A 191,409-nucleotide genomic window follows, 5' to 3' on the forward strand; every position below is an offset into this window, starting at 1 on the left:
GTGCCGATCATCGCGATTTTCATAGTCTGACGCCCCTTGTGGCTGCGTTGTCTTTCGTGATTCCCGCTCCGCGACAGCTCCGGCCCGGATCGGACAAACCCACGTGTTTCTTCTCAGAATCCGGACGGGAAAACGAGAGGCGAAACGTCGCTCCGGATAACCTGCGGCCGCAATTGGGCGATTTCATGCAAGAAAAGTGCTAAACTGCAACAGTCTTTAAGGCCACGTGAACAGGTCACGAATTTCCCCCTTTGCAATCACGATAAGCTGTGCAAATCTCGCCCGGAAGCTGCCAGTCATGGGCGGCTCCTTACGGTAATGACGGAGATTACTATGAAAAAGATCGCTACCATCGCTCTCGCCCTCGGCCTCACCGGCTCGACCGCTTTCGCCGGCGGCTACACCGCTCCGGTCGTCGAGCCCGAGCCCGTTGTGGTTCAGCAGTCGTCGTCCTCGAACCCGGCGATCGTTGTTCCGATCCTGCTGCTGGTTGCCGTGGCTGTCGCTGCGTCGAACAACTAATTTCGGCTAACACCGATTTTTGGAAGGGGCCGGACGCATGCGTTCCGGCCCTCTTTCATTTCCGGACACGAGGGGTAGGGCCTGACAGTCCGGGGACAGGAAAAAGCCCGCGTCCAGCGCGGGCTTTTTGCGTCTTCAGAGAGAGGCGCGATTAGTTGCGCAGCTGCTGGATCGCCACGTAGCCAAGCGCGGGCCCGATCCACTGGCGCGAGGCGAGGATCGTTCCGTTTCCGTCCACCAGATAGCTCAGATCGAGCGTGACGCCCGAGCCCTCGCAATGCTCGGCCACCTGCTGGGCCGAGATCCCGCCCTGATCGACCATACCCGCGGGCTGGATCGTGCAGGAGACGGGCAGGGGGCGCTCGGCCCCGTCGCCGTCGAGATAGCGATAGGTTCGTTTCGCCGTGCCTGCCTTGCGCGCATGGATCAGCGCGCCTGCGGCAGCGGTGTCGGCCGACATCAGGTCACGTCCGAGGCCACGCGTGCCCGCCAGCAGGCCGTCGCGCAGGATGAAGGCGCGGGCATCGGGCGTCTGATAGGTGCGCATCGCCCCGTTCTCGCCGCGCATCGCGCCTACGGTGGACGCGCCGCCGGCCTCGAAGGTCACGAGGATGACCGGGCCCTGGATCGATTGCAGCGCGGCAGCCGCGAGGCTGGCCGGGTCGCTGGGCGCGGCCGGGGCCGCGGCCGCTTTCTTGCCGGGAAGGATCTTGCCGAAAGCCGATTTGACCATCGTGCCGCCGACGGAGCCTCCGTCTTGCACGCCGGCGCTGTCATGGCTCGAGCAGCCTGCAAGCAGGCCGAGACCCAGAACCGCCCCGATCAGGGCGCGCGGGGCGCGGCTCATCGCCAGAACCTCCCCCAGTCACGATAGAGACCGCCCTGATGGCTGCCCTCGAGCGTCTCGTAGAGCCGCCCGTCGACATTCACCTGAGCCCCGCCATCGCCCACCGAGGGCCGGATCGTCGTCGAGAAGCTCTTGAGCGAGGGTTGGCCCGTCGCGTAGCCCAGCGGGATCGTCAGGCGGATGCCCTTGTCGAAGTGACCGTCGCCAAACTCCTCCTCCGACATGTCGGTGAAGGTCGCGAACGCGCCGATCTTCCAGCCATTCGCCATCTCGCGATCGAGCGAGATCGTTGCGCCCCAATCCTCTGCGAGGTAGCGGCCCACGTCGAGCTGGCCGGTCAAACCATCGCCGAAGTCGTAATAGGCCGAAAGGAAGCCGGTGACCGTGTCGTAATCCTGGAAGCCGAAGCGCTGGTCGAAGTCACGTTGCTTGACCCAGTTCAGTTCGGCGCCGAGCGCGAGGCGGCTGTCGACGGGCTTCCACAGCAGTTCGCCCGAGATCCCGCCATACATCCGCTCGAGATAGCCCACGGTGACGCGCGAATAGAGGTCCTTGCCCGGACGGCCATAGGCCGCGAAGGTCAGGTTCTGGAGCGCCAGATCGCCGTGCTTCTGGTATTCGTAGATATCGGTGCGCACATGTGGCGCGGTCGAGGTCGAGGTGGTGGTGACCTCGTCGAGATTGCCCAGCACCTTCTGGCGCACCTCACCCGCGATGATCATGCCCGGCGCGAGCTCGTAGCGCGCCTTGATCGCGAAGCCCATATCGGCGTGCAGGCCTTCGCCCGGATCGAAGGGCGACAGCTCCAGATAGGGGCCGATGCCCCAGAGCAGGCGCGGATAGAGCCCCGCCGTCTGCGTGTAGCCCTGAGCGCCGCGCTCGGCCTCGCCAATTTGTGCGACAGCGGCGATCTGGGTCGAGGGGCCGTTTTCAAGGCGCTCGATGTCGCTGCGCGAGAGCGTCGTCGTCGAGGCGGGCATGCCGCGTTCGACCAGCGTGATCTTGATTGTCTCGACAGAGGCGGGCAGGGCGCGCGTCGCGATGCGCGCGGCATGGCCGATCGCCTGCGGATTGGCGCGATAGGTCTCGTTCGAGATCCGCAGATCCGCGGAGGTCGGACTCAGCTTGAGCGATTCCAGAACCTGCCCGTCCTTGCGCAGCGCATCGGCGATCGCGGTCTGGATCGCGGGGCGCGCGGTCGAGTCATTGGCCCAGTCGGTCGACCAGGCATCCGGGTTGGTGGTACGCGCGGGACGCGGCGCGACCGGGATCGGCGCGCGCTCAAGGCCCGAAGGCGCAACTGGATGGCGCGGATCGAGCGCGATGTTGAATTGCAGTCCCAGCTTGTCGCCATGCAGCACATAGCCAGAGACCGAAGCGATCTGGTTGATCTTGTAATCGACGCCGAAGTTGAACGGCGTCTTCACGTCGATCTCGCCGGCAGCTTCCTGCGCGGCATAGGCGTCCTTGGAATATTCCGCCTTCAGCGTCAGCTTTTCGGTCGCCTGCCAGGCGAGCGAGGCGAAGGGCGCCGAGGGGCCTTTGAACCAGGCCTCCGAGTTCAGCCCGCCGGTGGTCGAGGGGGCAGGGCGCGTGCCGCCGCCCGAGCCATCCGAGCCCAGCCGCCCCCAGCCCCAGCCGACGCTGGCGCGCAGGCGCGGCGAAAGCGTCTTGGTCGCGACGACATATTCCGAGGCATAGATGCCATTGTCGAAGATATCACGCAGACCGACGGCGAAGGCCGGACGCCAGCCCTTTTCGTTCACGAGCTGGAGATGCAGGTCGAGGCTGCGATCCTTGAGCGTATCGCCCGCATCCAGCCCCTGCTCGCGCGAGTAGCGCACGGTGGCGGTGAGGCGGGGGAAGACCTGGAAGGAGAAGTTCGCGCGCTGGCTGCCCTGATAGCCCGAGAGCGAGCCCACCAGTTCGCCATCGCGGAAGACCTCTGCGGTGGGGGTGTCGATCGCGCCGGGTGCACCGAGCGTGCCGATGCTCCACGCGATGGTCGATTCCGCACCTGCCGGTTGCGCGAGCCCCATGCCCGCCAGAAGCGCCGTCGTCGCGATGCCGCCCGTGATCCGTTTCATTCGTCTTCCCCGAAGGTTCTTTCCCAGTCTGACGCCTTTCCTAACCGCTTTTGCACGCGCGCGCGAGAGGTGAGTGAAGATGCGTGAGCAGGCGTTGCAGTTTGGTGGCATCGGGGAGGAACCGCGCCCGCCCAGTCTTCCCGATACCCACCCGTTCTCTGCGGGCGACCTTCCACTGGAGAGGCGCCCGGTTCCGGCTCAGCCCCTGCGGCAATCTGTCAGAATGATCTCCTGAGAATATATGTTATCAGATAACATAACAAACGAGGAAATGCATGTCGCAGCCTGCTCAACATATGCCGAACGCGCGCCGCCATGGTCATGGCATGGGCCACGGTCCGGCGCATGCCGCGCGGCATCAGCAGGACCAGCATGATTTCCACACGCTTCTGAAGCATCACGCCCAGATCGCCCGCGAGGTCACCGAGACCCCGGACGGCATCATCGCCACCACGCGTTCGGACGACCCGCAGATCGCGGCGCTGATCCGCAAACACGCGGTCTCGATGCATGAGCGGATGGAGAAGGGGCTGGGCTTGCGCCACTGGGATCCGGCTTTCGCCGAGATCTTCGCGCAGGCCGACAAGGTCGAGATGCAGATCGAACTTCTGCCCGATGGCGTGCGCGTCGTCGAGCGCTCGGACGATCCGAATGTGGCGATCCTGATCCACGCGCATGGCGCGGTGGTCTCGGGTTTCGTCGAAGGCGGGGCAAAGGTCGCGGCTCACGAGAGCCCCTTGCCCGACGCCTATATCCGAATGGCCGGCTCGTCACCGGTCGGGTGAGCGATCCGGCGGCACGCTGCGTCCCTAGTGCCGCCGGATCCGCCCATATTCCCTACATGCAGGCCTCGAAGAGCGCGCGGGTGTTCTCGCGCGTCATCTCGACCGGGTTGCCGCCGCAGGAGGGGTCCTCCAGCGCCATATCCGTCAGCATGTCGAGGTCTTCCGCCTTCACGCCCATCGCAGTCAGGTTCGCGGGAATCCCGAGCTCGGTGCGCAGGCTCTCGACGCGCGCCTTGAAGCCCTCGAACCCGCCCGCGATGCCAAGGTAAGCCGCCGCCTGCGTTATCTTCTCCTCGATGGCGTCGCGGTTGAAATCGAGCACCATCGGCATCACGCAGGCATTGGTGGTGCCGTGATGGGTGCCGTAGACCGCGCCGACCGGGTGGCTGAGCGAATGGATCGCGCCAAGCCCCTTCTGGAACGCGACCGCCCCCATAGCCGCTGCCGACATCATGTGCGCGCGCGCCTCGATATCGGTCGGGGTGGCATAGGCCTTGGGCAGGTTCTCGAACACCAGCCGCATGCCTTCGAGCGCGATGCCCTGGCTCATCGGATGATAATGCGGCGAGCAGAACGCCTCGAGGCAATGCGCCAGCGCGTCCATCCCCGTGCCCGCCGTGATGAAGGCGGGCATGCCCACCGTCAGTTCCGGGTCGCAGATCGTGACCACCGGCAGCAGTTTCGGGTGGAAGATGATCTTCTTCTTATGCGTCGCGGAATTGGTCAGAACGCCTGCGCGCCCGACTTCCGAGCCGGTGCCTGCCGTGGTCGGCACCGCGATGATCGGCGCGATCGTGTCGGGGTTGGCCCGCGTCCACCAATCGCCGATATCCTCGAGATCCCAGACGCTTACCGGCTGATCAACCATCAGCGCGATCATCTTGCCCAGATCGAGCGCCGAGCCGCCGCCGAAGCACACGACCCCGTCATGCCCGCCCGCGCGATAGACCTTGAGCCCGTCTTCCATATTGGTCTCGTTCGGGTTCGGATCGACCTGCGAGAAGACGGCGCGGCCCAGCCCGGCCGCATCCAGAATATCGAGCGCCTGCGCGGTGATCGGCAGGCTCGCCAGCGCCTTGTCGGTCACCAGAAGCGGCTTGGTGATGCCTGCGGCCTTGCAGTGATCGGCCAGTTCCTTGACCCGGCCGGGGCCGAATTTGATCGCGGTCGGATAGGACCAGTTGGCGGTGGGGGCGCTCATTTCGTCACCTTCTTGAGATGGTAGGATTTGGGTCGGGTCAGCGCGTGATAGCCGAGCACGGAGAGCGAGCCGCCACGGCCCGTTTCCTTGCAGCCCGTCCAGCACAGCGCCGGGTCGAGATAGTCGCAGCGGTTCATGAACACCGTGCCGGTCTGCAGCCGGGCGCCGATCGCCTCGGCGCGCACCGGATCGGCGGTCCAGAGCGAGCAGGTCAGCCCATAGTCGCAATCGTTCATCGCGGCGATGGCTTCCTCGTCGTCTTTCACCGACATGATGCCGACGACGGGGCCGAAGCTTTCTTCGCGCATCACGCGCATCTCGTGGTTCACATCGACGAGGATCTGCGGCGCGAGATAGGCGCCGCCATCGTCCGCCGGGAACAGTGCGGGGTCCAGAAGCGGCCTCGCCCCGTCGGTGATCGCATCCTCGATCTGGCCGCGCACGACATCGGCAAAGCGCTTGTTCGCCATCGGGCCGATCGTGGTTTCGGGCTCGAACGGGTTGCCGAGTTTCAGCTTGCTCGCCCAGTCCACGGCCTTCTCGACGAAGGCGTCGTAGAGACTTTCATGGACATAGATCCGCTCGATCCCGCAGCAGCACTGGCCCGCGTTGAACAGCGCGCCATCCATCAGCCCGTCGACGGCCGCGTCGAGATCGGCATCCTCGGCCACATAGCCCGGATCCTTGCCGCCCAGTTCCAGCCCCATGCCCACGAAAGTGCCCGCCGCGGCTTTTTCGATATTGCGCCCGCCACCGACCGAGCCGGTGAAGTTGATGAAATCGAAGGCGCGCTCGCCCAGCAGCGTCTCGGTCACCTCATGGCTGAGGAAAACGTTCTGGAACACGTCTTGCGGGATGCCTGCCTCGTGGAAGGCTTCGGCGATGCGCTCGCCCACCAAGAGCGTCTGCGTGGCGTGTTTCAGCATCACCGTATTGCCCGCGATCAGCGCCGGCACCAGCGAGTTGATCACCGTCATGTAAGGGTAGTTCCACGGCGCGATGATCAGCACGAGGCCCACCGGCTCGCGGGTGATCTGGCGCAGGAAGGCGGGGCTTTCCTCGACCACCATCGGCGCGAGAGCGCTCTCGGCGATCGAGGCCATGTAGCCCGCGCGCTCGTTCATGCCGCCGAATTCGCCGCCATAGCGGGTCGGGCGGCCCATCTGCCAGGCCAGCTCCTCGACGACCTGGTCCTTCTTCTCGTTGAGCTTGGCGATACCCGCCTCGACGAGCTTGATCCGCTCGGCCAGCGGGCGCGACGCCCAATCGACCTGCGCCGCCTTCAGCCGCGCAACCATCTCTTGCGCTTCCAGATGGGAGAGCGTCTTGCGCTCAGCATAGACCTGCCCGTCGACGGGCGAGATGCATTGGATCACTTTCGACATCATGTCTCCTTGCGGGCATCCATGGCCCGCGGTCTCACTTTCAAAAACTCAGGCGCGCTCGAAGCCGCGCATCCGTTCCCAATCGGTGACGACGCGGTTCTGCTCTTCGAGTTCCCAGCGCGCGGCACGGGCGTAATGGGCGACGACCTCAGGGCCGAAGGCGTCCTTCAGCATCGCGCTGCCTTCCAGCGCACCCAGCGCCTCGCCCAGCGATTTGGGCACCTCTGTCACTTCGCCCGCCTTGTAGATATCGCCTGCGGCTTCCGGCCCCGGGTCGATCTTGCCCTCGATCCCGGCAAGCCCCGCCGCGAGCAACGCGGCACAGGCCAGATAGGGGTTCAGGTCGGCCCCGCCGATCCGGCATTCGACACGGATGCTCTTGGTGCCCTCGCCGCAGATGCGGAAGCCCGCGGTGCGGTTGTCGAGCGACCAGACCGATTTCGTCGGCGCGAACAGCCCCTCGCAGAAGCGCTTGTAGCTGTTGGTATAGGGGGCGAGGAAATAGGTGATCTCGCGGGCATGGGTGAGCTGGCCGCCAAGATAGTGATGCATCAGCTCGGACATGCCATTGGGCGCCTCCGCGTCAAAGAAGACGGGCTTGCCGGCTTTCCACAGCGACTGGTGCACGTGGCTCGATGAGCCGGCCTTGTCGGTGTGGTATTTCGCCATGAAGGTCGCCGACAGCCCGTGCGACTGTGCCACTTCCTTCGCGCATTGCTTGACCAGCACATGCATGTCGGCGGTTTCGAGCCCGCCCGAATATTTCACGTTCAGCTCTTCCTGGCCGCGCTCGGCCTCGCCCTTCGAGCACTCCACCGGGATGCCCGCGCGGTAAAGCGCGTTGCGCATGTCGCGCATCGCGGGCTCGCAGCGGGAATTGCCGAAGATCGAATAGTCCACATTGTAGCGTGCCACCGGGGTCGGGTCGGGATAGCCCGCGTCGAACAGTTCCGGGTAGCTCTCCTCGAACAGGAAGAACTCCAGCTCGGTTGCCATCATCACGTCATAGCCCATCTCCTTCGCGCGCCCGATCTGGCGCTTGAGGACCGAGCGCGGCGCATGGGGCACCGGCTGATGGGTGTGATGGTCGAGCAGGTCGCAGATCACCAACGCCGTGCCCGGCACCCAGGGGATCAGGCGCAGCGTCTCCATGTCGGGTTTCATGACATAGTCGCCGTAACCGCGCTCCCAGCTCGAGGCCTCGTAGCCCTGAACCGTCGCCATCTCGAGATCGGTGGCGAGCAGGTAGTTGCAGCAATGCGTTTCCTGCCAGCCGCTCTCCACGAAATGCTGGGCGTGGAAACGCTTGCCCTGAAGGCGGCCCTGCATGTCCACCAGTGCGGCGATCACGGTGTCGATCTCGCCGGCCTTCACGGCTTTCTTGAGCGCGTCGAACGAGAATTTGGCGGTCATTGGCTCCTCCGGAGTTTGAATGCGCCCCGCGACACTGCCGCGAGGCGAGGCGCCCGGCAAGAGCCGGACGTGGGGGCAGGGCGCGCAACCCGATCACGGTGCCGCGCGCCCCTGATATCGTCAGCCGTAGCGGTAGGGCGGGCCTGCTTTCGCCATGGTGTCGTTGTATTTCTTGAAGATGTCCACGACCTTCGCCTTAAGCGGGCTCTCGGCGGCGATCTCGTCCCAGAACTTGTGCGCCGCATCCTCGACCTGCTTCCACTCGGCATCGGGGATCGTGGTCAGCTGCATCTCGGTGCCCTCGACGCGCAGCTTCGCCTCGCCCGACCAATACCAGTACTGGCGGTGGTAATGCGACTGGTCGAAACAGGTTTTCATCAGCGTCTTGAGACGATCCGGCACCTCGTTCCAGCGATCCATATTCGCGAAGAAATGCCCGATCCACGCGCCCGAGATGTTGTTGGTCAGGAAGTAGGGCGCGTTCTTGCCCCAGCCCGAGGTGTAATCCTCGGTGATCCCCGACCAGGCGACGCCGTCGAGCTCGCCCGTTTGCAGCGCGACTTCCACGTCTTCCCACGGGATCGTCACCGGCACGACGCCGAATTGCGCAAGGAAGCGCCCGGCGGTCGGGAAGGTGAAGACGCGCTTGCCGTTCAGATCGGCCAGCGAGTTCACCGGCTCTTTCATCGCGAAGTTGCACGGGTCCCAAGAGCCGGCCGAGATGTGTTTCACGCCCACGGCCGAATACTGCTCGTCCCAGATCTCGTTGAGACCCCATTCGTTGAACAGCGTCGGCACGTCGAGCGAATAGCGCAGCCCGAAGGGGAAGTAGCCGCCGAAGACGGTGACTTCGGTGGGCGAGGCCATCGAGTCGTCGTCCGACTGCACCGCGTCGATCGTGCCCGACTGCATCGCGCGGAACAGCTCCGAGGTCGGCACGAGCTGGTCGGCATAGTAAAGCTCGATCTCCATCTGACCGTCAGCGATCTCGTTGAAGGTCTTGATGCAGTTGTCCACGACCTGTTCGGCCAATGCCGGACCCGCATAGGTCTGCATCCGCCACTTGATCTTGGATTGTGCGAGCGCGGGCGCCGCGAGACCGGCTGCCGCCGCCCCCACCGCGCCGGTGGTGAGAAACTTACGTCTTGTCGTCATCTTTCACTCTCCTTGTTGGTAGGAAAGGCCCGGTTTGTCCGGGCTCTGGTTATCTTCCGAGCACCGCATGCGGCAGCCAAAGCGCCAGCTGCGGGAAGATCATCACGAGGATCAACGTCAGAACCATGACGCCTACGAACGGGATCACCGAGCGGTAGATCACCGGCAGGGTGAAATCCTTCGGCGCCATCGCCTTCATCAGAAACAGGTTATAGCCGAAGGGCGGCGTCAGATAGGCGACCTGACAGGTGATGGTATAAAGGACACCATACCAGATCATGTCGAAGCCCAGATGCCGCGCGAGGCTGACATAGACCGGCGCCACGATCACCAGCATCGCCGTGTCGTCGAGGAACATCCCCATAACGAGGAAGCTCAGCTGCATCAGGATCAGGATCTGCCACGGGCCGAGGCCAAGGCTCTCGGTGAAGAAATCCTCGATCGCGCGGCCCGCGCCCAAGCCATCGAACACTGCACCGAACGAGAGCGCCGCAGTGATGATCAGCATGAACATCACGGTGATCTTCAACGTGTTCTCGGTCGAGACCTTGAAGACCTCCCAGGTGAAGCGGCGCTTCACCGCCGCCGCCAGCACCGCCGAGAGCGCCCCGATCACCGAGGCTTCGGTCAGGCTCGCCCAGCCCTTCAGGAAAGGCACCATCATCGCCACGAAGATGAAGACCGGCATCAGGCCCGCGCGCAGCAGCCGCAGCTTCTCGCGCATGGTAATCAGCGCGCGTTCGTCGGCATCCATCGGCGGCGCGAGCTCGGGGTTAATCTTGCAGCGGATCACGATATAGGCCACGAACAACACCGCCATCAGCAGCCCCGGAATGGCGCCCGCCAGCCACAGCTCCGACACCGGCTGGCGCGCGATCAGCGAGAACAGCACCAGCACGACCGAGGGCGGGATCAGGATGCCGAGGCTCGACCCCGCCTGAATCACCCCCGAGATCATCAGCTTGTCGTAATTGCGCCGCAGCAGTTCCGGCAGCGCGATCGTGGCGCCGATCGCCATACCCGCGACCGACAGACCGTTCATCACCGAGATCATCACCATCAGCAGGATCGTCCCGATGGCCAAGCCCCCCGGCAGCGGTCCGAACCAGACATGGAACATTCGATACAGGTCCTCGGCCAGCCGGCTCTCGGACATCACATAGCCCATATAGACGAACATCGGCAGCGTCAGCAGCGGCGTCCATTTCATCAGCTTCATCACCGAGCCGAAGCCCATCTGCGTGCCCCCTGGCCCCCAGAGCGCGAAGGCCGCCACGACCGCGACGAAACCGATCGCGCCGAAGACCCGCTGACCGGTCAGCATCATCAACAGCATCGTCGAGAACATCAGAAGGGCGATGGTGTTGTAATCCATCAGATTTCCTCCCCGCGGATCGTCGCGATGTCGCGGATCAGAAGCACCGTCGCCTGCAGGAACAGCAGCGCGAAACCGAAGGTGATGATGGTCTTGATCGGCCAGAGATAGGGCCGCCATGCGGTCGGGTTCCGTTCATTGTATTCGAAGGCGTAAACCGTTGAATCGAAGGCCGAATAGACCATGATCCCGAGGTAGAACATCAGCGCGAAGACGGTGAAGGCATCCCACCAGGCCTGCCCTTTGGGCGACCAGCGCGAATACAGGAGATCCATGCGGACGTTCGTGTCCCCCTGCAAGGTCCAGGGCGCGCCCAGCATGTAATAGGCGACCAGCGTGAACTGGGCCATTTCCAGCGTCCAGAGCGCGGGGATATGCAGGATTTTCGTCAGCGACGAGAACAGCATGATCGCCATGATGACATAGAGCAGATACATCGCCACTTTCCCGAGGCGACGGTTGAACCCCTCGACGAAGCGAACATAGGCTCGGATCCATCCTGGCATCAGGCGGCCTCCCCGGTCTGAGTTTCAATGCGCGCGATTGCCGCCTGGAGCACCGGCGCGAGGGTCGCGGCCATCGCGGCCTGCGCCTGCGGGTCGGCGATCAGGTCGTTGCGCAGCTCCAGCATCACATTCGGCAGCCCCATCGGGGTCGCCTGCAGCGCGAGCGTATGGGTCACGCCATCGGCGCCCGAATAGGGTTCGTTGAGCCGCGCATCGAGCCCCGTTCGCGCCTGCGCCTCCGCCAGCACGGCCTGGGCCAGCGTCGCATCGGCATCGTGAATAATGCCCAGCTCGACATCGCGGCGCTGCCCGAAATAGACCGGAGTGAAGGAATGCACCGTCACGATCACCGGCGCTACGCCGCGCGCCAGCCGCCGCGCGATCAGCGCGCGCAGCTCGGCATGGAAGGGCAGGTAGAGCGCTTCGGTGCGCTCCGCCCGCGCGGCCTCGTTCAGCCCGATATTACCCGGAATATCATGCACTTCCGAGCGTTCCGGCATCGCACCCGCATGCTGCGGCGGGCGGTTGAGATCATAGATCAGCCGCGACTGGCAGGCATGGGCGAGCGGCGCATCGAGCGCCTCGGCCAGCCCTTTGGCCAACCCCAGCGCACCCGGGTCCCAGGCGATATGCGCCTCGCGCTGCGCGGCACTCAGCCCCAGGTCGCCCCAGGGCGCGGGGAGGGCATTTGAAGCGTGCTCGCAGATCACGACGCAACGCCCCTTCCGGGCGGCCCCTTCGATCTGGATTGGTGCTATCATGTCAGGCACGCCTGTCCCCGATTCCCGTCCGCGACTTGCATTCAGGCTCGCCCTGCGCCACCTTTTGTGTCAAGATATTTTCAGAATTTGTTTTTCTGTTACGATCTGTTCGATCCTTTTCAGCAAGGAGTGCACAATTTGGCGGCAGTCTCGCAAAGCATCGAGGACCAGATCTCGCGTGCCATCGAAGAGATGACCCGGGCCGAGAAGCAACTCGCCAGCCACATCCTGCGCCATTACCCGATGTCGCTTCTGGGCTCGGTCACGCAGCTCGCGCGCGCGGCCGAGGTCTCCTCGCCGACCGTGGTACGGCTCGCGCAGAAGATGGGCTTCGGCGGCTATCCGGGGCTGCAACAGGCGGTGCGCGACGAGTTGGAGGCGCAGCTTGTCTCGCCGCTGGTGAAGCATGACCGCTGGGCAGGGGACGCGCCCGAGACCCATATGCTCAACCGCTTCGCCGATGCTGTGCTGGGCAATCTGCAGGCCACGCTGAAGCAGATCGACCACGCGCAATTCGATGCGGCGGCCGCGCTTCTGGCCGATCCGAACCGCCGCATCTTCGCCACCGGCGGGCGCATCACCCTGCCGATCGCGCAATATTTCGTCTCGCATATGAAGGTGATCCGGCCCGGCGTCGAACTGCTCGAACCGGTCTCGAACGCCTGGCCACCCGCGCTGCTCGAGATGCGCGCGGGCGATGTGCTGCTGGTCTTCGACATCCGCCGCTACGAGAACACGGTGCTGCAACTCGTCGAGATGGCCGCCGATCAGGGCGTCGAGGTGATCCTCTTCACCGACCCCTGGATCAGCCCGGCTTCCGCCCATGCGCGCCACCGCTTCTCGGCGCAGATCGAGGTGCCCTCGGCCTGGGATTCCACCGTCGCGATCCAGGTTCTCGTCGAGACGCTGATGGCCGCGGTGCAGTCGCTCACCTGGGAGGAGACCGAGGCCCGGATGAAGCGCCTCGAAGAGCTCTACGACCGCGCGCGCTTCTTCCGCCGCAAATAATGGCGGCTCGCTTTGGCGAGTAGGGGGCGCTGCCCCCGTCTCCTGCGGAGACTCCCCCGAGATATTTTGTTCAAGAAGAAGCGGAATGAGCCTCATCTTCTTCTTGATGAAAATATCTCGGGGGTGAATGGCGAAGCCAGAGGGGGCAGCGCCCCCATGCTATGCTGGACGCAGGCGCGCAGGCCGGGTACATCGCCCCAAGGGATGTCACTCAGGGAGGCCGTCATGCGCCATCGTTTCACCCGTCGCGAAACCTTCGCCCTGGCTGCGGGCGGCGCCATGCTGGCTGCGCCGGCGGTACACGCCAGTGCCGAGGTCACATTGCGCCTGCACCAGTTCCTGCCCGAGACGAGCTTCGTGCCCGCGCAGATTCTCAATCCCTGGATCGCGGCGGTGGAGGAAGCTTCGGGCGGGCGGATCAAGGTCGAGCACTACCCGTCGATGCAGCTGGGCGGCAAACCGACCGACCTCGTCGATCAGGTCGCCGACGGGGTGGTCGATATCATCTGGACCCTGCCGGGCTACACGCCGGGGCGGTTCCCGCGCACCGAGGTGATGGAGCTGCCCTTCATGGTCGCCAATGCAGAGGCCGCTTCGGCCGCGCTTTGGGATCTCGCGCAATCCGACATGATGGAGACGGATTTCCGCGATGTTCATCTGTTGGGAACCTGGGTTCACGGACCCGGCGTGATCCATGCCAACAAGCCGGTTCGGGCGATTGCCGATTTCAAGGGGCTCAAGCTGCGCGGGCCGTCGCGGGTGACCACGAAGCTGCTCGAGCATTTCGGCGCGACCGCGGTGGGGATGCCGGTGCCGGCCGTGCCGGAGGCGCTCTCGCGTGGCACGATCGATGGGGCGCTGCTGCCCTGGGAGGTCTCGGCCTCGCTCAAGATCGGCGAGCTTGTCCATAATCACACCGAATTCGCGGGTCCCTCGATCTACACCGCCTGTTTCATCCTCGCGATGAACAAGGAGCGCTATGGCGCGCTCGATAACGATCTGAAAGCCGCGATTGACGGCGTGTCGGGGGCGGCGTTCTCGGCTCAGGCGGGGCGGTTGCAGCAGGCCGAGGATATCCCCTCGCGCCAGAAAGCGGTGGATCTGGGCAACACGATCATCACCATCCCGGCCGAGGAGACCCCGACCTGGAAGGAGGCCTCGCAGCCCGTGATCGACGCCTGGGTGGCCGAGATGGATGGCAAGGGTATTCCGGGCGGTGAGCTTCTGGAGAAAGCGCATACTCTGATCGAGAAATATTCGGCCTGAGCATGATCCGTAATGCGATCGAAAGGGCGGCGCAGAGCCTGGCGCTGGCCGGGGGGCTGGCGCTTCTCGGGCTGATCGCTATGACCTGCCTGTCGAGCCTCGGTGCGCTGGGGCTCAAGGGCGCGCAGGCAGGCTGGTTGCCCGAAGCCTTCGGGATTGGCCCGTTCAAGGCGGGGTTCGAGATCGTCGAGCTAACGCTTCCGGCTATCATCTACGCCATGATCCCGCTGGTGCAGTTGCGGCACGGCCATGCGCGGGTGGAGATCCTGCGGGGGCGCGGCGAACGCTGGCTCGATTTGCTGTGGCAATTGGTGGCGGCGGTGCTGCTTGCTGTGATTGCCTGGCGCATCGGGCTGGGCATGGGGGCGAAGATACGGTCGGGCACGACGACTTTCCTCCTCGGGCTGCCGCTCTGGTGGGGCTATGCCGCTTGCCTTCCCGGCGCCTGGGGGGCGGCGGGTGTCGCACTCTGGAACGGGCTGCGGCTTGTGAGGGCGCGCGATGACTGATTTTGCCCTGGCGCTTGCCTCTTTTCCGCTTCTTCTCTTGATAATTGCGCTGCGTGCGCCGATCGGGCTGGCGATGCTGGTGCTCGGCGCGGGCGGGCTCTGGATGCTCACCGGAAGCCCGCAGATCTGGCTCGCGAAGATGAAGAACGAGGGGTTTTCGACCTTTGCCCATTACGAGCTCTCGGTGATCCCGATGTTCCTGTTGATGGGGCAGTTCGCGACGCAAGGGGGGATGAGCCGGGCGCTGTTTCGCGCAGCCGATGCTCTGATCGGCCACAGGCGCGGCGGGCTCGCGATGGCCGCGATCGGCGCCTGTGCGGGGTTCGGGGCGATTTGCGGCTCGTCGCTCGCGACGGCGGCGACGATGGGGCGGGTGGCGCTGCCCGAGATGCGCGCGGCAGGCTACTCGAGCGCGCTCGCCACTGCGACGCTCGCGGCAGGCGGCACGCTCGGCATCTTGATCCCGCCCTCGATCGTTTTGGTGATCTTCGCGATCCTGACGGAGCAGAATATCGCGACGCTCTTCGCTGCCGCGGTGGTTCCGGGGCTGATGGCGGTCGCGGGGTACATGATTGCGACGCGTGCCTACCTGATCCGCCATCCCGAGGCCGCCGGCGCGCCCCGCGCTGCGCCGGACTGGCGGGAACGGGGCAGGGCGGTACTTTCCACCTGGCCCGTGATCGCGATCTTCGCGCTGGTGGTGGGCGGCATCTATGGCGGGATCGTCTCTCCCACGGAAGGTGCTGCGATCGGTGCGGCGTTGACCGGGATTGCGGCCTGGGTCTCGGGCGGTTTGCGCGCGGGCGGATTGATCCGGGCGCTTCTGGAGGCGGGGCAGACGACCGGGATGGTCTTCTTCATCATCCTCGGAGCGGCCGTCTATAACGGTTTTCTCGGCTTTGCGCGTTTCCCGCAGGAGCTGGCGCAGATCATCACCGGGGCCGGGGTGAGCCCCTGGGCGGTCCTGATCGCGATGCTGGTTCTGTATCTCGTCTTGGGCTGCTTCATGGACAGCCTCTCGATGATCCTGCTGACCGTTCCGACCTTCTGGCCGATCATTGCAGGGCTCGATTTCGGCCTCTCGCCCGAAGCGCTTGCGATCTGGTTCGGGGTGCTGGTGCTGATCGTGGTCGAGGTGGGGCTGATCACGCCACCGGTCGGGATGAACCTCTTCGTGATCTCGGCCATCGAGGGGCCCGGCCCGACCCGTGCGAGCTGGGGTGCGGTGAGCTGGTTCGTCGGCGCCGACCTGATCCGTATCGCGCTGATCGTGGCGATCCCGGCGCTGGCGCTGCTGCCGCTGTAAGCGCGCGAAAAGAGCGGTGATTTTCGTGCGCATCTGTGCAAGCATGGACCGGAGGAGGACCGCCCATGACCGAGATTTCCAGCGATTTCAAAGGGCAGACCGTGATCTGCACGTTCGAGATGACGCCAGCGACCGCCGATGAGCTGATGGAGAAGCTCCAGTCGGCTTATTCGGAGGTGATCTCGAAAGCACCCGGCTTCATCGGCGCGGGGCTGCATATGAACGATGCGCGCACCCGCATCGCCACCTATTCGAAATGGACGGAGCGCGGGGATTATCAGGCAATGCTGCGCAGCCCCGAGATGATCGCGCGCAACCGGGTGATCAACACGCTCTGCCGGGGCTTCGAACCGGTGATGTACGAAGTCGCAGCCGATTTCTGAGCACCGCGCACCGGGCCGCTGCGGAGGTTCGCGCAACCGAGACCGTCGGATGGGAACTTGCGTGCACCCATCCGCGTTGGTGTGAAAAGACATAGCGGAGAGTGACATGGAAGACGTTCTTCAAGCCATCGGGACGATCGGGATGATCCTTCTGGTGATCGCGGGGCTGCTTGCAGGCTGGATCGCGAGCCTCGTCTCGGGTGGGCGTCACAAAGGCGCCTATCTCGCAATCGGGGTCGTCGGCGCTCTGATCACCCCCTTCATCGCGGCGCTGCTGGGCGGGGCGGTTCTCGCGGCGGGCGGTCTGCTCGCAATTCTCGCGATGGCGCTGTTCGGTGCGGTTGTGGTGCTGGTGATCGGCAAGCTGATCCTCGACTGAGCATTCTCAGGGCGCGGGCGCTCCGCGCAAAAGCCACCAGCCGAGCTTCAGATAGGCAAACCCCTCGCGGGCACGGGCCTTGGCGCTTGCGCGATGCGCGGGGCAGTCGGCCCGCGCCGCAAGCCCCATTGCCCGTGCAATCATGATCGCGCGTGGCGCGTGATAGGGATCGGTAACGATCACTACCTCGCGGGCCGTCAGCATCTCACGCGCGAATCCCACATTCTCATAGGTGCTGGTCGAGCGGTCCTCGAGTGCGATCGCCGCCTCGGGCACCCCTTCGTCGCGCAAGATCATTGCCATCGCTTCGGCCTCGCTCGGCGCATGCCGTCCGAGACCGCCGCAACAGATCACCCGTTCGCTCACCCCGGAATGATAAAGCCCCGCCGCATGCCGTGTGCGCCGCGCGAGCGTGGGCGAGGGGGCGCCACCGGGCCAGACAGCCGCGCCGAGGATCAGGATCGTGCTCATGATTTCGAGCTAGGCGCTCGGGTCTTGCAGGACAAGCCGGTACACGCATGTTAAGATCACGCAAACGGGAGGTTTTTCATGCGTATTACCATTATCGCGGCGCTTCTGGCCGCGTCTCCAGCCTTTGCCGATCCGGTCAATATCCGTCCCGACATGATGTCGGTGACCGTCGAGACCGCCAATGGTCCGGTCGAGATCAAGCGGATCCAGGACAACGAGAATCATATTTCGGGCGATTGGGCGAAGACCTCGCGCCCCTGTCCGAACTTTTGCATCCAGCCGATGGTGCCCGCGCCGGGCGTGACCCCGATCGGTGAGCTGGAACTGATGCAATTCTTGCAAGATCCGAATGTCGTGGTGATCGACGGGCGGGTGAAACCCGATTTCGACGGCGGCGCGATCCCGGGTGCGGTCAACGTGCCTTACACCGAGGCCGCCGATCGTCTGGGCGAGCTGGGCTGCGAGCCCGATTTCGAGGGTTTCGACTGTTCTGGTGAGGATGTGAAATCGGTCGCGCTCTATTGTAACGGCCCGTGGTGCGGCCAATCTCCGACCGCTGCCCGCCGGATGATCGAGGCGGGGTATCCGGCCGAGAAGATCCATTACTACCGCGGCGGGATGCAGGCCTGGCGGATGCTGGGTCTGACGGTGACGGGAGAGTAATCAGCCCGCGGGCTCCGCACAGTCATAGGCCGCGCCATCGGGCAGGCGGCAGAGACGCTCGAAGAAATCCGGCGCAAGGCTGCCATAGGTCGGCAGCCGGTGCTCGCGATCGCGTGCTTCGAGATAATCGTTGCAGGCGGCGGTGTAATAGAGATCGCGCCGTTCGGGCATTGCATACCATTGTTCGAAGGCGGCCGCTGCTGCGGACGAGAGGTCGTTTGACCGGCCCATTTCGGCCTCGAAAGCCGCCGCGATATCGGCTTGCATCGGCCAATGCGCTAGCGCGTCCCATGTCTCGGGCAGATCCGCTTCGCGCAGATCCCAAGCCACGGCGAGGCTGTAGGTAACGGCATCCGCCTCCATCGCGAAAATCGCCCGGGCATTGGCCTTCATCGACAGGCTCGGAACCGGGCAAGCACCGCAGAATTTCTGTTCGAGATGACGCAGTTCATGGATCATCACCGCGTTCTGCAATGCGGGCGGCATGTCGGCGGCGATGACGATGCGGCACCCTTCGGGTTCGAAATAGCCGCGTACATCGTGGAGCGTATCGGCAAGGCAAAGCGCGCGCGCGTCGCGATAGAGCGCGACATGCAGGCTGGGCCAGCGATCGAGCGCGGGGCGCAGCTGCGCGACAAGGGTCGCGATTTCGGGTGGCTCTGTGAAGGGCTGGATGGCACAGGTCAGTTTCTGTGCATCCGCCGCGCTCGCAAAGCAGGCGAGAGCGGCCGCCAGAAGCAGAGGCCGCGGGCGGCTCACCGTCCCTTTCTCCGCTTCACGCCACCGCGCTGGCCAGGCCGACCCGCAGTGGAGCGCCCCTTGGCGGCCACCGCCGCTTCGCTGGCAGCCTCGACTGCGGATTGCCGCGCGAGAGGATCGTCATGCACGGCTAGGTCCACCGCCTCAAGCCGCTTGATCTCATCGCGCATCCGGGCCGCTTCCTCGAATTCCAGATCCTCGGCGGCCTTGCGCATTTTCAACCTGAGATCATCAAGATGCGCCCCGAGATTGGCGCCGACTTTCACATTTTCAACTTTTGCCGTGACGCGCGACATGTCGGTGTCGCCCTGATAGAGCCCGGCCAGAACATCCTCGACATTCTTTCTCACCGTCGCAGGGGTGATGCCGTGCTCCTCGTTATAGGCGATCTGCTTGGCGCGGCGGCGGTCGGTTTCGTCCATCGCGCGCTGCATCGAGCCGGTGATCTTGTCGGCATACATGATGACCCGGCCATCGGCGTTGCGCGCGGCCCGCCCGATGGTCTGGATCAGCGAGGTTTCCGAGCGCAGGAAGCCCTCCTTATCCGCATCGAGGATCGCGACCAGCCCGCATTCTGGAATGTCGAGCCCCTCGCGCAGCAGGTTGATCCCCACCAGCACGTCGAAAGCACCAAGGCGCAGGTCGCGCAGGATCTCGATCCGCTCGATCGTGTCGATATCGGAATGCATGTAGCGCACCCGCACGCCCTGTTCGTGCAGGTATTCGGTCAGGTCCTCGGCCATGCGTTTCGTCAACGTGGTGACGAGCGTGCGATAGCCGCGCGCAGCGACCGTGCGGATTTCGTCGAGCACATCATCGACCTGCGTCTCGACCGGGCGGATTTCCACGACCGGGTCCAACAGGCCCGTTGGGCGGATGACCTGTTCGGTGAAGACGCCGCCGGTCTGTTCCAGCTCCCAAGCAGCAGGCGTGGCCGAGACGAAGACCGATTGCGGGCGCATCGCATCCCATTCCTCGAACTTCAGCGGGCGGTTATCCATGCAGGACGGCAGGCGGAAGCCGTGTTCGGCCAGCGTGAACTTGCGCCGATAGTCGCCGCGATACATGCCGCCGATCTGGGGCACGGTGACGTGGGATTCGTCGGCGAAGACGATCGCGTTGTCGGGGATGAATTCGAACAGGGTGGGGGGCGGCTCACCGGGGGCGCGGCCGGTGAGATAGCGCGAATAGTTCTCGATCCCGTTGCAGACGCCGGTGGCCTCCAGCATCTCCAGATCGAAATTGGTGCGTTGTTCGAGGCGCTGCGCCTCCAGCAGCTTGCCTTCCTCTTCGAGCTGCTTCAGCCGCAGCGCCAGCTCCTTGCGGATACCCTTGGTCGCCTGTTGCAGCGTCGGGCGGGGCGTGACGTAGTGGCTGTTCGCATAGATGCGGATCTGGTCGAACGTATCGGTCTTCGCGCCCGTCAGCGGGTCGAATTCGGTAATCGCTTCAAGCTCTTCGCCGAAGAAGCTAAAGCGCCAGGCACGGTCTTCAAGGTGCGCGGGCCACAGGTCCACCGTGTCGCCCTTGACCCGGAACGCACCGCGCTGGAAGGCCGCGTCGAGGCGTTTGTATTGCTGCGCCACCAGATCGCCGAGGAACTTGCGCTGCTCGATCAGGTCGCCGACCTTGAGATCCTGCGTCATTGCCGAATAGGTCTCGACCGAGCCGATGCCGTAGATGCACGACACCGAGGCCACGATGATCACGTCATCGCGTTCGAGCAGCGCCCGGGTGGCCGAGTGGCGCATCCGGTCGATCTGCTCGTTGATCTGCGATTCCTTCTCGATATAGGTGTCCGAGCGCGGAACGTAGGCTTCGGGCTGGTAATAGTCGTAATAGGAGACGAAATATTCCACCGAGTTGTCGGGGAAGAAGCCCTTGAATTCACCGTATAATTGCGCAGCCAGCGTCTTGTTGGGCGCAAGGATGATCGCGGGGCGCTGCGTCTCCTCGATCACCTTCGCCATCGTGAAGGTCTTGCCCGTCCCGGTCGCACCCAAGAGAACCTGATCACGCTCGCCCGCGTCGACGCCACTCGAAAGCTCCGCAATTGCGGTTGGCTGGTCGCCCGCGGGCGCGAATTCCGTCTTCATCACGAAACGCTTGCCGCCCTCGAGTTTGGGGCGGGTAAGAACGTCGGGGCGTTCGCTGGGCAGGTTCGTATTGTTGTGAGGCATCGCGCAGACCTTTCGCTTGCCCCTAGATTTGTCCTCTTTTCGTTCTTATTCAAGAGGTTGCGCGGCGGGTTAAGGAACGGTTTCTGAAAAGGTCATAAGTTTATATATTTATCAATGTGTTGCAGGATTTATTTGCTTGCTTCTGAAGGTCCGGGCGCGCATGGTCTGCGGGCAAGCAGCATAGATCTGCCGGCTGGCGTACCACCCCACCCCTCGCTCCCCAGCCAGCCGGCAGAATCCTTTGCTCTGAACGGGGCTGCTACGGATTGCGCGCCGTTTCTGATGGCTTGAAGGCTTGCGATTTGCTTCTGATGCTCTAAGAGGAAAGAGAAGCATCGCTGAGGAGTTTGTCCATGCGCGCGCGCATCTACCAACCCGCCCGCAACGCCATGCAGTCGGGCACCGCGAAAACCAAGTTCTGGTATCTCGATTACGTTCCCGCTGACGCGCGCGAGATTGACCCTCTGATGGGGTGGACGAGCTCTGACGATACCCAGACCCAGGTGCGTCTGCGTTTCGAGAGCCGCGAGGCAGCCGAGTCCTATGCCAAGGAAAAGGGCATCGACTACATCGTGACCGAACCGCACAAGCGCTCCGCCAATATCCGCCCGCGCGGCTATGGCGAAAACTTCGCCACCGACCGGCGCGCGAACTGGACGCACTGAGGCAGTCGGCCATTCTCTGGCCGATGCGAGCCGGATAAGCCATTGGGGGCCGAGCGCTCTCGCTTATTTAAGCTCTACCTACTTCGAAAGGCGCTGAGCGTGGCCCCAGCCCCGCCGTGCTTGCGCTATTCCGTCAGCGCAACGGGTAATGTGTACGCAGAGCCATTGCATCCTGCCCGCGCAGGGTCGTGACGACATTCCCATCCTCGGAAAAAATCGAACGTTTCGTGTAATACGGGTTCACGATATCGGTCGAGAATCCGAGGCTTTGCGTGAGTTCCTCAAGCACGACCGAACGGATGTCGCGCGACAGGATATCCTTGCTGAAAACGATGTCTGCGTCCGTAATCTGACCGCTATGGGTTTGCCAGAAGAAGGTGACGCGCGCGACGCTGCCTGTTTCCATATTGGTGCCGTCAACGTTCCGGTCGCCCGTATCGCGCACGATGCCGCCCGTTGCGGTGGCGCTGAGGAAGATCTCGATATCGGCGCGTGTGCCCGTGACATAGCTCAGCCGGAGATCGGCCCCGACGGCGTTGATCTCATGCGTGGCCGCGAGGAGCGCGTTATGGATTTCGCGCCGCGACCGATCGGGGAAACGTGGCGAGATGAATTTGATCGCGACGGTCAGGTTCCTGCGTTTCGGAGCAAACCATTTGCGCGTCGGCAATTTGCACGCGCCTCCCGGTTTCGCTTCGCAGGCAACGGCTCGATAGAAATCGCGATCGCTCAACTTTCCCGCGCAGCGTACGAGCCCTTCGGCGAAAAGCGGTGCGGCGCTCAGCGCTGTGATAATGGCGGCGAAAGTGAGAGCGTGGCGCATGGCAGATTTCCGGACGCGGTGAAGCGATGCTGTCAGGTTGCGCCCCCACGCTCAGATGCGTCAAGCAATTTGAATGGCTGCCCTCAGCTGCGAAGCGACACGATGTGATTGTCCCAGGCGCAGTCCTGCCGCCCGAGCGGTCGTGCCCCTTGTGCGCCTACCGCGATCAGTCCGCCCAGGCCGTCGCTGGCCAGATAGCCTGCCGGATGGGCCGCAAGCCCGCATACATCCGCGCGCGAGACCGCACCGAGAAAGCGGCCATCGGGGGCGAAGCGATGCAGCCGCCCGCCGCGCGGTGAGCTGATCGCGATCTCGGAGCCGTCGCCGGAAAACGCGATGGAGCCGGCATAGCCCTTCATCGCCAGCTCATCGGCGAGCGGGGCGGAGGCGAGCACCGGGGCCTCTCCGCGCCGGTGCAGACCCAGAAGGGGCGTGGCCGCATCCGGCGCGCCTTCCCATTGCATCGCGAAACCGACTTGCCCGTCCGGACCGAGCGCGAGGTGACGGATCGAGTTCTGCCAAAGCTCCGGTTCCAGCTCGACCGTCTCTAGGAGCCGTCCGTCGAGATCGAAATAGCTCAGGTTGGGTCGCATCGTGTCGATGTTCAGCTTCGCGCGATCGCTGGGATCGGTCGCGATCCCGCCATTGGCCGCGACCAGCGTGCGCTCGTCCGCCATCAGTCGCAGGTCATGGGGGCCGATTCCGTGGGTCGAAAACTCACCCACGCGCAGATAGCCCGCCTCGACATCCCAGATCCCGATCACGCCCGCGCTGGAATCAGCCATCTGCTCGACCGTAAGGAGCCGCGCGCCATTCTCGACATAGACGCCGTGGCCGTTGAACTGGCGCCCTTCGGGCGGCGTGAGCGTGCGGATCACCGCGCCGCCCACGCAATCGATCACCAGCGCGAAATGGCCCGGTCGGCGCGCAAAGGCCACGGCCTCGGCGCGGGTCGGATGGCCAGCGCCCGCATGTCCGCGCGCGGGCAGGGGCAGTTGAAACAGCGTCGCGCCCTCGGGATCGAGACCGAAAAGCGCGAAGCCCCCATCGGGAGTTTTCGCGGCGGCGATGTAGGCGGGGTCACCGGCGGCAGCCCAGCTCAGGTTTGGCGCGGCCGAGGCGGCGAGAAGACCGGCGAGGAAGAAACGGCGGGTTGTCATGGGATCAGTCTCCGTCTTGCGAGTTGAAGCCGGCCGAGAGGCCAAGCGCGGTGCCGATCTCGGTCTCGACTGCACGGCGCATCGCCTGCACCTGTTGCTGAAGGATTTCCACGCGGAGTCGGGACTGCGGGTTACCCACGTCCGAGAAGTCTTTTTTATCAATCGACTGCGCGGCTTTCTTGATGTTGTCCGACGCGGCGTCCACCTCCGGCAGATCATGATCGACAAGCGCATGGGCAAGCCGCTCGGCAGCCTCTGCCGACAGGAGCACATTGCGCAGGCTGCGACCGGAACGACGGGCCTCGGCAAGCTTGGGCCGTGGTTTGTCGAAGGTACCCAGCGGGCGCCCGAGCCGGCTGTCCGCGGTGAATTCGAGCCCCGAGAGAAGCTGCGTGTAGAGCGCGCGGATCGCCTCGTCATCGCTCATGTAGGTCGCGTTCTCTGGTGCTCCGGCGGTTTTCAGGACCCCGGCGAACGCCTCCCAATCGGCGGCGAGCGTCCGCGCCTGACGCGCCAGTTCGGCACTCGCGGCCCGCACATAGCGGCAGCTGTAGCTTTGCGCATCATAGCCCAGGAAGGCCGGGTCGTAGAGGAGCATCTCCAGTGCGAAGAGCCCCTTGGCCGCGATCGAGGCCTCGGCAAAGCGCGCAGGGTCGTCGACCACCGGATCTTCCTGCGCGACCATCTTCGTCACGGTGCGCTGCGTGAAGCCGCGATCGTCGGGCCAGAAGGCGATCGACAGCGCCGCCGTCTCGGATGGGCCTATTCGCAAGTCGCCCACGCCAAGCCATGCATCGAAGGCAGCGTTATAAGCGGGTCGGACGGCAGGCGCGGTGCAGTCGGCCTCGGCTGTCTCGGCAAGCGTCTGCGCGCTCTGCGCGAAGTGGGCAAATCCCGGCAAGATATCTTGCTCAAGCGCCTCGGAGACACCGCCATAAGCGGGTACTGCAAGCGTCAGGGATAGCAAAAGGGCAGGCAGGCGCATCACAGGCTCTCCAGGAATTTGATCAGGGCGTCGCGATCGGCTTTCGGCATCTCGATCACCCGGGTTTTCGCGGCCTCCGCTTCGCCACCATGCCAGAGCACGGCTTCAAGCAGGCCGCGCGCGCGCCCGTCATGCAGGAAACGGGTGTGGCCGCTGACGGTCTCGGTCATGCCAATTCCCCAAAGCGGCGGTGTGCGCCATTCGCGTCCCGTCGCGCGTCCCTCGGGGCGGTTGTCGGCCAGACCTTCGCCCATGTCGTGCAGCAGCAGATCGGTATAGGGCCAGATCAGTTGGAAGCTCTGCTCGGGCTGGTCATCAAGCCGGTGGGTGACGAATTTCGGATTGTGGCAGGCTGTGCAGCCGGTCTCGTAGAAGACCTGCTTGCCGCGCAGAACGTCTGGGTCGCCCGTGTTGCGGCGCGCGGGAACGGCGAGGTTTCGACTGTAAAAACTCACGAGATCAAGCCCTTCCGCGTCGATCTCGAAGCCATCCTCTTCCGGATCGCCGCCGTGGATCGCGGCACGGCACGCAGCCTGCGCCCCGGTGCAATCGCCCCAAGGGTCGGGAAAGAGCGGCGAGGAAATGCCCATATCGGACGAGAAGGCCCCCGCCGATTGCTGCTTCACAGTCGGCTCGCCCGCCTTCAACCCGAACCGGCCGAGCATCGGGCGCTCATGCTCGAGCGACCATACGATATTGGGCCGCCCCGAGATCCCGTCGCCATCGCGATCGTCGGGATCGGCCAGCGCGAGAATGTCGGCCGTCGGGATCGCTTCAAGCAAGCCTAGCCCGATCATCTGCGGCGCCACGCGCGGCGAGAGCATCGCGCCTTCGGCCAAGGGGCCGTAGCCGAGATCGGCCGCGCTATAGAAGGGTTTGAGAAGCGTTGCGGTTTCGCCCTCGGACAGCGCCAGTTCGACCTCTTCATAGCGCACATCGAGCCGGTATTCCGCTGCATGACCGGTCGTTGCGAAATCCTGCAATTGCCCGCCATAGGTCGGATCGGGTTTGGTCGCGATGTAATCCTCGATTTCGGCCATCTGCGCGTCCAGATCGGCCCGATCGCCAGGCACGGAGACGCGCAGGAACATCGACACGGCGGTGTCGTCCGGCCCCTCGGGGGGGTGGCCGCGCCCATCCTTGATATGGCAATTCTGGCAGCCCCGCGCGTTATAAAGCGTGCCCAGCCCGTCGGATGCGCGCGTGGAGGCGGGGGCCTCGACCCAGATCTTGCGGAAGAGCCCGTTGCCGACCTTGAAATCCAGCTCGCGCGCGAAGTCGATATTGCCCGATGGCTGCGAGAAGGCATCGGCATTGCGCCGCGCGCGTACGGTCGCGGCCCCTGCAGGCATTTCCTCGAAGCGCTCGGGCTTGGAGAAATCGCGCGTGGGGGCGGTGACGGCCTCGATGCGCGCGGCCTCTTCGGGCGTGCGCGCAATCACTGCGAGATGCGGATCGTCGAGGGTCAGGGCCGCCGCCGGGCCGGCGCAGAGGCTCGCCGCCACGAGGGCGCTGCACGGACGGAGGCGGGTGAGTTTGGCTGGGCGTGAGGGGGGCATCGCTTGCTATTCGGAAATTGCGCGGTGCGACATGAACTTCACATCGCACCGCATTGGTTTTACTGGAAAACGGCGTTGGGGTTGTCGAGACTGTCCGACCCCTCGAAGGCGATCTGATCCAGCTCCAGCGTCCGCACAACACGTTCGATCGAGCGGGTCTGATCGATCAGCCCGTTCACGCCGCCCATGATCAGCGCCTCGCCTTCGGCATTGCCTGCGGCCAGCATCATGTCATAGGCGAAACCATCTTCGGCGGCGGTCTTGATCGCACCGAGCGCGTCCATCGTGGCGTTGAGCTTGCCGCGCATCTCGGCATCCAGCTCGGCATTCTGTGCTGCGACCAGATCCGACAGCGACGGCCCCTCGATCACCGTACCGTCCACGCGCTCGTAGCGGCCCAGATAGACGTTCTGGATGCCCAGCCCGTCGTAATAGTGGCTGTTATGGGTGTTGTCGGAGAAGCAGTCGTGTTCTTCCTCGGGGTCGTTCAGCATCAAGCCGAGACGCATCCGCTCGCCTGCCTGTTCGCCATAGGACAGGCTGCCCATGCCGGTCAGGATCGCGACAAGGCCCGCGCCTTCATCGGCCATCACAGACTGGCGCGCCTCGCCGCCCTCGGCCCAGTTCGCGGCCATTTCTTCAAGATCGGCCAGCAGCAGGTCGGTCGCCGCTTTCAGATAGGCCGCGCGGCGGTCGCAGTTGCCACCCGTACATCCCGCGCCGCGAACGTAATCGGTATAGGGGCGCGCGCCCGCGCCGGGGCCGGTGCCATTGAGATCCTGCCCCCAAAGGAGAAACTCGATCGCGTGATAGCCGCGCGCGACATTGGTCTCGATCCCGTCCGCCTCGTTGAGCGTCTCTCCGATCAGCTCGGGGGTGATCTCGGTCGCGTCGACCTGCTGACCTGCGATGGTGATCTGCGGGTTCGCGATCACGTTCAGCGCAGCCAGTTCGTTCGCATCGCTCGGGCCGCCATAAGAGGCGTCGACATAGTCGATCAGCCCCTCGTCGAGCGGCCAGGCATTCACCTTGCCTTCCCAGTCATCGACGATGGCATTGCCGAAACGGTACACCTCGGTTTGCTGGTAGGGGACGCGAGCGGCAAGCCAAGCGGTTTTCGCCGCATCGAGCGTCTCGGGGGAGGGGGTCGCGATCAGCGCATCGACCGCCGCCTGCAGGGCGCGGGCGGTGGCGAGGCTGTCGGCGTATTTGGCTTCGGCGATATCGGCATAGGTGTCGAGCACTGCCGCTCGGCTGATCGAAGCCTCGGCCCGGACCATTGCGGGAGAGAGGCAAAGGGCAAGGCAAGTCGTTGCCATAAAACGTTTCATCATCGGGTCACTGTCCTTTCGCGCGTCTGTTTCGGCCGAAAAGGATCGGGTACCCGGACAGGGTACCGAACCGCTCTGGCCGATATCCGTGTCTCCGGGCTTCCCGAGGCGCAAATGCCGGGTGACTGGGAGGATGAGGGAATACCTGATTGAATCACTCGGATATGTCAACCGGGGTTTTCCAGCGCGGAGAGAATTTCTTTCGGGTGACGTGAGAAACAGCGAGCCGATGCAGCTTTCGTCGTAAAACGATCAAATTCGCGCCTTAACACGCAGCAAAGGAGCTCTTTTGGATGTTTGGCGAAACTGTCGGATGACAGGGTGACGAAGCTGTGGCAGCAAGGAAGGGACGGAGGGGCGATGGCACTGAATTTTCGACAGAGCGAGATTCTCGAGATCGCGCGCAACGAGGGGCGCGTCGGGGTCGAGGCGCTGGCCGAGCGTTTCAACGTCTCCTTGCAGACGATCCGGCGCGACCTCACCGATCTGGCCGATGCGGGTCACCTGGAGCGGGTGCATGGCGGCGCGGTGATCCGCACCGGCGTCGTGAATTTCGCCTATGAGGAGCGCCGCCGGATGAACGAGGCCGCAAAGGCCGCGATCGGGCGGGCCTGTGCGCAGGCGATCCCCGACAACAGCTCGATCATTCTCAATCTCGGTACAACGACCGAGGCGGTTGCGCGCGAATTGCTGGGCCATCGCAACATCACCGTGGTCACCAACAACATCAACGTCGCCAATATTCTTCTGGCCAATGAGAGTTGCGAAATCCTTGTCGCGGGCGGCAATCTGCGGCGCTCGGATGGCGGATTGGTGGGCGATCTGACGGCGGATTTCATTCGCGAGTTCAAGGTCGATTTCGCGGTGATCGGGGCTTCGGGTCTCGATGCGGATGGCGACCTTCTCGACTACGATCTGGCCGAGGTGCGTGTGAGCCGCACGATCCTGCGCCAGGCGCGCACGAAATTCCTCGTGACTGATGCGTCGAAGCTCGCACGCTCGGCTCCGGTGCGGCTGGCCTCGCTGAGCGAACTTGACCGGGTGTTCATCGACGCGCCCCTGCCGGGCGATCTCGCACAGCTTTGCGCCGAGGCAGAGACCGAGGTCACCGTCGTCGGGCCGTGATCCTCACCCGCGCCGGAGCGTCTTGCGGTAGACCCTGCGCAGCGGTTGGCCGAGCCCGGTGCCCATGAGCGCGCGGATCACGCTGCGCCGCAATCTCAGCAGGGCGAAGCGGGCGCGCAGTGCTCCGGGGCGGCGTGGGGCACCGGTGTTTTGTGCGGCGAGCAACGGCTCGATCCGCAGCAGATCCTCGCGATCCTGCCCGGCGAGACGGTGCGTCTTCAAGGCGGCAACTTCCGGCAGGCTGACGAAACTCAGCCCAGCATAGCGAAAATGCAGCGCGGGATCGCGCAGTATCTCGGCGGGCGGCGCGCTGTGATGGCCGCCGTCGTGCCGTTCGATCGCGCTGCCCGCTGGCGCCTCGGGTAGCGGCGCGGCGGAAATCACGTCGATATCGGAGGGCGGACGCAGCCCGTAAAGCCCCATCACCATGCCGGTATCCACGGCAAACGCCTCGGGGGCCAAACCCCGCGTATCGCGCCAGTGCGCAAGCGTTTCGAGATGGCGGCGGGTCTCTGGAAAGGCCATCGGCTCCCCATATTCGAGGAAATGCCGCGCATTCGGATTGAGCAGAAGATGCGCCAGCTCCACCGCTTCTGCATGGGTGTCGGTGATATGAACCGAGCTTTTCGCAATCTTGTAGAGCGCGCGGATCTCGTCTTTCAGCGCGACCCGGTCGCGCTCGGGTGGAGCGTCGAAAATGAGCACACGCAGCGGGCCGGGACCGGAGAAACATTCCATCAACTTGCGCCGGATGCCGGGGAAGTTGTCTTCGGCCGGGCCAAGCCACGGCTCGTTCGGATAGACGCGCGAGAGCAGCGTGTGGCCCGCCTTGAGCGATATCTGCAAGGCGCGGCGATAAATGAGCGGGCCGATCGCCTGTTCGACCTCGCGCTCGCGCCCCTTGGCGGCAGGCCACAGGAGCGCAACCGCGGCATGCGGCATCGCCTCGACCATGCGGATCGCGGCCGCGTCGAGATCGGCCGCATCCATGCCGCGCCCCGCAAAAAACCGGTAATCGAAAATCTTCGGCTCCAGCCCTGTCTCGACCGCCGTGACCGTCTCGCCGAGGGCGATGGCACAGGCGGCGCGGTGGCCCGCATTGAGCAAGCTGCCGTCTAAGGCAAGCGGCACGAGGCTGCGCTTCGGGTCGAAGCCGCCCCTTTCCATGCTCGCCATCAACGCTTCGAAATCGTCGCGAAAACGGGTGATGCCCGCCTTGCCGTCGCTGCCGGGCTCGATCATGTCCCCTAGCGAGAACGCGGCGATGTGGTCTTCATAGAGCCGGTCTGCGAAGGGCGAGCCGCCTGTGCGTCGCCCGTCGAGCCACAAGAGTTTGAAGCCGAGATCGAAGCGGTTCCAGCTCGGCGTCGGGACGAAGGTTTTCAGCGGCAACTCGGTCAGAGCGGGGTCGATCTGGCGCGCCAGAAATTCGTCGATCCGGGTCTCGAGCGCGGCGCGGGGCAGGGTGGTTTGCGTCATGCCGCGACCTTCCCTTCCTGACCGAGCGTGATCAGCCGGTCGATCAGCGCGTCGAAATTGCGTTTCCCATCAAAGCGCTGCGCGGCTTGCGCGCGCGCAGCCGCGCCCATCCGGGCCCGCAGGGCGGGATCGTCGATCAGTGCCGAGAGCGCCGCGACAAAGCCCGCATCGTCCTCGGCGGCGACAAGCCGTCCGGTCACCCCCTCCTCGACCAGATCGGGGATGCCGCCAAGCGCGCTGGCCACCACTGGCAAGCCCGCCGCCGCCGCCTCGATCAGCACGAAAGGCGACATGTCGAGCCGGGTCGGCAGGCAGAAGAGGTCCATTCGCGGCAACAGCTCCTGCATCAGCTGCTTATGCGGCAGGGCGCCGTGGAAGGTGATATCCGGGCCATTGGGCGGTGCCGCCTTGTCTCCCGAGACGATATGCAGATGGCAACGCCCCGCCAGTGGTCCCGAGACCCAGTCGGCGAGGCGATAGGCGCCTTTGCGGCTCAGATTGTTGCCCACGAAGAGGACCTGCGGCACTGCATTGAGCGCACCGCCCGCAGGGGGCGGCCATTGGCCGGGGTCGAGCGAGGGCGGCTGGATCGTGATCCTGTCGGGCGCGATCCCGAAATCCTCACGCAGTGACTCCGCTGCCCAGCGGCTCATCGGGAACAGATGTGCAGCCCTGCGGCACAGCTTCGCCTCGGTCTCGATCTCGGCCGGGCTCCATCCCGGCAAGGGCAGGTCGCGGGTCAGCGCCGGGCGGGTCGTGTCGAGGGCGAGCGTCACGGGAATATCGCCCACGGGGATCGCGCCGGCCGGCCAATGGGCGGCGACATGGATGATATCGGGGCGATGCTGTGCGATGGCTGCCCGGATATCGCGCCCCAGCGCCCCCTGATGCATCGCGATCGGATCGAAAGGCCGCAAGGCGCGCCCGAGCGTCCCGTCGGCATGGCGGCGTGCGAGCTGCATGGCAAAGCGCGACGGCGCACGGTGCAGCACGGTTGCGCGCAGGTCGTCGCGCCCGCGCAAGGCGGCTTCGAGCTGGCGCGCATAGGTCGCCCAGCCGAGCACCCCATTGGCCACGAAAAGAAGATGCGTCTGCGCCATCAAATCCCTTGCCCCATCGGGGCGCCGCGTCCGTCCCCATCGGACGCTGTGTGGCAATACCCTGCTCCGCGCTCGCGCGATCCGTCAAGTTGGCGTATGAGAAAGGAATGATATTGTTACCGAATTGCGGACAGGGCGCAAAGGAGCGGGCGTGGAGAGAGCAGAGCGAAACAGTCCACGGCTTTCGCATGTCCTGATCGTGAGCGATTTCGCCGATGTGACCGGGGGGCAGGCGAAAGTCGCAATCGACACGGCGCGGCTTCTGGCGGGCGCGGGGCTGGAAGTGACGTTCTTTGCGGCGACCGGGCCGGTGAGTCCTTTGCTCTCGCATCCCAAGATCCGCGTGACCTGCCTTGGCCAGCATACGTTGCTCGATAATCCGAGCCGAATGCGCGCGATGCTTTCGGGCTTGTGGAACCGGTCTGCGGCGCGGGCCTTGCGGGCCGAGATCGCGCGCCACGATCGCGCGCGCACGGTGATCTTGTGCCACGGCTGGGCCAAGGCGCTCTCGCCGGCGATCGGGCCGGTGCTGACGGCGGGTGGGCTACGCTGCCTCTACACGATGCACGAATATTTCCTCGCCTGTCCCAATGGCGGCTTCTACGACTACCGCGCGGGCGAGATCTGCACGCGCAAACCGCTGGGTGCGGCCTGCCTGAGCCGCAATTGCGATGCGCGTCATGCGCTGCACAAGGGCTGGAGGGTGGCGCGGCAGGTCTTGGCGCGTGGGCCGGGGCATCTGCCAGGAGGGTTGCGCGATATCGCCTATATCTCCGAAACGCAGCGCACTGCGATGGCACCGTATTTGCCACAAGCCGCGCGGCTCCATCATTTGCCGAACCCGGTGGCAAGCGATGCGCCGCCGGTGGAGGCCGCCGCCAATGATGCCTTCGTCTTCGTCGGACGGCTCTCGCCAGAGAAGGGCGGTGCGATCTTTGCCGAGGCTGCGAAGACTGCCGGGTTGCACGCGGTCTTCGTGGGCGATGGGCCCGAGGCTGCGCGGATCCGCGAGATCAACCCGCAGGCCGAGATCACCGGCTGGGTCACGCCTGACGAGGTGCAGGAGCATCTCGGACGCGCCCGCGCCGTCGTCTTTCCGAGCCTCTGGTATGAATGTCAGCCGCTGGTTCCGATCGAAGCGCTGCTGCGAGGCGTGCCGGTGGTAACGGGGCGCTGGAGTGCTGCCCATGAGGTCGTCGAGGATGGGGTGAACGGGGTGATTTATGACCGTCCCGATGCGCAGGCACTGGCCGAGGCGCTGGGCCGGGTGCAGCGGATCGGGCCCTTCGACAGCAAGACCCTTGCCGAGGCGGTTTCACCCGCGCGCCATGTCGAAAGCCTCCTTGCGATCTGCGAGGAGATTCTAGGGCGCCCAGCCTGAGAGATCGAGGCCGAACGCCTCGGCCAGCCGCGCGTTCCTCTCCGCGAACTCCCGACGCAGATCCGCCATCAGCGCGGCATCGCTGTCCCGCTCGGGCGGGCGGGTGTTGAGTTTGCGATAGAGCCCGCGCGCCGCCGAATAGAGCCGTCCCTTTGGCAATGCGCCCCGCACCGCGATGTTGAGCCGTTGCAGGGCGCGATTGCGCGGCGTGTAGCTCTCGTTTTCGACCGGGAAAGCGTAATCGGCATAAAACTCCGGGTCGATCTCGCACCAGGTTGCGATCTCCGTCACCAGACCGGCGGGATCGCTACGCAGCCGGTCGAAGGTCACGACCTTCATCCGTGCAGGGCCCAGCCGGTCGCGCCAGCGCTCCAGCCAGGGAAGGTAATCGGCGCAGGTCAGCGCATCCGCCGCAAGTTCATTGCCGCCGAAGCTCTGACCGCCCGCGCTGAGCGCCGCGAGATAGTCGGGAAAACCCATTTCGGCGGGGATGAAGTCCCAGTTGTCGCGGAAGTAATCATAAAGCGAGCGGATCTGGCTTGCCGGTTCGCGCAGCACGAAGAGCGCGCGCGCCTCGGGCAGTTCTGGGATCATTGCCAGCGCGGTGCGCGAATAGATTGTGCTGGGCGTGCCCTCGACGCGTAGCCGGGGGTCACCGTTGGTGGGCGCAAAGGCCTCTTCCAGCCGTTCGATCCCCTGACCGGCGTTAAACGTCGGGCGGAAGACGTGGCTGTCGGGATCGGCGAAGAAGCAGCTCTCCTTCTCGCGCGAGCCTTGCACCTGCGGGTGATCCGCAAGCCAGCTGAAAAGCGACGAGGTGCCCGCCTTCGGCACCCCGGCAAGAAAGAGGATCGGCACACTCATCGCCGTGCCTCCAGTTCCGCCAGATGCCCCGCCATGTCTCGGGCGAAGCGGTCCAGCGTGAAACGGCGTTCGTAGCTTTCGCGCGCTGGGCCACGCATCGCTTGCAGGGCAGGGCGGCTCAGCGCGCTGAGCGCCCCGCTCAGCGCGTCCGGGTCAAGCGCGAAAACCAGTCCGGTCTCGCCTGGGATCACCAGCGCGCCCATGTCGCTTCGATCGGAAACGAGAACCGGCGTGCCGTTGCGCAGCGCCTCTGGCACGATCAGCGGCAACCCCTCCCAGCGCGAGGGAACAATCAACCCATCGGCCGCTGCATAATACCCGTCGAGCGCCTCGGGCGGCTGCCAGCCATGCATCGTCACGCCCTCGGGCAGATCAGGCATCGCGCCACCGCGCACCGGCCCGCCCACGAGGTGCAGATGCAGATGGGGCGTTGCGGCCCGGGCGCGGGCAAAAGCTGGCAGCAGGATGTCGAGACCCTTCTGGTAATCGAACCGTCCGACAAAGAGCAGATGGATTTCGTCTTCGCAGCCGCGGTCGAAAGGGGCAGGGGGCATGTCGGCCTCGCGATCGGCCACGGCATTCTCGACCACGACCTGCCGCCCGCGATAGCCATAGCGCCGCGCGAGCGCGAGATCGCCTTGCGAGACATTCACCACCAGATCCGCGAGCCCGCTCAGCCACCCCTCGATCGCGCGCACGACCCGCCCCTTCGGTGATCCGGGGTCGTAATTGCTGATCGCCCAGGCATGGGCACAATAGAGCGCGGGGCTGCGGTCGCCCATCGCACGCAAGGCCGCCAGCGCCAGCAGCGAGAAGGTGCTGTTGAAGATATAGATGTCGGGGCTGATCTCACGCCGCGCGGCACGGAAAGCGCGCAAGAACTGGACGAGTGCTCCAAGGCTGCGCCCGCCGCGCCGGAACCCGATCACCCCCGCGCGGTCCGACAGGATGCGGGCATCTTCTTCGGGCATGACGATGCTCAGATCATAGCCGTGCGGGGCAAGCGCGCGCAGGCTGTCCTGATACCGCCCGACGCCGCCCAGAGCAGTCTCGCAAAGGCTCAGGATGCGTTTTCGATGGGACGATTCGGGCAAATTGCTCAACCTTTCAGCGATTGCTCTCGGCAGAATTATACCTAAGCGATGGGAGTTGCTTGATTTTGTGCACTCTCGATAAGCCTCTGTTTGTGCACGGCTTACAATGCTGAAAAAATGATCAAATTGTTCGGCTCGCGCGGACAGAGCTCGATTGTGAAGAACATTCCACTGACTTTCTGACGGAATTGTGTCAGAAATGTGATGCCGGCTTTAGCTGTAAGGGGCAGATCGCCGGCCTCCTTTCTGGGGGTGGGAGAACATGCAAGATCAATCGTACCAAGTCGATTTTATCGACTTCTCAGGGCGTGGCCAGGAGGCCATGCCGCGCGGTTCCGTCTACGAGCGCTTCGGCAAACGTCCTGTCGATATTACCTGTGCCGCAATCCTTCTGATCCTGACCGCGCCGCTGATGGTTGCGATCATGCTCAGGCTGATGCTGACTGGCGGCACGCCGGTCTTCGCGCATCGCCGGGTCGGGCGCGACGGCCTCTCGTTTCGCTGTTACAAGTTTCGCACGATGCGCAAGGATTCCTCGCGCGTATTGCGCTTCGTACTGCGCACCGATCCGGCAGCGGCCGAGGAATGGGCCGGTGCGCAAAAGTTGCTCGACGATCCGCGCGTGACCCGGATCGGGCTTTTTCTGCGCAAGACCAGCCTTGATGAATTGCCGCAGCTTTTCAATGTTTTGCGGGGCGATATGAGCATGGTCGGGCCGCGCCCCGTCACCGATCGCGAGCTTGCGCGCTATGGCCGCTACCTTCCGGCCTATCTGTCGGTGCGGCCAGGCGTGACCGGGCTCTGGCAGGTCCATGGTCGCGGCACGACGCTGTTTTCCGAGCGCGTCGAGATGGACGTGGCCTATGTCCGCAAGATCCGGCTCTTCACCGATCTGAAACTCATGCTCCAGACCGCGGAAGTGGTGTTTCGGAGGTCGGGCAGTTGAAACATCTCCCCGCCTTCTCGCCCGATGGCGGGCGCGATCCCTATCGCGATCCGGAGCTGGCCGAGGTGCTGCGTGCCGCAGCGACGCTTTTGCGGCGCAATATCTGGGCGATGGCGCTGACCGGGCTGGTCTTTGCCGCGCTGGGGCTGGTGATGGCGCAGCGTGTCGACAAGCTCTATCGCTCGAGCACGCAACTGATGATCGAACGCCCCGTTTCGAGCCCGATCGAAGTTGAACAGGGTGGAGCCGGTGGGGTCGATGCGGGCTATGTCGAGGGGCAGGTGTTGCTGCTTTCCTCCGACGATATGCTGCGCAAGGTGGTCGAGACGGCCGGTCTGCTCGATGAACCCTCTTTCCAGCCGCAACCGCCGAGCCTGATGCGGCAGGGGATCGCTTGGGTGAAATCCCTGGTGCCCACCTCCGCACCGTCGACCCCTGCAGCCTCGGAAGAAGAACGGCGGATGATCTCGGCAGTGAACACGCTGTCGGATCTGGTCAGCGTGGATCGCGAGGGCGAGACCAATGTCGTCACGATCCGTGCCAGCGCCACGTCGCCGCGTCTGGCGCAGCGCATCGCGAAGACCTTGGCGCAGAGTTACATCTCGCTGCGAGCGGATCAGCGAGAGGCCGAGGCCCGGGGGCTGAGCGACTGGATTGACGCGCGCGCGGCCGAACTGCGCGACAAGCTCTCCGAGGCCGAACGCGCTGCGACGGCGTACCGGATCGAGAACAACCTGATCGGAGACGCGCAGGGCACGGGGCTGAGCGGTCAGCAACTGACCGAGCTCAATGGCGAGCTGATCCGCTCGCGCGCAGATCTGGCGCAGAAACGCGCCTCGCTCGGACAGGCGCAACAGGTACTTGCGGGTGGTGGTGATCCCGCGAGCCTTCCCGAAGTGCAGGCATCGCCGATTATCCAGGCTTTGCGCGAAACGCAGATGCAATTGGAGCTGCGCGCCGAGGATGCGGCGCGGATCGGTCGCGAGGACAATCCCCGCCTGAGCCAGATCCAGCGCCAGATCGCGGCGGTCGAACAGCAGCGCCGCGACGAGATCGGGCGCATTGCACAGGTGCTGGCCAATGAGACGGAGGCGCTGGAAAGCCGGACGCGGCTTCTGTCGGAGGCGCTGGCGCGGGCGGGGGGCGAGACCGGGCAGGAGAGTCGCGATGCGCTCAAGCTGCGCGAGCTGGAACGGATCGTCGATGCCTATCGCACCCGGTATGAGCGCTATCTGAACAATGCGGGACTTGCGAGCGAGCTGCAAAGCTTCGACACAAGCGGCACGCAGATCGTCAGTGCCGCCTCGCTGCCGCTGGAGCCCTACTACCCGCCGACCAAGGTCTTCATGATCCTCGGGTTTCTGGGCGGGGTCGCGCTGGTCCTGATCACGGCGCTCATCCGCAGCGCTTTGGGCCGTGGCTTTGCCTCGATCGAAGAGGTCGAGAGCCAGCTCGACCTGCGCGTCCTCTCGGCTTTGCCTTTGCTGAGCGAACGCCAGTCCGGTCCGGACATCATCCGTCGCGAACCCTTCTCGGATTTCAGCGAGACCGTCTCGGTGCTGCGCCAGAGCCTGATGGCCAGCGCGCATGAGATGCGCTCGGGAACCGGTGCGCCGGTGGTGCTGATCACCTCGGCCGAGGATAATGTCGGCAAGACCACCGTCGCGGCCTCGCTGGGCGAGGCGGCAAGTGCTGCGGGCAAGCGCGTGCTGGTCGTCGATGCCGATCTGCGCTTCGCGGGCCTCACGGCGCTTTACGACATGGAAGACAGTCCCGGCCTGTGCGAGATCTTGCGCGGACAGAACTGGCTGCCCGATATCGAGGCGCCGGATGGCGGCTCGCTCGAGGTGATGCCGGCGGGCGCGCTTCATGGGCGCCAACCCTCGGGCTATCTCGAAACGCCGCATCTGCGGGCCTTCCTGCGGTCGGCGGCGGCGGAATATGATCTCGTCGTGGTCGATGGCCCGCCGGTGGCCAATCTCGCGGATTGCCGAATCCTCGCGCGCGAATGTTCGGCCGTGGGCGTCGTGATGCGGGTCGGGCGGACCTCGCGTGACGTGATGCGCGCCGCGATCCGCCAATTGCCGCGCCAGAAACTGGCCGGGGTGATCGTGACGGGTGTGCCGCCGCAGGATCCGGCCGGGCGCTGGAGCCTTGGCGGGGTCTATACCTCGACCGCGATCCGCGCGGTCTCGACCCAGGCCCGCCGGGTAACCCCGACCACCGCAAACGCGATCGCGAACGCGCGCAAGCAGGAGACGGTATGAGCGCCGCGCGCCCTGACGGCCTGCGCATGCGTCTGATCGGCTGGGCGCTCGTGCTGGCGCTGGCGGGGCTGCCGCTGACATGGATCCCGCTGGCGAGCCTCGGCGGGTTCGATCTGACGCTACCTTACGCGCTGAGCATCGCGCTTGGCGGGGTGCTGTTGCTGCATCTCCGACGCGCGCTGCTGTCTGCCAGCGCCTTGATCCCTGCGGTGACGCTCTGGCTCGTGCCTTATCTCGTCTACCTTTTCGTCCTGAAGCTTCATCTCGCGGGGCTGCCCGATAACGGGATCATCCTGCGCCAGCTTTTCTTTCTGACCTGTGCCGGGACCATCGCCACCGCGCTTTTGCTGTGCGGGGGGGAGGCGCGGCTCTTGCGCCGGGGTGGTTTCGCGGCTCTGGCAGGTTTCGTGCTGATCGCCGAGATCCACGCGCGCCAGTTGGGGATGAGTTGGCTCGACGCGGTGACCCGCTTTCTCTCGGGCGATCTGAATTTCGTCATCTACAAGTTCCTGCGCGCGATCTTCCAATCCGCGAGCGGCGATCAGGGTGAGGTGCCTGCCTCGCTCAAGAACGCGGTCTCGGGGGGGCTTTTGATCGGGCTCATCCTCTATCGCGCGGGCCATGAGAGTGCTGCGCGCGACGGGTGGGGGCGGATCGTGACCCTGATCACGCTGGTGATCCTCTTGCTCCTGAACACCCGCTCCGTGCTACTGATCGCGGCGCTGATTTTGCCGGGGGCGTCGATCATCGCCACGCTGCGCCGCCCGCGCCACAGTGCCAACCGACTGATCCTGAAACTCATGCTCGGCGCGCTTGCGCTTTCGCTCGGCGCGATGATGCTGCTCAACGGCTCGGCCGCGACGGATCTGATCGAAAGCCGCTTCACCTTCGAGGATGCCTCGACCGGAGGACGTTTCGCACAGTTCTCCTTCGCGCTTTCTGGGATCGAGCGTCATGTATTCGCGGGCTCAGGACTACACGAGATCAATGGGCTTCTGGTGCATAACCTCTTTCTCGGGGCGTGGCTGCATGGCGGGTTGTTGGCCTTTCTGCTGGTGCTGCTCACCTATGGCGCGATGCTCGGGCTCTGGGGGCATTTCGTGGCGCGGATCGCGACCCAGCGCGGCTATTGGCTCTTGCCGGTGCGCGCCGAATGGGTGGCGATGCTGCCGGTCTTGGCCTTCTTCCGGGTCTGGATCGCGGGCGATGCGGGCCATCCGGGCTATCCCGAGTGGATCTCGATCACCGGCTTCTTCGCGATGGTGCTGGCCAATGCGCAGGCGCGCCGCCCGGTTGCGCGCAGGGAGAGCTACCCGATCGCGCAGGAGGCCTTCGCATGAGCTCGGATCTGTCGCAAAGCCAGCGCGCGGACTGGCATCGCCAGAGCGGCGGCGCGGTGGGCCGGTTGCGCAGCCTGCGCGAACGTGTGCTCGACCGCGCCATTCCGCAACGTTTCGTCTTCCATCACGTGCCCAAATGCGGCGGCACCTCGGTTGGCCGCGCTTTGCGCAAACGCTGTATCCTGAGCCAGGGAACGGTTCTGCCCGAGGCAAGTTACCGCGCGTTCGAGGCCTTCATGGGCCAAGGTGATACCGAGCGGATGCTCGTCGATGTGCTCGACCTGCGCGAGCAGATGCTGCTCTACCTGATGTTCGCCGACACGCGCTGCATCTCGGCCCATGTGCGCTTTTCGGAAGCCGCCTATGAGCGCTTTGCCGAGCAGTACAAGTTCATCACCATCCTGCGTGAGCCGGTCTCGCGTTTCCTGTCTCATTACGCCTGGAGCCACGGCCGCAGTGGCGCCCATGCCGAGATCCGCGAGGAGTTCGATGCCTTTCTCGAGACGCCCCGCGCGGCGCGGCTTGGGGCGAGCTATGTCGAGTTCTTCTCGGGCCTGCCCAAGGAGGCGGATCTGCGCGCGGATAGCTCGATCGACAAGGCGATCACGGGGCTGTCGCGTTTTGCCGTGGTGGGACGGCTTGATGATCAGAAGGGCTTTACCAATGCGATCCGGCGCGAGCTTGGCCTGCGGGTGCGCATCGGCCATGAGAACCGCGCGGGCGGTGCGCGCCCGGGGCTGCGGGTCTCCGAACTCAGCGAGGCGCAACTGGCGCGCGTGCGCGCGCTGTGCGCCCCCGATCTCGCGGTCTGGGAGGCGGCGCCATGACCGATCTTCCCGGAGCGGGCGTGTCCGCCCCTGTTTCGTCTTCCCCCGTTGCCCAGCTCTCCTTGCGGCGCAATATCGTCTACGCAATGGTGGGGCGCGGCTATTACGCGATCACCCAGTTTCTGATCATCGCCATCACCGCGCGGCTCGGCTCGGTCTCGGATGTCGGTGCGCTGACGCTGGCGACGGCACTGGTCACGCCGCTGTTCTTCTTTACCTCGATGGGCGCCAAGACGGTGATGACGGTCGATGATTTCGACCGGTTTACCCGCGCGGATTACGTCGGGCTGCGCTTTGCCGGAGGGCTGATTGCGCTTGTGGCCTCGATGTTGACCGTGGCGTTGATCTATCCCGATCGGGGCTGGCTGGTGATCGCCTCGGTCGCCGGGGTGGCGCTGGTCCGGTTCTTCGGTGCGCAGGCGGCGCTCAATCAGGCGATCTTCCAGCGCGCCGAGCGGCTCGATTATGTCGCGGCCTCGATCTTTACCCGCGCCACGGCGGGGCTGGCAGCCTTTGCGCTGGCCTTCTGGTGGAGCCGCGATCTGCCCTTGGCCCTTTTTTGCGAGGCGGCCTTGTGGTTTGCGAGCTATTGGCTCGTCGATACGCGCCTGCTCGCGCGGCTCGGGATGGAGATCCCGCTCGCCATCTTGCGCCAGACGACGCTGCGTCGGATCTGGGCGCTGACGCTCTGGGTGCTGCCGATGGGCTTCGCGCTGTGGCTGATGCGGGCGGTGGGCTCGATCCCGCCGGTGATGCTCGAACATTACGCGGGGCTTGGCGCGGTGGGGCTTTTCGGAGCGCTGGCCTATGCCCATACGCTGATGTCCATGGTCTCGAACGCGATGGCCGGCGCGGCAGCCGCCCGTTTGCGCCGCTGTGCGCGCGAGGGGCGGATGGCGGCCTTCCAGTCCCTGACACGTAAGATGATGCTGTTTTCAGGCGGGCTCGGGCTCGGGGCGCTTGCGGTGGCATGGGTCATCGGCGCACCGCTTCTGGGGCTGGTCTTCGGCCCGGACTATGCCGATCGGGAGCTGTTCACGGTGATCGTGGGTGCGTCAGGTCTCGCGCTGGTCGCGGCCACGCTCAACACCGCGATCACCGCGCTTCATGCTTTCGGTTGGCGGGTTGCGGTCGCGGGGGCAAGCTTCCTCGCCGGGCTTGCGGTCGCACTGGCGCTCGTACCCACGCATGGCGCGCTGGGCGGTGGCGTGGCGTTTCTTGCCTCCAGCGCAGTGAGCCTTGTGATGTCCTGGGGCGCCTGCCGCCTGCTGATCTCCCGCGCCAAGAGGGTCTGACGGATGCGGGCAGGGCTGAAAACCGTGGCCAAGGCCACGATCGCATCGCTCAAGCTCAATGAATTGCGCTGGCGCAAACGTCGCGAAGCCGAAGCGGGATTGCGCGTGCTCGAGGCGCATGGGCGCAAGATTACCGAGGCGACCCGCCAGCGTGCGCGTGAGGCAGCGAAGCAGAGCTTCGGACACGAACGTCACGCGCCCTGGCTGATGCTCTATGCCGCCGCGCGCGGAGGGTATCAGGATGGCTGGCTGCCCGAGAGCTTCTATGCCGAGAGCCTGATGCCGCAGGTCAACGGGATCGCCCATCACCTCTGCCGTGTGCAGGCGACCAATCCGATCTTCTTCGACAGCCCCGCGATCTGCGATCTACTGTATCTTCTCAACGGGCGCATCCTGACCCCGCAGCAGGTGGCGATCGCGCCATCCGAGGCCCTAGAGCGGCTCCGGGCGAGCGGCGAGATGCTCGTCTTCAAGGCCGACCATTCCGCCTTCGGCAAGGGGGTGCAGAGCGTGGCGACCCGGGATCTCGACCTTGCGACGCTGAACGGGCTCGGCAACGGGGTGTTTCAGACGCTGCTGCGCCCGCATCCGGAACTCGCACGCTTCGGCACGCCCGCGCTGGCCACGTTGCGCATCGCGACGGTCCTTGGAGAGATCGGCGCGCCACAGATCCGGGCAAGCTATCTGAAGATCGGGCAGCCGGGGCAGGCCCATGTGCTTGCGCGCGATCAACTGCGCGTGGCGGTGGATTGGGAGAGTGGAGAGCTCGCACCCGAAGGGTTCCACGCCGATTGGCGGCCTGCTACGGGGGCGCAAGGCGCGGACCGCTTCGCGGGCAATCGCGTGCCAGCCATTACGGAGGCGGTGGCGACCGCGCTCGAACTCCATCGCCAATTGCCATTGGCCCGCTTCATCTGCTGGGATTTCGCAATCGACGAGGCGGAACGCGTGCGGCTGCTGGAATGGGAGGGTGGGGTGATCAGCTTCGCTGAAGCCACGCAGGGTCCGTGTTTTCAGGGGTTGGGCTGGCCGGGGCTGGCGTGAGAGGTCACGCCTTCGCCTCGACCAAGGCCGATCTTTTATCAGGAGCACTGCACGCGCCAAGCAGCGCTCATCCCTTCGCTTCCGCCTTTGCCACGGTTGCCTTCACCGCAAGGTAGCTGTCAGGGGTCACCGAGATCGTGTCGATCCCCGCTTTCACCAGAAGCTCGGCAAAGCCCGGATCGTTGCTCGGTGCCTGACCGCAAAGCCCGACCTTGCGCCCCGCCGCATGGGCTTTCGTGATCAGCGTCTCGATCATCCAGATCACCGCCGGATCGCGTTCGCTGAAAAGCGGCGCCAAGGCCTCGGAGTCGCGGTCGATCCCAAGCGTGAGCTGTGTCAGGTCGTTCGAGCCGATCGAGAAGCCGTCGAAACGCTCGGCGAACCCTTCCGCGCTGATCACATTCGAGGGGATCTCGGCCATCACATAGACCTGCAAGCCGTTCACCCCGCGTTTGAGCCCGTTCTCCTGCATGACTTCGAGCACATGATCGGCCTCTCCAAGCGTGCGGCAGAAGGGGATCATCACGATGACATTGTCGAAGCCGATCTCTTCGCGCAGCCGCCGGATCGCGCGACATTCGAGCGCGAACCCGTCGCGATAGGCCTCGGAGTAGTAGCGCGAGGCGCCACGGAAGCCGATCATCGGGTTTTCCTCGGCAGGCTCGAAGCCGCGCCCGCCCAGCAGATCGGCATATTCGTTGGTCTTGAAGTCGCTCATCCGGATGATGACCGGGTTCGGATACCAGATCGCGGCAATCCGGGAGAGACCCATCGCGAGCTTCTCGACGAAATAGGCTTCGCGCTCGGCATAGCCGCTCGTGAGCGCGTCGATGGCCTCGCGATCCTCCGCGCTTTGCACCTGTTCGTAACGGGTCAGCGCAAGGGGATGCACCTTCACCTCGTTGGAGACCACGAACTCCATCCGCGCGAGCCCCACACCATCAGCGGGCAGACGCCACCAGCGCATCGCGGCCGACGGATTGGCGAGGTTGAGCATGACCTTGGTACTGGTCTGCGGCACGGCATCGAGATGCAGTTCCTCGACCGTGACCTCGGCCTTGCCCTCGTAGATCGCGCCATCCTCACCCTCGGCGCAGGAGACGGTGACCATCTGGTGATCGTGCAGCACATGGGTCGCGTTGCCGGTGCCGACGATCGCGGGCACGCCGAGTTCCCGGCTGATGATCGCGGCATGCGAGGTGCGCCCGCCATGATCGGTCACGATGGCCGAGGCGCGTTTCATGATTGGCACCCAGTCGGGGTCCGTGTTCGAGGTAACCAGCACCGCGCCGTCGACGAAGCGGTCGATATGCGCAGCGCTCTCGATGATGCAGACCTCGCCGGTCGCCACCGCGCCGCCGACGCTGAGCCCGGTCGCGAGCAGCTTTCCGCGATGGCCGAGCGTGTAGCTTTTCATCGCTCCGGCGCCTGCGCGCGACTGCACCGTTTCGGGGCGCGCCTGCACGATGTAGAGCTTGCCATCTTCGCCATCGCGCGCCCATTCCATATCCATCGGGCAGCCGTAATGATCCTCGATCACCCGCGCCATCTGCGCCAGTTCGAGTATCTCGGGATCGCTGAGCACGAAACTCTCGCGCTCGGCCTTCGAGGTCGGCACGTTGCGCGTCGCGGGCTGGCCTTCACGCCCGTAGATCATCTTGATCGCTTTTTCTCCGAGCCCCTTGTGCAGGATCGGCGCGGTCTCGGGGCGGTCGAGGAAGGGCTTGTAGACCTGGTATTCATCGGGGCTCACCGCCCCTTGCACGACGTTCTCGCCCAGACCCCAGGCGGCATTGATCAGCACGACCTTGTCAAAGCCGCTTTCGGTGTCGAGCGAGAACATCACCCCTGAACCGGCGAGATCCGAGCGCACCATCAGCTGCACCCCGATCGAGAGCGCCACTTCGAGATGATCATAGCCGCGCAGGTTACGATAGGTGATCGCGCGGTCGGTGAAGAGCGAGGCGTAGCAACGCCGGCAGGCTGTGAGCAGCGCCTCTTCGCCCACCACATTGAGGAAAGTCTCCTGTTGGCCCGCGAAGCTCGCATCGGGCAGGTCTTCGGCGGTGGCCGAGGAGCGCACCGCAACCGCCGGATCCTTGCGCCCGGTGCGTTTCGCCAGTTCGCGATAGGCGGCGCGGATCTCGGCCTCGAGGGCTTCGGGCCAGTGCCCGGAGACAAGCGTCGCCCGGATCGTGCTTCCGGTTTCCGACAGGCTCGCGCGCCCATCGGCCATCTTGTCGAGCGCGGCTTTCAGGCGCGCGCCGAAATCGTTCTCGGTCAGGAATTCGCGATAGGCATCGGCGGTGGTCGCGAAGCCGGGCGGCACGCGGATGCCCTTTTTGCCAAGCTCCTGCACCATCTCGCCCAGCGAGGCGTTCTTGCCGCCCACCTTGGCGACATCGGTGCGACGCAGCTCTTCGAACCAGATCAGACGTGCATCGGTCACAGCTTTTGCCATTGTCGTTTCTCCTCTCCCGTTGGCGGGCAGGGTACGCCCGCGCGGGCGCTCCGCAATGATCCGGGTCAATACAACGGCGCATGACAGGTCACTCAATCGTGATGTGCGGGGTGGGCGGGAAGGTCTGAAAACAAGGGCAAATCTTTGAGGCCTTTCGCGAAATTCGGGCCGACCTTGTCAGAGATCATGTAAAATGCTGCAATCCTCTGGTGTATTGCCACGAAGCCTGAGAGCGGAGTGAAACTGATGACGGAGAGGCCAGAGGCGAAGGTGGAAGGAACCGCGCCTGCGCAGGCGGCGGGGGAAGTGATCGCCGTGCGCGGGGCAGTGGTCGATGTGTTTTTCTCCTCCGGGCCCTTGCCCGCGATCAATGACGCTTTGCGGGTTGAGCGCGGCGACGGCGCGCCGGTTCTTCTCGAGGTCCAGGCGCAACTCGACGCGCAAAGCCTGCGCACCATCGCCTTGCAGAATACCAACGGGCTGCGCCGTGGCGCGCGGGCCGAACCGCTTGGCGGGCCGATCGCGGTTCCGGTGGGCGATGCGGTGATGGGGCGGTTGCTCGACGTGACCGGCACGCCCGGCGACAAGGGCGGTCCCTTGCCCGCAGATGTGCCGCTGAGCCCGATTCACCGCGCGCCCCCGCCGCTGCGCACCAGGGGCGGGCGGGCCGAGATCTTCCGCACCGGGATCAAGGTGATCGACCTGCTCACGCCGCTGGCGCAAGGCGGCAAGGCCGCGATGTTCGGCGGTGCGGGCGTGGGCAAGACCGTTCTGGTGATGGAGCTGATCCACGCCATGGTCGCGGGCTATAACGGGATCTCGGTCTTTTCCGGCATCGGCGAGCGCTCGCGCGAGGGCCACGAGATGCTTCTGGAGATGACGCAGGCCAAGGTGCTCGACCGCACGGTGCTGGTCTATGGCCAGATGAACGAGCCTCCCGGCGCGCGCTGGCGGGTGCCGATGACCGCGCTCACCATCGCCGAGCATTTCCGCGACGTGGATCATCGCAACGTGCTGTTGCTGATGGATAACGTGTTCCGGTTCGTGCAGGCGGGCTCCGAGGTTTCGGGGCTTCTGGGGCGCCTGCCGAGCCGGGTGGGCTATCAACCGACGCTTGCCACCGAAGTGGCGCAGTTGCAGGAGCGGATCGCCTCGGTGGGCGATGCCTCGGTGACGGCGATCGAGGCGGTCTATGTACCGGCCGATGACTTTACCGACCCGGCGGTGATGGCGATCGCGGGCCATGTGGATTCGATGGTCGTGCTCTCGCGCGCGATGGCGGCGGACGGGATGTATCCGGCGGTCGACCCGATCGCGTCCTCCTCGGTTCTGCTCGATCCGCTCGTGCTCGGGCAGGACCATGTCGATGTGGCGACCGAGGTGCGCCGGGCGATCGAGCATTATCGCGAATTGCAGGATGTGATCTCGCTTCTGGGCATGGAAGAGCTGGGCCGCGACGACCGGCGCATGGTCGAGCGCGCCCGCCGCCTGCAACGCTTCCTGACCCAGCCCTTCACCGTGACCGAGGCGTTTACCGGGATCGAAGGACGCTCGGTTGCATTGGAAGATACGATCAACGGCTGTCGTGCGATCCTCGCGGGCGAGGCGGATGATTGGGACGAGGGCTCGCTTTACATGGTGGGCGATTTCGAGGAGGCGCGCGCGAAGGAAGAGACCGCGCGCAAGGCGGAGGCGGCGGCATGAGCGGCGCTTTGCATCTGACGGTCTCGACCCCGATGGAGGTTCTCGTCAAGGATCTGCCCGTGGTCGCGATCCGGGCCGAGGATGCAAGCGGCAGCTTCGGCATCCTGCCCGGCCATACCGATTTCCTGACCGTGTTGCCGCCCTCGGTGCTGCGCTGGCGCGAGAGTGCCGATGCGGCGCCGCGGTTTTGTGCGATCCGGGCGGGGTTGATGACGGTCACCGGTGGCACAAATGTTGCGGTCGCCTGCCGCGAAGGGATCCTCGGAGCGGATCTCGAGGCGCTTCGGGCCGAGCTGCGCGACTTGCGCAAGGAGGCGACCGATGAGGATCGCCGCGCCCGGGTCGAACATCTGCGCCTCCATGCCCAGGCCGTGCGCCAGATGATGCGCTTCCTGCGGCCCGCACGTCCCGGCGCCCTCGATCATCCGCCGGCGATCGGCCTTGGCGCGGAGGGCGATGGCGATGGCTGGTGAGCGCAAGAGCAAAGATCCGGTCGAGGAGGCCACCCGCCGCGCCGAGGCGCGCGAGAAGATGGGGATCGAGACGCCCGAACCCTCTCTCGGCTCGCGGCTCGGCCAGATCGGTATCCTCGGCTGGGCGATCGTGACGCCCATGCTGCTCGGGATCGTGCTCGGGCGGCTGGCCGACCGGTTCTGGGGGACCGGGATATTCTTTACCGCGCCGGCGATCTTCCTCGGTGCGGCCATCGGGCTGCACGCGGCTTGGAAATGGATGCATCATCAATGAGTTCGCCCTTCGCCATCGCCGCTCTTGCCCTGCTGCTCGGTTTCGCCGTCGGGCTGGTGCATTTCCTTTCGCTCAAACGGGTGGCGGCACTGTATCTGGGTGGCTCGGTTGCCTGGCCGATCGCGCTGCAACTGATCCGTCTCGCGATCCTCGTGGTGATGATGGTCTGGTTGGCCAAGGCCGGGGCGCTGCCGCTGCTGGCAGGCGCGCTTGGCCTGATCCTCGCGCGCGTGGTCGTATTGCGGCTGGCCGGGAAGGAGGCGTGATGGACAATCCACTGACGCTCGAACCGCTGTTTCATCTGGGTCCGGTGCCGATCACATCGCCGGTTGTGATCAGCTGGGTGCTGATCGTGAGCCTCACGCTTGGCTCGATCCTGCTCACGCGCAATCTCAGCCTCAAGCCGTCGAAAACGCAGACCGTGCTGGAGCTGTTCGTCACCACGATCGAGGCGCAGATTCAGGACACGATGAACCGTGCGCCCGGACCCTATCGCGCGCTGATCGGGACGATTTTCCTCTTCGTGCTCGCGGCGAACTGGTCCTCGCTGATCCCCGGTGTCGAACCGCCGACCGCGCATCTCGAAACCGATGCCGCGCTTGCCGTCGTGGTCTTTGCCGCGACCATTTCCTTCGGCATCGCGCAACGCGGCCTGAAGGGCTATCTCGCGACTTTCGCAGAGCCGAGCTGGGTGATGATCCCGCTCAACGTCGTCGAGCAGATAACCCGGACCTTCTCGCTCATGGTGCGCCTCTTCGGCAATGTGATGAGCGGGGTCTTCGTCGTGGGGATCGTGCTCTCGCTTGCGGGGCTCTTCGTGCCGATCCCGCTGATGGCGCTCGATCTGCTGACCGGAACGGTGCAGGCCTATATCTTCGCGGTGCTCGCCACCGTCTTCATCGGCGCAGCCGTGGGCGACGAGCCCGCGCGGGCGCCCTCTGACCCATCCGACAAGGAGACCCACCAACCATGACTGGAAATCTCGTCGAAATCGTCTCGATCCTCGCCGCCGCGATCGCGGTGAGTTTCGGCGCCATCGGGCCCGCACTGGGCGAAGGCCGTGCGGTCGCTGCCGCGATGGATGCGATCGCCCGCCAACCCGAAGCCGCTGGCACGATCAGCCGGACCCTCTTCGTGGGTCTTGCGATGATCGAGACGATGGCGATCTACACGCTGGTGATCGCGCTGCTCGTTCTCTTCGCCAACCCCTTCGTCTGAGCGGGCGCCGATGACCATCGATTGGTGGACATTGGGACTTCAGACGATCAACGTCGTTGTCCTCGTCTGGCTGCTGGCGCGGTTCCTGTTCCGCCCGGTGAGCCGGATCATCGCCGAACGGCAGGCGGCGGCGCAATCTGCGCTGGACGCTGCGAAGGCCGCGCAGGCCGAGGCCGAGGCTGCAAACGCGCAGGCGAAATCGGAAGCCGCCGAGCAGGCAAGCGCGCGCGTCGCACAACTTTCGCAGGCGCAGGAGGCGGCGAAACAGGAAAGCGCACGGCTCCTGACGAAGGCTCATAACGAGGTTGCGGCACTCCGGGCGCAGACCGAGGCCGAGATCGCCAAGGAGCGTGAGGCGGCACAGGCGCAGATGGCCCGCGAGGCGGGCGTCCTTGCAAGCGATATTGCCGCGCGGCTCCTCTCGCGCCTGCCCGACAGTGCCCGTCTGGAGGGGTTCCTGCCCGGGCTCATCGAGGCGGTGCGCAAATTGCCAGAGCCGACCCGCGAGGCGCTTCTTGCGCAAGGAAAGCTGGCGCTGCGTGCAGCACGTGCGCCGAGTGCGGAGGAAACGACCCGGATCGAGGCGCAGCTGTCCGAGGCGCTGGGAGGTCCGGTCACAGTGGATACCAGCGTCGATGAAAGCCTTCTGGCAGGGCTCGAACTTGATGCGGCGACGGCGGTTGTGCGCAATCACCTCCGCGCCGATCTCGACCGGATCACGGCGGAGGTGACGCAAGATGACTGATCGCGCTTTGCCCCCCGATTGGCTCGAAACCCGCCGCGCGCGTCTGGCAAAGACCAAGCTTGCCCCCGAGGCGGAGGCGGTTGGGCGCATCACCCATCTGGCCGATGGGATCGCACAGGTTGCGGGCCTGCCCGAAGCGCCACTGGGCGCGCTGCTGCGCTTTGAGGGCGGCGGCTATGCCTTTGCCCACAGTCTCGGGCGCGAGGCGATCGACGCGGTGTTTCTGGATGCCGCGACCTCGGTCAGCGTGGGGGAGCGTGTCACGGATACGGGCGATGTGCTGCGCGTGCCGGTGGGCGAGGCGCTTCTGGGGCGGGTCATCGACCCGCTTGGCCGCCCGCTCGATAACGGCCCGATGCCCGAGACGACCGAGCGGATGCCGGTCGAGCGCCCGGCGCCCGCGATCATCGAGCGCGATCTGGTCTCGGCCCCGCTCGAGACCGGGCTTCTGGTGGTCGACAGTCTCTTCGCGCTGGGGCGTGGTCAGCGCGAGCTGATCGTGGGCGATCGCTCCACGGGCAAGACCTCGCTCGCGGTCGATGCGATCATCAACCAGAAGAATTCCGACGTGATCTGCGTCTATGTCGCGGTCGGCCAGCGCGCCACGGCGGTCGAGCGGGTCGTGGCGGCGGTGCGCGAGCATGGCGCGCCCGAACGGTGCATTTTCGTCGTGGGCAGCGCCGCGGCCCCGCCGGGGCTGCAATGGATCGCCCCTTTCGCGGGCATGACGATGGCCGAGTATTTCCGTGACAAGGGGCAGGATGCGCTGATCGTGATCGACGATCTGACCTTGCATGCCGCGACGCACCGGGAACTCGCGTTGCTCACGCGCGAGCCGCCCGGGCGCGAGGCCTATCCGGGCGATGTGTTCTACCTGCATGCGCGGCTTCTGGAGCGCGCCGCGAAACTCTCGCCCGAGCTGGGCGGCGGCTCGCTTACCGCGCTGCCGATCGCGCAGACAGATGCGGGCAACCTCTCGGCCTATATTCCGACCAACCTGATCTCGATCACCGACGGGCAGATCGTGCTCGACACGCATCTCTTCTCGGCCAATCACCGGCCGGCCGTCGATGTCGGGCTCTCGGTGAGCCGGGTCGGCGGCAAGGCGCAGAAACCCGCGCTGCGGACGGTCTCGGGGCGGGTGCGTCTCGATTACGCGCAATTTCAGGAGCTTGAGATGTTCACCCGTTTCGGTGGCATCTCGAATGCGCGGGTGAAGGCGCAGATCGCTCGGGGAGAGCGGATCCGCGCGCTTCTGGCCCAGCCGCGCTATTCCGGGTTGCGACTGGCCGATCAGGTGGCCTTGCTTGCCGCGCTGGCCGATGGGGTGCTCGACGGCTTCCCGGTTTCGATCATCCCCGATCTGCGCGCGCGTCTCGCGGGATGGCTCGATGCCCATGCGGGGGAGGCGGTGGCGGAGCTCGCGCAGAGTGGCGAGCTGAGCGACGAGACCCGCGCGGCGCTCGTCGCGGCGCTCAAGACGCTGGCCGAGGATCTGGCGCCCGCAAGCGACACGGAGGGCGCGTCATGAGCGGACGGGCCGCGGAACTGCGCGAACGGATCGAGACGGTCCACAAGCTCGAGACGGTGATCTCGGCGATGCGCGGGATCGCGGCCTCGCGGGTGCAGGAGGCCCATCAGCATCTCGAGAGCATCCGCACCTTCGCCGCCACGATCGGCGCGGCGATCTCCGAGGTGCTGGTGGGGCTCGATTTGCAAGGCGGCAGCATTGACCCGCCGCGGGAGGAGCGGTCGCTGCTCTTGCTGTTCGCCGCCGAGCAGGGGTTTGCGGGCAGCTTCTCCGAAAAGCTTTTCGACGTGGCGCAGGCGCAGCTTGTGGATGGGGGGGAGCTGTTTCTTGTCGGGGATCGCGGGCTTCTGGTCGCGGCGGAGCGCGGGCTGCATGTCGACTGGTCCGTGCCGATGATTGCCCATCCGATGCAGGCCGCGGGGCTCGCCACCCGGATCACCGATGCGATCTTCGCACGGATCGCGGGCGCGGGCATCACCCGCGTCACGCTTGTCCATGCCAGCCCCGACGGCGCCGAGCCGGTCCGGGTCGAGACCAAGGCCCTGATGCCCTTTGACTTTACGCGCTTCCCGCCACCCAAGACGCGGATCGCGCCCCTGATGACGCTGCCTCCCGAACACCTCCTGCAAAGCCTGATCGAAGAACATGTCTTCGCCGAGATCAGCGAAGCGGTGATCCTGTCCTTCGCCGCCGAGAACGAGGCGCGGATGCGCGCCATGATCGCGGCGCAGGAAAACACCTCGGACACGCTCGATGAGATGGTGCGTGGCGCGCGCCGTCTGCGTCAGGAGGAAATCACCGAGGAAATCGTCGAGCTTGCCACGGCAAGCCTCACCCAGTCCTGAGCCTGCGAGGAATGCCCATGGCAACCGACCCGCTATCCGATCTCGACAAGCCCGAACCCGCGCCCGATATCGAGCGCGCGATCGAGCTGCCCTGGAGCCAGCCGAAAACCGATCAGGAGGATGTGCGCGCCCCCGATCTGCTGCGCGAGATCATGGCGCATCCAAACTATCTCGAGGCCGATGCCGATCTGGGATTTCTCAACCGCGACGACATGCGCGGCACGCGGCTTCAGATGGACTACCAGAAGGCCGAGACGCTGCTCAACGAACACGGCATCGCCCATTCCATCGTGGTCTTCGGCGGCACCCGCATCCCCGAGCCCGCCGTCGCTCAGGAGCGTCTCGCCGAGATCACGGCACAGGCCGCGGCCCACCCCGAAGACAAGACGCTGCGCGCGCGGGTGGCGATCGCCGCGCGGATCGTCGAAAAGAGCCGCTACTACGAGGTTGCGCGGGAATTCGGGCGGATCGTGGGAGCGAAGGAAGGCCATGAGGACAATCGCCTCGTGATCGTCACGGGCGGCGGGCCGGGGATGATGGAGGCCGCCAATCGCGGGGCCTATGAGGCGGGCGCGAAGACCATCGGGCTCAACATCACGCTGCCGCACGAGCAGTTCCCGAACCCTTACATCACGCCTGGGCTGTGCTTCCGCTTTCGCTACTTCGCGCTGCGCAAGCTGCATTTCCTGATGCGCGCGCGGGCGCTGGTGGTCTTTCCGGGCGGTTATGGCACGCTCGATGAGCTGTTCGAGACGCTCACTCTGATCCAGACCCGCAAGATCCGCCCCGTGCCGGTGATCCTCGTGGGTCGGGAGTATTGGCAGCGCGCCTTCGATCCGGATTTCCTCGTGGCCGAAGGGGTGATCGACCCCGAGGATCGCGAGCTGTTCTGGTATGCCGAGAGCGCGCAGGAGATCTGGGAGGATATCGGACGCTGGTATGGACGCCTCGGCCGCGAAATCGTTGAGACAGAAGGGGGAGGAGAGGACTATGAGGATTTCATTTCACGGTGCCGCACATGAGGTGACCGGCTCGTGCCATCTGGTCGAGTGCTGCGGCAAGCGCATCCTGATCGATTGCGGCATGTTTCAGGGCCGGGCGGAGCTGACCGACGCCAATGCGGCCAAGTTCGGATTCGAGCCCGCGCAGATCGACGCGGTGCTGTTGACCCATGCCCATCTCGACCATTGCGGGCGTCTTCCGCTTCTGGTCAAGCGCGGGTTCAAGGGCGAGATCATCGCGACCTCGGCCACGCGCGATCTGGCGCGGCTGGTGATGCTCGACGCGGCGCATCTCCAGATGGAGGAGGAGCGCCATCACCATCGCCACGGCCGCCGGGGCGGATCGCATGAGGCGCTCTACGACGAGATGGATGCGCTCGACGCGGTGGATCGGTTCGGGCGCAATGCGCAGTATCGCAAGCCGATCGAACTCTTTCCCGGCATCACCGCCACCTATCACGAGGCAGGCCATATCCTCGGCTCTGCCTCGATCGAGCTGACCCTGAGCGAGGATGGAAAGACCCGGCGGGTGCTCTTCTCCGGCGATCTCGGCCCATTGGGACGGCCGCTCCTCAACGATTTTGATCCGCCCGCCGGCGTCGATGTCGTGGTGATGGAGACGACCTATGGCGACCGCACCCATCGCAGCCTTGAAGCCTCGGTCGACGAGTTTACCCAAGCGATCATCGCCACTGAGCGTCGCGGCGGCAATGTGATCATCCCCACTTTCGCGCTCGAACGGGCGCAGGAAATCCTGTGGTTCCTGCGCGAAGGGATGGAGGCGGGCGAGATCCGCAAGTCGCTCAAGGTCTTCCTTGATTCACCGATGGCAATCTCGGCCACACGGATCTTCGCGCGCCATGAAGAGGCGTTGCGACCGGAGCTGGCGAAGATGATCGCCCACGGTCGCGATCCCTTCCAGTTGCCCGAGTTGCACATGACCCGCGAGACACAGGAGTCGATGGCGCTCAACGAGATCCGTGCGGGCGCGGTGATCATGGCGGGTTCGGGCATGTGCACGGGCGGGCGCGTGCGCCACCACCTGCGCCACAACCTCGCGCGGCGCGATGCGAGCGTGATCTTCGTGGGCTATGCGGCCGAGGGGACACTGGCGCGGATCATCATCGACGGGGCGAAACATGTGAAGCTCTTCGGGGCAGAGATCCCGGTGCAGGCGCAGATCCATACGATCAACGGCTTTTCCGCCCATGCCGATCGTGACGACCTGATCGAGTGGTTGGGCCGCACGGGACATCCTTCCAAGGTCTTTCTCGTGCATGGCGAGACCCGCGCGATGGAGAGTTTCGCCAAGGCGATCGGGTCCGAGCGGGTAGAAATGCCGAAACCCGGTGAGAGTTTCGAGCTCTAGGGGGAGGGGGCTTTCACGCCGATTGGTCGGCCGTCTGCCGCAGCCCTCGGGGCGGTCGTAAGGGGCGGCATGATCCGCGACCGGTCAGGCTCGCGCGACCTGTCGCAGTAAAAAAGGCGCCCGCACGCCGGACGGCGATGCGGGCGCAGTCAAACGTGATCGGGTCAGGCGACCTTGGACATCGCGGCGAAACTCTTGATGAAGGGCCCCGCCATGCGCGGATCCTTGATCATCGCCGAGTAGTCCCCGACCTCGAATTTCAGCTTGCCGGTCGTGTAGCCTACGCCCAGCGTCATCATGTTCGGCGGCTTGGAAAGCCACTTGTCCCAGGTGTCGCTCGAGGCGCGGATATCCCAGTTCACGGATTGCCCGTCATAGGCGCCCGAGGACACCGCCTTGCCGTTTTCCACCACCAGCACGCCCTTGGGCGCGGGATCGCCCGCGTACCCATAGGCGATGGTGGAGTTGAATCCGATCTCGGCCAGCGCGCCTGACAGTTCGGGATCGGCATTCCAGTTCTCGGCGAAACCGGCCATCCATTCGGGTGAGAAAAGTTCGCTCATCGTTTTTGTCCTTCCTCTCAGGAGATCTTGACCTGCACCCGCTCGGAGCCATCGGGGTCCATCACATGGACCGCGCAGGCGAGGCAGGGGTCGAAACTGTGGATCGTGCGCAGGATCTCGAGCGGCTGATCGGGATTTGCCATCACGTGATTGTCCTGAAGCGCTGCCTCATAGGCGCCCGACTGCCCTTCCGCATCGCGCGGGCCGGCATTCCAGGTCGAGGGCACCACGGCCTGGTAATTGGCGATCTTGCCGTCCTCGATGACGATCCAGTGGCCAAGCCCGCCGCGCGGGGCTTCCATGTAGCCCACGCCTTGCGCCCGCTTGGGCCAGCTCGAGGGGTCCCATTTGGCCTCGTTGAAGGTCTTGGTGTCGCCCGCCTTGATGTTCGAGATCAGGTTGTCGTACCAGCCCAGCATCGCATCGGCGATGATCTTGGTCTCGAGAGTACGCGCCGCGACCCGGCCCATCGTCGAATAGAGCGCCTCGAGCGGCAGCCCAAGCGTGCCGAGCGCACCGTCGACCAGTTCCTTGGCCTGCGGCTGGCCACTGGCATACATCATCAGCACGCGGGCGAGCGGGCCCACCTCGACCGGCTTGCCCTTCCAGCGCGGCGACTTGATCCAGGAATAGGAGCCCTCGACATCAAGCTGCGTGTAGGGCGGCTTGGGGCCGGTATAGTTGAGCGCGGTTTCGCCCGCGTAGGGGTGTAGCCCTTTCTCCTTGCCGCCTTCGTAGTCATACCAGGAATGGGCGACAAATTCCTCGATCTGATCGGGCGCGTCGAGGTCGATCGGATGGATCGTCGAGAGGTCACGGTCGAGGATCACGCCAGCGGGCACGAGGTTCGTCGTCGCATCGCTGCCCATGCCGGAGGCGGGAAAATCGCCATAAGTCATGAAGTTGCCCAGACCCTCGCCGCGCTTCCACCAGTCGGGATAGAAGCTTGCGATGGCGAGCGTGTCGGGCAAGTAGACATTGGTGACGAAATCCTGCGCCATGTCGAGGATCGACTTCACCCGGCTCAGCTTGTCGGCATTGATCGCGCTGTCGGAGTTGAGGTCGATCGGCGAGGGGACGCCGCCCACCACGAAATTCGGATGCGGGTTCTTGCCCCCGAAGATCGCGTGCAGCTTGGCGATCTCGCGCTGCCATTTGAGCGCCTCGAAGTAATGCGCCACCGCCATCAGGTTCGCCTCGGGCGGCAGCTTGTAGCCCGGATGTCCCCAATAGCCATTGGCGAAGATCCCGATCTGGCCGCTGTCGACGAAGGTCTTCAGTTTGGCTTTCATGTCGGCGAAATACCCTGGCGAGGACTGCCCGTATTTCGAGATCGACTGCGCGAGTTCGGAGGTCGCCTTCGGATCGGCATCGAGCGCCGAGACCACGTCGACCCAGTCGAGCGCGTGCAGGTGATAGAAGTGCATCACGTGGTCATGCACGTATTGCGCGCCGATCATCAGGTTGCGGATCAGCTGGGCATTGGGCGGGATCTCGTAATCGAGCGCGTCCTCGACCGAGCGGATCGAGGCCATGCCATGCACCAGCGTGCACACGCCGCAGATACGCTGGGCGAAAGCCCAGGCATCGCGCGGGTCGCGGCCCTTGAGGATGATCTCGATGCCGCGCACCGAGGTGCCCGAGGAATAGGCGCTGGCGATCTTGTCGCCGTCCATCTGCGCCTCGATGCGCAGATGCCCTTCGATCCGGGTGATCGGATCTACAACGATGCGCTCGCTCATGCCGCCTCTCCTTCAGCTTTCTCTTTTTTCGGCAGATGCGCCGCGATGATCGCGGCGAGGCTTTCGACGGGTAGCGTGTCGCCCGCCTTGACCTTGCCGACCTCGAAATTCATCCGGCACGAGCCGCAGGAAACGACGAGGCTCTGGGCCTCGGTCTTCTCGATCTCGGCCATCTTGATGCGGTAGCCGGCGCGCTTGAGCTTGTCGGCCCGCTCGATCAGGAAGTTGCCTGCGCCGCCGCCGCAGCAGAAATTATAGGCGCGGTTTGACTCCGTCTCGTGCAGTTCCCAGCCGATCGCTTCGAGGATCGCGCGGGGTTCCTCGAAGACGCCGCCGCCACGCCCGACCTTGCAGGGGTCATGCAGCGCCACGACGCGTTTTTCCTTCGACTTCTCGAGTTTGAGCCGCCCCTCCATCACCGCCTTGCCGAAATATTCCGACACGGTCATCGCGGTGAAGGGCACCGAATGGCCCACCGACTCCGCGGCCCCCCAGCGCATCGCGGGGAAGGAATGGCCGCATTCGGGCACAATCACGATCTTCGCACCGATCTCGATGGCGACCTTGGTCAGCTTCTCGGTGAGCATCTTCTTGGTCGGCTCATGGCCCGCGAGCAGCCCGAAATTCGCGCCCTCATAGGCATCGGTGCGCAGCGTGTAATCGATGCCCATGTGATGCAGCGTCTCGATCGCGCCACCCGTGGCATCGCGGAAGAGGTGGATGTCGAGCCCCGACGTCAGAAGCAGCACTTCCGCTTTGGGTTTGTCGACCGGGATCTCGAATCCGAGCTTGTCCTGAAGATCCTGCACGCGGAACATGAACAGATCCTCGTCGGCGCCGAAGATCGTGCCATCCTCGGCCTGTGCCTCCTGCATGTAGCGCAGCTCGTCGGGCATCAGCCGTGCGGCCGAGAGCGCCGAGCGGTTGAGCGCGACGAGATCAGCGATATTGATCCCGGCAGGGCAGACCATGTTGCACCGGCCGCACATCGTGCAGGCGTCATAGACCAGCTCCTGCTGGGCGCGCAGATCGTCGGCGGTGATATCCTTGAGCACATGCTTCTTGATCCAGCTCAGCGGCGACATCTCGCGGTCATAGACGCGCTTCATCAGGTCGAGCTTGTGGATCGGCGTGTATTTCGGATCTTCCGTCCCGAGATAGAACTGGCAGGCCTGAGCGCAGGCGCCGCAATGGACGCAGGCTTCGAGCTGGGTGGCGAGATTGGCGTCGATCCCCTTGAGAAAGACCCGCTTGGCGGCGGCGACGCGCTCCTCGTCGGAGACCTCCACCGGCTCGCTGACCAGATCCTTGATCGAGGCGGCCATGCCGTAAAACATGGCGAAGGCTTCGTCGAGCTCTTCTTTGGTGACAACTTCGGTCATGCTTGAACCCCCCGGCGCCAGAACTTCACGCCCAGTACATAGCGGGACGGAAGCAGCGTGATGACGTGGAACAGTTTCGAGAACGGGAACCAGACCAGCAGCAGCGCGATCGAGAGCATGTGGATGGCCAGTAGCGTCTCATAGGCGATGCCGAAATGAGTGAAGGTCAGGAGCCCGGTGAGGATGGGCAGGGTCGTGATGATCACGCTCGAGTAGTCGTTGAAGGTCGAGATGTAGCGCAGCACCGGATTGAAGATGCGCCGGCCCAGAAGCCACAGCAGAACCCCCAGCGTGACGCCCGCGATGGCGAGCACGATCGAGTTTGGCAGCGCGGGCCAGCCAAAGCCCAGCAGCCCCTCGAAGAACATCACATGCACCTTGTAGAACAGCAGCACGACGAGGAAGCCGAGATGCCAGATCCAGCCCGCGACATATTGGAACGAGACTTTCTTCTCGAAGACCGGCGCAGGGACGAAGCGCGACCAGACGGTGCGCACGCCATGCTCGAAGAGGTGATTGTCGCGATTGGCGGAAAGCGGGCTCGAGCGCATCAGCATGAAGATGCCAAGGGTGCGCCACACCATGCCCAGAACGAAGATGATCCCGGCCCATTGCAGCGCGGGGCCGCGCGCGAAATCAAGCAAACTCATCAGCTTTTCTCCTTTTCGGCGGGATCGGGTTGGGCGGTAGGTTGCACGCCGGGCTGGGCCTCGAACGGGCCCTGCTTGTTGCGTTTCTGAACCGCGCGGCCGGCATAGCCTGCGCCCAGTCCCACCGCGGCACCCGCGAGCGCGCCGACGGCGAGCTCGGTCGTGTCGAGATGGGTGGCGGTGGCGAGCGGCGCGTAGAAGCTGCCCTTGTCCCAAAAATTCGGCTCCGAGCAGCCCAGGCAGCCATGGCCCGCCTCGATCGGGAAGGAGGTGCCCTCATTCCATTTCAGCACGGCGCAGGCGTTGTAGGTGGTCGGGCCCTTGCAGCCGAGCTTGTAGAGACACCAGCCCTCGCGTGCGCCCTCGTCGTCGAAGCTCTCGGCGAACTGGCCGCGCTCGTAGAAGGGGCGGCGATAGCAGCGGTCGTGGATGTTCTGGCCGTAGAAGACCTTGGGCCGGTTCAGGTGATCGAGCTCGGGCAACGCGCCGAAGGCGATGAACTGCACCAGCACCGAGGTCATTACCGCGGGGATCGGCGGGCAGCCGGGCACGTTGATGATCGGCTTGTCGGTGATCACGTCCTGCACCGACACCGCGCCGGTCGGGTTGGGATCGGCCAGCGGGATGCCGCCATAGGCCGAGCAGGTGCCCAGACACACGATCGCTGCCGCGCCTTCGGCTACATGCTTGAGCGTGTCGATATTGCTCTCGCCCGCGGTTGTCGAATAGCCCATGTCCCCCGTCGGGATCGAGCCGTCGACCACCACGATATATTTGCCCCAGTTCGCCTTCATCGCCTCTTCGCGGGCCTCCTCGGCCGCATGGCCAGAGGCCGCCATCAGCGTGTGCTGGTAGTCGAGCGAGATCGTATCGAAGATGAGGCTTTCGACCGAGGGCGTGTTCGAACGCAGGAAGCTCTCGGCACAGCCGGTGCATTCCTGGAAGGACAGCCAGATCACCGAAGGGCGGTGCTGCGCCTCGAGCGCCTGTGCAATCTTCGGGGCAAGGGCGGGCGGAAGCGCGAGCAGGGAGGCGGTCGTCGCACAGAACTTCATGAAGCTGCGCCGGGAGATGCCGCGGGCCTGCATGCGTTCGCCCAAGGGTACGTGCCGTGTCGTCATTTGGCGTCCTCCTGGTCGTATTCATAGGCAAGTCGGGTGCTCAGCCGCGCCAGCCCTGCGGCGATGTCGGAGGGCTGAGCGGCGAGAATGTCGGGGACCGTCGCGATCTCGATCTGGCGCGCGAGGGTGAGCCCCTCGGCGGTGCGGTGAATGACCCGCCAGACACCGGGAAATTCGGTCTCCCAGATCTCGGTGGGGCCGCCCGCTTCGATCGTGGCGCTGACCTCACCGCGCCCGAGCATGCGGTCGAACTCCTCAATCTCGGTGCCAAACATCGGGATACCGCCAAGGTCGATAACCGTTCTTTCGCCGGTCTCGGCAAGCTTGCGCAGGGCATGTCGGATCTCGTGCAGGAGCAGCGGCACGTTGCCGGTCGCGCTCTTGGGCATGAAATCCTTCAGGGTCAGGCCATCTTCGGTCATGCCTCGATCTCCTCGGTCTGGGCTTGGGCGATCCAGCGGCTGGCGACCTCGAAAGCGGTCTGAGCGGCGCGCTCCATCGCTGCGGCGACGGGGGGGCTCAGCTCCAGTCCCCAGCCGATCTCGAGCGGCTCGATTGCGACAAGCGCGCGATAGCGGGGCAGGTCGCCGGTCATCCGCGCCATATCGAGCAGGTCGGTGATGCCGACCTCGTGCACGGTGAGTTTCCCGGTCCGCACGAAATCGTCCATTTCCTGACCTTCAAGCAGCCGCACCGTGCCGGGCGCCTCGCCCAGCCGCGCCGCGTCGAAGATGATCAGCGCATCCGCTGCGCCGATTTCCTCGGCCAGCGTGAAGGAGAGCGTGCCCGCGTCGATGAAGGTGACGCCGGGAAGATCACCGTGACGGGTCTCGAACATGGCCACGGCACGGGGGCCGGCGGCCTCATCGGTCAACAGCGTGTTGCCAACGCCCATGGCGAGGATCGTCAGATCTGAGGGGCTGCGCGCGTCTCGCATGAAGGGGTCCCTTCGGCTTGATCACATTCCAATGGAGGAATGTTTCGACAAGATCGCGAAGGCTTCTTTGCGTTAAGACAAATTCCCGGAATGGACCGATTTTGACCTATGTCTTAAATTGAAAAATAAGATTAACTCACTGAATATAAATACGAAAATAATTACATTTTTCACATGCGTGGGGCGCGCAAGCGGCAGATTTCCGGAAGCTCTGTTTTCGATCTTGGAGGCAGGTGGAAACCGTGTTTCCGATCGCGCTCGGGGCCGGTGTTCATCGCCCGGCGAGATCGGTGCAAATCATGATTCGTCGCGCGGACCCGACACCGGCGGGCGCGGCGGTTCACGATCGACCAGATCGGCGAAAAGATGGTCGATATCGGTCTCACCGCGGCGCACCATGTCGAGCGCGCTGAGCGCATCGGTGATCTGGCGCGCATCGGCCTCCGAGACCTTCTCGCGCGCGATGCCCAGATGCACGGTCACCCAGTCGCCCGGTGCAAGCTCGTCGATGAACGCGATATCCACGCGCTGCGCCTTGCCCGCGTGGTCGCAGATCGCACTGCTCGGACCCTCGAGCGAGAGCACCTTCATCGGATGGGCGAGACACATGGGATTGCTCCGTCGGTTCGTGGCCGTCACTACGGTTTGACGACAGCGTCCGAGGATAGGCGCATGGGCGTATCGCGCAAGAGGGCGTGGGGAATCGTGATGTCGCAGCCGACCCAAGGGCGAAACACGCGCGTTCGGATCTACCGAAAAATCCGAGTTCAGACTGGTTTTTTGGCTGACGGCGGGCGGCTTGCGGAGCACAGCGTGAAGCGCGCAAATCGCGAAAAACCGTCGAAATCGCCTGCCACAGAGTCACTTCCGCGATCATCGTTCCCGAAAAGGTGAGTGTTTTTTAGGCAAGCCGAGTCTCGATGGGCAAAAGGTTAACGCCCTGCTTTGAGAAGCGCGCAGACGCGGGCTTTCATGAACGGGCAGGGCGCTTAGGGTTCCGTTGCCGACATGGCAGGTCTGGTCCGAGAAGTGCCACCCTTGCGGCAAATTCCGCACAGGGCACACGGCGGGCCAAAATCCCGGGAGATTACTGCGCAGGTCTGACCCGCGCCTAATCTCTTGTTCCGCCAGCGGGTCGGCCTCTACGCCATAGCACGGCGGGACGCATGCCAACGGGGAAGACCATGACCAGAACGAAATTCCTGTCCGCCACGGCCCTCAGCTTGGGCGTTCTCGCCGCCTCCCTCTCGCCCGCGATGGCTGAGAAGAAAACCGACTTCAAACTCGCCTGGTCGATCTATGCCGGCTGGATGCCCTGGGGCTATCTGGAGAGCTCGGGGATCATGGACAAATGGGCCGAAAAATACGGCATCACCGTCGATATCGTGCAGATCAACGACTATGTGGAATCGATCAACCAATATACGGCGGGCGCCTTCGATGGCGTCTCGGCGACCAATATGGACACGCTTTCGATCCCCTCGGGCGGCGGCGTGGATACGACTGCGCTGATCGTGGGCGACTATTCCGACGGCAATGACGCGATCATCTCGAAGACCGCGAAAACGGTCGAGGAGCTGAAGGGCACGAAGGTCAACCTTGTCGAGCTGTCGGTGTCGCATTACCTGCTGGCGCGCGCGCTCGATAAAGCCGGGCTGGCCGAGAAGGATCTGGCCGGTGTCGTGAACACCTCGGATGCCGACATGATCGCGGCCTTCGCCACCCCGGACGTCTCGACCGTGGTGACCTGGAACCCGCTGGTGTCGGAAATCCTCGACACGAACCCGGATGCGATGAAACTGTTCGACAGCTCGCAGATCCCGGGCGAGATCCTCGACCTGATGGTGGTCAATACCGAGACCCTCAAGGATAACCCCGAGTTCGGCAAGGCCGTGGCCGGGGCCTGGTATGAGGTGATGGCGAAGATGGCCGCGGGCGATGAAGAAGCTCTGAGCGCGATGGCCGAGGCCGCGGGCACCGATCTGGAGGGCTACAAATCCCAGCTCGCCGCGACGGCGATGTTCTACGATCCGGCCAAGGCGGTCGCTCAGGCGGAAAGCGCCGAGATGCCCGAGACGATGACGATGGTGGCGAATTTCCTCTTCGACAAGGGGATCCTCGGCGTCGATGCGCCCTCGGCCGATTTCGTGGGTGTCGAATATCCCGACGGCAAGGTCACCGGCGATCCGGCGAATGTGAAGTTCCGCTTCGACACGACCTACATGCAGATGGCTGCCGACGGCAAACTCTGAGCTGACTTGCCCGGCCTTCGGGCCGGGCCTTTTCCGACAGCACGGGGTCGCCCATGCGCCTACTCAACCGCCATCCCACCCGACCCGCAGGTGTCCTGCTTGCCGCGCTCCCCTTCGTGGCGGTGCTGATCGCCTATTGGATCGGCTCGGAAATCCGGCTTGCGGCGAACCCGCAGGACAAGCTCCTGCCCGCGCCCGCGACGATCCTGAACACCGCCGCCGGGCTCTTCACCGAGCCCAACAAGCGCACGGGCGAGATCCTGCTCTGGGCGGACACATGGGCAAGCCTGCGGCGTCTGGCGCTTGGTGTCGGGATCGGGGCGCTGATCTCGCTGACGGTGGGCGTGGGGATCGGGCTTTTGCCTTACGTTCGGCGGGGGCTGTCGAGCTTCGTCGCGGTGCTCTCGATGGTGCCGCCGCTGGCGTTGCTGCCGATCCTGTTCATCGTCTTCGGGCTGGGCGAGATCTCGAAAGTCGTGCTGATCGTGATCGGCATCACCCCCTTCCTGATCCGCGACCTCTCGCAGCGGGTGCTCGACATTCCCCACGAAGAGATCGTGAAGGCGCAGACACTCGGGGCCTCCACTTGGGTCATCGCGCTGCGCGTCGTGCTGCCGCAGATCCTGCCGCGCCTGATCGCGGGGATAAGGTTGTCGCTCGGCGCGGCCTGGCTGTTTCTCATCGCCGCCGAGGCGGTCGCGGCCGAGGTGGGTCTTGGCTACCGGATCTTCCTCGTGCGGCGCTATCTCGCGATGGATATCATCCTGACCTATGTCATCTGGATCACGCTGCTTGCCTTCCTGATCGACTTCGCGCTTAAGACGCTGTCGCGCAAAGCCTTCCCCTGGCTGGGAGGTGGGCTATGAGCTTCGTCACCGTCCGCGATGTGTTTCAGGAATACGATGGCCGCCCGATCATCGAGCGCGTCAATCTCGACGTGGCCGAGGGCGAGTTCGTCTCGATCGTCGGCGCCTCGGGCTGCGGCAAATCCACCTTCCTGCGATTGCTCTTGGCTGACGAGACGCCCACGCGCGGCCGCATCACCGTCGATGGCGGCAAACCTGCGCGCGAGCCGGGGCGCGAGCGTGGCGTGGTGTTCCAGAAATACTCGGTCTTCCCGCATATGACCGTACGCGACAATATCGTCGCCGCCGAGAGCTTCCCGAAAGGCTGGGGCTGGTTTCGCGGCGCGAAGCTGCGCGAGGCGCGTGCGCGGGCCGATGAGGTGCTCGAACGCATCGGGCTGGCGCATGTCGCGGGCAATTACCCCTCGACGCTTTCGGGCGGGATGCAGCAACGCCTCGCCATCGGGCAGGCGCTGCATGCGCGGCCCCGTATCCTGCTGCTCGACGAGCCCTTCGGCGCGCTCGATCCGGGCACGCGGCTTTCGATGCATGACTTCCTGACGCAGTTGCGCGCCGAGACCAGCATGACCGTCTTCATGGTCACGCATGATCTGGGCGAGGGCTTCAAGCTGGGCGACCGCGTTCTCGTGTTCGACAAGACCCGCTGGGACCCGGACTATCCCGAACGCTACGGCGCGACGATCACCTATGATTTCGACGCCCGCGATCACGGCATTCCGTATCAGCACATCCTAGACAAGATCCCGTCTCTGGCCGCCGCCGCGACCCCGCCGCCCGCCTGAGGCCCAAGTTTCACCGCGCGCGCCGCTGGGCCCCGCGCGCGGGCCGCCGCCAAGGTCCAGAAAGCCTGCCCCGACGAGGGGCTTCGATAGATTGGAGACAGAGATGTTCCATGATCTGCCAGGCGGGCGCTCGCGCCCGCATCATCCGCAAGCGGCCATTTCGGCGCGCGTCCAGCGCGCGCGCCGCCAGCACCACCCGGACCTGACGAAGCTCGCGGGCTGGAAGGCGATGCGCAAGGAGGCCGAGCTGCCCGAGGGCCGCTGGGCCGAGGAACGCGCCTGGGCGCTGCGCATGGGGCTGACCGGCGCGGACAGCATCGACGACAAGTCGATCCCGACCTTCGCGCGTGGGGAACTCCCCCATTACGCGGGCATCAACACCTTCCTGAAAGCGCCCTATACCGAGGACGTGCTGGAGGTCGCCCATTACGACGCGACCGTGCTGGGCATCCCCTTCGACGGCGGCACCACCTATCGCGCGGGCACCCGTTTCGGGCCGCAGGGCGTGCGCAAGATCTCGGCGCTCTACACGCCTTACAACTACGAGATCGGCGTCGACCTGCGCGAGCAGATGACGCTGTGTGACGCGGGTGACGTGTTCACCATCCCCGCGAATATCGAGAAGAGCTTCGACCAGATCAGCCGCGCGGTGTCCCACGTCTTCTCGTCGGGTTCGCTCCCGATCATGATCGGCGGCGACCACTCGATCGGCTTCCCTTGTGTGCGCGGCATCGCCGAATGCACCTCGAAGAAGATCGGCATCGTCCATTTCGACCGCCATGCCGACATTCAGGAAAAAGACCTCGACGAGCGGATGCACACGACCCCGTGGTTCCACTCGACCAACCTGCCGAACGTGCCCGCGAAGAACCTCGTGCAGATCGGCATCGGCGGCTGGCAGGTCCCGCGCGAGGCAGTGAAGGTCGCGCGCGAGCGTGAGACCAACATCATCACCATGGGCGACATGGAGAAGATGGGCATCGACAAGACGATCGAGATGGCGCTCGAGATGGCCTGGGACGGGGTCGATATGGTCTATATGTCCTTCGATATCGACTCCATCGACTGCGGCTTCGTGCCTGGCACCGGCTGGCCCGAGCCGGGCGGCTTCCTGCCGCGCGAGGCGCTGGCGCTGGCCTCGGGTATCGCCGCCGAAGGCATCTGCGGGATGGAGCTGGTCGAGGTCGCGCCGCCTTATGACACTTCCGACATCACCGCGCTCATGGGCACCCGCGTGATCGTGGATGTGCTCGGCGCGCTCGTGTCGAACGGCAAGCTTGGAGCGCATAAAAAGCACATCGACAAGCCGGTCTCGATCCCGCATGGCGAGTTCGAAGGCAAGCGCTGGTCCAACCCCGATCCCCATAAGGTGGGCTAAGCCATGCCGCATGATCACGGGCCGCATGGCCACCATCACCACCATAACGACCACGGGCATTCGCACGGACATTCGCACGGGCACTCCCATGACCACGCGGCTCACGGCCATGGCCATAACCACGCCCATGGGGAGCACCTGCACAGCCACATGCATCACGAGGACGAGGCGGCCGACCTGCAGGTTCTGGCCACCCAGTTCATCGACGGTTTCGTGCAGGCGGCCGACAAGACGAGCTATCTCAAGCTTGCCGGTGTGCCCTTCGAACGCCCCTCGGCCACGGGGCCGAAATCGCTCAAGCTCGTGGATGTGGAGCTCAAGACCGAATGGCAGGTGGGCACCGCCTCACCCTCCTTCGGATCGCGCGAGCTGTCCTACCTTCCGTTCCCGGGCGAGATGGTCCGCGAACGCACCAACATGTCGCTGATCTATGTGTCGATGGACGAGAAATCCGTCCTTGATATCCGCGACTTCCTGACCCAACGCAAGAAAGAGATCGACCAATGAAACCGCTGTTTTTCGCCCTCCTCGCGATGCTCGCCGCTGGCCCCGCGCTGGCCCATGACGGGGTGCACATGCATCCGCATGGCTTCGAGAACGTCCTCGCGCTCGCGCTGATCGCGGCGGCCGTCTGGGGGCTGGTCGTGGTGATGAAGCTGCGGCGCTGAGCCTGTCATAGGCCCGGCAGGTCGATCACCACGGCGGCATGGTCGCTTGCATGGGGTCTGTGAAAGCCCACACCTTCCAGCCGCGCGCCCGCAAAGCGCGCGGCTTCTTCGCCCAGCCCCTTGCGCAGGATGCGCGGGACCGCATCGGGGTAACGTGCGGCCAGTGCGGGTGAGGCCAGCATCGCATCGGGGCAATGATAGCGGCCCGAATGCGGGTCGAAATAGGTCCAGCGCTCCGGGCGCGGCATGCGCGCCATCAGATCCACACTGAACCCGTGTTCGAGCGGTGCGGTCGCACGCGGCAAGGACAGGTGCGGATCGTCGGGCTCGTTGAGATCGCCCAGGATCAGCCAGAGCGCGCTTGCAGGGGCCTCGAAATGCCGCTCGATCAGCGCGCGCGCGGCCTGCGCCTCGAGGTTCCGGGTGCGCCAGGACGCCGCCTCGTCGGGATAGGGCGATTTGAAATGCATCACGAACAGCGTCAGCGCGCCGACCTCTGCCATCAGGCAATCGCGCCGGAAGACCGGCATCTCGGGATCGACGCCCTCGGGCAGGCTCAGCCCCAGATCGCCCGGGGTGAGCGTGGCATGGCTGCGCACCTCTCCCAACGCCCTGCGCGACAGGATCGCCACGTCGAGCCCGCGCCCGTCATTGCCAGGCAGGCAGACCCGGTGGGCGTAAGGGCGCGCGCCGCTGGGAAGCAGATACCGCGCGTGGAAATGCTCGAGCGTGGCCAGATCGAACACCTCCTGAAGCGCGATCAGATCGGCATCGGTTTCACGCAGCAGGTCCGCGGTCAGCCGCCGGTCGATCCGGTCTAGGCTCGGATCTTCGGGATCGTCGCTGTCCCAGGCGCCATGTAACCGCCCCACTTCCCGGCTCGGCAGCAGGCGCATGTTCTGGGTGTTGAGGCTCGCGATCCGCATCTTGAGGCGAGCATCGCACGGGCGAGGCGCAAAGGGGTAGCGCGAAATCACGCGGCGCGCTTGATGCGGCTCAATGCGAGGTGGCCGAGGCGGGGTTAGGCTGTCGGGCAGTAAACGGGAGGAGGGAGCGATGATCCTGATTGCCTATGCCACAAGCGAAGGCCAGACGCGCAAGATTGCGCGCCATGTCGCCGACCGGATCGCCGGGGCGGGGCAGGGAGTGGAGCTGATGCCGCTTTCCGAAGCCGACGAAATGCTCGATCTCGCGCGATTTTCGGGGGTGATCCTTGCAGGCTCGGTGCATGTCGGCCAGTACCAGCGCGCGCTTGGTGAGTTTGCGGGCGATCATGGCAAGGCGCTTTCCGCGATGCCGTCCTTGTTTCTGTCGGTCTCGCTGGCGGCGGCGGGGCATGATGCCGAGGATTGGCGCGGGCTCGATCATATCCTGGACGATTTTACCACCGCGACCGGCTGGCATCCGGGGCAGGTGGCGCAGGTGGCCGGCGCCTACATGCCTTCGAAATACGATATCTTCCGCCGCTTCGTGATGCGCCGGATCGTGGCGAAAAAAGATCCGCAGGCCGATCTCGATGCCGATCACGAATATACCGATTGGGCGGCGCTCGATGCGCTGGTCGATAGCTGGCTGACAGGGGTGGCGAAAGCCGGAGCTTAGCGCGCGGGCGTCTTCGGGGGAGTCGGTCGCAGCGGCGCGCGGCTCAACTCGTTATTCGCATCCGCCATCTTGCGCAGGAGCCGCAACAGCGTCTCTTGCTCCTCTGGGGTGAGATCCTTGAGGATCGTCTCCTGCGTGCGTCGCACCGCTGGCCAGACAGTGGTGAGAACGGATTCGCCACGCTCGGTCAGGCGCAGTTGGCGCGCGCGACGGTCGGTCTCGTTGATGGTGCGCTCGATCAGCCCTCGTGCCTCAAGCCGGTTCACCACGCCCCCGAGCGTCACCCGGTCATAAGCGATCAGCCCCGCCAGTGTTGCCTGGTCGATATCGGGATATTCCTTGAGCATCCGCAGCGCCGCGAACTGCACCGGCGTCAGGTCAAAGCCGGCCGCGCCCACCTCATGGGTGAAGGCGGAGACAGAAATCTGGTGCAGGCGCCGGATCAGGTGGCCGGGCAATTCGTGAATGACGCTCATGCATTCTGCCTAAGTCAACAGGTCCGCCCAGACAAGATGGCGGGGGCTCAAAACAAACATGATAAGTGTACGCATCTTTTATTGACACGTATACTAATGATAAGCATACTTCCTATAAATCGAGTCGCTTTTAGGGAGGAGTGCCGATGGACGACAACGCCATGCAGCCGGATGACAGCCCGGCCCTGCGTCAGCTCTACGCAGATTTCAAAGCTCAACACCTCAACCCGCTCTGGACCCAGACCGGAGACCTGATGCCGCGCCATCCGCGCCCGAAGGCACAGGCGCATGTCTGGAAATGGTCCGATCTCTACCCGTTGGCGAAGGCCTCGGGCGATCTGGTGCCGGTTGGTCGTGGCGGCGAACGCCGTGCAATCGGTCTGGCCAATCCGGGGCTGGGCGGGGCCGCTTATGTCTCGCCGACGCTTTGGTGCGCGATCCAGTATCTCGGCCCGAAGGAAACCGCTCCCGAGCATCGCCATTCGCAAAACGCGTTCCGCTTCGTTGTGGAAGGCGAGGGGGTCTGGACCGTGGTGAACGGCGATCCGGTGCGGATGAGCCGCGGGGATTTCCTGCTTACCCCGGGCTGGAATTTCCACGGTCACCACAATGAGACCGATCAGCCGATGGCCTGGATCGACGGTCTCGACATTCCGTTCAGCTATCAGAACGACGTGGGCTTTTTCGAGTTCGGTTCGGATCGCGTTACCGATTACGCGACGCCCAATTTCTCGCGCGGCGAGCGGCTCTGGTGCCATCCGGGCCTGCGCCCGCTCTCGCAGCTGCAAAACACCGTTTCCTCGCCGATCGGCGCCTATCGTTGGGAATATACCGACGCGGCCCTGACCCAGCAGCTGCTGCTCGAGGAAGAGGGCTATCCGGCCACGGTCGAGCAGGGCCATGCAGCGGTGCGCTACGTGAATCCCACGACCGGCGGCGATGTGATGCCGACGATCCGGGCCGAGTTCCACCGCCTGCGCGCAGGGGCCGAGACGCCCACGCGGCGCGAGGTTGGCTCCACCGTGTTCCAGGTCTTCGAGGGCAAGGGGGCCGTGGTCATGGGCGGCGAGACGACCAAGGTCGAGAAGGGCGATATCTTCGTGATCCCCTCCTGGGTGCCGTGGTCGCTTCAGGCCGAGACTGAGTTCGATCTGTTCCGCTTCTCGGACGCGCCGATCATGGAGCGCCTGCACTTCGCCCGCACCCAGATTGAATCGGCCGAATAAGATGGCCGATCTGGAGGAAGCGCGCGCGGCCTTGCGTCAGCGCCAGGGCGTGGGGGCGCGCTACGACGCCCCCGAAGCCCCGGCCGCCGAGCTTGCGCTCGCACGCAGCGGCACGGCCTATTTCGCGCGCAAGCTCAACGAGTTGAGCGACGAGGCGCTGTATCAGCCCTCCGCGATCGCAGGGCAGAGCCGGGCGCATGTGATCTGCGCGGTCTCCTATCAGGCGCGCGCATTGGCGCGTCAGCTTGAGGCCGCGACGGCGGGGCGGGCAATCCCTCCGATGGTCGATCCCGCTTGGGTGGAGCTCGAAGATCTCGATCTGGGCGCGACCCTGCCGCCGCGCGCGCTGCGGCATCTGTTTGACCATTCCGCGATCCATCTCGACGTGGTCTGGCGCGATCTTCCGGGGCTGGCCTGGGATCTCGAGGCTCCAGACGCGGCGGGGCAGATGCGCCCGCTGCGCGCCACCGCAATCGAACGCGCGCATGCCCTCTGGCATGGCGCTCTGCATCTGGGCAATGGTGGGCGCATGCGCGACCTGCCGCCCGAGCTGCGCGTGAACTAAGCCGCGCAACGATCTGAAAAAACAAGGAAACGACAGATGACCAATCTCTTCCCCTCGCCGCAATGGCCCACCGTTCCCGTCAAGGGCGAGACTGCGGCCTATCCGGTGCACCGCATCTTCTGTGTCGGGCGCAACTATGCCGCCCATGCCGCCGAGATGGGTGTCGAGGTCGATCGTGAGGCGCCGTTCTATTTCACCAAATCGGCGCTGATGACCCAAGCGACCGGCACCACCATTCCCTATCCGCCGGGCACCGAGAATTTCCATTACGAGATGGAACTGGTGATCGCGATCGGCGCGCCGGTCTTCAAGGCCGATACCGAGACCGCCGCGAAGGCGATTTACGGCTATGCCTGCGGGCTCGACATGACGCGCCGCGATCTGCAACTCGCCGCGCGCGCCAAGCAGCGCCCCTGGGATCTGGGTAAGGATGTCGAGCAATCGGCCGTCTTCGCCGCGATCACCAAGGCCGCCGATTTCGCCGCCCCCGGTCCGCAGCACATCCATCTCGAGGTCAATGGCGAGACCCGCCAGAAAGCCCGGCTCGACGACCTGATCTGGAAGGTCGAGGAGATCGTTTCGCACCTGTCGCATTACTATCACCTTCAGCCGGGCGACCTGATCATGACCGGCACCCCGGCAGGCGTCGGCGCCGTCGTCGAAGGCGATGTGATCACCGGCGGCATCGACGGGCTCGACCCGATCAAGCTGACCATCGGGGCGCCGGAATGATCCGTTTCCACGGATATTTCCGGTCTTCCAGCGCCTATCGCTGCCGGATCGCCTTCAACCTCAAGGGGGTGGAGTATGACTTCACCTCCGTGCATCTGAGGAAAGATGGCGGGCAGCAGAAAACGCCCGGCTATCGCGCGCTCAATCCGCAGGCGCTGGTGCCCACGCTGGAGGAGGGCGATCTGCGCCTCACCCAGTCGCTCGCCATCATCGAATGGCTCGACGAGGTGAAGCCGGGTCCGAAACTGCTGCCAGACGATGCCGATCTGCGCGCGCAGGTCCGCGCCTTTGCCCAGGTCATCGCCTGCGACGTGCATCCGCTGCAGAACCTGCGCGTGCTCGATTATCTCAAGGCCGAGTTCGGGGCCGATCAGGCCGCGCTCGACGCCTGGTGCGGGCGCTGGATCCGCGATGGGTTGGCGGCTTGCGAGGCACTTCTCGCCGCGCGACCCGAGAGTGAGTTCTGCTTCGGAACTACGCCCGGTCTGGCCGATATCTGTCTGATCCCACAGGTCTTTTCTGCCGCGCGCTTCAAGGTCGATATCTCCGACCTGACCCGCGTCCGCCGCATCACCGAGACCTGCAACGCGCTTCCGGCATTTGCCGATGCGCATCCGAAGAACCAATCGGATTGGGAGGCCTGAGGGAAGGCCTTCATCCAAAATGATCGTCATGCACAGGGAGGATATGCCATGACATTCGCCAAATTCACCAAATCCGCGCTGATCGGCGCCTTGATGGCCACCGTGGCCGCCGGCGTCGCACAGGCGCGCGACCTGCGCATGGGGCTGATCACGCCGCCCAGCCACGTTTGGACCAAGGTTGCCAATCGCATCGCCGAGAAGCTGCCCGAGGCCACCAATGGCGAATTGACGGTCTCGGTCTTCCCCGCGGGTCAGCTTGGGTCGGAACAGGAGATGTTCCAGCAGATGTCTGCGGGCCTTCTTGACGCGGGCCTGATGACGGCGGCGATCACCTCGTTGCGCGCGCCCTCGATGCAGGGCTGGTTCACGCCCTACCTTTTCAGCGACGTGACCGAGGCGGAAAAGGCCGCAAGCCTTCCGGCGGCGGGCCAGATGCTCGACGAGCTTCAGGCCGCGAACCTGCATGGCATGGGTTACACGTTCGCCGGGATGCGCCAGATCCTGATGAAGGACAAGCCTGCGACCTCCGTCGATGATCTCAAGGAGAAGAAGATCCGCATCGTGCCCTTCCCGGCGATGAAGGTCTGGTGGGGCGAGATCGGCGCGGTGCCGACGCCGGTGAACCTCACCGAAGTCTACCAGGCGCTGCAAACCGGTCTTCTCGACGGGATCGACATCGACCTCGACGCGCTGGTCGGTCTGAAATTCGACGAAGTGGCCAAGGGGCTGACGATCACCAATCACATGGCCTTCCCGGCGGTGATGATGGTTTCGAACCCGACCTGGAACAGCCTGTCGGATGCCGACAAGGAAGCCTTCCAGAAGGTCGTCGACGAAGCGCTCGCCTGGGGCTCGGCCCAGCAGGTCGAGGCGGAGAAATCGAACCTCGCCGCCCTCGAGGGCAAGCTCGAGATCGTGCATCTCGACGATGGCGCCAAGGCTTTCGCCGCTGCGGATGACGCGGTCGCCAAAAGCTTCGCGCAATATCCGCTGATCGCCGAGTTCCAGAAGGAAGTCGCCGCGGAGCAAGGTCAGTGAGACTGTTTCCCGCTCTCTCGGGCGGGCTGGTCCGGCTGGAACGCTGGGCCAGCCGGGCCTTGGTCGTGCTGTTCGTGGGGCTGATCGTGGTGAATGTCGCGATGCGCTACCTTGCGGGCAAGCCGATCGTCTATGCCGAAGAGGTCGCGGCGATCCTGCTGGTCTGGCTGACCCTCGTCGCGGTCTCGATCTCGATCCGTGACAAGGCGCAGATCGGTGTGACGCTGGTGGTGGACAAGCTGCCGCCGGCCGCCCGGCTCTGGGTCGATGCGCTGATCTGGGCGCTGATTGCGGGGATGCTGGGGCTGTTGCTGAAGGCTGGCATCGCCTGGGTCACCGGCCCCTCGGTCGGCTTCGAGCAGGTGATTACCACCGGCTGGCCGAAATGGCCATTCTTCTGGATTTTCCCGATCTTCTGCGCGACCGCGCTGATCCATGTGCTGGGCCATCTGAGCGATGCCGTGGCCCGGATCGCGGGGAGGCTCGCATGACCGGCGGTGTTTTTCTTGCGCTGATGCTCACGGGCATGCCGATCGCCTTCGTGCTGATCGGCGCGACCCTCGCCTTCGTGGCCTTCTCGGGCAACACGGCGATCCTCTCGGCGATCCCGCAAATCGCCTTCGGCTCGGTCGAGAATTTCGACCTGCTTGCGATCCCGCTCTTCGTGCTGCTGGGCGAGATCATGAATGAAAGCGGGCTGACCCGCCGCATCATCCTTGCTGTGCGGGTCTGGCTCACGCGGTTGCCGCATAATCTGGTGATCGTGAACCTCGTCTCGAACCTCGCGCTGGCCGCGATCATGGGCTCGGCCACGGCGCAGATGGCGGTGATGAGCCGCGTGGTGGTCCCCGAGATGGAGCGCGACGGCTACAAGCGCGGCTATGCCGCGTCGATCACGGCCTCCGCCGGTTTGCTCGGGCCGATCATCCCGCCCTCGATGGTCTTCATCATCTACGGGGTGATCGCGCAGGTCTCGATCGCGGATATGTTCACGGCGGGCATCATGCCGGGGCTGTTGCTCTTTGCGCTGATGATCGGGATCGCGATGTGGCAGGCGGGACGCAACCACGACCCGAAAGCCGCAGGGGCCGGGCTGCCCGATATTCCGCGCTGGAAGGCGACGCTGCCCGGACTGGCCACGATGCTCATTCCGCTGACCATCGTCGGCGGGATCTCTGCGGGGATCTTCACGCCGACCGAAAGTGCCGCGGCCGCGATCGTGGTGGCGCTCGTCTTCGGCGGCCTCGTCTTCCGCGAGCTGCCGCTGCGTGCGATCCCGGCGATCATCGACCGGACCGTGTCGAACTCGGCGATCGTGCTGTTCCTGATCATGGCGGCCAAGGTCTTCGGCTGGGTGCTGACCTACAATCAGGTCCCGCAAGCGGTTGCGGCCTTCATCACGTCGCTCTCGGACGATCCCACGATCTTCATGCTGCTGATCATGGGCGCGCTGATGGTGGTGGGGATGTCCCTCGACGGGGTGGCCGCGCTGATCATCCTGACGCCGATCCTTCTGCCGGTCGCGATGAACCAATACGGCATCGACCCGATCCAGTTTGGTGTGATGATGAGCCTGACGCTCGTGCTGGGGCTGCTGACCCCGCCGGTGGGCACCGGGCTCTATATCGCGGCGGCGTTGTCGAACGTGCCAATCCTGCAACTCTCGAAACTGGTCATGCCCTACGTGCTGGCCACGATCCTCGTGATCCTCACGACGATCTTCTTGCCCTGGATGGTCCACCCGTTCTGAGGCGGGCCATCCCTTCATCATCTGACCCTGACACCGGGCCCGGTTCCGCCGCGGCCAAAGGAGGAGACTTGTCATGACCCAAGACCAACCCATCCTGATCGCAGGCGGCGGAATCGGCGGGCTTGCCACCGCGATCGGCCTTGCACAGAAAGGCTTTCGCTCGCTCGTGCTGGAAAAGGCACCCGAACTTGGCGAGATCGGTGCGGGCATTCAGCTCGGCCCGAACGCCTTCCACGCCTTCGACTATCTCGGCGTGGGCGATCAGGCCCGCGAGATGGCCGTCTACATCGACAACCTGCGCCTGATGGATGCGATCGACGGCAGCGAGATCACCCGCATCCCGCTCGACGAGGCCTTCCGCGCGCGCTTCAAGAACCCTTATGCGGTGATCCATCGCGGCGATCTGCACAGTGTCTTCCTGCGTGCCTGCGAAGAGCATCCGCTCGTCGGACTGCGCACCAATTCCGAAGTGGTCGATTACGAGCAGGACGGCAGCTCGGCCACCGCGATCCTCGCCAATGGCGAACGGGTCACGGGCCGGATGCTGGTGGGCGCGGACGGGCTGTGGTCGAATATCCGCAAGAAGGTGGTGGGCGACGGCGCGCCGCGCGTCTCTGGCCACACCACCTACCGTTCGGTGATCCCGACCGAGGAAATGCCCGAGGATCTGCGCTGGAACGCGGCGACGCTGTGGGCCGGGCCGAAATGCCATATCGTGCATTACCCGCTCAAGGGCTGGAAGATGTTCAACCTCGTCGTGACCTATCACAACGACGCGCCGTCGCCCGAGGCGGGTGTCTCGGTCACCCATGAGGAGGTGAAAAAGGGCTTCGAACATGTCGCCCCCGTTGCGCGCCAGATCATCGACCGGGGTCAGAACTGGAAGCGTTGGGTGCTGTGCGACCGCGATCCGGTGACCAATTGGGTCGACGGGCGCGTGGTCCTTCTGGGCGATGCCGCCCATCCGATGCTTCAATATTTCGCGCAAGGGGCCTGTATGGCGATGGAGGATGCGGTGGCGCTTGCGCATTGCATGGAGGCGCATGGCGATCTCGATGTCGCGTTCCGCCGCTACCAGGATCTGCGTGAACTGCGCACCGCCCGCGTGCAGCTTCAATCGCGCGAAATCGGTCAGCATGTCTATCACCCCGCAGGGGCCCATGCCGAGCTGCGCAACGCGGTGATGCGCGCCAAGACCCCGGAGAACTGGTACGATATCGTCGACTGGCTCTATGGCTCGACCGGTCTGGAAGGCGCGGTCTCGGCGGAGACCCACAACGCGCACGCCGCCTGACCGCCTGAAGATCTGGTGAAATTTTCCCCGGCCGCGACCGTTTCGTGGCCGGGTTTTTCATGGGGCAGGGCGTCTGCCGCGCCCCCATCGCCCGATTTTTGAGCAATTCGGTCCGAAATTCGGCATCTGCAAGGGAAATCCCGCCCCTGTCAAAATCGCGAAAGAGGGAGAATTGACCGGGTTGTGCAAAAAGTTTCACCACTTGATCAAATCTCTGCAATACTTCGCGCACCATCAACAGGAGATCTCCATGGCTGCCAAGACCCGTTTCCTCTCGCCCTCGCGCCGCGCTTTCCTTCTGTCCTCGCTTGCCGGCGCCGCACTTGTCGGTACCGCTCCGGGCCGTGCGCTCGCGCAGGACGCCAAGAAGCTCAAGGTCGCGGGCATCTACACCGTTCCGGTCGAGCAGCAATGGGTCAGCCGTATCCACATCGCCGCGATGGCAGCACAGGATCGCGGCGACATCGAATATACCTATTCGGAAAACACCGCGAATGCCGACTATCCGCGCGTGATGCGCGAATATGCCGAGGGCGGTTATGACCTGATCATCGGTGAGGCTTTCGCCGTCGAGCAGGAAGCCCGCGAGGTCGCTGCCGACTATCCGGGCGTGGCCTTCCTGCTGGGCTCGTCGTTCAAGCCCGACGCGGCGCTGCCGAATTTCGCGGTCTTCGACAACTACATCCAGGACGCCTCCTACCTGTCGGGCATCATCGCGGGTGCGATGACCAAATCGGGCAATATCGGCATGGTCGGCGGCTTCCCGATCCCGGAAGTGAACCGCCTGATGCATGCCTTCATGGCCGGCGCGCGCGAGATGAACCCCGATATCAAGTTCCAGGTGGCCTTCATCGGCTCGTGGTTCGATCCGCCCAAGGCCAAGGAAACCGCCTATGCGATGATCGAGAACGGCGCGGATCTGCTTTACGCAGAGCGCTTCGGTGTCTCGGATGCGGCCAAGGAAAAGGGTATCCTCGCCATTGGCAACGTGATCGACACGCAGGCCGATTACCCCGATACGGTCGTGGCCTCCGCGCTGTGGCATTTCGAGCCGACGCTTGATCACGCGATCGAGCAGGTGCGCGCGGGCTCCTTCTCGGCCGAGGATTACGGCATCTATTCCTTCATGAAGGAAGGCGGCTGTTCGCTCGCGCCCTATGGCACCTTCGAGGGCAAGATCCCGCAGGAGGCACTCGATCTGGTGACCAAACGCACCGGCGAGATCAAGGATGGCAGCTTCACCGTCGAGATCAACGACGCCGAGCCGAAATCCTCCTGATCCATGACAGGCAAGGCGCAGGCGCAGACCGTTCTGCGCCTTTCCCACATCACCAAGCATTTCGGCGCTCTGACGGCCAATGACGATGTGAGCTTCGAGCTGAAGCGGGGCGAGGTGATCGCTCTGCTCGGCGAGAACGGCGCGGGCAAGACCACGCTGATGAACATCCTTTTCGGCCAATACACCGCCGATGCGGGAGAGGTTGAGGTCTTCGGCCAGACCCTTCCGCCCGGCAATCCGCGTGCGGCCTTGGATGCGGGCGTGGGAATGGTGCATCAGCATTTCACCCTCGCAGGCAACCTGACGGTCTGGGAGAATATCGTGCTGGGCACGCAGGCCCTGGGCGCGCTACGGCTCGATGCGAAAGCGGCCAAGGCGAAGATCGCGGCCCTGTCGAAGCGGTTTCACCTCGCGGTCGATCCCGAGTCGAAGGTGGGGCGGCTCTCGGTGGGCGAACGGCAGCGGGTCGAGATCCTCAAGGCGCTCTATCGCGAGGCGCGCATCCTGATCCTCGACGAGCCGACCGCCGTTCTGACGCCGCAGGAAAGCGACGCGCTCTTTGCGACGCTGCGCGAGGCGGTGGGGCAGGGGCTTTCGGTCGTTTTCATCTCGCACAAGCTGCATGAGGTCATGGCGATCTCGGATCGCACGGTGGTTCTGCGCCACGGCAAGCTTGTGGCCGAACGCGCAACCTCCGAGACCTCGCGCGAGGAGCTGGCAGCACTGATGGTCGACGGTGAGGTTTCCGCGCCGAAGATCGAGGCGATGCCGCCCGGGCCAGCGCTGATGCGGCTTGCGGGTGTCTCCACCAAAGGCGAGGGACGTGCGCCGGGGTTGCACGCGGTCGATCTGACACTGCATGCCGGCCAGATCACCGGGCTCGCGGGCGTATCGGGCAACGGGCAGAAGGCGCTCTCGGATCTGATCTCGGGGCTGGCCAATCCGGTCTCGGGCCGTTTCGAGATCGCGGGCGAACCGGTCACCGACTGGTCGCCGCGCCGCGCGCTCGCGCGCAAGATCGGGCGCATTCCCGAGGATCGCCACCATACCGGGACGATTGCCGATTTCGACCTGACCGAGAACGCGGTTCTGGAAACCTATGCGCGCGATTTCGCCCGCCATGGCTGGATGGACTGGAAGGGTGCGCGAGCGCAGGCCGAAGGGCTGATCGGCACCTATGACGTGCGCTGTCCGGGGCCCGATACCCGTATCCGGCTGCTTTCGGGCGGCAATATGCAAAAACTGATCCTCGGCCGCGTGCTCGAGACCGCGCCGCGTATCATCCTCGCCAACCAGCCCGTGCGGGGGCTCGATATCGGGGCGGTGAATTACGTGCATGGACGCCTCGCCGAGGCACGCGAAAAGGGGGCGGCGGTGCTGCTGATCTCGGAAGATCTCGACGAGATCATGAAGCTCTCGGATGTGATCCATGTGATTTCCGAGGGACGCCTGAGCCCCGGTTTCGCACGCGGTACGATGCGCGCGGACGAGCTTGGCCAGTGGATGGCGGGCGAAGGGTTCGCGCAGCCGACGGAGGCCGCCCATGCGTCTTGAACCGATCGCCGACCCGAGCCTTGCGCGCAGGCTTTTGCCGCCCGTGCTCGCCATCGCGGGCAGTTTCCTCGTGGCGAGCCTTCTAGCTCTGATCGCGGGGGGTAATCCTCTTGCGGTCTTCGGGGCCATTATCAAGGGCGCGGTGGGCTCGAAATTCGCGCTGCTGGAGACGCTCAACCGCGCGACGCCGCTGATCTTCACCGGGCTTGCCGTGGCCGTGGCCTTCCGCGCGAAGCTCTGGAATATCGGGGCGGAGGCGCAGCTTTACGCGGGCGCGGTGGTGACGGCGGTGCTGGGAACGGGCGTACTGCAATGGCCCGCAGCCCTGCTGCTGCCCACGATCGCGATCCTGTCGATGCTGGCGGGCGCGCTGCTTTTGCTGGGGCCGGCGCTGTTGAAGACCCGGCTGGGTGTCGACGAGGTCGTGACCACGCTGCTTCTCAACTTCATTTTCCTTCTGTTTGTCAGCTACCTGCTCGAAGGACCGCTGAAAGACCCGATGGGCATGGGCTGGCCGAAATCGCCCCGGCTGATCGAAGAAGCGCGCCTGCCACGCATCGTCGAGGGGCTGCGGCTGCATTGGGGCTTCGTGCTGGCGCTGATCGCGGCGGTGGCGCTGTGGATCATCAACACCCGCACCACGCTCGGCTTCGAGATGCGCGCGGTGGGCCAGAACGCCGAGGCCGCGCGCTTTGCGGGCATGCCGGTGACGGGCGTCATCCTCAAGACCGCGCTTCTGTCGGGCGGTTTGGCGGCGCTGGCCGGGTTCTCCGAGGTCTCGGGTCTGAAGGGCTCGCTCACGCTCGATATCTCGCCGGGCTATGGCTACACGGGCATCGTGGTCGCGATGCTGGCGCTGCTGCATCCTCTGGGCGTGGTCGCGGCCGCGCTCTTCGTCGCGGCGATTTTCGTGGGGGCCAATGCGATGAGCCGCGCGCTCGACGTGCCGACCTATCTTGCCGATATCATGCTCGCCTCGGCGCTGCTGATGATGGTGCTGGCGATCCTTTTGACGAAATTCCGCGTGGTGAGGGACTGATGGATATTTTCGAGATCCTCACATCCGCCGCTTTCTGGGCCGCCGCGATCCGCATCGCCTCGCCTCTGATCTTCGCCACAATGGGCGAGCTGATCTGCGAGCGCGCGGGCGTTCTGAACCTCGGGATCGAGGGGATCATGGTCGCGGGCGCCTTCGCGGGCTGGATCGCGGTCTGGGCGGGGCTGCCGCTTTGGGGAGGCGTCGCGGTGGCCTTCGTGACGGGCATGGCCTTCGGGCTCTTGCACGGGATCTTTTCCGTGCCCTTCGGCCTGTCGCAACACGTGGTCGGGATCGGGGTGACTCTGCTTGCGACCTCTCTGACCTTCTATACGTACCGCGTGGTGCTGCCCGAGGTGTCCTCGCCGCCGAAGATCACCGCATTCCAGCCGGTCGAGATCCCGCTTCTGTCGAAGATCCCGCTCATTGGCCCCGCGCTTTTCAATCAGACGCCGCTGACCTACGCGGCCTTCATCCTGGTCGGACTGGTCGCGCTGGTCCTGTATCGCACGCCGCTGGGCCTTGCGGTGCGCGCCGCCGGAGAAAGCCCCTCGGCGGTCGCAGCCCAAGGCCTGTCGGTCACCGCGATCCGCATGGGCGCGGTGATCGTCGGCTCGGGCTTCATGGCGGTGGGGGGTGCGTTCCTGACGCTCTCGGCCTTCGACAGCTTCTTCTTCGACATGGTCAACGGGCGTGGCTGGATCTGTATCGCGCTGGTGGTCTTTGGGGTGTGGAAGCCGGGCAAGGCGCTTTTGGGCGCGATCCTGTTTGCCGCCTTCGACGCCTTGCAGATCCGCCTGCAACAAACCACGATCGGCGCGGTGGTACCCTATCAGCTCTTCCTGATGCTGCCTTATATCCTGTCGATCCTCGCGCTCGTGCTGATGTCGCGCCGCGCCGAGGTGCCCGCGGCGCTGATGGTGCCGTTCAACAAGGGGGAACGTTGATGTTCGATCTTCTGGTCAAGGGCGGCACGTTGCCCGATGGCACCGTGGCCGATATCGCGATCACGGGCGACCGGATCGCCGAGATCGCGCCGAAGATCGAGGCAGAGGCGCGCGAGGTGATCGACGCCACGGGCGATCTGGTCTCGCCGCCGTTTGTCGATCCGCATTTCCACCTCGACGCCACGCTCAGCTACGGGCTGCCGCGGGTGAATGCCTCCGGGACGCTGCTCGAAGGGATCTCGCTCTGGGGTGAGCTGCGCGAGATCGCGACGGTCGAGGAGATGGTCGAACGCGCGCTGCAATATTGCGATTGGGCAGCCTCGACGGGGCTCTTGGCGATCCGCAGCCATGTCGACACCACGCCCGATCACCTCAACACCGTGACCGCGATGCTCGAAGTGCGCGAGAAGGTGAAAGATTACATCGACCTGCAACTCGTGGCCTTCCCGCAGGACGGGCTCTATCGCACGCCGACTGGACGCGAGAACCTGATCCGCGCGCTCGATATGGGCGTCGATGTGGTGGGTGGCATCCCGCATTTCGAACGTACCATGGCGGATGGGGCCGAGAGCCTCGCCGACCTGTGCGAGATTGCGGCCGAACGCGGCCTGCGAGTCGACATCCATTGCGACGAGACCGACGACCCGATGAGCCGCCATATCGAGACGCTGGCCTTCGAGACCCAGCGGCTGGGCTTGCAGGGAAGGGTGGCCGGCTCGCACCTGACCTCGATGCATTCGATGGACAATTACTATGTCTCGAAACTGCTGCCGTTGATCGCAGAGGCCGGGATTTCGGCGATCCCCAATCCGCTGATCAATATCGTGCTGCAGGGGCGCCACGATACCTTCCCCAAGCGCCGGGGTCTGACGCGGGTGAAGGAGATGCAGGCGATGGGGATCCCCGTCGGTTGGGGGCAGGATTGCGTGCTCGACCCGTGGTACAGCCTTGGCACTGCGGACATGCTCGACGTGGCCTTCATGGGGATGCATGTCGCGCAGATGACCCATCCCGAGGAAATGGCGCGCTGCTTCACCATGGTCACCGAGACCAACGCCCAGATCATCGGGCTTGAGGATTACGGGCTGAAGAAAGGTGCGAAGGCCTCGCTGGTGGTGCTGGATGCGGCGCGCCCGGTCGATGCGCTTCGGCTGCGGCCGGCGCGGCTGGCGGTGGTCTCGAAGGGCAAGGTGATCGCGCGCGCCCCGCGTGGTGATGCGGGGCTTTCGATCCCCGGTCGCCCGGAAAATGTGCGCCGTCGCGCTCCCCGACGCTGATCCGCGCGAGAGAGCTTGGCAGCGACGCGATTCTCGGCCAGTGTCACTTCCGAGGGCAGGCGATGGCGTCGCCAGCGCAGCTTGCGCGCCCGATGATCCGTCCTGAACGCCGGGATCTTGCTTTGCCGCTGCCGCGGTGAGGGGAGATCGCCCCTCACGCGGCCCAGCGGCCTCGTGAAGGAGAGTGTCGATGGACCGTCCCGAATTCTACCGTTTCCACCAGGGCGACCGCGTGTTGCCCTTCGCCTCCGAGGAATATGACGCGCGCCTTGCCGGCCTGCGCACCACGATGGAAGCCTCGGGCGTCGAGGCCTGCGTTTTCACCTCGATGCACAATATCGCCTATTACTCGGGCTTTCTCTATTGCAGCTTCGGGCGGCCCTACGGGCTGGTCGTGACCGCCACCGAGAGCGTCACGATTTCGGCTGGGATCGACGCGGGCCAGCCCTGGCGGCGCTGTCATGGCGACAACATCACCTATACCGATTGGGCACGGAACAATTACTGGCGCGCGATTGCCTCGGTGATTGGCACGGGCAAGGTTGTGGGGGTCGAATCCGATCACTTGACGCTGGCGCAGGCGGGGCTCTTGCAGGAGTTCCTCGCGCCCGCCGAGACCCGCGATATCGCGGGTGCGACGATGCGCCAGCGGATGCACAAATCCCCCGCCGAGATCGCGCTGATCCGTCATGGTGCACAGGTGGCCGATGTGGGCGGTTATGCAATTCGCGATGCAATTCGCGAAGGTGTCCGCGAGATCGATGTGGCGATGGCGGGCCGCGATGCGATGGAGCTGGAAATCGCGAAACGCTTCCCCGAGGCCGAGTATCGCGACACCTGGGTCTGGTTCCAGTCGGGCATCAACACCGACGGCGCGCATAACCCGGTGACGGGGCGGGTGCTGGAGCGCGGCGATATCCTCTCGCTCAACACCTTCCCGATGATCTCGGGTTATTACACGGCGCTGGAGCGCACGCTGTTTGTGGGCGAGGTCGATGATGCGTCCCTAAAGATCTGGGAGGCGAATGTCGCGGCGCATGAATACGGGATGAGCCTTCTGAAGCCCGGGGCGAGCTGCGCGGAAATAACCCATAAGATCAACGCCTTCTTCGCCGAACGTGATCTACTGCAATACCGGACCTTCGGCTATGGCCACAGTTTCGGGGTGCTCTCGCATTACTACGGGCGCGAGGCGGGGCTGGAGCTGCGCGAGGATATCGACACGGTGCTGGAGCCCGGCATGGTGATCTCGATGGAGCCGATGCTGACCATCCCCGAAGGCAAGCCCGGTGCGGGCGGCTATCGCGAGCACGACATTCTCGTGATCACCGAGGACGGCAACGAGAACATCACCGGCTATCCCTACGGGCCGGGTTTCAACGTCGTCGGCTGAGCCGACAAGGCGCGGCGCCGGTGGTGTCGCGCCTTCAATAAGTTCAACCGAAAAAGTGAAAATCTCCAAGGTGATGATCACGAAGCCTCCCGCATATGTGAACGCTTGCGAAATGCGATCACACATGCAAACCTTTGCATCACAGGGGGAGGAAAGCTGCTTTTCGTTTTTGAGGAGAAACGGAAAGTCACCTTATCACCAAGGCTCACGGCCGCGCGATCTCTTATGACGTAAAGAATCGCGGTGATCTTTGCTCCCCTTATCGCAGGCGCCGGGCCAACCGGTGTCGCATCCAAACGGGGAGGAACCATGAAACATATTACGAATCGTAGACACGCGCTGCGCACTCTGGCCGCCGCGGGGGCTGCAACGCTCGCCGCGCCGCATATCGCAGGGGCGCAGGCCAATGGCACGACCTGGAAGGTCCAGACCTCGTGGCCTGGCGGTGTCGGGCTTCAGATCTTCAAGGACTGGTGTGCCTCGATCGCGGAGAAAACGGGTGGTGAGCTGGCATTCCAGCCTTTCGGCGCCAATGACGTCGTTGGGGATTTCCAGCTTTACGACGCGGTGAAGAACGGCGTGCTTGACGCGGTGAACCCGTTCACCATCTACGCGCAGGGCATCATTCCCGCCGCGACCTTCCTGACCTCGATCCCGCTGGGTCTGCGTCAGCCGTCGGAATTCGACACGTTCTACTACGGCCTTGGCGGGCTCGATATCGCACGCGAGCTCTATGCCAAGCAGGGCATGTATTTCGTCGGTCCGATCCACCACGACGCCAATATCATCCACTCGAAGGTTCCGATCCGCTCGATCGACGACTTCCGCGGCCGCAAGATGCGCCTTCCGGGCGGCATGGTGGCCGAAGTGTTCAGCGAAATCGGCGCCGAAACCACCGTTCTTCCGGGCTCGGAGATCTTCCCGGCGCTCGAAAAGGGCACGATCGATGTGGCCGATTACGTGGGTCCGGCGGTGAACTACGCGCTCGGGTTCAGCCAGGTGACCAACTACATCGTCATGGGCCCGCCCGGCTTCATGTCGCTCTATCAGCCGGTCGACATCATGGATCTGACGGTGGGCATGGATGCGTGGAACGCGCTCAGCCCGCAGATGCAGCAGTTCGTCGAGATGGAAACGCATGTCTATTCGGACATGCATTACGCCGCGATTCAGGAAGCCGACCAGGAAGCCTGGAAGAAGTTCGAGGCCGACGGTACCGAGGTCACGCGCCTGAGCCAGGACGATGTGGAACTGATGACCGAAGTCGCCGCGCCGATCTGGTTCAAATACGCGAACCGCGATCCCGACAGCGCGCGCGTCTTCAAGATCCAGCTCGATTACATGATGTCCGGCTCGCTGGGCTACGTGACGCCCGAACTGGTCGACGGGCTCGAGCTGAAACTCTGAGCGGATCTCCATGATCTGAGGACGGGCCCGCCCTTTGGCGCGGGCCCGGTTCAACTTATAGCCGGGCGCGACCCGGCAACAGGGGGTGGGCAATGCCCAATATTGACTTCACTCTACCGCATTGGGCCTATTGGGCGGGTTTGATCCTGTTCCCGCTCATTGCGGCGGCGCTGGCCAATCGGCCGCGCAAGACCGAGCGGCGATATTCGCTGACGCTTGGCTATTTCATTCTGGTGACCGGCGGGATGCTGGGTCTGCATCGCTTCTACGTGAAGAGCCTTCTGGGCTTTCTCTTCATCCCGGTCTTCATCGTCATCCTCTATGCGAACTCGCAGGGCCACGAGGCACGCGGGGTTCTCTCGGACATGAACAACGTCGTGCGCGTGGCCGAACGGTCGCTGAGCCGCGAGACTGAACGGTTTGAAAGCGCACAGGCGGATCTGCCGCAATTGCGCGCCGAGCTGGCCGCCGCCGAAGAGGGCAGTTTCGCCCAGAAGCGCGCACAGCGAAACGTCGAGCGGGCCGAAAAGCGGATCGCCGAGGGCGAGGCGCTGATCGCGAAAGCAAAGGCCGATCTCGCCGAGGCGCAGCCCCGGATGGAGACCGCGTCTGCCATGCTCGTGAAATGGCGCAGCATCTCGAAATATGCCTTCTGGGTGCTGTTGGCGGGGATCGTGATCGACGCGCTCCTGATGCCGATGCTGGTGCGCCGCGCCAACGCCACGCTGCCTGATCACGAAGAGGAAAGCGAAGTCGAACGCCGTCTGGAGGAACTCGAAGAGGCTGAGGGCAAGGACGACGCCCGCCATGTCTCGCAAGGCTGGACCGGCTGGATCGACCGTCTCTCGCTCAAGGCGGGCGAGTTTGTCAGCTACTGGGCGATCATCGCCGTCTTCGTCTATTATTTCGAGGTCATCAGCCGCTACGTCTTCAACAGCCCGACAAGCTGGGCGCATGAGGCGATGTATCTGATGTTCGGGATGCAATACCTGATCTCGGGTGCCTATGCGATGCTGACCGAGAGCCATGTGCGCGTCGACATCTTCTACGCGCCGCTGTCGAAGCCCCGCAAGGCGTGGGTCGACCTGCTGACATCGGTCTTCTTCTTCATCTTCGCGGGCACGCTTCTGGCCACGTCGTGGATCTTCGCGATGGACGCGATCGCCGTGCCCACGGGCAACGGGCTCATTTCGCAATGGGCGCGTGGCGATATTCCCACGGGCGAGATGCTGGCGAACTGGAACCTCGCGCAGTGGACGGATCCGAATATCCGCTGGGGCGAGATCAGCTTCAACGAATGGGAGGTGCCTCTGTGGCCGATGAAATGGGTCATGGTGATCGGCGCTCTGCTGCTTGTTCTGCAGGGCATTTCGAAATTCGCACAAGATCTGCGGATCGTGATGAGCAGGGGCTGATCAATGGGACTTGAGATTGGAATCGAGTGGCTGACACTCATCATGTTCGGCTCGCTGGTCGTCCTGCTCATGGCAGGACTACCGCTGGCCTTCGTCACGGGCGGTCTGGCCTGTGTCTTCCTGTTCATCCTGGGCGACGAACGCGCGCTCAATATCGTGCCAAGCCGGATCTTCCCGCTGATGACGAATTATCAGCTCTCGGCGATCCCCTTGTTCATCTTCATGGCGTCAATGCTGGAGAGGGCAGGGATCATCAACGAGATGTTCGACGTCATCTACAAGGTGCTGGGCGGGGTGCGCGGCGGTCTGGCGGCCGCCACGATCATCGCCTCGACCGTGCTCGCCGCGATGGTGGGCGTGATCGGGGCCGCGGTGGTGACGATGGGCATCATCGCGCTGCCGGCAATGCTCAAGCGCGGGTATGACCCGAAGATCGCGATGGGTTCGATCATGGCGGGCGGTACGCTCGGCATCCTGATCCCGCCGTCGATCCTCGCGATCATCTACGCGGTCGTGGCGGAGCAATCGGTGGGCGAGCTGTTCATCGGCGCGGTCATCCCGGGCCTGCTGCTGTCGGGCATGTATGTGGCCTATGTGCTGATCCGCTGTGCGATCAACCCCGAGATGGGGCCGCCGATCCCGATGGAGGAACGCATCTCGGGCCGCGAGAAGATGCGCCTGATGGGCAATATGTCCGCGCCGATCTCGCTGATCGTGATCGTGCTGGGCGTGATCTTCACCGGTGTCGCGACCCCGGTGGAGGCTGCCGGTATCGGCACTTTCGGCGCGATCATCGTGGCGGCGATCCACCGCAAGCTCGACTGGCAGACGATCCGCGAGGCGGCGATCACCACGCTCAAGGCCTCGGCCATGGTGATCTGGATCATGTTCGGCGCGACGATCTTCGTCGGGCTCTATGTGCTCGAGGGCGGTCAGCAATTCGTGCAGAACGCGCTGCAGGCGACCGGGCTCGGCCCCTGGGGCATCCTCATCATCATGCAGATCGTGCTGATCATCCTCGGGATGTTCCTCGACTGGGTGGGGATCCTGCTGCTGTGCGTGCCGATCTTCGTGCCGATCGTGAAGGCGCTCGGGGCCGAGGCGTTCGGGCTGAGCGATCCGGATGATCTGGTGCTGTGGTTCGGGGTCCTCTACCTCGTGAACATGCAGATGAGCTTCCTCTCGCCGCCCTTCGGCTATGCGCTGTTCTACCTGCGTGGTGTGGCTCCGCCGGAGATCCCGATGAGCGATATCTTCCGCTCGGCACTGCCGTTCCTGGCGTTGCAGGTGGTGGGGCTGCTGCTGTGCATGTTCTTCCCCGAGATCATCATCTGGCTACCAAAGCTGGTCTATGGTTGATCGGTCGAAACGGACTGATCCTTGCCCCGAGGCGCGCCCTGCGCCTCGGGGTTTTCTTTTGGCCGACGGGGGTTCGCCGGCGGAAAGTTTCGGTTGACGCGCATCAAGGCGCGGATGCGCCGCGCTGGTTAACCTTGGGTCAAGTTCCGGCCTCGTCAGGGCGGGTTTCGCAAGCGGGCAAAAGGGGAGGATGCCATGCGGTTCGATCGGTTTCTTGGAGTTGTGGCGGGGATTGCCCTGCTGGGCCTGTCCGGCTGTGTCGAGACCTCGCAGACGGGGCTTCCGACCGGCGCTCAGGCGAAATATGCGCGCATCGGGCTCGTTGCGGATGTGGGCGACCGGGTGATGTCGAGCTATTGGCAAGCGGCGCTTTCCGAGCCGCAATCGACCGAAGGGCGGCTCGGCTGGAATGCCGCCGGTGCGGCAACCGAGATGGTGCGTGCCCAGCTTCAGGCCTCGGGCGCCAAGGTGACGAGCGTCGCGGCACCGTCCGGTCCGGCTGCGCAGGGCAACGAAGTGGTAATCGTGCTCAAGCAGGCCCCGCTCAACAAGCTCGGGCAGGATTACAATCCGGGGCGTGATTTCTTCGCGCTTGGCGGCGGGCTCTTTGCGATCATCGCGGTTGCGGGGGCGTCCGAGACCAAGGACGCCAATTTCCAGCCGCGTTTCGTACTCTGGATCCGCAATCCCGAGGCCGACAAGGCCTGGATCGGTGAGAATGCCTGCACGGTCGGCCTGCAAGCGGCACTGGTCGACCCCGCGACCGGCAAAGGGGTTACGCAGGGCATCCAGGTCACCGGGCGCACGATCATTCCCGGCAAGCTCACCGCAAAGGACTGGGATCGCCTGCCCAAAGCCGAGAAGGCGGAGGTTCTGGGTGCCTGCCGTTCGGCGCTCAACAGCGCAGTCTCGCAGGCGCTCTTGCAGCTTGACGTTGTGAAGTGAACGCGGGCGGCGCGACCGTCGCCCCACATTTCAGCGTTCGGCGATCTTGCGATATTCCTCGGGTTCGCGATGCTGCGCGAAATCGAAGACGTTGCGCCGGATCTCGGAGCAGCGGTCGAGATTGATCCGCGCGGTGATCACCTCGTCGCCCGAGCCTTGCGTGCGTGCGAGAACCTCTCCGGTGGGGGCAACGATGATCGAGCCCGCGATCAGCTCGCAGCCCTCCTCGAAGCCCGCCTTGGCCACCGCCACCGCCCAGAGTCCGTTCTGATAGCAGCCCGCCTGGATCGACAGCTCGTTGTGAAAATATTGCAGGTGGTCATGCTCGGGTGCGGGCGGGTAATGCAGGGGCGTGTTGTAGCCCAGCACCACGAGTTCCGCCCCGTTGAGCCCCAGCATCCGCCAGGTTTCGGGCCAGCGCCGGTCGTTGCAGATGCACATGCCCAGCTTGCCGCCGAACGCATCGAACGCGGGAAAGCCCAGATCGCCCTTCTCGAAATAGTATTTCTCGAGATGCTGGAAAGGCCGCCAATCCTGCCGGTCGCGATGGCCGGGCAGATGGATCTTGCGATATTTGCCCAAGATGGCGCCATCGGGACCGACGAGGATCGCGGTGTTGAAATGGCGTCCCTCGGGGGTCAGCTCGGCGTAGCCGAGGTGAAAGCCGATCTCCAGTTCCACCGCCAGATCGAAGAGCGGCTGGGTCTCGGGGCCGGGCATCTCGGTTTCGAACCAACGGTCGATTTCGTCCTGGCTCTCGGGCCACCAGCGCGGGAAGAAGGTGGTCAGCGCGAGTTCGGGAAAGACCACCAGCTCCGCACCGCGGGCCTTCGCCTCGCGCATCATGGCGCACAGGCGCGCGACGACAGCGGGGCGGGATTCCTCCTTGGCGATCGGGCCGAGCTGGGCGCCTGCGACGATGAAACTGCGGCTCATGATTTGCCTCCTGCGAGATCGAGCACGACATCGAGAAGCACCTGAGCGCCCGCGACGAGGTCCTGCGCCTCGGTATGTTCGTTGATATTGTGGCTGAGCCCGTCTTTCGAGGGCACGAAGATCATCGCGGTCGGGCAGGCGGGCGCGAACATCTGCGCGTCATGGCCCGCTCCCGAGGGCATCCGTTTCACGCTGAGCTGGCGCGCGGTGGCGGCCGCCTCGACGCGGTCGATCACCTGAGGCGCGAAAGCGACCGGATCGAAGCGAGCGAGGCTGCGCCGCGCAAGGGTGCAGCCATGTGCGGTGGCGGCGTCTTCGGCGGCGCTTTGCAGCCGCGCCTCCGCCTGTTTGAGCAGCTCATTGTCGGTATTGCGCAGATCGACGGTCAGCCGCGCCTTCTCGGGTACGACATTGACCAATGCGGGCGAAAGCTCGAACACGCCCACGGTCGCAACCTGCGGCGGGCCGAGATCGGCAGCGATCTCATGCGCGGCCAGAGCGATTTTCGCAGCCACCACGCCCGCGTCATGGCGCAGCGCCATCGGCGTCGTGCCTGCGTGGTTCGACTGACCCTTGATCGTGTATTCCGTCCAGGAAATGCCCTGAACGCCGGTCACGGCCCCGACGCGGACGCCTTCACGTTCCAGCACGGGCCCCTGTTCGATATGCAGCTCCAGATAGGCCGCGGGTGTCACCGGAGTGTCGCCGCCGTGATAGCCGATCCGGTCGAGTTCCTCACCGAAGACTGCCGAGCCATCGGTCGCGACGGTCGCCAGCATCTCCTCACGGTCGAGCGCGCCCATATAGACGCCCGATCCCATCATGTCGGGGGCAAAGCGCGCGCCTTCCTCATTGGTGAAGGCGGCGACGGCCAACGGCGTATGGGTGGTGATGCCCGCTTCGTTGAGCGCCGCGATCACCTCGAGGCCTGCCAGCACGCCAAGCGCGCCATCATAGAGCCCGCCCGTCGCCACCGTGTCGATATGCGAGCCCATCATCACCGGTGCGCCCTCCACGAGCCCCTTGCGTAGCCCCCAGATATTGCCGATCGCGTCGATCGAGACCGTCAGCCCCAGCGCCTCCATCTGCGCGACGAGCCAGTCGCGCCCGGCACGGTCGGTATCGGTCAGCGCCAGTCGGCAGACCCCGCCACCGGGCAGTGCACCGATGCGGCCCAGATCGGCGACCCAGTCGAGAAGCCGGGCTGAGGAAATCTCCGGCCCTCTCATCCCTGCGCCCTCACGGCCTCGGCACTCATGCCGACGAGCTCTTCATAAAGGGCCGGATCGGTATCGCCTTCGGTCCCGAACACGACGACGCGCGAGGTCTCGTCGAGCCCAAGCGCGGCGCGGGCTTCGGGCACGGCCATCGCGGCGGCCAGACCGGCAAGCCCCGCCACGGCGGATTCGCCCGCCACGATCGGCGGGTCACCGGGCAGCGGATGGGCGAGGCGGCGCATCTCGGCCACGGCAGAGGCATCGGTCAGCGCCATCACCGCATCGGCATGATCTTTCAGAACCTCCCAGGCGAGCGCGGAGACCTCGCCGCAAGCAAGCCCTGCCATCAGCGTATCGAGATCGCCTTCGACCGCGACCGGCTCACCCGCGCGCAGGCTGTCGAGCCAGCAGGCCGACTGGTCGGGGTCGCACAGCACGATCTTGGGGCGCGCGGCTCCCCAGCGACGCACGGCCTGCGCCGCGACCGCAGCGGCCATGCCGCCCACGCCGGTTTGCAGGAAAATATGGGTGGGGGGCTGATCGAGTGCGTCGAAGGCTTCCGCTGCCATCACCTCATAGCCCTGCATCACGTCTTTCGGCACCTCCATGTAGCCGGGATAGGAGGTGTCGGAGACGACGAACCAACCTTCGCGCGTTGCGGTTTCCTGCGCTTCGCGAACGCTATCGTCGTAATTGCCCGCGCAGCGGCGGACCTCGGCGCCATAGGCCTCGATCGCCGTCTTGCGGCCCTCTGAGACAGTCGCATGAATGAAGATCACGCAATTGCAGCCGAAGGTCTGCGCGCCCCAGGCGACCGAGCGGCCGTGATTGCCATCGGTGGCGCAGCAGACGGTGATCTCGCTGGCCTGAGGGATCGCGCGGGCGGTGATCTCGTCCATCGAGACGGGCCGGCCCAGCCGTTTGCCGAGTTCGGATTGCAGCAGCCGCGCCACCGCGTAGGCGCCGCCGAGCGCCTTGAAACTGCCCAGTCCGAAGCGCCCGCCCTCATCCTTGTAATGCAGCGCGGCGACGCCAAGGTCAGCGGCCAATGCGGGCAGGGCGCAAAGCGGGGTGGGGGCATAACCCGGCCAGCCCGAGATGGTTGCACGCGCGGTGGCCAGGCCCGCATCGCTCAGGATCGCATCCTGCGCGGGGCTCCAGTTTCCGTCGCTGCGGGCCTCGGGGTTGAGCAGCAAGGTAAAGGCCGCGTCCGTTCCCGGCGCGTGGTGGAGTTCGGTGGACATCAGAAAACCCTTGGATATGTCGTGCCCGCGCAGTCTGGCGGGAAAATTGCCCGGGCGAAACCCTGTCGCCCGGGCCAGTCGGACCGATTAGAAGTCGGTCTTCTCTTCTTCGATCGAGGTCATCATCGCGTCGAGCATCTCGGTGCCTTCGGCGCCGAATTTTTCTTCGATCAGCGCGCGCACCGCAGGCTGCGAGGCGGCGGCGAATTTCTCGAGCTCGGCCGGTTCGACCGCATTGACTTCCATCTTCGCGGCCAGCGCCGGCAGACCCTTGTCGGAGGCTTCGATCACACGGCTCATCGAGCGGCCCGCATCGGTGGCGACATCGGCCGCCCAGGACACCAGATACTGATCTTCGGGGCTCAGGCCTTTGTAGAAGTCCTCATTCATCGTCCAGACATAGGGCGTGATGAGGTGGTTGGTCAGCGAGAGATATTTCTGCACCTCGTCGAACTTCGCGAAAGCGATGATCGGCACCGGGTTCATTTCGCCATCGACAACGCCGGTCTGAAGCGCGGTGTAAAGCTCGGCCCAGGGCATCGGCGTCGCGTTCGCGCCCAGCGAGTTCACCAGCGCCTCCTGCGTCGGCACCGTCATCGTGCGGATGCGCAGGCCCTCCATGTCCTCGACGGTCTTGATCGGTTTTTTCGAGTTGGTGAATTCGAAGAACCCGCCCGAGTCGAGCAGGCCAAGCACTTTCAGCCCGGTCTTGGCTTCGAGATCGGCGGTGAACTTCTTGCCGAACGAGCTGTCCTTGGTGATCACCTTCGACGCCACGCCGATATTGGGGAATGCGAAGGGAATGTCGAACACGCCCACGAGCGGGTAGTGCTGGGCGATGCCGCCCGAGGACGAGATGACGCTTTCCACCAGCCCGTTGCGGACCTGGTCGATCACCTCGTTATCCTTGCCGAGCTGGCCGTTGGGGAAGAGCTGCACTTCGATGCGGCCGCCCGAATTGCTCTCGACGAGCGATTTGAACACAGCCGCCATCGCGCCCGAATGCGAGGCGAACGGGTCTTCGGGGTTCAGGTGCGCCAGCCGGATCGTGATATCGGCGGCCTGCGCTTGAAACGCCATGCAGGCGGCGGCGAACGTCGTCGCTGCAAATTTCATGAAGCTCATGGAAGGGATCCTTTCCTGTTGGGTTGGGTGCCGCCCGGGTTCATAGCCCGAGCAGTCTGGGAACGAAGAGGGTGAGGCTCGGCCAGAAGGCGATCAGCATCAGGATCGCGACCTCGGCGAGGATGAAGGGCCAGAGCTCCTTGGTGATGCCCTCGACCTTCTCGCCGGTGACCGAGGCCAGCACGAAGAGGCAGGCGCCCACGGGTGGCGTCATCAGCGAGATATTGAGCGCGAGGATAATCATGATGCCCGCATGCACCGGGTCCATCCCGATCTGCAGCGTCAGCGGCGCAAGCACCGGGGCAAGGATGATGAGCGTCGCGTTGATATCCATCACCAGCCCGATCGCGAGCAGCAGCAGTAGGATCATGCCGATGATGACCTGCGGGTTCGACGAGAGCGACAGCATCCCGCTCGCGATCTCCTGCGGGATGCGGTTGAAGGTCATCCACCAGCCGAGGATCGAGGCCGAGGCGATGATCAGGAAGATCACGCCGGTGATGCGGGTGGTGCGCAGGGCGATCTCGTAGAGGTCGCGCCAGCTCAGCGCGCGGTAGATCACGCCGCCCACGAAGAGCGCATAGGCCACGGCGATGGCGGCGGCCTCGGTGGGCGTGGCCCAGCCGCCCAGGATCGAGCCGAGGATGAAGATCGGCAGCAGCACCGCGAGGAACCCCTCGCGCAGCGCGGTGAAGACGATGCGGATGCTCGGGCGGCCCTGGCCCTTGGGCAGGTTCTTGCGCTTCGCATGGGCCGCGATGACGCCCATGCAGATCGCGCAGATCAGCAGGCCCGGCAGGATGCCTGCCGCGAACAGACCCGCGATCGACACGCCCATGATCGAGCCGTATATGATCGCCAGCGTCGAGGGCGGAATGGTCGGCCCGATGATCGAGCCTGCCGCCGTCACCGCGCAGGCATAGCCGCGGGTGTAGCCCGCGCGCTGCATCGCCGGCACCAGCGTATTGCCGAAGGCCGCCGCATCGGCCGTGGCCGCGCCGGTGAGACCTGCGAACATTACCGAGGCGACCATGTTCGAATGTGCCATGCCGCCGCGCATCCACCCCACCAGCGCATCGGCGAGCTTCACCAGCCCCTCGGTGATCCCCGAGCGGTTCATGATCTCGCCTGCGAGGATGAAGAACGGCATCGCGAGGAAGGGAAACAGATCAAGCCCCGCAAAGACCCGATCGGGCGCCATCGCCAGAAAGCGCGGCCCCATGTCGAGAATCCCGATCATCCCCGCGATCCCGATGGAGAAGCCCACCGGCATGCCAAGGGCCATCAGTCCGAAAAACGCAATGACGACGAAAAGCGTGCCCATCATTCTTCTCCCTGAACGAGGGTGGCGCCGGTGCGCTCGGGCGCGCGGGCGGAAAAGAAGTCGTGAATGCCGACCAGCAGCAGTTGCAGCGCCGCCATGAAGGCCGCAAGCGGCACGCCCGCAAAGGGATAGGCCTTGGGGATCGCGTTGATCATCGTGAAGCGCGAGAAGCCGCGGATCGTGAAGCCGAGCCCGTAGAGAAACAGCAGCGCGAAGAAGAGGAACGCCATCGCGTCGAAGCTGACGGCGAGCCAGCGCCGCATCTTCGCGGGCAGACGGCCGAAGATGAACTCGACCCCGATATGCTCGCGATAGGCGATGCCCGAAGACACCGCGAGCAGCGCCATCCAGATCATCAAATAGCGCGCCAGCTCCTCGGTGAAGGTCAGCGGTAGCGGGATCACATAGCGCACCAGCACGCCCAGCCAGACATCAAGCACCAGCAGGGCCAGAAGAACAACGCAGGCGATCTCGACCACGCGGTTCACCCGCAGGCTCCAGCGCCGCGCCGTATTGGCTATCTCGGACACGTTGCGATTCTCCTTGATCCGTGCTGTCCTCTCGATGCAAAAACATTTTCGTTATATGTCAAAATACGAAAATGAGTTTCCACAAAGGGAGTCCGGATATGCCCGAAAAAGATGCATCCGCTGCGCCGGGATCGGTCTCACAGCGTATTCACCGGGCATTTTCCGAACTCTCCGAAGGGGAGAGGCGCATCGCTGATCAGGTCTTGGGCGCGCCGGGGGAGCTGGCTTTTCTCGCGGCCTCCGAGCTCGCCGCTCAAGCGGGGGTGTCGAATGCGACGGTGAGCCGCTTCTTCCAGCGGCTGGGCTATCGCAATTTCGACGCTGCCCGTCAGGAGGCGCGGCGGCTGCGCGATACCGGATCGCCGCTTTATCTCTCGGGTGGGGCGGGGCAGGGCGCGGCGGCCGAGGATCCGCTCACGGCGCTCATGCATGAAGAGGCTAAGCGGCTAGAAGCGACGTTGCGCGGCGTGCCGCGCCCGGTTCTGGCTGAGATTGCCCGCGCCATCGCCGGGGCTGACCAGATCCGCACGCTGGGCTTTCGCAACAGCCATTTCCTCGCGCAATATCTGACAGCGCAGCTCGCTCAGATCCGTCCCGGCGTGGCGCCTTTGCTGATGCCGGGCCAGACCCGCGCGGAGGCGATCGCGGGGCTCGGGACGAAGGATCTGGCGATCGTGATCGGGCTGCGGCGGCGTCCGGCGGATTTCCTGCGCACGGTGGAGCAGATCGCGGCGCAGGGCGTGCCGGTCCTTCTGGTGAGCGACCCGACCGTGCGCGGTGCCCCGGCGCTCGCGCGCTGGACGCTGAACTGCCATGTCGACACGGCGCAATTCATCGACAGCTATGCCGCGCCGATGGCGCTGTTGCGGTTGATCACTCTGGAGGTGGCGCGCGAACTGGGCGCGGCGGGGCGGGCCCATCTCGACCGGGTCGAGGCGCTGCGCGGCGATCTCAACGAACTGGAATAGCGCGGGCCGATCGCGTCCGGCCGTCTTCATAAATCTCGAAACGCAATCACCCCCGCACTCGGGCGGGGGTGACAGTCTTTTCCGGACCCGTTCGGATCAGGCCAGATCGAAGCGGTCCGCGTTCATCACCTTGGTCCAGGCGGCAACGAAGTCCTTTGCGAATTTCTCGCCGTTATCGTCCTGGGCATAGACCTCGGCATAGGAGCGCAGGATCGAGTTCGAGCCGAAGACCAGATCGACGCGGCTTGCGGTCCACTTCACCGCGCCGGTCTTGCGGTCGCGGATCTCGTAGGCGCCATCGCCCGCGGGATGCCAGCTATTGGCCATGTCGGTCAGGTTGACGAAGAAGTCGTTCGTCAACTGCCCTTCGCGGTCGGTGAAGACACCGTGCTTGGTGCCGCCATGGTTGGTGCCCATCGCCCGCATGCCGCCGATCAGGACGGTCATTTCCGGCGCGGTCAGCCCCATCAGCTGGGCACGGTCCAGAAGCATCTCCTCGGGCGAGACGATGTAGTCCTTCTTGAGCCAGTTGCGGAACCCGTCGGCGAGCGGTTCGAGCACGTCGAAGCTCTCGGCATCGGTCATCTCGTCGGTCGCGTCGCCACGGCCCGGCGCGAAAGGCACCGCCACGTCATAGCCAGCCGCCTTGATCGCCTTCTCGACCCCGACATTGCCCGCCAGCACGATCACGTCGGCCACCGAGGCCCCGGCTTCGGCCGCGATCGGTTCCAGAACCGAGAGCACCTTTTGCAGGCGCGCGGGCTCGTTGCCCTCCCAGTCCTTCTGCGGGGCCAGACGGATGCGCGCGCCATTGGCGCCGCCGCGCATGTCCGAGCCGCGATAGGTGCGCGCGCTGTCCCACGCGGTCGAGACCAGCTCGGCCACCGACAGGCCCGAGGCCGCGATCTTCGCCTTCACAGCCTCCACGTCCCAACCGGTCGAACCGGCGGGCACCGGGTCCTGCCAGATCAGATCTTCCGCAGGCACCCACGGGCCTTTGTAGCGAACCTTCGGGCCCATGTCGCGGTGGGTCAGCTTGAACCAGGCGCGGGCGAAGCAGTCGTTGAAATACTCCGGATCTGCCATGAATTTCTGGCAGATCTCGTTGTAGATCGGGTCCACCTTCATCGCCATGTCGGCATCGGTCATCATCGGGTTGTGGCGCTTCGAAGGGTCGGTCGCGTCCAGCGGCTTGTCCTCTTCCTTGATGTCCACCGGCTCCCATTGCCAGGCGCCCGCGGGAGATTTGCGCAGCTCCCATTCATGGCCGAAGAGCATGTCGAAGAAGCCCATGTCCCATTTGGTCGGGTTCGTGGTCCAGGCGCCCTCGAGGCCCGAGGTGACCGCATTGGCCGCCTTGCCGCCCATCTTCGGGTTCGCCCAGCCAAAGCCCTGCTCGCAGACATCCGCGCCTTCCGGGTCGGCACCCAGCAGGGACGCATCGCCATTGCCGTGGGTCTTGCCGACAGTGTGGCCGCCCGCGGTCAGCGCGACGGTTTCTTCGTCATTCATCGCCATGCGCGCGAAGGTTTCGCGCACCTGGGCTGCCGTCTTCATCGGGTCGGGCTTGCCGTTCACGCCCTCGGGGTTCACATAGATCAGGCCCATCTGCACGGCGGCGAGCGGGTTTTCCATAGTGTCGGGCTTGTCGACATCCGCGTAGCGCTCGTCGGACGGTGCGAGCCACTCCTTCTCGGCGCCCCAATAGGTGTCCTTCTCGGGATGCCAGATGTCTTCGCGGCCAAAGCCGAAGCCGAAGGTCTTCAGGCCCATATCCTCATAGGCGACGGTGCCCGCGAGGATGATCAGGTCGGCCCAGCTGATCTTGTTGCCGTATTTCTTCTTGATCGGCCAGAGCAGGCGGCGCGCCTTGTCGAGCGAGACGTTATCGGGCCAGGAGTTGAGCGGCGCAAAACGCTGGTTGCCGGTGCCACCACCGCCGCGCCCGTCGGCCAGACGATAGGAGCCCGCCGCGTGCCAGGCCATACGGATCATCAGACCACCGTAATGGCCCCAATCGGCCGGCCACCAGTCCTGGCTGTCGGTCATCAGCGCGTGCAGATCGGCCTTCACGCCTTCGAAATCGAGTTTCTCGACTTCTTTTGCGTAGTCGAAAGCCTGACCAAGCGGGTCGGTCTTGGTGTCATGCTGGTGCAGGATGTCGAGGTTGAGAGCGTTCGGCCACCAATCCATCACATTCGAACCCATGGCGGTATTGCCGCCATGCATCACCGGACATTTGCCGGCCGTGTTCACATCATTTCCGTCCATTTGGGTCTCTCCCTAGCAAAGGCTGTCGCTTGGTCGTCCAGGGCGCATTCTGGCCCAGGATTGCAATATCTCGAAGCGCGGTTGTCATCCGCGGCTGTGCGACGGTTTTATCAGTCCGTATCATAAACAAAAATTCTAAATTCTAATCGTGTGGATAGGAAAAAATTATTCCATTTGCGCGATCAATGTTCTCAGCAGGTTAGCTTCACGACGCCGAAACTAGGGTATCGGGGCCGCCACGTGTATCGTCGCGCGCCCGGGCGGGTGGCCGGTCGGGTAGCCGGTTGCGTGGCCATACCGGGGCTGCCCGGCAAGAACGCGTCGCCGACAGTTCTGGCCTCGCCTCCTGCGTGCATTTCTGCCACAAGCCTCCGTTCGAGTGGCCTGCCAAGCCTTGCATCGCGGGGCGTGCTCGGTGAGAAAAGCGAAATAGTTTTCGCAGTGGATTTCCTTGATGAGCACGCGCGCCTTTGGCTCCACCACATCCCGGATCGTCCTTGCTCTGTGCCTTTCGATGACGGTGCCCTTGGCGTTGGGAACGGCGGCGCGGGCGCAGGATGCCGATCGCGCCTGGGGCTATAACAGCTTCGGCGTGCCGGGGTTGATCGACATGCCATCGGCGGGGAGCCGTGAAGATGCGGAGCTCGGCTTCACTATCTTTCACATGCAGAACCAGACCCGGGTTTCGGCGGCCTTCCAGATCACACCGCGACTCTCAGCAGGATTCCGCTATTCCTCGGTTGGGAATTACAACGGCGGCGGCACGCTCTATGACCGCAGTTTCTCGATCCAGTATCGTTTCCTCGATGAGGGGCGGTACCGGCCCGCGATGGCGGTGGGCATCAATGACATGGCGGGTACCGGCGTCTATGCCGGTGAATATGTCGTGGCCTCGAAAGCGCTCACGCAGAGGCTGCGGGCCACTGCGGGGATCGGCTGGGGGCGGCTGGGCTCCTTCGGCAGCTTCGACAATCCGCTGGGCGTGATCTCGGATCGGTTCGACACGCGGCCGAAGGCCGATGTCGGCACGGGGGGCACGTTCCAGCCCTCGCAATGGTTTCGCGGTCCGGCGGCGCTGTTCGGCGGGGTCGAATGGCAGGCGAGCGACCGGCTGAGTCTGCTCGCGGAATATTCCTCGGATGCCTATACGCGCGAAGATGGGCCGACCTTCGAGCGCAAATCGCCCTTCAACTTCGCCGCGCGCTACAAGATCAACCGGAATGCCTCGGTGAGCGCGGGCTACATGTATGGCTCGACGCTGAGCCTCCAGCTCAACTATGCGCTCAATCCCAAGCGTAACGCGAATCCAAGCGGGCTCGAGACCGCGCCGCCGCCGGTGGTGCCGCGCGGGGGCGCGGATGCCGCAAAGAGCTGGGCGGGCGATCCGGCGCTGCTCGAGGCGTCTTTGCGCCCGGCGCTTGCCGCGCAGGGGCTGGCGCTTGAAGGTATGGCGCTCAGCGGTGACCGGCTCGCGATCCAGATCCGCAATGACCGCTACAATGCCGCGCCTGAGGCGATTGGGCGCGCGGCGCGGGTGCTGAGCGCGCAGGCCCCTGCAAACGTCGATCGTTTCGCCATCACGCTGTCGAAGAACTCGATGCCGGTGAGCACGACCGACCTCAAGCGTGCCGATCTCGAGGCCTTTGAATTCCATCCCATCGGGGGTGAGCTGATCCGCGCCAATGCGCAGATCGCCGATGCGGCGGGTCGCCTGCCGCCGGTGGGCGGTGTCTATCCGCGCTTCTCCTGGAGCATTGGCCCCTATCTCAAACCCGCGCTCTTCGATCCCGACGATCCGCTGCGCGCCGATATCGGTTTCAGCCTTGGGGCCAAGTTCGAACCGCTGCCGGGGCTGTTGCTCTCGGGGCAGGTGAACCAGAAACTGATCGGCAATCTCGATCAGGCCAACCGGCCCTCGGATTCGGTTCTGCCGCATGTGCGCTCGGATGCCTGGCTCTATTATAAAACTTCCGGGCCGCAGATCCCTGAGTTGACGGCGGCTTATTTCTTCCGCCCCGGCCGCGATCTCTATGGTCGGGTCACGGCGGGGTATCTCGAGGCGATGTTCGCAGGCGTTTCGGCCGAGCTTCTCTGGGCGCCGCAGAACAGCCGTCTCGCGCTCGGGGCCGAGATCAACCGGGTGCGCCAGCGCGGCTATGACCAACGCTTCGATCTGCGCGATTACGAAGTCACCACCGGGCATCTCTCGGCCTATTACCGGCTGAGTGACGATTTCTACACGCAACTTGATGTCGGGCGTTATCTCGCGGGCGATACCGGCGCCACGCTGAGTTTCGCACGGGTCTTCGACAATGGCTGGCGCGTGGGGGTCTACGCGACGAAAACCAATGTGTCTTCGGCTGATTTCGGTGAAGGCTCCTTCGATAAGGGCTTCCAGCTGACGATCCCGCTGGGCTGGGTGACCGGGCAGGCGACGCGGACGAAATATTCGACCGTGATCCAGCCGATCCTGCGCGATGGAGGAGCGCGGCTGCATGTCTCGGACCGCCTCTACGGTTTGGTGCGTGACGATCAGGCGGCCACGCTTGACGGCAATTGGGAAAGGTTCTGGCGATGAGGTGGTGGCTCGCGGCGTCCATTCTGGCGCTGGCCGGTTGCGGCAAGATCCCGATGACGCTCTCGGGCGGCTCTGCCGCTGCGCCGCAGGGGCAGGGGGTGCAGGTCGTCGTCGCGCAAGGCGGCGAAACGGGCACCGGGCTCGAAGTGGTGATCCCTTCGCGCAATGCGAGCGCCGTGTTGCGCCCGATCGGGCAGAACGGCACGATCGGCACCTGGGCCTCCGATGACAATATCTCGGTGAGCGTCGACCGCGGCGTGGTGGTCGCTACGCGCGGTTTGGGAGACGACCTGATGGGGGCCGATGCAGAGCCGACGCTCGCTGCCCTGCGCGGTGAGACCGCAGGGCCCTATCGGCGCACCTACCGGCTGCTCGATCCGGAAGATCATGCGCGCTACGTGCTGATGGGCTGCGAGATGGAGACCGAGGGAGCCGAAGTGCTGGCCGGGCGCCGGTTGATCCGCAACGAGGAGAGCTGCGCGACCGCCGGGTTGCGCGCGCAGAACCTCTATTGGACGGACGGGGCGGGCCAGATCGTGGCTGCGCGGCAATGGACTTCGCCCAAGGTCGGGGCAATTGCTACCGCAATGAGCACAACCGGCAAAAACTGACAGCCTTCGGTAAAATTCCGCTGGGGCGTGCAATTCGAATGATATAGGGTTAACGCGTGTTAACCGATCATCCGGACCCGGAGGCTTTCATGACCAAAATGTTTACGGCTTCGCTGGCTATCGCCGCGACCCTCGCTACCGCTCTGCCGGGCCTTGCCCAAGGCGTGCAGGCTCCGCCGAACCTGAGCCAGGAAGCGCTTGTCGCCTGGGCCCAGCAGGCCGATATCTGCAATGGCACCCGCGTGCTGGACGCCGAATATACCCCCGAAGGCATGGCGCAAGTGACCTGTGCGAAGGGCATGGGCGGCAATCTTGGCGGCGGTACGCCGGTCGCGATGGTGCTCGTCGGTGTGGGGCTTGCTGCGGCAGCCATGGGCGGTGGCGGTGGTACGAACTCCACCAACGGCACCAACTGATCGCCCGCGCCACCCGCTGCGCTCGAAACAGATCGAAAAGCCCCGTCGGCAGTCCGGCGGGGCTTTGTTTTATGCCCGATTTTGGCCCATGACCCTGTCAAATGGACAGTAGCGCCTGCCACATTCTTGCCGCATTCTCTTTACAAAATTGTGATGTTGTTCAGGAGAAGAGGGGCGAGATGCTCTCAGCTCTCATCATATTTCCTCTCTCGGCACTGCTCTGGCTCATGCTGAGCGAGCATTTTGCGCCGATGGAAGACCAGCCTCCCTATCGGGAAGGCTGACTGCGCGCCTCAAGCGCGTTGGCGGCGGAGTTGCGCGTTGATCGCCCGGCGGATGCGGCTGAGCAACGCCACGCGGCGATAGATTAGCAGGTACATCACGAAGACGACCCCGACGCCGGCCCCCAGAATCAAAGGCTTGTCCGGCCAGATGACGGTGATCGAGCTGGCGACGAGCGTCAGCGACCATAGCAGCACCGAGGTGATCGGATTGCGCATCTTCGGGCGCTTGAGCGTCTCGGCGATGCGCTTGGCGCGGCTGCGATAGACGAGGCTGTGCAGGTGCAGGCGGTCGGCCTCGCCCGGATGGGTGCCTTCACGCTTCATCCGGCGCCGGATCGACACCAGCGTTTCGATCCAGGGATAGGCGAGGGCGAGAACGGCGATCAGCGGCGAATATTCCGGATTGCGCGCAGGCAGGACAATGCCGATCACCGCGAGTACGAAGCCTGTCGAATAGGCGCCCGCATCACCGTAGAACAGCCGCCCCGAGGGGAAGTTCAACACGAAGAACCCGGCGATTGCGCCGATCATCAGAAGGCAGATCGCGAAGACCGGAGCATCGCCCGCCTTTGCCGCCAGCACCGCGAAGGCCGAAAAGACGATGATGGCAGTACCCGAGGCAAGCCCGTTCACCCCGTCGATGATATTGAGCGAATTGGCGATGCCGCCGATGGCGATGGCGCTCAGCGCGATGCCAAACGCGGGATAGCGCAGCAGGTAATCGAGGCCGGGGATGTCGGCACGCTCGATATGATAGCCCGAGACGAGGCAGAAGATCAGACCGGCGCAGACCGTCGCGATCAGTCGCCACTTGGCCGAGACCTTCTTCGTGATGTCCTCGATCGCCCCCGAACCGAAAGCCGGAATCGCGCATAGGCAGATCGTCCACCAGAGCGCTTGAGTGGCGGGGTCGAGTGTCCAACCCGCCGCCACGGCCCCCGCGAGAAGCGCAAACCCACCGATTCTGGGTACCGGGGCGGCGTGGATTTTCTGCACGCCGGCGGCACCGTCATGGGTTAGCCGACCATGGAATTTTTGAGTCGTCACGATGAGCAAGGCGAAGAGAAAGGAAGCAACGAAAGCAACGCCGATATATGTCAGGCCGACCATGGTAACGCCTTGTGCCAAAACTCTTGAAACCAATGAAACGAAAGTTCACCCACGGGGGTGAGAAGATACTTGTACGCTAACTGAGGGTGTCCCCCGTGGAGGTTATTAACCAGAGTTAATTTCGGCCGTCAAAGGATTGTGAACGAGGCTGTGCCGAAAATTGATGCCCGATTTTGCGCCGTGCCCGAAAAACATGCACAACTCTGGATTGATGCGATTGTCGCCCGACCGGTAAGCCAATATGCAACGGAAAGCAGGCCGGATCGATTCGTGAGCTATGCGCAGTTGGCATAAGCGCAACGCTCCGCTATCCAGTCAGGGACTGGCTCCCGATATTTCCGGGGGCATGACAGGTGATGATTGCGCCATTGCGGCGGAAGGCTCAGGAGGGCGTTCATGGGGGCGATGACGAAGGGTATTGGAGCGTGTCTTGCGTTGTTGCTTCTGGTCTCCTGCGATAATTCGACGACGAATTTTCCACTTTCCTCGCGCCCCGTCACCACGACCGAGGATCCCGTCGCGGGCAATATCGCCGTGGTGCGGCTGAGCGCGGCCAATGTCTCGACTTTTGGCGCGCCGGCGGATCTGAGCGGTGGGCGCACGACGCTGCCCTCGAACGGCTACTGGAATTACCGCGTCGGCACTGGCGATCTGCTCGATATCGTGGTCTGGGATCACCCCGAGCTGACGATGCCGGCAGGCTCGAATCGCACGCCCGCGGAATCGGGTCTGCGCGTGCAATCGGACGGCACCTTCTTCTATCCTTATGTTGGTCAGGTGCGCGCCCGAGGCCGCACGCCTGACGAGATCCGTGCCGATCTGGCCGAAAAGCTCAAGGAATTCATCCCCTCGCCGCAGGTCTCGGTGCGGGTGGTGGGCTACAATTCGCAAAACGTCTCGGTCACCGGCGAGGTGGGTCAGCCCGCCCGGATCCCGCTGACCTCCTCGGCGCTGACGCTGCTTGATGCGGTCAACGAGGCGGGCGGTCTGACCGAGAAAGCCGATGCGCGCCGTGTGATCGTGCGCCGCGGCGGGCGCAGCTACAGCGTCGACATGCAGGCCTTCCTCAATCAGGGGATCTCTTCGAACAACCCGGTTCTTCATAATGGCGATGTGATCGCGGTGCCGCGCGCGAAAGCGGCCGAAGCCTATCTGCTGGGCCAACTCGTCAAGCCCGGCCCGATCGACCTGACCAAGGATGACGTGACCCTGACCGAGGCAGTGACCTCGGTGGGCGGGCTGAAGACCGAGGCCGCCGATGCGCGCGGGATCTTCGTCTTCCGCGATACGCCCGCGGGTGTGACGGTCTATCAGCTCGATACGTCGAGCGCGGCCGCCTACGTGGTCGGCACGCGCTTCTACCTGCACCCGCAGGATGTGGTCTATGTCACCACCGCACCGGTGGCGAAGTGGAACCGCATCATTTCGAACCTGCTGCCGACGCTGAACACGGCCCGCGCGGCGGACGCGCTGGCGAACTGATGGCGCAAGTCGGCTCGATCCTCGTTGTGTGTGTCGGCAATATCTGCCGCTCGCCGGTGGGGGAGCGGCTGCTAGCCAGCGCGCTGCCGGACGTGTCGGTCAGCTCCGCCGGGATCGGTGCTGTGGTCGGCGCGCCTGCCGACAAGGTGATGCGCGAAGTGGCCGAGGCTGAAGGGGTAAGCCTAGAGGGCCATGTCGCGCGCCAGTTCACCGCCGAGATCGGAGCCGCGCATGAGCTGATCCTCGTGATGGAAGCAGGTCACCGCTCCGAGATTGCGCGGATCGCGCCGCATCTGTCGGGGCGCACGATGCTGTTCGATCAATGGCTGGGTGGGCAGGGCATTCCTGACCCCTATCGCAAGCCGATCGAGGCCCATCGCGCGGCTTTCGCGCAGATCCGGGCCGCGGCCGAGGGCTGGGTGAGCCGACTCGGGCGCAAGAGAGGGCAGGGATGACGACAGGAGACGCGCGGGGGTGTGGTTCGCGGGTCCGGTCACTCTATAGTTGGTTTTAGAGATTGAGTTGAGATAATGAAGCAGACCCCCGGCATTTCGCAGGCCCCGATGCAGACACAGGACAGCGAAGACGACGAGATCGACCTGATGGCCCTCGCTGGTGCGCTGGTCTCGGGATGGAAATGGATCCTTGCGGCACTGATCGTCGCGCTCGCGATTGGTGTCTTTGCCGCCTTGCGCGGCGCGCCGACCTATCAGGCGTCGGGCTTGCTGCAGCTAGAGCAATCTCAAAATACGCTCGCGCTTCCCCAGAGCATGCAGGATCTCTTCGGGACAAACGGCGGTAAGTCGGAATCCGAGACCCAGATGGCGATCATGCAATCGCGCATGGTATTGGCGCAGGCGGTGAAGAAGCTCGATCTCGAAACCTTCGCCTATCCCAAGCGCCTGCCGGTGCTCGGGCTCTTCCCGATGCATCTCGGCCTGCCGAATTTCGGTCTGTTGCCGAGCTATCAATGGGGACCGGAGAGCATCTCGGTCGGACGGCTTAAAGTGCCGGATGCTTGGATCGGCAAGCGAATGCCGCTGACCGTGACCGGACCGTCGAGCTTCAGCATCGAATTGCCCGACGGGACCGAGCTGAGCGGCGAAGTGGGCAAAGAGATTACCAATGCAGATGGCAGCTTCGCACTTGCGGTCACTGCGCTCGACGCGCCGGCGAAACGGCAGTTCATCGTGGGGCGCCGCTCGCTCGAAGCCGCCATCGGGATCGTCTCGTCACGCTTTTCCGTGACGGAGTCTCCGCGCGGGAGTTCGATTCTGCGCACCAGCTACCAAGATACCGATCGCGAACGGGCCGCAGCCATTCTCGACGCGATCGCCAATGCCTTCCTGGAACAGAATGTCGAGCGCAACGCGGCCTCTGCCGAGAACAGCCTCGATTTCATTCAGGGCCAGCTGCCGCAGGCCCGCAAGAACGTGGCCGATGCCGAACAGGCGCTGAACGAATACCGCCAGAAGCAGCAATCGGTCGATGTGAATTACGAGACACAGGCGCTGCTCGAACGGGTGACGAAAATCGAAGGGGAGCTGTCCGCGCTCGATCTCAAGGAAGCGGAGCTTAAGAACCAGTATACGGTGAACCACCCGGCCTATCAGGCGCTTTTGCAAAACCGCAAGGAGTTGCAGGCTCAGCTCGAGCAGGCCAAGCAGGCGACGCAAAGCCTGCCCGAGACGCAGAAGGACATCTTCAACCTTCAGCGCAATCTCGAAGTGGCCCAGCAGGTCTACACGCAGCTTCTAAACCGCAGCCAGGAGTTGCAGGTGGTGCGGGCCTCGACCGTTGGGTCGGTGCGCATCATCGACACCGCCTATACCAACCCGATCCCCGTCGCGCCGCGCAAGAGCCGGATCGTCGCGCTCGCGGGGCTTCTGGGGCTGATCGTGGGGGCGGCGATCGTGCTCTTGCGCCGTGCGCTGCGCCGCGGGATCAAGGGCGCCGAGGAGATCGAAGCGCTCGGCCTGCCGGTCTTTGCGACCGTGCCCTTCGCGGCAGAGGCGGCGGATCTGCGCAACCGCAAGGGCGACCTGCCGATCTTCGCGCTCGAATACCCCAAAGACGTCGCGACCGAGGCGCTTCGGTCCTTGCGGACGTCGCTGCATTTTGGCCTGCTCGATGCTCGGACCAACTCGATTCAGCTCACGTCCGCCGCGCCTGGCGTCGGCAAGAGTTTCACCGCGATCAACCTCGCGGTCGTCGCGGCGCAGGCGGGGCAGAAGGTCTGCGTGATCGATGCCGACATGCGCCGCGGTTACCTGCGCCGCTTCGTGCATCTGCCCAAAGACGCACCGGGTCTGTCGGACTATCTAGGCCATGAGAAGCCGCTCGACGAGGTGATCGTGCCCGGTCCGGTCGACGGAATGTCGGTCATCGTTTCGGGCCGCTATCCGCCGAACCCCTCCGAGCTGCTGATGCGCGCGGAATTCGCGACCATGCTGGCCGAGCTCGACAACCGCTACGATCTGATCATCGTCGACGCTCCGCCCGCGCTGGCGGTCACGGACCCGGTGGTCATCGGCCGCGCGGTCGGCGCCACGATCGCGATCACGCGTCATCTCGAAACGATGCAGGGCGCGCTGCGTGCCGTTCAGGCGAGCTTCGAGGCGGCGGGCTGTTCGATCACCGGCGCTGTGCTCAACGGCTTCAAAGCCAGCGAGTCCGAGCGTTATAGCGGGCATTATCAGTACCATTACAACTATCGCTACAGCTACAAATCCGACGACTGAGCGCGGGTCACTGCGTCATTCGAACTCGGCGCGGCAGCGGGTGCCGGCAATGATTGCATGGTCGGAATTGGGCAGTTCCAGCCGCACCCGGAACGTGGCGCTGGCGGCGTCGATCGTCTGGTCGAAGGCCACCACCTGTGCCTGCGCGGGCGCGCTGCCCGTCATTTCCGGGGTGATCGTCGCGCGCTGGCCGCGGTGGATTCGGCGATATTCGGTCTGCGGCAGGAACACGTCGACGCGCAGCGGATCGAGTGAGACGAGCGTAACGATCTTGCCGTCATCGCGTAGGTATTCACCGGGATCGAGATGGCGTTCAGCCACGACCCCGTCAATCGGCGCACGGATCCGGCGCACTTCGAGTTCGGCTTCCGCGCGGGCCAGATCGAGCTGCGCGAGCTCGTATTCCATCTCCGCCGCCTCCAGCTCGCGTTTGCGGATTTCGTAAGCCGTGGCGCGCTCTTCCGAGGCCGATTGCGCGACGACGCCGCGCTCGCGCAGCTCGGTGCTGCGGGAGAACTCCTTCGCCTCGAAATCGAGCCGCGCCCGCGCCGCGTCGATCTGGGCGTGGTTCTTAGCGCGCAGTGTGGCGAGATCCTTCACCGCCTGCTGAACGGAGGTGTTGAGCGAGGCGACGATCTGCCCCTTGCGGACCGCATCGCCGATATCGACCTCGACCGCGCCGATCTGGCCCGGCACGGCGCTGCCCAGATCGATCGTCATTCCCGGCAGGATCAGGCAATCGGAGCTGTTGACCGCCTGCGCAGGGAGCGGCGCGAGCAGAAGAAGGGCCAGCATGGATTTGCACAGCGTCACGGCATATCCCCCAGAAAGCTCAAGATCCTGTCAAAATAGCTCTGCGAGCGCAGCAGCGATAGCCTTTGCGCCTTCAGCGCCCGTGCGAGGGCCTCCTGAGCGGCGCGATAGCTCGTGGCGTCAGGGGCTGCCCGCATCCGTGCGCGGGCGGGATCACTCTCCTCCAACGCGCCGAAGACCCCGTCCTCGGGTGAGGCGAAGGCAAAGTGCTGGGCATGGGGGAAGCTCGCACGCAGCCGCAACTCCCATCCGGCAGGGGCCGCGCCGGTCTGGACAAGCACGGCGGGCAGGGCTTCGCAGGAAAAGATTTCGTCACCGGTGAGCAGGTTGCAGGCCGCGATCTGCGGCGGCAGCTCTGCGGCATCTTCCGGGTTTGGCGCCCAGATCAGGCTGTGCTCGGGCGTGACGAGCAGGCCCGCGAGGGCGTCGCGCGCCTGCGCACGGGTGGCGAAAACCGAGGGTGTGGAGGGAAAATGCGATGCCGCCCCAGACTGACCTGACACGCGCAGCCCGTGTCCCTTGCGCAGCTCCTCGCGGTATCGCGCGAGCCCGAGCCCCGTTCCACCAAGGCTATCATAGGCCGAGAGCGTGCGGCGCATATCAGCCAGATGCGCGACGCCAAACCCGCCGAGAAGCCCCTCCTTCGCGGCGATCAGGTCCGGGATCGAGGGCTCCAACCCGCCCTCGGCGCTGCCCCGGCGCAGCTCGATCCGGCCATTCTCGACGCGGTAATCACGCGGCTGGGTGAAGAGGTCGCGCACCGCGAGCGCCGCAAGCACCGTTTCTTCGCGCCAGTCGGGATCGGCCCACGCCCCGCCGAACAGAACCGCGAAGGTCTCGATCCGCATCTCGCCGCTTTGCTCGAGACGGATGCGCGACGTGACCGGGTCGATCGTGTAATGGCGATCGCGGATCAGCGACGCGAGGATGGCGAAAGCCTGATCGGCATAGATCCGGCCAAGCGAGATCGTGTTTTCAGCCGCGAACCGCACCGGGCGGGGCCGCTCGATCAGCACCAGATCCGCGTCATCCACAAGGGCGGCCGCGCGGTGGGGCATCAACGCAGGCAAGAGCGCCGCGCGATAGGAGAGACGCCGAACGCTGGTGCGCAGGGAGGCTGCCTGAGCGGCGATCTCGACCCGGTCGCGCAACCGGTCCTGCGCAAGCCGTCCGAATGTGGCGAAGACGATCGGGCGGGCATAGCCCTGAGTCCGGGTGTCGATATCATCGGCATCTCCGATCGCGGCGCAATCGAGACCAAGCTCCAGAAGGGCCGCCTCGGCCCGCTCGCTCAGGCTGCGTGCCCGGGTTTCGTGATGGGTGATGACATGGACCTTCTCGCCCGCCAGCGCGCGCGCGCACGCAGCGAGGATCAGGGCATCGGCCCGATCCTCCGGCGCATGCAGATCCGCGAGCTGACCAGATAGCATCGCGGCCGCAGCCGTCGCCAGGCGGCGGGTCTGTGCGGGGGTCGCACCGGGCCGGATCGCGATCACGAGAGGGCGCAGCTTGCGCGCAGTGACGCCTTGCGGTCCGCTCAAAGCGCGCAAGCAGTCACCCGCTCGGGGGCCTTGCGTGCCGAAGATCCGCCGCTCGCGATAGGACAGCCGGGGTAGGGGCGTGGAGGAGAGATCGGCGAGGCTCATATCAAACCTCGAATTCGCGCAGGAAGAGCTGCCGCAGGCTTCGCGCGAGCTGATTGGCCAGAGGCGCGCTGCCGTGATCGAAGCGCACATAGGCGCGTTCGCCGAAATGCGAGGCGGGTCGGCTGTCGAAGGCGACCTCGAGGATGAAAACCGTTTCGATCGTATGCGGTCCGCTTTCCATCGCCGCGTTCTGGCGCAGGGTGAAGGGGCCGCCGCCCTGTTTGCCCAGAAGCTCGGAGGGCAGCCGGTCGGTCGAGAGCGGCATCATCCGCGCGAGCCGCCCGCCATATTGTGCCGCAAGATCGGAAGCGACGCGCACCGAGACCCCCTCCAGATGGTTCGAGACCAGTTCCATGTCGGCCTGGCGCAGGGTCACCAGAACGATCGGGCGCTCGCCGCCCACGACGTGGCCGATCGGCACGCCACGCCCGAGCCATCCCCCGTCGAGATCGCGCTGGCGCGGGATCACGAGAAGGCCCGAGGCGGGGCTGGTGAAGCTCATATCCGCAAGACGCTGGCGCGCCACCTCCAGCCGCTCGGAGACATAGGCGATTTCCTCGGCGGTGAGTTTCGCCTTGTCGCGATCCTGCGCCATCTCGCGACGCTGCTGCGCCTGGAGCGCCGCGATCCGAGCCTCGAGCCCGGTGATCTCGGCGCGGGTCTCGGGATCGTCGAGCGTGGCGATCACCTCGCCCGCCTCCACCCGGTTGCCTGAGCGGGCCGCGAAATCGAGCACCGTGCCGCTGGCCGAGGGACGCAGTTCGGCCCCGTCCTCGTACCAGATCACACCCTGCGCCACCGTGCGATTGGGCAGGGGCAGGGCGAACAGCACACCGCCAATCAGTGCGAGCGCCAGCCCCGTGCCGATCAAAGCACGGGCGCGACCGCGTTTCAGTCGCGCGCTGGTCAGCAGGAAATACCCGCCCTTCAGCAGCGGCCAGATCACGATGTTGAAGATTGCCAGCAGCGCAAGCGCAGTGCCGAGGAAGAAGAACTTCTTGGCCACGAAAATCGCGATCCCAGACATCAGCACGAGCCGATAGGCGATCGAGAGCGGGGCATAGAGCAACAACCACGGGGTCTCGCCGCGCGCTTCGACCGGCGAGGAGGTGTCGCGCAGGCCAAGTAGGTGACGCTGGATCAGCGACAGCCAGAGCTGGTTGGAGCGCTGGCCGAGATTGGGGATCTCGAGCAGGTCGGCGCACACGTAATAGGCGTCGTAGCGCAGAAGCGGGTTGCCGTTGAACAGCACCGCCGAGGCCCCGGCGACGGTCATCACGTTGAAACAGATCGCGCGGGCGAGACCGGGCTCGATCTGGGTCCAGAGGATCGTGGCAAGCGACGCGATCAGCAGTTCGACATAAAGGCCCCCCGCGCCGACAATCGCGCGTTGTCGCGGCAGGCGCATGGTCGAGCTTGCCGAGGCGTCGACATAGGGCACGGGCATGAAGACGAGGAACATGATCCCCATCTCGTGGCTGGTGCGCCCCCAGCGTTTGAGCGCGAGGCCATGTCCGATCTCGTGCAGGAACTTGACGATAGGGAAGACGAACCAGATCAGCGCGAGGTTGTCGAAGGCCAGAAGCCGATCGGTGAAGTTATGGGTCAGCTCGTTCCAGTGGATTGCGACGAGCCCCAGCGCATAGGCCAGAAGCGCGAGCCAGAGCAGGAAGGCGGGCAGCGAATAGAGCATGCGCGCCACCAGCCCCAGCCTGTCGAGCAGTCTTGCGGGGTCGAGCAGCGGGATGCGGATCGCGAGCGGCGAACGAAGCTGGGCCAGCACCTTCTGGCGGTCGAGCGCATCGGCGCGCAGCACCACGTCGCGCATCTGGCTTGCCCCGTCGATCACCAGCAGGTCCGCCGCGTGCAGTCGCCAGAACAGCTTGAGCACATCGAGTTCTGTCGGGGCATCCTCGCCCAGTCGCGCGGTGACGAGCTGATAGGCCTCTTCCACCGTGCGCTTGCCGTCGAGCAGGCTGAGAAAGACATAAACGGCGGGGGAGAAGCGATAGAACCGGTCTCCAATCCGGTCATGCACGACATACCAGAGCACGCCGCGATGTTCCTGCCGGACGATCTGTGCGGCATCGGCAAGCCGGATCCGCCGCCCCGCGACCTTGGCCCAATGGGCCCCGGAATTGCCGGGGGCGCGGGGCGCCGCGCTCATGGCGCCCATCTCCACCAGGTGAGCCGCAACCAGTCAGCCGCGCGCCGTGTCCAGATCCAGCCGAGCCGAGCTTTCCCGGCGTCGATTTTCGCCACGCCCTCCATCCCCGGAGAGACCGGCGCGCCACCTGTGCCCGCAAGCGTCGCCTCGACGAGGAAATGATTGCGCCCGTCATGCGCGGCGGTGACAGGCGTAACCTTCTGCACCTCGAAATGCAGATCGGTGTTGGGCAGCGAGGTCAGCAGCAAGCCTCCCGTTTCGCCGGGCTGCACATGGGTGATGTCGCTTTCGGGCACATCGATATCGACGAGGTAGCTGTCGAGCGGCGCGAGCCGGAACAGCTCGCCCCCGCGCTGAACGCTCTGGCCCAGTGACTGGCTAAGATCGCCCGAGACGATCACCGCATCGAAGGGGGCAGTAATCTGCGTCAGCGCGATCCGGGTTTCGTTGAGCTTGATCTGCGCGGCGGCCTCCTCGATGCGCGCGCGCAGGATGTTGATCCCCGCGCGGTCGAAAGCGGCGAGCGCCTGGGCATATTCCGTCTCGTATTGAAGCTTGCGCGCGGTCCAGGCGTAAAGCTCGAGCTGGAACTCCACATCGTCGAGTTTGACCAGCGTATCGCCCTTGGCCACGGCATCGCCTGCGCGCGGGGTCGCCTCGACGATATAGCCGTCCATCGGGGCCATCACGACGCGCTCCACCGCGCCGCGCAGCCGTGCATCCGCGGTCACGCGGAACTCGGTCTGGTACAGGGTGAGAAACGCGCCGAAGGCGATCAGGACCAGAAGCGCCGCCTTGAGCCGCAGATGGCCCGCGCCGAAGACGGCGGCCAGCGCACGCCCGACGCTCTCGAAGGCGCGGGTGATCAGCCAGCGCTGTTCGCGGTAGCGTTCATGCAAGATAGGGCCGAGCAGCGCCACGATATCGGGCACGGCGTCGCGCACATGTTCGGGCGGTGGCTCGTCGGCGGACCATTCGAAGACCATCGCGCCTGCGGGGCGACCGTCGCGCACATAGGGCTGGGCAATTACGACCCCGCCGCTGCGCGCCTCGGCCAGCGCCTCGGCGTGGCTTCTCACGATGACCGGATCGTCCGCGTCCAGACCGGCGCTCACGGTCGCGGCCTGATCGACGGCCTCGTCCATCGCCTCGGATATGGCACGCACCAGCTCGACCCGGCGGTCGAAGCGGATCGTGTTCGACACCGCCGCGACCTTGCAGCCGCGCGCGCCGCGCAGCCCGTAGGAGACCCGCGCCGCGCCGGTCTCGACCGAGAGCGAAGTGAGTGCAGCAGCCGCGGCCGAGCGGAACCCCTCATGCTCACCCGCAACCGCGATCGGGTCGAGCGCGAGTGTGAGCCGTTCGATCGCATGCTCGTCCGAGCGGCCGGCGCGTCGGCGTTCGAAGACTTCGATCCAGGCCGAGCCCCATTGCAGGCGGCGCAGGATGTCCTGCCGTGCGCGCTCGGTCTTCTCGCCCGCTTCGAGGCCCACCACGCCCACGATCCGGGTGCCTTGGCGGATGAGGCGGGCAATGCAGACGGTGTCGGGATTTTCGGTATCTTCGCGCACGAGGTCGATGCGCTGGCGCAATGCCTCGTTCACGGTTTCCATCAGGAAGCGGCTGGTTTTCTGTTCTTCGGGCCAGAAGGCGACAGGACGGAAGGGGCCACTGCGGCGCATCACCAGAACGGCGCGGCGTGCAGAGGGGATCTGGCCGCATTGCAGGGCAAGCCAGCTCGACAGCGCGTCGTCATCGGCCTCGGCATCGAGCAGCCGGCGCCAATGAGCCAGATCGAGATAGGCGACCGAAGCGCGGTCCCCGCCACGCCCGGTTATGGAAACCCTGTCGTCAGTCATGCTCGCCCCGCTGGCAAAGAGACCGGGTCTCTGAATGTCCTGCCGTCAAACTATCCTCTCTTGCTACTCCCCCACTGCCGCATCATGCGGCGAAGTCATCGCGTGGCATCCAGGCCTCGACCACCACCAGTTCCTCGTCGGTCGTCGCCGGGTCGGACGAGCTCGTGCCGCCATCGGTTGTCGGATCGGTCGTGCCGCTATCCGAGGTGACCATCTGCGACTCGAGTGACACTGTGCCGTCCCCGGTATCCGAGGTGCCCGTGCTGCCATCGGTGAGCGTGGCATCGCCCCAGTCGATCGCCGTGCTGTCTTCCTCGGCGAGCGGTGCGCTGACCGGCTCGACTGTGGCGAGGGCCGTGGCTTCGAAGCTCTCGGTGACCTCGTCACCCTGTTCGATGATCGGCGAGCCGACGATCTTGGTGTCCTTGATCGTCGCCTGAACGCCGGTCGAGGCCAGCCCGTACCCGCCATCGGTCACGCTCTCGTCGAAGGTGTAGGAGAGCTTCATCCCGTCGACTGACAGACGCGCCAGCCCGCTTTCCTCCAGCAAGAGATTGAGCACGTAATCGGTACCGCTGCGCATCGCGTAAGCGAGGCTGGCAAGTTCGATCCAGTTGCCGTTCTCAACGATGCCGATCACCAGCTTGCCGCTCGCCACGTCGATGCCCGCATATTTCATCAGGCCGTCATCGGTCGCGTCGAACAGAAGGTAGGTATTGGCCTCGCTCTTCTTGTTGAACTTCTCGAGATCGGTCTTGGCGGTGAATTCGACGCTGCCGTATTCGACCTCGTCACCGCCACCCAGCTCGCCGAGCATTTGCAGATCGGCCTTCAGCTTGAGCTTGCCCACCACCTCGATCGTGTCGGCATCGCCATAGGCATCCGCGAAGGCTTGCTCGACCAGATACCAGTCATCATCGGCGAGCTTGGCCTGGGCCGAGAGCGACATGCCGCTCGTATCTTCCCAGAGCTCGCGCCGCATGATGTTGCGCGGCCCGTGATCATTGCCCGCCTGCGGATCGTCCGGCGGACCGGACTGATCCCCCCAGTCGAAGTCTTCCTGACGCACCATGCCAAGCTCGTTGAAGGGCGAGCCGTGGCGTTCGTCATAGACATCCGGGTCGAGCGGGTTGTCGAGCTTGTCGTCGATCGCGATCTGCTCGGCAAAGCGCAGGATGTCGGGCGTGCTCTCGTCGGCCCCTGCAGCGCGCGCCAGATCGAGAACGAATTGCTCGGTATGGGGTTGCAGCAGGCGCGCGATCTGGAAGGCGCCGAAGGGCGAGAAGGGCACGATGTAGGAATTGTATTCCCCGATCCAGTCGATCGCGCGATCGGCCCCGGTGTTGAGGATGATGTAGTCGCGACCCGCACCGGAATAGACGATATCGGCATATTCCTGATAGGAGTCGGGACGACGGTTGTCGCCGCCATCGGTGTCGAGGTCGTCATCCATCTGGAGCAGGTCATTGCCGCGCCCACCGAACATGTGGTCGCGCCCGGTGCCGCCGACGATCCAGTCATTGCCCAGATCGCCGAAGAGCTTGTCGGCCCCGTCGGTCATCAGCTCCATCGTGAAGGTCTGATCCTCGACCCCATCCGCGGCATCGTTGTTGAGCAGGAAGTCGCGGGTGACTTCGAAGCCGTCAACCGTCTCGGTCACCATGATGCGCGAGCGCGGATCGTCCTCGTCATAGAGGGCGAACTCCTCGGGATCATAGGCACCGAAGCGCAGAATGTCGCCGGGGTTGTAGAGGCCGAAGCCGAACCAGAACGGTGCCGGAGCCGCCGCAGGCGCGCCCATGCCGGTATCTTGCTGGGCTTGCAGGAAGGCGTTCACATCCGCACCGCCCGCATAGTACTCGGGCAGGGCCTCTGCGCCGGAGACCGCATCGTCGCCATAGCCGCCATGGATGAAGTCATCCTCCCAGCCGCCAAAGATGATGTCATTGGCCGAGGTCATCTCGGGATCAACCGCGCCGTCGATCGCAAAGCTGACGCCGTCGAGGTCGAAGGCGATCGCGGTCATGGATTTCAGAAGATCGCCGGTCGGGTAGATCATCTCGATCTGGAGGTTGCCCGGCGTGCGGATGATCTCCTGCATGTTGGGCGTGGTCAGCCCGATCAGCCCTTCGGTCAAGCCGTTGCGGCTGGTCGCGATCAGCCCGTCATCGCCCACGAGCCCATCCGTGCCGCGCCCGCCCAGGAGCACATCGGCACCGGCCTGACCATAGAGGTCATCATCGCCCGCATTGCCGTAGATCAGGTCATCGCCGGTCATGCCGAAGATGACGTCATCGCCGCTCTCGCCATAGATCAGATCGCCCGCACCCACGCCGAAGTCGTTGAAGGAGGTCTTCCAGTCAACGGTTCCGGTGTCGGGATTGGTTGCGCTGCCGTCGATGGAATACGCGTAATCGAGCATTTCCGCGACGCGGATCGTCAGCCCGTCGCCATAGCCCGCGCCTGCGGCATAGGTGAAGGCCTCGCCCACGAGCCGGAAGACATTGGCATTGTCACCCACGATGAGATCGGCATCGGCGGTATGGGCATTGGTCTCGTCGACGATGGTCTCGGAGGTGTCGGCGTAATCGGCATTGCGCGCGAGCCACTCGGCATCGCCAGCGCCGCCATAGATCAGGTCCGCCCCATCCGGGCGCAGACCCTCACCGGTCAGCGAGCTGAAGAGAGCCTTCGCCGCCAGTTCGGACGAGCCGCCGATCAGGTCATCCTGACCGAGATTGCCGTAGATCCGGTCGTTGCCGCCATTGCCCTCGATGTAGTCGTCACCGTCCGCGGCAGAGCTGCCGACCGAGAAGCGCAGCGCCTTGAGATTGGCCGGGGTCACCGGAAGCACCGGCGCATCCGCGATCGTCACGTTCGACCCGCCCGACATGATGACGAAGCTCGGATCGCCGCCAAGGCCCGGCGTGAAGGGGTCGACCGTGTCGGCTGCGACCAGTTCGATCTCGCCATCGCCTTGCACGATATCATCGCCAAGCTGGCCGTAGATTACGTCATCTTCGGCCCCGCCCGCGATCACGTCGTCGCCGAAGGGACGCGCTGCCGACGGGTCATTCGCCGCCGCCTGTTCGATGCTCGCATCGAAGTCGAGCAGGAAGACATTGCGCGGCAGAAGCGCGTTCGGATCCTGCACCGCCGCCCCGATATTGGGCGTGAAGCCCAGATCGACTTCGAAGGTGCCAACCGGGGTCACCACCTCGTCGGTGATCATTGAATAGAGCGTGTCGCCCGCAAGCTCGCGGAACCGGTCGCTGGCCGAGATGCCTTCGCGCTGGATGATCGCGTTGTCGCCCGCGATCACGTCCTGACCCTCGCCACCCGAGAGGATGTCGTTGACCTCCTGAAGGTCGGTCGGGTCGAGATCGGAAAGGTCCGTAGGCAGGATCGCCGCAACTTGCACCGGGTTCAGCCCGTCGAGATCGTCCGAGCCGCCAGCGGTGTTATGCCCGCCGATCAGGTCGTCATTGCCGAGCCCGCCGAAGATCACGTCATCGCCTTGCTGGCCCATCGCGATATCGTTGCCGGCCTCGCCGAAGATCACGTCACCCGCACCGCCGTCACTGGCGCCGGTGAAGATCGCGAAGTAGTCGTCGCCGACCCAGGGTGCCGTGCGGCCTTCCGCGCCGACGGTCTGCCAGGCCTTGCCGTGGTCGCCGAGGATCACGTCATCGCCCATATAGGCGTCCGAGGCGAAATCGCCGCCGTAATCGCCCCAGATCCGATCCGAGCCGGTGCCGCCGAAGATCAGGTCGGACATGCCGTCGCCCAGGATCAGGTCGTCGCCGCCCTCGGTCGGATCGCTGGAGCTGATCAGGATCGTGCCCGGAGCGAGCAGGATCGGATCGCTGCCAAGATCGGCGCGACCCGCGACCGTGTCGCTCGTGATCACGAAGTCGACGAAGCCGTTGTCGCCAAGGATACGGTCATAGCCATTGCCCGCGAAGAGGAGCTGGTTCGAGACCGACAGGTCGCTCAGATCGACATCGCCGCTGCGGTCGCCATAGATCCGGTCGCCCGCCGCGCCGCCGATCAGGATATCCTCGCCATTGTTGCCGAAGATCACGTCCGAGGCGCCTTCGCCCGGCGCCGTGGTCGAAATCAGATCGACCGTGGCCGGATCGACATCGCCGTCGAGCCAGTTCACGAGGCCGCTGTCGCCGATCACGATGTCATCACCGGTATTGGCCCCGATCAGTGCGATACGGACACTTGCCGCATCGCCATGGAGCGCATCGGAGTCAGCGCCGCCGATCACGATATCGTCGCCCTCGTTGCCTTCGATCAGGTCACGCCCACCCTCAGAGGGATCGGTGCTGGCCATATAGACCGGCGCGCCATCCTGAACGGTGATCGTGCCGAAATCGCCGCCGAGCGCATCTTCGCCCGCGCCGCCAACGGCGGAGAAGGTCACGTCGAGATCGAAGCTGCCGCCAAGCCGGGGCAGGGTGGCCGTGAGGTCACCGAAGATGAAGTCTCCCTCGGCCCCGCCAAGCGCCAGATCGCGGCCCGCCTCGCCAAGGATCGCGTCGATCCCGCCATTGGTGCCACGCGTGCGCACGGTGATGATCGCGGCAAGGCCGGAGCCTTCGCCGGTATAGAGCACCTCGCCGTTATCCCCGAGCAGCACATCGTCGCCGGTACGGCCATAGAGCAGGTCGGAGCCGAGCCCGCCAAGCGCCACATCGCTGCCGCTGCCACCGTCGATATCGTCATCGCCCGAGGCGAGCGCATCGCCAGCATCAAGGCCGAGCTCGACGCCTGCGAAAGCTGCGGGTGCGGCCGGGATGCCTTCGACATCAATGCCCGCGAAGGTGGAGATCACCCGCGTCACATCCGGCGGCGTGTCGCCGTCGCGCAGCACGAGCCCGGCATCGCCGAAGATCACGTCATCGGCGCTGCCGCCGGAGATCGTGTCGTCATCGGTGCCGCCGATGATGATATCCGCGCCGCCCGAGCCGTAGATCAGGTCGGCCCCGCCGGTATTGCCGAAGATCGAGAAGATGTCGTTGGCGAAGGCGCTGCCATCGTCGCGCACCACGAGCCCGTGGTCGCCCAGCAGGATATCGTCTTCGTTGGTATCCGAGGCCGAACCGCCCGAGACCGTGTCGCCGCCATCGCCGCCGATCACGATATCCTGGCCGGTCTCCCCGAAGAGACGGTCCGCGGCGCCCATCCCCGGATCAAGGCTGATCACCCATGCGATACGGTCGAACAGGGTCGAGCCGGAAGCCTTGAGCAGCAATTCGGCATAATCGCCCACGATCAGGTCATCGCCCGCCGAGCCGAAGCCGGTATCGCTCGCGCCGCCGCCCACGATCAGATCGGAGCCGCCAAAGCCGAGGATCAGGTCCGCCCCGTCAGTCAGCGCCGCATTATGGGTGCCGATGATCGAGAGCCCGTCGCGCAGGATCTCATCGCCGAAGAGGATATCCTCGCCGGTGCCACCGCTCGGGTCGCCATAGAGCGTATCCGAGCCGCGCCCGCCAGCCACCTGGTCGTCGCCATTGCCGGCGTAGATCCGGTCATTGCCGCCGGTGCCGGTGGTGTTCGTGGCGTAATGGGTGGCGTCGGTGATCGTGCCGTCATCGCCAAGGATGATGTCATGGCCCGCTTCGCCATAGATCACGTCGCCCGTATCGGCATCGCCGACACCGTATTCGCCGGTGTCCGAGACGCCGCCGATGATCAGGTCATCGCCTTCCTGGCCATGGATCAGATCCGCGCCGTCGCCGCCCTCGATGCGGTCATTCGCGCTCGATTGCTCGCTCTCGCCCGCCGCGGGCAGGCTGTCGGCGGGATACCGGTCGCCCCAGATCTCGTCGGCATCGTCGTCGCCATGGATCGTGTCCGCGCCTGCGCCGCCGATCAGCAGGTCTTCATCGTCGCCACCGAAGATCTGGTCATTGCCGAACTGGCCGCGGATCACGTCATCGCCGCCATCGCCGTAGATCGTGTCGCCGAGGCCCGAGAAGGCCAGCTCGCCCAGCTCGAACCCGTCCTCTTCGCCGAAGATGATGTCATTCGCGCCATCGCCACGGATGAAGTCCGCGCCGAGCCCGCCGAGGATCAGGTCGGTTTCGCCGATCGTCGCATTGGGGGAGGCGGTCTTCACGGTCGAGAGCGCCGAGCCGAAGGCCACGTCATAATCGCCGCGGATCACGTCATCGCCGGCGCCCGCGTCGATATTGTCAGCACCGCGACCGCCGAAGATAACGTCATTGCCGAGATGGCCGGTGATCGCATCCTCGCCGTCATTGCCGTAGATCCAGTCCGCGCCATCGCCCGAGCTGTCGCTGTCATCCTCGCCATCGCCCTTGAGCGTGTCGTTTGCGCCGCCGCCATAGATCGCATCGCCGCCATCGCCGCCAAAGACATTGTCGGCGCCGTCGGTCCCGGCCGAGGCGACATAGTTCGAGACGCTCAGCCCGTTCGTGGCATCGGCCGAAGCCGCGCCGTCGCCAGCCAGCGAGTCATTGCCGCCGAAGCCGCGCACGACGTCGACATCTGCGCCGCCGAGCAGGATGTCATTGCCCATCCCGCCGAGCAGTTCGTCCTCGCCCGCGCCGCCCAGCACATGCAGCGCGACCTTGAGCGAGGCCGCATCGCCGAGGATCTCGTCGTCACCGCCCGCCGCATCACCGTAGAGCACGGTGATATTGTTGAAGACTTCCCATTCCCCGAAACCGATGATCAGTGCGAAGCGGTCCGCCCCGCCGCTGCCCGTGGCATTGTCGAGATCAAGCGCGGCGCGGATTTCGTCCGTGTCGATATCGTCGTCCATGTTGAGGTCGAGGTTGTGGTTTAGATAACCCGCCGAAAGCGCGGCCACGGCCTCGCTATGGGTTATCTTGCCATCCGAGAAATAGCCTGCGTCGATGGCATCCTGAAGTGCGCCGTCATAGGCCCAGAGCGAGATCTCGTCCTGCCCTTCCGCAGCGACACGGTCGCCGAAGATTTCGAGCTTCTCGTCATCGTTGCCATCGGCCCCGGAGCGGCGATATTCGGCGAAGGTGCCGATGTTGAGCCGCGCGGTGGTGTCGTCGGGCCCGTCCACCGTCGCCAGCTCCGGCGGCGGCAGGGGCGGGCAGGAGAAGCTGAAGTCGAGGAGCGTGACACGCAGCAGCTCGAACGTGTCCTCGAACAGCGTGACGAAGCCGAAGGGCGTGTCGAAGCCAAGCTTCACGAAGGCTTCGAGATAGGCCGTCAGCGCGCCCTCGAAGTCGAAGATACAGAAGATGCCTTGGTTGAGCTTCTTGCCGATCTCGTCGAGATAGAACTTGCCGTCGCCATCGTCATCGGCCCAGTTCGCGCCGATCTGCGCCTCGACGCCGCCGGTGACGCCCGCCTCGGCCACTAGGACCGACAGGCTCGCCGTAGCTTCAAAGAAGACCTTGAGGCCGAGCTCGAGGATGTCCTCGTCGGTGAAGGTTTTCGACACGGGATCAAAGGCATGGTCGCCGAAGTAGAAGCCGTCGAGGAAATCGCCCGTCTCAAGTCCGCGGCTGTCATAGCCGACCGAGAGATCAAGGAAGATCTCGAACCCGCCGCCCAGTGTGACGAAGAGCGGAACGGGGGGCAGGATCGGGCCGAACTTGTAGGAGATGCCGAATTCGGCCGAAAGACGCGGAATGTCCCAGACCACGAAATCGACGCGCTGGCCGAAGAGCAGACCGAAGAGCTGCGCGGGTTCCTCGATGAAGGGGAAGAACAGGCCCACATCATGGAGCTGATCGAAGATCCCCGAGAGACCGCCACCTTGGTCGCTGCCGTCGGTATCGTTGTCGATTGCGGTTTGAAGCGCACCGGGGGAGACGCCGATATCGGTCGCCTCGCCAAGCATCAGCCCGTTGAGCTGGGTGCGGCCCGAGGCCGAGGTGAGATCGATTCCGGTCGTCATTGCCGACACCGCGCCGGGCGCGACGGCATAAGGATCGGAGATGATGAAATCGCCGAAGCTGATCAGCGTGCCTTCGGAGAGATTGTCGATGAAGCCCTTGATGGCAGCGATCGTATCGAGCACCTCGATCAGCGTGTCGACCGAGTCGATCCCCGAGCCGAGGAGCCCGATTGCGTCACGTACCGTCACCTCGCCCTGACCGAAGAGCTCGGACAGTTGCGACAGGATGGGCACCGGCTCCCCGAGGAATTTCAGGAAGGGATCGAGCGGCGCGGTGAAGTCGTCGATGAAGTCGATCAGCGGGCCGAGCGCGTTCTCGACGAACTCGCCCATGTTGAGGCTCAGATCGTAGAACTGCACGCCCGGCGCTTCGAGTGCGCCATCGCCTGCGCTCCACATCCAGTCGATATTGAGATCGGTGGTGACATTGGGCAGGTCCGCAATCGACAGCCCGCCGCCGAAATCGGCCCCGCCTTGCAGGTGCAGGTCGATATTCACGGCAATCGCGAAATCGACATCGAGCCCGTAACCGCCCAGATCGGCGACGTCGATCTTGTAGCCCTTGTCGGTCGCATCGAGCCCGGCGGTCGTGACCGCTACGCCGCCACCATCGACGAGGCCTACATCGAGCTCGGTTGCCAGCCCGACGCCCCGTCCGAGACCCACATCGGTTGCGACATTATCGGGATCGTCATCCCACGGCGTCGCATTCACGCCGAGGAAGAACAGCCGGAAGTTCAACTCGGAATCGGGCGTAAGGCCAACGCTGAACTCGCCGGTCAGGATCGGGTCGATGACATCGTCTTCGTTGACATCGGGCAGCACGAGGAAGGCGCCGCGATCGGCGCTCAACCCGAAGCCCATCGCGACATTGAGCAGGAAGTTGACGGTCACGCCGCCCTCGCTTTCAACCTCGATGACGAAGGCATCCATGCCAAAGTCGAAGGGCACGGTGTCCGTGATATCGAAGCCGAAGAAGAGCGGTTCGAGGATCAGCTCGCGGTCGCTTATGTCGAAGCTCAGAAGGATGTCTTCGAAGGTGAAGGCATCGAGATCGCCCGCATTCCCCTTCATCGCCTCGGCATTCAGGATCGGTTCGAGCGCGTCGAAGAGAATATGCTGGGCCTGTTCAACCAGATCGCCAGCGCCTTCTTCCAGCGCCTCGAGTTCCGCCTTCATGCTTTCATAGAGGCTGCGGAAGCCTTCCAGAGCATCGTTGAGCGCATCGACCGGCCCGCCGATCAGCGGCGCCTCGGCCAGTGCATCGGTGGCGTCGACGAGGAAATCGAGAATGAGTTCAAAGGCTTCAAGCAGGTTCGAGAAGTCGAGAAGCCCCGCCGCGATGGCTTCGAGTTCAAGCGCCGTCAGCGGGTTGATGGCGGCATCGAAGACAAATTCGCCCGTATCCATGCCGATCTGGACATCGAACCCGAAATCGACCTGGGCATCGGTGCCCGTCAGGATGCCATCGTCGGCATCGGCATTGTCGCTATCATACATGATGGCGGTGCCGTTCTTGTAAAAGCCGAGCGCATCGGCGACGAGCCGCGCCTGACCGTCGAAGCTGAAGCCCAGATCGCCAAGCGCGATATAGCCGTCGGTGGCCGCACCACTCACGCCGATATCGATATAAGCCGGACCCGTGCCATCGAAATTGGTCAGTTGCAGAACCGGGTCGGTCGGGTTCTCGAAACGGATTCCGACCCCGCCGGCATTGATCACCAGCACGCCATCGACCGCGAGGGCCGCGTCGAGGCGGAAGCCGCTTTCCTCGGACACGAGCAGGTTGAAGTTGCTCTCGAAGACCTCGGCGTTCAGATCGCCGATCTCCAGCGCGAGGCCAAGCTCGAACATGCCGCCCAGCTGGAAGCTGAATGCGCTGTCCTCGATCCCGGCATTGAACAGGCTCGAGCCGAAGGAGAAGTCGAAATCGACCCCCGATACATCGACGTCGAAGACCGAGGGTGCGATGCGCAGGTCGGCCTTGATCATGCCGTCGGAATAGTCGAACTGGATCAACCCGCCACCGAAGAGGCCGAGCACGCTGGCGCGGAATTCCTCGACCACGCGATCGACCAGCGCATTCGCTTGCGCCGTGAGCGCATCCACCACGTCATTGACCTCATCGGTCAGTCCGGCCGTGAAGTCGCCCGCGTAAGCGGCCAGGTAATCGGCAAGATCGACGAGCAGGTCGCCCGCGAGCGTCTCGACCTTCTCGATTGCCGCCTCGATCATGTCCGTGAGCGAGGGCAGGAGCGCCATCAGCTCAAAGATATCCTCGCCCTCGGCCGCGATGGTGGAAAGCTGGTCCACGATCCAGGCAAGGCTGCCTTCGAGCGACTCGTCGGTCAGGAAAGTCTCAAGATCGTCGAGCGCGTCGAGCACCGCCTGAACCATGTCCTGATCAGCTTGCACGCCGGGCAGATCCGCGATGGTGCTGCCTACATCCGCGATCAGCTCCGCGATCTTGGCCTGAAGCGCGTCGACCTCGGTCTGGGCCGCATCGCCCATATCGTCGAGCAGTTCGCTTGCAAGCCCGATCAGCTCGGCGATGGTCATCGTCGCGAGATCGCCCACGGTATCGCTGGCGGCACTTGCATCGACCAGCGCCTGTTTGAGCGTGTCGGTCAGCTTGGCGCCGATATCCTCGAGCGTGTCGTCGAGATCGGGCAGCTCGAAGCCGAGCGCGTTCTGCACCAGCTTGAGGATCGTGTGGGTCGAGGGGATGGCGTCCTCGATCGAGTCGAGCGCCATCCCGAATGTCGCCTCGAACTCGTCGAGAAAATCGGTATCGCCCGCGAATTCCTCGCGCACATTCGCGATCGCGCCGCGCACCGCCGCGAAGGCCGCGATCAGCTTGCTGGGCGTGTCGGAGAAGAAGAAATCGAAGCTCGTACCGAAATCGATGACCTGCGCACGCAACTCCTCCAGCGCGGCAAGCAGCAGCTCGCCCACATCCGAGCTCAGCAGCTGGTTGGCCGCCTCGGTCGAAAGCGCCGTGAAGTCGTTGAAGGCATCGAGCGCGTCGAGATCGCCGGCGAAGAAGCCCGAGTCGATGGCGGCCTGCTTCACCCCGTCGATATCCTGCGGATTGAGGAGGGCCAGAAGCCGGTCGGCTTCGATTGCGAGCAGGGTGTTGATACGGTCGGTCACCGGGCCGATCACGTCATCCACCGCGTCCTGCAACAGCGTCACGAGATCGCCGATCGAGCCGTCGATCAGCGGCAGATCGGCATTGAGCAGATCCATCTTGTCGAAGAGTACGCTGGAGAGCTCGCGCACCAGCGTCAGCAGATCGGCCGAGCCGAGATTGCTGAGCGCGGTGACGAGGTTCTCGATGCCGGAGGTGTCGACGACCGGAAGGATCGAGCCGACCTCGAAATTGATGGTCAGATCGAAATTCGCATCGTCGAGCCCGAAGGCCCCGCCATCCTCGAAGACAACGGGCAGGATCAGTTCGCCCGTGATCCCGCCATCGAAGGCGACGGTGTCGAGTGCGGCAAACCCATCGCCATCGGTCACGCCAAGTTCGGTCAGGTAGAGCCGGTCGAGCCCGTCGGCGCTTTCCACATCGTTCAGCTGCATGTCGAGCTTGAAACCGATCGGCGTGGTGGTGCCGCCATCGACGACGCCGACCGTGATGAAGCCGAGCGCGCCATAGAGGTTCACGTTCTCCATCGACATGCCGATTTCGGCGCTTGCCATCGAATTGGCGTCGATGAAGAAGCGATCGACGATCAGCCCGCCCGAGATCGTGTCCGACCCGCTTGCTGCGACAAGGCCGAAGCCGAAGCCCATATCGAAGACAGCTTTCGAGCCCGTGCCACCTGCAACCGAGAAGACCGGATCAGCCCCGTTCGGGACCGAGGTGTCGGTCAGGACGAGGCCGCTGCCGAAGATGTCGGGATCAAGCGTGACCCGTCCGCCGGTTTCGGTCTCGATATGGGTGCGCAGGTCTGCGATCGTGGTCATGACCACGTCGAGATCGACCGATCCCGTCCAGCCGTCGCGCGTCTCGAAGAGCAGATCGGGATCGGCGGTGCCATTGGTGCGAATGCCGAGCCCGCCATTGAGCGCCGCAAGCTCGAACGTCTCCGTCAGCTCGCTGAGGTCGATCCCCGCGCCAAGCGCAAAGCCCATGCCCGCATCGACATGGACCGTGGCAGAGCCCGCCAACGCCAGCTCGCCCAGCAGCCCGAGATCGAGCGCCTTGTTGAAACTCAGCGTCCGATCGAACACCGCGGAATCGAAGCCGATATCGAGGTCGAATTTCAGCGAATTGGTCGCGGCGTCATAGGTGAGGTTGGCGCCCGTGCCATCGAAGATATCCAGATCGGCGAGTTTCGTGGCGAATTCCTGGATCGTCGAGAAGGTCGGCAAGGGCAGGGCGGTCAGGTCGTTCTGGAAGCCAAGCAGCGCGGTGATCTCGGCCGCGACATTCTCCAGCACGATGTCGGTCACGTAATCGCTCGTCGCACGCAGGCCGATGAAGCCGTCACGCACGAAGGCTTCGATCGGGACTGCGCCACCGATGGCGGTGTTGATCTGGTCGACCAGTTCTTCGAGCTTGTCGCTCGCCAGATCGACGGCGGCCGAGATCGCGTCGAAATCGAGGTTGATCGTCTCGGTCGAAATTGTCGGCGTCTCGTCGGTCGGCGCCAACTCGACATATTTGATGTCGAAGCTGTACCCGCCCGAGGTCAGCTCGGCCAGATCGGTCAGCGCCCCGCCCAGAAGTCCGGGCACGGACAGGCTGTCGATCACTTGACGCAGCGCGGCGTTGAAGCTCGAGAAATCGCTGACATTGATGTTGATGAAGTCGATCTGCGCCAGCGCGTCGAAGGCGCCCGCGAGCGATTCCAGCTTGCCGCCCAGATCGCCGATGAAGCTCAGCAGGGTCGAGGCGTTGACCCGCGTGAAGTCGAGCAGATCAGGCGCGTCGATCGAGATCGAGATGCTCGGATCTTCGAAGAAATTCCCGTCGAGCGTGATCGTCACGCCCGCATCATCGAGCGTGAGCCCGCTGATCGCCCCGGCGGAATCGAGTTTCAGCGATGCGGTCAGGCCGGTGTCGGCATTGTTGATCGCGGTGGAAAGGAGGGCGATGCCGGCGCCGTCGAGCTCGGAGATCGTGATCCGACCGTCGTTTACGGGAGAGTTCTCGTTCAGGACCGCCGTGACCGAGGCCTTGAGGTCGAAGTCACTGGTCGCATCGAGGCTGGCATCGCCCAGCATGCCGATCTTGATCACGTCGCCGGAAGCAGCGGCTTCAAGATCGGCCATGCCTGCAAGAGTCAGTTCCGCACCACTCGCGATATAGGCGGCATCACCCGGCGCGAGGCTCGTGTCGAGCAGCACACCGAAGCCGAAATCGAAATCGAGCGTGACGGAGAAATCGAAATCCGCATCGATCGCGAGGCCGAATTGCGTGGCGGCGGCGCCGAAGTCGAAGCTGTTGCCGCCGCTGAGCACGGAGGTGTCGAATTGAATGTCGAACCGCGCCTCGTTGCCATCCTCGAAGAGCGTCGAGGCCAGACCGGCGATCGTGTTGAGGTCGTCATTGAGATCGTCGAACGTGCCGGTCGCGGAGTCGATCATCGCGCGCAGCGGATCGAGCAGCTCGGTTTGCAGCGTGTCGGCGAGGGCGGAGGCTTCGGCAAGGCTTTCATCGAGGACGGGGATGTCCGCGGCAAGCTCCTCGAAGCTTTCGAGATCGTGGATGAGAAGTTCGAGACGGTCGAGCCCGTCATCGAGCGCATCGGCATAGGGGCTGATATCGGCCGAGAGCAGGTAACGCTTCTCGAGACTGTCGAAGGCGAGTGCACCGCGCTTTCGGCGGTCATTCTCCGACGGGGTGAGTGCTGTGCAGTTTCTCAGCGCGTTTCGTGCGCGCCCCAGCGCCTTGCCACGGCTCGGGCGGTGCCCGCGAAACGTCGAATGCGGCCCAAAGTTCACTCCCATAGCGTCCTCCGTATCCCCCTGGAGAAGCTGCTCGACCCTCGTTGGATTTCTTTGTCCCTTTGATCACACCCTATCACAGATCCGTGTTTTTCGAAATGCGAGCGGTTTGCGAGTTGCGATAGGCGCGTCGCATGGAAACGAGAGGTAACGCAGCGTCAAGTGTCGGGAAACGCTCGGCAGTTTCGGGATGGTTAAGAGAGGCTGACGTAAGGGTCGGGAATTCCGCAGTCGAGAAAAACCCACGGCGATCAGCGCAAGCCGCGACCATTTCCTTCCCTTGCGTCAGCTATGATTCGGGACGAATGAAGCTTTGCTGCGGATGCGCGTGGCGCGGGTTCGGGCGTCGGTTTTGCTCCGAATTTCCAGCCCCCGCCTCGGGGGGGGCCACAAGGGCGGCTTGTTCCCTACGCGCGCGCGTGCGAGGCGCGGATCGCGGCAGCAGCCCGCCGTCGGCGCAACACTGTTGACAGGTCCAAGACCCGTCCACACACTTGTTTGCAGAGCAAAAATTTTTCTGCTCGCAGCAAGGGGGAGCCTTTCTCATGTCCGATAAAGAGCCGAATGTTCAGGAAATCGGTGGCGTGAAAATTGCCTGGGACGATTCCGACATCAACAGCCAATACGCCAACATCGCCACCGCCACCGCGAACCGCGAAGAGTTCTTCCTGCTCTTCGGTACGCACCAGAATTGGCGCGGCGACGAGAAGGAAAACATGGTGAAGGTGAAGCTCTCGAACCGGCTGGTGATGAGCCCCTTCACGGCAAAGCGCTTCATGCTGGTGCTGCAACATTCGATCAACGCCTACGAAGCGAAATTCGGTAAGATTGGCGAGTGATCGACCGGCCTCGGGGCGAGGCGGCCGGCAGTTGCAAGATGCAATTCGGGGTGGGGCCGATCAGGCCGCGCCGTTTTGTGCGTCGGGAGAAATTCTCAGTGCGCGCAAGGCGTTGAGGATCACCGCCACGTCGATTGCCTCCTGAAGCAGCGCGCCTTCGACCGGGGTCAGATGGCCGAAAGCGGCCGCGATCATTCCCAATACCGAGAGCCCGATCCCCGCGACCACGCTTTGCATCGCGATCCGGCGGGCGCGGCGGGCGATCTCGATACCCGGGGCGAGGCGGTCGACCCGGTCGACCAGCAGCACGACATCGGCGGCTTCCGCCGAGGCCGCTGCCCCGCGTGCGCCCATCGCGACGCCCACATCCGCCGCCGCCAGCGCGGGTGCATCATTCACCCCGTCGCCCACCATCATCACCGGCCCGTTCTTGCGCTCGGTGAGCACCGTCAGCACCTTCTCATCGGGCGTGAGCCCCGCGCGCAGCGCGTCGAGCCCAAGCCCTGCGGTCACCGCCTGCGCCACCTCCGCCCGGTCTCCTGTCGCCAGCAGGATCCGCGCGATCCCCTCCCGGCGCAGGCGCGCGATCATCTCCGAGGCGCCCTCGCGAAGCGGGTCTGCCATGACAAGATGTCCCACCATATGCCCATCCACCGCCACCGCGACGAGGACTGAGCCGGTCGGGAAATCGCCATGCGCGCCCGCGGGTCGGCCAACACGTCTGGCGATGAACGCGTCGCCGCCGACAAGCACCTTATGCCCCTCGATCTGGCCGATCACGCCTTCGCCGGGGATCTCGGCAACCTCGGTGGGCACGGGCAGGCTCAGCCCTTTCTCCTGGGCCGCCGTAACGATCGCCTGGGCGACCGGGTGTTTCGAGGCCTGATCGAGGGCGGCCGCAAAGCGCAGGATCTCGGTTTCCGACATGCCGTCATGGCTCTCGATCGCGACGATCCGCGGGCGGCCATCGGTGAGCGTTCCGGTCTTGTCGAGGATCAGCGTGCGGATACGCGCCATCGCCTCTAGCGGTCTTGCGCCCTTGATCAACACGCCGAATTGCGCCGCCCGCGACAGCCCCGCTACCAGAGCGACCGGCACCGCGAGGATCAGCGGGCAGGGAGTGGCCACGACGAGCACCGCCACCGCGCGGATCGGATCGCCGGTGAACCACCACGCGGCCAGCGCGATCGCCACGGTCACGGCGAGAAAGCCCAGCGACCATTGATCGGCGAGCCGTGCCATCGGCGCCTTGGACCGCTGCGCCTCTTCCACCAGTCGCACGATCCCTGCATAGGTGCTGTTTTTCGCGAGCCGCGTCGCGATCAGATCGAAAGCCTCGCCTGCATTGGTGGACCCGCTGAGCGCTTCGTCGCCTCGGGCGCTGCGCATCGGCATCGGCTCTCCCGTCAGCGCGGACGTGTCGAGAAAGGCGGTCTCGGAGGCCAAGGTGCCGTCGACAGGCACGACATCGCCTTGCCGGATGAGCAGCCGGTCGCCGGGGGCGATCTCGTCGAGCGGGATCTCTTCGAGCCCGCCGTCTCGATGGCGCGTCGCGGTGCGTGGCACGCGCGAGAGAAGATCATGCATCTCGCGCCGCGCGCGCCCCTCGGCGAAGCTTTCAAGAAAGGTGCCGCCCGAATACATCACCGCGACCACCGCCGCTGCGAGCGTCTCGTCGAAAAGAAGAGCAGCACTCATCGAGAGGGCGGCCACGATATCGAGCCCGACTTCGCCCTGCGCGATGCTCGAAACGATCTCCACCACCAGAGCGATCAGCGCAGGCAGAACCCCGGCGATCCAGACAAGCCGCGCGATCTCGGGCTGGCCCGAAGCATGCAGCCCTAGACCGATGAGAAGCCCCGCGAGGGCGATCCCCAGTAAGGCCACTTTCAGCCGGTCGGTTGTCGAGTGTTCCACCTGCAAAGCGCCCTTATCCGTACGTCCGGCGCGGGGGGCGGGCATCCTGCGCGCCTCCGGCCAAGGGCAACCTGCGGCGAGAGCGGGCGACGGTCAAGCATTGCCGCGCGTCGTTCCGCGCGCCTCGCCGCTGCGCGTCAGGCGGCGGTCAACCTGGAGACATAGCCCTCGCGCAGAACTTCCGGGTCATAGGCCTTGCGTGCAAAGACTTCGCGGACCATCGGCTCGAAATGCGCGAGCGGCTTCGGGTCGTAGTCGGGATCGAAGGAGGATTGATCCCAGCGCTCGCAGAACTCGGCGCAGCTGTCGAAACAGGGATGGTCACGGAACCGCTCGCGGGCGTTCTCGTCCCAGCCGTAATGGTGCGCGTAATAGAGCATCTGGAAGATCCCGTGATGCTCGACCACCCACGCGACATCCCAGCGCACGAAGGGGCGGATCACCTCGGCCGAGAAGCGGTCGTGGTTCTGCGGCGCGAGCCCGTCGCCGATATCGTGCAAAAGCGCGCCAACGATCCAGTCGAGATCCGCCCCGTCGCGTTCGGCCCGCGTGGCCGCCTGCAGGCCGTGATCGAGCCGGGTGATCGGGTAGCCCTCAAGGCTCGCCTCGCCTTGCCGGCGCAGCTCGTCGAGGATGCGATCGGCGGTCAGGGCGTGATAGGGTTTTTCCAGCTCACGCAGAAGCATGTAATCCTCTTTCGTCCCGTCTTTCATCTGCGAAAACGATACGGTCTTTCCCTGCGACATGGGCGGTCCTCGTTCGGCCTGGCGTGTTTCGGGTGGCGTTTGCAGAGCCTATGCGAAGAGTGGCCCAGACGAAAGCAGGGGGCATTGCGCGCATGCGATGGCCGCGACCTGGCCCTTGTGCGGCGTGAAGCGCAGGCGAATAGTGGGGCCATGATCTGGAACGTCATCAACGCGCTTGGCGGGGTCGGGTTGTTCCTTTTCGGGATGATCTGGCTGACCGAAGGGCTTCAGGGGCTGGCGGGGCACTCGCTGCGCCGGGTGCTCGCGCGCTTTGCCAATACGCCCGTCAGCGGGGCTGCCACCGGGGCGGTGACGACGGCGATCATCCAGTCCTCCAGCGCCACGACCGTGACGGCGGTGGGCTTTGTCAGCGCGGGGCTGCTGACTTTCCCGCAGGCGCTCGGGATCATCCTTGGCGCCAATGTCGGCACGACGATGACGGGCTGGCTCGCCGCGATCCTCGGCTTCAAGCTCGACCTTGGGCAGCTCACCTTGCCGCTGATCTTCGTCGGCGCGGCTTTACGCCTCTTCGGGGGAACGCGGCTGAAATTGCTCGGCACGGCGCTGGCTGGGTTCTCGTTGATCTTTCTCGGGATCGATGTGCTGAAATCGAGCCTCTCGGGACTGGAAGGCACGCTGACACCGGCGAGCTTTCCCGCCGATGATCTGCTTGGGCGGCTGGAACTGATCGCGTTCGGGATCGTCATCACGCTCATCACCCAGTCATCAAGCGCAGGCGTCGCGACGGCGCTGGCCTTGCTGGGCGCGTCAGTGATCAGCCTGCCGCAGGCGATGGCGCTGGTGATCGGGATGAATGTCGGCACCACGGGAACAGCGGCGCTGGCGACGATCGGCGGCTCGACCGCGGCGCGGCGCACGGGGTTATCTCATGTGATCTACAACGTCCTCGTTGGGGTTATGGCGTTTTGGATGCTCGACCCGTTCGAGGCGCTTGTTGGCCCGGACGGGCTGCAATTCGACAACCTGATCGCTTTGGTGGCTTTTCACACGGCTTTCAACGTGATCGGCGTGCTCGTGATCCTGCCCTTCGCCGGGCCTTTCGCAAAGCTTGTGACATGGCTCGTGCGCGAGCGCGGGCTGGTTCTGACGGGCAGCCTTGGCAAGGAGATGCTGCGCGATCCGCGGGCCGCGACCGATGCGGCGGTCTCTACGCTTGAGGCGATCGTCGAGGCGCAGTTCAAGTTCCTGGTCCGGCGGCTGCGTCACCGCGAGGTCACCCGCGAGGAACAAAAGCATCTGCGGGCGATCGGGACGGCCCTGCCGGAATTGCGCGATTTCATCGACGCGATGCCGCCGCTTGCGCCTGAGGATCCCTGCGCGGGACGGCTCACGTCGATCTTGCACGTGATGGATCACATGGGGCGGCTCTATTTCCGGGCGACGCAGGAGGCGCGCATGGTGAGCCTGCGCGAAGATCATCGCCTGCGCAGGCTCGAAGGCGTTCTGGCCGCACTGGCCCATGAGGCGCTGGAGGCAGATGACGCGGTGGCGACGGAGCGTCGTCTCAATCGGTTCCGTCGGATCTTGCGCGATCAGCAAGAGAGCTATCGCGCCCGCATCGTCTCCGGGTCTCCCGGAAAACGGCTTTCGGCAGAGGATCGCCAGCGGCGGCTCGATGCCATGCGCTGGCTGCACCGCGTCGCCTATCACCTCTGGCGGATCGAGCGTCACATGATCAAGGTCCGTGAAGGGCTTCCGCCGATTTCGCATGCGCGTGAGGCGGCGGTCGAGGTGCTTGCGGATTGAGGCGGATGCCGGGCCTGTTCGCGTCGCGAATGTACCTTTACGCCCCGTCGAAATAGGCCTGCGTGCCACGCGCCTCGACCGATTCCGCAATCCGGCGCAGACCGTGGATATAGGCTGCCTCGCGCATCGAGAGGCTCATCTCGTTGTGCAGCGCCCAGATGGCCTGGGTCTCGCGCTCCATCGTCTTCTTCAGATGGTCGGCAACCTCCGAAGCGTCCCAGTAATAGCCAGAGCGGTTCTGCACCCATTCGAGATGCGAAACCGTCACGCCGCCCGAATTGGCGAGGATGTCGGGAATGATGATGTGCCCCTCTTCGGTAAGTTTGCGGTCGGCGGTGGGCGCAACAGGGCCGTTGGCCAGCTCGAGGATCACCCGCGCCTTGATCCGATCGCAATTTTCCAGCGTGATCTGGCGCTCCAGCGCGGCTGGCACCAGGACGTCGCAATCCAGCTCCAGCAGCTCGGCATTGGTGATGTTGCGGGTCTTGCCATGGCCTTTGGCCCCCTGAACCGATCCGGTCTCGTGCTTGTGTTGCATTACCGCGAGCGGATCGAAGCCTTTCTCGTCGTAGATGCCGCCGGAGGAGTCGCTGATGCCCACGATGGTATAGCCATCCGCGTGCAGCAGTTTCGCGCAGTGATAGCCGACATTGCCGAAGCCCTGGATCGCGACTTTGGAGTTGTCCGGGTCGATCTCGAGCGACTTTTCGAGATGGCGCAGCGCGTGATAGCCGCCACGCGCAGTCGCATCGACGCGCCCCACTGTGCCGCCGAAGGCCAGCGGCTTGCCGGTCAGCGCGCTCGGCGAGGCCTGCCCGGTGATCGAGCTGTATTCATCGGCCATCCAGGCGATGACGATCCCGTTGGTATACATGTCGGGCGCAAGGATATCGCGGTCGGGGCCCACGAAAGGCGCGAAAGCCTCGATATAGGCGCGGCTGAGGCGTTCCAGTTCGGTCTGGGAAAGCTCCTTGGTATTGACGCAGACGCCGCCCTTGCCGCCGCCGAAGGGCAGGTTCGCCACCGCGCATTTGAAGGTCATCCAGAAGGCGAGCGTCTCGATCTCGTCGAGTGAGACGTTGGGGTGAAAACGGATGCCGCCCTTGGTCGGCCCGCGCCTGTCGTTATAGCGGCAGCGCCAGGCCTTGAAGGCGCGGCGGCTGCCGTCGTCCATACGGATCAGCAAGGTCGCAGCGAGCGTCTCACGCGGCCATTTGAGTTCCTCGTAGACATCGGGATGGATGTTGAGCTGGTCGCAGGCGGCACGCAGGCTCTGGCGGGCCTTGGCGAGCATCGGGCGCTCCGGAGTCGTTGTTTCTTCGGGAAGGTTTTCCTTTGCACACATCGCGTCGGGCTCCGTCTCATGTCGTTCCATTGCGCGAACTCTAGAGGAGGGGCAGGGCGGGGGTCCATCCCGGATCTTGCGCGTCGCGGCGTTCGCGCGTCAGCCCCCCTCCATTCGCGGTGGCAGGAACTCCGCACGCGCCTGCGCCACCTGATCGGCCACGAAACGCATCGCCGCGCGGATGCGGGCGCTGTCGCGCTGGTCCTGATGGGCCACGAGCCAGAAGCTGCGGGTGATCTCGACGGTCTCGGGCAGAACCTGCACGAGGTCAGGCGCGTGCCGGGCCATGAAATCGGGCAGCACGGCTATTCCCTCCCCGGCTTCGACGGCGCGCTGCTGGGCAAACAGGTTTGTCGAGGTGAAGGGGGGCGCGTGATCGCCCATCACCACCGAGAGGTAATCCAGTTCGGGCGTGTAGATCAGCTCGGGAATGTAGCCGATCATCGGATGGTGCCCGAGATCGGCTTTCTCGCGCACCGGATGGGCGCGCAGATACTCCGCCGAGGCATAGAGATGCAGCGTGTAATCGGTCAGCTTGCGCGAGATCAGCCGCCCCTTTTCGGGCCGCGAAAGCGCGATGGCGACATCGGCCTCGCGCTTGGACAGCGAGAACAGCCGTGGCGTCGCGACCAGCTGCACTTCAAGTTCCGGATTGGCACGGGCGAAGGCGGCAAGGCGCGGCGCGAGGAAGAAGGCCCCGAACCCGTCCGGCGCGCCGATGCGTACCGATCCCGAGAGAGCGTATAGCTCGCCCGCAATATCGTCATGGATCTTCGCGGCATCGCTCTCGATCCGCTCGGCATGGGTCAGCAACCGCTCTCCCGCCTCGGTCAGCGCATAGCCGCGCGGGCTGCGTTCGAACAAAAGTGCCCCCAGACGCGTCTCAAGCGCCTGCACCCGACGCGAGACGGTTGCGTGATCCGAGCCGAGCGCCCGGGCCGCAGCCGTGAGCCGCCCCGCACGCGCCACGGCGAGGAAATAGCGCAGGTCATTCCAGTCAAAAGCCATGTCACCTCGGACCCGGTATGGGCATTTCCGCACATCCGATGGGCAAATCGTGGCATGGGCGGAGTAGAACGCCCACCTATCCTTTTCGACCAGAGCCCCGATCGGCCGCCGGTCATCTGCCCAATCGAGCGGCGATGACGCGAAGTTTACCGCCGTGGCGGGAACCTCGGGTGGAAGCCGGGTTGAAAGCCGGGCGCGGGCTCTAGCTGATGAAGCGACCGATCCGGGGAGGAGCAAGACAGCCCGGTTCGGCAGGAGGACAGAGGAAATCACGCGAAATCGGCCCCGGGCGTTCGGCTCAGGGGCCCAACCTCTTGCACCCATCCGCCCGGAGACCCGGCGCGGCAGGGCGGAGGCTTTCCACAAAACCAGGGAGGATGGTTCATGAAGAAAGCAATCACCGCAAGCGTCAGCGCGCTCGCGATCACCCTCGGCGCAGGGGCGGCGATGGCGCAGGACGCGATCTCGGACGGTGTCGTCAAGATCGGCGTGCTGGGCGACATGTCGGGTGTCTACTCGACCGGTTTCTCGGGCAAGGGCGCGGTCGATGCCGTCAAGATGGCGGTGCGCGACTTCGGCGGCACGGTGCTGGGCAAGCCGATCGAGGTGATCTCGGCCGATCACCAGAACAAGGCCGATGTGGGTTCGGCGACCGCGCGTCAGTGGATCGATCAGGATCATGTGGACATGATCGCGGACCTGACCAACTCGGCCGTGGCGCTCGCCGTGCAGCAGCTCGCCTCGGAAAAGCACACCCTGACCTTCGCCACCGGCGCTGCGACCTCGGCGCTGACCGGCAAGGACTGCACGAATTACGGCATCCATTATGGCTATGACACCCATGCGCTGCCGGTGGGCACCGCGACGGCGGTCGTGAAGAACGGTGGCGACAGCTGGTATTTCATCACCGCCGACTATGCCTTCGGTCACGCGCTTCAGGACAACACCGCCGAAGTGGTGAAGAACCTCGGTGGCTCGGTTGTCGGCAGCTCGGATGTGCCGCTCGCCACCACTGATTTCTCGTCCTACCTGCTTCAGGCGCAAAGCTCCGGCGCGAAGGTGATCGGTCTGGCCAATGCCGGTCAGGACACCGTCAACGCGATCAAGCAGGCGCATGAGTTCGGCATCGTCGAGGGCGGTCAGCAGCTCGCCGGCATGCTGGTGCTGATCTCGGACGTGAAGTCGCTGGGCACCGATGTCGCCAAGGGGCTGCAATTCACCTCGGGATGGTATTGGAACCAGGACGACGCCTCGCGCAAGTGGAAGGAAGAGTATGAGAAGTTCTCGGGCGGCGAAGCCCCGACCTTCCCGCATGCGGCCGACTACTCGCTGACGATGGCCTATCTCAAGGCGATCCAGGCGGCCGGGACGGATGATCCCGACAAGGTCCGCGCCGAGCTTGGCAAGATGAAGATCGACGACTTCTTCGCCAAGGGCGGCACGATCCGTCCCGATGGCCTGCTCGAGCACGACATGTATCTGCTCAAGGTCAAGGATGGCGGCACCGATCCGTGGGACGTGGCCGACGTGGTCCGCACGATCCCGGGCAACGAGGCCTATGCCTCGCTGGCCGAGGGCGGCTGCCCGCTGGTCAACAAGTGATCTGAGAAAGCCAAATGGGCGGGGGGCGCGGCTGCGTGCCCTCCGCCTGTCGATGTATCAGTTCGAAGGGCCCTGCATGAGCGATACCATCCTCGAGGCGCGCAATCTGACCAAGAGTTTCGGCGGCTTCGTGGCCGTCAATGGCGTGGATCTGTCCATCGCGCGCGGCGCGATCCACGCGATCATCGGCCCGAACGGCGCGGGCAAGACCACGATGTTCAACCTGTTGACCAAGTTCATCACCCCAACCTCGGGCGAGATCCTGTTCAACGGCAAGGACATCACCCGCCGCAAGCCCGCCGAGATCGCGAATATGGGCATCGTGCGCTCGTTCCAGATCTCGGCCGTCTTTCCGCACCTGACCGCCTTGGAAAACGTCCGCCTGTCGCTGCAGAAAAGCCTCGGCGTGAGCTACCAGTTCTGGCGTTCGACCAAGGTGCTGCACGAACTCGACGCGCAGGCGATCGCGCGGCTCGATCAGGTCGGGCTTGCCGATTACGCGCATCTCAAGGCGGTCGAGCTGCCTTACGGGCGCAAGCGCGCGCTGGAGATCGCGACGACGCTGGGGCTCGAGCCCGAGCTGATGCTGCTCGATGAGCCGACGCAGGGCATGGGCACCGAGGATGTGGGCGCCGTGACCGAGCTGATCGGGCGCGTGCGAGAGGGGCGCACCATCGTCATGGTCGAACACAACCTTGGCGTCGTGGCCGAACTGGCCGACACGATCACCGTGCTCGCGCGCGGCGAGGTTCTGGCCGAGGGCACCTACGATCAGGTCTCGAAGAACCCGGCGGTGATGGAGGCCTATATGGGCGTCTCCGCCGAAGAGCAGGAGGCCGGCGCATGAGCACGCAGACCCTGACCAAACCGATGCTCAAGATCGAGGGGCTGCATGCCTGGTATGGCGAAAGCCACGTGCTGCACGGGATCGACCTGGAACTGGCGGAAGGCCAGCTGATCACCCTTCTGGGCCGCAACGGCGCGGGGCGCTCGACCACGCTGCGCTCGATCATGGGGATGGTGGATCGCCGCGAGGGCTCGATCCTGATCAATGGCGAAGAGTTCATCACCAAGCCCGCCCACCGGATCTCGCCCGATGCGCGGATCGGCTTTTGCCCCGAAGAGCGCGGCATCTTCGCCTCGCTCAGCGTCGAGGAAAACCTGATGCTGCCGCCCACGGTGGGTGAGAACGGCATGTCGGTCGAGGAACTGTTCGAGATGTTCCCGAACCTCGCCAATGTGCGCAAACGGATGGGCACGCGGCTCTCGGGCGGCGAACAGCAGATGCTGGCGATCGCGCGCATCCTGCGCACCGGCGCGCGGCTTCTGCTGCTCGACGAGATCACCGAAGGGCTGGCCCCGGTCATCGTGAAAACGCTGGGCCGGGTGATCCGCGACCTGAAATCGCGCGGCTATACGATCGTGCTGGTGGAGCAGAACTTCCGCTTCGCAGCCCCGCTCGCCGATCGCCATTACGTCATCGAACATGGCGAGGTGATCGACGTGATCGAGGCGGCCGATGTCGAGGCCAGCATGGACCGGCTCAACCATTACCTGAGCGTGTAACGAGAATCCGGGCCGGGAAACCGGTCCGACAGGGAGGAAAAACCCGATGGATCCCATGATCCGACTGATCCTCGCCCAGGGTATGCTGGGCCTCAATAACGGCGTGTTCTACGCGATGCTCAGCCTTGGGCTCGCGGTGATCTTCGGCCTGCTGAACGTGGTGAATTTCGCGCATGGCGCGCTTTACATGCTGGGCGCGTTCCTGGCGCTGATCCTCTATTCGAACCTCGGGCCGTGGCTCGGGCTCGACGCGCTGCATATCGGCTTCTGGCCCGCGCTGGTGCTTGCGCCGCTGATGGTGGCGGGCTTCGGGATGCTGATCGAGCGCTTCCTGCTGCGCCGTCTCTACAAGCTCGACCCGATCTATTCGCTGCTGCTGACCTTCGGGATCACGCTGGTGCTGCAGGGCGTTTTCATCAACTTCTTCAACGCTTCCGGAACCCCCTATCCGGGGATGCCCGACAGTCTGAAGGGCGTCGTCAATCTCGGCTTCATGATGTTCCCGAAATACCGGCTCTTCGTGATTGTCTTCTCGATCATCGTCTGCTTCGGCACCTGGTTCATCATTGAGCGCACCCATATCGGCGCACGGCTGCGCGCGGGCACCGAGAACCCGGAACTGGTCAAAGCCTTCGGGATCAACGTGCCGCTGATGGTGATGCTGACCTTCGGCTTCGGCACGGGGCTTGCGGGGCTCGCAGGGGTTCTCGCCGCGCCGATCTATTCGGTGAGCCCGCTGATGGGCGCGAACCTGATCATCGTGATCTTCGCGGTGGTGGTGATCGGCGGCATGGGCTCGATCCTCGGTGCGGTCGTCACCGGCTTTTCGCTGGGGCTGATCGAGGGGATCACCAAGGTCTTCTACGCGCCCGCTTCGAACACGGTGATCTTCCTGCTGATGGTCATCGTGCTGCTGGTGCGCCCGCAAGGGCTGTTCGGAAAACACGGGTAAGGGAGGCGCATCATGACGGATATCGCTGAATTCGAAGCTGAAACCGCCCCCGAGACCATGAAGCGCGGCCGGGTCGTGCAAGGCATCATGTGGGCGCTGCTGATCGCGGCGGTGCTGATCGCGCCTGCGTTGCTCTACCCGGTCTTCGCGATGCAGCTGCTGTGCTTCGCGCTCTTTGCTGTGGCCTTCAACCTGCTGATTGGTTTCACGGGGCTCTTGTCCTTCGGCCATGCCGCCTTCTTCGGGGGGGCTGCCTATATCGCGGGCCATGTGCTCAAGGTCTGGGGTTTCCCGCCGATCCTCGGCATCCTGACGGGCACGCTCTTTGCCGCCGCGCTGGGCTGGCTGGTCGGGCTGCTCGCGATCCGGCGGCAGGGGATCTACTTCGCGATGATCACGCTGGCGCTCGCGCAGATTGTCTATTTCTTCGCGCTGCAGATGCCCTTCACCGGCGGCGAGGACGGCTTGCAGGGCATCCCGCGCGGCTACCTGCTGGGGATGATCGACCTGAGCCAGCCGCTCAACATGTATTACTTCGTGGCCGCCGTCTTCCTGATCGGCTTCGCGGTGATCTACCGGGTGGTGCATTCGCCCTTCGGGCAGGTGCTGCAGGCGATCCGCGAGAACGAGCCGCGCGCGCTGTCGCTGGGCTATAACGTGGATCGCTTCAAGCTTTTGGCCTTCGTGCTCTCGGCGGGGCTTGCAGGGCTTGCGGGCTCGACCAAGGCGCTGGTGTTCCAGTTCGCCTCGCTGACGGATGCGCATTGGCAGATGTCGGGCGAGGTGATCCTGATGACGCTGCTGGGCGGCATGGGCACGATCTTCGGCCCCGTCGTGGGCGCGGTGATCGTGGTCGCGCTGCAGCATATGCTGAGCGGTATCGGCTCCTGGGTGCAGGTCGTCATTGGCGGCACCTTCATCGCCTGCGTGCTGCTGTTCCGGCGCGGGATCGTGGGCGAGATCGCACGGATGCTGAAAGTGGGCGGCTGGCTCTGACCGGGGGGCCGGTTCGAGAGCCTGATACGCCAGGGGCGGGAGACCGCCCCTGGCGTTTCTTTTTCGCTTCGGCGTAAATCAAATCACAAGATTTGACGGGCAAGGATGGCGCAAAGTCGTGCGTAACCGTGGAGTGCCGAGGTGCCAGATTGTCCGCAAACCATTGCGCAGGCGCTTGAGGCGCTCGCGGAAGGCCAGCCTTTCGAGATGCCGGGAGGGGACAGCCCGGTCGAGCTGGCTTTTCGCGGGTTCGCGGCCGCGCGCCAGAGCGATGCGGTCAACCGACTGGATCGGGCGATCAACGTCACGGTCCATGCCAATGAACTGAGCGGGGTCATGGCCCATGTCAGCGTGTCGAGCGACAATATCGGCAAGGCCACCCAGACCATCGCTGCCACCTCGGAAGAACTTTCGGCCTCGGTCAACAGCATCGAGACGAGTATTCACCAGATCCGCGGTCTCTCCGAAGGGATGCGCCAAAGCGCGGGGCATTCGGAGACGGCCACCCATGAAGCGCTCGCCTCGACCAAGGTGACGTCCGAGGCGCTCGCCCGGGTCAGCACCAATGTCAGCGGGGTCACCGCCGCGGTTGATCAGATTTCCAGTTCGATCCAGCAGATCGACAAGATCTCGCTCCAGACCAAGCTTCTTGCGCTGAACGCCTCGGTGGAGGCGGCGCGCGCAGGCGATGCCGGGCGCGGCTTCGCCGTCGTCGCCAAGGAGGTGCACTCGCTCTCCGAACATACATCGAAAATGACCCACGTGATCCGCTCCCTGGTCGAGAATCTGCTTGAAGAGGTGACCCGTATGACCGGCTCGATCCGTGAGGTGAGCACGGCTGCCGAAGCCGAACGCGCAAGCCTAGAAGCCTCCGACAGGGCGATGGGGGCGCTCATGGAGGGGATCGTCGGTGTCGATGACGGTCTCAGCGAGATCTCGCGCTCGGTCAGCGAGCAGGCGAGTGCGGCGGGGATCCTTGCCCAAGGCGCCTCTACCGCGAGCAATCTCGCGGCCGAAAACGAACAAAGCGTGCTGCGCACGCGCGAGCGCATCGACAATCTCGTCTCGCTCGTCGGCCTCGAACTGTCCGAGATCAGCAAGCTCGACCTGCCCGACATGGTGCCGCGGCTCGCCAAAGCCGATCACGTGATCTGGAAGAAACGCCTTGCAGGGATGTTCGCCGGCGATTTGGCGCTCAACTCCGAGGAACTGTCTGATCACCGCTGCTGCCGTCTGGGAAAATGGTATTACAGTGCGGCCTCGCAGGCCTATCAGGGCTCGCCCGCCTTTCGCGCGCTCGAGCGCCCGCATCGCGAGGTGCATGATGCCGGGATCGCTGCGGCCAAGGCGTTCAATGCGGGTGATCGTCAGGAGGCGCTGCGTTGCCTCGACCGGGTCGAGACGGCTTCCGCAGAGGTGCTGCATACGCTCGATCAGATGCTGGGTCCGAAGGGTGCGACCCCGGTCAAGACGATACACGGGGCGATGCGGGCGGGGGCGCGGATCGCGCCATGAGTTTGATCCGGCCGCACTTCGATGTGCACGCGGCGACGGCCTATGCGCAGGCCTCGGCCCTTGCGCCGCAACACGCTCCGCGGGGCGTCATTCCTTGCGCCAATGCGCGTCGATCTTGCGGTTGATCCAGGCGAGCCCGGCCAGCGCGAGGCCGAGCCCGACAAAGGAGGCCACGCGCGTCAATCCCGAAAGCCCGCTCATATCGAGCAGGAAAACCTTGACGATGGTCAGGGCGACGCCCCCCATCGCCAGCCGCCGCAAGAGCTCTGACCGGCGCATGACCGCGATGGCGAGCATGCCCAGCGAGACAAGAAGCATCGCCAAGGTGTAGCTGTAAAGCTCGCCATCGGAGGGGCCCGGGACTGACAGGTCAGGGCCGCGCCAGAGTCTGCGGATCTCGAAAAAACCCCAGATCAGCGTCAGCACCGCCGCACCCGGAATGAGCGCGAGGCGCAGGATCCGCGCGAGCCGGTCTGTCCGCCGTCCCATCGCCCAGGCACCAAGCGAAAGCGTCAGCGCAAGCGGTACGAAGGCCAGCGCGAGACCGTCGAAGACCGGCGGTCCGTTCACCGCAATGCCGGTCGGGGTGTTGGCCATCCAGCTTACAGCGCCGATCTCGATGGCGGCCAGCCCCGTCGCGATGATGCCGGACACGCCCGCAAACACCGCGCGGATCACGCGAACCGCACCGGACGAGGGGGCAATCCGCCAGACCTGCGCAAGGCCAACCGCCGCCCAGGAGGTCGCGCACAGCCCGGGCAGCCAGAAATTCTCCCCGTCGAGATCGACATATCGGATGATCGTGAGGGTGAGGGTCATCGCCAGCGTGCTCAGAAGCGCGGATTCCGCCACGGCGACGAGCATGGGGCGATCCTTGCGCGCGATGCGACGGGTGGCCTCGAACCCCGCCATCGCGCCGAGATAGGACAGCGCGAACTCGGCCCAGCTCGCACGCTCGATCGCGTAGAAAAGGCCGGGGTCGATCAGAAGCCGGTAGCCGATTACCGCCGCGCCAAGCTGCGCCACCCAGCTCAGCACCCGCAGGTCGAAGCGCCGGTCAATGAGGCTCGCCAGCACCATCAAAAGCGCCAGCGCGAGGGTGAGCGCGGCCTTGGTCAGCAGCAGGAAGAAGGCAAGCGAGATCATCAGGATCGCAGCCGCCGCGAGAAGCCCCAGATCGCGTTGCCGGGAAGCCCCGGCCCGCGCCCCGCGGCGTTGCGCAAGCAGCACCATCATCGCCGCGCCCGCCATGGCAGCCAGGGCCCAGGCGTAATTCCCGATCACATCGCGCGGGTTCCAGAGGAATTCGATCACCAGCGCGCTCGCAGGCACGATCGCCGCGGCCGCCAGCGCCCAGGGCAGGGCGTGGGCGTGGGCGGGGACGGGGGCGTCGGGTTCGGGTCGCGTGGCGATCAGGTTGAGCCGCCAGGTTGCCGCCGCCGCCATCAGGCCCGCCGCACCCATCAGCCACCATAGCGTGGATGGCATCGGCGTCTCGGGCGGGGCGTCGATGAAGGCGCGGAAGGCTTGATAGATCTCGCCATGCCCGCGGGCTTGAGCGGCAAGGGCGGTGAGGAAAAGAAGGCCCGGCAGCGCAATCGTCAGATCCAGTGCCGGGGCGCGATAGAGCCAGAAGGTGATCGCCAGGAATACCACCATGAGCGCGCCCATGCCGAGCGCGAACTCGGTCGGGTTCGATCCGGGCGCGAAAGCGATCACGCTCGACCCGAAACTCGCGATAAGGACACCGGTCGCGCCAAGCAGGGTTGGAAAGCCCGGGCGTTGCCCGGCGCGCGCAGGCAAGGGCGGCACCCCGTCGAGGACCGGCACCAGACGCCGTTCGGGCATAATGAGCGCGCCGATCCCGAGCGAAAAGGCCGCGCCGATCAGCCCGGGTGCAGAGCCGACGTCGAGATGCACCAAGGTCAGCCCCGCGCAGGCCAATGCCAGCGCCAGTGCCGAGACCCAGGCCCAGCGGCGAAAGCTGTCGATCGCCAGCCCGGCGAGGCCAATGATCGCGAAATAGGCGTAGAAGGGTGTGGCGTCGGTGTCGCTCGCGCTCACGAGGAAGGGGGCGGCGGCCGCGCCGAGCAACCCGACCGCAGGCAGAACCGCACCATAGAGCCAGCCCATGAGCACGGCGCCCGCTGCAACCACGGCGATGCCTCCGATCGCCGTTCCGGGGCCGATCAATGCGTAAAGTGCGTTGGCCGCGAGCAGAGCGATGAAGATCACGACCACGCCGGCGCCTGCGAAAATCGAGGGCAGATGTTTTGTCGAGGGCGTTGAGACATCGCCGAATTTGCGCCGAAGCCATTCACCGCCGCCAACCAGCGCGAGGCCGAGGATCAGCGCACCAATCACCCGCAGCGGCGGCGTCAGAAGCCCGCGCTCGACCCCATATTGCACCATGAACAGACCGCCGAAGATGAGCGACAATGCGGCCACGGCCAGCGTCCAGTTCGCACGCAGCCAGTCTCCGAGACGCGCGAAATTCTCTGCGCGCAGAACGTAGGCCTGCTGAGGCTCCGGTGCCGGGCTGATCGGCTCGGCGGGCAGTGGCGGCGACTTCGTTTGCGCACTCTGCCACGGCCCTTCAGTCTTCTCTGCGCGGGCCGCGGGTGCCGGAATCGGTGGAGGCTCGGTTGCTTCGCTCTCGGAGGTTTCAGGTGCGGCCATCACGCCGCCTCCTTCTTGCCGAGCTTCGAGGGCGGCGATCCGATCTTTCAGGTTGCGGATGGTGATCAGCGCGTAGGGAAGGCCGATCAGGACCAGCAAACCGTAGATCACACCGATCAGGCCAAGAAGAAACATCTTGAACTCCAAGTAGATAGGCGGCGAAGCTTACCTTGAGCAAAGAGCTTTGCGCGTCGTCGGTTGGAAATCAAGTATTCGTGGGCATCGCGATCTTCGGCGGACAATCGGATCGGGGTGAACCGATGCGGGGATCGAGCGCGACAGATTGATGAACTAAGGCTTATAACAATCTGAAGTTATGTCATTTTCTAGAACTCTTGCAGCCGCCGCGTCGTTTCCGGATCGAGAAACCCGGCCACGGTGGCATCGGTCTCTAGCTGAAGCGCGCGGTGCAGATCGGGCATGGCGACCGCGTTGAGCACCCGCTTCATCGCGCGCAGCGACAGAGGCGGGAGGTCTGCCAGGCGCGCGGCGACCTCGGTGGCGCTGTCCATCAGCGCGTCGTCCTCGACCACTTTCCAGGCAAGTCCGATCCGCTCCAGCTCCTCGGCGCTGTAGCGCTCTCCAAAGATCAGCATCTCGCGCGCCTTGTTCAGCCCCACCAGCGCGGGCAGCAGTGCCGTGACACCGCCGGTGACAAAGAGATTGAGCGAGACCTCGGGAAAGAATCCCGTCGCGCTGCGCGCCCAGATCGGGAAGTCGCAATTGATCGCCCATTCGAAACCGCCGCCCACGGCCCAACCATTGATCGCGCCGACCACCGGTTTCGCGCCGAGCGTGATCGCGTGGGTGGCGCGCTGGATCGCCTGCACCAGATCGCGCGCTTCCTCTTCGTTCTCGGGATGGACATGGGCCTTGCGGTCATCGCCCGCGCAGAAGGCCTTGCCCGCACCGGTAAAAATGATCGCGCGAGTCGCGGAATCGGAATTGGCGTCCTCGAAGGCTCGCGCGACATCGTCGATCAGCGTGCGGTTCATCGCGTTGAGCCGATCGGGGCGGTTGAGCGTGATGGTGCGGATCCCGTGGTCGCCCAGTGTGCTGAGCACGGTTTCATAAGTGAGATCGGTCATTGGTAGCTCCGGATCACGCGTTTTGTCTTGCCCTCGGTGCGCGGGAAGCTGTGCGCGGGGCAGAGGGTGACGGTGGCACTTGCGCCGAGCCGCGTCTTGATCGCGTGCTCGACCTTGTGGCGCAGCGCCTCGGAAGCGGGAACGCCTTCGGCAAGCTCGGCCTGAACGGGCAGGGTGTCATGGGGCGGGGGGGCATCGAGCATGATGCGGTAATCGCCCGAAAGCTCCGCGAGCTCGTTGAGCACGGCTGCGACCATCGAGGGGAACATGTTGAGCCCACGCACGACCACCATGTCATCCGAACGCCCGACCACGGAGAACCGAAAGCCGGTGCAGCCGCATGAACAGGGCTCGGTCGCGCCGATCTCGATGATGTCGCCGGTGCGAAAACGCACGAGTGGCTGGCAATCGCGCAGCAGATGGGTCAGCACCAGCTCTCCCCGCGCGCCGGGCACAAGGGGCAGAGGTGCTCCGGACTCGGGCTCGATCAGCTCGGGGTGGAGCACATCGGCAGCCATGAAATGCAGCCGCGTGTCTTGCGCGCATTCGGCGGCGAAGTTGGAGAATACATCCGAGACGCCGTAATTGGCGTTGCGCGGCTCCATCCCCCAGGTCTCGCGCAGCCGGGCGCGGAAGGCCGGATCGTCGAGGCCGGGCTCCCCCCCGAAGAGGCCGAGTTTCAGCCCCAGATCGCGCGGCTTGAGCCCGGGAAACCGCTCGGCGATGACCCGTTCGAGCACCGCCGGATAGGAGGGCGTGCAGGAGATCGCTGTAATGCCGACCTCGCGGATCGTGCGGATCAGCAGATCGGTTGCGCCCACACCGAAGGGGACAACCAGCGCACCGGTCGCCTCCAGCGTCATGTGATCGGTCAGCCCGCCCATCCACATCTGGTAATTGAGGCAATGCACCACAGTATGATCCGGCCCGAGACCCGCCGAGGCATGGCAGCGCCCGCCTACCTCCTGCGTGACCAGCGCGTCACGGCCCGAGAGCGCGAGATTCATCGCCTGACCGGTCGTGCCCGAGGTGCGGTGCAGCCGGTTCGCGAGGCTGCGCGGCGCCGCGAGATAGTCGCCGAAAGGCGGGTGGGCGGCCTGCGACAGGCGCAGTTGGGATTTGTCCGAAAGCGGAAGTTCGGGAAGATCGCGCAGATCGCGCGGCGGCTCGCGCCCCTCCCAAAGGGCTTGGTAGAAGGGCGAGGCCGCGACATGGGCGCGCTGCGCCTCCCAGGCCTTCGCGATATGCGGTGCGAGAGCGGCTTGCGAGAGGCGCTCGGCGCCCTTGATCGTGCTCATGGCATCATCCCCCGTTCCCAGATTAGCGACAAGGTTTCGAGCGTGGCCTCGCGATCGCTCGAGAGGGCGACCAGCGTCGGGTCGCGCGACAGAAGAAGGCTCGAAAGGTACTGATCGACCATTCCCCCGAGCGCATAGGCGCGCCGCATCAGCTCGTCATGTGCGATCGTCTCGGTCCGCCCATCTTGCTGCATCCGGCGCTCGACGGCGGACACGACGGTCTCGATCCACTCCCGGTTCAGGCGTTGAAACGCCGCGCTTGCCTCGGGAAAGGCGTCGATGTGATGCACAAGGCAGCGCATGAGGCCGCGGTTCTGCTCGAACAGATCGACATAGGCCCGCGTCGCGGCGCGCGGGGCAGCTTCGGGCTGAGCTGCGCTGGCCGCGCGCATCACCTTTTGCACGAAAAGGGCGAAATCGCTCAACAGCGTGTCGAGCAACACCGTGCGGTCGGGGAAGTAGAGATAGAAGGTCCCGTTCGACACGCCCGCCTTTTCGCAGATCGCCGAGATGGTGAGATCCTGCGGCCCGCTGCGATCAAGCACCGAGCAGGCTGCGATCTGGATCTGAGCGCGGGTCCGTTCGCCCTTGGGCCGGCCAGCGCTGATCGTTGCGAGATGGGCCGGGTAGGAGAGGATTGGCATGTCGGATGTGACGCGTTGGGGCTGCATCTGCGATGATTCCTAAAACTGACATCAGTTTCATAAAATGGAGGTCGCCCATGCGTCAAGCGCTGTGGTAGGGCGCGCTCAGACCGGCAGTCCGGTCAGCCGCGCCACAAGCTCGGTTGCGTTGCGCGCGCCGAGCTTCGCTTGCAGCCGGGCGCGATGGGCTTCGGCGGTGCGCGGCGAGAGGTTCAGAAGCCGCGCGATCTCCTTGTTCGTCCGCCCCTCGGCCAGAAATGCCGCGACCTGCCGCTCGCGCACCGTCAGATCGACGACGGGGCGCGATTCCGAGATATCTGCGAAGCTCCAGATCGCGCGGGTGAACGGGTCTTCGGGGGTAAGCGACTGGCCGCGCACCCGGCACCAGAAGAGCCCGCCGTCGCGGCGCTGCATGATCCGCTCATCGGCATAACGCCCGGTGTCGAGCATCTTCTGTCGGCCGATCTCGCCGATGCGCTGGAACTCCTCGGCCGAAGGGTAGAGTGCGGCCAGCGAGCGCCCTGCCAGCTCGTCGGCCCCATAGCCGAAAGTCTCGCAAAACCGGGCGTTGCACCGTTCGATCACCCGGTCGCGGGTGAGTGCGAGGCCCACCGGCGCGTGCTCGAAGGCCAGCGCGGCGGTCTCTGCCTCCTCCTGCATCCCCATCCCTGCAATGCCTCCCCGATTGCGTAGTTCTACGAATAGAGCGGGCGCGCGGCAGTTGCTAGTGTGCGGCGAAATCGCGGGAGGAGGACAAGATGGACGCGAAGATCGTGGGCTGGGGGCATACGCAATTCGGGCGGCTCGAGGGGCAGACGCTCGAGGATCTGATCCTCGCGGCGGGCGGGCAGGCGCTCGAACATGCGCGGATCGATCCGGCAGAGATCGACGGGATCTGGCTGGGCCACTTCAATTCGGGGCTGGTGCCCGATGGTTTTCCCAGCTACCTCGCGCTGGGGCTTGACGAGCGACTGCGCTTCACCGCGGCCACGCGGGTCGAGAATGCCTGCGCCTCGGGTTCGGCCGCGATCTATGCCGCACGCGACGCAATCCGCTCGGGCCGGGTGAAGGCCGCGCTGGTGATCGGGGCCGAGAAAATGACCGCGAAGGACACCGCGGGCGTCACCGAGGCTCTGGCGGGGGCCTCCTATCAGGCGGAAGAGGCGGGCGTTTCGTTCCCGCAGATCTTTGCGCGCTTTGCCCAGGCCTATTTTCAGGCACATGGAGATCGCTCTGCGGCGCTTGCCCGGATCGCGGCGAAGAACCACCACAACGCGCTGGCCAATCCGCTTGCGCAGATGCGCAAGGAGGTGGGGTTCGAGTTCTGCAATACCGTGAGCGAGCGCAACCCGATGATCGCCGCTCCGTTGCGGATGACCGATTGCTCGCTGATCTCGGACGGGGCGGCGGCGCTGGTCATGGTGGCCGATGATCGCGCGGGCGATTTCGTCAATCGCATCGGGTTCCGCGCCGCCCAGCAGGTCAATGACTACCTGCCGATGTCGCGCCGGGATCTTCTGGCCTTCGAGGGACCGGCAGAGGCCTTCGCGCGCGCCTATGCCGAGGCAGGCATCGGGGTGAAGGATCTCTCCTTCGCGGAGGTCCATGACTGTTTCACCATCGCCGAGCTGCTTGTCTATGAGGCGATGGGGCTGGTGCCGCGCGGGTCTGGTGCCCGCGCGATCGACGAGGGGATCGTGACGCGCGAAGGGGCGCTGCCGATGAACCTCTCGGGCGGGCTCAAGGCCAAGGGGCATCCTGTTGGCGCGACGGGCGTGTCGATGCATGTGCTGGCCGCGATGCAGCTCACAGGGCAGGCGGGCGAGATGCAACTGCCGGGCGCGGAGCTTGGCTGCATGTTCAACATGGGCGGGTCGGGCGTTGCGAATTACTGCTCGATCCTCGAGGCGGAGCGCGCGGCATGAACCCGGCGGAGTGGCTTGTCCGCACCGCAATTCGACGCCCCCATGCGCCCGCGCTGATGCGAGGCGAGGAGGTTCTGGCCGATTACGCGACATTCGCCGAACGGGCCGCGCGGATCGGGGCGGGGCTTGGCGCGCGCGGGATTGCGCCCGGAGACCGGGTCGCGATCTTCATGAAGAACCGTACCGAATATCTCGAGGCGCTTTACGGCGCGTGGTTCGCGGGCGCGGTGGTGGTGCCGATCAACGGCAAACTGCATCCGCGCGAGGCCGAGTGGATCATCGAGGCCTCTGGGGCGAAGCTGACCTTCGTGACCGCCGATCCCGGGGCTGAACTGAAGACCGAGACGCTCGATATCGAAAGCGATGCCTATCGCGCACTGATTGAGCAGGCGCCGATGGCCGCGCCCGTGCCGATCGCGGCCGATCAGACCGTCTGGCTGTTCTACACCTCCGGCACGACGGGGCGGCCCAAGGGGGTGAAGATCACTTCGGGCAATATTCAGGCCATGTGCCTTGGCTATTTTTCCGATGTGGACAGCGTCGAGGAGGAAGATGCGATCCTCTATGCCGCGCCGATGTCGCACGGGGCGGGGCTTTACAACTTCATGCATGTGATGCGTGCGGCGCGCCATGTGGTGCCGCTCTCGGGCGGGTTCGAGGCCGAAGAAATCCTGGATCTCGCACCGCGTCTCGGGAATGTCTCGATGTTTGCCGCGCCGACGATGATCCGCCGCCTCGTCGATCGTGCCAAGGCCAGCGGGTCGACGGGCGAGGGGATCAAGACGATCGTCTATGGCGGCGGGCCGATGTATCTGGCCGATATCGTCGAAGCTGTCGAGGTGATGGGGCCGCGCTTCGTGCAGATCTACGGCCAGGGCGAGAGCCCGATGACGATCACCGCGCTCTCGCGCGCTCTGGTGGCCGATCGCAGCCATCCGCGCTGGCGCGAGCGGCTCGCTTCGGTGGGGCTCGCCCATAGCCCGGTCAGCGTGCGGATCGCGGATGGCGACGGCAACCCGCTGCCTCCCGGGCAGACCGGTGAGATTCTCGTGCGCGGCGCGGCGGTCATGGCGGGCTATTGGGAAAACCCGGAGGCGACTGCGAACGCGATCCGCGGCGGCTGGCTCTGGACCGGCGATATGGGCGCGATGGATGCGGACGGGTTCGTCACGCTTCAGGACCGCTCGAAGGATGTGATCATCTCGGGCGGTACGAATATCTACCCGCGCGAGGTCGAGGAGGCCTTGCTGCTGCATCCCAGCGTGCACGAGGCGGCGGTGATCGGAACGCCCGATGCGGAATGGGGCGAGAGCGTTCTGGCCTTCGTCACCCCGGCGCCGGGGGCCGAGATCGACCCCGCCACGCTCGATCGCCACTGCCGCGAAAGCATCGCGCGCTTCAAGCGGCCCAAGGCTTATCGCGTCGTCGCGGCGCTGCCCAAGAACAATTACGGCAAGGTGCTCAAGACAGAGCTGCGCCGGATCATCGAGGAGGAGAGAGAATGACGCAAATCAAGGGTAAGACCGCGCTGGTGACGGGATCGGTGCAAGGGATCGGGCTTGCGATCGCCGAGGCGCTGGCCGGGGCGGGAGCGCGGATCGGGTTGCACGGGCTGGCCGGTCCCGAACAGGTGGCGCAGGCCACGCGAAGGCTTGAGGCGGCGGGCGCGCCGGAGGTGCGGTTCTTCGAGGCCGACATGGCTGACCCGCAGGCGATCGATGCAATGATGGATGCGGTGGCGGACTGGGGCGGGGCCGATATCCTCGTGAATAACGCGGGCATCCAGCGCACGGTGAGCCTGGCCGAGGCCACGCCCGAGATCTGGGATGCGGTGATTGCGGTGAACCTGTCGGGCGCGTTTCACACGATGCGTCGCGCGCTGCCCGCGATGGGGGCGAAGGGCTATGGCCGCGTGATCAATATCGCCTCGGTGCACGGGCTGGTAGCCTCGGTCAACAAGGCGCCCTATGTGGCCTCGAAATTCGGCCTCGTCGGGATGAGCCGGGTCGCGGCTTTGGAATATGCGACCGCGGGCAGCAAGGCCTCTGGCGGGGTGACGGTCAATTGCATCTGCCCGGGTTGGACCGAAACCGAGATCCTCGCGCCCCAGATCGCCGAGCGCGCGGCCGCCCATGGTGGGGATCGCGCCGCAGGCGTGGCCGAGCTTCTCGCTGAAAAACAGCCCTCACAGCGAATGTCGGACCCGTCCGAGATCGGCGCGCTCGCGCTGTGGCTCTGCGCGCCCATCGCCCATAACGTGACCGGAACCTCGATCCCGGTCGATGGGGGCTGGACGACGCAGTAAGGCGATGCCGGGGGGGCAGGCGCCCCCCGCTCACTCGCCCCAGTTCAGCCGGATATCGTGGCGGTAGCGATATTGCGGCGGCAGTGTCGGCGCGGTGGCCTCGTCGATCTCGGCATGGACATTGGCAGGTGGCGTGACCGTCGCATCGCGCCCGAAGAGGAAGCTTTGCTCGGCCACGAGCACCCTATAAGCCTTGTTCAGCGCCAATGCGCGCTCGCGCGAGGGGGTGATGAGGTCATAGACCGTCTTGCCCGCCATCGCCTCGGTGTCGACGCGGCCATCGGGCGTGAACCAGCGCGCAATCATCTCGGTGTTGGAGCGGAATTCATCTCCGCCGCCGCTGCGCTCGAGATATTGCGCGATCTCGCCCATGCTCTCGCCCAGATTGGGCACGTCGCGCTGGCTGTGCAGGTCGATGTAGCCCCAGCCCTTCGCCCCGGTGATCTTGCGCGGGAAGGCCCAGGTCTGGTCGATATTCGCGCCCGTCGTGGTGTGGCAGCCACGGCAGAAGAACAGCTCCTCATTGGTCTGGCGGCGCAGGCGGCCTGTTTCATCCTCGATGAAGGCCAGGAGCGTCCAGCCCATGCCGTTATCCATCCCCTTGTCGCCAAGGTCGATATAGCGCGGCAGGTTCTCGTCGAGCTTTTCCTGACGTTCATTGCCATAGCGCGAGGCGATCTGCGGGATCGAGAGGGCGCGGGTTTTCACCATGTAGCGCAGTTCTTTCATGCGCGGCGGTGTGGTGATCGTGTCGTCCTCGCCAATCCCCACATAGCGCACGGAATGCAGAAACTCGGTGCCTTCGGGATAGAGCATCCGCTGCACGGGCTCATCCGAGGCCGCCCCGAGATAATCTGCGCGGCGTTTGATCGTGGCGGTTCGCCCGAGCGTCCCGTCGCCATCGAGATCCACGCCGAGCGCGGCTTCGTCCACCTCCGGCAGGCTGACCTCGTCGCGATCCTGAAAGGCCATTTCCAGCAGCGCGAGATTGGCGAAGTAGAGATCGCGGCTCTCGCGCCCGTCCGTGTCCGTATAGAACGGCGCGGGCAGGCGGATCAGCACGTCATCGGTCGAGCCGTTCGTAGGCCAGAAAGTCGAGGGCTGCGGTTTGTAATTGAACGCAACCCACCACGAGCCATCCCGCGCGAGTCCTTCCGCGTCGAAGGCGCCCGCGCCGTGGGCATAACCATCCAGATCCGGGATCCAGCCCTCGAAGCCTTCCGCGCGCAGACGTCCGGCCAGATCGGAATAATTGTCCTGTCCGATCCAGTCGAGGATCGCCGCATCCGAGATCGCCGCAACCTTGGCCGAACGGTCGATGAAGAGATTGGCGTAATGGTTGGTCATGCCCGCTTCCGAGAAGGCGTATTCCGCCTGCAACCCGCCGTCTTGCATGAAATTGGGGCGCTCCCGGTCGGTATTCGACTGGTGGCAGACATAGCAGGGATTATAGCGCCCCTCGATCTCGGTGTAGCATTGCGGCGGGATCGGGGCTTCGGGATTGTAGCGCCGTCCGGCCTCGGCGAGATCCTCGGAGGCGGGCCGCAGCGCCATCAGCGCGGCGGTGTCGAGCTTCGAGAGCGGTTGCGCGGCGGCCGCGAGCGGGGAGAGGGCGAGAAGCGCGCTCGCCAGACGATACAGCATGACAGTCTCGGGCAGGGGGAATGAAAACCGGGGGCAGGTCACGCCCGCCCCCGGCAGGGTCTTTCAGGCGTGGATTACATCGCGCTGCGATCGGGGGTGTAGAGCCACATCGCGTTGTTCTCGTGATGGCCGGTATCCTCACCGATCAGCACCTGACCCGAGGGCAGGACGACGATGTTGTCGGGGTTCGAGATCGCGTTCACGTCGCAGGCATTGGTTTCGGCGTTCTTGTCATACGCGCCACCCGCCACGGCCGGGATCATCGTCGCGACGTTATAGGCCGCGTCGAGCTTCATCTCGTAGACGACGCCGCACTTGTTCTCGGCCACCTGCACGTCGCCCTTGTCATCGGCCATGCCCTTGGCGACTTCCGACATCGCCATGTACATGTAGGGGACCGAGCCATCGGCCGCCGCGTCGAAGTTGATGTTCACGCCTTCCATCTTGCGGAATTCGGCGGTCGCACCCTTGGCCTTGGCGGCCTTACGGCTTTCGAGGAAGGCCGCGCGGTCGTCTTTCGCCTCGCCCTTCGCCCAGGCCGCGACCTCTTCGTCGGAGATGTAGGAGCTCTTGCCTTCGGCGTAATCGGCCTGGGTGATGCCGTCATAATCCGCGATCCATGCGGCGATATCGGCTTCGGTGCCATGGGCCAGCTCGATCCATTCGACATCGAACCCGCTTTCGGCCGCGGCGGTGCCCGGCGCGGTCTGCTGGGTCATCTTCGCGGCGTAGAGCGTGCCCGCCGAAAGATCGCCCGCCTCGTCGGCGACGAATTTGAAGAACACGACATTGGTGCCGTCATCGGAGAGATAGACCGTCTTGCGATCGGGCATCACCACCGAGTTCTCATGCGAGAAGCGACCCATCGCGAAACGCTTGACCGGGGTGGCCTGACCGGCCGGATCGGCGATCTCGACGATGAAGCCGTAGCGGTAGGGGTTCGGATACTGGCCCAGATACTGCTCGAGCCCGGCCACGTCGCCGATCTCTTCGAAGTTCGGGTTGTTCCAGTCCGCGGTTTCGTCGAAATACAGTTCTTCCGAGCTCAGCGGGGTGTTCCAGGGCGAGAGCGTGCCGAAGCAGTTCACCCAGGTGCCGTGCACGGCCGAGAAGTCGAGCATCATCGCGTCATTGGCATCTGCGCTCCAGGTGCCGTCGGCCGCGCGCGACAGCTTCACCCGCGACATGCCGCCGGGACGGTCTTCCCAGTTGGTGAAGAGATAGCCCGCATCCTCGCCGGTCGCGACGAAGGCGTTGAAGTCGGGATCGTTCGACGAGAGGATCTCGCCCTTGGCATTGCTGATCTTGCCGATCTTGCCGAAGTCGCCTTCCTGCACCAGCACCTGATACTGGCCCAGCGAGGTCTTCACGACTTTCTTGTCATCGCCTTCGGGCACGACCGAGGCCTTCGCCTTGAAGTCCGCATTCGCGACGACGCCGATCGTCGCCTTGGCGAATTCGTTGCCCATGTCGTCGGCAGGGTGCTGGACGTTGAAGAACAGGTCGCCCTTTTCGAGGAACATGCCGGTGATCTCGCCGCCCAGCGGCACGGTGACCACGCGGGTGAGGTTCTCGGCCAGAACCGGCGTGCTCAGCGCGGTCGACAGGACGAGCGAGGAAAGAAGAGTGGATTTCATGATGCGGCTCCCAGAGTTAACGCTACGGGGGTCCTTAGGGGGCGATTGTATCGGATTTCTCACGAACTGATAACAGAACTGTGAAACACGTCTGAGCGGGAATCGCGCGTGCCGAAATGTGCGAAGTTGAGCCTTTCGGCACGCTCAGATCGTGGAGTCGTGGCCGATCGCGAAAGGCTGGCGGACCGTTTCACGTCACAAACCGACGAAATCTCCTCGCATGGTTCGCGCCGTTCAGGCGGGTCTGGGGATGGTCTCTCGGAAATGCGACCGGGGTGGTCGCGTGATGGCGTGTCCCAATGAATTGAAGTTAAAAGAAAAAAGTCCCTGCGGGGCGAAGATCCGGCACACGAGAAACTGCGTGTGACCCTGCAAATTATCACGCCCATTCACCGCTTCGCGATTGTTGCATGGCTGTCAGAAAACGCGCCCAAACCGTCAGGCAACGAAACGGGGTGCTCTCGTTTCGGCGTGAAATGACAGACAACGAGGATCGTTATCCCATGTTAAAATCCCGTCTTTCCCTCACCGCCGTGATCGCCGGTGCCACGCTGGTCTCGGCTGTCGCGGCGCAGGCTGGCGACATCTCGGGCGCCGGCGCGACCTTCCCCTATCCGATCTATTCGGACTGGGCGAAAACCTACAAGGACAAGACCGGCACCGGCCTCAACTACCAGGCCATCGGCTCGGGCGGCGGCATCAAGCAGATCGAAGCGCGCACCGTGACCTTCGGCGCCTCCGACAAGCCACTGGGTGGCGACGAGCTGAAGGCCAACACGCTGGTTCAGTTCCCGACCGTGATGGGCGGCATCGTCCCGGTCGTGAATATCGACGGCATCAAGCCGGGCGAGCTGGTGCTCGACGGGGAGACGCTGGCGAAGATCTACGAGGGCAAGATCACCAAGTGGAACGATCCGGCCATCGCCAAGCTCAATGAAGGCGTGAAGCTGCCCGACGCAGCGATCGCCGTTGTCCACCGTTCGGACGGATCGGGCACCACCTTCAACTACACCTACTACCTCGCCTCGGTCGATCAGGGCTGGAAGGACGATATCGGCGTCTCGACCGCTGTCGAATGGCCGGTGGGTCTGGGTGCCAAGGGCAACCAGGGCGTGGCCGCGAATGTCGGCCAGACGAAGAACTCGATCGGCTATGTCGAATATGCCTACGCGCTGCAAAACAAGATGACCTACACGGACATGATCAACAAGGACGGCAAGCGCGTGGCGCCGAAAGCGGACGCTTTCGCGGCGGCTGCGGCCAATGCCGACTGGTCGAGCCAGCCGGGCTTCGGCGTGATCCTCGCCAACCAGCCGGGTGCGGGCACCTGGCCGATGACGGCGGCGACCTTCATCCTGATGCATTCGGATGCCAAAGACGGCGCGGCCTCTGCCGAAGCGCTCAAGTTCTTCGACTGGGCTTACGCGAATGGCGGTGAGGCTGCCGCGAAGCTCGACTACATCCCGATGCCGGCCTCGGTGGTCGCGCAGATCAAGGCGGAATGGACGCAGATCAAGGGCAAGGACGGCGCCTCGGTCTGGGCGATGAACAACTGAGTGTACGATCCCACGCGTGATCTCGGGAGGGCTGCTTCGGCGGCCCTCCCTTTGCCCATTTTGAAGGGAGCACAGAATGAGCGTCGTGACTGAGTTCGAAACCGGCCCGCGCGCGACCAACCCGGTGGCACGATCCGACCGGGTTTTCGGCACGCTGACCTTCGCCGCCGCGGTGGTGGTGCTGCTGACCCTGCTGGGCGTGTTCGTCTCGCTGGCAATGGGTGCCTGGCCCGCTTTCCAGAAATTCGGGATCGGCTTTCTCTACACCGCGAAATGGAACCCGGTGACCGACAAGTTCGGCGCGCTGGCCCCGCTTTACGGAACCGTCGTGACCTCGGTGATCGCGATGCTGATCGCTGTGCCGGTGGGGCTCGGGATCGCGATCTTCCTGACCGAGACCTGCCCGCGCATCCTCCGCCGCCCGCTGGGGATCGCGATCGAGCTGCTCGCGGGCATCCCCTCGATCATCTACGGGATCTGGGGGCTCTTCGTCTTCGCGCCCTTCATGCAATCGGTGGTGCAGCCCGCGCTGATCGATACGCTCGGGCAAGTGCCGCTGATCGGCACGCTGTTCTCGGGCGCGCCCTACGGGATCGGGATGCTGACCGCCGGGCTGATCCTCGCGATGATGGTGCTGCCCTTCATCGCCTCGCTGGCGCGCGATATCTTCCTGACCGTGCCCGACATGCTGCGCGAGAGCGCCTACGGGCTGGGCATGACCCGCTGGGAGGTCAATCGCCATATCGTGATCCCGCATGTGCGCACGGCGCTGGTGGGGGGGATCATGCTGAGCCTTGGTCGGGCGCTTGGCGAGACGATGGCCGTGACCTTCGTGATCGGCAACGCACATCGGATTTCGGCCTCGATCCTGCAGCCGGGCACGACGATCTCGGCCGCCATCGCCAACGAGTTCACCGAGGCCACGACGCCGCTTTACACCGCATCGCTGATCGCGCTGGGGCTGGTGCTGTTCATCCTCACCTTCATCGTTCTGGCCGCCGCGCAATACATGCTGCGCCGGATGAAGCAGAAATCGGGAGTGTAAGCGATGGCCTCGATGACCCGCAGAAAAACCGTGAACGCGGTGATGATGACGCTGAGCACCGGGGCCGCGGGGCTGGGGCTCTTCGTGCTCGCCGTGATCCTGATCCACCTTGTCGCGAAGGGGGCGGGCGCGTTGAACCTTGCCGTTTTCACGCAGGACACACCCTCGCCGATGGAGGCGGGCGGCTTGCGCAACGCGATTGTCGGCTCGCTGGTGATGAGCGCGATCGCGGTGGCGATCGGCACGCCTATCGGCATCCTCGCAGGGACTTACATGGCGGAATACGGACGGTTCTCGAAGCTGACCAAGCTCATCCGCTTCGTGAATGACATCCTGCTGTCGGCGCCTTCGATCATCGTCGGCCTGTTTGTCTATCAGCTACTCGTCGTCAGCCTCGGGCATTTCTCGGCGCTGGCAGGCGCGGTGGCACTGGCGATCCTCGTGATCCCGATCGTGGTGCGCACCACCGAGGACATGCTGCTGCTGGTGCCCGATCAGCTGCGCGAGGCAGGGCTTGCGATGGGCGCGCCGCGCTGGGTGGTAATCCGCACCATTGCCTACAAGGCCGCCCGCGCGGGCATGGTGACGGGCGTGTTGCTCGCCATCGCGCGGATCTCGGGCGAGACCGCGCCGCTGCTGTTCACGGCGCTGTCGAACAACTTCTTCAGCCTCAATCTTACGCAGCCGATGGCCTCGCTGCCGATCACCATCTTCCAATTCGCGCTGTCGCCTTACGACAACTGGCAGGCCCTCGCCTGGGCCGGCGCGCTTCTCATCACCGTCGCGGTGCTGGCGCTCTCGATCATCGCCCGCCTCGTCACCTCCCGAAAGGAGAAAGCCTGATGGACACCCTGACCCGCGAGCGTTCGCCGCTGAGCTTCGAAGGCATCGACCCGGCGCCCAAGCCGCGCATCTCGATCCGCAATCTCGAGTTCTTCTACGGCAAGACCCGCGCGCTGAAAGGCATCGACCTCGACCTGCCGGAAAACCGCGTGACCGCTTTCATCGGGCCGTCGGGCTGCGGGAAATCGACCCTGCTGCGGGTGCTGAACCGGATGTATGACCTCTATCCGAACCAGACCGCGACGGGCGAGGTGCTGCTCGATGGCGAGAATATCCTCGCGCGTGGCACAGACCTGAACCGGCTGCGCACCAAGGTCGGCATGGTGTTCCAGAAGCCCACGCCTTTTCCGATGACGATCCACGAGAACATCGCCTTTGGTCTGCGGCTGATGGGCACCGTGAAATCCGAGATCGACGACCGGATCGAGGCGGCGCTGCGCGGGGCCGCACTCTGGGAAGAGGTGAAGGACAAGCTGCAAGCCTCGGGGCAGTCGCTGTCGGGCGGTCAGCAGCAGCGCCTGTGCATCGCGCGCACGATCGCGGTGGAGCCCGAGGTGATTTTGCTGGACGAACCGGCTTCGGCGCTTGACCCGATCTCGACGGGCAAGATCGAGGAGACGATCCATCAGCTCAAGGAGCGATTCACCATCGCCATTGTCACCCATAACATGCAGCAGGCAAGCCGCGTCAGCGACCGCACCGCCTTCATGTATCTGGGCGAGCTGATCGAGGCTGGAGAGACGGCGCAGATCTTCACCCGCCCGCGCGAGGAGCGGACCTCGGATTACATCACCGGGCGCTTCGGCTGATCTGAGCCGGGCAGGGGGCGCATCTCGCGCCCCCGCGCGTTATTCGGCGACGCAATCGGCGAAATAGAGGGTCTCGCCATCCGGGCCGGTTTCGACCACGAGCCCGTGAATATCGGTCTCGAAACCAGGGCATTCGCGGGCGAACTCGCGGTTGAAGCGCAGGTAATCCACGATCTTCGCGTTGAACACCTCGCCCGGAATCAGAAGCGGGATCCCCGGCGGATAGGGGGTGACGAGGCTCGTCGTGATGCGGCCTTCGAGCTCGTCGATCGGCACGCGTTGGGTCTTGCGGCGCGCGATATGCGAGAAGGCCTCGGAGGGCGTCATCGCGGGCAGATGGTCGGAGAGGTAAATCTCGGTCGACAGCCGCGCCACGTCGTATTTCGCGTAAAGCGAATGGACGTGCTGGCTGAGATCCTTCAGCCCCATCCGCTCGTAACGCGAGAACTTGGCGGAAAACTCCGGCATGACGCGCCAGAGCGGCTGGTTCTTGTCGTAATCATCCTTGAACTGCTGGAGCGCGGCCAGAAGCGTGTTCCAGCGGCCTTTGGTGATGCCGATCGTGAACAGGATGAAGAAGCTGTAGAGCCCGGTCTTCTCGACCACCACACCATGCTCGGCGAGGTATTTCGACACGATCGAGGCGGGGATGCCGGTCTCGTCGAAGCGGCCCTCGATATCGAGGCCGGGCGTGATGATCGTGGCCTTGATCGGGTCGAGCATGTTGAAGCCCGGCGCCATGTCGCCAAAGCCGTGCCAGCTGTCCGAGCCGGTGGGTTCGACGCCCTCGGCATCGGTCTTCTTGAGCACCCAGTCGCGGGTCTCGGCCATGCCATCGCCATCGGAGCGGAAATCGGTCGGGCCCCAGACCTGGAACCACCAGTCTTCGGGACCGTATTCCTCCTCGACCTTCACCATCGCGCGGCGGAAATCGAGCGCCTCGACGATGCTTTCCTCCACGAGTGCAGTGCCGCCCGGAGGCTCCATCATCGCCGCCGCCACATCGCAGCTCGCGATGATCGAGTATTGCGGGCTGGTCGAGGTGTGCATCAGGTAGCTCTCGTTGAAGAGATGCCGGTCGAGTTTCGCCTCCTGACTGTCCTGCACGAGCACGTGGCTCGCCTGAGAAATCCCGGCGAGCAGCTTGTGCACCGATTGCGTCGCATAGGTGATCGATTGCTTGGTGCGTCCGCGCTTGCGGCCCATCGCGTGATACTGGCCGTAGAACGGGTGGAAGGCGGCGTGCGGCAGCCAGGCCTCGTCGAAATGCAGGTTGTCGATCCAGCCGTCGAGCAGCCCCTTGATCACCTCGGTGTTGTAGAGGACGCCGTCATAGGTCGATTGCGTCAGCGTCATGATCCGCGGGCGCACCGTGTCGGCGTCATAATCCTTCAGAAGGGGGTTTGCGCGGATTTTCTCGCGGATCGAATCCGGTTCGAATTCCGAACGCTGGATCGGGCCGATGATGCCCCAATGGTTGCGCGTGGGCTTCAGGAAGACCGGGATCGCGCCGCACATGATGATCGAATGGAGGATCGACTTGTGGCAGTTGCGGTCCACCACGACCACGTCGCCGGGGGCCACCGTGTGGTGCCAGACCATCTTGTTCGAGGTCGAGGTGCCATTGGTCACGAAGAAGCAATGGTCCGAATTGAAAATCCGCGCGGCGTTGCGCTCGGAGGCACCGATGGCACCGTTGTGATCGAGAAGCTGGCCCAGTTCCTCGACCGCGTTGCACACATCCGCGCGCAGCATGTTCTCGCCGTAGAACTGGTGATACATCTGCCCGATCGGCGATTTCAGGAAGGCCACGCCCCCCGAATGGCCCGGGCAGTGCCAGGAATAGGAACCGTCCTCGGCATAATCGAGAAGCTGCTTGAAGAAGGGCGGCTGGATTCCCTCGAGATAGCTTTTCGCCTCGCGGATGATGTGCTTGGCGACGAATTCGGGCGTATCCTCGAACATGTGGATGAAGCCGTGCAGCTCGCGCAGGATATCGTTGGGCAGGTGGCGCGAGGTCTTGGTCTCGCCATGCAGGAAGATCGGCACATCGGCGTTCTTCCAGCGCACTTCCTCGATGAAGGCGCGCAGCTTCTCGACCGCCGGATCCAGTTCGGGGCCGGCCGAGAATTCCTCGTCATCAATCGCCAGCACGAAGGCCGAGGCGCGGCTTTGCTGCTGGGCGAATTGCGAGAGATCTCCGTAGCTCGTGACGCCGAGAACCTCGAACCCTTCGGCCTCTATGGCCTGGGCGAGGGCGCGGATGCCGAGCCCCGAGGTGTTCTCGGAACGGAAATCCTCGTCGATGATGACAATGGGGAAGCGGAATTTCATCGGGCGTCCTTTCTCGAAAGCGTCCGGTTGCTTCGTACATCTCAGTCCGAAGCGGGCCACGTCAAGGCCCATGCCTCGAATTAAGGGGCGGTGCAAGGCGCTGTGAAGGCGCGTGCGCGAGGGTGGCGGTGTATCGCCGCAGGCGGTTGTCTTGAGATCACATGCCCGCTCGGCTCTGCCCTGTCGCGGTCCCACGATTGCGCGCATTTCCTTCGTTGCGCCGCCACGCTAGGGTCGCACCCGGGATGGAGGAAAGGAACCGCGATGCGAAACGGGGGACAGCTTCTCGTCGATTGTCTGGTCGCGCTCGGGGCGCGCAAGGCGTTCGGGGTGCCGGGGGAAAGCTATCTGGCGGTGCTCGATGCGCTGCATGACACGCACGGGGTGCTCGATTACGTGCTCTGCCGTCAGGAAGGTGGGGCCAGTTTCATGGCCGCAGCCTATGGCAAGCTGACGGGCCAGCCGGGCCTGTGCATGGTCACGCGCGGCCCCGGTGCCACCAATGCCGCGATCGGCGTGCATACGGCGATGCAGGATTCCGCGCCGATGATCCTCTTCGTGGGGCAGGTCGGCACCGACATGAAGGGGCGCGAGGCGTTTCAGGAGCTCGATTACCGTGCCGTCTTCGGCACGATGGTGAAATGGGCGGTGGAGATCGACCGGGTCGAGCGCATTCCCGAAATCCTGGCCCGCGCCTGGAGCACGGCGATCTCGGGGCGTCCCGGTCCGGTCGTGGTGGCGCTGCCCGAGGATATGCTGACCTCGATAACGGATGCGGCCCCGCTGCGCGGCCCCGTGACGGTTTCCGAACCCCATCCCGATCCGGCGGCGATGGGGCGCCTGCGCGAGATGCTGACAGGGGCCGAACGCCCGCTCATCCTCTATGGCGGGTGCAACTGGAAAGGCTCGGCCACGCGCCCGATCCAGCGCTTTGCGGAAAGCTCGGATATCCCGGTCGTTTCGGTCTTCCGTTATCAGGACCAGTTCGACAACCACTCGCCGAGTTTCTGCGGCGAGGCCGGTGTCGGGATGATGCCCCATGTGAAGGCGCTGATCCGCGAGGCCGATGTGATCCTCGCGATCAACGCCCGCTTCGGCGAAAACTCGACCGATGGTTACACTCTGCTCGACGTGCCGCAGCCCCGGCAAAGGCTGATCCATGTGCATGGCTCGGAGCACGAGATCGGCAAGATCTATTGCCCGGAGCTGGCGATCCAGTCCGGGCCGAACGCCTTTGCCGAGGCGCTCGGGGCGCTCGCCCCGGTTGAGGGCGCATGGGGGGCGTGGCGCGCCGAGGGGCGCGCGGCCTATGAGGCGGGGTTCGAACTGTCCGATCTGCCCTCGCCGGTCGATATGGGCAAGGTCTGCGCCCATCTGCGCGCAACGCTGCCCGAGGACATGATCGTCACCAATGGCGCGGGCAATTTCGCGATCTGGTCGGGGCGGTTTCTCAAATTCGGGCCCGAGGCGCGGCTCCTTGCGCCGCAATCGGGGGCGATGGGCTATGGCGTGCCCGCCGCGATTGCCGCGAAGCTGGTCCATCCCGAAAGAACGGTGCTGTGTTTCGCGGGCGACGGTGATTTCCAGATGACCTCGCAGGAGCTTGCCAGCGCCGCGCAGGCCGGGGCGCAACCGATCATTCTCGTGCTCAACAATGGCATCTACGGGACGATCCGTGCCCATCAGGAGCGCAATTATCCCACGCGGGTTTCGGGCACCGAGATGACCGCCAATCCCGATTTCGCGGCGCTCGCGCGGGCCTATGGCTTTCATGGCGAGCGGGTCGAGCGCACCGAGGATTTCGCGGCGGCCTTCGAGCGGGCCTTGGGATCATCGACGGGAGCCGTGCTCGATCTGGTGATATCGCCCGAGGCGCTGACCCCGCGTCAGACGCTTTCGCAGATGCGCGAGGGGGCACTGGCGGCCGGCAAGGGACGCTGAGCGCGGCTCAGCGCCGTGCGAGGATGAACCACTCGCCGATATTCTCACGGTTGACATAGCCGATGAACCGGCCGTGATCCCCGATCACGGCGACCGCCGGAACATGACGCCCTGACATCGCCTCGAGCACCGCCTGAAGCGGCGCGGTCGAGGGCAGGGCGGGCAGGCCGGTCAGCATGTGGTCCGCGACACGCTCGGCGCGGTGTTCGGGCTCGGGGAAAGCCATCACCTCGGCGCGGGTCAGGAACCCCAGGAAGGCCCCGTCCGGCCCCAGCACCGGGAATTCGGATTGCGTTGTGCGCAAGATCAGCCGCGCGGCGTCCTCGAGGCTGTCCTCGGGCGACAGGCTCGCAAAAGCCGTGATCATCGCATCGCGGGCACGTGCTCCGCGCGCGCGTCCGCGCATCGTGACATCGGCGCTTTCCGCCCCGCCCGCAAAATAGATGAAGACCGCGATCAGCACGAGGATCGGGCTCGATTGCATCACCCCCCAGAGCCCGAGCGCGAATGACAGTACCCGCCCGACCTGCGCGGCGATCTGCGTGGCCTTCACCCGGTCCATGAACAGCGCCAGCACCGCGCGGAACACCCTCCCGCCATCCATCGGAAAAGCGGGGATCATGTTGAAGGCCACGAGGAACAGGTTGACGAGAGCAAGCTGCCCCCAGAAATCCTGCGCAAGGCTGTCGAGCGATTGCAGATCGGCGATTTGCCCGCGCACGCCGATCAGCACCGTGAGCACGATCCAGATCACGATATTGACCGCCGGACCCGCCACCGCGATCAGGATCTCTTGTCTGGGGTTTTCGGGGATGCGTTCGAGCCGCGCCAGCCCGCCGATCGGCAGAAGCGTGATATCCGGAGTCTTGACCCCGAACCGCGCCGCCATCGTGGCATGGCCCAGCTCATGCAGCATCACGCAGGCGAAGACCGAAATGATGAAGAGCATGTTCACCAGTGCCGATTGGGCGCCCTCGGCCATCCATGCGCCCACCATGATCCAGGCAAGCAACAGGAAGAACGTGACATGCACCCGCAACTCGGTGCCGCGAACTCTGCCGATGGGAAAGGACCAGCTCATTTCCGTCCTCCGTTCTGCCTGATGCCGTTGTGGCCAGAGGAGGGCACGATTGCTTGCGAGGTGCAAGCCCTGCGGAAAGCGGTGCTGTTTACGCTTGAGCCAGATGGTGTTGCTTGACCGCGCTGAAATTGGCCGGGTCTGCCACCACTTGACTGGATACGCCGTGCGGGTGCACTCGACCCCCGCACGGCGTTTATGCGCTTAGTCGGCGATCGAGCCCTCGTCGTCGCGCCGTGCGTGCATCCGCGCCTTCACGAAACGCCCGAGGAAAAGGGGGAGGATGAAGCCCACGATCGCGACCGTCCAGAGGCCGATCGCCAGCGGGCTGCCCACCAGCACCGAGTAATCCCCGTTCGAAATCGTGACGGCACGGCGCAGGTTGTTCTCCATCGTGTTGCCCAGCAGCGTCCCGAGAATGATCGGCACCAGTGGCACGTCGAGCTTGCGCAAGACCCATCCCATCAGGCCGAAACCGATCATCACCAGCAGGTCGAAGCTCGATCCGGAGATGCCATAGATCCCGACGAACGAGACCATCGCAACGATCGGCATCAAGATGCGCGGCGGGATCATCAGCACGCGGGTGAACAGGCCAACCATCGGGATATTCATCGCCAGCAGCATGAAATTCGCGATGAAGAGCGCCGCGATCAGGCCCCAGACCACATCGGGGTTGTTCTGGAACAGCAAGGGGCCGGGCGTGATGTTGAGCGAGAGCAGCACCGCAAGCAGCACCGCGGTCGTGCCCGATCCCGGCACGCCGAGCGCCAGCATCGGCACCAGTGCGCCCCCTGCGGCCGCGTTGTTGCCCGCCTCGGGCGCGGCCACGCCACGCGGGTCGCCGGTGCCGAAGGTGCCCTTGCGATCGACCAGCTTCTTTTCCATCGAATAGGAGATGAACGAGCCGAGCGAGGCCCCGGCACCGGGCAGCACGCCCGCGATGAAACCGAGGAAGGACGAGCGCAGCATCGTCGGCGTGGTCTCTTTCACCATCTTCCAGGGCGGGGTGAGTCGCCCGACCGAGACCTTGGCCCCCGAAGCGCTGGATTCACCGTGACGATGCTCGAGGAAGATGAACACCTCCGAGAGCGCGAAGAGGCCGACGATGGCCACAAGGAAATCCAGGCCGTCATAGAGGTGAACCTCGCCGAAGGTCAGGCGTGGCACGCCGGTCTGGGTATCGACCCCGATCACCGCAAGGCCGAGGCCCAGCATTGCGGCGAAAGCGGATTTCGCCTGATTGGTCGAGGAGACCCCGCCCAGCGTCGCGAAGGCCAGCGCGAACAGGGCGAAATACTCGGCCGGCCCGAAAAGGAGCGCGAATTTCACCAGTTGCGGGGCCAGCAGGATCAGCCCCCAGGTCGCGATGAAGGCGCCGACGAAACTGGCGATACCCGAGAGCGAGAGCGCCTCGCCCGCCATGCCTTTCTTGGCCATCGGATAGCCGTCGAGGCAGGTCATCATCGCTGGCTCGTCGCCGGGGATGTTGAGCAGGATCGAGCTGATCCGCCCGCCATACATCGCCCCGTAATACACGCTCGTCAGCAAGATCAGCGAGGGCGTGGCGCCAAGGCCCAGCGTGAAGGCGAGCGGGATCAGGATCGCGACCCCGTTTGAGGGGCCAAGCCCCGGCAGCGCGCCCATCATGGTGCCGAGGAACGTGCCGAGGAGCGCCAGCAGCAGGTTCTCGAAGGTCAGCGCGGTCTGGAAACCGTCGGCAAGAGAAATCAGGGTATCCATCATGTCACCTCAGAAACCGAAGGGGCCGCTGGCCAGCGACAGGCCAAGAACGAGTTTGAAGATCACGTAGATGCCGATCGACGTGGCCACGCCGACCACGAGCGATTGCAGCGGCCGCGTTCCAAGACGCCAGGTCAGGTAGGCTGCCGCGAAGGCGGTCGCGATCAGGAAGCCCGCGATGGGCAGGAATTCGGCATAGAGGATCATCACCACCGCTGCCGCGAGGATCTCGGCCAACCGTGCGAGGCCCGGCCAGACCGGGTCGGGATCGGGCTTGAGCAGGATTGCAAGCGACGAAAGCCCCAGGATCACCGCGATCACCAGGGGGAAGGTTTTCGGACCGACCGCATCGGACAGAAAGCTTTCCTGAATTTGCAGCGTGGCCCAGGCGTAGAACAGCGCGAGGCACAGCCCCACCGCGCCGAAGATGCGATCACTCATGATCCCCTCCCGAAGAAAACGACCGCGCGGCGCACCCGGAGCGGGCCGCCGCGCGACATGGTGTGCGTTACTTGATGATGCCAATCTGGCGCGAGATGTCCTGGATCTGCTGGACCGAGTTGGCCACGAACTGCTGGAACTCGGCGCCCTGCAGATCGAGCGGGGCGAGACCGTTGGCGGCCATTACCTGCTTCCACTCGTCCGAGGCGTAGAGCTTGCCGATCTTGTCGGCCCATTCATTGTAAGCCTCGTCCGACATGCCGCCGGGACCGTAGAAGCCGCGCCAGTTCGCGCCGATCGCGTCGATGCCCTGCTCCTTGGCGGTGGGGAATTCCGAGAATTCGCCGGGCAGACGCTCGGGGGCGAGAACGGCGATCACGCGAATATCGCCCGAGTCGACGAAGCCCTTGGCTTCCGACAGATCGCCGGTGAAGGCCTGAACCGATCCCGCCAGAAGCTGGGTCACGGCCTCGCCACCGCCGTCAAAGGCGATGTATTTCACGCTGCGCACATCGTCGATGCCGTAAGCGTTGGCCGCGATCAGCACCTTGAGGTGATCCCAGCCGCCCACGGCCGAGCCGCCTGCAACCGAGACGCTGGTCGGGTCGGTCTTGATCTTGTCGAGCAGTTCGGGAAGCGTCTTGATTTCGCTATTGGCCGCGACCGCGATCACCCCGTAATCGGCGCCGATCGAGGCGATCCAGCGCACCTGATCCATCGTGTTGCCCGGATAGGCGCCCTGCGCCAGACGGGTCGCGGTTGCCGAGGAGGCCGCGACGATCAGCTCGTTGTCGTCATTGCGCTTGTTGACCACTTCCGCGAAGGCCACGCCGCCGCCGCCGCCAGCAAGGTTCACCACCTGCATCGTCTTGTCGATGAGGCCCAGATCCTGAAGCGACTTGCCGACCTGACGGCAGGTGAAGTCCCAGCCGCCGCCGGGGTTCGCGGGCGCGATGCATTCCTGCGCCGAAGCGCCGGTCGCGACGGTGAGTGCTGCGACGGCAATCGCCGCGCGCATGAGTTTAAAAGCCATGAGATGTCCTCCACTGTCCGCCCGATGCCTCCCGCAGCGGGCTTATGGGTGCGGTTTACCGCTTGAACCTGTCATCAACCTGTCACAGGCTCGACCGCGAAAGGGAGGACGGATGCGGGTGCTGCTTGTCGAGGATGCGGAGGAACTCGCCGAGGCCACGCAACGCCGCCTCGCGCGGTCCGGCATGGCTTGCGACCGCGCAGCCAGTGTCGGTGAGGCGCGCGATTGCCTTGCCGTGCAGGCCTATGACGCGGTGATCCTCGATATCAACTTGCCCGATGGCAGCGGCACCGATCTCCTGCGGGAGATGCGCGCGGGCGGTGCGCTGATGCCCGTTCTGATGCTGACCGCGCAATTCTCGGTCGATGACAAGCTCTCGGCCTTTCAGCTCGGGGCCGATGATTACCTCGTGAAACCATTCGACCACCGCGAGCTCGAGGCGCGGCTGCATGCGATCGGGCGGCGCCGCGAGGCGGAGCGCACCGCCGATCTCGAACTGGCCGATCTGCGCTACAATGCGACGGCGGGGATCGCGATGTGCGGCGATCAGGCGCTCAAGCTCACCCGGCGCGAGTTCGCCCTGTTGGGCATGCTGATCCGCAATGCGGGGCAGGTGCTCTCGAAGGATCGGCTGCATGAGGGGCTTTACGCCTTCGACGATGCGGTGCCGGGCGACAATGCGATCGAGCTTTACATAGCGCGATTGCGCAAGAAGCTTTCGGATAGCGGAGTCGAGATCGAGACCCTGCGCGGGCGTGGCTATCGGCTGGCCGCGCGACCGCAAGATGACTGAGCCTGCCGCCCCTCCTAGCCAGGTCTCCGCGAGCCGCGAGCCGACAGGCCGCGCGCCCGGTGCCACGCGCTCGCTGACCGCGCGGCTCGTCACCGGATTGTCGAGCCTGCTGATCCTCGGCGGGTTGATCCTCGCCTTCGCGGCCTTTGCCTATGGGCGGACGGCGGCGCGCGATGCCTTCGACCGGCTTCTCGTCGGTGCGGCCAATGACATCGCCGCCTCGATCTCGATTCGCGACGGCGCGCCTGTCGTCGACCTGCCGGTGTCGGCATTTGAATTGCTCGCGCTCGCGCCCGACGACCGTATCGCCTATCAGATCAGCGGCCCCGGCGGCGCGGTTCTGACCGGATATCAGGACCTGCCGCGACCGACCTCATCAGCGCGCGACCTCGTGCTTTATGACGCGCGGTTCAAGGGAGAGCCCGCGCGGTTCATTCGCGTCACAAGGCGTTTCGCCGAGCGGCAATTCTCCGGCACGGTGGAGGTGATCGTCGGTCAGACCCTGCGCGCTCGCACGCAGCTCGCGTTCAGCATCACTCGCAACGCGCTTGGCGGACTGGCGGTGGGCGGCATCGCAATGCTCGCCTTCGCGATCCTCATCGTCCACAGCGCGCTGCGCCCGCTCGAGCGGCTTGCCAAGGGCATCGCCGAACGCGATCCACAAGACCTCACCCCGATCCGTGCTGCCGTGCCCGGAGAGGTCGATGTTCTCGTGCAGGCGACGAACGGGTTCATGGCGCGGCTCGACCGACAATTTGCCACCATGAAGAGCCTGATCTCCGACACCGCCCACCAGTTGCGCACCCCGGTGGCGGCTTTGCGTGCGCAATCCGACCTCGCCGCCGAAGAGGACGATCCCGCCCGTCGCGAGGAGATCGTGGTCAAGTTGCATGCGGGCACTGTGCGGCTGAGCCGGCTTCTCGACCAGATGCTCTCGCGCGCGTTGGTGATCCACCGCGCCGACAGCGCACGGCGGGAGCGGGTCGATCTGCGTGATATCGCGCTCGATATTTTCGAGGAGGGCGATCACGCGGCATTGTCACCGGGTGCCGAGATCCGGCTCGAGATCGGGGACGAGGAGGTCGCGGTTCTGGCCGATGCGCTCTCGCTTTCGGAGGCGGCCAAGAACCTCTTGGGCAACGCCTTGCGTCACGGTAAGGCTCCGGTGACGATCGGCGCGGAGCAGGAGAACGGACAGGCGCGGCTTTGGGTGCGCGACAGCGGTCCCGGTCCCGCACCCGAGCTGCGCGCGCGGCTCGGCGAACGCTTCACGCCTGGGCGTTCAGGCGCCGGACGGCGTGGCGCGAGCAGCGGTCTCGGCCTCGCCATCGCGCAATCGGTGGCCGAGACCTATGGCGGGACGCTGGAAATGGAAAGCGATGCGCCGGGGTTCACCATCGCGATCGTGCTGCCCGCGGCGGAGGAGCACAGATGATCCGTTTGCTCGTATCCCTGGCCCTTTGGGTGTTTTTTGCGGCGGCAGCTTCGGCGCAGCAGCCCGAGGCGATCCGCCATTTCGGGCCCGATCAGCCCGCCCGCGAGATCACGTTGCGTACCACGACCGATGTGGCGATCCTCGCCCCCGCGATCGGGGATTTCTTGACCACGCATTCCGGCCTCGCAATCCGGTTCGAGCAATGGGGCTCGAACGATCTCTATGAGGTCGGCGAACGCGATTGCCTTGCGGGACGGGCAGGGGCTGATCTGGTGATCAGCTCGGGCGTGCAGCATGTGGTCAAACTCGTGAACGACAATTGCGCGGCCACCTGGGTCTCGGCCGAGACCTCCGCACTCTCCCCCGAGCTGCGCTGGCGCGATCAGGTCTGGGGCATTTCGCGCGAACCGGCGGTGATGGTCTATAATCGTGCCCTCGTTCCGCCCGACGAGGTCCCGCTGACCCGGTTCGATCTGGTGGACCTGCTGCGACCTGCGCAATCACCCTATTCCGGCAAGGTCGCGACCTATGACATCGCGAGTTCCGGGCTCGGGTTTCTCTTCGCCTTTGTCGACAGCCAGGAGGCGAGCACTTTCGGCGCGCTGATGGAAGCCTTCGCGCGCTCGGGCGCGGTGGCGACCTGCTGTTCGGCCGAGATCATCGACGGTGTCGCGCGTGGGCGCTACCTGATCGCCTACAATATCCTTGGCTCCTATGCCGCACAGGCCGCGCGCGACAATCCCGATCTGGGTATCATTGCCCCGGCCGATTACACGCTCGTACTTTCGCGCGCGGCCTATCTGCCGGGACCGACTGTAAATCCCGATGCGGCAGCGCTTCTCGATTTTCTGCTCTCGGCACCGGGCAAGCGGGCACTTGCGAAAACGAACCTTATCGATCCGGCCGTGGACGATGGCGGAGGGGGAAATCGCGAAGAAGCGCTTACCCCGCGACGGCTGATCGCCCTCGGACCGCCGCTGCTGGTCGCCACTGACGATATGAAAACTGCGCGCTTTCTCGAACGCTGGCGCGAGATCTTCGCGCGGTAGGAGCCCATGCGGTCGTCCCAGAAAGAATGGCGATTAAACCGGCGAGCATGGGCAGGAGCGTCCAAATCGCACATTTGGGGCGGCGTCTTCGTTTTTCGGGAAGACCACCGCGCCAGCAGCCCGGCCGCGACACGGCAGGGATCAGGAAGGCTGCCACTCGGACAATGCTCGCCCGACAGGTGGCAAAGCCTCCGCTACAGTTGCGCTATCATTGAAAGCGGTGGGCCTGCGTCGTCCGTCGCGGTCCGGTCAGCCGCGGTTCGTTCGCGTATCGGCTGCTCAACCATACCGCGACGGACGACGTGTTACCCATGCGCTTCGAGGGTCTCCCTCAAACCGCAGGCTTCCGATGCAATGTGCCTTGCTCATAGGCATAGGCGCATTGGATCAGGAGTTGCTCGCTCCACTGCTTGCCGAGGAAAATGAGCTCGAACGGCGCGCCCGAGGCATAGTAGCCTGCCGGCACCGTGACACCCGGAATGCCGGCGATGTTCAGCTCCCCGACGGTCGTCTCGAGGATCGCGTCGCCCGAATGCAGACCCGGCAATTCGCACAGCATCTGCGGATAGACGAGCGCGTCGAGCCGGTGGCGCGCGAAGACCTCATCCATCAGGAGCAGATAGGCCCGCTTCAAGGCCGTGAACGCGGGCAGGGCGGGTGGCGTCGCCGGGGATTTCACCGCCTCGACGAAATCGGGAAGCTCGTTAAGGAAGCCAAGGATCGCCCCCTTCGCGAGAACGTTCTCGGCTTTCGTTGCCTCGACGAACTCCTCCCAAGTCTTGATCGCGGCATCGGGACCGAGCCGCTCGAGATATTTCGTCATGTCATAGGGGATCGATTCCAGCCCCCGACCGTCGAAGAAGGGCGTGCCGGGCGTGATCTGGCGGTAGCTTGCGAAATCCGTGCCCGCGAACGGGTCGAGGATAAGCTCCGCGCCCAGATCGGCCAGCTCGTCGATCGTGCGGGCGTAAAGCTCTTTGGCTTGATCGGACAGTTCGTTCTTGCGCCAACCCGGCCCGTAAAGCCCAAGGCGTTTGCCTTTCAGCGCGTCCTTCGACAGGCCCGAGGCGTAGCCGCCTTCGGGGATCTTGTCGACCGAGGCGAGCGTCTTTGGATCTTCGGTCGTGAACCCCGCCAGCACATCGAGGCCAAGCGCCGCGTCGGTGACGTTGCGCGCAATTGGCCCGACCACATCGCGATTGCCCGAGAGCGGCACCACGCCGGCATTGGGCACCAGCCCGATCGTCGGCTTGATCCCCACGAGCCCCTGCGCCGAGGCCGGGTTCTGGATCGAGCCGCCGGTTTCCTCGGCGAGGCCCATGACACACATATGCGTCGCGACCGCCGCCGCGGTGCCCGCGCTCGACCCGCCCGGCGCACGATCCTCGATCGCGGGGTTGATGGTGGGGCCAGCCCAGCTGTCATTCGCATGCGTCCCGGTCCAGCTCAGGATCGGCACGTTGGTCTTGCCGAGGATGACCGCATCGGCCGCGCGCATCCGGGCCACCACGGGGCTGTCGCGTTCGGGCATCAGATCGACGCCGCCGGTCCCCGAATAGAGCAGCCGCCAGCCCGCCGTGGTGGGGATGCCCGCCATGTCCATCGGATCCTTCACGACGATCGGCACCCCGGCGAGCGGGCCAAGCTCCTCGCCCGCGGCGCGCCGGCGGTCGATCTCGCGGGCGGTGTCGAGGGCGGCGTCATTCTCGAAGATGATCGCGTTGTATTTGCCGTTCAGCGCCTTGACCTGGGCGATGCAGGCCTGCGTCAATTCCTCTGCGGTGAACTGTCCCGAGGCCAGCCCCTCCCGGACGGTGGCGACGGTGAGCGTTCCGAGATCCGGCAGATCGGGGGTCGTTTGGGTGGACATAAGAGACTCCTATTCCGTTTGGCGGGCATGGCACCGCCATCGCCCGCGCCGCATTTGGCCGGGAACTGAGGGGACGAGGCCCGATCCGTCACGCGACGCCTTGCGGTCGCGCGACGCTCGGAAGCCTGGAAGAAAAAGGTCGCCTCCACCTGAGAAGCTGCCTTCCGAAGGCAGAGGCGACAAGGTTATGGGCCGCTTTACAAGGGAATGGAGAGCGGCCCAGAAGTCATTCCGCGATGCCGACGATCGACTTCAGGACCGAGGCCCCGACCGTGTATTTCGGATCGACCATGTTGCCGAGGCGCACGCGGCCGCACTGAGTCAGCAGCATGTAGGCGTCGATCTCGTCGAAGCCGAAATCGGCAGCCATCCAGCGGATCAGTTCGCGATAGGCGCCGCGCGCGGCATCTTCCATCGGGCGCGCCGAACCGACCGTCATGTAGAACTCTTCGTTCTCGAGGCGCGGCGTGCGGATCGTCCAGTTCTTGATCAGGTCGATGCGCACGGTGGTGACGGTCGGATGCTCGACCGCGACGCCGCAAAGCTCACCATCGCCCTGCGCGGCATGGCAATCCCCGAGGAACAGATAGCCCCCCTCGGTCTGCACCGGCAGGTAGACGACCGCGCCCGGCGCGACATCGGGCAGGTCCATGTTGCCGCCGTAATAGTCCGGCACCAGCGAGGAGATCGCTTCGGCAATCGGGGCCGTGCCGATGGTGCCGATGAAGGGCTCGTAGGGCAGGCTGATCTTGTCGTTCCACTTCGTGCCTTCCTCGACGGTGATGTCGAGCTTGCGCACCACCTCCGGCAGCGGCGCGGTCAGCAGCGCGGTCTCGAAGGTCGGAACCAGCCCGCCGAATTCGGGCATGATCACCGTGGTGCCCCGCGGCTGCGGACCGCGCGGGACGATGCTCTCGATATAGACCGCGATCGTGTCGCCCGGTTCGGCGCCGTTCACGTAGATCGGGCCGTTCTGCGGGTTCAGGAAGGGGAAATTCAGGATCTCGGTCGGCTTGTCGGTTTCCGACTTGATCGCCCCCTCGAAAGCGTCATGGGTCTCGGCGCTGACCACGGTGCCGGGATCGACGGTCAGGACCGGGTCGATCCCTGCGGTGTAGATGTAGGGATAGCTTCCCTGTTCTTCTTCGGTGATCGTGCGCGTCTCGAGGGCCTGACCTTTCGCCACGCCTTTGCGCGCCATGATGGACTCTTCAAACCAGCTCATAAGTTGCTCCTTTCATTCTGAATTTCTGGAAAGTTATGGGGAAGATCAGACCGACAGGTATCGTCGGATCGTGTCGCGGTCTTGCAGCATCTCGCGGTCGAGCTCGGCCACGATGCGGCCCTTGTCCATGACGTAGCAGCGCTGCGCCATCGCCCGGATCATGTCGACATTCTGCTCCACGAAGACGACGGTGACGCCGGTCTCGCGGTTCAGCTCGACCATGATGCGCGCGATGTCCTGCACGATATTGGGCTGGATCCCCTCGGAGGGTTCATCGAGCAGGATCATAGAGGGTTCGCCCATCAGAACGCGCCCGATGGCGAGCTGCTGTTGCTGACCGCCCGACATCGTGCCCGCGCGCTGATCGGCGCGTTCCTTGAGGATCGGGAAATAGCGGTAGATCTCGTCGACCTTGCCGGGAGTGGACTTGCCCGCGATGCTTTCGCCGACGAGCAGGTTTTCGAGCACGGTCATGCGGGGGAAGACGTCGCGGCCCTGCGGCACGTAACCGATCCCCTTGCGCGCCCGGTTATGCGCCGAGACGAGGTCGATCGACGCACCACGCAGGTTGATCGAGCCTTTATCGGTCGGCAGCAGCCCGATCAGCGTCTTCATCAGGGTCGATTTGCCAACCCCGTTACGCCCGATCACGGCGACGATCTCGCCCTCGCGGACCTGAAAATCGACGCCTTGCAGCACCGGCTTGCCGCCGTAGCCCGCATTGAGTTCGATGACGTCGAGAAGGACTTCCTTATGCATCGACTTCTCCCAGATAGATGGCGGCGACACGTTCGTCGGCGACGATCTCGTCGATCGTGCCCTGCGCGAAAATCTTGCCGAAATGGAGCACGGTGACCTGGTGGGCGATCTGGCGCACGAAGGCCATGTCGTGTTCGACGGCGAGCAAGGTCATGCCCTCGCGGTTGAGCTCCTGAAGCATCTCGCCGGTGGCGAAGGTCTCGTCGGGCGTCATCCCGGCGGTCGGTTCGTCCAGCAGCAACAGGCGCGGTTTCAGCGCCACTGCCATGCCGATCTCGAGCCATTGCTTCTGACCGTGGCTGAGATTGCCCGCGAGCTGCTTGCGGTCCTGCGAGAGTTTGAGGAACTCCAGCAGCCGGTCGATCTCCTCTTGCAGGATCTCGGGCGCGACATGGTGCTGAAGCGCGATCGTGAGGTTCTGCTGGACGCTCAGTTCCTTGAAGATGCCGGGCACCTGGAACTTCACGCTGATCCCCTTGCGGATACGCTCGAAGGGTTTCGCACGGGTGATTTCCTCGCCGTCATAGAGGATCTCGCCGCTATCGGGCAGGTGTTCGCCCAGGATCAGCTTGAAGAAGGTGCTCTTGCCGGCGCCGTTGGGACCGATCAGGCAATGCATCTCTCCGGGTTGGAGCGCGAAATCGACATTGCCCGTGACGTGAAGCCCGCCGAAATGCTTGTTGAGCTGGCGTGTTTCGAGAATGGCCATCACCGCTCTCCTTCCAGTTTGGATTTCCGGCGCATGAAGGGCGAGAGCAGCGCGATCACGATGCCACGCGGGGCGATCAGAACGGTGATCACCAGAAGCGTCCCCATCACGATCAGCGCGTATTGGCTGCCGTAGATCGTGAGCGACTGGAACACGATGAGCACAGCGAGCGTGCCGACCAGGGTCGTGGTGAGGTCCGAACGACCGCCGACCGCGACCCAGACGATGGGCAGCGAGGCCGCCGTCATCCCCATCGAGGCGGGCGTGATGTAATTGCCCCAGGAGGTGTAGAGCACCCCCGAGAGACCCGCGAGCGCGGAGCCGATCACGAAGGTCGCCAGCTGATACTTGCGCACGTCATAGCCCAGCATCTCGGCACGCATCGGGTTCTCGCGGATCGCCACGATGACATTGCCGAAGCGCGAGTTCACGAGGATGCGCAGCCCGAGATAGCAGACCAGCAGCAGCACCAGCGTGACGTAATAGAGGGTAACGTCGGGGTAGAGGACGATATTGCCGCCCGGCCACGGGATCGTCAGCGAGGGCATCGCCCCCATGCCGTTGAACCCGTTCAGCCGCGCCTTGCCGATCGCCCATTCCGGGCCCGCCGTCTGCGCCATGAAGCGTTCGAGCACCAGCGTCACCGAGAGCGTCACGATGCCGAGAAACACGCCGCTGATCCGGCCGAAGAACAGGAAGTAACCAAGGATCGTCGCGAAGAGCGCGCTGATGCCCACTGCGAGCACGAGCGAGATCAGCGTCAGCCCATAGGCGTCCCCGAGGTTGATCGTCAGGACCCCGTAGGCATAGCCCGCGACCCCGAAGAAGGCGGTCTGGCCGAAGCTGAGCGCCCCGCCATAGCCCCAGATCAGGCTCAGCCCCATCGCCATGAAGAGCCAGTTGAAGAAGTAGACGTTATTGCCCACGTCGTAGCTGTCCGCAAAGGCCGGATAGGCGCAGGCGGCCAGCAGGACGACGCCGAAGCCCGACCAGAATTTCGGTCCCTTGCCGAGGGTTTGCGGCCCCTCGATGAGCTTCAGGAAGGAAGTGAAACGGGATGCGCTGCTCACGTCAGGCCCTTTCTTTCAGGATCTTGCCGCTGATGCCGCGCGGCAGGATGCGGATCACGATGATGACGGCGATGAGCATGCCGATCTGACCGGCAAGCTGGCCCTGCCAGGAGGTCAGCGAGGCCTTGATGAAGCCGAGCACGACCGCGGCGGGCGCCGTTCCGAGGAAGATGTCCGCGCCACCCACAACGACGGTCACGAATGCCTCGACCATGAAGGCCGCGCCCATCGTCGGCACGAGCGTCATCGTCGGCGCGTAAAGCCCACCGGCGAGGCCAGCGAGGGCGGCACCCAGACCGAAGGTCAGGCTGTAGATCAGGTTCGTGTTGACCCCGAGGGCCTCGGCCACATGCGGTACCTGGATCGTGGCGCGCGCAAGGATGCCGAAACGCGTCTTGGTGAACATCAGCCACAGCGCGGCGAGCGTCACGAGCGCCATCACCATCAGCACGATGCGGTAGATCGAATAGGAATAGTCGCCGACCGAGAAGCTGCCGAAAGGCGTGCCGCTGCCGGCCATCGTCGTGCCCAGCACGATCAGCGTGCCCTGGGTGACAATCATCGAGATGCCCCAGGTCGCCACGATCGTATCGAGCGGACGTTTGTAGAGCGGACGGATCACCACCACCTCGACGATCATCCCGGCGATGCCGGCGGCAAGCGAGCCCAATGCAATCGCGATCGGCAGGGGCACGCCCATATGGGTCGCACTCGTCGAGACATAAGCGCCGCAGAGGATGAATTCGCCATGCGCGAGGTTGATCACGCCCATCATGCCGAAGATCACCGCGAGGCCGCAGGCGCTGAGCACGAGGAAGGCGAAGGCGTCTCCAAATTGATAGAAGAAGCTGAAAAGAGAGTAGAGGAACTCCATCGACCGTCCTTTCTTGGTGGCCAGCGTTCGGGAAAATCCGGGGGAGGAGGGATGCGGAGCCCCGGGGCCCCGCATCCGCAAGCGTCAGGTCAGTTCGCCGGCAGGTGCGACGGGGTGTACTGGTCGCTCGGGTCGCTCTTGGTCAGGTCGCAGCCGACATCACCCAGCCAGTAGGGCTTGATGTCATCCCAGGTTTTCGGGAATTCGATCGAGTGATCGGCCAGAACATGCGCGAGATAGATCGTGTGCGAGGTGTGCTGGCTCTTCGGGTCGATGCACATCTTCCCTTCGGGCGCGTCGTAGCACAGGTTGCCATCGGCGAGCGTGGCGCGCACATCGGCCAGAGCGGTCGAACCGCCCGCTTTCTCGACCATCTCCTTGTAGAGATAGACCGCCGCGTAGGAGTTCTCTGCTTCCTGGTTGATGTAGGGCTCGTCAGGGAACATCGCGTGGAACTTCTCGACGAAAGCCTTGCTTTCCGGGGTGTCGATTTCCTCGACATAGTTCACCGTCGCATACATGTCCTTCAGGCTCGGGGGCGTGAAGCGCTTGTGCTCGTAGCCTTGACCGACATTGACCGAGGAGGCCATCGGCAGATCGAGGTTCGCCGAACCGGCCTGCTCGTAGTAGGACGACTGCGCGGTGCCCACGAGAAGGGTCACGACGAAATCAGGCTTGGCGCCCTGGATGTTCTGGATCGTCTGCGAGAATTGCGACACGCCGAGCGGGATGAATTCCTCACCCACCATGGTCCCGCCATTGTCCTTGACGATGTTGCGCACCCATTCGGCCGAGATCTGGCCGAAGTTGTAGTCGGCGGCGATGGTGTAGACGTTCTTGCCGTATTTCTCCATCATGTAGGGGATCAGCGTCGAGAACTGCTGCTCGGGCACCGCGCCGGTGACGATCATGTTCGCGTCGCAGACGCCGCCTTCATACTGGTTGTTGTAGAAGGCCAGCCCGTCGAACTGGTTGACGATCGGGCGGTAAGCTTCGCGCGAGGCCGAGGAGAAGCCCGCGAAGACCACGTCCACCTTGTCGCGCTGCAGCACGCGGCGCATGAATTCCTGATAACGGGTGTTGTCCGACTGCGTGTCGTAGATCACCAGCTCGATCGGACGACCGGCGATGCCGCCTGCGTCGTTGATTTCCTTGGTGGCCAGCTGGATGCCATGCACCTTGCCGATGGTCGCGAGCGCGAAATCGCCCGACTGGTCTTCCAGCACGCCGATCTTGATCGGGTCGGCCGCCTGGGCCGCCATCGGCCCGGCAAAAGACAATAGGGTAGCGAGCACCGAAGCGGTGCTGATCAGTTTCCTGTTCATTTTCAACTCCTTGTTGAGGTTTTCTGGGTGCCTTCGCCGGCTAGCGCGCCTGACACCTCTTCTTCGTTTTACCGCGATCGAGATCGCTGTCTGGGTTTGCCAGTATGAGGGTCTCGCAGTAGTCCTCGACACTGACGCGCGCGCGCATGCTGGCCTTTCGCAGAAGGTCATATGCGGCATCTTCGTTAAGCCCGCGCTGGCGCATTTGCTCCGCGACGGCCTTGATCACGTAGATCCGTTTCCGGCGCCGTTCGCCCATATCGTCGAGGCTCACCTTCAGCCCGTCGACATGCTCGAACGCATTCACGCCGAGATAGAGAGCGGAATAGACGGCGCCGCTATGGATCGGTTTTTGCAAGAAAGAGGCGGCGCCAAGTTGAAGCATCGCCTTGAGACGGCTCGGCGCCTCGGTGCCGACCAGGCCGACCGTCGGGCATGGTGCATGCAAGATCGACGTGTTGTAGCTATCGGGCCAGGCCTGCGGCAGGTTCAGATCGCCATCGATGATGACGAGATCGGAGTCCGGCGTCAGATTTTCCGGGAGCTCGAAGTCCTGGCGCAGCGGGACGGGCCGGGTGTCCGGTTCGAGCCCGAGCCGACGCAGCGTTGCTTCGAGAATGCCCAGAGACTGGCCCTCGGTGGTGAAGATCACGGCCCTGCGGCCTCGGAAGTTCTGCGCGATCCGGGGGGCTTTCATGAAACCACCCTCACGTGCTTGCGCCGTTGCGCGGGTTCGAAGGCCGTCGCCGAGGACACGAGGTAGGGGTCGGCCGCAACCGGTTCGGGCGCTTCAAGGAGGATGTCGAATTCGAAATCCGTCCGCGACAGGCCGATGCGGGGGGTGAGCGAGGCGTGATAGGTCTCGGGATCGATCGTGACCCGCCCCTGGGGCGCATCGAAGACCTGTCCCGCCGCGGCTTTCAGAACCGCGCTGACCTCCGACGTTTTCGCGTCGGCGATAGATTTCGCGAGCATGTGGATGGCGATATAGGCGGCTTCCGCCTCGGCGGAGACGACCGGGCCTTCGGGAAAGGCTTTGCCATAGGCCTCGACGAAGCGCGTGTTGCACGCGCCTGCGAGGGACGAGAAATAGACGCTGGAGCTGATCTGCCCATCCGATCCCACGGGGCCAATCGCGCGGAGTTCCGGTTCCGAGAGGTTACAGCTCGCGATCGGGAAACGCTTCGTCTGCTCGATCCCGCGCGCCTTGCAGGTTTCGCGGAAGGCCCGGAAGAACGCGTAGGAGGAGTCGCCGATGAGCGCGTTGAAGACGAAATCGGGCTCGGTCTCGAGGATCTCCTCGATGATGGCGGTGAGATCGGTCTCGCCAACCGGCAGGTAACGCTCTGCCAGCACCTCGCCGCGGCGCTTCTGCAAGCCTTCGCGCATCACCCGGTTGCTCTCCCAGCCCCAGATGTAGTTCGAGCCGATGCAATAGGCGCGGCGACCGAAGCGCGCGCACAGAAAGTCGATCAGCGGCGACATGTGATGGTTCGGCGCGGCCCCCGTGTAGATCACGTTGGTCGAGCTCTCGAAACCTTCGTAATGCGTCGGATACCACAAGAGAGCGTCGTGCTTCTCGAAGAGCGGGATGACTTCCTTGCGGCTCGAAGACGTATAGCAGCCGCAGACATGACGAATGCCCTGATCGAACATGCTCTGCACGGCGGGCGCGTAATTGTGCAGATCGCTCGCCGGGTCGATGTGAACGGGGCGGAAGGTGACCGCCGCATCCGGATCCGCGTTGATCTCGTCGCAGGCAAGCTGCGCCCCATTGAGCTGCGTATGCGCCACTCTGCCGTAAGAGCCGGTGGTCGAGAAAAGCAGGCCGATCGGTAGTTCGAGACGTGTCATTTCGTAGCTTCCAACGGCAAAAAACCCCAGAAGCAGAAACTGCTTTTGGGGCGGAAATGCCGACATATCTGAGGATTCAACGCGCCGTAGCGAGCACATTTGCTCTGCGCTTACCTTACGCTAGGAATCGATCACGAGGCTGTCAATAGACTTGTGAATTCGTTGTGAGCGGCCTCTGCCCAAGGGGGCGCTTGCTTGTTATTGAAGCTCTCGTGGATGCCGGTTGCCTGCAATTTGAGCGCATCCCGGATGTGAAGGACGGATTCGCGCTCGCTCCATTTGTTTCCGCGGGCGTCAGGGGCTACCCCCGCCAAAAGCTTTGCCTCCGGCCGAAAGCGCCTTCCGAAAATCTCTTGCAGTCGACGGAGAGGTGCATTGGGGCCGAGAAGGGCTCGTAGACGCCTTTTCCAGCATCACGCATGAACAGCAGCTGTGGTCCGAGGGTGATCTCCCGGTAGCGACGGCGCAGGGCTGACGGTCGCGGCAAGATGCGCGATTGGGGGTCACCACATAACGGTCAAGGTTGTGAACCAAGAGGTGACGGGCGCGTTGTGCGTGCGTGTTCAATGGCGGATCCTCCTCGGGACCCGCGATGAAGTCTTCGTAAATTCGACTTTCCGCAATCCTGCCGGTTCGAGAAATGTCGTCGCTTTGGCGACCGACACGTGCCGTGCTCATCAAGGTCTGCTCGGTTTTGAACGCTGCGTCATCCGCCTCCGATAGCTAGAGTGGTGTCGGGGGCAGTGCGCAGGCGGATGATGAAATATCGTTGCCAGCGCCAGGTGGGGGAACGATATGCCGAGCAGCGCGAAACGCGATTTTGCTGGCGTCCGCCGGGTGCGGACAGCCACGATCATGATGCTTCTTTTGGGGACCACTGCGGGTATCGTTCCCGCCTTCGCCGATAGTGTGAGCGAGGTCACGGGGGTCGCGGGCCAGCCCGGCACCGCGAGCATGCCCGGCACGGCGGGGGCCGATCTCGTGCCGGGGGCGTTCAGCCTCGAAGCTCAGGCGACCGTCAGCGATTTCGGCTATCTCTTCACAGGCGGGCGCGGCGGGGACGGTTTCGCCGGGGCCGATGGGGCAAATGGCGTCAATGGCGCTCCCGTCTCTGCCTCGGGAACGGATGGGCGTGCCGGATCTCCCGGCGCTGCGGGCGTCGCGGCTACGGATGCGGGACCGGCGGGGGCGGCCTCTGGGATCACGCTCGATCTCAATGCGGATCTGACGACCAGGCAAAGCGGGGCCACGATCGCGGGCGGCGCGGGCGGGCTCGGGGCAAAAGGCGGGAATGGCGGCGCAGGGGGGAGCGGTAGCAATGGCGCGGATCAGGCGACGCCCGAACAATCGGGCGGGCTTGGTGGCCGCGGCGCGAGCGGCGGTGTGGCTGGCGAGGGCTCGCGCGGGGCGGCAGGCGGCGTGACCAGCGCCAACAGCCTGAGCAATTTCGCGGTGCTGGATGCGGGCGTCGACGGGCTCTCGATCCTCGGCGGAGCGGGGGGCGTGGGCGGTGCCGGAGGCCTCGGTGGCGCGGGCGGCGATGGCGGTCAACCCGGCTTGCCCGGACGGCCAGGCGTCGCCGGGATCAACTATCTCTACCAGGCCCAGAATGGCGATGACGTCTATTATGACGGGCTCGGCGCCAGCGCGGGAAGCGGCGGGGCCGGACGCGCTGGCGGCACGGGCGGCGTTGGCGGTGATGTCACCGACAACACCGTTTCCAACAGCGGAACCATCTCTGCCGGAGCCACCGCCCTGCGGCTGACCGCCGGTGCGGGCGGCGCGGGCGGCAATGGCGGGCGCGGCGGTGATGGCGGCGATGGCGGCGACGGGGTGAACGTGCCTTTCTCGGCCGGAAATGGCGCGGCTGGCCCCGCAGGACCGGGGCTTGTCTACCCGGGCACGATGGATTGTTACGGCGACACCGCCTGCGGCGCGCCGGGGGGCGATGGCGGGCATGGCGGCGACGCGAGACTGCGTGGGGCGAGGAGCGGCTATTTCGGAGATAGTTACGGCACCGGCGGCGCGGGCGCGGCCGGGGGCAGTGGCGCACGCGGAGCGGATGGGGGTGCGCTTGCGCGCAACACGGTGAGCAATGACGGCGCGCTGCGCGCCTCGGGCGACGGGATTGCGCTTGCGAGCGGTGATGGCGGTGCGGGCGGCGCAGGGGGCGATGGTGGGAATGGCGGCAACGGCGGCGATGGTGCCGACGGGGTGAAAGGCGGCGATGGCGGCCGGGGCGGCAATGGCGCGGACGGGGCCGATGGCATCATCGATTCGAGCCTGCATGCCTATCCCGGCGGCAACGGAGGCAATGGCGGCGATGGCGGCTTCGCGGGCCGCTCCTCATCCGGGGCGAATGGCGGACGCGGTGGCAATGGCGGACGCGGCGGTGATGGCGGGCGCGGTGGTGACGCGGGCGGTCTGATGGACAATACGATCACCAATCGCGGCACGATCGACGCGGGCGGCATCGGCATTTCTCTGGCCGGTGGTCAGGGTGGCGCTGGCGGCGCGGCCGGGGTTGGCGGGGCGGGCGGCGCGGGCGGCTTGGGCGGCGCAGGGGCGCCCGCAGCGCTGGCAGGGCCCGGCGGTTCGGGTGGCTCGGGCGGCGATGGAGCCTGCCTCGAGGTCGGGGTGCCCCCGGTCGCGGTAAAGCTGGTTTGCGCGGATGATGGGTATGACGGGATGGCCGGTTTTGCCGGGCGCCCGGGTGCGGCGACAAGCGCGGGCGCGACAGGGGCTACGGGCGTCACCGGGCAAAGCGGTATCCTGGGCGATGGCGGTGCGGGTGGCAGCGTTGTCGGCAACACGATCACCAATGACGGCACGATCACCTCGGGTGGAGACGGGATCGCCCTGATCGGCGGTGACGGTGGTGCGAGCGGCAGCCGGATCGGCGATGGCGGTGCGGTCACCGGTAACACCGTCGCCAATACCGGCGAGATCACGGCGGGCGGCTTCGGCATCCGGTTTCAGGGCGGCGCGGGCACGATCGCGGGCGAGGTTTCCTATAACAGCGTGACGAATGACGCGACCGGGGCGATCTCGGGCACGACGGGCCTCTTCTTCGGCGCGGGCACGAATAACAGCCTCGATACGACGGGGATCTTGCGCGGCACCTCCGGCACGGCGCTGGTCTTCACCTCGGGCAGCAATATCGCGACCTTCCAGCACGGGTCCCAAACCTTCGGCGCGGTGCAGGGCGGCATTGGCGATGACCGCTTCGTGCTGCACAACAACGCGCTGATCACCGGCGAGATTGCGGGAAATGGCGGCGCTGACACGCTCGAGCTGAGCTTCCGCCGCGTTCTGCCCTCGGAATACGAGATGCTGCAGGCGCTGCAGGCCGACACGGACAGCTTCACCTTCCGCTTCGAGGATTACGCCTATTCCGGCATCGAGCAGATCGACCTCGGCACGCTGCAACTGTCGGATTTCGGTCAGCGCGCCACCTATTCCAACCAGATCGCGGTCGGGCTTGCGCTCGACAATCTGGCTTTCATGACGCGTGACCTCGACACCGCCACCTACGGTATCGACGAGCTCTCGCCCAATCTCGATCTGGCGCTGCGCCAGCTCACGCCCGAGATCTACGACATCCCGCGTGCCACGACGCTTGCTGCGCTCTGGGCGCATCGCGGTGTGGCCTTCGACCGGTTGGATCGGGCGCGCGATCAACAAGACAGTGCGTTTTGGGTGCATCTGAGCGGGCGCCACTCGGTGACCCACAGCTCAAGCGATGTGCTGCTGAGCTACGATACGAATTCGTTCACCCGGATGATCGGGGCTGATCTTCTGGCAAAGGATAATTGCCGGATCGGTCTGGCCTTGGGTGACGATCACGACACGTCCTCTGCGCGAGGCTATGGCGCGCCCAATTCCTCGGTTTCAAGCGCGCGGCGCTTTGCGATGATCTATGGCGCGACTGATCTGGAATCGGGATTCCGCCTGACCGGCAATCTCGAAGTCGGCCGTGGCAGTTCGAAGGCCAGGCGCCACATCGAGATCGCAGGGGAGGAGCGCATCGCCAACGGCCGCGTCAATGATCGCTACACAGGCATGAACCTGCGGCTGATCTGGCCCGAGATGGGGTCTGCCGACAGTGGGCTGCAATGGGATACAGGGCTGAGCCTTGGCCGTATCCGCAGCGACGCTTTCGAGGAGACGGGCGCCGATGACCTGTCGCTTGCGGTCGCCAAGCGCGTCTCGAACTCGCTGCAAGTCTCGGCCGGGCTCACCAAGACGCGGACACGCAAGCTTGGCAATGGCGGCACGCTGGATATCAAGTTGCGGGGCGGGCTGCGGGCGGAGCTTCTCACGCAAGCACCGATCAAGGCCTCGTTCATCGCCGTTCCGGGCAGCAATTTCGAGACGGATGGCAACTATGCCAATGTGCTCGCCAGTATCGACCTGACTGTGGACCGGATCGATCTCGATGGTCGGCGTGCGTTCTATTTCGGTGCACGGGGAGATTTTCTTCCCGATACCGGTTCGGCAAGTATCGATCTCGCCGCCGGTCTGCGGCTGCGCTTCTGAGGAACCCCGATCAGGCTCGCCGTATCGCGTTTGTCGAAGTGGGGCAAAGCGCTGGTCCGCCAACTTGTGTCCAAACGTCATCTAAGGCTCTGGTGCCGCAGAGAACAGCGCGGGGCGATTTCCATCTGCCGCCCGGCGCGGCCCTGCATCGACGGGGCACTCCCGTTCCTTAGATGTTGAGTTTGTATCCGATATGGGTCGGTTCAAAACCCAGTCGCTCATAAAAGCGATGGGCGTCTGGCCGGGCCTTGTCCGTGGTGAGCTGAACCAGCGAACACTTGCGCGCTTCGCATTCGCGGATCGCCCAGGCAAACATCGCTTCACCAAGCTTGCTGCCCCGACGATCGCTCGCGATCCGCACCGCCTCGATCTGTCCGCGCTTGGTGCCATTGCGAGAGAGCCCTGGGATGAAGGTGAGTTGCAAGGTTCCGACAATCTGCTGCCCATCCTCGACCACGCAAAGAAACTGGTTCGGGTCGGCGTCAATCTCCGTGAACGCATCCCGGTAGCGATCGGCCAGGTCTGGCGAAGCGTTTTCCCGCGCTGCCCCAAGAGCGTCATCGACCAGCATCGCGACGATCGCCCCGAGGTCCGCAGCGGTTGCTCGGCGAAAACGCAGTTCATTCATGAGTGTTATCCTCTTTCTCCCTTGCCGACGGAGTCTATCGTAACTGTAGCTCGCTAAAGAGAAAATGTCGGCGGGCAGGGGGTTTGGTTCGGGGTGGCGGCAGGCTCAACGCGTGGGCTGCGGCGTGGAAAGGCTGGACGCCGGCTGCCAAAGGCGCCGACGAAAGGCTGCGAGGCAGAGCGCCGCTATGATGAGCTCCACGACAAGGGCGCCGATGACGTTGCCAGACGGCATCCCGTCCACGGCAAGCCCGACCAGCCGTCCGGCCGGGAAGGCGATGAAGACCGTCAGGGCCGCCGCCATCCCGACGGGCCGGGCTGCCTGCTGCCGGATTCCGAGCAACATCAGAAGGCCGAAAGCCGCGAGACCGGCGCCGGGGGCGCGCAATTCGCTCAGCAGGTTGGCGTCTTCGCCGAGCGTGATGCCGTAGCTGGCGTAGAAGGCATGCGGCATGAACAGGATGAAAGCGCCGATGGTGAGCGCAGTGAAGCCGGCGACACCGAGCGCGGTCGTCTCAAGGCGATTGGGTCTCATGTCATGTTCCTTTCATGAGAAGGTGTCAGGCGGCGCTTGTCCAGGCGCCGGTTCGGGCGGCCGCTCGGGCGAAGTCCGCGAAGTCGCGGGGGGCACGACCGAGCGCGCGCATCACGCCGTCCGCGGTCTGGGCGTTGCGCCCGTCCAGCGTTTCACGCGCAATGGCCGTGAAGACGTCGGCAACGAAATCGCCGCCCGCCTGCGCGATGGCCTCGTGAAACGCCTCGAAGCTGATCGGGATATGCCGGACCTCGCGCCCGGTGGCCTGTGAAAGCTCGGCCGCCATGTCTGCGAAGGACATCAGTCGCGGGCCCGTCACCTCGTAGAGTTCGCCCCTGTGTCCGTCCTCGGTCAGCGCCGCGACGACGACATCGGCAATGTCGTCGATGTCGATGATGGGCTCGACGACAGTGCCGCCGGGCATCGGAAGGACGCCCGAAAGGACCGGATCGCGAAGGTAGCCTTCCGAGAAGTTCTGAGCGAACCAGGCGGCGCGGACGATCGTGAACTCAAGGCCGGATTTGCGCACGACCTCTTCGCCCAGCCGCGCGTGCTGCTCTCCGCGGCCGGAGAGCAGCACGAGGCGGTCGACGCCAACATCGCTGGCGGTCTCGCAAAGGGATTCGAGCTTTTCCACGGCTCCGGGGAAGGCAAGATCGGGAAAGTAGGTGACATAGGCCGCGCGGGTCCCGCGCAGGGCGGGCGCCCAGGTTTCCGGCGCGTCCCAGTCGAAGGGCGTTGCAGCGTTGCGCGAGCCGCGGCGCACGGGGATGCCCCGTGCCTCGAGGCGGCTGACCACACGGCGACCGGTTTTGCCGGTTGCGCCGATGACGAGAATCTCTTGCTCTTTCATTGGGCGTCTCCTTGATTTCGGCACTCAAGGAATAGACGCGGGGATGCTGTGCGGTCTTGACCGGTGATGCCAGCCTTTTGACCGCCGTCGCCACTGCGCCTGTCAGCGGCGGGCGATATCCTTGCGGTAGGTCGCGGGCGTCGTGCCGACCCAGCGCTTGAACGCGCGGGTGAAGGCGCTCTGCTCGGAGAACCCTGTGAGAAACGCGATTTCAGCCAGTGAAAGGCTCTCGTCGCGCAAGAGCCCCTCGGCGAGGTCGCGGCGGGTTTGCTCGGCCAGGCTCTGGAAGGTCAATCCGTGCTCGGAGAGGCGACGGTGGAAGGATCGCGCACTGAGCCCGAGGCTGCTGGCGATCCGGGCCATCTTTGGCATCCCCTCGTTGAGGGTCTGCGCAATTGCGGCTTTCGTCTGCGTGACAAGCGCGGGCTCTCGGGTGATCTCGGATAGTTCCGCGTCCAGATGTGTGGTGAGGTATTTCGAGATCCCTTCGTCCCCAAGGATGTTGGGTCGGGCCAGCGCCTCATCGGCATAGAGGATTGCGTCGAGTTCGGCCCCGAAACGCACCGGGCAACCGAACCAGTCCTCATGCGCGGCGACGCTGCGCGGGGCGGGATGCCGGACCAGAACCTCGACGGGCGCGAGCGGCACCGGACAGACCTGCCTTGCGATGGAAACCGCGCTCACGAGGGTCGCCTCGTTCGACAGTCGCATCCCGAGGCGCCGTTCGCCGGCTCGATGCAGGATGAAGAGCGTGCCACCCGTTGTCGGCCGCAGCTCGTATGCGGAGACGTTGGTCCAGAGACGCGCATAGCGTTCCACCCGCGCATATGACGCCCCGAGCGTCGTCGCCGCCTTGAAGGCGAGCCCCAGCGCGCCGTATTCGTCAAGCCTCATGGAGGCACCCGTGCGCACCGGAAGATCGGTCACGTCGATCTGCTCAGCGATCTGCTCGAGCATGTCATAGTAGCGCTCTGCCGGAACCATCCGCCCGGCGTCCAAGGGCTCGTCAGGGGTCATCCCGAGGCTGGCCAGCATAGCACCAGCATCAACCCCATCGCCCGCCGCGGCGACTACTTTGCGCGCGAAGAGCGACGTCACATACTCCATGACTCCGCATTCTACGGTGCGCTTGTTGAACAGCCAAGCACGCACTCGATCGAGGCGCGCGGCGGTATGAAGGATCTCTTGTCGTCAAACCGTGCATTGAAACTGCGCGTGCAGCGACCGCCCGCTTTCGGTCGAAACTGGTCGTTTTGGCTCAAAGCAGAATAGCCATGATGATCAGGTGGCGATCGGTGGAACAGCGCTCTGTGAGCGCAACGCCCTGCCAACGGGGTCGGTAATGGCGTCTACCCGCGCTCTGGTCCCCGGCGCTCGGCAATGGCGCACGGTGGCGGTCTGTTCCAAGATTCTCGCGCTTTTCTGCTTGTGCCGAGTTTCTAGAGACCGCGCCCCGGGCACGGCTTGGCGCCCGGGGCTGAAGTCATTGCGCGGCCTGCTGCACACGCTGCGGCTCGATGTTGTGGTTGACCCGGAAGAGGTTGGCGGGGTCGTAGCGTGCCTTGATCTCTTGCAGCCGGTTGAGGTTTCCACCGTAGGCTTCGCCGAGGCGGTCTGTGTCATCCTCTGGCATGAAGTTCACGTAGACGCTGGGCGCCGCATCCGCCGCCGTGGCGTTGAACAGATCGCGTGCCCAAGCAATGCAGGCTGCATCCTTCGCCGGATCGTCCCAGCGGGTGTGGACGTTCATGGTGAAGTGGCTGTCGCGTTGCGGATAGGCGGTCGCATCTGACGCAACGCGCGCCATCGCTCCGCCGACATGGGCGATGAAGATCTCGCATTGCGGATCGGGCAGGTCTTCGACAGACCCTAAGACAGCCTTCATCGTGCCCGGCCCGAGCTTCAGGAAGTCCCGGCTTTTCCAGTAGTTACGTGCGCCGGGCGTCAGCAGGGGATCGAAGGCCGCCTGCCAGCCAGTAAAGGGATGCGGGCCAATCACATCGACAATCGGCGTTCCGAGGGCCCTCAGCTCTCGCATGGCCTCTTCGCCTTTGGCCATGTCTCCCGCATAGCAGGCGGCAAAGATCAGCACCTCCCGTCCGTGCCATTCTTCCGGAAGGAACGGCAGTGGCGGCGCCTTGCGCAGGACCGACCAGACAGTCAGTTCGTCCGGCGCCTGGTCGCAAAGCTCCTGAAACTTCGGCAGCAAAGCGGCAGCATCCGCGAAGGGATGGATGATAAGACCCGACAGAACCTCTGGGCCGATTGCATGGGCCTGGAATTCAAAGGAAGAAACCACCCCGAAGTTTCCACCCCCGCCGCGCAGGGCCCAGAAGAGATCCGGATGTTCCGTCTTCGACGCGCGGATGCAGTGCCCATCGGCCAGCACCACGTCAGCCGACAAAAGGTTGTCGATGGTCATCCCGTATTTCCGGGTAATCCAGCCGAAACCGCCGCCAAGTGTCAGTCCTGCAATTCCCGTGGTCGAGTTGACGCCGACAGGAACGGCAAGCCCATGCACCTGGGACTCGCGATCCACATCCCCCAGCGTCGCACCCGGCTCGGCGCGGACGGTTCCCTCTGCGGGATCGACATGGACCGACCGCATGCCCGAGAGGTCGAGCATCATCGAGCCGTCTTCGACTGCGAGACCGGCAATCTGGTGCCCGCCGGATCGCACGGCCATCCGTAGTCCCTTTGCGGCGGCAAACGTGACCGCGGCCTGGATGTCCGCGGCCCCCATGACCTGCACGACAAGGCCCGGCCTGCGATCAATCATGCCGTTCCAGATCGTTCGGGCGGTGTCATAGCCCTCATCTCCCTTGATCAGAACCTTGCCGCGCAAAGCGGCTGCAAGGGCCTCCCGGTCCGCGCCGGTGATCTTCTTGCGCGTGCCGTCCAACCCATTCATTTCAATGAAATCCGACATGTCTTCCTCCCTTTGAGATCATGACGCATCGGCGACGCTTTCTTCTCCTTTGCGCGCCTGCCGAGTTCGATTGTTTACGGTCCTGAAAGGATGGCGGGCCTGCGAATCTCAAACCAGTGGCGAAACTGGACCGGCCAGCTTGGAGAGAGAGTTGGATACAGAAACGCCGGTTTGCGCTATGATGGAGGTAGCCAGTGAGGAGGTCTCCGATGTCCAACGCCAGCTATTTCCAGTTTTGTCCGGTCGCGATGGCCGCCGAAATTCTCTGCACCCGATGGACGATGGTCCTCGTGCGAGAGCTCGTGGCAGGGTCGACGCGCTTCAACGATATCAGGCGGGGCGTGCCGCGTATGTCGCGCTCCCTGCTTGCTCAGCGCCTGCGGGAGCTGGAAGCGGCCGGGATCGTCGTAAGACACCCGGTCGAGGGCTCTCAGGCCGTGGACTACCTTCTGACCGACGCGGGAAAGGATCTGCTGCCGCTCGTCGAAGCCTTCGGGATCTGGGGGCAGAAATGGATGGAATCCGAGCCCTCCCTGGAGCGGCTCGATGTCTCCCTGTTGATGTGGGACATGCGACGCAATCTCGATCCTTCGCCTTTGCCCCCGGGCCGCACCGTCCTGAATTTCCGTTTCCCGGAACTCGCGGCGTCGAAACGCTCTTGGTGGCTGATTGTCGAAGCGAACGGTGATGTCGATCTGTGTCAGGTCGACCCGGGGTTTGACGTGGACCTCTATGTCACGACGGATTTGCGCACGATGACGGAAATCTGGATGGGGCTGTCGACCGTGTCGAAGGCCGCCCGGAGACTCGACCTTATCGGTCCACGGCAAGTGGCGGACACGATGCAAACATGGCTTGGCCTCAGCCCCTTCTCATCCGAGAGAAAACTCGCTTCCTGAGCCGCGTCGCAGCCACTACGCGCGGGGCATGAACGGATGTTGGCGAGAGTTCATCGGGAGGCCACCACCGCAGATCGGAACCCTGATCCGATTGGATCGAGCGCCAATCATGCGCCGAATTTGCAACCGGTCCATCGCATGAGGGTAGATCCGTTTTCTTTCACCGCGATTATGGCCGGGTCGGAGGTCGGATAGGCAACCGTCCCTCGTAAATCCAACGAAGCCAGCCGTCAGCGACCACTTCTTGTCGCTCGCAACTTAAGAAGCGGTCCGCGTGCATGTGCGGCGGCCCGCTTTTGTAGAGTGCCGTGACTCGCGAACAGCGGCCAGCATAGCGCTATGACGGCACGCCAATAGCAAAACAGCCCCGTGAGAGGGGCCGCTTAAGTGCTAGTTGTAGCAGGGATTTTTGGCTCCGGCGGT

General features: G+C 64.6%; 157 protein-coding genes and 1 riboswitch. Of the genes, 82 read left to right on the forward strand and 75 right to left on the reverse strand.

What is annotated here, in order from left to right:
- Positions 1 to 333: 333 nt before the first annotated feature.
- Positions 334 to 522 (forward strand): hypothetical protein, encoded by a 189-nt coding sequence (locus TP2_RS15920; protein WP_206198354.1) that lies wholly within the window; start codon positions 334 to 336, stop codon positions 520 to 522.
- A 151-nt stretch (positions 523 to 673) separates the two neighbouring features.
- Here the strand turns inward: TP2_RS15920 and TP2_RS15925 are convergent, their stop codons facing one another.
- Both TP2_RS15925 and TP2_RS15930 read right to left on the reverse strand, forming a co-directional pair.
- Positions 674 to 1,369: a YjbF family lipoprotein gene (locus TP2_RS15925; protein ID WP_038079546.1), complete on the reverse strand. Its 696-nt coding sequence runs from the start codon at positions 1,367 to 1,369 to the stop codon at positions 674 to 676.
- Entirely contained in the window at positions 1,366 to 3,456 is a 2,091-nt protein-coding gene (locus TP2_RS15930) for a YjbH domain-containing protein (RefSeq protein WP_038079548.1), read from the reverse strand. The genes TP2_RS15925 and TP2_RS15930 overlap by 4 nt, the downstream gene beginning before the upstream one ends.
- Before the next feature lie 275 nt (positions 3,457 to 3,731).
- Between TP2_RS15930 and TP2_RS15935 the strand changes: the two genes are divergently transcribed.
- Positions 3,732 to 4,241: a hypothetical protein gene (locus TP2_RS15935; protein WP_038079550.1), complete on the forward strand. Its 510-nt coding sequence runs from the start codon at positions 3,732 to 3,734 to the stop codon at positions 4,239 to 4,241.
- 52 nt (positions 4,242 to 4,293) lie between these two features.
- Here TP2_RS15935 and TP2_RS15940 read toward each other — a convergent pair whose 3' ends face one another.
- The 7 genes from TP2_RS15940 to TP2_RS15970 all read right to left on the reverse strand — a co-directional run bounded on the left by TP2_RS15940 (position 4,294) and on the right by TP2_RS15970 (position 12,037).
- Positions 4,294 to 5,442, reverse strand: coding sequence for an iron-containing alcohol dehydrogenase (locus TP2_RS15940; protein WP_038079551.1), 1,149 nt, complete (start codon positions 5,440 to 5,442; stop codon positions 4,294 to 4,296).
- The gene (locus TP2_RS15945) at positions 5,439 to 6,827 is read right to left on the reverse strand and encodes an aldehyde dehydrogenase family protein (RefSeq protein ID WP_038079552.1); all 1,389 of its coding nucleotides are present in this window, start codon (positions 6,825 to 6,827) and stop codon (positions 5,439 to 5,441) included. The genes TP2_RS15940 and TP2_RS15945 overlap by 4 nt, the downstream gene beginning before the upstream one ends.
- A gap of 48 nt (positions 6,828 to 6,875) precedes the next feature.
- Positions 6,876 to 8,240, reverse strand: coding sequence for a glutamine synthetase family protein (locus tag TP2_RS15950; protein ID WP_038079553.1), 1,365 nt, complete (start codon positions 8,238 to 8,240; stop codon positions 6,876 to 6,878).
- A gap of 120 nt (positions 8,241 to 8,360) precedes the next feature.
- Positions 8,361 to 9,395 (reverse strand): TRAP transporter substrate-binding protein, encoded by a 1,035-nt coding sequence (locus tag TP2_RS15955; RefSeq protein ID WP_038079554.1) that lies wholly within the window; start codon positions 9,393 to 9,395, stop codon positions 8,361 to 8,363.
- Between the two features lie 49 nt (positions 9,396 to 9,444).
- Complete coding sequence (locus TP2_RS15960) at positions 9,445 to 10,770, reverse strand: TRAP transporter large permease (protein ID WP_038079555.1); 1,326 nt, start codon at positions 10,768 to 10,770, stop codon at positions 9,445 to 9,447.
- Complete coding sequence (locus tag TP2_RS15965) at positions 10,770 to 11,276, reverse strand: TRAP transporter small permease subunit (RefSeq protein ID WP_038079556.1); 507 nt, start codon at positions 11,274 to 11,276, stop codon at positions 10,770 to 10,772. The genes TP2_RS15960 and TP2_RS15965 overlap by 1 nt, the downstream gene beginning before the upstream one ends.
- Positions 11,276 to 12,037 carry an N-formylglutamate amidohydrolase gene (locus tag TP2_RS15970; protein WP_038079558.1) on the reverse strand — a complete coding sequence of 254 codons (762 nt, stop codon included), beginning with the start codon at positions 12,035 to 12,037 and terminating at the stop codon, positions 11,276 to 11,278. Before TP2_RS15970 ends, TP2_RS15965 begins: the two co-directional genes overlap by 1 nt.
- 138 nt (positions 12,038 to 12,175) lie before the next feature.
- Here TP2_RS15970 and TP2_RS15975 point away from each other — a divergent pair, with 138 nt between their 5' ends.
- The 6 genes from TP2_RS15975 to TP2_RS16000 all read left to right on the forward strand — a co-directional run bounded on the left by TP2_RS15975 (position 12,176) and on the right by TP2_RS16000 (position 16,888).
- On the forward strand, positions 12,176 to 13,045 hold the full coding sequence (locus TP2_RS15975) for a MurR/RpiR family transcriptional regulator (RefSeq protein WP_038079797.1): 870 nt from the start codon (positions 12,176 to 12,178) through the stop codon (positions 13,043 to 13,045).
- Positions 13,046 to 13,270: 225 nt separating this feature from the next.
- Positions 13,271 to 14,311 (forward strand): TRAP transporter substrate-binding protein, encoded by a 1,041-nt coding sequence (locus TP2_RS15980; RefSeq protein ID WP_084714394.1) that lies wholly within the window; start codon positions 13,271 to 13,273, stop codon positions 14,309 to 14,311.
- Between the two features lie 2 nt (positions 14,312 to 14,313).
- Positions 14,314 to 14,820 (forward strand): TRAP transporter small permease, encoded by a 507-nt coding sequence (locus TP2_RS15985; protein WP_038079565.1) that lies wholly within the window; start codon positions 14,314 to 14,316, stop codon positions 14,818 to 14,820.
- Positions 14,813 to 16,126 (forward strand): TRAP transporter large permease, encoded by a 1,314-nt coding sequence (locus TP2_RS15990; protein WP_038079567.1) that lies wholly within the window; start codon positions 14,813 to 14,815, stop codon positions 16,124 to 16,126. The genes TP2_RS15985 and TP2_RS15990 overlap by 8 nt, the downstream gene beginning before the upstream one ends.
- A gap of 65 nt (positions 16,127 to 16,191) precedes the next feature.
- Positions 16,192 to 16,509 carry an antibiotic biosynthesis monooxygenase family protein gene (locus TP2_RS15995; RefSeq protein ID WP_038079570.1) on the forward strand — a complete coding sequence of 106 codons (318 nt, stop codon included), beginning with the start codon at positions 16,192 to 16,194 and terminating at the stop codon, positions 16,507 to 16,509.
- Between the two features lie 106 nt (positions 16,510 to 16,615).
- Complete coding sequence (locus TP2_RS16000; RefSeq protein WP_038079571.1) at positions 16,616 to 16,888, forward strand: GlsB/YeaQ/YmgE family stress response membrane protein; 273 nt, start codon at positions 16,616 to 16,618, stop codon at positions 16,886 to 16,888.
- Between the two features lie 6 nt (positions 16,889 to 16,894).
- Here the strand turns inward: TP2_RS16000 and TP2_RS16005 are convergent, their stop codons facing one another.
- Positions 16,895 to 17,359, reverse strand: coding sequence for a YdcF family protein (locus TP2_RS16005; RefSeq protein ID WP_038079572.1), 465 nt, complete (start codon positions 17,357 to 17,359; stop codon positions 16,895 to 16,897).
- Positions 17,360 to 17,437: 78 nt separating this feature from the next.
- Between TP2_RS16005 and TP2_RS16010 the strand changes: the two genes are divergently transcribed.
- Positions 17,438 to 18,022 (forward strand): rhodanese-like domain-containing protein, encoded by a 585-nt coding sequence (locus tag TP2_RS16010; protein WP_038079575.1) that lies wholly within the window; start codon positions 17,438 to 17,440, stop codon positions 18,020 to 18,022.
- Here TP2_RS16010 and TP2_RS16015 read toward each other — a convergent pair whose 3' ends face one another.
- Entirely contained in the window at positions 18,023 to 18,781 is a 759-nt protein-coding gene (locus tag TP2_RS16015) for a DUF6782 family putative metallopeptidase (protein ID WP_038079577.1), read from the reverse strand.
- On the reverse strand, positions 18,778 to 20,961 hold the full coding sequence (uvrB, locus tag TP2_RS16020) for an excinuclease ABC subunit UvrB (protein ID WP_038079579.1): 2,184 nt from the start codon (positions 20,959 to 20,961) through the stop codon (positions 18,778 to 18,780). Before uvrB ends, TP2_RS16015 begins: the two co-directional genes overlap by 4 nt.
- A 353-nt stretch (positions 20,962 to 21,314) precedes the next feature.
- Here uvrB and TP2_RS16025 point away from each other — a divergent pair, with 353 nt between their 5' ends.
- Complete coding sequence (locus tag TP2_RS16025) at positions 21,315 to 21,626, forward strand: ETC complex I subunit (RefSeq protein WP_038079586.1); 312 nt, start codon at positions 21,315 to 21,317, stop codon at positions 21,624 to 21,626.
- Between the two features lie 133 nt (positions 21,627 to 21,759).
- Here the strand turns inward: TP2_RS16025 and TP2_RS16030 are convergent, their stop codons facing one another.
- From TP2_RS16030 to TP2_RS16050, 5 genes are all read right to left on the reverse strand, one after another.
- Positions 21,760 to 22,449, reverse strand: a complete 690-nt coding sequence (locus tag TP2_RS16030; RefSeq protein ID WP_038079587.1) for a DUF2927 domain-containing protein — start codon at positions 22,447 to 22,449, stop codon at positions 21,760 to 21,762.
- A gap of 83 nt (positions 22,450 to 22,532) precedes the next feature.
- Entirely contained in the window at positions 22,533 to 23,609 is a 1,077-nt protein-coding gene (locus TP2_RS16035) for a DUF1513 domain-containing protein (protein WP_038079588.1), read from the reverse strand.
- Positions 23,610 to 23,613: 4 nt separating this feature from the next.
- Complete coding sequence (locus TP2_RS16040; protein WP_038079589.1) at positions 23,614 to 24,594, reverse strand: imelysin family protein; 981 nt, start codon at positions 24,592 to 24,594, stop codon at positions 23,614 to 23,616.
- Positions 24,594 to 26,153, reverse strand: coding sequence for a di-heme oxidoreductase family protein (locus tag TP2_RS16045; RefSeq protein WP_051692751.1), 1,560 nt, complete (start codon positions 26,151 to 26,153; stop codon positions 24,594 to 24,596). Before TP2_RS16045 ends, TP2_RS16040 begins: the two co-directional genes overlap by 1 nt.
- Positions 26,154 to 26,212: 59 nt before the next feature.
- Positions 26,213 to 27,487, reverse strand: coding sequence for an imelysin family protein (locus TP2_RS16050; RefSeq protein WP_038079591.1), 1,275 nt, complete (start codon positions 27,485 to 27,487; stop codon positions 26,213 to 26,215).
- Positions 27,488 to 27,844: 357 nt separating this feature from the next.
- Between TP2_RS16050 and TP2_RS16055 the strand changes: the two genes are divergently transcribed.
- Positions 27,845 to 28,609, forward strand: coding sequence for a DeoR/GlpR family DNA-binding transcription regulator (locus tag TP2_RS16055; protein WP_038079593.1), 765 nt, complete (start codon positions 27,845 to 27,847; stop codon positions 28,607 to 28,609).
- Positions 28,610 to 28,612: 3 nt separating this feature from the next.
- Here TP2_RS16055 and TP2_RS16060 read toward each other — a convergent pair whose 3' ends face one another.
- Positions 28,613 to 30,088, reverse strand: a complete 1,476-nt coding sequence (locus TP2_RS16060) for a hypothetical protein (protein ID WP_038079594.1) — start codon at positions 30,086 to 30,088, stop codon at positions 28,613 to 28,615.
- The gene (locus TP2_RS16065) at positions 30,085 to 31,188 is read right to left on the reverse strand and encodes a glycosyltransferase family 4 protein (RefSeq protein ID WP_038079596.1); all 1,104 of its coding nucleotides are present in this window, start codon (positions 31,186 to 31,188) and stop codon (positions 30,085 to 30,087) included. The genes TP2_RS16060 and TP2_RS16065 overlap by 4 nt, the downstream gene beginning before the upstream one ends.
- 151 nt (positions 31,189 to 31,339) lie before the next feature.
- Between TP2_RS16065 and TP2_RS16070 the strand changes: the two genes are divergently transcribed.
- On the forward strand, positions 31,340 to 32,569 hold the full coding sequence (locus tag TP2_RS16070; RefSeq protein ID WP_051692752.1) for a glycosyltransferase family 4 protein: 1,230 nt from the start codon (positions 31,340 to 31,342) through the stop codon (positions 32,567 to 32,569).
- Here TP2_RS16070 and TP2_RS16075 read toward each other — a convergent pair.
- Both TP2_RS16075 and TP2_RS16080 read right to left on the reverse strand, forming a co-directional pair.
- Positions 32,552 to 33,433: a sulfotransferase gene (locus tag TP2_RS16075; protein WP_038079597.1), complete on the reverse strand. Its 882-nt coding sequence runs from the start codon at positions 33,431 to 33,433 to the stop codon at positions 32,552 to 32,554. The genes TP2_RS16070 and TP2_RS16075 overlap by 18 nt on opposite strands.
- Positions 33,430 to 34,527 carry a glycosyltransferase family 4 protein gene (locus TP2_RS16080; RefSeq protein ID WP_038079598.1) on the reverse strand — a complete coding sequence of 366 codons (1,098 nt, stop codon included), beginning with the start codon at positions 34,525 to 34,527 and terminating at the stop codon, positions 33,430 to 33,432. Before TP2_RS16080 ends, TP2_RS16075 begins: the two co-directional genes overlap by 4 nt.
- Before the next feature lie 322 nt (positions 34,528 to 34,849).
- Here TP2_RS16080 and TP2_RS16085 point away from each other — a divergent pair, with 322 nt between their 5' ends.
- From TP2_RS16085 to TP2_RS16110, 6 genes are read left to right on the forward strand one after another with little or no spacing between them, the layout of a single operon-like run.
- Entirely contained in the window at positions 34,850 to 35,473 is a 624-nt protein-coding gene (locus TP2_RS16085) for a sugar transferase (RefSeq protein WP_169739550.1), read from the forward strand.
- Entirely contained in the window at positions 35,470 to 37,740 is a 2,271-nt protein-coding gene (locus TP2_RS16090; RefSeq protein ID WP_038079602.1) for a GumC family protein, read from the forward strand. The genes TP2_RS16085 and TP2_RS16090 overlap by 4 nt, the downstream gene beginning before the upstream one ends.
- Positions 37,737 to 39,080: a hypothetical protein gene (locus TP2_RS18710; protein WP_038079605.1), complete on the forward strand. Its 1,344-nt coding sequence runs from the start codon at positions 37,737 to 37,739 to the stop codon at positions 39,078 to 39,080. The genes TP2_RS16090 and TP2_RS18710 overlap by 4 nt, the downstream gene beginning before the upstream one ends.
- The gene (locus TP2_RS16100; protein WP_038079607.1) at positions 39,077 to 39,907 is read left to right on the forward strand and encodes a sulfotransferase family 2 domain-containing protein; all 831 of its coding nucleotides are present in this window, start codon (positions 39,077 to 39,079) and stop codon (positions 39,905 to 39,907) included. Before TP2_RS18710 ends, TP2_RS16100 begins: the two co-directional genes overlap by 4 nt.
- A complete protein-coding gene (locus TP2_RS16105; protein WP_038079608.1) occupies positions 39,904 to 41,202 on the forward strand; it encodes a lipopolysaccharide biosynthesis protein in 1,299 nt (432 codons plus the stop codon). The genes TP2_RS16100 and TP2_RS16105 overlap by 4 nt, the downstream gene beginning before the upstream one ends.
- Before the next feature lie 3 nt (positions 41,203 to 41,205).
- Complete coding sequence (locus TP2_RS16110; RefSeq protein WP_038079609.1) at positions 41,206 to 42,246, forward strand: sugar-transfer associated ATP-grasp domain-containing protein; 1,041 nt, start codon at positions 41,206 to 41,208, stop codon at positions 42,244 to 42,246.
- 67 nt (positions 42,247 to 42,313) lie between these two features.
- On the opposite strand, the gene ppsA is transcribed toward TP2_RS16110, so the two are convergent.
- Complete coding sequence (ppsA, locus tag TP2_RS16115) at positions 42,314 to 44,707, reverse strand: phosphoenolpyruvate synthase (protein WP_038079610.1); 2,394 nt, start codon at positions 44,705 to 44,707, stop codon at positions 42,314 to 42,316.
- Positions 44,708 to 44,953: 246 nt separating this feature from the next.
- Here ppsA and atpD point away from each other — a divergent pair, with 246 nt between their 5' ends.
- Genes atpD through TP2_RS16170 form a run of 11 tightly spaced genes read left to right on the forward strand, consistent with a single transcriptional unit; the run spans position 44,954 to position 53,867 of the window.
- Positions 44,954 to 46,411, forward strand: coding sequence for a F0F1 ATP synthase subunit beta (gene atpD, locus TP2_RS16120; protein WP_051692753.1), 1,458 nt, complete (start codon positions 44,954 to 44,956; stop codon positions 46,409 to 46,411).
- The gene (locus TP2_RS16125) at positions 46,408 to 46,884 is read left to right on the forward strand and encodes a F0F1 ATP synthase subunit epsilon (RefSeq protein ID WP_038079611.1); all 477 of its coding nucleotides are present in this window, start codon (positions 46,408 to 46,410) and stop codon (positions 46,882 to 46,884) included. The genes atpD and TP2_RS16125 overlap by 4 nt, the downstream gene beginning before the upstream one ends.
- Positions 46,874 to 47,158, forward strand: a complete 285-nt coding sequence (locus TP2_RS16130; RefSeq protein ID WP_038079804.1) for an AtpZ/AtpI family protein — start codon at positions 46,874 to 46,876, stop codon at positions 47,156 to 47,158. The genes TP2_RS16125 and TP2_RS16130 overlap by 11 nt, the downstream gene beginning before the upstream one ends.
- Complete coding sequence (locus TP2_RS16135) at positions 47,155 to 47,424, forward strand: N-ATPase subunit AtpR (RefSeq protein ID WP_038079612.1); 270 nt, start codon at positions 47,155 to 47,157, stop codon at positions 47,422 to 47,424. The genes TP2_RS16130 and TP2_RS16135 overlap by 4 nt, the downstream gene beginning before the upstream one ends.
- Entirely contained in the window at positions 47,424 to 48,131 is a 708-nt protein-coding gene (locus TP2_RS16140) for a F0F1 ATP synthase subunit A (RefSeq protein WP_240473780.1), read from the forward strand. The genes TP2_RS16135 and TP2_RS16140 overlap by 1 nt, the downstream gene beginning before the upstream one ends.
- The gene (locus TP2_RS16145) at positions 48,128 to 48,376 is read left to right on the forward strand and encodes a F0F1 ATP synthase subunit C (protein ID WP_038079616.1); all 249 of its coding nucleotides are present in this window, start codon (positions 48,128 to 48,130) and stop codon (positions 48,374 to 48,376) included. The genes TP2_RS16140 and TP2_RS16145 overlap by 4 nt, the downstream gene beginning before the upstream one ends.
- 10 nt (positions 48,377 to 48,386) lie before the next feature.
- Entirely contained in the window at positions 48,387 to 49,121 is a 735-nt protein-coding gene (locus tag TP2_RS16150; protein WP_038079622.1) for a F0F1 ATP synthase subunit delta, read from the forward strand.
- Positions 49,114 to 50,652: a F0F1 ATP synthase subunit alpha gene (locus TP2_RS16155; protein ID WP_038079624.1), complete on the forward strand. Its 1,539-nt coding sequence runs from the start codon at positions 49,114 to 49,116 to the stop codon at positions 50,650 to 50,652. Before TP2_RS16150 ends, TP2_RS16155 begins: the two co-directional genes overlap by 8 nt.
- Positions 50,649 to 51,497 (forward strand): F0F1 ATP synthase subunit gamma, encoded by an 849-nt coding sequence (locus TP2_RS16160; protein ID WP_038079626.1) that lies wholly within the window; start codon positions 50,649 to 50,651, stop codon positions 51,495 to 51,497. Before TP2_RS16155 ends, TP2_RS16160 begins: the two co-directional genes overlap by 4 nt.
- A gap of 17 nt (positions 51,498 to 51,514) precedes the next feature.
- Positions 51,515 to 52,519 carry an LOG family protein gene (locus TP2_RS16165; RefSeq protein ID WP_051692755.1) on the forward strand — a complete coding sequence of 335 codons (1,005 nt, stop codon included), beginning with the start codon at positions 51,515 to 51,517 and terminating at the stop codon, positions 52,517 to 52,519.
- A complete protein-coding gene (locus TP2_RS16170; RefSeq protein ID WP_038079633.1) occupies positions 52,488 to 53,867 on the forward strand; it encodes an MBL fold metallo-hydrolase in 1,380 nt (459 codons plus the stop codon). The genes TP2_RS16165 and TP2_RS16170 overlap by 32 nt, the downstream gene beginning before the upstream one ends.
- Before the next feature lie 164 nt (positions 53,868 to 54,031).
- Here TP2_RS16170 and TP2_RS16175 read toward each other — a convergent pair whose 3' ends face one another.
- The 8 genes from TP2_RS16175 to TP2_RS16210 form a co-directional block, all read right to left on the reverse strand.
- The gene (locus TP2_RS16175; RefSeq protein WP_038079634.1) at positions 54,032 to 54,430 is read right to left on the reverse strand and encodes an SCP-2 sterol transfer family protein; all 399 of its coding nucleotides are present in this window, start codon (positions 54,428 to 54,430) and stop codon (positions 54,032 to 54,034) included.
- A gap of 17 nt (positions 54,431 to 54,447) precedes the next feature.
- On the reverse strand, positions 54,448 to 56,172 hold the full coding sequence (locus TP2_RS16180) for a nickel-dependent hydrogenase large subunit (RefSeq protein ID WP_038079635.1): 1,725 nt from the start codon (positions 56,170 to 56,172) through the stop codon (positions 54,448 to 54,450).
- A complete protein-coding gene (locus TP2_RS16185; protein ID WP_038079638.1) occupies positions 56,169 to 57,554 on the reverse strand; it encodes a (Fe-S)-binding protein in 1,386 nt (461 codons plus the stop codon). Before TP2_RS16185 ends, TP2_RS16180 begins: the two co-directional genes overlap by 4 nt.
- Positions 57,551 to 58,204 carry a hypothetical protein gene (locus TP2_RS16190; protein WP_038079641.1) on the reverse strand — a complete coding sequence of 218 codons (654 nt, stop codon included), beginning with the start codon at positions 58,202 to 58,204 and terminating at the stop codon, positions 57,551 to 57,553. The genes TP2_RS16185 and TP2_RS16190 overlap by 4 nt, the downstream gene beginning before the upstream one ends.
- Positions 58,204 to 59,325: a hydrogenase small subunit gene (locus tag TP2_RS16195; RefSeq protein ID WP_084714406.1), complete on the reverse strand. Its 1,122-nt coding sequence runs from the start codon at positions 59,323 to 59,325 to the stop codon at positions 58,204 to 58,206. Before TP2_RS16195 ends, TP2_RS16190 begins: the two co-directional genes overlap by 1 nt.
- Positions 59,322 to 59,747: a hydrogenase expression/formation C-terminal domain-containing protein gene (locus TP2_RS16200; protein WP_051692757.1), complete on the reverse strand. Its 426-nt coding sequence runs from the start codon at positions 59,745 to 59,747 to the stop codon at positions 59,322 to 59,324. The genes TP2_RS16195 and TP2_RS16200 overlap by 4 nt, the downstream gene beginning before the upstream one ends.
- Entirely contained in the window at positions 59,744 to 60,262 is a 519-nt protein-coding gene (locus tag TP2_RS16205) for a HyaD/HybD family hydrogenase maturation endopeptidase (protein WP_038079644.1), read from the reverse strand. Before TP2_RS16205 ends, TP2_RS16200 begins: the two co-directional genes overlap by 4 nt.
- 297 nt (positions 60,263 to 60,559) lie before the next feature.
- Positions 60,560 to 60,871: a HypC/HybG/HupF family hydrogenase formation chaperone gene (locus tag TP2_RS16210; protein WP_051692758.1), complete on the reverse strand. Its 312-nt coding sequence runs from the start codon at positions 60,869 to 60,871 to the stop codon at positions 60,560 to 60,562.
- 369 nt (positions 60,872 to 61,240) lie between these two features.
- A riboswitch (guanidine-I (ykkC/yxkD leader) is annotated at positions 61,241 to 61,350 on the forward strand.
- Between the two features lie 96 nt (positions 61,351 to 61,446).
- Between TP2_RS16210 and TP2_RS16215 the strand changes: the two genes are divergently transcribed.
- The 6 genes from TP2_RS16215 (at position 61,447) to TP2_RS18715 (ending at position 66,208) form a co-directional block, all read left to right on the forward strand.
- Positions 61,447 to 62,514 (forward strand): putative urea ABC transporter substrate-binding protein, encoded by a 1,068-nt coding sequence (locus TP2_RS16215; protein ID WP_038079645.1) that lies wholly within the window; start codon positions 61,447 to 61,449, stop codon positions 62,512 to 62,514.
- A gap of 53 nt (positions 62,515 to 62,567) precedes the next feature.
- Positions 62,568 to 63,380, forward strand: coding sequence for an ABC transporter permease (locus TP2_RS16220; protein WP_038079646.1), 813 nt, complete (start codon positions 62,568 to 62,570; stop codon positions 63,378 to 63,380).
- Positions 63,377 to 64,162: an ABC transporter ATP-binding protein gene (locus TP2_RS16225; protein WP_038079648.1), complete on the forward strand. Its 786-nt coding sequence runs from the start codon at positions 63,377 to 63,379 to the stop codon at positions 64,160 to 64,162. Before TP2_RS16220 ends, TP2_RS16225 begins: the two co-directional genes overlap by 4 nt.
- 103 nt (positions 64,163 to 64,265) lie before the next feature.
- On the forward strand, positions 64,266 to 65,540 hold the full coding sequence (locus TP2_RS16230; protein WP_157617155.1) for an agmatinase family protein: 1,275 nt from the start codon (positions 64,266 to 64,268) through the stop codon (positions 65,538 to 65,540).
- A gap of 3 nt (positions 65,541 to 65,543) precedes the next feature.
- A complete protein-coding gene (locus TP2_RS16235; RefSeq protein WP_038079649.1) occupies positions 65,544 to 66,047 on the forward strand; it encodes a hypothetical protein in 504 nt (167 codons plus the stop codon).
- Entirely contained in the window at positions 66,044 to 66,208 is a 165-nt protein-coding gene (locus tag TP2_RS18715; RefSeq protein ID WP_169739551.1) for a hypothetical protein, read from the forward strand. Before TP2_RS16235 ends, TP2_RS18715 begins: the two co-directional genes overlap by 4 nt.
- Before the next feature lie 5 nt (positions 66,209 to 66,213).
- Here TP2_RS18715 and TP2_RS16240 read toward each other — a convergent pair whose 3' ends face one another.
- The gene (locus TP2_RS16240; protein WP_038079650.1) at positions 66,214 to 67,134 is read right to left on the reverse strand and encodes an endonuclease/exonuclease/phosphatase family protein; all 921 of its coding nucleotides are present in this window, start codon (positions 67,132 to 67,134) and stop codon (positions 66,214 to 66,216) included.
- Between the two features lie 130 nt (positions 67,135 to 67,264).
- Between TP2_RS16240 and TP2_RS16245 the strand changes: the two genes are divergently transcribed.
- The gene (locus TP2_RS16245) at positions 67,265 to 67,810 is read left to right on the forward strand and encodes a flavodoxin domain-containing protein (protein WP_038079658.1); all 546 of its coding nucleotides are present in this window, start codon (positions 67,265 to 67,267) and stop codon (positions 67,808 to 67,810) included.
- Here the strand turns inward: TP2_RS16245 and TP2_RS16250 are convergent.
- Positions 67,807 to 68,286 carry a MarR family winged helix-turn-helix transcriptional regulator gene (locus TP2_RS16250; RefSeq protein ID WP_038079659.1) on the reverse strand — a complete coding sequence of 160 codons (480 nt, stop codon included), beginning with the start codon at positions 68,284 to 68,286 and terminating at the stop codon, positions 67,807 to 67,809. The genes TP2_RS16245 and TP2_RS16250 overlap by 4 nt on opposite strands.
- Positions 68,287 to 68,432: 146 nt before the next feature.
- On the opposite strand from TP2_RS16250, the gene TP2_RS16255 reads away from it, so the two are divergent.
- The 18 genes from TP2_RS16255 (at position 68,433) to TP2_RS16340 (ending at position 88,147) form a co-directional block, all read left to right on the forward strand.
- Entirely contained in the window at positions 68,433 to 69,512 is a 1,080-nt protein-coding gene (locus TP2_RS16255) for a cupin domain-containing protein (protein WP_038079660.1), read from the forward strand.
- 1 nt (position 69,513) lies between these two features.
- Positions 69,514 to 70,077 (forward strand): maleylpyruvate isomerase N-terminal domain-containing protein, encoded by a 564-nt coding sequence (locus TP2_RS16260; protein ID WP_038079661.1) that lies wholly within the window; start codon positions 69,514 to 69,516, stop codon positions 70,075 to 70,077.
- A 36-nt stretch (positions 70,078 to 70,113) separates the two neighbouring features.
- Complete coding sequence (locus TP2_RS16265; RefSeq protein WP_038079662.1) at positions 70,114 to 70,809, forward strand: fumarylacetoacetate hydrolase family protein; 696 nt, start codon at positions 70,114 to 70,116, stop codon at positions 70,807 to 70,809.
- Complete coding sequence (gene maiA / locus TP2_RS16270; protein WP_038079663.1) at positions 70,806 to 71,453, forward strand: maleylacetoacetate isomerase; 648 nt, start codon at positions 70,806 to 70,808, stop codon at positions 71,451 to 71,453. The genes TP2_RS16265 and maiA overlap by 4 nt, the downstream gene beginning before the upstream one ends.
- 48 nt (positions 71,454 to 71,501) lie before the next feature.
- Positions 71,502 to 72,491, forward strand: coding sequence for a TRAP transporter substrate-binding protein (locus tag TP2_RS16275; RefSeq protein ID WP_038079664.1), 990 nt, complete (start codon positions 71,502 to 71,504; stop codon positions 72,489 to 72,491).
- Positions 72,488 to 72,982: a TRAP transporter small permease gene (locus tag TP2_RS18125; RefSeq protein WP_051692760.1), complete on the forward strand. Its 495-nt coding sequence runs from the start codon at positions 72,488 to 72,490 to the stop codon at positions 72,980 to 72,982. Before TP2_RS16275 ends, TP2_RS18125 begins: the two co-directional genes overlap by 4 nt.
- Positions 72,979 to 74,241 (forward strand): TRAP transporter large permease, encoded by a 1,263-nt coding sequence (locus TP2_RS16285; protein WP_038079667.1) that lies wholly within the window; start codon positions 72,979 to 72,981, stop codon positions 74,239 to 74,241. The genes TP2_RS18125 and TP2_RS16285 overlap by 4 nt, the downstream gene beginning before the upstream one ends.
- Positions 74,242 to 74,314: 73 nt before the next feature.
- Positions 74,315 to 75,535: a 3-hydroxybenzoate 6-monooxygenase gene (locus TP2_RS16290; protein ID WP_038079669.1), complete on the forward strand. Its 1,221-nt coding sequence runs from the start codon at positions 74,315 to 74,317 to the stop codon at positions 75,533 to 75,535.
- 250 nt (positions 75,536 to 75,785) lie between these two features.
- On the forward strand, positions 75,786 to 76,814 hold the full coding sequence (locus TP2_RS16295; protein WP_038079820.1) for a BMP family protein: 1,029 nt from the start codon (positions 75,786 to 75,788) through the stop codon (positions 76,812 to 76,814).
- A 3-nt stretch (positions 76,815 to 76,817) separates the two neighbouring features.
- A complete protein-coding gene (locus TP2_RS16300; RefSeq protein ID WP_038079671.1) occupies positions 76,818 to 78,368 on the forward strand; it encodes an ABC transporter ATP-binding protein in 1,551 nt (516 codons plus the stop codon).
- Positions 78,358 to 79,407, forward strand: a complete 1,050-nt coding sequence (locus TP2_RS16305; protein WP_038079674.1) for an ABC transporter permease — start codon at positions 78,358 to 78,360, stop codon at positions 79,405 to 79,407. Before TP2_RS16300 ends, TP2_RS16305 begins: the two co-directional genes overlap by 11 nt.
- Positions 79,407 to 80,351 (forward strand): ABC transporter permease, encoded by a 945-nt coding sequence (locus TP2_RS16310; protein WP_038079677.1) that lies wholly within the window; start codon positions 79,407 to 79,409, stop codon positions 80,349 to 80,351. Before TP2_RS16305 ends, TP2_RS16310 begins: the two co-directional genes overlap by 1 nt.
- Entirely contained in the window at positions 80,351 to 81,628 is a 1,278-nt protein-coding gene (locus TP2_RS16315) for an amidohydrolase family protein (protein ID WP_038079680.1), read from the forward strand. Before TP2_RS16310 ends, TP2_RS16315 begins: the two co-directional genes overlap by 1 nt.
- Before the next feature lie 190 nt (positions 81,629 to 81,818).
- Positions 81,819 to 83,021: a M24 family metallopeptidase gene (locus TP2_RS16320; RefSeq protein WP_038079682.1), complete on the forward strand. Its 1,203-nt coding sequence runs from the start codon at positions 81,819 to 81,821 to the stop codon at positions 83,019 to 83,021.
- Positions 83,022 to 83,330: 309 nt separating this feature from the next.
- Positions 83,331 to 84,428, forward strand: a complete 1,098-nt coding sequence (gene dctP, locus TP2_RS16325; protein ID WP_038079685.1) for a TRAP transporter substrate-binding protein DctP — start codon at positions 83,331 to 83,333, stop codon at positions 84,426 to 84,428.
- Between the two features lie 92 nt (positions 84,429 to 84,520).
- On the forward strand, positions 84,521 to 85,843 hold the full coding sequence (locus tag TP2_RS16330) for a TRAP transporter small permease subunit (RefSeq protein WP_038079687.1): 1,323 nt from the start codon (positions 84,521 to 84,523) through the stop codon (positions 85,841 to 85,843).
- Positions 85,844 to 85,846: 3 nt separating this feature from the next.
- The gene (locus tag TP2_RS16335; protein ID WP_038079690.1) at positions 85,847 to 87,202 is read left to right on the forward strand and encodes a TRAP transporter large permease; all 1,356 of its coding nucleotides are present in this window, start codon (positions 85,847 to 85,849) and stop codon (positions 87,200 to 87,202) included.
- A gap of 195 nt (positions 87,203 to 87,397) precedes the next feature.
- Positions 87,398 to 88,147: a hypothetical protein gene (locus TP2_RS16340; protein ID WP_038079692.1), complete on the forward strand. Its 750-nt coding sequence runs from the start codon at positions 87,398 to 87,400 to the stop codon at positions 88,145 to 88,147.
- A gap of 30 nt (positions 88,148 to 88,177) precedes the next feature.
- On the opposite strand, the gene TP2_RS16345 is transcribed toward TP2_RS16340, so the two are convergent.
- The 6 genes from TP2_RS16345 to TP2_RS16370 form a co-directional block, all read right to left on the reverse strand.
- The gene (locus TP2_RS16345) at positions 88,178 to 89,083 is read right to left on the reverse strand and encodes an N-carbamoyl-D-amino-acid hydrolase (protein ID WP_038079694.1); all 906 of its coding nucleotides are present in this window, start codon (positions 89,081 to 89,083) and stop codon (positions 88,178 to 88,180) included.
- A complete protein-coding gene (locus tag TP2_RS16350; RefSeq protein WP_038079696.1) occupies positions 89,080 to 90,312 on the reverse strand; it encodes a M20 family metallo-hydrolase in 1,233 nt (410 codons plus the stop codon). Before TP2_RS16350 ends, TP2_RS16345 begins: the two co-directional genes overlap by 4 nt.
- Positions 90,309 to 91,544, reverse strand: a complete 1,236-nt coding sequence (locus TP2_RS16355; RefSeq protein ID WP_038079697.1) for a diaminopropionate ammonia-lyase — start codon at positions 91,542 to 91,544, stop codon at positions 90,309 to 90,311. Before TP2_RS16355 ends, TP2_RS16350 begins: the two co-directional genes overlap by 4 nt.
- An 87-nt stretch (positions 91,545 to 91,631) precedes the next feature.
- Entirely contained in the window at positions 91,632 to 92,669 is a 1,038-nt protein-coding gene (locus TP2_RS16360; protein ID WP_240473781.1) for a TRAP transporter substrate-binding protein, read from the reverse strand.
- Positions 92,670 to 92,709: 40 nt separating this feature from the next.
- The gene (locus TP2_RS16365; RefSeq protein WP_038079699.1) at positions 92,710 to 93,993 is read right to left on the reverse strand and encodes a TRAP transporter large permease; all 1,284 of its coding nucleotides are present in this window, start codon (positions 93,991 to 93,993) and stop codon (positions 92,710 to 92,712) included.
- A complete protein-coding gene (locus TP2_RS16370) occupies positions 93,993 to 94,523 on the reverse strand; it encodes a TRAP transporter small permease (RefSeq protein ID WP_051692762.1) in 531 nt (176 codons plus the stop codon). The genes TP2_RS16365 and TP2_RS16370 overlap by 1 nt, the downstream gene beginning before the upstream one ends.
- Before the next feature lie 98 nt (positions 94,524 to 94,621).
- On the opposite strand from TP2_RS16370, the gene TP2_RS16375 reads away from it, so the two are divergent.
- On the forward strand, positions 94,622 to 95,491 hold the full coding sequence (locus TP2_RS16375) for a MurR/RpiR family transcriptional regulator (RefSeq protein ID WP_038079701.1): 870 nt from the start codon (positions 94,622 to 94,624) through the stop codon (positions 95,489 to 95,491).
- 96 nt (positions 95,492 to 95,587) lie between these two features.
- Here TP2_RS16375 and katG read toward each other — a convergent pair whose 3' ends face one another.
- Positions 95,588 to 97,762 carry a catalase/peroxidase HPI gene (katG, locus tag TP2_RS16380; RefSeq protein ID WP_038079703.1) on the reverse strand — a complete coding sequence of 725 codons (2,175 nt, stop codon included), beginning with the start codon at positions 97,760 to 97,762 and terminating at the stop codon, positions 95,588 to 95,590.
- A gap of 454 nt (positions 97,763 to 98,216) precedes the next feature.
- Between katG and TP2_RS16385 the strand changes: the two genes are divergently transcribed.
- The 3 genes from TP2_RS16385 to TP2_RS16395 all read left to right on the forward strand — a co-directional run bounded on the left by TP2_RS16385 (position 98,217) and on the right by TP2_RS16395 (position 101,367).
- Complete coding sequence (locus TP2_RS16385) at positions 98,217 to 100,340, forward strand: YjbH domain-containing protein (protein WP_051692764.1); 2,124 nt, start codon at positions 98,217 to 98,219, stop codon at positions 100,338 to 100,340.
- Positions 100,337 to 100,951: a YjbF family lipoprotein gene (locus TP2_RS16390; protein ID WP_038079705.1), complete on the forward strand. Its 615-nt coding sequence runs from the start codon at positions 100,337 to 100,339 to the stop codon at positions 100,949 to 100,951. Before TP2_RS16385 ends, TP2_RS16390 begins: the two co-directional genes overlap by 4 nt.
- Before the next feature lie 89 nt (positions 100,952 to 101,040).
- The gene (locus TP2_RS16395) at positions 101,041 to 101,367 is read left to right on the forward strand and encodes a hypothetical protein (RefSeq protein WP_038079707.1); all 327 of its coding nucleotides are present in this window, start codon (positions 101,041 to 101,043) and stop codon (positions 101,365 to 101,367) included.
- 293 nt (positions 101,368 to 101,660) lie between these two features.
- On the opposite strand, the gene TP2_RS16405 is transcribed toward TP2_RS16395, so the two are convergent.
- Positions 101,661 to 102,761, reverse strand: coding sequence for an MraY family glycosyltransferase (locus tag TP2_RS16405; protein ID WP_038079710.1), 1,101 nt, complete (start codon positions 102,759 to 102,761; stop codon positions 101,661 to 101,663).
- Positions 102,762 to 103,157: 396 nt separating this feature from the next.
- Between TP2_RS16405 and TP2_RS16410 the strand changes: the two genes are divergently transcribed.
- From TP2_RS16410 to TP2_RS16420, 3 genes are all read left to right on the forward strand, one after another.
- Positions 103,158 to 104,243: a polysaccharide biosynthesis/export family protein gene (locus TP2_RS16410; RefSeq protein ID WP_038079711.1), complete on the forward strand. Its 1,086-nt coding sequence runs from the start codon at positions 103,158 to 103,160 to the stop codon at positions 104,241 to 104,243.
- Positions 104,243 to 104,698 carry an arsenate reductase/protein-tyrosine-phosphatase family protein gene (locus tag TP2_RS16415; RefSeq protein ID WP_038079713.1) on the forward strand — a complete coding sequence of 152 codons (456 nt, stop codon included), beginning with the start codon at positions 104,243 to 104,245 and terminating at the stop codon, positions 104,696 to 104,698. Before TP2_RS16410 ends, TP2_RS16415 begins: the two co-directional genes overlap by 1 nt.
- Before the next feature lie 75 nt (positions 104,699 to 104,773).
- On the forward strand, positions 104,774 to 106,984 hold the full coding sequence (locus tag TP2_RS16420) for a polysaccharide biosynthesis tyrosine autokinase (RefSeq protein ID WP_051692770.1): 2,211 nt from the start codon (positions 104,774 to 104,776) through the stop codon (positions 106,982 to 106,984).
- Between the two features lie 15 nt (positions 106,985 to 106,999).
- Here TP2_RS16420 and TP2_RS16425 read toward each other — a convergent pair whose 3' ends face one another.
- The 5 genes from TP2_RS16425 to TP2_RS18930 form a co-directional block, all read right to left on the reverse strand.
- A complete protein-coding gene (locus tag TP2_RS16425; protein ID WP_051692772.1) occupies positions 107,000 to 107,797 on the reverse strand; it encodes an efflux RND transporter periplasmic adaptor subunit in 798 nt (265 codons plus the stop codon).
- On the reverse strand, positions 107,794 to 109,443 hold the full coding sequence (locus tag TP2_RS16430) for a hypothetical protein (protein WP_038079715.1): 1,650 nt from the start codon (positions 109,441 to 109,443) through the stop codon (positions 107,794 to 107,796). The genes TP2_RS16425 and TP2_RS16430 overlap by 4 nt, the downstream gene beginning before the upstream one ends.
- 1 nt (position 109,444) lies before the next feature.
- The gene (locus TP2_RS16435) at positions 109,445 to 111,610 is read right to left on the reverse strand and encodes a biotin/lipoyl-binding protein (protein ID WP_038079717.1); all 2,166 of its coding nucleotides are present in this window, start codon (positions 111,608 to 111,610) and stop codon (positions 109,445 to 109,447) included.
- A complete protein-coding gene (locus TP2_RS16440; RefSeq protein WP_051692774.1) occupies positions 111,607 to 113,469 on the reverse strand; it encodes an efflux RND transporter periplasmic adaptor subunit in 1,863 nt (620 codons plus the stop codon). The genes TP2_RS16435 and TP2_RS16440 overlap by 4 nt, the downstream gene beginning before the upstream one ends.
- Positions 113,470 to 113,551: 82 nt before the next feature.
- On the reverse strand, positions 113,552 to 127,348 hold the full coding sequence (locus TP2_RS18930) for an LEPR-XLL domain-containing protein (protein ID WP_038079719.1): 13,797 nt from the start codon (positions 127,346 to 127,348) through the stop codon (positions 113,552 to 113,554).
- 542 nt (positions 127,349 to 127,890) lie between these two features.
- Here TP2_RS18930 and TP2_RS16450 point away from each other — a divergent pair.
- Positions 127,891 to 128,184, forward strand: a complete 294-nt coding sequence (locus TP2_RS16450) for a DUF3467 domain-containing protein (RefSeq protein ID WP_038079721.1) — start codon at positions 127,891 to 127,893, stop codon at positions 128,182 to 128,184.
- Positions 128,185 to 128,244: 60 nt separating this feature from the next.
- Here the strand turns inward: TP2_RS16450 and TP2_RS16455 are convergent, their stop codons facing one another.
- Positions 128,245 to 130,146, reverse strand: coding sequence for a heavy metal translocating P-type ATPase (locus TP2_RS16455; protein ID WP_420804618.1), 1,902 nt, complete (start codon positions 130,144 to 130,146; stop codon positions 128,245 to 128,247).
- 92 nt (positions 130,147 to 130,238) lie between these two features.
- A complete protein-coding gene (locus TP2_RS16460) occupies positions 130,239 to 130,814 on the reverse strand; it encodes an HD domain-containing protein (protein WP_038079837.1) in 576 nt (191 codons plus the stop codon).
- A 183-nt stretch (positions 130,815 to 130,997) separates the two neighbouring features.
- On the opposite strand from TP2_RS16460, the gene TP2_RS16465 reads away from it, so the two are divergent.
- A complete protein-coding gene (locus TP2_RS16465) occupies positions 130,998 to 132,614 on the forward strand; it encodes a Na/Pi cotransporter family protein (protein WP_038079839.1) in 1,617 nt (538 codons plus the stop codon).
- Between the two features lie 37 nt (positions 132,615 to 132,651).
- Here the strand turns inward: TP2_RS16465 and TP2_RS16470 are convergent, their stop codons facing one another.
- Together TP2_RS16470 and TP2_RS16475 are read right to left on the reverse strand one after the other, a co-directional pair.
- Positions 132,652 to 133,908, reverse strand: coding sequence for a Glu/Leu/Phe/Val family dehydrogenase (locus TP2_RS16470; protein WP_038079722.1), 1,257 nt, complete (start codon positions 133,906 to 133,908; stop codon positions 132,652 to 132,654).
- 150 nt (positions 133,909 to 134,058) lie between these two features.
- Entirely contained in the window at positions 134,059 to 134,967 is a 909-nt protein-coding gene (locus tag TP2_RS16475) for a LysR family transcriptional regulator (RefSeq protein WP_038079724.1), read from the reverse strand.
- Positions 134,968 to 135,351: 384 nt separating this feature from the next.
- Between TP2_RS16475 and TP2_RS16480 the strand changes: the two genes are divergently transcribed.
- From TP2_RS16480 to TP2_RS16505, 6 genes are all read left to right on the forward strand, one after another.
- Positions 135,352 to 136,569 (forward strand): ABC transporter substrate-binding protein, encoded by a 1,218-nt coding sequence (locus TP2_RS16480; RefSeq protein WP_038079726.1) that lies wholly within the window; start codon positions 135,352 to 135,354, stop codon positions 136,567 to 136,569.
- Between the two features lie 76 nt (positions 136,570 to 136,645).
- A complete protein-coding gene (locus tag TP2_RS16485; protein ID WP_038079841.1) occupies positions 136,646 to 137,416 on the forward strand; it encodes an ABC transporter ATP-binding protein in 771 nt (256 codons plus the stop codon).
- Positions 137,413 to 138,135 carry an ABC transporter ATP-binding protein gene (locus TP2_RS16490; RefSeq protein ID WP_038079728.1) on the forward strand — a complete coding sequence of 241 codons (723 nt, stop codon included), beginning with the start codon at positions 137,413 to 137,415 and terminating at the stop codon, positions 138,133 to 138,135. Before TP2_RS16485 ends, TP2_RS16490 begins: the two co-directional genes overlap by 4 nt.
- 46 nt (positions 138,136 to 138,181) lie before the next feature.
- A complete protein-coding gene (locus tag TP2_RS16495; RefSeq protein WP_038079729.1) occupies positions 138,182 to 139,087 on the forward strand; it encodes a branched-chain amino acid ABC transporter permease in 906 nt (301 codons plus the stop codon).
- Positions 139,088 to 139,099: 12 nt separating this feature from the next.
- Positions 139,100 to 140,083 (forward strand): branched-chain amino acid ABC transporter permease, encoded by a 984-nt coding sequence (locus TP2_RS16500; RefSeq protein ID WP_157617156.1) that lies wholly within the window; start codon positions 139,100 to 139,102, stop codon positions 140,081 to 140,083.
- Between the two features lie 141 nt (positions 140,084 to 140,224).
- The gene (locus TP2_RS16505) at positions 140,225 to 141,598 is read left to right on the forward strand and encodes a methyl-accepting chemotaxis protein (protein ID WP_157617157.1); all 1,374 of its coding nucleotides are present in this window, start codon (positions 140,225 to 140,227) and stop codon (positions 141,596 to 141,598) included.
- Positions 141,599 to 141,685: 87 nt separating this feature from the next.
- Here TP2_RS16505 and TP2_RS16510 read toward each other — a convergent pair whose 3' ends face one another.
- The 5 genes from TP2_RS16510 to TP2_RS16530 all read right to left on the reverse strand — a co-directional run bounded on the left by TP2_RS16510 (position 141,686) and on the right by TP2_RS16530 (position 147,967).
- Positions 141,686 to 144,412 carry a DUF2339 domain-containing protein gene (locus TP2_RS16510; RefSeq protein ID WP_038079846.1) on the reverse strand — a complete coding sequence of 909 codons (2,727 nt, stop codon included), beginning with the start codon at positions 144,410 to 144,412 and terminating at the stop codon, positions 141,686 to 141,688.
- 191 nt (positions 144,413 to 144,603) lie between these two features.
- Entirely contained in the window at positions 144,604 to 145,365 is a 762-nt protein-coding gene (locus TP2_RS16515) for an enoyl-CoA hydratase/isomerase family protein (RefSeq protein ID WP_038079734.1), read from the reverse strand.
- Positions 145,362 to 146,663, reverse strand: coding sequence for a phenylacetate--CoA ligase family protein (locus TP2_RS16520; RefSeq protein ID WP_038079735.1), 1,302 nt, complete (start codon positions 146,661 to 146,663; stop codon positions 145,362 to 145,364). The genes TP2_RS16515 and TP2_RS16520 overlap by 4 nt, the downstream gene beginning before the upstream one ends.
- A complete protein-coding gene (locus TP2_RS16525) occupies positions 146,660 to 147,334 on the reverse strand; it encodes a TetR/AcrR family transcriptional regulator (protein WP_240473782.1) in 675 nt (224 codons plus the stop codon). The genes TP2_RS16520 and TP2_RS16525 overlap by 4 nt, the downstream gene beginning before the upstream one ends.
- Positions 147,335 to 147,412: 78 nt before the next feature.
- Complete coding sequence (locus TP2_RS16530; protein ID WP_038079738.1) at positions 147,413 to 147,967, reverse strand: PAS and helix-turn-helix domain-containing protein; 555 nt, start codon at positions 147,965 to 147,967, stop codon at positions 147,413 to 147,415.
- 98 nt (positions 147,968 to 148,065) lie between these two features.
- Between TP2_RS16530 and TP2_RS16535 the strand changes: the two genes are divergently transcribed.
- From TP2_RS16535 to TP2_RS16545, 3 genes are read left to right on the forward strand one after another with little or no spacing between them, the layout of a single operon-like run.
- A complete protein-coding gene (locus TP2_RS16535; RefSeq protein ID WP_038079739.1) occupies positions 148,066 to 149,232 on the forward strand; it encodes an acetyl-CoA acetyltransferase in 1,167 nt (388 codons plus the stop codon).
- Complete coding sequence (locus TP2_RS16540) at positions 149,229 to 150,737, forward strand: class I adenylate-forming enzyme family protein (RefSeq protein ID WP_038079740.1); 1,509 nt, start codon at positions 149,229 to 149,231, stop codon at positions 150,735 to 150,737. The genes TP2_RS16535 and TP2_RS16540 overlap by 4 nt, the downstream gene beginning before the upstream one ends.
- Positions 150,734 to 151,537 carry a 3-hydroxybutyrate dehydrogenase gene (locus tag TP2_RS16545; protein WP_038079742.1) on the forward strand — a complete coding sequence of 268 codons (804 nt, stop codon included), beginning with the start codon at positions 150,734 to 150,736 and terminating at the stop codon, positions 151,535 to 151,537. The genes TP2_RS16540 and TP2_RS16545 overlap by 4 nt, the downstream gene beginning before the upstream one ends.
- Before the next feature lie 30 nt (positions 151,538 to 151,567).
- Here TP2_RS16545 and TP2_RS16550 read toward each other — a convergent pair whose 3' ends face one another.
- Both TP2_RS16550 and TP2_RS16555 read right to left on the reverse strand, forming a co-directional pair.
- On the reverse strand, positions 151,568 to 153,181 hold the full coding sequence (locus TP2_RS16550) for a hypothetical protein (RefSeq protein ID WP_051692778.1): 1,614 nt from the start codon (positions 153,179 to 153,181) through the stop codon (positions 151,568 to 151,570).
- Positions 153,182 to 153,255: 74 nt separating this feature from the next.
- Positions 153,256 to 154,818: a PhoX family protein gene (locus tag TP2_RS16555; protein WP_038079744.1), complete on the reverse strand. Its 1,563-nt coding sequence runs from the start codon at positions 154,816 to 154,818 to the stop codon at positions 153,256 to 153,258.
- A gap of 503 nt (positions 154,819 to 155,321) precedes the next feature.
- On the opposite strand from TP2_RS16555, the gene pstS reads away from it, so the two are divergent.
- The 4 genes from pstS (at position 155,322) to pstB (ending at position 159,071) form a co-directional block, all read left to right on the forward strand.
- On the forward strand, positions 155,322 to 156,374 hold the full coding sequence (gene pstS, locus TP2_RS16560; RefSeq protein WP_051692780.1) for a phosphate ABC transporter substrate-binding protein PstS: 1,053 nt from the start codon (positions 155,322 to 155,324) through the stop codon (positions 156,372 to 156,374).
- Positions 156,375 to 156,450: 76 nt separating this feature from the next.
- Positions 156,451 to 157,419, forward strand: coding sequence for a phosphate ABC transporter permease subunit PstC (gene pstC / locus TP2_RS16565; RefSeq protein ID WP_084714415.1), 969 nt, complete (start codon positions 156,451 to 156,453; stop codon positions 157,417 to 157,419).
- Between the two features lie 12 nt (positions 157,420 to 157,431).
- Entirely contained in the window at positions 157,432 to 158,262 is an 831-nt protein-coding gene (pstA, locus tag TP2_RS16570) for a phosphate ABC transporter permease PstA (RefSeq protein ID WP_240473783.1), read from the forward strand.
- Positions 158,262 to 159,071: a phosphate ABC transporter ATP-binding protein PstB gene (pstB, locus tag TP2_RS16575; RefSeq protein ID WP_084714417.1), complete on the forward strand. Its 810-nt coding sequence runs from the start codon at positions 158,262 to 158,264 to the stop codon at positions 159,069 to 159,071. The genes pstA and pstB overlap by 1 nt, the downstream gene beginning before the upstream one ends.
- Before the next feature lie 39 nt (positions 159,072 to 159,110).
- On the opposite strand, the gene TP2_RS16580 is transcribed toward pstB, so the two are convergent.
- Positions 159,111 to 161,405, reverse strand: coding sequence for an arginine/lysine/ornithine decarboxylase (locus tag TP2_RS16580; RefSeq protein ID WP_038079748.1), 2,295 nt, complete (start codon positions 161,403 to 161,405; stop codon positions 159,111 to 159,113).
- 264 nt (positions 161,406 to 161,669) lie between these two features.
- Here TP2_RS16580 and TP2_RS16585 point away from each other — a divergent pair, with 264 nt between their 5' ends.
- Positions 161,670 to 163,346: a thiamine pyrophosphate-binding protein gene (locus TP2_RS16585; RefSeq protein ID WP_038079751.1), complete on the forward strand. Its 1,677-nt coding sequence runs from the start codon at positions 161,670 to 161,672 to the stop codon at positions 163,344 to 163,346.
- 7 nt (positions 163,347 to 163,353) lie between these two features.
- Here the strand turns inward: TP2_RS16585 and TP2_RS16590 are convergent, their stop codons facing one another.
- The 4 genes from TP2_RS16590 to TP2_RS16605 form a co-directional block, all read right to left on the reverse strand.
- Complete coding sequence (locus TP2_RS16590; RefSeq protein ID WP_038079752.1) at positions 163,354 to 164,427, reverse strand: site-2 protease family protein; 1,074 nt, start codon at positions 164,425 to 164,427, stop codon at positions 163,354 to 163,356.
- 201 nt (positions 164,428 to 164,628) lie between these two features.
- Positions 164,629 to 166,167: a tripartite tricarboxylate transporter permease gene (locus TP2_RS16595; RefSeq protein WP_038079754.1), complete on the reverse strand. Its 1,539-nt coding sequence runs from the start codon at positions 166,165 to 166,167 to the stop codon at positions 164,629 to 164,631.
- Positions 166,168 to 166,176: 9 nt separating this feature from the next.
- Positions 166,177 to 166,608, reverse strand: a complete 432-nt coding sequence (locus tag TP2_RS16600; RefSeq protein ID WP_038079756.1) for a tripartite tricarboxylate transporter TctB family protein — start codon at positions 166,606 to 166,608, stop codon at positions 166,177 to 166,179.
- 67 nt (positions 166,609 to 166,675) lie between these two features.
- A complete protein-coding gene (locus TP2_RS16605; RefSeq protein WP_206198355.1) occupies positions 166,676 to 167,641 on the reverse strand; it encodes a Bug family tripartite tricarboxylate transporter substrate binding protein in 966 nt (321 codons plus the stop codon).
- A gap of 112 nt (positions 167,642 to 167,753) precedes the next feature.
- On the opposite strand from TP2_RS16605, the gene TP2_RS16610 reads away from it, so the two are divergent.
- From TP2_RS16610 to TP2_RS16620, 3 genes are read left to right on the forward strand one after another with little or no spacing between them, the layout of a single operon-like run.
- Positions 167,754 to 168,434, forward strand: coding sequence for a response regulator transcription factor (locus TP2_RS16610; RefSeq protein WP_038079758.1), 681 nt, complete (start codon positions 167,754 to 167,756; stop codon positions 168,432 to 168,434).
- Positions 168,427 to 169,869: a sensor histidine kinase gene (locus tag TP2_RS16615; protein ID WP_084714426.1), complete on the forward strand. Its 1,443-nt coding sequence runs from the start codon at positions 168,427 to 168,429 to the stop codon at positions 169,867 to 169,869. Before TP2_RS16610 ends, TP2_RS16615 begins: the two co-directional genes overlap by 8 nt.
- The gene (locus tag TP2_RS16620; RefSeq protein ID WP_038079760.1) at positions 169,866 to 170,918 is read left to right on the forward strand and encodes an ABC transporter substrate-binding protein; all 1,053 of its coding nucleotides are present in this window, start codon (positions 169,866 to 169,868) and stop codon (positions 170,916 to 170,918) included. Before TP2_RS16615 ends, TP2_RS16620 begins: the two co-directional genes overlap by 4 nt.
- A gap of 331 nt (positions 170,919 to 171,249) precedes the next feature.
- Here the strand turns inward: TP2_RS16620 and TP2_RS16625 are convergent, their stop codons facing one another.
- The 9 genes from TP2_RS16625 to TP2_RS16670 form a co-directional block, all read right to left on the reverse strand.
- Positions 171,250 to 172,788 (reverse strand): amidase, encoded by a 1,539-nt coding sequence (locus TP2_RS16625; RefSeq protein ID WP_038079762.1) that lies wholly within the window; start codon positions 172,786 to 172,788, stop codon positions 171,250 to 171,252.
- 226 nt (positions 172,789 to 173,014) lie between these two features.
- Positions 173,015 to 174,013 (reverse strand): acetamidase/formamidase family protein, encoded by a 999-nt coding sequence (locus TP2_RS16630; protein ID WP_038079763.1) that lies wholly within the window; start codon positions 174,011 to 174,013, stop codon positions 173,015 to 173,017.
- Between the two features lie 45 nt (positions 174,014 to 174,058).
- A complete protein-coding gene (locus tag TP2_RS16635) occupies positions 174,059 to 174,772 on the reverse strand; it encodes an ABC transporter ATP-binding protein (protein WP_038079764.1) in 714 nt (237 codons plus the stop codon).
- Positions 174,765 to 175,481, reverse strand: a complete 717-nt coding sequence (locus TP2_RS16640; protein ID WP_038079765.1) for an ABC transporter ATP-binding protein — start codon at positions 175,479 to 175,481, stop codon at positions 174,765 to 174,767. The genes TP2_RS16635 and TP2_RS16640 overlap by 8 nt, the downstream gene beginning before the upstream one ends.
- Positions 175,481 to 176,551 (reverse strand): ABC transporter permease subunit, encoded by a 1,071-nt coding sequence (locus TP2_RS16645; RefSeq protein ID WP_038079766.1) that lies wholly within the window; start codon positions 176,549 to 176,551, stop codon positions 175,481 to 175,483. The genes TP2_RS16640 and TP2_RS16645 overlap by 1 nt, the downstream gene beginning before the upstream one ends.
- 1 nt (position 176,552) lies before the next feature.
- Positions 176,553 to 177,425 (reverse strand): ABC transporter permease subunit, encoded by an 873-nt coding sequence (locus TP2_RS16650; RefSeq protein WP_038079768.1) that lies wholly within the window; start codon positions 177,423 to 177,425, stop codon positions 176,553 to 176,555.
- Between the two features lie 89 nt (positions 177,426 to 177,514).
- Positions 177,515 to 178,750, reverse strand: a complete 1,236-nt coding sequence (locus tag TP2_RS16660; protein WP_038079774.1) for an urea ABC transporter substrate-binding protein — start codon at positions 178,748 to 178,750, stop codon at positions 177,515 to 177,517.
- 40 nt (positions 178,751 to 178,790) lie between these two features.
- A complete protein-coding gene (locus TP2_RS16665; RefSeq protein ID WP_169739552.1) occupies positions 178,791 to 179,402 on the reverse strand; it encodes an ANTAR domain-containing response regulator in 612 nt (203 codons plus the stop codon).
- 41 nt (positions 179,403 to 179,443) lie between these two features.
- The gene (locus tag TP2_RS16670) at positions 179,444 to 180,604 is read right to left on the reverse strand and encodes a transporter substrate-binding domain-containing protein (RefSeq protein WP_038079864.1); all 1,161 of its coding nucleotides are present in this window, start codon (positions 180,602 to 180,604) and stop codon (positions 179,444 to 179,446) included.
- Between the two features lie 855 nt (positions 180,605 to 181,459).
- Between TP2_RS16670 and TP2_RS19000 the strand changes: the two genes are divergently transcribed.
- On the forward strand, positions 181,460 to 185,143 hold the full coding sequence (locus TP2_RS19000; protein ID WP_157617158.1) for an autotransporter outer membrane beta-barrel domain-containing protein: 3,684 nt from the start codon (positions 181,460 to 181,462) through the stop codon (positions 185,141 to 185,143).
- A 169-nt stretch (positions 185,144 to 185,312) separates the two neighbouring features.
- On the opposite strand, the gene TP2_RS16685 is transcribed toward TP2_RS19000, so the two are convergent.
- The 5 genes from TP2_RS16685 to TP2_RS16705 all read right to left on the reverse strand — a co-directional run bounded on the left by TP2_RS16685 (position 185,313) and on the right by TP2_RS16705 (position 190,087).
- Positions 185,313 to 185,771 (reverse strand): GNAT family N-acetyltransferase, encoded by a 459-nt coding sequence (locus tag TP2_RS16685; RefSeq protein ID WP_038079779.1) that lies wholly within the window; start codon positions 185,769 to 185,771, stop codon positions 185,313 to 185,315.
- Between the two features lie 105 nt (positions 185,772 to 185,876).
- Complete coding sequence (locus TP2_RS16690; protein WP_038079782.1) at positions 185,877 to 186,305, reverse strand: DUF4345 domain-containing protein; 429 nt, start codon at positions 186,303 to 186,305, stop codon at positions 185,877 to 185,879.
- A gap of 25 nt (positions 186,306 to 186,330) precedes the next feature.
- Positions 186,331 to 187,158 carry an NAD(P)H-binding protein gene (locus tag TP2_RS16695; protein ID WP_038079784.1) on the reverse strand — a complete coding sequence of 276 codons (828 nt, stop codon included), beginning with the start codon at positions 187,156 to 187,158 and terminating at the stop codon, positions 186,331 to 186,333.
- A gap of 102 nt (positions 187,159 to 187,260) precedes the next feature.
- Positions 187,261 to 188,265 carry an AraC family transcriptional regulator gene (locus TP2_RS16700; RefSeq protein ID WP_038079787.1) on the reverse strand — a complete coding sequence of 335 codons (1,005 nt, stop codon included), beginning with the start codon at positions 188,263 to 188,265 and terminating at the stop codon, positions 187,261 to 187,263.
- A gap of 376 nt (positions 188,266 to 188,641) precedes the next feature.
- A complete protein-coding gene (locus tag TP2_RS16705) occupies positions 188,642 to 190,087 on the reverse strand; it encodes an FAD-binding oxidoreductase (RefSeq protein ID WP_038079788.1) in 1,446 nt (481 codons plus the stop codon).
- Between the two features lie 209 nt (positions 190,088 to 190,296).
- On the opposite strand from TP2_RS16705, the gene TP2_RS16710 reads away from it, so the two are divergent.
- The gene (locus TP2_RS16710) at positions 190,297 to 190,986 is read left to right on the forward strand and encodes a winged helix-turn-helix transcriptional regulator (protein ID WP_038079790.1); all 690 of its coding nucleotides are present in this window, start codon (positions 190,297 to 190,299) and stop codon (positions 190,984 to 190,986) included.
- Positions 190,987 to 191,409: the final 423 nt, after the last annotated feature.

The sequence above is a fragment of the Thioclava pacifica DSM 10166 genome (assembly GCF_000714535.1).
In the GTDB taxonomy this organism is placed as follows: domain Bacteria; phylum Pseudomonadota; class Alphaproteobacteria; order Rhodobacterales; family Rhodobacteraceae; genus Thioclava; species Thioclava pacifica.

Bases quoted from the DNA above. Each gene is read 5' to 3' on its own strand.
- TP2_RS16660 (WP_038079774.1), bottom strand. From the start codon at position 178,750: ATGAACAGGAAACTGATCAGCACCGCTTCGGTGCTCGCTACCCTATTG.
- TP2_RS16475 (WP_038079724.1), bottom strand. From the start codon at position 134,967: ATGGCTTTTGACTGGAATGACCTGCGCTATTTCCTCGCCGTGGCGCGT.
- TP2_RS16315 (WP_038079680.1), top strand. From the start codon at position 80,351: ATGTTCGATCTTCTGGTCAAGGGCGGCACGTTGCCCGATGGCACCGTG.
- TP2_RS16190 (WP_038079641.1), bottom strand. From the start codon at position 58,204: ATGAGTTTGCTTGATTTCGCGCGCGGCCCCGCGCTGCAATGGGCCGGG.
- TP2_RS16320 (WP_038079682.1), top strand. From the start codon at position 81,819: ATGGACCGTCCCGAATTCTACCGTTTCCACCAGGGCGACCGCGTGTTG.
- TP2_RS15930 (WP_038079548.1), bottom strand. From the start codon at position 3,456: ATGAAACGGATCACGGGCGGCATCGCGACGACGGCGCTTCTGGCGGGC.
- TP2_RS16640 (WP_038079765.1), bottom strand. From the start codon at position 175,481: ATGGCCATTCTCGAAACACGCCAGCTCAACAAGCATTTCGGCGGGCTT.
- TP2_RS16520 (WP_038079735.1), bottom strand. From the start codon at position 146,663: ATGAGCACGATCAAGGGCGCCGAGCGCCTCTCGCAAGCCGCTCTCGCA.
- maiA (WP_038079663.1), top strand. From the start codon at position 70,806: ATGATCCGTTTCCACGGATATTTCCGGTCTTCCAGCGCCTATCGCTGC.
- TP2_RS15960 (WP_038079555.1), bottom strand. From the start codon at position 10,770: ATGGATTACAACACCATCGCCCTTCTGATGTTCTCGACGATGCTGTTG.
- TP2_RS16525 (WP_240473782.1), bottom strand. From the start codon at position 147,334: ATGCAGCCCCAACGCGTCACATCCGACATGCCAATCCTCTCCTACCCG.
- TP2_RS16250 (WP_038079659.1), bottom strand. From the start codon at position 68,286: ATGAGCGTCATTCACGAATTGCCCGGCCACCTGATCCGGCGCCTGCAC.
- TP2_RS18930 (WP_038079719.1), bottom strand. From the start codon at position 127,348: ATGGGAGTGAACTTTGGGCCGCATTCGACGTTTCGCGGGCACCGCCCG.
- TP2_RS16155 (WP_038079624.1), top strand. From the start codon at position 49,114: ATGACTGATCGCGCTTTGCCCCCCGATTGGCTCGAAACCCGCCGCGCG.
- TP2_RS16485 (WP_038079841.1), top strand. From the start codon at position 136,646: ATGAGCGATACCATCCTCGAGGCGCGCAATCTGACCAAGAGTTTCGGC.
- TP2_RS16685 (WP_038079779.1), bottom strand. From the start codon at position 185,771: ATGAATGAACTGCGTTTTCGCCGAGCAACCGCTGCGGACCTCGGGGCG.
- TP2_RS16125 (WP_038079611.1), top strand. From the start codon at position 46,408: ATGAGCGGCGCTTTGCATCTGACGGTCTCGACCCCGATGGAGGTTCTC.
- TP2_RS16420 (WP_051692770.1), top strand. From the start codon at position 104,774: ATGAAGCAGACCCCCGGCATTTCGCAGGCCCCGATGCAGACACAGGAC.
- TP2_RS16350 (WP_038079696.1), bottom strand. From the start codon at position 90,312: ATGAGAGGGCCGGAGATTTCCTCAGCCCGGCTTCTCGACTGGGTCGCC.
- TP2_RS16245 (WP_038079658.1), top strand. From the start codon at position 67,265: ATGATCCTGATTGCCTATGCCACAAGCGAAGGCCAGACGCGCAAGATT.
- TP2_RS16140 (WP_240473780.1), top strand. From the start codon at position 47,424: ATGGACAATCCACTGACGCTCGAACCGCTGTTTCATCTGGGTCCGGTG.
- TP2_RS16490 (WP_038079728.1), top strand. From the start codon at position 137,413: ATGAGCACGCAGACCCTGACCAAACCGATGCTCAAGATCGAGGGGCTG.
- TP2_RS16710 (WP_038079790.1), top strand. From the start codon at position 190,297: ATGTCCAACGCCAGCTATTTCCAGTTTTGTCCGGTCGCGATGGCCGCC.
- TP2_RS16585 (WP_038079751.1), top strand. From the start codon at position 161,670: ATGCGAAACGGGGGACAGCTTCTCGTCGATTGTCTGGTCGCGCTCGGG.
- TP2_RS16600 (WP_038079756.1), bottom strand. From the start codon at position 166,608: ATGAGTGATCGCATCTTCGGCGCGGTGGGGCTGTGCCTCGCGCTGTTC.
- ppsA (WP_038079610.1), bottom strand. From the start codon at position 44,707: ATGGCAAAAGCTGTGACCGATGCACGTCTGATCTGGTTCGAAGAGCTG.
- TP2_RS16540 (WP_038079740.1), top strand. From the start codon at position 149,229: ATGAACCCGGCGGAGTGGCTTGTCCGCACCGCAATTCGACGCCCCCAT.
- TP2_RS16430 (WP_038079715.1), bottom strand. From the start codon at position 109,443: ATGAGCCTCGCCGATCTCTCCTCCACGCCCCTACCCCGGCTGTCCTAT.
- TP2_RS16405 (WP_038079710.1), bottom strand. From the start codon at position 102,761: ATGGTCGGCCTGACATATATCGGCGTTGCTTTCGTTGCTTCCTTTCTC.
- TP2_RS15990 (WP_038079567.1), top strand. From the start codon at position 14,813: ATGACTGATTTTGCCCTGGCGCTTGCCTCTTTTCCGCTTCTTCTCTTG.
- TP2_RS16395 (WP_038079707.1), top strand. From the start codon at position 101,041: ATGACCAAAATGTTTACGGCTTCGCTGGCTATCGCCGCGACCCTCGCT.
- TP2_RS16185 (WP_038079638.1), bottom strand. From the start codon at position 57,554: ATGACCGAAGTTGTCACCAAAGAAGAGCTCGACGAAGCCTTCGCCATG.
- pstS (WP_051692780.1), top strand. From the start codon at position 155,322: ATGTTAAAATCCCGTCTTTCCCTCACCGCCGTGATCGCCGGTGCCACG.
- TP2_RS16470 (WP_038079722.1), bottom strand. From the start codon at position 133,908: ATGCTCGCCAAGGCCCGCCAGAGCCTGCGTGCCGCCTGCGACCAGCTC.
- TP2_RS16545 (WP_038079742.1), top strand. From the start codon at position 150,734: ATGACGCAAATCAAGGGTAAGACCGCGCTGGTGACGGGATCGGTGCAA.
- TP2_RS15995 (WP_038079570.1), top strand. From the start codon at position 16,192: ATGACCGAGATTTCCAGCGATTTCAAAGGGCAGACCGTGATCTGCACG.
- TP2_RS15955 (WP_038079554.1), bottom strand. From the start codon at position 9,395: ATGACGACAAGACGTAAGTTTCTCACCACCGGCGCGGTGGGGGCGGCG.
- TP2_RS16435 (WP_038079717.1), bottom strand. From the start codon at position 111,610: ATGAGCGCGGCGCCCCGCGCCCCCGGCAATTCCGGGGCCCATTGGGCC.
- TP2_RS16170 (WP_038079633.1), top strand. From the start codon at position 52,488: ATGAGGATTTCATTTCACGGTGCCGCACATGAGGTGACCGGCTCGTGC.
- TP2_RS16465 (WP_038079839.1), top strand. From the start codon at position 130,998: ATGATCTGGAACGTCATCAACGCGCTTGGCGGGGTCGGGTTGTTCCTT.
- TP2_RS16630 (WP_038079763.1), bottom strand. From the start codon at position 174,013: ATGAGCTGGTTTGAAGAGTCCATCATGGCGCGCAAAGGCGTGGCGAAA.
- TP2_RS16305 (WP_038079674.1), top strand. From the start codon at position 78,358: ATGCGTCTTGAACCGATCGCCGACCCGAGCCTTGCGCGCAGGCTTTTG.
- TP2_RS16205 (WP_038079644.1), bottom strand. From the start codon at position 60,262: ATGCGAGACGCGCGCAGCCCCTCAGATCTGACGATCCTCGCCATGGGC.
- katG (WP_038079703.1), bottom strand. From the start codon at position 97,762: ATGGACGGAAATGATGTGAACACGGCCGGCAAATGTCCGGTGATGCAT.
- TP2_RS16060 (WP_038079594.1), bottom strand. From the start codon at position 30,088: ATGACGCAAACCACCCTGCCCCGCGCCGCGCTCGAGACCCGGATCGAC.
- TP2_RS16275 (WP_038079664.1), top strand. From the start codon at position 71,502: ATGACATTCGCCAAATTCACCAAATCCGCGCTGATCGGCGCCTTGATG.
- TP2_RS16690 (WP_038079782.1), bottom strand. From the start codon at position 186,305: ATGAGACCCAATCGCCTTGAGACGACCGCGCTCGGTGTCGCCGGCTTC.
- TP2_RS15945 (WP_038079552.1), bottom strand. From the start codon at position 6,827: ATGTCGAAAGTGATCCAATGCATCTCGCCCGTCGACGGGCAGGTCTAT.
- TP2_RS16130 (WP_038079804.1), top strand. From the start codon at position 46,874: ATGGCTGGTGAGCGCAAGAGCAAAGATCCGGTCGAGGAGGCCACCCGC.
- TP2_RS16705 (WP_038079788.1), bottom strand. From the start codon at position 190,087: ATGTCGGATTTCATTGAAATGAATGGGTTGGACGGCACGCGCAAGAAG.
- TP2_RS15935 (WP_038079550.1), top strand. From the start codon at position 3,732: ATGTCGCAGCCTGCTCAACATATGCCGAACGCGCGCCGCCATGGTCAT.
- TP2_RS18710 (WP_038079605.1), top strand. From the start codon at position 37,737: ATGAGCGCCGCGCGCCCTGACGGCCTGCGCATGCGTCTGATCGGCTGG.
- TP2_RS19000 (WP_157617158.1), top strand. From the start codon at position 181,460: ATGATGCTTCTTTTGGGGACCACTGCGGGTATCGTTCCCGCCTTCGCC.
- TP2_RS16005 (WP_038079572.1), bottom strand. From the start codon at position 17,359: ATGAGCACGATCCTGATCCTCGGCGCGGCTGTCTGGCCCGGTGGCGCC.
- TP2_RS16260 (WP_038079661.1), top strand. From the start codon at position 69,514: ATGGCCGATCTGGAGGAAGCGCGCGCGGCCTTGCGTCAGCGCCAGGGC.
- TP2_RS16415 (WP_038079713.1), top strand. From the start codon at position 104,243: ATGGCGCAAGTCGGCTCGATCCTCGTTGTGTGTGTCGGCAATATCTGC.
- TP2_RS16175 (WP_038079634.1), bottom strand. From the start codon at position 54,430: ATGAGCGAACTTTTCTCACCCGAATGGATGGCCGGTTTCGCCGAGAAC.
- TP2_RS16610 (WP_038079758.1), top strand. From the start codon at position 167,754: ATGCGGGTGCTGCTTGTCGAGGATGCGGAGGAACTCGCCGAGGCCACG.
- TP2_RS16165 (WP_051692755.1), top strand. From the start codon at position 51,515: ATGGCAACCGACCCGCTATCCGATCTCGACAAGCCCGAACCCGCGCCC.
- TP2_RS16105 (WP_038079608.1), top strand. From the start codon at position 39,904: ATGACCGATCTTCCCGGAGCGGGCGTGTCCGCCCCTGTTTCGTCTTCC.
- TP2_RS16225 (WP_038079648.1), top strand. From the start codon at position 63,377: ATGAGCTTCGTCACCGTCCGCGATGTGTTTCAGGAATACGATGGCCGC.
- TP2_RS15950 (WP_038079553.1), bottom strand. From the start codon at position 8,240: ATGACCGCCAAATTCTCGTTCGACGCGCTCAAGAAAGCCGTGAAGGCC.
- TP2_RS16160 (WP_038079626.1), top strand. From the start codon at position 50,649: ATGAGCGGACGGGCCGCGGAACTGCGCGAACGGATCGAGACGGTCCAC.
- TP2_RS16580 (WP_038079748.1), bottom strand. From the start codon at position 161,405: ATGAAATTCCGCTTCCCCATTGTCATCATCGACGAGGATTTCCGTTCC.
- TP2_RS16615 (WP_084714426.1), top strand. From the start codon at position 168,427: ATGACTGAGCCTGCCGCCCCTCCTAGCCAGGTCTCCGCGAGCCGCGAG.
- TP2_RS16385 (WP_051692764.1), top strand. From the start codon at position 98,217: ATGAGCACGCGCGCCTTTGGCTCCACCACATCCCGGATCGTCCTTGCT.
- TP2_RS15940 (WP_038079551.1), bottom strand. From the start codon at position 5,442: ATGAGCGCCCCCACCGCCAACTGGTCCTATCCGACCGCGATCAAATTC.
- TP2_RS16085 (WP_169739550.1), top strand. From the start codon at position 34,850: ATGCCGCGCGGTTCCGTCTACGAGCGCTTCGGCAAACGTCCTGTCGAT.
- TP2_RS16255 (WP_038079660.1), top strand. From the start codon at position 68,433: ATGGACGACAACGCCATGCAGCCGGATGACAGCCCGGCCCTGCGTCAG.
- TP2_RS16050 (WP_038079591.1), bottom strand. From the start codon at position 27,487: ATGATGAAACGTTTTATGGCAACGACTTGCCTTGCCCTTTGCCTCTCT.
- TP2_RS16235 (WP_038079649.1), top strand. From the start codon at position 65,544: ATGCCGCATGATCACGGGCCGCATGGCCACCATCACCACCATAACGAC.
- TP2_RS15985 (WP_038079565.1), top strand. From the start codon at position 14,314: ATGATCCGTAATGCGATCGAAAGGGCGGCGCAGAGCCTGGCGCTGGCC.
- TP2_RS16025 (WP_038079586.1), top strand. From the start codon at position 21,315: ATGCGCGCGCGCATCTACCAACCCGCCCGCAACGCCATGCAGTCGGGC.
- TP2_RS16220 (WP_038079646.1), top strand. From the start codon at position 62,568: ATGCGCCTACTCAACCGCCATCCCACCCGACCCGCAGGTGTCCTGCTT.
- TP2_RS15920 (WP_206198354.1), top strand. From the start codon at position 334: ATGAAAAAGATCGCTACCATCGCTCTCGCCCTCGGCCTCACCGGCTCG.
- TP2_RS16450 (WP_038079721.1), top strand. From the start codon at position 127,891: ATGTCCGATAAAGAGCCGAATGTTCAGGAAATCGGTGGCGTGAAAATT.
- TP2_RS16605 (WP_206198355.1), bottom strand. From the start codon at position 167,641: ATGGCTTTTAAACTCATGCGCGCGGCGATTGCCGTCGCAGCACTCACC.
- TP2_RS16195 (WP_084714406.1), bottom strand. From the start codon at position 59,325: ATGACGACACGGCACGTACCCTTGGGCGAACGCATGCAGGCCCGCGGC.
- TP2_RS16510 (WP_038079846.1), bottom strand. From the start codon at position 144,412: ATGTTTCTTCTTGGCCTGATCGGTGTGATCTACGGTTTGCTGGTCCTG.
- TP2_RS16055 (WP_038079593.1), top strand. From the start codon at position 27,845: ATGGCACTGAATTTTCGACAGAGCGAGATTCTCGAGATCGCGCGCAAC.
- TP2_RS16240 (WP_038079650.1), bottom strand. From the start codon at position 67,134: ATGCGGATCGCGAGCCTCAACACCCAGAACATGCGCCTGCTGCCGAGC.
- TP2_RS16555 (WP_038079744.1), bottom strand. From the start codon at position 154,818: ATGAAATCCACTCTTCTTTCCTCGCTCGTCCTGTCGACCGCGCTGAGC.
- TP2_RS15925 (WP_038079546.1), bottom strand. From the start codon at position 1,369: ATGAGCCGCGCCCCGCGCGCCCTGATCGGGGCGGTTCTGGGTCTCGGC.
- TP2_RS16480 (WP_038079726.1), top strand. From the start codon at position 135,352: ATGAAGAAAGCAATCACCGCAAGCGTCAGCGCGCTCGCGATCACCCTC.
- TP2_RS16390 (WP_038079705.1), top strand. From the start codon at position 100,337: ATGAGGTGGTGGCTCGCGGCGTCCATTCTGGCGCTGGCCGGTTGCGGC.
- TP2_RS16030 (WP_038079587.1), bottom strand. From the start codon at position 22,449: ATGCGCCACGCTCTCACTTTCGCCGCCATTATCACAGCGCTGAGCGCC.
- TP2_RS16215 (WP_038079645.1), top strand. From the start codon at position 61,447: ATGACCAGAACGAAATTCCTGTCCGCCACGGCCCTCAGCTTGGGCGTT.
- TP2_RS16635 (WP_038079764.1), bottom strand. From the start codon at position 174,772: ATGCATAAGGAAGTCCTTCTCGACGTCATCGAACTCAATGCGGGCTAC.
- TP2_RS16230 (WP_157617155.1), top strand. From the start codon at position 64,266: ATGTTCCATGATCTGCCAGGCGGGCGCTCGCGCCCGCATCATCCGCAA.
- pstB (WP_084714417.1), top strand. From the start codon at position 158,262: ATGGACACCCTGACCCGCGAGCGTTCGCCGCTGAGCTTCGAAGGCATC.
- TP2_RS16180 (WP_038079635.1), bottom strand. From the start codon at position 56,172: ATGAGCGAGCGCATCGTTGTAGATCCGATCACCCGGATCGAAGGGCAT.
- TP2_RS16650 (WP_038079768.1), bottom strand. From the start codon at position 177,425: ATGGAGTTCCTCTACTCTCTTTTCAGCTTCTTCTATCAATTTGGAGAC.
- TP2_RS16590 (WP_038079752.1), bottom strand. From the start codon at position 164,427: ATGAGCTGGTCCTTTCCCATCGGCAGAGTTCGCGGCACCGAGTTGCGG.
- TP2_RS16530 (WP_038079738.1), bottom strand. From the start codon at position 147,967: ATGCAGGAGGAGGCAGAGACCGCCGCGCTGGCCTTCGAGCACGCGCCG.
- TP2_RS16285 (WP_038079667.1), top strand. From the start codon at position 72,979: ATGACCGGCGGTGTTTTTCTTGCGCTGATGCTCACGGGCATGCCGATC.
- TP2_RS16040 (WP_038079589.1), bottom strand. From the start codon at position 24,594: ATGCGCCTGCCTGCCCTTTTGCTATCCCTGACGCTTGCAGTACCCGCT.
- TP2_RS15965 (WP_038079556.1), bottom strand. From the start codon at position 11,276: ATGCCAGGATGGATCCGAGCCTATGTTCGCTTCGTCGAGGGGTTCAAC.
- TP2_RS16375 (WP_038079701.1), top strand. From the start codon at position 94,622: ATGCCCGAAAAAGATGCATCCGCTGCGCCGGGATCGGTCTCACAGCGT.
- TP2_RS16500 (WP_157617156.1), top strand. From the start codon at position 139,100: ATGACGGATATCGCTGAATTCGAAGCTGAAACCGCCCCCGAGACCATG.
- TP2_RS16625 (WP_038079762.1), bottom strand. From the start codon at position 172,788: ATGTCCACCCAAACGACCCCCGATCTGCCGGATCTCGGAACGCTCACC.
- TP2_RS16535 (WP_038079739.1), top strand. From the start codon at position 148,066: ATGGACGCGAAGATCGTGGGCTGGGGGCATACGCAATTCGGGCGGCTC.
- TP2_RS16495 (WP_038079729.1), top strand. From the start codon at position 138,182: ATGGATCCCATGATCCGACTGATCCTCGCCCAGGGTATGCTGGGCCTC.
- TP2_RS16460 (WP_038079837.1), bottom strand. From the start codon at position 130,814: ATGAAAGACGGGACGAAAGAGGATTACATGCTTCTGCGTGAGCTGGAA.
- TP2_RS16515 (WP_038079734.1), bottom strand. From the start codon at position 145,365: ATGACCGATCTCACTTATGAAACCGTGCTCAGCACACTGGGCGACCAC.
- dctP (WP_038079685.1), top strand. From the start codon at position 83,331: ATGAAACATATTACGAATCGTAGACACGCGCTGCGCACTCTGGCCGCC.
- TP2_RS16345 (WP_038079694.1), bottom strand. From the start codon at position 89,083: ATGAGCCGCAGTTTCATCGTCGCAGGCGCCCAGCTCGGCCCGATCGCC.
- TP2_RS16595 (WP_038079754.1), bottom strand. From the start codon at position 166,167: ATGGATACCCTGATTTCTCTTGCCGACGGTTTCCAGACCGCGCTGACC.
- pstC (WP_084714415.1), top strand. From the start codon at position 156,451: ATGAGCGTCGTGACTGAGTTCGAAACCGGCCCGCGCGCGACCAACCCG.
- TP2_RS16440 (WP_051692774.1), bottom strand. From the start codon at position 113,469: ATGACTGACGACAGGGTTTCCATAACCGGGCGTGGCGGGGACCGCGCT.
- TP2_RS18715 (WP_169739551.1), top strand. From the start codon at position 66,044: ATGAAACCGCTGTTTTTCGCCCTCCTCGCGATGCTCGCCGCTGGCCCC.
- TP2_RS16110 (WP_038079609.1), top strand. From the start codon at position 41,206: ATGCGGGCAGGGCTGAAAACCGTGGCCAAGGCCACGATCGCATCGCTC.
- pstA (WP_240473783.1), top strand. From the start codon at position 157,432: ATGACCCGCAGAAAAACCGTGAACGCGGTGATGATGACGCTGAGCACC.
- TP2_RS16670 (WP_038079864.1), bottom strand. From the start codon at position 180,604: ATGACACGTCTCGAACTACCGATCGGCCTGCTTTTCTCGACCACCGGC.
- TP2_RS16335 (WP_038079690.1), top strand. From the start codon at position 85,847: ATGGGACTTGAGATTGGAATCGAGTGGCTGACACTCATCATGTTCGGC.
- TP2_RS16135 (WP_038079612.1), top strand. From the start codon at position 47,155: ATGAGTTCGCCCTTCGCCATCGCCGCTCTTGCCCTGCTGCTCGGTTTC.
- TP2_RS16145 (WP_038079616.1), top strand. From the start codon at position 48,128: ATGACTGGAAATCTCGTCGAAATCGTCTCGATCCTCGCCGCCGCGATC.
- atpD (WP_051692753.1), top strand. From the start codon at position 44,954: ATGACGGAGAGGCCAGAGGCGAAGGTGGAAGGAACCGCGCCTGCGCAG.
- TP2_RS16410 (WP_038079711.1), top strand. From the start codon at position 103,158: ATGGGGGCGATGACGAAGGGTATTGGAGCGTGTCTTGCGTTGTTGCTT.
- TP2_RS16360 (WP_240473781.1), bottom strand. From the start codon at position 92,669: ATGAGCTTCATGAAATTTGCAGCGACGACGTTCGCCGCCGCCTGCATG.
- TP2_RS16210 (WP_051692758.1), bottom strand. From the start codon at position 60,871: ATGTGTCTCGCCCATCCGATGAAGGTGCTCTCGCTCGAGGGTCCGAGC.
- TP2_RS16550 (WP_051692778.1), bottom strand. From the start codon at position 153,181: ATGCTGTATCGTCTGGCGAGCGCGCTTCTCGCCCTCTCCCCGCTCGCG.
- TP2_RS16075 (WP_038079597.1), bottom strand. From the start codon at position 33,433: ATGAGTGTGCCGATCCTCTTTCTTGCCGGGGTGCCGAAGGCGGGCACC.
- TP2_RS16330 (WP_038079687.1), top strand. From the start codon at position 84,521: ATGCCCAATATTGACTTCACTCTACCGCATTGGGCCTATTGGGCGGGT.
- TP2_RS16310 (WP_038079677.1), top strand. From the start codon at position 79,407: ATGGATATTTTCGAGATCCTCACATCCGCCGCTTTCTGGGCCGCCGCG.
- TP2_RS16300 (WP_038079671.1), top strand. From the start codon at position 76,818: ATGACAGGCAAGGCGCAGGCGCAGACCGTTCTGCGCCTTTCCCACATC.
- TP2_RS15980 (WP_084714394.1), top strand. From the start codon at position 13,271: ATGCGCCATCGTTTCACCCGTCGCGAAACCTTCGCCCTGGCTGCGGGC.
- TP2_RS16065 (WP_038079596.1), bottom strand. From the start codon at position 31,188: ATGGCGCAGACGCATCTTCTTTTCGTGGCCAATGGGGTGCTCGGCTGG.
- TP2_RS16620 (WP_038079760.1), top strand. From the start codon at position 169,866: ATGATCCGTTTGCTCGTATCCCTGGCCCTTTGGGTGTTTTTTGCGGCG.
- TP2_RS16150 (WP_038079622.1), top strand. From the start codon at position 48,387: ATGACCATCGATTGGTGGACATTGGGACTTCAGACGATCAACGTCGTT.
- TP2_RS16355 (WP_038079697.1), bottom strand. From the start codon at position 91,544: ATGTCCACCGAACTCCACCACGCGCCGGGAACGGACGCGGCCTTTACC.
- TP2_RS16000 (WP_038079571.1), top strand. From the start codon at position 16,616: ATGGAAGACGTTCTTCAAGCCATCGGGACGATCGGGATGATCCTTCTG.
- TP2_RS16340 (WP_038079692.1), top strand. From the start codon at position 87,398: ATGCGGTTCGATCGGTTTCTTGGAGTTGTGGCGGGGATTGCCCTGCTG.
- TP2_RS16265 (WP_038079662.1), top strand. From the start codon at position 70,114: ATGACCAATCTCTTCCCCTCGCCGCAATGGCCCACCGTTCCCGTCAAG.
- TP2_RS16035 (WP_038079588.1), bottom strand. From the start codon at position 23,609: ATGACAACCCGCCGTTTCTTCCTCGCCGGTCTTCTCGCCGCCTCGGCC.
- TP2_RS16695 (WP_038079784.1), bottom strand. From the start codon at position 187,158: ATGAAAGAGCAAGAGATTCTCGTCATCGGCGCAACCGGCAAAACCGGT.
- TP2_RS16700 (WP_038079787.1), bottom strand. From the start codon at position 188,265: ATGGAGTATGTGACGTCGCTCTTCGCGCGCAAAGTAGTCGCCGCGGCG.
- TP2_RS16100 (WP_038079607.1), top strand. From the start codon at position 39,077: ATGAGCTCGGATCTGTCGCAAAGCCAGCGCGCGGACTGGCATCGCCAG.
- TP2_RS16365 (WP_038079699.1), bottom strand. From the start codon at position 93,993: ATGGGCACGCTTTTCGTCGTCATTGCGTTTTTCGGACTGATGGCCCTT.
- TP2_RS16010 (WP_038079575.1), top strand. From the start codon at position 17,438: ATGCGTATTACCATTATCGCGGCGCTTCTGGCCGCGTCTCCAGCCTTT.
- TP2_RS16045 (WP_051692751.1), bottom strand. From the start codon at position 26,153: ATGCCCCCCTCACGCCCAGCCAAACTCACCCGCCTCCGTCCGTGCAGC.
- TP2_RS16290 (WP_038079669.1), top strand. From the start codon at position 74,315: ATGACCCAAGACCAACCCATCCTGATCGCAGGCGGCGGAATCGGCGGG.
- TP2_RS15970 (WP_038079558.1), bottom strand. From the start codon at position 12,037: ATGATAGCACCAATCCAGATCGAAGGGGCCGCCCGGAAGGGGCGTTGC.
- uvrB (WP_038079579.1), bottom strand. From the start codon at position 20,961: ATGCCTCACAACAATACGAACCTGCCCAGCGAACGCCCCGACGTTCTT.
- TP2_RS16295 (WP_038079820.1), top strand. From the start codon at position 75,786: ATGGCTGCCAAGACCCGTTTCCTCTCGCCCTCGCGCCGCGCTTTCCTT.
- TP2_RS16455 (WP_420804618.1), bottom strand. From the start codon at position 130,146: ATGCCCGCCCCCCGCGCCGGACGTACGGATAAGGGCGCTTTGCAGGTG.
- TP2_RS16200 (WP_051692757.1), bottom strand. From the start codon at position 59,747: ATGACCGAAGATGGCCTGACCCTGAAGGATTTCATGCCCAAGAGCGCG.